At 72.4% G+C, this 226,029-nt stretch carries 202 protein-coding genes and 2 pseudogenes (1 of these 204 cut by a window edge); 90 read left to right on the forward strand and 114 right to left on the reverse strand.

Features of this window, described 5'->3' with window-relative positions; all coding sequences use genetic code 11:
• Window positions 1-737: 737 nt before the first annotated feature.
• From ASC82_RS23730 to ASC82_RS31235, 3 genes and pseudogenes are all read right to left on the reverse strand, one after another.
• Window positions 738-1,550 carry an alpha/beta fold hydrolase gene (locus tag ASC82_RS23730; protein ID WP_056651575.1) on the reverse strand — a complete coding sequence of 271 codons (813 nt, stop codon included), beginning with the start codon at window positions 1,548-1,550 and terminating at the stop codon, window positions 738-740.
• A 50-nt stretch (window positions 1,551-1,600) separates the two neighbouring features.
• Window positions 1,601-1,870, reverse strand: coding sequence for a hypothetical protein (locus tag ASC82_RS30710; RefSeq protein ID WP_199862605.1), 270 nt, complete (start codon window positions 1,868-1,870; stop codon window positions 1,601-1,603).
• Window positions 1,871-1,888: 18 nt separating this feature from the next.
• Window positions 1,889-2,385: pseudogene (locus ASC82_RS31235) on the reverse strand (hypothetical protein); the annotation flags it as partial.
• Between the two features lie 292 nt (window positions 2,386-2,677).
• On the opposite strand from ASC82_RS31235, the gene ASC82_RS23740 reads away from it, so the two are divergent.
• Genes ASC82_RS23740 through ASC82_RS23750 form a run of 3 tightly spaced genes read left to right on the forward strand, consistent with a single transcriptional unit; the run spans window position 2,678 to window position 4,321 of the window.
• Complete coding sequence (locus ASC82_RS23740) at window positions 2,678-3,208, forward strand: DUF3995 domain-containing protein (RefSeq protein ID WP_079039440.1); 531 nt, start codon at window positions 2,678-2,680, stop codon at window positions 3,206-3,208.
• A complete protein-coding gene (locus tag ASC82_RS23745; RefSeq protein ID WP_079039441.1) occupies window positions 3,198-3,779 on the forward strand; it encodes an RNA polymerase sigma factor in 582 nt (193 codons plus the stop codon). The genes ASC82_RS23740 and ASC82_RS23745 overlap by 11 nt, the downstream gene beginning before the upstream one ends.
• A complete protein-coding gene (locus ASC82_RS23750) occupies window positions 3,776-4,321 on the forward strand; it encodes an SRPBCC family protein (protein WP_199862598.1) in 546 nt (181 codons plus the stop codon). Before ASC82_RS23745 ends, ASC82_RS23750 begins: the two co-directional genes overlap by 4 nt.
• A 90-nt stretch (window positions 4,322-4,411) precedes the next feature.
• Here ASC82_RS23750 and ASC82_RS23755 read toward each other — a convergent pair whose 3' ends face one another.
• On the reverse strand, window positions 4,412-5,083 hold the full coding sequence (locus tag ASC82_RS23755; protein ID WP_056651578.1) for a DUF4097 family beta strand repeat-containing protein: 672 nt from the start codon (window positions 5,081-5,083) through the stop codon (window positions 4,412-4,414).
• Window positions 5,084-5,451: 368 nt separating this feature from the next.
• On the opposite strand from ASC82_RS23755, the gene ASC82_RS23760 reads away from it, so the two are divergent.
• Together ASC82_RS23760 and ASC82_RS23765 are read left to right on the forward strand one after the other, a co-directional pair.
• Entirely contained in the window at window positions 5,452-7,452 is a 2,001-nt protein-coding gene (locus ASC82_RS23760; RefSeq protein WP_056651579.1) for a serine/threonine-protein kinase, read from the forward strand.
• A 37-nt stretch (window positions 7,453-7,489) separates the two neighbouring features.
• On the forward strand, window positions 7,490-10,318 hold the full coding sequence (locus ASC82_RS23765) for an ABC transporter substrate-binding protein (protein WP_079039442.1): 2,829 nt from the start codon (window positions 7,490-7,492) through the stop codon (window positions 10,316-10,318).
• Window positions 10,319-10,366: 48 nt separating this feature from the next.
• Here ASC82_RS23765 and ASC82_RS23770 read toward each other — a convergent pair whose 3' ends face one another.
• Window positions 10,367-10,765 (reverse strand): Zn-ribbon domain-containing OB-fold protein, encoded by a 399-nt coding sequence (locus tag ASC82_RS23770; protein ID WP_056651584.1) that lies wholly within the window; start codon window positions 10,763-10,765, stop codon window positions 10,367-10,369.
• Window positions 10,765-11,214, reverse strand: coding sequence for a DoxX family membrane protein (locus tag ASC82_RS23775; protein WP_056651588.1), 450 nt, complete (start codon window positions 11,212-11,214; stop codon window positions 10,765-10,767). The genes ASC82_RS23770 and ASC82_RS23775 overlap by 1 nt, the downstream gene beginning before the upstream one ends.
• A 199-nt stretch (window positions 11,215-11,413) precedes the next feature.
• On the opposite strand from ASC82_RS23775, the gene ASC82_RS23780 reads away from it, so the two are divergent.
• The 5 genes from ASC82_RS23780 (at window position 11,414) to ASC82_RS23800 (ending at window position 19,964) form a co-directional block, all read left to right on the forward strand.
• Window positions 11,414-12,595 (forward strand): NAD(P)/FAD-dependent oxidoreductase, encoded by a 1,182-nt coding sequence (locus ASC82_RS23780; protein ID WP_056651590.1) that lies wholly within the window; start codon window positions 11,414-11,416, stop codon window positions 12,593-12,595.
• A 258-nt stretch (window positions 12,596-12,853) separates the two neighbouring features.
• Entirely contained in the window at window positions 12,854-15,076 is a 2,223-nt protein-coding gene (locus tag ASC82_RS23785; RefSeq protein WP_056651593.1) for an acetate--CoA ligase family protein, read from the forward strand.
• Window positions 15,067-15,870, forward strand: coding sequence for an enoyl-CoA hydratase-related protein (locus tag ASC82_RS23790; protein ID WP_056652470.1), 804 nt, complete (start codon window positions 15,067-15,069; stop codon window positions 15,868-15,870). The genes ASC82_RS23785 and ASC82_RS23790 overlap by 10 nt, the downstream gene beginning before the upstream one ends.
• Window positions 15,871-16,035: 165 nt before the next feature.
• On the forward strand, window positions 16,036-19,269 hold the full coding sequence (locus tag ASC82_RS30445; protein WP_056651596.1) for a hypothetical protein: 3,234 nt from the start codon (window positions 16,036-16,038) through the stop codon (window positions 19,267-19,269).
• A 98-nt stretch (window positions 19,270-19,367) separates the two neighbouring features.
• Complete coding sequence (locus ASC82_RS23800; protein ID WP_242427750.1) at window positions 19,368-19,964, forward strand: flavin reductase family protein; 597 nt, start codon at window positions 19,368-19,370, stop codon at window positions 19,962-19,964.
• A gap of 14 nt (window positions 19,965-19,978) precedes the next feature.
• Here the strand turns inward: ASC82_RS23800 and ASC82_RS23805 are convergent, their stop codons facing one another.
• The 3 genes from ASC82_RS23805 to ASC82_RS23815 form a co-directional block, all read right to left on the reverse strand.
• Window positions 19,979-20,485 (reverse strand): hypothetical protein, encoded by a 507-nt coding sequence (locus ASC82_RS23805; RefSeq protein ID WP_157863498.1) that lies wholly within the window; start codon window positions 20,483-20,485, stop codon window positions 19,979-19,981.
• A gap of 203 nt (window positions 20,486-20,688) precedes the next feature.
• A complete protein-coding gene (locus ASC82_RS23810; RefSeq protein ID WP_056651602.1) occupies window positions 20,689-21,996 on the reverse strand; it encodes an MFS transporter in 1,308 nt (435 codons plus the stop codon).
• A gap of 92 nt (window positions 21,997-22,088) precedes the next feature.
• Window positions 22,089-23,297: an MFS transporter gene (locus ASC82_RS23815; protein WP_199862606.1), complete on the reverse strand. Its 1,209-nt coding sequence runs from the start codon at window positions 23,295-23,297 to the stop codon at window positions 22,089-22,091.
• 102 nt (window positions 23,298-23,399) lie between these two features.
• Here ASC82_RS23815 and ASC82_RS23820 point away from each other — a divergent pair, with 102 nt between their 5' ends.
• Window positions 23,400-24,410: a helix-turn-helix domain-containing protein gene (locus ASC82_RS23820; protein ID WP_056651605.1), complete on the forward strand. Its 1,011-nt coding sequence runs from the start codon at window positions 23,400-23,402 to the stop codon at window positions 24,408-24,410.
• Here ASC82_RS23820 and ASC82_RS23825 read toward each other — a convergent pair.
• The 3 genes from ASC82_RS23825 to ASC82_RS23835 form a co-directional block, all read right to left on the reverse strand.
• Window positions 24,359-25,582 carry an MFS transporter gene (locus ASC82_RS23825; RefSeq protein ID WP_056652480.1) on the reverse strand — a complete coding sequence of 408 codons (1,224 nt, stop codon included), beginning with the start codon at window positions 25,580-25,582 and terminating at the stop codon, window positions 24,359-24,361. The genes ASC82_RS23820 and ASC82_RS23825 overlap by 52 nt on opposite strands.
• A gap of 78 nt (window positions 25,583-25,660) precedes the next feature.
• Window positions 25,661-26,716: a Zn-dependent alcohol dehydrogenase gene (locus ASC82_RS23830; RefSeq protein WP_056651610.1), complete on the reverse strand. Its 1,056-nt coding sequence runs from the start codon at window positions 26,714-26,716 to the stop codon at window positions 25,661-25,663.
• A gap of 68 nt (window positions 26,717-26,784) precedes the next feature.
• On the reverse strand, window positions 26,785-27,699 hold the full coding sequence (locus ASC82_RS23835) for an SDR family NAD(P)-dependent oxidoreductase (protein WP_056651613.1): 915 nt from the start codon (window positions 27,697-27,699) through the stop codon (window positions 26,785-26,787).
• Between the two features lie 100 nt (window positions 27,700-27,799).
• Between ASC82_RS23835 and ASC82_RS23840 the strand changes: the two genes are divergently transcribed.
• Window positions 27,800-28,726, forward strand: coding sequence for a cyclase family protein (locus tag ASC82_RS23840; protein WP_056651615.1), 927 nt, complete (start codon window positions 27,800-27,802; stop codon window positions 28,724-28,726).
• A 185-nt stretch (window positions 28,727-28,911) separates the two neighbouring features.
• Here the strand turns inward: ASC82_RS23840 and ASC82_RS23845 are convergent, their stop codons facing one another.
• From ASC82_RS23845 to ASC82_RS23860, 4 genes are all read right to left on the reverse strand, one after another.
• A complete protein-coding gene (locus tag ASC82_RS23845) occupies window positions 28,912-29,355 on the reverse strand; it encodes an ATP-binding protein (protein WP_056651617.1) in 444 nt (147 codons plus the stop codon).
• A gap of 352 nt (window positions 29,356-29,707) precedes the next feature.
• Entirely contained in the window at window positions 29,708-30,697 is a 990-nt protein-coding gene (locus ASC82_RS23850; protein ID WP_056652483.1) for an acyl-CoA dehydrogenase family protein, read from the reverse strand.
• An 8-nt stretch (window positions 30,698-30,705) separates the two neighbouring features.
• The gene (locus ASC82_RS23855; protein ID WP_056651620.1) at window positions 30,706-31,839 is read right to left on the reverse strand and encodes an acyl-CoA dehydrogenase family protein; all 1,134 of its coding nucleotides are present in this window, start codon (window positions 31,837-31,839) and stop codon (window positions 30,706-30,708) included.
• The gene (locus ASC82_RS23860) at window positions 31,839-33,029 is read right to left on the reverse strand and encodes an amidohydrolase family protein (protein WP_056651632.1); all 1,191 of its coding nucleotides are present in this window, start codon (window positions 33,027-33,029) and stop codon (window positions 31,839-31,841) included. The genes ASC82_RS23855 and ASC82_RS23860 overlap by 1 nt, the downstream gene beginning before the upstream one ends.
• Window positions 33,030-33,199: 170 nt before the next feature.
• On the opposite strand from ASC82_RS23860, the gene ASC82_RS23865 reads away from it, so the two are divergent.
• Window positions 33,200-34,714, forward strand: a complete 1,515-nt coding sequence (locus ASC82_RS23865; RefSeq protein WP_056652485.1) for an AMP-binding protein — start codon at window positions 33,200-33,202, stop codon at window positions 34,712-34,714.
• Here ASC82_RS23865 and ASC82_RS23870 read toward each other — a convergent pair.
• Window positions 34,686-35,063, reverse strand: coding sequence for an STAS domain-containing protein (locus tag ASC82_RS23870; protein ID WP_056651635.1), 378 nt, complete (start codon window positions 35,061-35,063; stop codon window positions 34,686-34,688). The genes ASC82_RS23865 and ASC82_RS23870 overlap by 29 nt on opposite strands.
• A gap of 183 nt (window positions 35,064-35,246) precedes the next feature.
• On the opposite strand from ASC82_RS23870, the gene ASC82_RS23875 reads away from it, so the two are divergent.
• Together ASC82_RS23875 and ASC82_RS23880 are read left to right on the forward strand one after the other, a co-directional pair.
• Window positions 35,247-35,828, forward strand: a complete 582-nt coding sequence (locus tag ASC82_RS23875) for a sigma-70 family RNA polymerase sigma factor (RefSeq protein ID WP_056651638.1) — start codon at window positions 35,247-35,249, stop codon at window positions 35,826-35,828.
• A complete protein-coding gene (locus ASC82_RS23880; protein ID WP_056651643.1) occupies window positions 35,825-37,111 on the forward strand; it encodes a maleylpyruvate isomerase N-terminal domain-containing protein in 1,287 nt (428 codons plus the stop codon). The genes ASC82_RS23875 and ASC82_RS23880 overlap by 4 nt, the downstream gene beginning before the upstream one ends.
• Window positions 37,112-37,124: 13 nt before the next feature.
• On the opposite strand, the gene purU is transcribed toward ASC82_RS23880, so the two are convergent.
• Both purU and ASC82_RS23890 read right to left on the reverse strand, forming a co-directional pair.
• A complete protein-coding gene (gene purU / locus ASC82_RS23885; RefSeq protein WP_056651646.1) occupies window positions 37,125-37,976 on the reverse strand; it encodes a formyltetrahydrofolate deformylase in 852 nt (283 codons plus the stop codon).
• A gap of 60 nt (window positions 37,977-38,036) precedes the next feature.
• A complete protein-coding gene (locus tag ASC82_RS23890) occupies window positions 38,037-38,480 on the reverse strand; it encodes a hypothetical protein (RefSeq protein ID WP_056651649.1) in 444 nt (147 codons plus the stop codon).
• Window positions 38,481-38,671: 191 nt separating this feature from the next.
• On the opposite strand from ASC82_RS23890, the gene ASC82_RS23895 reads away from it, so the two are divergent.
• Entirely contained in the window at window positions 38,672-39,961 is a 1,290-nt protein-coding gene (locus tag ASC82_RS23895) for an ABC transporter substrate-binding protein (protein ID WP_107105954.1), read from the forward strand.
• 156 nt (window positions 39,962-40,117) lie between these two features.
• Here the strand turns inward: ASC82_RS23895 and ASC82_RS23900 are convergent, their stop codons facing one another.
• Together ASC82_RS23900 and ASC82_RS23905 are read right to left on the reverse strand one after the other, a co-directional pair.
• Window positions 40,118-41,578, reverse strand: a complete 1,461-nt coding sequence (locus tag ASC82_RS23900; RefSeq protein WP_056651655.1) for a hypothetical protein — start codon at window positions 41,576-41,578, stop codon at window positions 40,118-40,120.
• 140 nt (window positions 41,579-41,718) lie between these two features.
• Window positions 41,719-43,101, reverse strand: a complete 1,383-nt coding sequence (locus ASC82_RS23905) for a hypothetical protein (RefSeq protein ID WP_056651658.1) — start codon at window positions 43,099-43,101, stop codon at window positions 41,719-41,721.
• Window positions 43,102-43,360: 259 nt separating this feature from the next.
• On the opposite strand from ASC82_RS23905, the gene ASC82_RS23910 reads away from it, so the two are divergent.
• The 4 genes from ASC82_RS23910 to ASC82_RS23925 all read left to right on the forward strand — a co-directional run bounded on the left by ASC82_RS23910 (window position 43,361) and on the right by ASC82_RS23925 (window position 47,427).
• On the forward strand, window positions 43,361-44,044 hold the full coding sequence (locus ASC82_RS23910; protein WP_056651664.1) for a bifunctional DNA primase/polymerase: 684 nt from the start codon (window positions 43,361-43,363) through the stop codon (window positions 44,042-44,044).
• A gap of 74 nt (window positions 44,045-44,118) precedes the next feature.
• Window positions 44,119-44,976: an ABC transporter ATP-binding protein gene (locus ASC82_RS23915; protein ID WP_056651666.1), complete on the forward strand. Its 858-nt coding sequence runs from the start codon at window positions 44,119-44,121 to the stop codon at window positions 44,974-44,976.
• Entirely contained in the window at window positions 44,973-46,616 is a 1,644-nt protein-coding gene (locus ASC82_RS23920) for a hypothetical protein (protein WP_056651669.1), read from the forward strand. Before ASC82_RS23915 ends, ASC82_RS23920 begins: the two co-directional genes overlap by 4 nt.
• 121 nt (window positions 46,617-46,737) lie before the next feature.
• A complete protein-coding gene (locus ASC82_RS23925) occupies window positions 46,738-47,427 on the forward strand; it encodes a hypothetical protein (RefSeq protein WP_056651672.1) in 690 nt (229 codons plus the stop codon).
• 64 nt (window positions 47,428-47,491) lie between these two features.
• Here the strand turns inward: ASC82_RS23925 and ASC82_RS23930 are convergent, their stop codons facing one another.
• Window positions 47,492-47,914: a hypothetical protein gene (locus ASC82_RS23930; protein WP_056651675.1), complete on the reverse strand. Its 423-nt coding sequence runs from the start codon at window positions 47,912-47,914 to the stop codon at window positions 47,492-47,494.
• Between the two features lie 293 nt (window positions 47,915-48,207).
• On the opposite strand from ASC82_RS23930, the gene ASC82_RS23935 reads away from it, so the two are divergent.
• Entirely contained in the window at window positions 48,208-49,269 is a 1,062-nt protein-coding gene (locus ASC82_RS23935) for a serine hydrolase domain-containing protein (RefSeq protein WP_056651678.1), read from the forward strand.
• A gap of 216 nt (window positions 49,270-49,485) precedes the next feature.
• Here the strand turns inward: ASC82_RS23935 and ASC82_RS23940 are convergent, their stop codons facing one another.
• The 3 genes from ASC82_RS23940 to ASC82_RS23950 form a co-directional block, all read right to left on the reverse strand.
• A complete protein-coding gene (locus ASC82_RS23940) occupies window positions 49,486-50,370 on the reverse strand; it encodes an NAD(P)H-binding protein (protein ID WP_242427752.1) in 885 nt (294 codons plus the stop codon).
• Between the two features lie 202 nt (window positions 50,371-50,572).
• A complete protein-coding gene (locus ASC82_RS23945; protein WP_056651680.1) occupies window positions 50,573-51,391 on the reverse strand; it encodes an isocitrate lyase/phosphoenolpyruvate mutase family protein in 819 nt (272 codons plus the stop codon).
• 107 nt (window positions 51,392-51,498) lie between these two features.
• Window positions 51,499-52,353, reverse strand: a complete 855-nt coding sequence (locus ASC82_RS23950; RefSeq protein WP_056651683.1) for an alpha/beta fold hydrolase — start codon at window positions 52,351-52,353, stop codon at window positions 51,499-51,501.
• A gap of 103 nt (window positions 52,354-52,456) precedes the next feature.
• Between ASC82_RS23950 and ASC82_RS23955 the strand changes: the two genes are divergently transcribed.
• On the forward strand, window positions 52,457-52,894 hold the full coding sequence (locus tag ASC82_RS23955) for a helix-turn-helix domain-containing protein (RefSeq protein ID WP_242427773.1): 438 nt from the start codon (window positions 52,457-52,459) through the stop codon (window positions 52,892-52,894).
• A 124-nt stretch (window positions 52,895-53,018) separates the two neighbouring features.
• Window positions 53,019-54,392 carry a PQQ-binding-like beta-propeller repeat protein gene (locus tag ASC82_RS23960; RefSeq protein ID WP_157863499.1) on the forward strand — a complete coding sequence of 458 codons (1,374 nt, stop codon included), beginning with the start codon at window positions 53,019-53,021 and terminating at the stop codon, window positions 54,390-54,392.
• A 19-nt stretch (window positions 54,393-54,411) separates the two neighbouring features.
• On the opposite strand, the gene ASC82_RS23965 is transcribed toward ASC82_RS23960, so the two are convergent.
• Window positions 54,412-55,017 (reverse strand): hypothetical protein, encoded by a 606-nt coding sequence (locus ASC82_RS23965; protein ID WP_242427754.1) that lies wholly within the window; start codon window positions 55,015-55,017, stop codon window positions 54,412-54,414.
• Between the two features lie 49 nt (window positions 55,018-55,066).
• Here ASC82_RS23965 and ASC82_RS30450 point away from each other — a divergent pair, with 49 nt between their 5' ends.
• Window positions 55,067-55,276 carry a GNAT family protein gene (locus ASC82_RS30450; protein WP_157863500.1) on the forward strand — a complete coding sequence of 70 codons (210 nt, stop codon included), beginning with the start codon at window positions 55,067-55,069 and terminating at the stop codon, window positions 55,274-55,276.
• Here the strand turns inward: ASC82_RS30450 and ASC82_RS23970 are convergent.
• On the reverse strand, window positions 55,269-56,339 hold the full coding sequence (locus ASC82_RS23970) for a hypothetical protein (protein ID WP_242427755.1): 1,071 nt from the start codon (window positions 56,337-56,339) through the stop codon (window positions 55,269-55,271). The genes ASC82_RS30450 and ASC82_RS23970 overlap by 8 nt on opposite strands.
• 305 nt (window positions 56,340-56,644) lie before the next feature.
• Here ASC82_RS23970 and ASC82_RS23975 point away from each other — a divergent pair, with 305 nt between their 5' ends.
• Window positions 56,645-57,616: a quinone oxidoreductase gene (locus tag ASC82_RS23975; RefSeq protein WP_056651693.1), complete on the forward strand. Its 972-nt coding sequence runs from the start codon at window positions 56,645-56,647 to the stop codon at window positions 57,614-57,616.
• Between the two features lie 212 nt (window positions 57,617-57,828).
• On the opposite strand, the gene ASC82_RS23980 is transcribed toward ASC82_RS23975, so the two are convergent.
• From ASC82_RS23980 to ASC82_RS23990, 3 genes are all read right to left on the reverse strand, one after another.
• On the reverse strand, window positions 57,829-59,049 hold the full coding sequence (locus ASC82_RS23980; RefSeq protein ID WP_056651696.1) for an FG-GAP-like repeat-containing protein: 1,221 nt from the start codon (window positions 59,047-59,049) through the stop codon (window positions 57,829-57,831).
• Between the two features lie 84 nt (window positions 59,050-59,133).
• Window positions 59,134-60,354, reverse strand: coding sequence for an FG-GAP-like repeat-containing protein (locus ASC82_RS23985; RefSeq protein ID WP_056651699.1), 1,221 nt, complete (start codon window positions 60,352-60,354; stop codon window positions 59,134-59,136).
• A gap of 124 nt (window positions 60,355-60,478) precedes the next feature.
• Window positions 60,479-61,486, reverse strand: coding sequence for an alpha/beta hydrolase (locus ASC82_RS23990; RefSeq protein ID WP_056651703.1), 1,008 nt, complete (start codon window positions 61,484-61,486; stop codon window positions 60,479-60,481).
• A gap of 470 nt (window positions 61,487-61,956) precedes the next feature.
• Between ASC82_RS23990 and ASC82_RS23995 the strand changes: the two genes are divergently transcribed.
• Complete coding sequence (locus ASC82_RS23995) at window positions 61,957-62,727, forward strand: hypothetical protein (protein ID WP_056651706.1); 771 nt, start codon at window positions 61,957-61,959, stop codon at window positions 62,725-62,727.
• 98 nt (window positions 62,728-62,825) lie between these two features.
• On the opposite strand, the gene ASC82_RS24000 is transcribed toward ASC82_RS23995, so the two are convergent.
• Complete coding sequence (locus ASC82_RS24000) at window positions 62,826-63,515, reverse strand: metal-dependent transcriptional regulator (RefSeq protein ID WP_024760001.1); 690 nt, start codon at window positions 63,513-63,515, stop codon at window positions 62,826-62,828.
• 150 nt (window positions 63,516-63,665) lie between these two features.
• On the opposite strand from ASC82_RS24000, the gene ASC82_RS24005 reads away from it, so the two are divergent.
• Window positions 63,666-64,421, forward strand: a complete 756-nt coding sequence (locus ASC82_RS24005) for an SIS domain-containing protein (RefSeq protein ID WP_056651709.1) — start codon at window positions 63,666-63,668, stop codon at window positions 64,419-64,421.
• A 25-nt stretch (window positions 64,422-64,446) separates the two neighbouring features.
• On the opposite strand, the gene ASC82_RS24010 is transcribed toward ASC82_RS24005, so the two are convergent.
• Window positions 64,447-65,772, reverse strand: coding sequence for a PAS domain-containing protein (locus ASC82_RS24010; protein ID WP_079039466.1), 1,326 nt, complete (start codon window positions 65,770-65,772; stop codon window positions 64,447-64,449).
• 240 nt (window positions 65,773-66,012) lie between these two features.
• On the opposite strand from ASC82_RS24010, the gene ASC82_RS24015 reads away from it, so the two are divergent.
• Window positions 66,013-66,852, forward strand: coding sequence for an HNH endonuclease (locus ASC82_RS24015; protein WP_277914795.1), 840 nt, complete (start codon window positions 66,013-66,015; stop codon window positions 66,850-66,852).
• A 237-nt stretch (window positions 66,853-67,089) separates the two neighbouring features.
• Here the strand turns inward: ASC82_RS24015 and pdxH are convergent, their stop codons facing one another.
• Complete coding sequence (gene pdxH / locus ASC82_RS24020) at window positions 67,090-67,716, reverse strand: pyridoxamine 5'-phosphate oxidase (RefSeq protein WP_056652500.1); 627 nt, start codon at window positions 67,714-67,716, stop codon at window positions 67,090-67,092.
• Between the two features lie 260 nt (window positions 67,717-67,976).
• Here pdxH and ASC82_RS24025 point away from each other — a divergent pair, with 260 nt between their 5' ends.
• Window positions 67,977-69,077 (forward strand): citrate synthase 2, encoded by a 1,101-nt coding sequence (locus ASC82_RS24025; RefSeq protein WP_056651715.1) that lies wholly within the window; start codon window positions 67,977-67,979, stop codon window positions 69,075-69,077.
• Here the strand turns inward: ASC82_RS24025 and ASC82_RS24030 are convergent.
• Complete coding sequence (locus ASC82_RS24030) at window positions 69,074-70,189, reverse strand: 2-oxoglutarate and iron-dependent oxygenase domain-containing protein (protein WP_242427756.1); 1,116 nt, start codon at window positions 70,187-70,189, stop codon at window positions 69,074-69,076. The two genes, ASC82_RS24025 and ASC82_RS24030, sit on opposite strands and share 4 nt — an antisense overlap.
• 424 nt (window positions 70,190-70,613) lie before the next feature.
• On the opposite strand from ASC82_RS24030, the gene ASC82_RS24035 reads away from it, so the two are divergent.
• Window positions 70,614-71,657, forward strand: coding sequence for a M4 family metallopeptidase (locus tag ASC82_RS24035; protein ID WP_056651721.1), 1,044 nt, complete (start codon window positions 70,614-70,616; stop codon window positions 71,655-71,657).
• A 153-nt stretch (window positions 71,658-71,810) separates the two neighbouring features.
• On the opposite strand, the pseudogene ASC82_RS24040 reads toward ASC82_RS24035, so the two are convergent.
• Window positions 71,811-72,236, reverse strand: a pseudogene (locus tag ASC82_RS24040) (Lrp/AsnC family transcriptional regulator); the annotation flags it as partial.
• Window positions 72,237-72,373: 137 nt separating this feature from the next.
• On the opposite strand from ASC82_RS24040, the gene ASC82_RS24045 reads away from it, so the two are divergent.
• A complete protein-coding gene (locus ASC82_RS24045; RefSeq protein WP_079039467.1) occupies window positions 72,374-73,297 on the forward strand; it encodes an SMP-30/gluconolactonase/LRE family protein in 924 nt (307 codons plus the stop codon).
• A 13-nt stretch (window positions 73,298-73,310) separates the two neighbouring features.
• Here the strand turns inward: ASC82_RS24045 and ASC82_RS24050 are convergent, their stop codons facing one another.
• From ASC82_RS24050 to ASC82_RS24095, 10 genes are all read right to left on the reverse strand, one after another.
• Window positions 73,311-73,889, reverse strand: coding sequence for a TetR/AcrR family transcriptional regulator (locus tag ASC82_RS24050; protein ID WP_056651727.1), 579 nt, complete (start codon window positions 73,887-73,889; stop codon window positions 73,311-73,313).
• Window positions 73,877-74,611 (reverse strand): enoyl-CoA hydratase family protein, encoded by a 735-nt coding sequence (locus tag ASC82_RS24055; RefSeq protein WP_056651732.1) that lies wholly within the window; start codon window positions 74,609-74,611, stop codon window positions 73,877-73,879. The genes ASC82_RS24050 and ASC82_RS24055 overlap by 13 nt, the downstream gene beginning before the upstream one ends.
• Entirely contained in the window at window positions 74,608-76,203 is a 1,596-nt protein-coding gene (locus ASC82_RS24060) for a 4-coumarate--CoA ligase family protein (protein ID WP_056651734.1), read from the reverse strand. Before ASC82_RS24060 ends, ASC82_RS24055 begins: the two co-directional genes overlap by 4 nt.
• A gap of 190 nt (window positions 76,204-76,393) precedes the next feature.
• Window positions 76,394-77,047 (reverse strand): excalibur calcium-binding domain-containing protein, encoded by a 654-nt coding sequence (locus ASC82_RS31245; protein WP_056651736.1) that lies wholly within the window; start codon window positions 77,045-77,047, stop codon window positions 76,394-76,396.
• A 66-nt stretch (window positions 77,048-77,113) separates the two neighbouring features.
• Window positions 77,114-77,581 carry a hypothetical protein gene (locus ASC82_RS24070; RefSeq protein WP_056651739.1) on the reverse strand — a complete coding sequence of 156 codons (468 nt, stop codon included), beginning with the start codon at window positions 77,579-77,581 and terminating at the stop codon, window positions 77,114-77,116.
• A gap of 140 nt (window positions 77,582-77,721) precedes the next feature.
• On the reverse strand, window positions 77,722-78,855 hold the full coding sequence (locus tag ASC82_RS24075; protein ID WP_056651742.1) for an acyl-CoA dehydrogenase family protein: 1,134 nt from the start codon (window positions 78,853-78,855) through the stop codon (window positions 77,722-77,724).
• Window positions 78,852-80,768, reverse strand: coding sequence for a biotin carboxylase N-terminal domain-containing protein (locus ASC82_RS24080; RefSeq protein ID WP_056651744.1), 1,917 nt, complete (start codon window positions 80,766-80,768; stop codon window positions 78,852-78,854). The genes ASC82_RS24075 and ASC82_RS24080 overlap by 4 nt, the downstream gene beginning before the upstream one ends.
• A gap of 23 nt (window positions 80,769-80,791) precedes the next feature.
• Window positions 80,792-82,390, reverse strand: a complete 1,599-nt coding sequence (locus tag ASC82_RS24085; RefSeq protein WP_056651746.1) for a carboxyl transferase domain-containing protein — start codon at window positions 82,388-82,390, stop codon at window positions 80,792-80,794.
• Window positions 82,387-84,072, reverse strand: coding sequence for an acyclic terpene utilization AtuA family protein (locus tag ASC82_RS24090; protein WP_056651749.1), 1,686 nt, complete (start codon window positions 84,070-84,072; stop codon window positions 82,387-82,389). Before ASC82_RS24090 ends, ASC82_RS24085 begins: the two co-directional genes overlap by 4 nt.
• 2 nt (window positions 84,073-84,074) lie before the next feature.
• Window positions 84,075-84,863 carry a TIGR03084 family metal-binding protein gene (locus ASC82_RS24095; protein ID WP_056651752.1) on the reverse strand — a complete coding sequence of 263 codons (789 nt, stop codon included), beginning with the start codon at window positions 84,861-84,863 and terminating at the stop codon, window positions 84,075-84,077.
• Between the two features lie 342 nt (window positions 84,864-85,205).
• Between ASC82_RS24095 and ASC82_RS24100 the strand changes: the two genes are divergently transcribed.
• Together ASC82_RS24100 and ASC82_RS30460 are read left to right on the forward strand one after the other, a co-directional pair.
• Window positions 85,206-85,520, forward strand: coding sequence for a trypco2 family protein (locus ASC82_RS24100; RefSeq protein WP_056651756.1), 315 nt, complete (start codon window positions 85,206-85,208; stop codon window positions 85,518-85,520).
• A gap of 7 nt (window positions 85,521-85,527) precedes the next feature.
• A complete protein-coding gene (locus ASC82_RS30460) occupies window positions 85,528-89,334 on the forward strand; it encodes a trypsin-like peptidase domain-containing protein (RefSeq protein WP_056651759.1) in 3,807 nt (1,268 codons plus the stop codon).
• Here the strand turns inward: ASC82_RS30460 and ASC82_RS24110 are convergent.
• From ASC82_RS24110 to ASC82_RS24130, 5 genes are all read right to left on the reverse strand, one after another.
• Window positions 89,303-89,821: a carboxymuconolactone decarboxylase family protein gene (locus ASC82_RS24110; protein ID WP_056651762.1), complete on the reverse strand. Its 519-nt coding sequence runs from the start codon at window positions 89,819-89,821 to the stop codon at window positions 89,303-89,305. The two genes, ASC82_RS30460 and ASC82_RS24110, sit on opposite strands and share 32 nt — an antisense overlap.
• A 205-nt stretch (window positions 89,822-90,026) precedes the next feature.
• Window positions 90,027-90,209, reverse strand: coding sequence for a DUF1272 domain-containing protein (locus ASC82_RS24115; RefSeq protein WP_056651765.1), 183 nt, complete (start codon window positions 90,207-90,209; stop codon window positions 90,027-90,029).
• 164 nt (window positions 90,210-90,373) lie between these two features.
• Window positions 90,374-90,805 carry a VOC family protein gene (locus ASC82_RS24120; RefSeq protein WP_056651768.1) on the reverse strand — a complete coding sequence of 144 codons (432 nt, stop codon included), beginning with the start codon at window positions 90,803-90,805 and terminating at the stop codon, window positions 90,374-90,376.
• A 180-nt stretch (window positions 90,806-90,985) separates the two neighbouring features.
• On the reverse strand, window positions 90,986-91,363 hold the full coding sequence (locus ASC82_RS24125) for a VOC family protein (RefSeq protein WP_056651771.1): 378 nt from the start codon (window positions 91,361-91,363) through the stop codon (window positions 90,986-90,988).
• A gap of 26 nt (window positions 91,364-91,389) precedes the next feature.
• On the reverse strand, window positions 91,390-92,358 hold the full coding sequence (locus tag ASC82_RS24130) for an EamA family transporter (RefSeq protein ID WP_242427757.1): 969 nt from the start codon (window positions 92,356-92,358) through the stop codon (window positions 91,390-91,392).
• Between the two features lie 179 nt (window positions 92,359-92,537).
• On the opposite strand from ASC82_RS24130, the gene ASC82_RS24135 reads away from it, so the two are divergent.
• A complete protein-coding gene (locus tag ASC82_RS24135) occupies window positions 92,538-93,395 on the forward strand; it encodes a LysR family transcriptional regulator (protein WP_056651773.1) in 858 nt (285 codons plus the stop codon).
• Here the strand turns inward: ASC82_RS24135 and ASC82_RS24140 are convergent.
• Window positions 93,382-93,954, reverse strand: coding sequence for a GNAT family protein (locus ASC82_RS24140; RefSeq protein WP_056651776.1), 573 nt, complete (start codon window positions 93,952-93,954; stop codon window positions 93,382-93,384). The two genes, ASC82_RS24135 and ASC82_RS24140, sit on opposite strands and share 14 nt — an antisense overlap.
• A 589-nt stretch (window positions 93,955-94,543) precedes the next feature.
• Here ASC82_RS24140 and ASC82_RS24145 point away from each other — a divergent pair.
• Window positions 94,544-95,077: a DinB family protein gene (locus tag ASC82_RS24145; protein ID WP_056651779.1), complete on the forward strand. Its 534-nt coding sequence runs from the start codon at window positions 94,544-94,546 to the stop codon at window positions 95,075-95,077.
• Between the two features lie 538 nt (window positions 95,078-95,615).
• On the opposite strand, the gene ASC82_RS24150 is transcribed toward ASC82_RS24145, so the two are convergent.
• Both ASC82_RS24150 and ASC82_RS24155 read right to left on the reverse strand, forming a co-directional pair.
• A complete protein-coding gene (locus ASC82_RS24150) occupies window positions 95,616-95,897 on the reverse strand; it encodes a pyrimidine/purine nucleoside phosphorylase (protein WP_056651781.1) in 282 nt (93 codons plus the stop codon).
• 56 nt (window positions 95,898-95,953) lie between these two features.
• Complete coding sequence (locus ASC82_RS24155; RefSeq protein ID WP_056651784.1) at window positions 95,954-98,734, reverse strand: FAD-binding and (Fe-S)-binding domain-containing protein; 2,781 nt, start codon at window positions 98,732-98,734, stop codon at window positions 95,954-95,956.
• Between the two features lie 51 nt (window positions 98,735-98,785).
• Between ASC82_RS24155 and serC the strand changes: the two genes are divergently transcribed.
• Window positions 98,786-99,904, forward strand: a complete 1,119-nt coding sequence (gene serC / locus ASC82_RS24160) for a phosphoserine transaminase (RefSeq protein ID WP_056651787.1) — start codon at window positions 98,786-98,788, stop codon at window positions 99,902-99,904.
• Between the two features lie 167 nt (window positions 99,905-100,071).
• Here the strand turns inward: serC and ASC82_RS24165 are convergent, their stop codons facing one another.
• Entirely contained in the window at window positions 100,072-100,896 is an 825-nt protein-coding gene (locus tag ASC82_RS24165; protein ID WP_056651790.1) for an ABC transporter permease, read from the reverse strand.
• Window positions 100,893-101,852, reverse strand: a complete 960-nt coding sequence (locus ASC82_RS24170; protein WP_056651795.1) for an ATP-binding cassette domain-containing protein — start codon at window positions 101,850-101,852, stop codon at window positions 100,893-100,895. The genes ASC82_RS24165 and ASC82_RS24170 overlap by 4 nt, the downstream gene beginning before the upstream one ends.
• An 86-nt stretch (window positions 101,853-101,938) precedes the next feature.
• Here ASC82_RS24170 and ASC82_RS24175 point away from each other — a divergent pair, with 86 nt between their 5' ends.
• The gene (locus ASC82_RS24175; RefSeq protein WP_056651799.1) at window positions 101,939-102,673 is read left to right on the forward strand and encodes a TetR/AcrR family transcriptional regulator; all 735 of its coding nucleotides are present in this window, start codon (window positions 101,939-101,941) and stop codon (window positions 102,671-102,673) included.
• Window positions 102,674-102,695: 22 nt separating this feature from the next.
• Here the strand turns inward: ASC82_RS24175 and ASC82_RS24180 are convergent, their stop codons facing one another.
• On the reverse strand, window positions 102,696-103,721 hold the full coding sequence (locus tag ASC82_RS24180; RefSeq protein WP_056651802.1) for a hypothetical protein: 1,026 nt from the start codon (window positions 103,719-103,721) through the stop codon (window positions 102,696-102,698).
• Between the two features lie 72 nt (window positions 103,722-103,793).
• Between ASC82_RS24180 and ASC82_RS24185 the strand changes: the two genes are divergently transcribed.
• Both ASC82_RS24185 and ASC82_RS24190 read left to right on the forward strand, forming a co-directional pair.
• On the forward strand, window positions 103,794-104,645 hold the full coding sequence (locus ASC82_RS24185) for an alpha/beta hydrolase (RefSeq protein WP_056652509.1): 852 nt from the start codon (window positions 103,794-103,796) through the stop codon (window positions 104,643-104,645).
• Between the two features lie 66 nt (window positions 104,646-104,711).
• On the forward strand, window positions 104,712-105,470 hold the full coding sequence (locus ASC82_RS24190) for a GDSL-type esterase/lipase family protein (protein ID WP_242427759.1): 759 nt from the start codon (window positions 104,712-104,714) through the stop codon (window positions 105,468-105,470).
• Between the two features lie 12 nt (window positions 105,471-105,482).
• Here the strand turns inward: ASC82_RS24190 and ASC82_RS24195 are convergent, their stop codons facing one another.
• A complete protein-coding gene (locus tag ASC82_RS24195) occupies window positions 105,483-105,884 on the reverse strand; it encodes a carboxymuconolactone decarboxylase family protein (protein WP_056652512.1) in 402 nt (133 codons plus the stop codon).
• Between the two features lie 47 nt (window positions 105,885-105,931).
• Between ASC82_RS24195 and ASC82_RS24200 the strand changes: the two genes are divergently transcribed.
• Window positions 105,932-106,462: a MarR family winged helix-turn-helix transcriptional regulator gene (locus ASC82_RS24200; protein ID WP_199862601.1), complete on the forward strand. Its 531-nt coding sequence runs from the start codon at window positions 105,932-105,934 to the stop codon at window positions 106,460-106,462.
• 12 nt (window positions 106,463-106,474) lie between these two features.
• Here the strand turns inward: ASC82_RS24200 and ASC82_RS24205 are convergent, their stop codons facing one another.
• Window positions 106,475-107,464 carry an aldo/keto reductase gene (locus tag ASC82_RS24205; protein WP_056652515.1) on the reverse strand — a complete coding sequence of 330 codons (990 nt, stop codon included), beginning with the start codon at window positions 107,462-107,464 and terminating at the stop codon, window positions 106,475-106,477.
• Between the two features lie 194 nt (window positions 107,465-107,658).
• Window positions 107,659-108,243: an RNA 2',3'-cyclic phosphodiesterase gene (gene thpR, locus ASC82_RS24210; RefSeq protein ID WP_056651817.1), complete on the reverse strand. Its 585-nt coding sequence runs from the start codon at window positions 108,241-108,243 to the stop codon at window positions 107,659-107,661.
• 55 nt (window positions 108,244-108,298) lie between these two features.
• Here thpR and ASC82_RS24215 point away from each other — a divergent pair, with 55 nt between their 5' ends.
• Window positions 108,299-108,799, forward strand: a complete 501-nt coding sequence (locus ASC82_RS24215) for a GNAT family N-acetyltransferase (protein ID WP_056651820.1) — start codon at window positions 108,299-108,301, stop codon at window positions 108,797-108,799.
• A 138-nt stretch (window positions 108,800-108,937) separates the two neighbouring features.
• On the opposite strand, the gene ASC82_RS24220 is transcribed toward ASC82_RS24215, so the two are convergent.
• Together ASC82_RS24220 and ASC82_RS24225 are read right to left on the reverse strand one after the other, a co-directional pair.
• Window positions 108,938-110,275 carry an MFS transporter gene (locus tag ASC82_RS24220; RefSeq protein WP_056651823.1) on the reverse strand — a complete coding sequence of 446 codons (1,338 nt, stop codon included), beginning with the start codon at window positions 110,273-110,275 and terminating at the stop codon, window positions 108,938-108,940.
• Between the two features lie 27 nt (window positions 110,276-110,302).
• Window positions 110,303-110,746: a MarR family transcriptional regulator gene (locus tag ASC82_RS24225; protein WP_024759949.1), complete on the reverse strand. Its 444-nt coding sequence runs from the start codon at window positions 110,744-110,746 to the stop codon at window positions 110,303-110,305.
• Between the two features lie 208 nt (window positions 110,747-110,954).
• Here ASC82_RS24225 and ASC82_RS24230 point away from each other — a divergent pair, with 208 nt between their 5' ends.
• Window positions 110,955-111,206 carry a hypothetical protein gene (locus ASC82_RS24230; protein ID WP_056651826.1) on the forward strand — a complete coding sequence of 84 codons (252 nt, stop codon included), beginning with the start codon at window positions 110,955-110,957 and terminating at the stop codon, window positions 111,204-111,206.
• Here ASC82_RS24230 and ASC82_RS24235 read toward each other — a convergent pair.
• Window positions 111,176-112,627: an NCS2 family permease gene (locus ASC82_RS24235; RefSeq protein ID WP_056651829.1), complete on the reverse strand. Its 1,452-nt coding sequence runs from the start codon at window positions 112,625-112,627 to the stop codon at window positions 111,176-111,178. The genes ASC82_RS24230 and ASC82_RS24235 overlap by 31 nt on opposite strands.
• Window positions 112,628-112,772: 145 nt before the next feature.
• Between ASC82_RS24235 and ASC82_RS24240 the strand changes: the two genes are divergently transcribed.
• A complete protein-coding gene (locus ASC82_RS24240) occupies window positions 112,773-113,126 on the forward strand; it encodes a DUF2530 domain-containing protein (protein ID WP_056651833.1) in 354 nt (117 codons plus the stop codon).
• Between the two features lie 88 nt (window positions 113,127-113,214).
• Window positions 113,215-115,623 carry an HAD-IC family P-type ATPase gene (locus ASC82_RS24245; RefSeq protein ID WP_056651836.1) on the forward strand — a complete coding sequence of 803 codons (2,409 nt, stop codon included), beginning with the start codon at window positions 113,215-113,217 and terminating at the stop codon, window positions 115,621-115,623.
• Window positions 115,624-115,647: 24 nt separating this feature from the next.
• On the opposite strand, the gene ASC82_RS24250 is transcribed toward ASC82_RS24245, so the two are convergent.
• Both ASC82_RS24250 and ASC82_RS24255 read right to left on the reverse strand, forming a co-directional pair.
• Window positions 115,648-117,930 carry a hypothetical protein gene (locus ASC82_RS24250; RefSeq protein ID WP_056651839.1) on the reverse strand — a complete coding sequence of 761 codons (2,283 nt, stop codon included), beginning with the start codon at window positions 117,928-117,930 and terminating at the stop codon, window positions 115,648-115,650.
• Window positions 117,927-118,631, reverse strand: a complete 705-nt coding sequence (locus ASC82_RS24255) for an ABC transporter ATP-binding protein (protein ID WP_056651842.1) — start codon at window positions 118,629-118,631, stop codon at window positions 117,927-117,929. The genes ASC82_RS24250 and ASC82_RS24255 overlap by 4 nt, the downstream gene beginning before the upstream one ends.
• A gap of 234 nt (window positions 118,632-118,865) precedes the next feature.
• Between ASC82_RS24255 and ASC82_RS24260 the strand changes: the two genes are divergently transcribed.
• Window positions 118,866-119,102 carry a hypothetical protein gene (locus ASC82_RS24260; protein ID WP_056651845.1) on the forward strand — a complete coding sequence of 79 codons (237 nt, stop codon included), beginning with the start codon at window positions 118,866-118,868 and terminating at the stop codon, window positions 119,100-119,102.
• A 278-nt stretch (window positions 119,103-119,380) separates the two neighbouring features.
• Window positions 119,381-120,181 carry a DUF4239 domain-containing protein gene (locus ASC82_RS24265; RefSeq protein ID WP_056651848.1) on the forward strand — a complete coding sequence of 267 codons (801 nt, stop codon included), beginning with the start codon at window positions 119,381-119,383 and terminating at the stop codon, window positions 120,179-120,181.
• Window positions 120,182-120,297: 116 nt separating this feature from the next.
• Here the strand turns inward: ASC82_RS24265 and ASC82_RS24270 are convergent, their stop codons facing one another.
• Window positions 120,298-123,447 carry a molecular chaperone Hsp90 gene (locus tag ASC82_RS24270; protein ID WP_079039468.1) on the reverse strand — a complete coding sequence of 1,050 codons (3,150 nt, stop codon included), beginning with the start codon at window positions 123,445-123,447 and terminating at the stop codon, window positions 120,298-120,300.
• Between the two features lie 663 nt (window positions 123,448-124,110).
• Entirely contained in the window at window positions 124,111-125,040 is a 930-nt protein-coding gene (locus ASC82_RS24275; RefSeq protein WP_079039445.1) for a DUF3027 domain-containing protein, read from the reverse strand.
• A 457-nt stretch (window positions 125,041-125,497) separates the two neighbouring features.
• Between ASC82_RS24275 and ASC82_RS24280 the strand changes: the two genes are divergently transcribed.
• From ASC82_RS24280 to ASC82_RS24295, 4 genes are all read left to right on the forward strand, one after another.
• Window positions 125,498-126,886, forward strand: coding sequence for an MFS transporter (locus ASC82_RS24280; RefSeq protein WP_056651855.1), 1,389 nt, complete (start codon window positions 125,498-125,500; stop codon window positions 126,884-126,886).
• A 199-nt stretch (window positions 126,887-127,085) separates the two neighbouring features.
• Entirely contained in the window at window positions 127,086-127,571 is a 486-nt protein-coding gene (locus ASC82_RS24285) for a hypothetical protein (protein WP_056651858.1), read from the forward strand.
• Window positions 127,572-127,578: 7 nt separating this feature from the next.
• Window positions 127,579-128,319: a futalosine hydrolase gene (locus ASC82_RS24290; RefSeq protein WP_056651861.1), complete on the forward strand. Its 741-nt coding sequence runs from the start codon at window positions 127,579-127,581 to the stop codon at window positions 128,317-128,319.
• Entirely contained in the window at window positions 128,316-129,161 is an 846-nt protein-coding gene (locus tag ASC82_RS24295) for a 1,4-dihydroxy-6-naphthoate synthase (protein ID WP_056651864.1), read from the forward strand. The genes ASC82_RS24290 and ASC82_RS24295 overlap by 4 nt, the downstream gene beginning before the upstream one ends.
• Before the next feature lie 9 nt (window positions 129,162-129,170).
• Here the strand turns inward: ASC82_RS24295 and ASC82_RS31425 are convergent, their stop codons facing one another.
• Window positions 129,171-129,554 carry a cold-shock protein gene (locus ASC82_RS31425; RefSeq protein ID WP_024759928.1) on the reverse strand — a complete coding sequence of 128 codons (384 nt, stop codon included), beginning with the start codon at window positions 129,552-129,554 and terminating at the stop codon, window positions 129,171-129,173.
• 330 nt (window positions 129,555-129,884) lie between these two features.
• Window positions 129,885-131,072, reverse strand: coding sequence for a zinc ribbon domain-containing protein (locus tag ASC82_RS24305; RefSeq protein WP_056651865.1), 1,188 nt, complete (start codon window positions 131,070-131,072; stop codon window positions 129,885-129,887).
• An 84-nt stretch (window positions 131,073-131,156) separates the two neighbouring features.
• Here ASC82_RS24305 and ASC82_RS24310 point away from each other — a divergent pair, with 84 nt between their 5' ends.
• A complete protein-coding gene (locus ASC82_RS24310; RefSeq protein ID WP_056651867.1) occupies window positions 131,157-131,435 on the forward strand; it encodes a hypothetical protein in 279 nt (92 codons plus the stop codon).
• Here ASC82_RS24310 and ASC82_RS24315 read toward each other — a convergent pair.
• On the reverse strand, window positions 131,423-132,067 hold the full coding sequence (locus ASC82_RS24315; protein WP_056651869.1) for a haloacid dehalogenase-like hydrolase: 645 nt from the start codon (window positions 132,065-132,067) through the stop codon (window positions 131,423-131,425). The genes ASC82_RS24310 and ASC82_RS24315 overlap by 13 nt on opposite strands.
• A gap of 131 nt (window positions 132,068-132,198) precedes the next feature.
• Between ASC82_RS24315 and ASC82_RS24320 the strand changes: the two genes are divergently transcribed.
• The 3 genes from ASC82_RS24320 to ASC82_RS24330 are packed head-to-tail and all read left to right on the forward strand — an operon-like array spanning window position 132,199 to window position 135,124.
• Window positions 132,199-133,203: an iron ABC transporter permease gene (locus tag ASC82_RS24320; RefSeq protein ID WP_056651873.1), complete on the forward strand. Its 1,005-nt coding sequence runs from the start codon at window positions 132,199-132,201 to the stop codon at window positions 133,201-133,203.
• An 8-nt stretch (window positions 133,204-133,211) separates the two neighbouring features.
• Window positions 133,212-134,258 (forward strand): iron chelate uptake ABC transporter family permease subunit, encoded by a 1,047-nt coding sequence (locus tag ASC82_RS24325; protein ID WP_056651876.1) that lies wholly within the window; start codon window positions 133,212-133,214, stop codon window positions 134,256-134,258.
• The gene (locus ASC82_RS24330) at window positions 134,255-135,124 is read left to right on the forward strand and encodes an ABC transporter ATP-binding protein (RefSeq protein ID WP_056651878.1); all 870 of its coding nucleotides are present in this window, start codon (window positions 134,255-134,257) and stop codon (window positions 135,122-135,124) included. The genes ASC82_RS24325 and ASC82_RS24330 overlap by 4 nt, the downstream gene beginning before the upstream one ends.
• A 2-nt stretch (window positions 135,125-135,126) precedes the next feature.
• Here ASC82_RS24330 and ASC82_RS24335 read toward each other — a convergent pair whose 3' ends face one another.
• A complete protein-coding gene (locus ASC82_RS24335) occupies window positions 135,127-136,215 on the reverse strand; it encodes a hypothetical protein (protein ID WP_056651881.1) in 1,089 nt (362 codons plus the stop codon).
• A gap of 72 nt (window positions 136,216-136,287) precedes the next feature.
• Here ASC82_RS24335 and ASC82_RS24340 point away from each other — a divergent pair, with 72 nt between their 5' ends.
• A complete protein-coding gene (locus ASC82_RS24340) occupies window positions 136,288-138,810 on the forward strand; it encodes a helicase C-terminal domain-containing protein (protein ID WP_079039446.1) in 2,523 nt (840 codons plus the stop codon).
• Window positions 138,811-138,897: 87 nt separating this feature from the next.
• Window positions 138,898-140,538 carry a DNA repair helicase XPB gene (locus ASC82_RS24345; RefSeq protein ID WP_024759919.1) on the forward strand — a complete coding sequence of 547 codons (1,641 nt, stop codon included), beginning with the start codon at window positions 138,898-138,900 and terminating at the stop codon, window positions 140,536-140,538.
• Window positions 140,539-140,551: 13 nt separating this feature from the next.
• Here ASC82_RS24345 and ASC82_RS24350 read toward each other — a convergent pair whose 3' ends face one another.
• On the reverse strand, window positions 140,552-140,878 hold the full coding sequence (locus ASC82_RS24350; protein WP_056651884.1) for a hypothetical protein: 327 nt from the start codon (window positions 140,876-140,878) through the stop codon (window positions 140,552-140,554).
• A gap of 71 nt (window positions 140,879-140,949) precedes the next feature.
• Entirely contained in the window at window positions 140,950-141,138 is a 189-nt protein-coding gene (locus ASC82_RS24355; RefSeq protein ID WP_056651887.1) for a hypothetical protein, read from the reverse strand.
• Window positions 141,139-141,397: 259 nt separating this feature from the next.
• On the opposite strand from ASC82_RS24355, the gene ASC82_RS24360 reads away from it, so the two are divergent.
• Both ASC82_RS24360 and ASC82_RS24365 read left to right on the forward strand, forming a co-directional pair.
• Window positions 141,398-143,464 (forward strand): UvrD-helicase domain-containing protein, encoded by a 2,067-nt coding sequence (locus tag ASC82_RS24360; RefSeq protein ID WP_056651891.1) that lies wholly within the window; start codon window positions 141,398-141,400, stop codon window positions 143,462-143,464.
• Window positions 143,461-143,871 carry a VOC family protein gene (locus tag ASC82_RS24365; RefSeq protein ID WP_056651893.1) on the forward strand — a complete coding sequence of 137 codons (411 nt, stop codon included), beginning with the start codon at window positions 143,461-143,463 and terminating at the stop codon, window positions 143,869-143,871. The genes ASC82_RS24360 and ASC82_RS24365 overlap by 4 nt, the downstream gene beginning before the upstream one ends.
• Window positions 143,872-143,881: 10 nt before the next feature.
• Here the strand turns inward: ASC82_RS24365 and ASC82_RS24370 are convergent, their stop codons facing one another.
• The 4 genes from ASC82_RS24370 to ASC82_RS24385 form a co-directional block, all read right to left on the reverse strand.
• The gene (locus ASC82_RS24370; protein WP_056651895.1) at window positions 143,882-144,649 is read right to left on the reverse strand and encodes a hypothetical protein; all 768 of its coding nucleotides are present in this window, start codon (window positions 144,647-144,649) and stop codon (window positions 143,882-143,884) included.
• Between the two features lie 173 nt (window positions 144,650-144,822).
• Complete coding sequence (locus ASC82_RS24375; protein WP_056651897.1) at window positions 144,823-145,725, reverse strand: aminoglycoside phosphotransferase family protein; 903 nt, start codon at window positions 145,723-145,725, stop codon at window positions 144,823-144,825.
• Window positions 145,726-145,823: 98 nt separating this feature from the next.
• On the reverse strand, window positions 145,824-146,522 hold the full coding sequence (locus ASC82_RS24380; RefSeq protein WP_056651899.1) for a copper homeostasis protein CutC: 699 nt from the start codon (window positions 146,520-146,522) through the stop codon (window positions 145,824-145,826).
• Between the two features lie 51 nt (window positions 146,523-146,573).
• Window positions 146,574-147,623: a hypothetical protein gene (locus tag ASC82_RS24385; protein ID WP_056651903.1), complete on the reverse strand. Its 1,050-nt coding sequence runs from the start codon at window positions 147,621-147,623 to the stop codon at window positions 146,574-146,576.
• 196 nt (window positions 147,624-147,819) lie between these two features.
• On the opposite strand from ASC82_RS24385, the gene ASC82_RS24390 reads away from it, so the two are divergent.
• From ASC82_RS24390 to ASC82_RS24400, 3 genes are all read left to right on the forward strand, one after another.
• Entirely contained in the window at window positions 147,820-148,107 is a 288-nt protein-coding gene (locus ASC82_RS24390; protein ID WP_056651905.1) for a cation transporter, read from the forward strand.
• A gap of 268 nt (window positions 148,108-148,375) precedes the next feature.
• The gene (locus ASC82_RS24395) at window positions 148,376-150,643 is read left to right on the forward strand and encodes a heavy metal translocating P-type ATPase (protein ID WP_056651908.1); all 2,268 of its coding nucleotides are present in this window, start codon (window positions 148,376-148,378) and stop codon (window positions 150,641-150,643) included.
• A gap of 19 nt (window positions 150,644-150,662) precedes the next feature.
• Window positions 150,663-150,962: a metal-sensitive transcriptional regulator gene (locus ASC82_RS24400; RefSeq protein WP_024759911.1), complete on the forward strand. Its 300-nt coding sequence runs from the start codon at window positions 150,663-150,665 to the stop codon at window positions 150,960-150,962.
• Window positions 150,963-151,005: 43 nt separating this feature from the next.
• Here ASC82_RS24400 and ASC82_RS24405 read toward each other — a convergent pair whose 3' ends face one another.
• Window positions 151,006-151,233, reverse strand: a complete 228-nt coding sequence (locus ASC82_RS24405; protein WP_056651910.1) for a hypothetical protein — start codon at window positions 151,231-151,233, stop codon at window positions 151,006-151,008.
• A gap of 82 nt (window positions 151,234-151,315) precedes the next feature.
• On the opposite strand from ASC82_RS24405, the gene ASC82_RS24410 reads away from it, so the two are divergent.
• The 7 genes from ASC82_RS24410 to ASC82_RS24440 all read left to right on the forward strand — a co-directional run bounded on the left by ASC82_RS24410 (window position 151,316) and on the right by ASC82_RS24440 (window position 157,677).
• The gene (locus ASC82_RS24410; RefSeq protein WP_056651914.1) at window positions 151,316-151,699 is read left to right on the forward strand and encodes a BlaI/MecI/CopY family transcriptional regulator; all 384 of its coding nucleotides are present in this window, start codon (window positions 151,316-151,318) and stop codon (window positions 151,697-151,699) included.
• Window positions 151,696-152,607 (forward strand): M56 family metallopeptidase, encoded by a 912-nt coding sequence (locus ASC82_RS24415; RefSeq protein WP_056651916.1) that lies wholly within the window; start codon window positions 151,696-151,698, stop codon window positions 152,605-152,607. Before ASC82_RS24410 ends, ASC82_RS24415 begins: the two co-directional genes overlap by 4 nt.
• A 145-nt stretch (window positions 152,608-152,752) precedes the next feature.
• Window positions 152,753-153,235 carry a GNAT family N-acetyltransferase gene (locus ASC82_RS24420; protein ID WP_056651919.1) on the forward strand — a complete coding sequence of 161 codons (483 nt, stop codon included), beginning with the start codon at window positions 152,753-152,755 and terminating at the stop codon, window positions 153,233-153,235.
• Window positions 153,236-153,778: 543 nt separating this feature from the next.
• Window positions 153,779-154,639, forward strand: coding sequence for a class I SAM-dependent methyltransferase (locus tag ASC82_RS24425; RefSeq protein WP_157863501.1), 861 nt, complete (start codon window positions 153,779-153,781; stop codon window positions 154,637-154,639).
• A 126-nt stretch (window positions 154,640-154,765) separates the two neighbouring features.
• Complete coding sequence (locus ASC82_RS24430) at window positions 154,766-155,206, forward strand: transcriptional repressor (RefSeq protein WP_242427760.1); 441 nt, start codon at window positions 154,766-154,768, stop codon at window positions 155,204-155,206.
• A gap of 163 nt (window positions 155,207-155,369) precedes the next feature.
• Window positions 155,370-156,389 carry a LuxR C-terminal-related transcriptional regulator gene (locus ASC82_RS24435; protein WP_056651928.1) on the forward strand — a complete coding sequence of 340 codons (1,020 nt, stop codon included), beginning with the start codon at window positions 155,370-155,372 and terminating at the stop codon, window positions 156,387-156,389.
• Window positions 156,390-156,543: 154 nt separating this feature from the next.
• On the forward strand, window positions 156,544-157,677 hold the full coding sequence (locus tag ASC82_RS24440) for a helix-turn-helix transcriptional regulator (protein WP_242427761.1): 1,134 nt from the start codon (window positions 156,544-156,546) through the stop codon (window positions 157,675-157,677).
• 111 nt (window positions 157,678-157,788) lie between these two features.
• Here ASC82_RS24440 and ASC82_RS24445 read toward each other — a convergent pair whose 3' ends face one another.
• The 6 genes from ASC82_RS24445 to asnB form a co-directional block, all read right to left on the reverse strand.
• On the reverse strand, window positions 157,789-158,040 hold the full coding sequence (locus ASC82_RS24445) for a hypothetical protein (protein WP_056651931.1): 252 nt from the start codon (window positions 158,038-158,040) through the stop codon (window positions 157,789-157,791).
• Window positions 158,041-158,256: 216 nt separating this feature from the next.
• Window positions 158,257-159,579, reverse strand: a complete 1,323-nt coding sequence (mshA, locus tag ASC82_RS24450) for a D-inositol-3-phosphate glycosyltransferase (RefSeq protein ID WP_079039470.1) — start codon at window positions 159,577-159,579, stop codon at window positions 158,257-158,259.
• 193 nt (window positions 159,580-159,772) lie between these two features.
• Window positions 159,773-161,338, reverse strand: coding sequence for a class I tRNA ligase family protein (locus ASC82_RS24455; RefSeq protein ID WP_056651934.1), 1,566 nt, complete (start codon window positions 161,336-161,338; stop codon window positions 159,773-159,775).
• 37 nt (window positions 161,339-161,375) lie between these two features.
• Window positions 161,376-162,122, reverse strand: a complete 747-nt coding sequence (locus tag ASC82_RS24460) for an SDR family oxidoreductase (protein WP_024759898.1) — start codon at window positions 162,120-162,122, stop codon at window positions 161,376-161,378.
• 91 nt (window positions 162,123-162,213) lie between these two features.
• Entirely contained in the window at window positions 162,214-163,332 is a 1,119-nt protein-coding gene (locus tag ASC82_RS24465) for a hypothetical protein (RefSeq protein WP_056651936.1), read from the reverse strand.
• Window positions 163,333-163,648: 316 nt separating this feature from the next.
• Window positions 163,649-165,499 carry an asparagine synthase (glutamine-hydrolyzing) gene (gene asnB / locus ASC82_RS24470; RefSeq protein WP_056651940.1) on the reverse strand — a complete coding sequence of 617 codons (1,851 nt, stop codon included), beginning with the start codon at window positions 165,497-165,499 and terminating at the stop codon, window positions 163,649-163,651.
• Between the two features lie 167 nt (window positions 165,500-165,666).
• On the opposite strand from asnB, the gene ASC82_RS24475 reads away from it, so the two are divergent.
• Window positions 165,667-166,398 (forward strand): PIG-L deacetylase family protein, encoded by a 732-nt coding sequence (locus ASC82_RS24475; RefSeq protein WP_056651943.1) that lies wholly within the window; start codon window positions 165,667-165,669, stop codon window positions 166,396-166,398.
• Between the two features lie 88 nt (window positions 166,399-166,486).
• Window positions 166,487-167,599, forward strand: a complete 1,113-nt coding sequence (locus tag ASC82_RS24480) for a hypothetical protein (RefSeq protein ID WP_056651946.1) — start codon at window positions 166,487-166,489, stop codon at window positions 167,597-167,599.
• 34 nt (window positions 167,600-167,633) lie between these two features.
• On the opposite strand, the gene ASC82_RS24485 is transcribed toward ASC82_RS24480, so the two are convergent.
• On the reverse strand, window positions 167,634-168,206 hold the full coding sequence (locus ASC82_RS24485; protein ID WP_056651949.1) for a dihydrofolate reductase family protein: 573 nt from the start codon (window positions 168,204-168,206) through the stop codon (window positions 167,634-167,636).
• Window positions 168,207-168,333: 127 nt separating this feature from the next.
• Here ASC82_RS24485 and ASC82_RS24490 point away from each other — a divergent pair, with 127 nt between their 5' ends.
• Window positions 168,334-168,633, forward strand: coding sequence for a hypothetical protein (locus tag ASC82_RS24490; RefSeq protein WP_056651953.1), 300 nt, complete (start codon window positions 168,334-168,336; stop codon window positions 168,631-168,633).
• Window positions 168,634-168,741: 108 nt separating this feature from the next.
• On the opposite strand, the gene ASC82_RS24495 is transcribed toward ASC82_RS24490, so the two are convergent.
• A complete protein-coding gene (locus ASC82_RS24495; protein ID WP_242427762.1) occupies window positions 168,742-169,326 on the reverse strand; it encodes a TetR/AcrR family transcriptional regulator in 585 nt (194 codons plus the stop codon).
• 122 nt (window positions 169,327-169,448) lie between these two features.
• Between ASC82_RS24495 and ASC82_RS24500 the strand changes: the two genes are divergently transcribed.
• Window positions 169,449-170,399, forward strand: a complete 951-nt coding sequence (locus ASC82_RS24500) for an NmrA/HSCARG family protein (RefSeq protein ID WP_056651956.1) — start codon at window positions 169,449-169,451, stop codon at window positions 170,397-170,399.
• Window positions 170,396-171,331: an LLM class flavin-dependent oxidoreductase gene (locus ASC82_RS24505; protein WP_157863502.1), complete on the forward strand. Its 936-nt coding sequence runs from the start codon at window positions 170,396-170,398 to the stop codon at window positions 171,329-171,331. Before ASC82_RS24500 ends, ASC82_RS24505 begins: the two co-directional genes overlap by 4 nt.
• On the opposite strand, the gene ASC82_RS24510 is transcribed toward ASC82_RS24505, so the two are convergent.
• Window positions 171,295-171,900: an NADPH-dependent FMN reductase gene (locus tag ASC82_RS24510; RefSeq protein WP_056651959.1), complete on the reverse strand. Its 606-nt coding sequence runs from the start codon at window positions 171,898-171,900 to the stop codon at window positions 171,295-171,297. The genes ASC82_RS24505 and ASC82_RS24510 overlap by 37 nt on opposite strands.
• Before the next feature lie 128 nt (window positions 171,901-172,028).
• On the opposite strand from ASC82_RS24510, the gene ASC82_RS24515 reads away from it, so the two are divergent.
• The 3 genes from ASC82_RS24515 to ASC82_RS24525 all read left to right on the forward strand — a co-directional run bounded on the left by ASC82_RS24515 (window position 172,029) and on the right by ASC82_RS24525 (window position 174,471).
• On the forward strand, window positions 172,029-173,132 hold the full coding sequence (locus ASC82_RS24515) for an MFS transporter (RefSeq protein ID WP_056651962.1): 1,104 nt from the start codon (window positions 172,029-172,031) through the stop codon (window positions 173,130-173,132).
• Between the two features lie 71 nt (window positions 173,133-173,203).
• Window positions 173,204-173,707, forward strand: a complete 504-nt coding sequence (locus ASC82_RS24520) for a cupin domain-containing protein (protein ID WP_056651966.1) — start codon at window positions 173,204-173,206, stop codon at window positions 173,705-173,707.
• Between the two features lie 83 nt (window positions 173,708-173,790).
• On the forward strand, window positions 173,791-174,471 hold the full coding sequence (locus tag ASC82_RS24525; protein ID WP_056651969.1) for a TetR/AcrR family transcriptional regulator: 681 nt from the start codon (window positions 173,791-173,793) through the stop codon (window positions 174,469-174,471).
• Here the strand turns inward: ASC82_RS24525 and ASC82_RS24530 are convergent.
• The gene (locus ASC82_RS24530; RefSeq protein WP_079039471.1) at window positions 174,425-175,708 is read right to left on the reverse strand and encodes an amino acid permease; all 1,284 of its coding nucleotides are present in this window, start codon (window positions 175,706-175,708) and stop codon (window positions 174,425-174,427) included. The genes ASC82_RS24525 and ASC82_RS24530 overlap by 47 nt on opposite strands.
• A gap of 276 nt (window positions 175,709-175,984) precedes the next feature.
• Here ASC82_RS24530 and ASC82_RS24535 point away from each other — a divergent pair, with 276 nt between their 5' ends.
• Window positions 175,985-176,398: a DUF2690 domain-containing protein gene (locus tag ASC82_RS24535; protein WP_056651976.1), complete on the forward strand. Its 414-nt coding sequence runs from the start codon at window positions 175,985-175,987 to the stop codon at window positions 176,396-176,398.
• A 22-nt stretch (window positions 176,399-176,420) separates the two neighbouring features.
• Here ASC82_RS24535 and ASC82_RS24540 read toward each other — a convergent pair whose 3' ends face one another.
• The 3 genes from ASC82_RS24540 to ASC82_RS24550 are packed head-to-tail and all read right to left on the reverse strand — an operon-like array spanning window position 176,421 to window position 177,676.
• Complete coding sequence (locus ASC82_RS24540; RefSeq protein ID WP_056651978.1) at window positions 176,421-177,032, reverse strand: LysE family transporter; 612 nt, start codon at window positions 177,030-177,032, stop codon at window positions 176,421-176,423.
• Window positions 177,029-177,337, reverse strand: coding sequence for a DUF2087 domain-containing protein (locus ASC82_RS24545; protein WP_056651981.1), 309 nt, complete (start codon window positions 177,335-177,337; stop codon window positions 177,029-177,031). Before ASC82_RS24545 ends, ASC82_RS24540 begins: the two co-directional genes overlap by 4 nt.
• Window positions 177,338-177,397: 60 nt before the next feature.
• Window positions 177,398-177,676: a hypothetical protein gene (locus tag ASC82_RS24550; protein ID WP_056651985.1), complete on the reverse strand. Its 279-nt coding sequence runs from the start codon at window positions 177,674-177,676 to the stop codon at window positions 177,398-177,400.
• Window positions 177,677-177,866: 190 nt separating this feature from the next.
• Here ASC82_RS24550 and ASC82_RS24555 point away from each other — a divergent pair, with 190 nt between their 5' ends.
• Window positions 177,867-178,259: a VOC family protein gene (locus ASC82_RS24555; RefSeq protein WP_056652529.1), complete on the forward strand. Its 393-nt coding sequence runs from the start codon at window positions 177,867-177,869 to the stop codon at window positions 178,257-178,259.
• 71 nt (window positions 178,260-178,330) lie between these two features.
• On the opposite strand, the gene ASC82_RS24560 is transcribed toward ASC82_RS24555, so the two are convergent.
• Window positions 178,331-178,726 (reverse strand): RidA family protein, encoded by a 396-nt coding sequence (locus tag ASC82_RS24560; protein WP_056651988.1) that lies wholly within the window; start codon window positions 178,724-178,726, stop codon window positions 178,331-178,333.
• Window positions 178,727-178,842: 116 nt separating this feature from the next.
• Here ASC82_RS24560 and ASC82_RS24565 point away from each other — a divergent pair, with 116 nt between their 5' ends.
• Both ASC82_RS24565 and ASC82_RS24570 read left to right on the forward strand, forming a co-directional pair.
• Window positions 178,843-179,838 (forward strand): WYL domain-containing protein, encoded by a 996-nt coding sequence (locus ASC82_RS24565; RefSeq protein WP_056651992.1) that lies wholly within the window; start codon window positions 178,843-178,845, stop codon window positions 179,836-179,838.
• A complete protein-coding gene (locus tag ASC82_RS24570; protein ID WP_056651995.1) occupies window positions 179,826-180,368 on the forward strand; it encodes a hypothetical protein in 543 nt (180 codons plus the stop codon). The genes ASC82_RS24565 and ASC82_RS24570 overlap by 13 nt, the downstream gene beginning before the upstream one ends.
• Window positions 180,369-180,387: 19 nt before the next feature.
• On the opposite strand, the gene ASC82_RS24575 is transcribed toward ASC82_RS24570, so the two are convergent.
• The 16 genes from ASC82_RS24575 to ASC82_RS24650 all read right to left on the reverse strand — a co-directional run bounded on the left by ASC82_RS24575 (window position 180,388) and on the right by ASC82_RS24650 (window position 201,125).
• Window positions 180,388-184,086, reverse strand: a complete 3,699-nt coding sequence (locus ASC82_RS24575) for an amino acid adenylation domain-containing protein (RefSeq protein WP_056651999.1) — start codon at window positions 184,084-184,086, stop codon at window positions 180,388-180,390.
• Between the two features lie 193 nt (window positions 184,087-184,279).
• Window positions 184,280-184,957, reverse strand: coding sequence for a maleylpyruvate isomerase family mycothiol-dependent enzyme (locus ASC82_RS24580; RefSeq protein WP_056652002.1), 678 nt, complete (start codon window positions 184,955-184,957; stop codon window positions 184,280-184,282).
• Between the two features lie 6 nt (window positions 184,958-184,963).
• Window positions 184,964-186,403 (reverse strand): adenosylhomocysteinase, encoded by a 1,440-nt coding sequence (gene ahcY / locus ASC82_RS24585; protein WP_056652005.1) that lies wholly within the window; start codon window positions 186,401-186,403, stop codon window positions 184,964-184,966.
• Window positions 186,396-187,256, reverse strand: coding sequence for a methylenetetrahydrofolate reductase [NAD(P)H] (gene metF / locus ASC82_RS24590; protein WP_056652010.1), 861 nt, complete (start codon window positions 187,254-187,256; stop codon window positions 186,396-186,398). The genes ahcY and metF overlap by 8 nt, the downstream gene beginning before the upstream one ends.
• Window positions 187,253-190,714: a methionine synthase gene (metH, locus tag ASC82_RS24595; protein WP_277914794.1), complete on the reverse strand. Its 3,462-nt coding sequence runs from the start codon at window positions 190,712-190,714 to the stop codon at window positions 187,253-187,255. Before metH ends, metF begins: the two co-directional genes overlap by 4 nt.
• Complete coding sequence (locus ASC82_RS24600) at window positions 190,711-191,694, reverse strand: carbohydrate kinase family protein (protein WP_024758599.1); 984 nt, start codon at window positions 191,692-191,694, stop codon at window positions 190,711-190,713. The genes metH and ASC82_RS24600 overlap by 4 nt, the downstream gene beginning before the upstream one ends.
• A 3-nt stretch (window positions 191,695-191,697) precedes the next feature.
• Window positions 191,698-192,906 carry a methionine adenosyltransferase gene (metK, locus tag ASC82_RS24605; protein ID WP_056652013.1) on the reverse strand — a complete coding sequence of 403 codons (1,209 nt, stop codon included), beginning with the start codon at window positions 192,904-192,906 and terminating at the stop codon, window positions 191,698-191,700.
• Window positions 192,903-193,154 (reverse strand): acyl carrier protein, encoded by a 252-nt coding sequence (locus ASC82_RS24610; RefSeq protein ID WP_024758814.1) that lies wholly within the window; start codon window positions 193,152-193,154, stop codon window positions 192,903-192,905. The genes metK and ASC82_RS24610 overlap by 4 nt, the downstream gene beginning before the upstream one ends.
• A 13-nt stretch (window positions 193,155-193,167) precedes the next feature.
• Window positions 193,168-193,632 carry a holo-ACP synthase gene (acpS, locus tag ASC82_RS24615; RefSeq protein ID WP_056652016.1) on the reverse strand — a complete coding sequence of 155 codons (465 nt, stop codon included), beginning with the start codon at window positions 193,630-193,632 and terminating at the stop codon, window positions 193,168-193,170.
• Between the two features lies 1 nt (window position 193,633).
• Window positions 193,634-194,587, reverse strand: coding sequence for a hypothetical protein (locus ASC82_RS24620; RefSeq protein WP_199862602.1), 954 nt, complete (start codon window positions 194,585-194,587; stop codon window positions 193,634-193,636).
• A gap of 50 nt (window positions 194,588-194,637) precedes the next feature.
• Window positions 194,638-195,531, reverse strand: coding sequence for a diiron oxygenase (locus ASC82_RS24625; RefSeq protein ID WP_056652019.1), 894 nt, complete (start codon window positions 195,529-195,531; stop codon window positions 194,638-194,640).
• Window positions 195,532-195,711: 180 nt separating this feature from the next.
• The gene (locus tag ASC82_RS24630; RefSeq protein WP_056652022.1) at window positions 195,712-196,755 is read right to left on the reverse strand and encodes a class I SAM-dependent methyltransferase; all 1,044 of its coding nucleotides are present in this window, start codon (window positions 196,753-196,755) and stop codon (window positions 195,712-195,714) included.
• Window positions 196,752-197,594, reverse strand: coding sequence for an SAM-dependent methyltransferase (locus ASC82_RS24635; RefSeq protein ID WP_056652025.1), 843 nt, complete (start codon window positions 197,592-197,594; stop codon window positions 196,752-196,754). Before ASC82_RS24635 ends, ASC82_RS24630 begins: the two co-directional genes overlap by 4 nt.
• A 129-nt stretch (window positions 197,595-197,723) precedes the next feature.
• Window positions 197,724-198,266, reverse strand: a complete 543-nt coding sequence (locus ASC82_RS24640; RefSeq protein WP_056652027.1) for a MaoC family dehydratase — start codon at window positions 198,264-198,266, stop codon at window positions 197,724-197,726.
• Window positions 198,267-198,377: 111 nt separating this feature from the next.
• Window positions 198,378-199,559: an aminotransferase class I/II-fold pyridoxal phosphate-dependent enzyme gene (locus tag ASC82_RS24645; RefSeq protein WP_056652030.1), complete on the reverse strand. Its 1,182-nt coding sequence runs from the start codon at window positions 199,557-199,559 to the stop codon at window positions 198,378-198,380.
• Between the two features lie 126 nt (window positions 199,560-199,685).
• Complete coding sequence (locus ASC82_RS24650; protein ID WP_056652034.1) at window positions 199,686-201,125, reverse strand: MFS transporter; 1,440 nt, start codon at window positions 201,123-201,125, stop codon at window positions 199,686-199,688.
• Between the two features lie 145 nt (window positions 201,126-201,270).
• Here ASC82_RS24650 and ASC82_RS24655 point away from each other — a divergent pair, with 145 nt between their 5' ends.
• Both ASC82_RS24655 and ASC82_RS24660 read left to right on the forward strand, forming a co-directional pair.
• Window positions 201,271-201,945 (forward strand): hypothetical protein, encoded by a 675-nt coding sequence (locus ASC82_RS24655; protein WP_056652037.1) that lies wholly within the window; start codon window positions 201,271-201,273, stop codon window positions 201,943-201,945.
• Between the two features lie 101 nt (window positions 201,946-202,046).
• The gene (locus tag ASC82_RS24660; RefSeq protein ID WP_056652040.1) at window positions 202,047-202,766 is read left to right on the forward strand and encodes a hypothetical protein; all 720 of its coding nucleotides are present in this window, start codon (window positions 202,047-202,049) and stop codon (window positions 202,764-202,766) included.
• Window positions 202,767-202,849: 83 nt separating this feature from the next.
• Here the strand turns inward: ASC82_RS24660 and ASC82_RS24665 are convergent, their stop codons facing one another.
• Window positions 202,850-203,242, reverse strand: coding sequence for a hypothetical protein (locus ASC82_RS24665; protein ID WP_056652043.1), 393 nt, complete (start codon window positions 203,240-203,242; stop codon window positions 202,850-202,852).
• A 65-nt stretch (window positions 203,243-203,307) separates the two neighbouring features.
• Window positions 203,308-210,543 (reverse strand): Tox-REase-5 domain-containing protein, encoded by a 7,236-nt coding sequence (locus ASC82_RS24670; protein ID WP_079039449.1) that lies wholly within the window; start codon window positions 210,541-210,543, stop codon window positions 203,308-203,310.
• Window positions 210,544-211,057: 514 nt separating this feature from the next.
• Between ASC82_RS24670 and ASC82_RS24675 the strand changes: the two genes are divergently transcribed.
• Both ASC82_RS24675 and ASC82_RS24680 read left to right on the forward strand, forming a co-directional pair.
• On the forward strand, window positions 211,058-212,260 hold the full coding sequence (locus ASC82_RS24675; protein WP_056652538.1) for a Cmx/CmrA family chloramphenicol efflux MFS transporter: 1,203 nt from the start codon (window positions 211,058-211,060) through the stop codon (window positions 212,258-212,260).
• 28 nt (window positions 212,261-212,288) lie between these two features.
• The gene (locus ASC82_RS24680; RefSeq protein ID WP_056652044.1) at window positions 212,289-212,606 is read left to right on the forward strand and encodes a putative quinol monooxygenase; all 318 of its coding nucleotides are present in this window, start codon (window positions 212,289-212,291) and stop codon (window positions 212,604-212,606) included.
• A 119-nt stretch (window positions 212,607-212,725) separates the two neighbouring features.
• Here the strand turns inward: ASC82_RS24680 and ASC82_RS24685 are convergent, their stop codons facing one another.
• Window positions 212,726-212,995 carry a DUF4031 domain-containing protein gene (locus tag ASC82_RS24685; RefSeq protein ID WP_056652047.1) on the reverse strand — a complete coding sequence of 90 codons (270 nt, stop codon included), beginning with the start codon at window positions 212,993-212,995 and terminating at the stop codon, window positions 212,726-212,728.
• Window positions 212,996-213,076: 81 nt separating this feature from the next.
• Window positions 213,077-213,433 carry a hypothetical protein gene (locus ASC82_RS24690; RefSeq protein ID WP_056652050.1) on the reverse strand — a complete coding sequence of 119 codons (357 nt, stop codon included), beginning with the start codon at window positions 213,431-213,433 and terminating at the stop codon, window positions 213,077-213,079.
• Window positions 213,434-213,545: 112 nt separating this feature from the next.
• Between ASC82_RS24690 and ASC82_RS24695 the strand changes: the two genes are divergently transcribed.
• From ASC82_RS24695 to ASC82_RS24705, 3 genes are all read left to right on the forward strand, one after another.
• Window positions 213,546-214,472 (forward strand): MurR/RpiR family transcriptional regulator, encoded by a 927-nt coding sequence (locus ASC82_RS24695; protein ID WP_056652052.1) that lies wholly within the window; start codon window positions 213,546-213,548, stop codon window positions 214,470-214,472.
• Window positions 214,473-214,585: 113 nt separating this feature from the next.
• Entirely contained in the window at window positions 214,586-215,551 is a 966-nt protein-coding gene (murQ, locus tag ASC82_RS24700; protein ID WP_056652055.1) for an N-acetylmuramic acid 6-phosphate etherase, read from the forward strand.
• 46 nt (window positions 215,552-215,597) lie between these two features.
• Window positions 215,598-217,091 (forward strand): PTS transporter subunit EIIC, encoded by a 1,494-nt coding sequence (locus ASC82_RS24705; protein ID WP_056652058.1) that lies wholly within the window; start codon window positions 215,598-215,600, stop codon window positions 217,089-217,091.
• Window positions 217,092-217,174: 83 nt separating this feature from the next.
• Here ASC82_RS24705 and ASC82_RS24710 read toward each other — a convergent pair whose 3' ends face one another.
• Window positions 217,175-218,713, reverse strand: a complete 1,539-nt coding sequence (locus ASC82_RS24710) for an alpha/beta hydrolase (RefSeq protein WP_079039450.1) — start codon at window positions 218,711-218,713, stop codon at window positions 217,175-217,177.
• A 1,145-nt stretch (window positions 218,714-219,858) separates the two neighbouring features.
• Between ASC82_RS24710 and ASC82_RS24715 the strand changes: the two genes are divergently transcribed.
• On the forward strand, window positions 219,859-220,626 hold the full coding sequence (locus tag ASC82_RS24715) for a transporter substrate-binding domain-containing protein (protein ID WP_079039451.1): 768 nt from the start codon (window positions 219,859-219,861) through the stop codon (window positions 220,624-220,626).
• Window positions 220,627-220,696: 70 nt separating this feature from the next.
• Here the strand turns inward: ASC82_RS24715 and ASC82_RS24720 are convergent, their stop codons facing one another.
• Window positions 220,697-223,816, reverse strand: a complete 3,120-nt coding sequence (locus tag ASC82_RS24720) for an FG-GAP-like repeat-containing protein (protein WP_056652065.1) — start codon at window positions 223,814-223,816, stop codon at window positions 220,697-220,699.
• Window positions 223,817-224,187: 371 nt separating this feature from the next.
• Between ASC82_RS24720 and ASC82_RS24725 the strand changes: the two genes are divergently transcribed.
• Complete coding sequence (locus ASC82_RS24725) at window positions 224,188-224,931, forward strand: methyltransferase domain-containing protein (RefSeq protein ID WP_056652070.1); 744 nt, start codon at window positions 224,188-224,190, stop codon at window positions 224,929-224,931.
• A gap of 9 nt (window positions 224,932-224,940) precedes the next feature.
• Here the strand turns inward: ASC82_RS24725 and ASC82_RS24730 are convergent, their stop codons facing one another.
• Entirely contained in the window at window positions 224,941-225,411 is a 471-nt protein-coding gene (locus ASC82_RS24730) for an SRPBCC domain-containing protein (RefSeq protein WP_056652073.1), read from the reverse strand.
• 259 nt (window positions 225,412-225,670) lie between these two features.
• Between ASC82_RS24730 and ASC82_RS24735 the strand changes: the two genes are divergently transcribed.
• Window positions 225,671-226,029 carry the 5' end (the start) of a hypothetical protein gene (locus ASC82_RS24735; protein WP_056652076.1) on the forward strand. 1,264 nt of this gene lie beyond the right edge of the window, so the window shows 359 of its 1,623 coding nt (coding positions 1-359); it begins with the start codon at window positions 225,671-225,673; its stop codon lies beyond the right edge, outside the window.

The following is a 226,029-nucleotide window of genomic DNA, read 5'->3' on the forward strand; positions in this document are numbered from 1 at the left end:
CCCACTGGCGGACCGGACTTAGCGCCATCAAGTCCCAGTTGGGCAGGCGCGGGGGCGGCCGAACTCCGCGCCATCAAGCTCCAGTCGAGCAGGCATGGGGGCGGCCGGCCTCGCCGCATCCTGCCGATACGTGACCAGCGGCAGCACGGGCCGAGGCCTGTTCCTCCAAGTGCGGCGTGAGGCGAGTCATTCGTGCAGTTCGATCATCGGGGGAAGGCGAAAGGACTGCCCTTGCGGCATTCCCGGCCCCTGCTACCCGGAGTAACTGCACGTTAAGCACGCCCGGCACCCCTCCACCCACCGGGAATGACCAGCGGGGCCTGAATCCCGGCCAAGTGACGGCCGTTCGACGCTAAGCCTCGCCCTGTTGCCCCATTCAACGACCGCGCACCCCCGCGCCACCGATGAGGCCCACCGGCCCGGGCCGCAAACCCAGCCCCCACCCCCACACCCGCCACCCGCCAACGGCGCAGTGGACTACCCGAAGCCCCGCGTGGCCACGCCCCCGGCCGCCCTCCGAGTGTGAAAAGGCGGCCTCCGCCGCCGGGTCAAGGGTGGCCGCAGGCCATCGGCTTGCCGACGCCGAAGGCGCCCTTGACGCGGCGGTGGAGGCCGCCACACTCGGAAAGAGGGCGGCCGCACCAGAAGCTCATCGGAGACGTCCGCCCCCAGGACCCTGGCGACCCGCGCCCTCCTGCGGCTCATCCGCTGTTCCTGGTCCGCCCTCCGCGACCCCCTCACCGCTGCGTGCCGGTGGCGGCGATCTCGCGGGCCGCGTCGGCGACGGCGCGGAAGTCCTTGCGGAGGATCTTGGAGTGGTTGCTGGGGACCTTCTTGCTGAGCTGGATGTGGGGGTTGCGGGCGGTCACCGGGGTGAGGTGGCTGCGGATCTTCTCCATGAGCGCGGGGTCGCCGCCCAGGTTGCCGCCGGTGGCGAGCACGTACCGGGTGGGGACGGTGATGCGGTCGAAGACCGGGTCGAGCGCGGCGGGTGCGCAGAGCTCGTTGACCTCGATGTTGATCTCGGCGTGCTGCTCGGCGCTCATCCGCGCCGCCATGCCGATCCGGCGGGCGACGGGGAAGAGGGGGCTCATGCGACGGAACAGCTTGCGGACCTGCGCCTTGGCGGCGTCGTCGAGCCACGAGTGGGGCAGGGCGCCGTCCACGGACACGACTCCCAGGACGCGGTCGGGGTTCCGGGCCGCCCAGTGCACGGCGAGCATGGCTCCGTACGACCAGCCGACCAGGATCGGGCGCTCGACGCCCCGGGCGGTGAGGACGGCGTCGAGGTCGCGCAGGCACGCTTCGAAGGAGTAGTCGGCGGAGAGCTCCGACTTGCCCCGGGCGCGCTCGTCGTAGGTGATGTGGCGGTAGTCGCCGCCGAGTTCGGTGATCACGCGCCGCCAGTGCGACCGGTCGGCGTAGGAGCCGTTGAGGTAGACCACCGGGCGGCCGGAGCCGCCGGTGTCGGTGACGGCGAGGGCGGTGTCGTCGACCTGGATCATGCCGGTCCAGGCGGCGGGCTGCCGAGTGATGGTGTCGGCGGTCATGGCGGGCCTTCTTTCGGTGGTGTTCGGGCGAGGCGAGGGGTGGGGGCCGATCAGAGGCTGCGGGCGGTGATGTCGCCGTGGGCGGTCGTCGCGCGGATGGCGAGGCCGGCGGCGGAACCCTCGCCGTTCTGGAGGGAGTTGACGATCCGGCCGTAGGTCGTACCGGCGTCGAGCGTGGCCGAGACGCCCCGGCCCGCGCCGACCTCCAGGTCGCCGGACTCCGTACGGAGCACGACCTCGCCGCGCAGGGCCTCGGCGACCTTGATGTCACCCTTCTGCGTGCGGAGCTCCGCCGCGCCGCCCAGGCGGCCGACCGCGATGTCACCGGCCTGGAGGGNCGGAGCACGACCTCGCCGCGCAGGGCCTCGGCGACCTTGATGTCACCCTTCTGCGTGCGGAGCTCCGCCGCGCCGCCCAGGCGGCCGACCGCGATGTCACCGGCCTGGAGGGTGAGTCGGGCGCTCGCGGCCTCGTCGAGCTTGACCGTGCCCTGCGCGCCCTCGAAGGTCACGTCCCCGAGGCGCCCGACGCCCCGGAGTTCGGCGGCGGCCGCCTTGGCCTCGACACGGGAGCCGGCGGGGAGCTGGACGGTTACCTCGACCGCTCCGGAGCTGCCCAGGATCCGGCTCTTGGCCTCGGCGGCCTCGATCCGCAGCACACCGTCGGCGTAGGCGACGGCGATCCGCTCGGCGGCCTTCACGTCGCTGCCCTTCGAGGCGTTCGCCGGGAGGACTTCGACCGTGGTGTCGGCGCGGTCGGCGGCGATGAAGCGGATGTGGCCGGCGGGGACGTCCAGGAGGACGGCGATCGGGGCGGCGGTGGCGAAGTTCTGCATGGCGCGGGCTTCGGACTCTTGTCCGCGCCGTTTCTGACAAGAGAAACGCTACGTTGCATTCAAAGATCGAGCAACAAGCATGTTGCGTCAGATCCCCATAACTACAGGTCAAAGCCTGGATTTCATTGCAACCGTCATGCGACATAACGCAACACCCATCCGTTGCTTGTTGCAATGGAGTGGGAGTGAACGCGCCGACAGGGCCGCAGTGTGACGCGGCCCACAGGGAACGTCCTCCTGGGGTGCCTCCTCCTCAGGGTGTCGGTAGTTCACCAACACTCCGGGGGTTCTCGTGGTCGACATCAACGCACGGCGGCGGGCGGGCCAGGCGGTCGCCGGTCTGCTCGCCGCGGACGGGCTCGCGCACGTCTACTGGGCCACCGGGCTGACCTGGCCCGCGCCCGACCAGCGGGCGCTGTCGCTCGCCGTCATCGGCGCGGTCGTGTCCTTCGCGCCGCGCGTGGTGGTGCCGCTGGCGCTGGTGCTGTTCGGCGCCGCGACGGCCGTCCTCGCCGGCGCGTACGGCAGGGGCGGGTGGGTCACCAGGCTGGTGTCCTTCGGCGTCGCCGCCGGGCTCCTCGTCCGCGGGCTGGTCGGCCTCGCGTGGGCGCTCGGCGCCGGGGACGGGGCCGGTCCGGTGTTCTACTGGCTCAACCTGCTCCTCTACACCCCGCTCTGCCTCGGCTTCGGCTGGCTGGCCGCGACCCGCCTGGTCGCCTCCCGGACCCGGAACGTCCTCGGGCTGCCGCTCGCCCCCGCCCCCGCCCGGGTCCACCCCGACCGGGTGGACCCGCTGCTGGAAGAGTTCCCCCGTGACCGCTGACCTCAGGGACCACAGAGATGCCAGGGACCACAGAGAAGCCAGGGGCCAAAGAGACTCCTGGGACCACCAAGACTCCAGGGATCGGGGAGTCGCCCTTGCGCGGGCCGCGCGGGCCGGCGACTCCCTCGCGCTGCACCGGCTCCTGGACCACCTCACCCCGTACATCGCCCGGATCTGCACGCCCATCGCCCTCGCCGACGGCCCGGACGCCACCCAGGAGACCCTGCTCGCCGTGTTCCGGTCCCTGCGGTCCCTGAAGGACCCCCAGGCGCTGTACGGGTGGGTGCGGGCCATCGCCGTGCGGGAGGCGGTACGGATCGCCCGGCGGGCGGCGCGGGCTCACCCCGCCGAGCTGGCCGACGTACCCGAGCGAGGTGATCCGCAGCTCGCCACGGACATCGACGACGTACTGGCCCGGCTGTCCCCCGAGCACCGGGCCGTCTTGGTGATGCGGGACGTGGAGGGCCTGGACGAGGAGGCCGCGGCCGCCCTGCTCGGCGTCCCGGCCGGCACCGCCAAGTCCCGGCTGCACCGGGCCCGGATGAGCTTCCGAAAGGCATGGTCCTCATGACGACGTACGAGGCGGCGACGCACGAGATGACGACGCACGACATGACGGCGTACGAGATGACGACGCACGAGATCGACCCGGTGGAGCGGCTGCGCATCATGGCGGCCGGGGTCCGCGGCGCCCGGATCGCCGAGGGGGTGCTGCCCGTCCCGTTCGAGGAGGTGTGGGCGGTGATGGCGGATCTGGAGGGCGAGTTCGGCCGGTTCCAGCCGGACATGCGCAGGGTGCGGGTGCTGCGGGTCGCCGGCGATCGGGTCGAGGCGCTGGCCCGTAGCAAGTACGGCTTCCGCGCTCACCTGCGCGGGTTCGTCCGGCCGGGCTGGTGCTGGCTGCAGAGCCGGTTCCTGATCATCGGCATGGCGGCGGCCCCGGTGCCGGGGCCGGGCGGCGGCACCCGGGTGGCGCTGACCGGGGGTGTCCGGGTCCGCTTCCCGGGGCGGGCCCCGGCGGTCGTCCCGTTCGGCACGGCGTCCGAGCTGGCGCAGGCGATGGACCTTCTCGCGGAACGCGTGAGCGACCGGCGGACGGGCCCGGTCAGGTGACCGTGCATCCGTCCCCCGGTCGCGGCGGATTCATTCACGTGCGAACCAGAGGTCAGGGAGCAATGGTTGGGGTGGGGGTGGCGGTGGGGCTCAGAGGCTGCGGGCGGTGATGTCGCCGTGGGCCGTCGTCGCGCGGATGTTCAGGGCGGCGCCGGAACCCTCGCTGTTCTGGAGGGTGTTGGTGATGCGCCCGTAGGTGGTGCCCGCGTCGAGGGTGGCGGAGACGCCCCGGCCCGCGCCGACCTCCAGGTCGCCGGACTCGGTGCGGAGGGTGACCTCGCCGCCCAGGGCCTCGGCGATCCGGATGTTGCCCTTCTGCGTGCTGAGCTCCGCCGCGCCGCCCAGGCGGCCGATCGCGATGTCACCGGCCTGGAGGGTGAGGCGGGCGCTCGCGGTCTCGTCGAGCTCGACCGTGCCCTGCGCGGTCTCGATGGCGACGTCACCGAGGCGTCCGACGCTGTGGAGTTCGGCGGCGGCCGTCGTGGCCTCGACGTGGGAGCCGGCGGGAAGGTGGACGGTCACGTCGACCGAGCCGGAGTTGCCCAGGATCCGGTTCTTGGCCTCGGCGGCCTCGATCCGCAGGACACCGTCGGCGTACTCGACCGTGGTCTGCTCGGCGGCCTTCACGTCGTTGCTCTTCGTGGCGTTCGCCGGGAGGACCTCGACGGTGGTGTCGGCGCGGTCGGCGGCGATGAAGCGGATGTGGCCGGCGGGGACGGCGAGGACGACGGCGATCGGGGCGGTGGTGGCGAAGTTCTGCATGACGATCTCCTGTGTTTCCGTGCTTGCGGGGCTCTCGGACTCTTGTCCGCGCCGTTTCTGACAAGAGAAACGCTACGTTGCGTTCAAGGCTTGAGCAACATGCTTGTTGCGCAGAACCCCCATCATTGCAGGTCAAGACTTGGATTTCATTGCAACGATTATGTGGAGTAATGCAACAACCCCCTCTTCGCGTTGCAATGGATTGAGAGTGAACGCGCCGTCGACGCCACCGCCTACCGTTCAACCCCCGTACAGAAAGCAGCACTTGGGATCCGCACGAATGTGAATCACTGTCAGCTAATGTGTGGCCCATGCAGGGGGAACTGGAAGACCACTCTGGCTTGGGCAGTCTCGAAGGCAGCGGAGCCATGCCTCTGGAAGCGGGGGATCCCCGCCACATAGGGGCGTTCCGGCTGCTCGGCGTGCTCGGGTCCGGGGGGATGGGCCGGGTCTATCTCGGCGCGGTGCCCGGGAAGTTCGCGGCGGTGAAGCGGGTTCTTCCCGTACTCGCCGAGGACGCCGACTTCCTGAGCCACTTCGGGCACGAGCTCGACAACCTCGCCCGGCTGCCCGCCGGAGCCAACACGAAGCTTCTCGCGAGCGACCGGACGGCCAAACCGCCTTGGTTCGCGACCGAGTTCATCCCGGGGATCACCCTCAACGAGGCCATCCGGCTGCACGGCGGCCCGCTGCCCGGGGAGTCGCTGTGGCGGCTCCTGCGGGACGCGGCGGCCGGGCTGCGGGTCGTGCACGGCGCCGACATGGTGCACCGCGACCTCAAGCCGTCGAACGTCATGCTGACCGGCGACGGCCTCTCCCTCATCGACTTCGGCGTGGCCCGCGCCGCCGACCAGAGCCGGCTGACCAAGACCGGCATGGTCATCGGGACCCCCGCCTACATGGCCCCCGAGCAGGCCGTAGCCGACCGGCAACTGACCGGTGCCGCAGACGTGTTCGCCCTCGGGAGTCTTCTCCTGTACGCGGCGAACGGGCGGCCCCCGTTCGGTGACGGCTCCGGGCCCGACCTCCTCTACCGGGTCGTCCACGGCGAGCCCGACTTCGGGAAGCTCACCGAGACCGACCCCGAGCTCGCCGCGCTCGTCCGGACCTGTTTCGCCAAGGACCCGGCAGAGCGGCCGACCGCCGCCGAGCTCGTCGAGCGGGCCGAGGAGGGGGCCGCCGGGGCGGCGTGGCCCGCGGTCGTCGCCGAACGCATCGGCGAGCGCGCGACGTTCGCCGCCGGGGCACCCACCGCCGAGCACCTGGCGGAGCTGGAGCGGATCGAGCCGGCCCAGGACGTCGCGACCGCCTCGCTCACCCCTCAGGGCGGCAAGGAGCCCGCCACCGCGTCCCCCGACCCGCTCGCGGTCACCGGGGCCGCCGCCGGCGGCAAGCGGGTGCGGCGCAACCGGTTCGTCATGTTCGCCGTGCCCGTCGTCGTGGCGACCGGCACCACCCTGACCGTCGCCCTCGGCCCGTACGTGGTCGGCCGCGACACGGCGGCCGACGGCGCCTCCTCGTCGCCCTCCGCCGTCGCCTCGCAGCCGGCGCCCGGCAACCCCGCGGCCGTACCCTCCTCTTCGTCCGGGAAGCCGAGCGCGTCCACGTCCGCGTCCGCTTCCTCCTCCACCTCCGCGGGGCCGTCGTCCGCCCCTCCGGGCGGGTCGACGGCGGCACCGCCGCCCGGCACGGGTGACGCGGGCGGCGGCGGGACCATACCCGGCGACGGGAGCGGCTCGGGGAATGGATCGGGTGGATCGGGCAGCGGGTCCGGGAGCGGATCCGGAACCGGCACCGGTTCCGGCAGCGGGTCGAAGACGACCAGCCCGGGCGGCGGCGGGTCCACCACGACCAGCCCCGCCGGCGGCGGTGGCGGGTCGACTCCCGACCAGCCCGCGCCGCAGCCCTCACAGACGACGACCCGGCCCGCTCCCCCGCCGTCGACCGGCGGCTCGGGGCCCTCGGGGACGTACTCCATCGAGAACGTCTCCAGCGGAGAGTGTCTGTCCGAGAGCCACCCCGGGTGGGGCGGTGTCATGGTCAACACCGCCCCGTGCGGTACCCCGCCCAGCAGCGGGACCATCACCTACTCCTGGACCTACTCGTCCATGGGGAACGGAACCTTCCGGCTGGTCAACAAGGCGAGCGGGTTGTGCCTCCAGCCGGGTGGGACACCCGGCTTCACCGCCAAGGACTGCAACGGCTCCAGCCTCCAGTCGTGGACGTTCGGCACCAAGACGTCCGCCGGCAACACCATCAAGAACGTGAACAGCGGCGACTGCATGATCCCCGGCCCGCCGTTCCTGATGATGTACGACTGCAACCCGAGCGACAGAAGCCACCTCTGGCGGAACGTCTCCCCCGTATGAACCGCTGACTCCCCGTCCCCCGCACTAGATTGACCCCATGCGGGGGATGGTGTTGGACGGCCGTTACGAGCTCGTCGAGCGGGTCGGCGCCGGAGGCATGGGCGTCGTCTGGCGTGCCGAGGACCACCGGCTCGGCCGCCGCGTCGCCGTGAAAGTGCTCGCCGCGCCCGAGGAGACGCCCGAGGCGGACCGGGAACGGCTGCTCGCGCTCTTCCACCGGGAGGCGCGGGCCGCGGCGGTCCTGGAGAGCTCGTACATCGTCGGCATCCACGACCACGGGACGGCGGTCGGCGAGGACGGGCGGGACGTTCCGTACCTCGTGATGCCCCTGCTCACCGGGCGGACGCTCGCGGCGCGGCTGCGCGAGGAGGGGCCGCTCGCACCCGGCGAGGTGGCACGGGTCGGCGCCCAGATCTGCCGGGCGCTCGCCATCGCGCACCGGGCCGGGGTCGTGCACCGCGACATCAAGCCCGCGAACGTCTTCCTCACCGACGAGAACCTGGTGAAGGTGCTCGACTTCGGGGTAGCCACCTTCGTCGACGCCGCGACGCAGCGGCTGACGCGCACGGGCGACGGGCCGAACGGGACCGTGCCCTACATGGCGCCGGAGCGGTTCAAGGACAAGCCCGACGACCCGCGCGGCGACCTCTACTCGCTGGGCTGCGTCCTGTACGAACTCCTCACCGGGAGCCCGCCGTTCATGGCGGGCGCGGCGGCGGCGCTGATCCATCACCACCTCCACGAACCGCCTCCGCCGATCGACCGGGCCCGGCCCGGGCTGCCGGACGGCTGGGCGGAGCTGGTCACCGACCTGCTGGCGAAGGACCCGCTGGAACGGCCGGACGCGGAGACGGCGATCGAGCGGCTTGAGGCGCTGGCCGGGGCGGGGACGGGGACGGGGGGCGTGTCGGCCGGGACGGCTGCCGCCGCCGCTTCCGTACCGGAGCCCGTACTCGATCCCGTACCGGAGCCCGTACTCGATCCCGTACCCGCCGCCTTACCCGATCCCGTACGCGTACCCGAGCCCGCACCCTCGCCCGATCCCGTACCCGATCCCGATCCCGTACTCGCACCGGAGACCTCCTACCGGATCGCCCCGCCCGAAGCGGAAGCCGAGCAGGCCGAGGCCGAGAGCACCGCTCAACCCCCCTCCCGTCGCAGCTTCCTGTCCGTCGTCGGGGCCGTGGTCCTCGGCGGTGGCGGCATGGCCCTGGGGATGCTCGACGAGCCCGGCGGTCACGGGAGCGGTGGGGCGGGGAGTACGGGCTCCTCCGTCCCGTACGACACGCCCTTCGGTACCGCCGCCGACTCCCGGGGTCCGGCGCCCGCTCCCGACGGGGCCCGTCGGGGCGGGGGCGTGACGATCCTGAGCTCGCCGCTGCCCGACTCGTCCGGTCCGGGCAGGCTCGCGTCCGAGGAGGGCCTCGCCCAGCTCCGTCAGCTCGTCTCGCGCAGTCTCACCGGCTACAAGCGCGCGGCGGACGGCCGTCTCCTGCTCGTCGGCGATCTCGCCACCGACCCGGGGCGGACGATGGACGGCGGCCGGACGTGGACGTTCACGCTGAAGGAGAACGTCCGGTACCAGGACGGCACCGCCGTCACCAGTGCGGAGTTCACGCGTGCCTTCACCCGGCTGGACAAGGACAGCTCCCCGGACCCTCTCGGGGTCGTGTTCACGGCGACAGTCAGGACGGTCGAGGCGCCTGACCGGCGGACCGTCGTCTACCGGCTGAGGAGGCCGGACACCGGTTTTCCCTTCCTCCTCGCCGGGCCGGCGGGGGCACCGGCCCCGGTCGCCACCGACCCCGCGCGCGACGAGGCCACGCGGCCCTCCTGCGGGCCCTACCTGATCGCGCGGAACCAGGTCGGTGACGGTACGCAGTACCCCTCGCTCGAACGGAACCCGCAGTGGGACGCCGCCACCGATCCCCTGCGGACGGCCCTCCCCGACGGGTACCGCTTCGAGGTGTCCGATGCGGCCGGGGAATCCCTGGCCGCGCGGATCGCGTCGTCGCCCGCCGGACGCCCCGTGGTGGCTTTCGACTCCGACGTTCCCGGTGCTCAGGGCGCTCCCGGCATTCCCGACACCTCCGCCGCGCCGACTCTGCGGTTCGCGCAGGGGTCGAGCACCACGGTGAGCTTCTACGTGGTCAACACGCGGCGGGTACGGGACCGAGGCGCACGGCTGGCCCTGGCGCTGGCGTTCCCCCGGCAGGACGTGCATCGGATCGTCGGGGACGACCGGGCCGTGCCCGCCACCCGCCTCCTGCCGCCCGGCGTGCGCGGCCACCTGGAGGCCGGCGCCGGGCCGCTCGGGACGCCCGAGAACGGAGACCCGGAGCGCGCCCGGATGACGCTCGCGAAGGCGGGAGCGCCGGCGCACGAACTCGTCGTCGGGTACACGCAGGGCGAGCCGATGGGCCGCGAGCGGGCGCAGGCCGTCGTGGACGCGCTGCTGAGGGCCGGGTTCCGGGCGCGGGCGGCCGATGTGGGGGCGCCGATGCCTGTCGCGTCCACGACCCGTACCGGCTCTTACGGATACGACCTGCACGTGGTGACGCTCTCCACGTACTCGCCGGATCCGGCGCTGTTCTTCCGGTCCTTCTTCGACACGCGGGTGCCGAACGGCCAGGGGCTCGGCGCGCTCGCCGACCGCGACCTGCACGCGGCGATCGACCGCGCGTCGGCGGCGACGGGCGGCGGTGCGCAGGCGGCCGCGTGGGCCGCCGTGGACGAGTTCCTCGTGAAGCACGGGGTGGTGGTGCCGATCTGCCGGTACGAGAGGCTCCTGCCGTACCGCCGGGGCCTGGAGGGGATCACCCTCGACGGGCGGGGTCCCTCGCTGGCCACGGCCTACGTGTCGTGACAGGGGGCGGTGGGGGCCTCAGGAACCGGTGGAGGCCGATCCCGGTCTTCACGAACCCGTCGTGAAGACCGGCACCGTCACCTCGCCCTCCGCCCGGAAGGCGACCCGCAGCTCCATCCCGATCCGCAGCTCCGCCTCCGGCACGTCCACGACCTCCGTCATCATGCGCGGGCCCTCGGCGAGGTCGACGACGGCCGCGACGTACGGGACGCGCTCGCCGAAGGGCGGGAGGTCGTTCCGGTGGACGACGGACCAGGTGTAGAGCGTGGCCCGGCCGCTCGCCCGCTCCCAGCGGACGTCCTCGCTCCAGCAGTGGGGGCAGAACTCGCGCGGGTAGTGATGGGTCCTGTCGCAGGCCGCGCAGTGGCGCAGGAGCAGGTGCCCCTCGGCGGCGGCGTCCCAGTACGGGCGGGTGAAGGCGTCGATGTCGGGGTCGGCGGCCGTCATCAGAAGAGTCCGATCGCGGAGTCGAGGGACCAGGTCTGCCAGGACATGGCGAAGAGGGCGACCAGGGAGATCAGCGCCATCATCGCGTTCTGCCCCTGCTCGGCCCAGTCGTGGATCATCAGGACGAGGTAGAGGAGGTTGAGGAGGAGGCCGCCGATGAGGGCGACCGGGGTGAGGAAGCCGACGACCAGGCCGAGGCCGAGGGCGAGTTCGGCGTAGACGACGACGTACGCCATGGCCTTGGGGCGGGGGGCGACGACGGTGTCGAAGCCCTTCTTGACCTGCGGCCACTTGTGCTTGGCGGCGACGTCGGCGGCCCAGGCTATGCCGGTGCCGCGCTCGAACCAGCCCTTCCTGTCCTTGTGGCGCCAGCTCTCCAGCCACCAGAGTCCGAGGCCGATGCGGAGGACGGCGAGCCATTCGGCGCCGGTGAGCCAGACGGTCTGCATGCGCGCCCCTCGAGGAGTCGTATCTGACGGTACGTCAGTTCAGCGCAGGGCGCGCCTCCCGCGCAAGGGGTGGGCGGGAGGGTCACGGCTGGAGGAGTCGGTCGAGGGAGGCGCCGGTGGCGCCGACGTGACCGATTCGCAACCGAAATCCCTCTTGGTCGAGACCCACTGCGTGTACACGTCATTACGCTCAGCATTCATGGTCACCACCCCCCAGCAACGCTCCAGCCACCCCGTGTACGTCATCGGCGGCGGCCCCGGCGGACTCGCCGTCGCCGCCTCCCTGCGCGAGCGGGGTGTCCGGGTCGTCGTCCTGGAGAAGTCCGACGCCGTCGGCGCCTCCTGGCGCACCCACTACGACCGGCTGCGGCTGCACACCACCCGGCGCCTCTCCGGCCTCCCGGGCCTGCGGATACCCCGCTCCTTCGGCCGCTGGGTCGCCCGCGCGGACGTCGTGCGCTACCTGGAGAAGTACGCGGAGAAGCACGAGCTGGAGGTCGTGACGGGCGTCGAGGTCTTCCGGGTCGAGCGGGCGGGGGCGGAATCGACCGGGGCCGAGTCGGCCGGGGCCGAGTGGATCCTCCACGCGACCGGCGGGCGGCGGCTCATCGGCCGCGCGGTGGTCGTGGCCACCGGCTACAACCACACCCCGTACGTACCGGAGTGGCCCGGCCGCGACGCCTACGAGGGCGAGCTCAGCCACGCCCGCGCCTACCGCAACCCCGGTCCGTACGCGGGCAAGGACGTCCTCGTCGTGGGCGTGGGCAACACCGGCGCGGAGATCGCCGCCGACCTCGCCGAGGGCGGCGCCGGGCGCGTACGGCTCGCGGTGCGGACGGTCCCCCACATCGTGCGGCGGACGACACTCGGCTGGCCCGCCCAGCGGTCCGGCATCCTGATCCGGCGACTGCCCGCAGGGCTGGTGGACCGGCTGGGCGCGCTCCTCGCCAGGTTCGCGACGCCGGACCTCGCGGCGTACGGCCTGCCCCGGCCGGACACGGGCCTCGCCACCCGGCAGCGGGAGGGCGCGGTCCCCGTGCAGGACGTGGGCCTGATCGACGCCGTCCGGTCCGGGAAGGTCGAGGTCGTCGCCGCCGTCGACGGCTTCGAGGGCGGCGAGGTGCTCCTCGCGGACGGCACCCGGATCGCCCCGGACGCGGTGATCGCGGCGACCGGCTACCGCCGGGCCCTGGAACCGCTCCTCGGACACCTGGACGGCGTGCTCGACGAGCACGGCCGGCCGGTGGTGCACGGGGCGCGCTGCCCGCGTGACGTGCCGGGGCTGTACTTCACGGGGTTCACGAACCCGATCAGCGGGATGTTCCGGGAGCTGGCGATGGACGCGGAGAAGATCGCGCGGAGGATCGCCCGGAGCCGCTAGGGGACGGCCAGGGGCCACTGGAGGCCGCCAGGGGCCGGATAGGGGCTGGGGGCCGCCAGGGGCCACCAGGGGCGATCACGCGACGGACCGCCCGGAGCCGCCGAGAGGACCGCACGAAGGCATCGGGCCGGCCCTCCGCCCCCGCATCACCCCAACATCCCAACATCCCCACCGCACGCCCATTCCTGACTGACCGTCAGTTCTGTAATCTGACCATGCGTCAGGTCAGCAGTCATGGGCGGAAGGTGGAGCGGAACGATGCTTGGATCGACTCACGGCACCTTCACCACCGATCTCCGCGCACGGGTGGTCGCCTGCGGGGAGGCGCCCACCGCCGTCGTGCACGGCGTCACCGTCGCCCCCGGCGACCAGGACGTTAGCGGGCGGCCGTTGCACGCCCCCGTGCCCGATCTCGACCGGTTCTTCCGGCCCGGGTCCGTCGCCGTCGTCGGCGCCTCCGACACCGAGGGCCGCCCCAACACCGGGATCACCCGGCAGCTGCTCGCCTGGGCCGAGCGCGTCGGGGCGCGGATCCATCCGGTCCATCCGACCCGGGAGAGCGTCTTCGGGATCGACTGCGTGCCCTCCGTCGGTGCGCTCGCCGAGCCCGTCGACCTCGCCGTCCTCCTCGTCGCCGACCCGCTCCCCGTGATCGAGGAACTGGCCGACACGAAGGTGAAGTTCGCGGTCGCTTTCGCCTCCGGCTTCGCCGAGACCGGTGAGGCGGGCGCCGCCGCGCAGGAACGGCTCGCCGCCGCCGTACGCCGCTCGGGGCTCCGGCTCCTCGGCCCCAACACCAACCTCAACGCCTTCGAGCGCTTCCGCGAGGACCTCGAAGGCCCCGCCGTCGCGCTCATCACGCAGTCCGGCCACCAGGGGCGGCCCGTCTTCACCCTCCAGGAGCTGGGCGTCCGGCTCTCGCACTGGGCCCCGACCGGCAACGAAGCCGACCTGGAGACCTCCGACTTCATCTCGTACTTCGCGGGACTTCCCGAGGTCGGGGCCATCGCCTGTTACGTCGAGGGGCTCAAGGACGGCCGTTCCTTCCTCCTCGCCGCCGACCGGGCCGCGCGCCAGGGCGTCCCCGTCGTCGCCGTGAAGGTCGGCCGGACCGAGACCGGGGCCCGTACCGCCGCGTCCCACACCGGCAAGCTCACCGGCGCCGACCAGGTCGTCGACGCGGCCATGCGGCAGTACGGGGTGATCCGGGTCGACGGGCTCGACCAGCTCCAGGACACCGCGACCCTGCTCGCCCGCGCCCGCAGGCCGCAGGCCGACGGGGTCGTCGTCTACTCGATCTCCGGCGGTACGGGAGCCCACTTCGCCGACCTGGCCACGGCGGCGGGACTCGAACTCCCCACGCTCCCCCAGGCCAAGCAGGACGAGCTGCACCAGTGGATCCCGGAGTACCTGAGCGTCTCCAACCCCGTCGACAACGGCGGGCACCCGGTGGGCGACTGGCGCGGCCGGAAGATCATCGACGCGATCCTCGCCGACCCCTCCGTCGGCGTCCTCATCTGTCCGATCACCGGCCCCTTCCCGCCCATGAGCGACAAGCTCGCGCAGGACCTGGTCGACGCCGCCGAGGCGACGGACAAGCTGGTGTGCGTGGTCTGGGGCTCGCCGGTGGGGACGGAGGAGGCGTACCGCACGACCCTCCTCGGCTCCTCGCGGGTCGCGACCTTCCGCACCTTCGGGAACTGCATCGGGGCCGTCAAGGCCTACCTCGACCACCACCGCTTCACCACCGGCTACCGCTCCCCCTTCGACGAGGCGCCCCGCACCCCCTCCCCCTCCCTCCGCAAGGCCCAGGCCCTCATGCGGCCCGGCCGGCGGCTCAGCGAGCACGCGGCGAAGCAACTGCTGCGGGCGTACGGGATACGGGTGCCGCGCGAGCAGCTCGTGACGAGCGCGGCGGCGGCGGTCCGGGCGGCCGGGCTCGTCGGCTACCCGGTCGTGATGAAGGCGTCCGGCGCGCAGCTCGCGCACAAGACCGAGCTGGGCCTGGTGAAGGTCGGGCTGACCTCGGCGAGCCAGGTCCGGGACGCGTACCGCGAGCTCACCGACATCGCCCGGTACGAGTCGATCGACCTCGACGGCATCCTCGTCTGCCAGATGGTCGGGCGCGGCGTGGAGATGGTGGTGGGCGTGACCCGCGACGAGCTCTTCGGCCCGACGGTGACGGTCGGACTCGGCGGGGTGCTCGTCGAGGTCCTGAACGACACGGCCGTCCGCGTCCCGCCCTTCGGCGAGAACGAGGCCCGTTCCATGCTCGCCGAGCTGCGGGGCCGGGCGCTGCTCGACGGCGTACGGGGAGCTCCGCCGGCCGACGTCGACGCGCTCGTCGAGGTCGTGCTGCGGGTGCAGCGGATGGCCCTCGAACTCGACGGCGACCTCGCCGAACTGGACATCAACCCGCTGATGGTGCTGCCGCGCGGGCAGGGGGCGGTGGCCCTGGACGCGCTCGCGGTCTGCCGATAGGAGCACTTGTGACCGACGTCCTCCACGCCGTCGAGAACGGCGTCTCATGGATCACGCTCAACCGCCCCGAGGCGATGAACGCGGTCACCTGGGAACAGCGGGAGCGGATCATCGCCCTGCTCGGCGAGGCCTCCGCCGACCCGGACGTCCGGGCGGTGGTCGTCACGGCGACGGGCCGGGGCTTCTGCGCGGGCGCGGACCTGCGGGGCGCGCCCGCCACCGGGGACCGGGTCGCGGGGGACGTGGCCCGGATGATCCGGCAGGGCGCGCAGCGCTTCATCGGAGCGGTGATGGACTGCGAGAAGCCGGTGATCGCGGCGGTGAACGGCACGGCGGCGGGGATCGGCGCGCACCTGGCGTTCGCGTGCGACCTGGTGCTGGCGGCGGACTCGGCGCGCTTCATCGAGGTGTTCGTCCGGCGGGGCCTGGTCCCGGACGGCGGAGGCGCGTATCTCCTCCCCCGGCTGATCGGCCCGCAGCGGGCGAAGGAGCTGATGTTCTTCGGCGACGCGGTCGGCGCGGCGGAGGCGAAGGAGCTGGGCCTGGTGAACCGGGTCGTCCCGGCGGAGGACCTGGAGAAGACGGCCCGCGAATGGGCGGAACGCCTGGCGGCGGGCCCGACCCGCGCCATCGCCCTGACGAAGCAGCTCGTGAACGCGTCCCTGGACACGGACCGCGCGACCGCCTTCGCGACGGAGGCGACGGCCCAGGAGCTGAACATGACGACGCGGGACGCGCAGGAGGGGGTGGCGAGCTTCGTGGAGCGGCGGGAGGCGCGGTACGAGGGGCGGTAGCGGAGGCTGTCCTACCGGAGCCTTATGGTGTGTCGCGCATATGCCACACACTGCCGCTCCGGGGGGAACGGAATGCCCAACTCCGCGCGCTCGCGCAAAAGATCCCGCAGGTCCCGAAGATCCCTTCTTCTCGTTCCCGCGCTCCTCACTGCTCTGCTGAGTCCGATGCTGCCGGCGGGGGTCGCGGTGGCGGCCACGCCGGCGGCGACCGCGAGCACGGCTCCCGCGCCGGAAACCGAACCGGAACCGGAACCTTCGTCGACGCCGACGGACCCGACACCGGACCCGACACCGACCCCGACGGTCGAGCCGGCGCCCACCCCCACCGTGGCCCCCACCATCGACAACTGCCCCGCCCTGCCGCTCGCCCCCTTCGGCGACCCGGGCGACGCGGTCAGGACGGTGTCCGTGCCCGCCCCCGGCTCCGTCTGTTTCACGGTGACGGTGGAGCGGCCGGGACTGCACAAGGTGCTGGGCACCGGAAACCTGGCCGCCACGTTCTCCTCCGGCGGAACGCCCGTGTGCCCCACGGCCGGTATCGGCTTCGTGTCCTGCGACCTGGCCGTCGGCACGTACCGGCTCGACATCGCCAACCACGCGGGGGGCTACACGGGTGAGACGCGGATCGCGGTCCTCCCGTTGATGCCGGGCCCGGGCTGTACCGGCCCCGTCAGCACCGACATCGGCGCACCACCGACGACCGGCACCCTCTCCGACACCCTTGGCCTCATCTGCCACTCCTTCACTGCCGAGCAGGGCGCCTTGGTCAAGGCGCAGCTCCGAGGTGTCTCCGGGTACGCCACGTTCACCGGGTGGATCACCGACGACACGGGCAAGCACCTCTGCAGCGTCGGCTACACCTGCGTGCTGCCCGCCGGGACCGGCGGCTACCGCGTCCTTTCGGACGTCAGCGCCGGCGGCTCCTCCGGCCCCCTCACGTACACCGTGCAGGTCCGACGCCTCTCCGACCCCGTCGGGTGCGCGGTGGCGTCCGTGACGCCGTACGGCTCCGGTCCCGCCGACGCCGTGTCTCCTCTCCCGTGCAGGACGTTCACGCCGGCCACCTCCGGCTCGTACGAGATCCAGGCCTTCGACGCGGACGGCGTCCCCCGCGGCGTCGAGATGTACGGAGCGACCGGACAGGTCTGCGACCACGAGTGCCGGCTCACCGCGGGCGTCACCTACACCCTCATCGGCGGCGACCCTCTGCGCATCACCGACCCGCGGTCCTCGCAGGGCTGCTCGGACTCGGTGTTCGCCCAGCCGCAGTGGTACTCCCTCACCGAGCCGGGCGAGATCGACTGCGTGAACCTGGCGGCCCCCCAGGGCGCCAAGCTGGCCCTCATGACGAGTTCGTCCGCATACGCCGGCGCACAGATGAACGTCACGGTGCGGGACGCGACCGGCGCGCCGATCTGCTGGGGCCTCCCCGCCGTGGGCACCTGCCTCCTCAGCGGCACCGCCCCGTATCGCGCGCTGGTGACGGGCAGAAGCAGCTCGTTCACCGGTTCGTACGGGCTCGTTGTCCACCGCACGGACGTGTCGAGCGCCTGCCGGCCCTTCCCCGCGGGCGGCTTCGGCGCCGACCCGGCCCAGGTGAAGGCGACCGTCGAGGCCGACGCCTTCGCCGACTGCCTGACGATTCCGGCGGACGCCCACACGAGCCGCGAACTCCTGGAGATCACGAACGCGACCGGCTACAGCTCCCTCGACGTGGCCGTCGTCGACGAGAAGGGCCGTCGGGTCTGCGACGCGGACGAGGATGACAGCACCTTGGCGAACTGCTCCCTGACGCCCGGGCTCTCGCACACGGTGCTCCTCCGTAGCGCCGGCTCCCCCTCCGAGCACACGCTCACCCGCCGGGACATCACCGCCACCGCGCGCGGCTGCGTCACGACCCCCGCCACAGCGGTCGGCCGTCCGTCGGCCGCGGGCCTCTCCGCCGTGTCCGGCCGGCTCGTCTGCCACCGGGTGACCACCGCCGACGCCCGGGACACCCTGCACGTGGACGCCCGCGCCACGCCGGACCCCTCCGCCTCTGCCCTCGGCGTGTACCGGCCGGACGGTGCGGATGCCTGTGACGACCCGTTGTACGGCTGTGCCGTCACCGGGTCCACCGGCTACCAGGTGATCGTCGAGGTCGAGAAGGACGCGACCACCACCCCCGCCTACCGCCTCGACGCACTCCGGATCGGCACCGCTGCCGGGCCCGCGCCCGAGTGCGCCAAGGTCCCCAATGTGAGCTACGGCTTCGGGCCGCTCGTCGCCACCCTTTCCGAGCAGAAGACCGCGATCTGTGCCGTGCTCCCGACGATGTCGGGCGACCGCTTCGTCATGCCGCAGACGTCCGGTACCACCCTTTCGGGCACGCCGACCCCCAGGCTGTACACGCTGGCGGACCGCCAGGACGGCTGTACGGAGCGGTACTACTACGGGCGCTACGAGTGCGAGGTTCCGACGGCGGACGAGTGGTACCCGGTGTCCCGGCCGACCGTCCTCCTGATCGGCATGCCGTCGAAGCCCGCCACGTCCTCCGTGCCGGTATCGGCGAAGTTCTCCTGCGTGTACTCGCCCTGCGGCACCGACTCCCGGACCATCGGCACCGTCACCCCCGGCACCGTCGGCGCCGGGAAGATCACCATGAAGGTCACCGGCACCGCCCTGCACGAGAAGGACGTCGTCGAGCTCACCTCCGGCTCCTACCGCGCCCGCTCGACGACGGTCTCCGTCGCGACCGACCGCCGGAGCATGCTGGTCTCACTCGACCTGACGAGCGCCCCGCGCACCAGGCTGTACGCGACCGTGGTCACGCACGACGCCGAGAGGTTCGCGCGCGGCCAGATCACCGTCATCGCCCCCCTCCACGTCACCGCCGCCCCCAAGATCACGGGCACGGTCGTCGTCGGCGGCAAGGTGACGGCGACGAGCGGTTCGTGGTCACCGGCGGCCGAGGGGTACGCGTACCAGTGGCGGGCCAACGGCGTGATCATCGCGGGGGCCACGGCCTCCTCGTACACGATCCCGTCGACCCTCCAGGGCAAGCAGCTGTCGGTCTCGGTGACCGCCCGCAAGGCGGGTCACCCGGCCGTGACCGGCGCCAGCGCGACCGCCGTCGTCAAGGGCGTCGCCCCCAAGGCGACCAAGGCCCCCTACACCACCGGCACCGTCAGGGTCGGCCGGACGCTGACCCTGAACCGGGGGACGTGGACGCCGGCGCCGACCTCGTACGCCTACCAGTGGTACGCGAACGGGCGGGCGATCAGCGGGGCGACGAAGGCCTGGTTCACGCTGACGTCGGCGCAGCGCGGGCTGAAGATCACCGTGCGGGTGACGGCCTACCGGACCGGGCACCTCAACGGTGTCGCGTGGACCCCGGCGACCTCGGCGGTCGTCGGCTGATCCTCGTATCGGGATGAAGCATGCCCCCCGGGGCGGCGGACCGCCGTCGCCCCGGGGGCTTCCTATCTGACGAACCGTCAGCTTCAATGGACGGTGTGATGGGACACGCCGGGATGGCGGCCACCGCCGTCCGACACCTGAGAGCGGCCGGTTCGCCGACGGCCGTCGAACCACTGCCACGGCCGGTACTGCGCGCGGTACGGGAGGACGAGCGACCGCCCGTCGACCCGGCCGAATTCCGCCGCGTCCTCGGTCACTTCGCGAGCGGGGTCACGATCGTCACGGCCCTCGGCGACGACGGCCCGGCGGGCTTCGCCTGCCAGTCGTTCGCCTCGATCTCCCTGGACCCGCCCCTGGTCGCCTTCATGGTCGCCCGTACGTCGACGACCTGGCCCCGGATCGCGGACGCGGGCACCTTCTGCGTCAACATCCTCGGGGCCGAGCAGGGCCCGCTCTGCCGGTCGTTCGCGGTCAGCGGGGCCGACAAGTTCGCGGGGGTGGAGTGGGACCCGGCGCCGGCGACCGGCTCGCCGCGCCTGGCCGGCTCGCCCGCCTGGATCGACTGCACGATCACCGCCGTCCACACCGGGGGCGACCATCTGATCGTCGTGGGGCGGGTGGAGTCGCTGGGGGCGGAGGAGGACGGAGACCCGCTGCTCTTTCACCGGGGGAAGTTCGGGCGCTTTCGCGCCTAGTCGCGCAAGCGCCGTCAGGCCTCGATCACGCCCATGTGCAGTCCCAGGCTGCCGAGCAGGAACACGGTCAGCACCGCGACCGTCCCCCACACCAGCAGCGCCACGAAGTAGCCCCGCCGCGCGTGGCGCGTGACAAGCGCCGCCGTGGCCAGGCACACCGTCGCCACCAGCCAGCCCGGCCCGCCCGCGAGCGGCCACAGCAGGGCCCCGGCGGCGGTCGACAGGAGCAGTTGCCAGCCGGTCGGGCGCCCGCCCAGCCGGCGCGTCAGGGCCTCGCCGAGGAGCACGATCGGCAGCACGAGCGCGGCGGAGACCGCGAACGCCGGAAGCAGCCAGAACACCGCGAGGAACGGGAGCGCGAGGAGGGTCAGCGCGCTGAGGCGCTCCTCGCCCGGCTCCGGCTGCCCGGCGTCCCCGAACACCACGAGGAGGATGAGGGCGACGGCCCCCTCCAGGGCGAGTGCGAGCACCGAGGCCCACAGCATCCGGCTGTATGTGCGCCCCTCGTCCCGCTTGCTCATGACTCGCTCGTTCACGGCCCGGTCACGGACGCCACGCTCGCGCATCCCACGCTCGCGCAACTCACGCTCACTCATCCCGCGCTCGCGCAACCCGCGCTCACTCGTCCCGCGCTCACTCGTCCCACGCTCACTCGTCCCACGCTCACGCATCCCACCCTCGCGCACCCCACGCTCACTCATGCGCGATCACCCCCTGGTGGCCATCATGCTCCCGCCAGGGTCACCGTCTCCGTCCGGGGTCGGCGGATGACCAGGGCCATCAGGGCCGCCGCCGCGCAGAGCGCGCCCGAGGCGTACCAGACGACGTCGTACGAGCCGAAGACGTCCCGGGCGACGCCGCCCCCGAAGGCGACGAGGGCCGCGCCGACCTGGTGGGAGGCGAGGACCCAGCCGAAGACGATCGCGGAGTCCTCGCCGTAGTGCTCGCGGCAGAGGGCGATCGTCGGCGGGACGGTGGCCACCCAGTCGAGGCCGTAGAAGACGATGAAGAACAGCATCGGCGGGTGCACGGACGGCGCGAGCAGCATCGGCAGGAAGAGGAGCGAGACGCCGCGGAGCGCGTAGTAGACGGCGAGGAGGCGGCGGGCCTCGAAGCGGTCGGTGAACCAGCCGGAGGCGATCGTGCCGACGACGTCGAAGACGCCGATGACGGCGAGGAGTCCGGCCGCGGCCGTGACGGGCATGCCGTGGTCGTGGGCCGCGGGCACGAAGTGCGTCTTGACCAGGCCGTTCGTCGAGGCGCCGCAGATCGCGAACGTGCCGGCGAGCAGCCAGAAGGGGCCGGTGCGGGCCGCCTTGAGGAGGACGGTGACGGCCCGGCGCGCGGCGCCCGTGACGGGGGCGGGCTTCTCGGCGTACTCCCCGCCGTACGGGGCGAGACCGACGTCCGCCGGGTGGTCGCGGAGCAGGAGCCAGACGAAGGGGACGACCGCGAGCGCGGCGAGCGAGACGGTGACCGCGGCGGGGCGCCAGCCGTGGTGCTCGACGAGCCAGGAGAGGAGGGGGAGGAAGACGAGCTGTCCTGAGGCGCCGGCGGCGGTGAGGATGCCGGTGACGAGGCCGCGGCGGGCGACGAACCAGCGGTTGGTGACGGTCGCGGCGAAGGCGAGCGCCATCGAGCCGCTGCCGAGGCCGACCAGCACGCCCCAGAAGAGGACGAGCTGCCAGGCGGCGGTCATCCACACGGTGAGGACCGAGCCGGCGGAGATGATCGTCAGCGCGACGGCGACGACCCGGCGGATGCCGAAGCGGTCCATGAGGGCGGCGGCGAAGGGGGCCGTGAGGCCGTAGAGGGCGAGGTTCACCGAGACGGCGAAGCCGATCGTGCCGCGCGACCAGTCGAACTCGCCGTGCAGCGGCTCGATCAGCAGGCCCGGCAGGGAGGCGAAGGCCGCCGCGCCGATGATCGTGACGAAGGTGACCGCCGCGACGAACCAGGCGCGGTGGACGCGGGGCGTGCGGCGGGGCGGGGGCTGGAGCGCCGACGCGGGGCTCTCGGTTGTCTGGGCCATGCCACTGAGCATCCCGTCCGCGACCCCGCGCCGACCATTGGCCCGGATGACAGCTTTCCAAAGGATCGGGCCACGGATCGTTCATCAGCGCCCTATACCCGTGGCAGCGTCCTGATCGGCCGTACGACGAGCAGCGCCGCCACCACGCAGACCGCGACTCCCGCCCCCGCGAGCAGCACCCGTTCCGTGCCGACCGCCGCCGCGACCGGGCCCGACAGGGTGCGCCCGACGCCCATCATGAGGAGCGAGCCGGCCACGTCGTACGCGTGCATCCGGTTGAGGGCTTCCTGCGGGACGTGGGTCTGGACGGCGGTGGACCACATGACCAGCCAGAAGGCGAAGCCCGCGCCGCCGATCAACTGCCCCGCGCCCAGCAGCCCCACGGAGGCGTCCGTGCCGAGCAGGAAGAGGTTCACGGGGAGGCCGAGGAGGGCCACCGCCCCGGCCGCGAGGGGGCGGCGGGGCCGCAGCCGGAGGGCGAGGAGGCCGCCGACGGCGCTGCCCGCGCCGTTGATCGCCATGAGCACGCCGTACGTGGCGGAGCCGTGGTCGCCGGTGACCAGGCTCGCGGTGAGCGGCACCATCGGTCCCGCGACGGTCAGCCCGTACACCGTCCAGATGGAGATGACCCCCCACAGCCAGCTGCGGGAGCGGAACTCGCGCCAGCCGCCGGCGAGTTCGGCGCCGAAGGAGTCGCGGCGGGCCGTGTCCGACGGGATGGGGGCAAGCCGCATGAGGGCGAGGCAGAGGGCGCTGACGGCGAAGGTCGCGCCGTTGACGGCGAAGGCCGCGCCCGCGTTCCAGAGGGCGACGAGCAGGCCCGCCGCGGCCGGTCCCGCCATGACCATGAGGGCTTCGACGACCCGCAGGACGGCGTTGGCGCGCTGCACGTCGGGGGCGATGCGCGGGATCGTGGAGGCGACGCCGGGCTGGAAGAGGGCGGCGCCGATGCCGCTGAGGACGGAGAGGGCGTAGACGGCCCACAGGGGCGGGCTGCCGAGGGTGAAGGAGACGGCGAGGACGGCGGCGCCGGGGAGCCGGAGCAGGTCCGCGAGGATCATCATGCGGCGGGCGGTGAACCGGTCGGCGAGGACGCCGCCGAAGAGCACGAAGAGCGCGAAGGCGGCCGTCCAGCCGCCCAGCGCGTAGCCGACGGTGGAGCCGGGGTGGCCGGCGCCGAGGAGTCCGGCGGCGTAGGCGACCGGGACCATGCCCTCGCCGAAGACGGCGACCGCGCGGGCGACGAAGAAGAGCCGGAAGTTACGGTTCCACAGTGCGGGCGGCTCTGCCGGTACGGGAATCCGTTCGGCGGCCTCAGACTTGTACGTGTTGTCCGTCACGGAGACGAAGAGGTACCAGTAACTGGTCTGGACCACCACTGAATTTCGGAGGGAGCACCGCCCGTGCCCACGTCCACGCCCGCACCCCGGCCCCACCGCGTCGCCGTCCTCGCCCTCCCCGGGCTCCTGCCCTTCGAGCTCGGCATCCCGCACCGCATCTTCGGCCGCGCCCGGGACGCCGACGGCACGCTCCTGTACGAGATCGTCACCTGCGCCCCGGTCGCGGGACCGGTCCCCACCGACGCCGACTTCTCCGTGTACGTCGAGCACGGCCCCGAGATCCTCGCCACCGCCGACACGGTCGTCGTCCCCGCCTCGTACGAGCTCGGCCCGGTCTACGAGGAGGGCAGGCTCACCGACGAGCTCGCCGCCGCCCTCGCGCACATCCGGCCCGGCACCCGGCTCGTCTCCATCTGCACCGGCGGGTACGTGCTCGCCGCCGCCGGCTTCCTCGACGGGCGCCCGGCCACCACCCACTGGTCCTCCGCCGCGCACTTCCAGCGGCTCTTCCCGAGCGTGCGGGTCGACGCGGACGTCCTCTTCGTCGACGACGGCGACGTCCTCACCTCGGCGGGCGTGGCCGCCGGGATCGACCTGTGCCTGCACATCGTGCGCCGCGACCACGGCACGGCCGTCGCCAACGACGTCGCCCGCAGGACCGTCGTACCGCCGCACCGGGACGGCGGCCAGGCGCAGTACATCGAGCGGCCCCTCCCCGAGGCGGGCACCCACACCACGACCACCGCACGGGCCTGGGCGCTCGCCCACCTCCACCAGCCGATCCAGCTGCGGGACCTGGCCGAGAGGGAGGCGATGAGCGTACGGACGTTCACCCGCCGCTTCCGGGACGAGGTCGGCATCAGTCCCGGGCAGTGGCTCACGCAGCAGCGCGTCGAGCGCGCCCGGCACCTCCTGGAGTCGACCGGCCTGCCCGTCGACCGGATCGCGCAGGACGCCGGCTTCGGCACGGCCCAGTCGCTGCGCGTGCACCTGATGAGCGCGATCGGCGTGACCCCGACGTCCTACCGCCGCACCTTCCGCTCCTCCGCGTCCACGACGGGCCCCGCCTCCTGAACCACGGGGGTACGGCGGGTCAGCCGCCGCTCCCCCACCGCGCCGACCGCCGTGAGGAGCACGGTCAGCGCGACGCCGTAGAGGATCGCGGTCGACGGGGCGACGACCTTGAGCAGGCCTCCGGCGAGGGCGCCGCTCGCCGCGTAACCGGCGCCGACGGCCGCGTACATGACCGAGTAGCCGGCGGCGAGCGCGGACGGCGGGAGGAGGCGGCGCAGGGCGAGGTTGCGGGTGAGTCCGGCGGGGGCCTGGAGGAGTCCGGCGGCGACGAGGACGGCGCCGATGGCGGCGGTCCAGGGCAGGAGGGCGACGAGGGCGACGCCCGCGGTCACGGCGAGGACCAGGACGACGGACTGGACGAGCAGCGGGCCCGGCCAGTGCCCCCGCAGGCCGTAGACGAAGGCGCCGACCGCCGAGCCGATCGAGAACCCGGCGAGCAGCGGACCGGCCCAGCCGATGGCGATCCCGCGCTGTTCGAGCAGGGCGGGCAGGAGCAGCTCGGCGAGCGCGAGCAGCGAGAGTCCGGCGGCGCCGAGGACGTACACGGGCCAGGCCCGCAGCAGGGCCCGCCGCGCGGAGACCCCCTTCTCCGGCGGTTCGGCGGCCCAGCCGGCCGGCAGCAGCCACATCCCGGCGACCGCGAGCGCCATGAGGGCGGCCATGAGGAGCAGCGGTACGGCGGGGCCGACGCCGAGCGCGAGGCCGGTGGCGAGGGCGGGGGCGGCCGCCCAGACGCCGAAGGTCAGCATCGACTCCATGCTCATGGCCTGGGTGACGGCCCGTTCGGGGACCATGCTCGTCAGGAGCGCGCGCAGCCCGCCGGCCACGGCCGCAGGTCCGGCGCCCGCGATCACCGCGAGGGCGGCGAGGACGACGGGGTGGGCGTGGGGCGCGAACCCGAGCCCGGCGAACCCGGCGGCGCCGACGGCGAGTCCGGCGACGAGCTGCGGCCGGGCCCGCTCGGCGTTCATGCGCAGGCCGAGGACGGGTGCGGCGACGATCTCGCCGATGACGTAGGCGGCGGCGAGCGCGGCCCCGAGGGAGTACCCGCCGGGCCGCTCGCGCACGAGGAAGACGAGCGCGAGCGGCGCCATGGCGACGGGCAGGCGCCCGGCGGCGGTGACGGCGCACCAGGCGAGGACGGGTCGGGTGGCGAGCTCGCGGTAGGACATGGCCACGACCGTAGCCCTCAGGTGGTGCTGTCACCCAGGGGAATTACGGGGGCGGCCCCGCACCTCGGAGCAGGCGTCTCAGAAGGTGAGCACGCCCCGCGCCACCTTCCCCTGCTCCGCGTCCTCGACGGCCCGCGCGAACTCCTCGACGGGGTACGTCCGCGTCACCAGTTCGTCGAGGAGGAGGCCGCCGGAGCGGTACAGCTCCGCGTAGAGCGCGATGTCCTTCTGGGGGCGGGAGGAGCCGTAGCGGCAGCCCAGGATCGACTTGTCCAGGAACATCGCGGCGGGCGGGAAGCTCGCCTCGGCCGTCGGCGCGGTCATGCCGAGGAGGATCGCCTGGCCGTGCCGGTCGAGGAGTTCGATGGCGGTACGGACGAGGCCGGTGTGCCCGACGCACTCGAAGACGTGGTCGGCGCCGGTGGGCAGGATCTCCCGTACGCCGTCGGTGGAGGCGAGGAAGTGGGTGGCGCCGAACAGCCGGGCCACGTCCTCCTTCTCCGGGTTGGTGTCGACGGCGACGATCGTCGGGGCGCCCGCGATCCGGGCGCCCTGGATGACGTTGAGGCCGATGCCGCCGGTGCCGATGACGACGACGGTCTCGCCGCGGTCGACCTTCGCGCGGTTGAGCACGGCCCCGACGCCGGTGAGGACGCCGCAGCCCATGAGGGCGGCGGAGGTCAGCGGGATGTCCTTCGGGATCCTCACGGCCTGGACGGCCTTGACGACGGTCCGCTCGGCGAAGGACGAGTTGGACGCGAACTGGAAGAGCGCCTGTCCGGTCGACGCGCGCGAGAAGGGCTGCCCCGGCATCCCGATCGCCTTGCGGCACATGGTGGGCCGCCCCCGGTCGCAGTCGGCGCAAGCGCCGCAGTTCGCGAGGGTGGAGAGGGCGACGTGGTCGCCGGGGACGACGTGGGTGACGCCGGGGCCGACGGCCTCGACGACTCCGGCGCCCTCGTGGCCGAGGACGACGGGCGGCGGGAAGGGGATCGTCCCGTCGACGACGGACAGGTCGCTGTGGCACAGCCCGGCGGCGGCGATCCCGACGAGCACCTCCCCGGGCCCGGGCGCCCGCACCTCCAGGTCGTCGACGACCTGCACGGACTTCCCGTCGAACACGACACCACGCATGAGCCGACTCCTCATCTCCGGGGCGCGTGCCCCAACGATCCTGTGGGTGTTACGCGTTGGGGTGGTCGTCACGCGTTCGGGCGGGTGCCCTCCGCCGCCGCCCGGGCCATCTCCTCAAGGCGTTCCAGCATCGGCATCGGGTCGACGCCCACCGTCCCCGGCAGGAAGTCCGCGATCCGCTCCGGCGTCCACGCGCCGCCCTCCGCGTACCCGGCCCGCAGCTCCCTCGGCTGCGCCCACACGGCGATCTTGGGGCCGGCGATCGTGTACACCTGGCCGGTGATCCTCTCGGCCCTGGCCCGCTCGGAGAGCAGGTAGACGACGAGCGCGGCCACGTCCTCCGGCTCTCCGATCTCCTTGAGCTCCATCGGGACGTTCGCGGACATCCGGGTCCTGGCGACGGGCGCGACGGCGTTGGCGGTGACGCCGTACTTGTGGAGTCCGAGGGCGGCGCTCCGTACGAGCGAGATGATCCCGCCCTTGGCCGCCGAGTAGTTGGCCTGCGCGACGGAGCCCTGGTGGTTGCCGCTGGTGAAGCCGATGAGGGTGCCCGTGCCCTGCTTGCGCATGACCGCGGAGGCCGCGCGGAAGACCGTGAAGGTGCCCTTGAGGTGGGTGGCGACGACCGGATCCCACTCCTCCTCGGCCATGTTGAAGAGCATCCGCTCGCGCAGGATGCCCGCCACGCACACGACGCCGTCGATCCGCCCGTACTCCGCGAGGGCGACGTCCACGACCCGCTGCCCGCCCGCCATCGTCGAGATGTCGTCGGCGACGGCGACGGCCGTGCCGCCGGCCGCCTCGATCTCCTTCACGACGGAGAGGGCGATCTCCGAGGTCGGTTCGCCGCCCTCGATCGACACCCCGTAGTCGTTGACGACGACCTTCGCGCCCTCCGCCGCGCACGCGAGGGCGACCGCGCGGCCGATGCCCCGCCCCGCTCCCGTGACGGCGACGACCTTGCCAGCCAAGAAGTTCCCCATGCCCGGCCCCTCCCACAGTTTCTGACGGTCCGTTAGATTCATTCGTCGTCAGGATTCTACGGCCCGTCAGATACGGGAAAACAAGACCCCGGAGGCCCCGATGTCTCTGCCCGCCGCATTTCACGAGATCGCCAAACGCGTCAACAACTGGGGCCGTTGGGGCCAAGACGACGAGATCGGCACGCTCAACCTCGTCACCGACGAGGTCGTGCGCGCGGCCGTCGCCACCGTCCGCACCGGCCGCCGCGTGCCCCTCGCCGTCGACCTCAAGCAGGACGGCGTCCAGACCGGCATGATCCCGGGCCGCGTCAACCCGCTCCACGTCATGGTCCAGGTCAATCAGGAGCTCTTCGGCCCCGGCACGGTCGCCACCAGCGACGATGCCGTGACCCTCGGCCTCCAGGCCGGCACCCACTGGGACGCCCTGACGCACGCCTCCCACTCCGGGCGGATCTACAACGGCCGCCCCGCCGGCACGATCACCGCGCACGGCCGGGCCGAGTTCAGCGGCATCCACACCGCCCGCCAGGTCGTCTCGCGGGGCGTCCTGCTCGACGTGGCCGCCGCGAAGGGCGTCGACCGGCTGCCCGGCGACCACGCCGTCACTCCCGAAGACCTCGACGAGGCCGCCGAGTTCGGCGGGGTCACGGTCGGGGCCGGCGACATCGTCCTCGTACGGACGGGCCAGATGCAGGTGTACCTGGCCGGGGACAAGCACGGGTACGCGTTCCCGTCACCGGGGCTCTCGGTCCGTACGCCGGAGTGGTTCCACGCCCGGGACGTCGCGGCCGTCGCCAACGACACGCTCACCTTCGAGATCTTCCCGCCGGAGATCGACGACCTCTGGCTGCCCGTCCACGCCCTCGACCTCGTCGAGATGGGCATGCTCCAGGGCCAGAACTGGAATCTCGAAGAACTGTCCACAGCCTGTGCACAAGAGCGGCGCTACGCCTTCCTGCTCTCCGCGATGCCGGAACCTTTCGTCGGCGGCACGGGCACACCGGTGGCCCCGATAGCGATCCTCTGACCTCGCTACGGCCCCTGCATCCCCACGTCCACGGGCGGCGGCGCGCTCGCGCGCGCCCCGAGCACGGCACGGTCGCGCCGCCACCCGGCCACGACCCGCACTCGCCGAGGGCAGCACACGGCGACGCCCTCGGCTCCCCTCGCCACGAATCGCTCACACCAGAGTGGGCAAAACGGAACGAACCGTCAACAGGGCACCCGGCCGGGCGACACCGCGCCCTGCCCGCGCACGGGGGCCACCGACACCGGGTCGACCTCGCACCAGATGCTCTTGCCGGCGCCCTCGGGCTGCCAGCCCCACCGGTCCGCGAGGCCGTCCACCAGCTCCAGGCCGCGCCCGTTGGTGTCGTCACCCTCCGCGTGCCGGGGCTGCGGCGGACGGTCGCTCGCGTCCGCCACCTCGACCCGCACGCCGCCCTCCGCCGCGAACAGCATCCGCAGCACGGCCGGGCAGCCCGTGTGCACCACGGCGTTGGTCACGAGCTCGGAGATGATCAGCACCAGCGTCTCCGCCAGCGGCTCGTCGTCCCCTATGCCCGAACCGGCGAGCCGCGACCGCGCCCACCTCCGGGCTCGCCCCACCTCGGCCGGGTCCGGCCCGACCTCCAACTGCACCTGAAGCACCTGCACCGCTCACACCATCCGAACCGGCGGACACACCTTCACGGAACGTGATTCCCTTATGGGACAGCATGGTTGACGTACAGTCACCGCAACAAGCGCTTCGGGCATATTCCAGCGCGAAGGAGTACGCATGGTCCATACTGTGCGACGCACGCTGCGGGTAGTCGAACGCCGGGCGCGAGCGGCGGGCATTCCCGGGCCCGGAGTCACCTCAGGGGCGACACCGGGACGATCCGGGCCAACGAGCACTCGCATCCCACGGAGAGTACCGGAGCCGAAGACCGACTCCGGGCCGTGACGGCCCCGCCGAAGGACACAACCCGATATCAACATTCCGTGACTCGGTGAACGCGGAGCGCTACAACTGTTCGGCCACCACCTCCTCGGCCCGCGCGGCGGGCAGCCGCAGCCGCGCCCGCACCCAGGCCCGCTTGAGGTGCAGGTGCACGTCCGCCTCCCACGTGAAGCCCATGCCGCCGTACACCTGAAGGCAGTCACGGGCGTTCCCGGTCGCGGCCTCGTCGGCGAGCAGCTTGGCCCCGGCGATCTCGACGGGATCCCCGGTCACGGCAGCGGCCCGCACGGCCACCCGAGCCAGCTCGGCCCGCACGAGCATCCCGGCACACAGATGCTTCACCGCCTGAAACCCCCCGATGACCTGCCCGAACTGCTCCCGCTCCCCCGCATACGAAACAGCCGTCTCGGTGGTCGCCTCGGCACTCCCGACTTGCTCGGCGGCCGTGAGCAGCACAGCCACGAGCTCGTCCGCTACGGGCAGGACACCCGCGCCCCCCGTTGTGGGCGTGCGTCCCGCCGGGGCGTGGGGGTCCCTCCTCTGGGGGAGGGTGGGCGCAACGGGACGGCGCCCTTGCGGGCGCGTTCCGCCCTCGTCCCCGGCGCCCCCGATGCCGGGCACCCTGTGCAGCGGCGTCAGCGGGTCGACCGACCGCAACGGAACGGCCCCCTCGGTCGAACCCAGGACGACATCCGCCTCGTCCAGCCAGGCGACCAGCCCCTCCGACGCGTCGGTCACCACGACCTCCCCCTCCGACGCGCCCGGCACCACCCCCGCCGCCACATGCGTAGCAACAAGCGGCCCCGGCAGCAGAACCCTCCCCGCCTCCTCGAACAGCAGCACCGCCTCCGGCAACCCCAGCCCCACCCCGCCCTCCTCCTCCGGCACCCGCAGCGCGAAGAACCCGGCCGCGCCGAGCTCCCGCCACAGCTCCCGGTCCAGCGACGGCGCGTCCACGGCGGCCCGGAGCGCCTCCCGGTCGAAGAGCCGGGCGAGGAGCTCGCGTACGCCCTTCCGCAGTGCCCGCTGGTCCTCGGTGAGTCGGAAGTCCATGGCGGGGGTCACCGTCCTTTCGGGAGGCCGAGGATCCGCTCGGCGACGATGTTGCGCTGGATCTGGGAGGTGCCGGCGGCGATGGTGTACGAGAGCGAGGACAGCCGGTCGAGGGTCCAGTCGCGGTCGAGGTCGAGCGCGTCGGGCCCCAGGACGGCGGCGGCGGCCTCGTACAGCTCCTGGCGGGCGTGCGAGTAGTGCAGCTTGAAGACGGAGCCGCCGACGCCCGGGACCCCGCCCGTCGCCTGTGCCTCGCTGACGTTCGCCTGGGTGAGCCGCCACAGCGCCTGGAACTCGGCGGAGAGCCTGCCGAGCTTCCGCCGCAGGACGGGGTCGTCCCAGGTGCCGTTCTCCCGGGCCGTGCGGGCGAGTTCGCCGAGGAGGCGGCGGCAGGCGACGACCTCGCCGACGAAGGCGGTGCCGCGTTCGAAGGAGAGGGTGACCATGGTGACGCGCCAGCCGTCGTTCTCCTCGCCGACGCGGTTCTCGACGGGCACCCGCACCTCGTCGAGGAAGACCTCCGCGAACTCGGTCGAGCCCGCGAGGGTCCGCAGCGGCCGGATGGTGACGCCGGGCGCGTCCATGGGCATGGCGAGCCAGCTGATGCCCCGGTGCTTGGCGGCGCCGGGGTCGGTGCGGACGAGGAGTTCGCACCAGTCGGCGACCTCGGCGTGCGAGGTCCAGATCTTCTGTCCGGTGACGACGTACGCGTCGCCGTCGCGGACCGCGCGGGTGCGGAGGGAGGCGAGGTCGGAGCCGGCGTCGGGTTCGCTGAAGCCCTGGCACCAGACGTCGTCGCCGCGCAGGATCGACGGCAGCCAGCGTGCGCGCTGTTCGGCCGTGCCCTCGGCGGCGATCGTCGGGCCCGCGTGGAGGAGCCCGACGAAGTTCGCGCCGACGTAGGGCGCGCCGGCGAGTTCGGTCTCCTCCAGGAAGATGAGCCGCTGGGTGGGTGAGGCGTCCCAGTGGACGTCGGCGTATCCGGCGTCGTGCAGCCGGCGCTGCCAGCCGCAGTCGTAGGCCCGCCGGGCCGGCCAGTCGAGCGGGTCGGGCCGGGCCGGGAGCGTGGGGAGCACGGCGGCCAGCCATTCCCGCAGCCGGGCCCGGAACTCCTCCTCCTCCGCCCCGTAGGCGAGGTCCATCAGACGATTCCCAGGTCGAGCATGCGGATGGCGTTGCCGCGCATGAGCTTGTAGATCGTCTCGTCGTCGAGGCCCTTGACGTGGTCGAGGGCGACTTCCTTGGTGTGCGGGAAGGTCGAGTCGACGTGCGGGTAGTCGGTCTCGAAGGTGGCGTTGTCGCGGCCGACGACGTCGAGGGACGCGATGCCGTGCTTGTCGCGGAAGAAGCAGCAGAAGATCTGCCGGTAGTAGTACGTGGACGGGGGCTCGGGGATGAGGTCGCGGACGCCGCCCCAGGCGCGGTGCTCCTCCCACACGTCGTCGGCGCGTTCGAGGGCGTACGGGATCCATCCCATCTGGCCCTCGCTGTAGGCGAGCTTGAGCCTGGGGAACTTCACGAGGACGCCGCTGAAGAGGAAGTCCATCATCGAGGCCATGGCGTTGTTGAAGCTGAGGGAGGCCTGGACGGCGGGGGGCGCGTCGGGGGAGGCGGCGGGCATCTGGGAGCTCGACCCGATGTGCATGTTGACGACCGTGCCGGTCTCCTGGCAGACGGCGAAGAAGGGGTCCCAGTAGCCGGAGTGGATGGAGGGGAGTCCGAGGTGGGTGGGGATCTCGGAGAAGGTGACGGCCTTGACCCCGCGGGCGGCGTTGCGCCGGATCTCGGCGACGGCCAGGTCGATGTCCCAGAGCGGGATGATGCAGAGGGGGATCAGCCGGCCGCCGCTGTCCCCGCACCATTCCTCGACCATCCAGTCGTTGTAGGCGCGGACGCAGGCGAGGGCGACCTCCTTGTCCCGGGCCTCTGCGAAGGTCTGGCCGCAGAAGCGCGGGAAGGTGGGGAAGCAGAGGGAGGCCTCGACGTGGTTGAGGTCCATGTCGGCGAGGCGCGCCTTGGGGTCCCAGCAGCCGCGGCGCATCTCCTCGCGGGTGATGCCCTCCAGGGTCATGTCGTCGCGGTCGAAGCCGACGGCGGCGATGTTGCGCTTGTACGGGAATTTGAGGTCCTCGTAGATCCACCAGTCGGTGGGCGGCCCTTCGGGGTCCATCGTGATCTGGTACTTGCCGGCGACGTAGGCGAGCTCGCCGATGCCGGCCGTGAGGGCCTTGGGGCCGCGGTCGCGGTACTTCTTCGGGAGCCAGGTCTCGAAGAGGTGGGCCGGCTCGATCACGTGGTCGTCGACGCTGATGATGCGGGGCAGTTCCGTCATGGAGCCCTCCCGGATTCGGCGGACCGTTCCCGATCCGTTTCTGATGACCCGTCAGATCTGACGGGATCAGGCTAGCCCCGCGCCCCTGGACCGACAAGCGCCGGACCTCTACGCTCTCCGCACGATCTGACGGAACGTCAGCCAAGAGGAGTACGGTCATGGATACGGCCCTGGACCAGACCGCGCACGCCCTGGGCGAGTCCCGCACGCTCTGGGAGCTCGTCGAGCGCCGCGCCGCCCTCACCCCCGACCGGCCCGTCCTGCTCCAGGGCGACCGCGTCCTCACCTTCGGTGGCCTCCGCGAGCGCGCCGAACGCTGCGCCGCCGGGCTGTACGGGATGGGGGTGCGGCCCGGCACGGTCGTCGCCTGGCAGCTGCCCACCCGCATCGAGACCGCGGTGCTCTCCTTCGCGCTCGCCCGCCTCGGAGCCGTACAGACGCCGGTGATCCCCTTCTACCGCGACAAGGAGGTCGGCTTCGCGCTGCGCGAATCCAAGGCCGAGTTCTTCGCCGTCCCCGGCGTCTGGCGCGGCTTCGACCACACGGAGATGGCCCGGCGGCTCGGCGCGCGCGGGATCTTCGAGGCGTACGGCCCCGACTCCCTCCCCGACGGCGACCCGGGGATCCTGCCGCCGCCGCCCTCCTCCGGGACCGACGTCCGCTGGATCTACTGGACCTCCGGCACGACCTCCGACCCCAAGGGCGTCCTGCACACCGACCGCTCGCTCCTCGCGGGCGGCTCCTGCCTCGCCCACGCCCTGCGCCTGACGGCGGACGACATCGGCTCGATGGCCTTCCCGTACGCGCACATCGCCGGGCCCGACTACACGGTGATGCTCCTGCTGTACGGATTCCCCGCCGTCATGTTCGAACAGTTCGCGCTGCCCGAGGCGCTCGACGAGTACCGCGCGCACGGCGTGACCGTCGCCGGCGGCTCCACCGCCTTCTACGCGATGTTCCTCGCCGAGCAGCGCAAGCAGCCGGGCGAGCCGGTCATCCCCACGCTGCGGCTGCTCGCGGGCGGCGGGGCGCCGAAGCCGCCGGAGATCTACCACGCGGTACGGAAGGAGCTGGGCTGCCGGCTCACCCACGGGTACGGCATGACCGAGGTCCCGATGATCACCATGGGCGACCCCGAGGACACCGAGGAGAACCTCGCCACGACCGAGGGCCGCCCGCCCGCCGGCATGGAGATCCGGATCACCGCCTCCGGCGAGGTCCGGCTCCGCGGCGAGGCCGTCTGCCAGGGCTATCTGGACCCGGCGCAGACCGCGGCCGCCTTCGACGAGGACGGCTTCCTCATCACCGGGGACGTCGGACACCTGACCCCGAGCGGCCACCTCGTCCTCACGGGCCGCATCAAGGACATCATCATCCGGAAGGGAGAGAACATCTCGGCCAAGGAGATCGAGGACCTCCTCCACGGCCACCCCGACGTCGGCGACGCCGCCGTCATAGGCCTGCCGGACGCCGAGCGCGGCGAACGTGTCTGCGCCGTCGTCGAACAGCCCCCGGGCGCAGCCCCGCTGAGCCTGGGGACGGTCACCGCCTACCTCCGCGAGGCCGGCCTCTCCGTCCACAAGCTCCCGGAACAACTGGAGGTCGTCGCCGCCCTCCCCCGCAACGAGACCCTGCGCAAAGTGCTCAAGTACCAGCTCAGGGAGCGGTTCGGCCCGTCGCGCTGACCGCCGCCGGGACGTCCCCGTACACGTCGAAGAGCCGCCGGACGCCGAGCGCGGACAGGACCCGGTCGACGTGCCCGACCCCGCCGTCGATGCCGCCCTCGGGCAGGATCAGGCGGAGGCGGCCCCCGCAGGAGCGGAGGAGGCGGCGGGCGGCGATGAGGACGCCGACGCCGCTGGAGTCGCAGAACCGCACCGCCGAGAGGTCTATCACCAGGTCGTGGCGGCCTCCCGCGACGGCGTCGTGGACGCGGCGGCGTATCCGGGGGGAGGTGACCAGGTCCAGTTCCCCCCGGATGCTCAGGACAGTCCAGGGGCCTTGCTCGTCCTCGTCGACCTCGATCGTCGTCACGGTCGCCGCCTGCCCCGGGGCGACCGGCCGAAACCCCCGGGCCGCAGGATGGCTCTTTCCTTACCATCCAGACCCGCGTCAAGGGCGCACTTGCGGCAAACAGGCGTGCGCTGTCGGCGCGGCCCATTACTTTGGAGAACGAGGACTCGGGGACCGGCAACCGGCAGGGGACGGAGGATTCGCATGGCGATGGAGACACCACCGCGTTGGGACCGCAAGATGCAGCAGCGGCTCGCACGCGGGGAGGCCGCCGCGCTCGGCGAGTTCTACGACCGCTTCGCCTCGCTCGTGCACAGCCTGGCCCACCGGGTGCTCGACGACGACGACGCGGCCGACCAGGTCACCCGCGAGGTCTTCGGCTACATCTGGGAGAACCCCGACGACTACGACCCCAAGCAGGGGAACATGCGGTCGTGGGTCGCCCGGCTGACCCAGCGGCAGGCCGTCCACCGCCTGCGGCAGGCCGAGGCCACGGCCTACGCGGAGACCGGACAGGGCTCCGCCGAGGAGCTGGAGCAAAAGGTCCGGCGCGCCTCCGTCGCCGCCCGCGCGGACTACATCGTGACCTCCATGCCGGCGCCGCTGCGGGCCGCGCTCGAACTGGCCTACTTCCAGCGGCGGGACTACCGCCAGACCGCGGCCGACCTCGGGGTCACGGAGGACGAGGCCCGGCGGCGCCTCCGGCTCGGCCTCCAGCTGCTCTCCTCCGCGAACACCCGCCCCCTGGAGGGCTCCTCACCGCCCGGCTACGGGCGGACGCTGTGACGGGGGCGAACGGCGACGCGGACGACGTCGCACGCGCCCCGTGGATACCCGGACCGCGCCGGTCGGCGGACGACCACGCGGACCTGACGGCGGACCCGACCGTGGCCCCGGCGACGGACCCGGCCGCACAAACCCCGGACGCCGCGGCGGAAGCCGACGTACCGGACGAGCCGGACGTGCCTCAGCTGACGCACCGCGTACTCAAGTCCCTCCTCGGAGCGTGGGCGCTCTCCGCGTGCTCCGCCGGGGAGACGCGGGCCGTCGAGGACCACCTCACCGAGTGCGCGCCCTGCGCCGAGGAGGCCCTGCGGCTGCGGGACGCCGTCGCACTGCTCCACGAGGACCGCGATCTGGACCTCGACCCGCTGCTGCGGTCCCGGGTCCTGGAGAACTGCCTGGGCCGCCGGCCCGCCCGCGTCCCCGTACCCGAGTGGGTCACGCCGTACGACGCGGAGACCGCCCGCCTCGACGCGCTGCTGCGGGACATCGGCGAGTCGGAGTGGCACGCCCCGGTGCGGCTCAAGTGGTACGAGGACGAGCGCGTGACGCGCCGGAAGACCACCGTCGCCGGGGTCATCGGCCATCTCCTCGCGGTGGACGGCCTGGTCACCTCGGCGCTCGGCATCAAGGACCCGCTGGGCGCGGGCGTGCCCGAGCTGTCGCCGACGGAGCGGACCGAGGCCTTCTGGTCGGCGCTCGACCGGCCGCCGAACCGCGCGCTGCGCGGGCCCTGGCGGGACCAGACGCACACCCTGATCCGTACGGTCTCGTTCGCGGGCCGCGGCGTGGGCGACCTCACCGTCACCTACAAGGACTTCGCGCTGCCGCTGCGGGACTCGCTCCTGGAGCGGGCCTTCGAGTGCTGGGTGCACGCGGACGACATCGCCAACGCGGTGGCGTATCCGTACGCCCCGCCGAGCGGCGCCCATCTGCACGGCATGATCGACCTGGCGGCCCGGCTGCTGCCCGCGGCCCTCGCCGGACGGCGCCGCAGCGGGCTCGCGGCCCCGGCCCGGCACCTCGTCGCGGCCGGCGCGCCCGGCCGCTCGCTCCATCTGGAGGTCGAGGGGGCGGGCGGCGGCCACTGGTACATCGCGCTGGACTCGCCCGCGGCGGTCGGCTCGCCGGACCTGGCCGTGGCGCAGGTGGCGATGGACGGGGTGGAGTTCTGCCAGCTGGTGGCGGGCCACATCTCCCCGGAGGAAGCGGCGGCCGGCCAGGACGGCGACCGGGAGGCCATCCGTGACGTCCTCTCGGCGGCCGCGTCCCTGAGCCGCCTGTAAGCCCCGGGGGGGTTTACGCGAAGACGACCGTGCGGCGGCCGTTGAGGAGGATGCGGCGCTCGGCGTGCCACTTCACCGCGCGGGCCAGTGCCTGGCACTCCACGTCGCGGCCCACCGCGACCAGCTGGTCCGGGGTCACCTCGTGGCCGACCCGCTCGACCTCCTGCTCGATGATCGGGCCCTCGTCGAGGTCGGCCGTCACGTAGTGCGCGGTCGCGCCGATCAGCTTCACACCGCGCGCGTGCGCCTGGTGGTAGGGCTTGGCGCCCTTGAAGCTCGGGAGGAAGGAGTGGTGGATGTTGATGATGCGGCCGGAGAGCTGCTTGCACAGGTCGTCGGAGAGCACCTGCATGTAGCGGGCGAGGACGACCAGCTCGACGTTCTCCTCGCGGACCAGGTCGAGGAGCGCGGCCTCGGCCTCCGCCTTGGTGTCCTTGGTGACCGGAATGTGGCGGAACGGGATGCCGTACGAGCCGACGAGCTCCGCGAAGTCCGTGTGGTTGGAGACGACGGCGACGATCTCCACCGGCAGCGCGCCGATCCGCGAGCGGAACAGCAGGTCGTTCAGGCAGTGCCCGAACTTGGAGACCATGAGCACGACGCGCATGCGCTCGTCGGCGCGGTTGATGTCCCACTCCATGCCGTACGAGTCCCCGACCGCCGTGAAGCTCGCCCGCAGCTTCTCCACGTTCACCGGGGCCTCGGCCGAGAAGTGGACCCGCATGAAGAAGAGACCCGTGTCGCGGTCTCCGAACTGCTGGCTGTCCTCGATGTTGCATCCCGTGATGAACAGGTAGCTCGACACGGCGTGCACGATGCCCTGCTTGTCGGGGCACGAGAGGGTGAGGACGTACTGGTCGGTCATCCCGTCAGCCTGCCACACCGGGGAGGCCCGCAAGAGCCACCGTCCGTCAGGCGGACCGGGTCAGGACCGGGTCATGATACGGAGCACGTCGAGGGAGCGCGGGGGCGTGTCGGGGTCCTCCCCGTCGGCCTGCGCCATCCGTACGTGTGCCTCGCGGGCGGCCCGTACGGCCTCGGGCCAGCCCTGGTGCTCCAGGTAGGCGGAGACGGGGGCGTCCGGGCCCACCTGGTGCATGATCCGGAGCACGCGGAGCACGGCGGCGTCGACGAGGGCGGCCTCGCCGCCGTCGCGGAAGACCGCGCCCACGTACTTCTCGGCGGACCAGTTGTCGAGCCAGGTGTCCTCGACGAGGCGGTAGACGGCGTCGGTGACGTCGCCGTATCCCTCCTGGCCGGCCAGCCAGGTCGTCTCGTGGAACCCGGGGTCGGAAAGCATGTGCAGCGCGGAACGCACGTTGATGCGCCAGCGCCACCACGGCATGTCGTTGAGCGGCATGCCGCCCATGGTGGAGGAGCGACGGCCGCGACGGGAAGAGTTAACCGAACCGGAGACTGGACTGGACACGTTTCGATCGTACGTTCCCCTGCGGGATAAGCGGACTCGCCCCCTCCTCATCAGCGGCCCGCCCCCGTAATTCACCTTCACGTCACCCTTCGTTGAACCGCGCTCACTCCCGCGTTACCCGTGGGACGGAAATGTGCATGCCCATGACCGGTAGGCGACTGACCTCACTCCTCGCGTACGTCACGACTGCGGCGACCGGAGCGTCGCTGCTCACCGGGTGTGGCGTGCTCCCTGGGGCCACGGGGGGCTCCAGGGAGCCCGTCACGGTGATGACCTGGGCTCCCGACCAGACCCGAGCGACCAACATGCCCGGAATGCCCGCAATGGCGCAGGCTTATGCCCGTTGGGTCAACTCCCAGGGCGGCATCGACGGCCACGAACTCCGCGTGCTCACCTGCAACGAACACAACACCAGCGCCGGCGCCGCCGCCTGCGCCCGCCGGGCCGTCCGCGAGAAGGCGGTCGCGGTCGTCGGCTCGTACAGCCAGAACGGCAGCGCGTTCCTCGCCCCGCTCGAAGCCGCGGGCGTCCCGTACATCGGCGGCTACGGCATCTCGGAGGACGAGTTCACCAGCTCGCTCTCCTACCCCGTCAACGGCGGACAGGACTCGCTCATCGCCGGCCACGGCATGCAGCTCGCCGAGTCCTGCCGCCGGGTCTCCCTCGTCCGGCCCGACACCGTCGACGGCGACCGGCTCCCCGACCTCCTCAACTCCGGCCTCCGCCACGCGAGTCACCGCAGCGCCGTCGACATCCCCGCCGTCGAGGACGCCGCCGAGTACACCGAGCAGGCCGGCCGGGCCCGCGACAAGGCCGGCGACGAGAAGGGCTGCGTCACCGCCGTCCTCGGCGAGCGCACCCAGACCTTCTTCGACTCCTTCCGGCGCCTGCCGGAGGACGGGAAGAACGACGGCTCCGGCAAGAAGAGCGACCCCGTCCGCATCTCCTCCGTGCTCGGCAGCGTCGCCCAGCCCGTCATCGACCGCACCGGCGGCGCCCACAGCCCCTTCGAGGGCGCGTACGTCACCGGCTGGTACCCGGAGGCCGCCGACAAGAGCTGGGCGCCGATGCGCAAGGTCATCCAGGAGCACGCCTTCGCCGACAACCGGGTCGACCCGGCCGACGCCGGCGTCCAGACCACGTGGATCGCCTACACGGTCCTCAAGTCCGTCATCGAGTCCCTCGACAAGGACCGGATCAGCGCCGGACAGATCACCGAGGCCCTCGACCGGGGCGCGCGCATCGACACCGGCGGCCTCACCCCCAGCCTGCGCTGGAAGTACGAGGACCTGCTCGGCGCCCCCGGACTCACCCGGGCCGTCAACCGCGAGGTGACGTTCCAGGTGGTCCGCAAGGGGCGGCTCGTGGCGCAGAAGCCCGGCTTCGTCGACGTCGGCGAGACGGTCCTCAGCGCCCCGTAAGCGCGCCCGGCTGCAGCCGGGCGGGCATCAGAGCCCGGTCGGCATCACAGCCGGGTCGGCCCGGTCGGCATCACAGCCGGGTCGGCCCGGTCGGCACCACAGCCGGGTCGGCCCGGTCGGCACCACAGCCGGACGGGCATCACAGCCGGGTCGGCATCACAGCTGGGTGGGCGTCCGCTTGTCCAGTCCGTACTTCGTGGCGGTCGGGTTCCACAACCCGGCCGCCTGCCGCTTCGCGGCCGTGGCCTCGCCGCTCTTCTTCTCCGCCTCGGCCAGCCGGTTGGTCCGCTTGGCCTTGCCCTTGCAGGCCTTCTTGGCCTTCATCTGGTCGGCCCAGGCCGCGTAGTGGTCGTCGGCGGCGGCCGAGGCCTGCCAGGCCTTGGTCAGCGCGGCCGTCAGCGCGGAGTTGTTCGGGATCTTGTCCACCGAGAGCGTCTGGAGCTTGGTGACCAGGCCCCGGCGCTGCTCGGCGGCGCCCCGCAGGTCCTTCGCCGCCGCGTCGAGGTCCTTGCACTGGTTGATCTTCGCGACCGAGCTGATCACCGTGTCCCGGCTGCTGTTGCTCGTCGCGAGGAGCTTGTCCAGCTCCTTGGCCTGCGGCTCGGCCGGGTCGGCCGGCTTCTCCGCGGGCGCCTCGGTGGTGGCGGAGGGCGCGGCGGAGCTCGCCGCGACGTTCTGCCCGGGCGTCTTGGGGTCCTTCTCGTCCTCGCCGCTGAGCAGCATGCCGGCGCCGAGGCCGACGACCGCGCAGCCGACGACGACGGCGGCGATCAGCGCGACCGGCGACTTGCGGCGCGGCGGCTCGGGCTCGTCGTCGTAGTAGGCGTCCTGGTACGCGTACTGCTGCTGTGGCTGCTGGTAGCCGTGCTGTGCCTGGTGCTGCTGGTACGCCGGCGGGGCGGGCTGCTGGTGCTGCTGCGGCGGCTGGTAGGCCTGCGGCTGCTGCGGGGCCCGCGGCGCCTCCGTACGGAAGAGGTTGTCGAACTCGGCGGGCGGCTGCCGCTCACCGGGCTGCTGGTGGGCCGGAGGCTGGGCCTGCGGCGGTATCGGGGCGATGTACTGCGTCGCGTCCGAGGCGCCCGCGGCCTGCCCCGGTCCCTGGTGCGCGAGCGGCCCCGTCCCCAGGAACTGGGTGTGGCCGCCCGCGCCCGGCTGCGGGTGCGGCGGCACGGCCGCGATGTGCTGCGTCGCCTGCATGTCCCCGGCGGCCTGCGCGGCCGGCGGCGGGTAGCCGTAGCCCGGCTGCGGCGGCTGCACCGGCGGCATCGCGCCCGGGACCGGCGCGATGTGCTGCGTCGCCTGCATGTCGGCCGCGGCCTGGGCGGCCGGCGGCGGGTAGCCGTACCCGGGCTGCGGCGGGACCTGCTGCGGCATCTGCGGTATCGGCGGGGCCTGGTGCTGCGGGACCGGCGGCAGGTACTGCGTGGACTGCATGTCGGCGACGCCCGGCGCCGCCTCCGGGGGCAGCGGCTGCGCGGGCGGCAGCGGCTGCCCGCCCGGCTGACCACCGGCGGGACCCCAGGCGCCGTCCCACGGCTGAGCTCCCCCGTGGGCACCGTCGTGCGCGGGGGGCACCGCCGGGTACTGCGGCTCCGGACCCTGTCCGTTCTGCGTCACCGGGACTCCTACTGATGGACCTACCTACGGAATCGTCGGCTCACGCTACCGGGTGCGCGCAGGGCTCCGCACACACGTGTGAGCCCGGTTACACAACCTTCTTGTACGGCGACGGATCCAGGAGATGCCCTGCGGATGTCCTATGCCGCGGAGAGGTCCATCCGCGCCCCGAACTCCCGCACCACCGCCTCCCCGGCGTACGGCTCCAGGCTCTCCCGCAGGTCGTCCAGATACTCCGCGCCCCGCGACGACCGGAGCGTGCCGAGGAGTTCGAGCGCGCGCGTCCCCGTCCGGCAGGCCTGCTCCACCTCCCGCTGCTGCACCTGCGCCGTGGCCAGCAGGGCAAGCCCGATCGCCCGGCGCCGCGCCCGCGTCTCCGGATGCCCCGCGATCGACTCCCGCGCCGCCCGCGCCGCCGCCTCCGCCTGCCCCAGGTCCCGGTAGCAGTGCGCCAGTTCGTCCGCGAGATAGGCGTGGTCGAAGTGCGCGATCCACACCGGGTCGTCGCCCGCCTCCGGATCGGCCTGCTCCAGGGCGCGTACGGCACGGCCCGCCGCCGTCTCGAAGGAGCTGAGGTCCCCGAGCAGCGCGTGGCCGCGCGCCTCGGCCGCGAGGAACATCGCCTCCGCGCGCGGCGGCACCTTCCCCCGCGCTCCCTCCTGCGCCGCCCGCGCCAACTGGGCGATCTCCCGGGGGTTGCCGAGCTGCGCGGCGAGGTGGCTCATCGACGCGGCGAGGACGTAGCCGCCGTAGCCCCGGTCCCCCGCCGCCTGCGCGAGCCGCAGCGCCTGGATGTAGTACCGCTGCGCGAGCCCCGGTTCGCCCGTGTCCACCGCCATGTACCCGGCGAGTTCGGTGAGCCGCGCGGCCGCCGCGAAGAGCTGCCGGCCCACGGCCTCGCGGTACGAGCCGGAAAGCATCCCCGACACCACGCTGTTGAGGTAGTGGACCACCACCGGCCGGACGTGGCCGCTGCCGAACCGCCGGTCGAGGTCGACGAGCGCGCTCGTCATCTCCCGTACGGCCGCGACGTCCGCGACCCCGACGCGCGCGCCCGCGAGCCGCGCCACGTGCGCGTCCGGGCCGGTGATCAGCCAGTCCCTGCTGGGCTCGACGAGCGCGGAGGCCGCGACCGTCGAGCCCGTCAGGAAGTCCCGGCGGCCCACGTCGCTGCGCCACAGCTCGCAGACCTGCTCGATGGCCCCGAGGACGGTCGGCGCGAACTGGAGTCCCACGCCTGCGGCGAGGTTCCGGCCGTTCGCCATCCCGACCTCGTCGATCGTGACCGTCCGGCCCAGTTTGCGGCCCAGCGCCTCCGCGATGATGCCCGGCGCCCGGCCGCGCGGCTGCTGCCCGCGCAGCCACCGCGCCACCGACGTCTTGTCGTACCGCAGGTCGAGGCCGCGCTCCGCGCCGACCATGTTGACCCTGCGGGCGAGGCCGGCGTGCGAGCAGGCCGCCTCCTGGATGAGCGCCTGGAGCCGTTCGTTGGGCTGACGCGCGACGAGTGGCCTGGCTGCCATGAGTTACCCCCTGAGGCCGAGCGGTGATCACAGGTGCAGTGATCACGAGAAGTGATCAATGCCCGGTGGATATCCGGTCAATGCCGATGTGAACACGCGAAACCGGACAGGCCGGTACGTGCCCCCCACCCGTACGTACCCATCCCCGCTCCCCGGCCCCCCGCGCGCCCCCGCCGGTGCACCCGTGCGCCCCATGTGCAGGATCGATGCGTCACACCGCTCTCCCCCGCGCCCGTAACCCCAGGTGACGGGGGCAGTTGTGCTCACCGTGGAAGAGACCATCGGAGTCACGGAAGCCGCACAGATCCCCCAGCAGCGAGGCGAGCAACTGCTGGACAACGCCGTGCGGTACGCGGAAGAGCGGCACTGGGACGTGTTCCCCGGGACCTGGCTTGAGGCCGTCGAGGGCAGGGAGCGCTGCTCCTGCGGCGCGGAGTGCGCCGTCCCCGGCGCGCACGCGGTCAAGCCCGACTGGTCGACCCAGGCCACGGGCAGCGGCGTCGGGGCGCGGCGCATGTGGTCGAAGACGCCGAAGGCGTCGATCCTGCTGCCGACGGGCCGGACGTTCGACGCGATCGAGGTGTCGGAGTCGGCCGGTTTCCTCGCGCTCGCCCGGATGGAGCGCATGGACCTGACGCTCGGCCCGGTGACCTGCACGCCGGACCGCCGGATGTTCTTCTTCGTGCTGCCGGGCGCCGCGACCAAGGTGCCCGACCTCGTCCGGAAGCTGGGCTGGGTCCCGGGGGCGATCGATCTCGTCACGCGCGGCGAGGGCCATTACGTCGCGGCCCCGCCGACCCGGATCGGCGGCGTCGGCGCGGTGCAGTGGGCGCGGCGGCCCACTCCGGCGAACCGCTGGCTGCCCGACGCGGAGGAGCTGATCAGCCCCCTCGCGTACGCGTGTGGCCGGGAGGCGGCGGAGGCGCGGAACCGCACGCAGTGATCCCTGGGCCGGGCCTGGCCTCACCCGTATGGTGGTGCCCGTATTCACGGGGACAACCGAAGGGTTGACGGACCATGCCTGACCAGGCATTTGACGGAGTTTTCGAAGAGGCGGGCGCCGCAGCGGGCACCGCACCGGGTGCCGGTGCGGTGCCCGCTGTGCGTGTCGAGGGGCTGTGGAAGCGTTTCGGCCAGCAGATCGCGGTGAACGGGATCGATCTCGTCCTGCCCGCGGGGAAGTTCATCGGGCTCGTCGGGCCCAACGGGGCCGGGAAGACCACCACCCTTTCCATGATCACCGGCCTGCTCCGGCCCGACCAGGGACGGATCACGGTCGCCGGCCACGACGTCTGGTCCGACCCCGAGTCGGTCGCCCGGGTCAAGGCGCGGATCGGCATCCTGCCGGAGGGACTGCGGCTCTTCGAGCGGCTCTCCGGCCGCGAACTCCTCGCCTACAGCGGGCGGCTGCGGGGGCTGCCCGGTGACGAGGTCGACAAGCGGGCCGCGCAGCTCCTCGACGTCCTCGACCTGACGGGCTCGCAGAACAAGCTGGTCGTCGACTACTCGACCGGCATGCGGAAGAAGATCGGTCTGGCGGCCGCCCTGCTCCACAACCCGGAAGTGCTCTTCCTGGACGAGCCGTTCGAGGGCGTCGACCCGGTCTCCGCGCAGACCATCCGCGGGGTCCTGGAGCGGTACACGCAGTCCGGCGCGACCGTCGTCTTCTCCAGCCACGTCATGGAGCTGGTCGAGTCGCTGTGCGACTGGGTCGCCGTGATGGCGGCGGGCCGGATCCGCGCGCAGGGCCCGCTCGCGGAGGTCCGCGGCGACCGGCCCTCGCTCCAGGCGGCGTTCCTGGAGCTCGTCGGGGCGAACGGGCGCGAGACCGCCGGGGAGTCCCTGGACTGGCTGGGCGGCGGGGCGCAGCGATGAGCACGACCACCGCCACCTCGCCTGTTGCCGGCACCGCCCCCGTACCGTCCCTGACATCCACCTTCGTACGGCTCAAGCTGTCGCTGCTGAAGAACGGGCTGCGGCAGTCGGGCGGGCGGACCGCCGCGTACATCGCCTCGATCGTCTTCGGCGTCCTGTTCGCCGCGATCACGGTGCTGGGGTTCGCCGTGATGCGGGGCAGCGTGTCGGCCGCCACGGTCTCGGTCCTCGTCATCGGGACGCTCGCGCTGTCCTGGACGGTCATGCCGCTGTTCGTGCCGAGCGGGGACGAGACCCTCGACCCGTCGCGGCTCGTGATGCTGCCGCTGCAGCCCCGGCCGCTGGTCCGGGCCCTGCTCGTGGCGTCCCTGGTGGGCGTCGGGCCCGTCCTCACCCTCGTCTTCGTGTTCGGTGCGGCCCTGTCGGTCGCGCGGGGCACGGCGGGCGTGATCGTCGCCGTCCTCGCCGTCCCGCTCGTGACGGCCGTGTGCGTCGCCCTGTCCCGGGCGGTGGCCGCCGCCAACGTGCGGCTCCTGACCTCCCGCAAGGGCCGTGACCTGGCGCTGCTCAGCGGTCTGGTGATCGCGGTCGGCATGCAGGTGGTCAACTTCGGCGCCCAGCGCCTCGGCCAGACCGGCGGCATGGGTCCGCTCGAACCGGCGGCGGCCGTCGTCGGCTGGCTCCCTCCGGCCGCGGCGATCGGCGCGGTCGACGCGGCGAGCAACGGCGACCACGTGGTGGCGGCGGCCCGGCTGCTGCTCACGGCGGCGGCGCTGGTGGCCCTGTTGTACTGGTGGCAGCGGAGTCTGGTGCGGCTGATGGTGGAGCCGGACGGCTCGACGATCGGCGCGTCGTCCGGGTCGGGGGCCGCCGAGAAGTCCGGGGGTACGGGACTGCTCGGCCGGATCCTGCCGGGCGGGCGCACGGGCGCGGTCATGGAGCGCAGCCTGCGCTACATCTGGCGCGACCCGAAGACGAAGGCCGCGTGGGTGACCTCGCTGGCCATGGGCCTGATCGTGCCGCTCTTCAACGCCTTCCAGGGCACGGGCACGATCTACTGGGCGTGCTTCGCCTCGGGCATGCTCGGCGTCCAGATGTACAACCAGTTCGGGCAGGACACGTCGGCGTTCTGGATGGTCGCGCAGACCCTGTCGACGACGGCCGACGCGTACGCCGAACTCCGGGCGCGGGCTCTGGCCCTGCTGACGATCACCCTCCCCTTCACCGCGCTGGTGACGGTGGCGACGGCCGCCGTCCTCGGCGACTGGTCGGCCCTCCCGGAGGCCCTCGGCCTGTCGCTCGGCCTGCTCGGCGCGCTGGTGGGTTCGGGCGCGGTGGCCTCGGCGGTCTTCCCGTACTCGATCCCGCAGGACAGCGGCTACAAGAACGTGGCGCCGGGGCAGGGCGGTCTGGCCTGGATGTCGATCCTGGGCGGCATGGTCGGCTCGGCGCTGCTGTGCGCCCCGCTGATCGGCGCGACGGTCTACCTCCACCTGTCCGACCGGCAGTCCGCCCTGTGGCTCCTCCTCCCGGCCGGTGCCCTCTACGGCGCGCTGCTCGTCCGGGCGGGCCTGAAGCTGGCGGCGCCGCGCACGGCGAGGCGGCTGCCGGAGATCCTGGCGGCGGTCAGCAAGGGGTGAGCCGGCGGCCTCCGCCGGTGCTCTCCGGAGCTCTGGAATAGCTCAAGTCCCTTGCCTCCCCGGTTCCTTGTCGGCAATGTCGACTGCACCATCTGACCAGTGGTTCCGGGGGGACAAGAGCATGAAGATCAAAGAGACCTTCCTGTCGGCGTGCGCCGTCGCCGCGCTGCTTGCGGGCACGGCCGCGTGCACGTCCGACAGCGACGGGCCGGCCGACAAGGCCGGGCCCACGACCGGTGCCGCGTGCAAGAACGGCACCTACACGTGGTTCAACGTGGACAAGAAGGACGTCCTGACGGGCATCAGCGAGAAGCAGAAGATCGGCAAGGGCGGCGGCGAACTCGCCTCCACCATGAAGCCGCTCCACACACCGCGCACCGCCGTCACCTTCGACAAGGGCACGAGGGGCGACGCGAAGGCCGCGCTGCTCTCGCTGGGCAGGCGCATCGGCGAGGTGAGCGCCGATGACGACGGCGTGAGCCACGAGTTCGCCAATGTCCGCAGGCAGGTACCGAGTCTCGTGAGCCACACCCGGGTCACCGCCGCGGGAAGCTTCGTCGACTACGCGTGGGTGGAGGAGGTCACCGGCGACTTCCGGTACACCTGCGGGACCGAGAAGCCGGTGACGGGCCGGGCCATCGGCTGGACCATCGACGGCGGGGGCATCCTGGAGTGTTCCGAGCCGGTGGTGGAGCAGCGCGAGAGGCACGCCATGGAGGCGGCCCTGCTGGCCTGCGGCCCGGACGCTCCGGCGGCGAAGGCCCGACCGGGGTCGAGCGGTGCGAGTCAGACGCCGAAGTCAGGCGGGTGACCGGCGCCGTACGAGGGAAGTGACGGCCAGGCGGGTGACCGGCACCGAACGAAGGAAGTGACGGTCAGGCGGGTGACCGGCGCCGCAGGAGCGAGGCGAGCGCCGTGACGCCGATGACGAGGGCGAGGGAGCGGAGGGGGAGGAGCGTCCCGGGGGCGTCGTCGATGACGTCGATGCCGTTCCCCACGGCGCCGATCCAGACCGCGGTGCCCACGAGGACCATCGGCCAGACCTTCCGCTCCCCGCTGATCCGCATCCCCGCCCACAGGACGAACGGCATCACCAGGAACGTGTTGATCAGCGCGTTGGTGAAGGCCTGGTCCGCCGAGTAGCCGGGGGCGGCGCCCAGCGTCGAGGCCGCCTGGCTGCTGAAGGACAGGCGCAGGGTGTCGGACAGGACGAGATGCGCCGCCGCGACGGCGAGCAGCGAGACGAACAGCGCCTTGAGGAGCCGGGGGGCGGTCGCGGTGCGCGGGGACGGTGCCATGCGGCCGACTATACGCAGTGCGTATACACCGGGTTTATAGGGGGGCGGAGGGAGCTCGACCTCGACCTCGGGCTCCGGCACCGGCACCGGCACCGGCACCGGCACTGGCACTGGCACCGGCACGCGCCGCCACGGCGCCGCCCCCGGTCTCCGACCCGGAGCGGGAGTCGGGGTGAGCTCCGGGGCGGCTCAGGGTGATCACCGATGAGCAACAGGCCCTGCTGGCGCGAAGGTTGGACCAGCCGCAGTCAGGCGAAGAACCGAGCCGCCCGCACCGTCCCCAGGAGCCACCGATGAGCACCCTCCCCCGCACCCTCAGTCGCCGCCTCGCCGCCACCGGCCTCGCCCTGGCCGCGTTCACGGCTGGCGTCGGCGCGGCCCCCGCGGCGACGGCCGCCTCGGCCACCCACCACTCCCCCGACGCGGTACGGGCGTTGCTCGCCACGATCCCGGACGACGTGACGGACGCGGCCCTGGTGCGGATGGCGGGTCGGGGCATGCGCAAGCCGTACACGGGGACGGCGGGGCCGGTGGCGGCGGACGCGCGGTTCCCGGTGGGGAGCGTGACGAAGGTGTTCACCGACGCGGTGGTCCTCCAGCTCGTCGCCGAACGCCGGATCGGCATCGACGAGCCCGTACGCCCCCGCCTCCCGGAGCTGATCCCGCCCGCGTACGCGGACGTGACCGTGCGCCAGCTCCTCGACCACACCAGCGACTTCCCCCGCCCGGCGCGGGTGCCGCTCGACCCGCGCGGGGTGGTGACCGCGTCCTTCGAGGCGGACGCGACGGCCCGGCCGGGCCAGGTCCCGGCGCCCGGGACCGTCCAGCAGTACAACGGGCTCAACAGCTTCGTCGCCGGGCTGCTCGTGGAGCGGATCACCGGCCGCACCTTCGCCCACGAGCTCGACCGGCGCATCCTGCGCCCCCTGGCCCTGCGCCACACCGCCCTCTCCGAGGAGCCGGCGATCGCCTGGTCCTGGGCGGAGGGCGGACTGACGTCCACCGCGGCCGACCTCGACGCATTCCTGCGCGCGCTACTGGGCGGGCAGCTGCTGCCTCGGGCCCAGCAGCGGCACCTCTTCGAGATACCCGCGGTTCCCGGCGCCCCCGAGAACACCAGCTGCCCTCCGGCCACGGCCTGCTTCAGCGCCGGCGGGCTGATGGGCCTCGATCTGAACGGCACGAAGGTCTGGGGCAAGACCGGCTCCAGCGGCGGCTGGACGAGTGGCGTCTTCGCGACCACCGCCCCGCACCGCCGGGTCGTCTACACCCTGCGCCCCGACGCCGAGGCCGGCCCGAAGGCCCAGCGCGACCGCGTCGAGACCGTGGTAGGAGCAGCCCTCAATGACCGGTAAAGACAGAGCAGTTAACCCATCTCGCCTCCGCGCCTCCGACGACGAACGGGAAGCGGTGATCGAGCGGCTGCGCGACGCGGCGGCCGAGGAACGCATGAGTGTCGGAACCGCTCGGGGCCCCTGAGCGGAGGCCTTGACCTCGGTGTTATGCGTGTGGGCGACGGAGTCGGGATCCGGCGCCTCGATCGCCCACGTCAACGTGTAGGGACGTCCCTCTCAGCGGAAGTCCGCCGCGTGATCCACCGCCCACTCCTGGAAGGATCGGGCCGGGGTGCCCGTGATGCGCTCCACTTCATCGTTGACCGGCTCCGGGTTGTCGAGCAGCTCCGCCTGGGCAGGCAACACGGCCTCCACCAGCTCTGCCGGGTAGCCTGCGGCCTTCATCTGCTCGGCGGCCTCGTCCAGTGCGATCTCCTCGAACCGCACCGGTCGCCCGATCGCCTCGCCGATCAGGGCCACCTGCTGTTCCTGGGTGATCAGTTCGGGGCCGGTGAGCAGCGGGCGGACGCCGAGCAGGGCGTCGGTCGTCAGCGCCTGAACGGCGACGGCAGCAATGTCCGCCTCGTGGATCAGCGGGCGGGCCAGCCTTGCCAACGGCGCCTGCACCGCACCGGTGGTGCGGACCTCCTCCGCCCAGCCCAGCGTGTTGCCGGCGAATCCGGTGGGCCGCAGCGCCGTCCACTCCAGGCCTGATGCCTCGATCAGCCGCTCCAGTTCCGTGTGGAACATGGTGATCGCCTCGCCCGGCTTCTCCTTCTCGCTCCCCACCCCGGCAGATGACAGGTACACCACGCGTCGAGCGTGCTTCCCGATCACGTCGATCACTTCCGACGCGCCCTCAGCGCTCAGGAACGGCCACACCAGGAAGACCGAATCGACGCCCTCCAGAGCCGCGCCCAGAGACGCGGGATCACCGAGATCGCCGCGCACAGCCTGCACGTCCTCCGGGAAGTCCGACTCCCCACGCACCAGCGCCCGCACGGGCACGCCCGCCGCACGCAGTTGGGTCACCACCGCACCGCCGACCTTTCCGGTCGCGCCGGTCACCAGAATCATGGGCTTTTTCATCGGGATCCCCTCGTCTCGCCGTTCGATGAACACGACTCTCCTACCTCAACCAAGATTGAGGTCAAGTGCGGCCGGTGCGGCCGCCAGGTGCTGTTCCGACCAGCGATCCGCCCGCGCGGCTACGCAGGGGAGGACGGAGAGCATTCGCACCCGGCGCGGAGAGCATCGCCTCGCCACGGATCCCGCGCATGTCGGCACGTTCCGAGAGCGGCCTTCGGCATGTCGAGTCGCACGGTCAGCGCGCCTTCGGGAACAGGCCGTTGAGTTCAGGGAAGGGGATGGCGTCGGCAAGCGGTTGGTAGTCGCCGGTGTCGTACAGCTGCTGTGCGGCATGGCGGGTGGCGGCGTGGGCGGCCTGGGCGACACCTGAGCCGAGGCTGACTCGGGCGACCCCGAGGCGGCCCAGCTCGGCGACGTGCGGCGCTCCGGGGCCGGCCATGATGTTCAGTGGGACAGAGATGCCTGAGGCGAGTTCCGCGATGGTGGAGGGGTCGGTGACGCCGGGGACGAAGATTCCGTCGGCACCGGCGTCCACGTACCTACGCGCCCGCTCCAGGGTGTGCTCCAGTCGGGTGGCGGGGTCGCCGAGGCCGAACAGGTAGGTGTCGGTACGGGCGTTGAGGAAGAGGGGCACGCCCGATCGTTCTGCCGCAGCCCGGGCCGCCGTGAGCCGCGCCCCGAGTTCGGCCGAAGGACGGGTTCCGTCCTCGATGTTGACGCCCACGACGCCTGCTTCCAGCAACCGCGCGATGGTCTCGGCGACGCCGGCAGCGTCCTGGCCGTACCCGCCTTCGATGTCGGCGGTGACGGGTACGTCGACTGCCGCAACCATGCGGGCGATGTGGTCCACCGCCCGGTCGGGAGAGAGGGTTTCCCCGTCCGGATGACCGAGTGACCAGGCGATCCCGGCGCTGGTGGTGGCGATCGCAGGTGCCCCCGCGGCCTCGATGAGACGGGCGCTCACCACGTCCCAGGCGTTGGCGAGCGCGAGAGGGCGTGCGGAGCTGTGGAGGGAGCGGAAGAGCAGGGCCTTGCCCATGGGCGCTGTGATCATGGGCTCAGCCAACCAACCGCCCAAGCCTCGTGTCCGGCAGGAATCCGACACCATCGTCACCCGGCCGTGTCCATCGCGGGCGCGCGGCCATGTCTTCCGCGTGAGGATCACGGGTGGAGCGTGGCGCGGAGGTGGGCCGCCCAGGCGCGGGGGTGGGTGGTGTTGCCGTTGTGGCCGCCGGGGAAGGTGATGACCTCCTGGCCGATCAGCTCCCCCAGGCTGTGCGCGGCCTGGTAGTCGAAGACCGTCGTCGGCGTGGTGCGCCCGGTGGCCGGCAGGATGCGGGTCGGGGTGGCGCGGAGGCGGTCGCGGCAGCCGGGGTCGGTGCGCAGGGCGGTGAACTCGGCGGTGATGAAGTGGGCGAAGTTGGCCCGGCGCCGGTCGTCCATCGGCTGCGGGGTGAGACCGGGTTCCGCGCCGGGCTGCGCCGGGTCGATGCCGAGGGACGCCGCGATGGCCGGCAGGGCGACCGGCAGGCCGCCCGTCGCGAACAGGTCCTGGAGGTGCGCGAGTTCGCGGCGGTGCGCGTCGGACGCGGTCGGCGCGTCGAGCAGCCAGGGCGCGACCGGCTCGTGGGCGATGAGGGTGTCGACCTGCTCTCCGTACGCGGCGGCCAGGTGCAAGCCGATGACCGCGCCGAAGCTGCATCCGAGCATGAGCGCCGGGCCGTCGGCGACGTGCGCGAGGAGGCGGTGCGCGTCGTCGACGTGATCGGCCATGGTGACGGGCTCGCCGGGGGCGTCGAGCGTGCTGCGGGACAGGCCGCGCCGGTCGTACGTCAGGACGGTGAAGTCGTCGGCCAGGGCGTCGACCAGGTCGGTGGTGCGGCCCGCGTCGCCTTCGCCGCTCTGCGAGATGAGGAGGAGCGGGCCGGTGCCGCGCTGCTCGAAGTAGAGGGTCGCGCCGTCGACGGGCAGTAGGCCGGTCGTCGTGGTGGCAGCCGTGGTCGTGGTCGTGGTCATGTGAGGTCCCCCTTCGCCTTGTGTGGACCCCACATTAATACATCAGTTCTGATGCATCAAGAGTGATGCATCCGTATCGATGTATCGTGGTCGCGTGAACGGCATGGATCTGGCCCTGCTGGGCCGCACGTTGATGAAGCTCGGCGAGGCCTCCATCCCCACCGAGGGCATCGGCGGCCACGGCACGAGCGCGCAGTCCGTGATCATCGTCGCGGCGGACATCAAGGCCCACCCGGGCACGCCCGTGAAGGACGTCGCCGCGAGGACCGGCTTCCCGCAGAGCAAGGTCTCGGCCTGCGTGGCCCGCCTGCGCGAGGCGGGTGCGGTCGAGACCCACACCGACCCGGCCGACCGCCGCCGCACCCTCATCAGCCCCGCCCGGACGACCTCCCCCCGCGTCGCCGAGGTCCGCTCCGCCGACATCGACGGCGTCCTCACGCGCGTACTGGAGGACCCGGAGCGACTGGACGAGGTCAAGGCCGCGCTGCGGGTCCTCGCCGAACACCTCGGCCCGAGCACCCTCACCCGCCTCGGCGACTGACCGCGACCCGACAGATCCCGAATCCGAGGCTCCCCCCGGGATGCCCGGCATGCCCGGCAGGGGCGGATCATGATCGAAGTAAGCTGGCCCGTTGATCACTCAAGAGGAAAGACGGGCAAGGAACTTGAATCGCATACGAACGACGGTGGCGCTCGGTCTGGTGCTGTCCGCGGGTCTCGTGACCGGATGCTCCGGAGGCACGGAGCCCGATGCCAAGCCCAGTGGCGGGGAGACGGGCAAGGTCACGGAGTCCGCGTCCGCGTCCGCGGCGCCGAAGACCCCGGTCTTCAAGGGCAAGCCGGTGCCCGGCCTGGCCGCGAAGCCGGCCTGGAGCCTGGCGAGGGACGAGGCGGGGAACTGCGCGGGCAAGGCGTCCGTGAAGGACGCGTCGCGGAACGACATCTGCACGGTCGGGGACGCCCTCATCGTCACCAGTTACACCAACGGGCCGGATGGCACGGGCGTCTTCACCGCCCGGCTCCTCGACGCCGAGACCGGCAAGCTGCGCAAGAAGCTCGACTTCGTCCACCCCGCGGGTGACGGCAGGCCCGAGTCCGCCTCGGCGGTGACCATCGCGCAGGTGGGCGAGTGGCGGGACGGTTCGCCGGCCCTGCTGATCCGCAGCCGCGTCGACACCCCGGCGAGCGGCCTGAAGAAGGCCTCGTCCCAGACCGTGCTGACCATGTACGCGCCGTCCGGCGAGAAGCTGGGGAGCTCCTCCTTCGACGAGGACACCCACATGTCCACCCCCGTCCGGAACGGCTACATCGTGGACGCCAGCTCCATCGGCGCCGGCACCACGTTCACCCCGATCGGTGACGGGGAGACCGTGACCAGCGATGTCTCGGCCTTCGACCTCAAGGGGACGGTCGGCTCCGGTCTCGGCTACTACTCGGAGCCGGACATCTCCTACCAGCCCTCCGCCGACTGGCTGATCGCCAAGGACGTCCGTACGGACAACAAGGCGTGGACCAGCGAGGACCTCACGCCGCCGGCCGCCATCGCCAAGCTGGTCACCTCGGACAAGGCGACCAGTGCGCGGCTGATGCCGTTCCGGGGCGACAAGGCCCTCCTCGAATGGTCCTCGTACGGCGACTCCGAAGCGGTCATCACGCTGATCGACGTCAAGAGCGGCCGCCGGCTCGCCGAGGGGCCGGCCATCGACACCAACGGCACCACCGACGACGACAGCCTCGCCGTCTCCCCGGACGGCAAGACCGCCGTGGTGCAGTACGGCAAGGGCGCGGTCGCCTGGAACACGGAGACCGGCAAGGAGCTGTGGCGCCAGGCGGATGACGAGGTGACCATCGGGCCGGGCGAACTCCCGGGCAACGGCGTCCTCTACGCGTACCTCGACGGAGTCGGAGCCGCGCTCGACGCCGACGACAAGAAGCTGCTGGCCTCCGACATCGCGGAGATGCCGCAGTTCACGACGAACGGCTACGCCGCCATCCACACCTCCGAGGGCCTCTTCGTCTTCGCCACCCAGCCCGTCTGACGGACGCCCCGCCCCCGGTTCAGGGGGCCTTGGGCGAGGACTCGACCTCGCGGGACATCACGTACATGTTCCCGATGTCGGGATCGCCGACGAAGAAGAACAGCTCCAACTCGTCGCGCTCATCACGGCCCACATGGAAGCGCCATAGGTCGACGGAGAGCGAGTCGACGGTCGGGGTGGGTGTGACCGGGACCGCCGAGGGGGAGGGCGAGGTCGAGGGTGGGCGGGACGTGACCTTCGTCCGCTTCGTCAGTTCCAGACGGACCCTCTGCCCGCCCTCCTCGTCGGTGAGTTTCCACGTCCCCGTGCCGGAGAGCCGCCACCCGTCCTCGAAGGCGAAGTCCGGCTCGTCGAGCGCCTCGACCTGGGCCGTTCCGTCCTTACGGAGTACGACCCGGGTGCCCTCGATGTTCTCCCACGCCCCGGCGACCTCGGCCGCCGTGGCGTCGTGGACCCCTGTCCCCTCGTAGTACTGATACGGCCCGGCGCACCCCGTCAGGACGACCAGCGCCAACACGAGGCCGCCAAGGACGGACCCCCGCGCGCGCAACCCGCTCCCCCGCACCACCACACCCACCTCCGAGTCGATGGGTGACACCTTGCCAGAGCTGTTGAACGCGTTCAACTCTCATATCTCCTTGAACGCGCGATGCCGCGACGCCGACGGTGACCGCATGCATGACGTGAAGCTTTCGGATGGCGTTGTCCCCCGCCACGTCGAACCGCAGGTCTCGGTGGATCCGGAGAACTCCCGGTCGGCAGCGGTCGCGCGACGGTCGGGCTTCACCTACGACAAGCGGGTTCCGGAAGCGGACGGCAACCCATGCGACCGGTACGTCCGCAACCTGACCGCCGACCGCGTGACCACGCCGCGCCCTAGGTGAGCAGACCCCTGGCGTACTTGTCGAAGTGGTCACGCCAGTCGACCGGGCCAGGGTCGGGGGCGCTCCGGGGGCGGGGGTGGCGGCGTTCGTGGGCTTCCCTGGCCGCCTCCCTGCGGCATGGGCCGCAGTGCGTCTCGTCGGCCGCCGGGCGGAAGACGTGCGGGGCTCCCGGACCCTCGCAGGCGATCAGGGGCGCCGGGCCGGCGAGCGCCTCGGGTGCGGTGTCCGCCGGGTCCGCCGGGGGCGGCATCTTTTCCGTCAGGCGGTGTCGCAGGAAGCCGACGGCCGACCGTACACCGTTGCTCGGCAGGTACGCCGTCAGGGCGCGGCGCAGATCTGCCGCCGGGATTCCGCGACGGAGCCATTCCGCCGCCTGATCGGCCAGCCCCCGCGCCTCCCGGACCCCGAGGAGGAGATCCCTGTGCGAGTGCCGGAGGGAGAGCAACAGGCGCTCGGCCAGGAGGAGTTCCGGGTCGTCGTCGTTCGCCTCGGGATCCCCTTCCGGGTTCGGGGCCGGTTCGCATTCCGGGTCCGCTGGGGAGGGCGGGTGGGGAAGAGTCTTCCCACAGTCTTCTTCTACCGGTTTATAGGTTCGGACTTTCCGCGTACCCAAAGAACCGACCATCGGATCCCGCTCACTCGGTGGCTCCGCCGGAGGACCCCCGTCCCGAAGCGCGATCGCCTCATCGCTCGTCAGCGTGACGTTCGACGTGAGCTGGTCCGTGACCCAACGCCCGCGATCGTTCTGCCACTTCCACTCGTGGAGGTACCCGTTCGCGATCAGGTCCTTCCTCGCGTTCCGGTACTGCCGGGGCGTCAGCCCCAGCGCCTCCGCGTACGAGCCGAGCGCGTCGTACCGGTCCTTCTCGGGGAGGCTCTGGACGACGAGGAGCAAGACCTTCGCGTCGTTGTTCATCCGACGCGAGTGGAGGATCTCGTTCGAGACCTTCGTATAGCTGCGCACAGGCGCGATAGCATGCCGAAGCATTTCTTGTGGACCTGTCTTCCACTCGGAGTGAAGGTCCTCGGTCGGGTGTTGGCGCACCCCCGAGGGCCGCTCCATTTACGGAGCGTGATAACGCGCTTACCGTAGCGCAGACTTCACGGTCCAATGCAACAACTTTGCTTCTACGAAAGGATCTTCGAGCGTCGGCCGCGACCTCCAGTCCAATGGCCAGGTCACCCCGCACAACGCCGGAATCCCGACGTACGCCCCTGGCGCCGAAATCGTCTTCACCCGCCTAAGCACCTTCATCTCCCTCTACGCCCAGCAGCGCAGGTAGAGCGGCTACGACACCTCACCGCGAGCGGGAATCGGATCGCCACGAGCGGAGTTGGTGAGGGAAGTCAGCCGTTTCAGGAGGGGTCATGCGAGCGATTCAGGTTTCCGAAGTGGGCGGTCCCGAGGTACTGCGACCGGTCGACATCGATCAACCGGTGCCGGGCCCGGGCCAGGCGGTCGTGGAGGTCGCCGCGTCCGGCGTCAACTTCCTCGACGTATACCACCGCCAGGGCCGCTACACCCTCCCGCTGCCCTTCACCCCGGGCACTGAGGGCGCGGGCACGGTCCTCGAGGTTGGACCCGGCGTCACCCACGTCGCTGTGGGAGACCGGGTCGGCTGGGTGGAGATTCCCGGCACCTATGCCGAGCGGGCCGTCGTGGACTCCTCCCGGCTCGTGCCCCTGCCCGACGGCGTCGACTTCGAGGCCGCCGCCGCCGTGCTGCTGCAGGGCATGACGGCGCACTACCTCGTCAAGGACGCCTACCCGGTCCAGCCAGGCGACACGGTGCTCGTGCACGCTGCTGCCGGCGGCATGGGGCTTGTGCTGACCCAGCTCATCACCCACCTCGGCGGCAGAGTGATCGGCACGACCTCGACGCCGGAGAAGGCCCAGCTGGCGCGGCAAGCCGGGGCCGCCGAGGTGATCCTCTACTCCGCAGTGGACGATCTCGCGGCCGAGGTGAAGCGACTCAATGGCGGCCAGGGCGTGCCTGTCGTCTTCGACGGCGTCGGCAGGGACACCTTCGATGCGAGCCTCGCCAGCCTGCGGACCCGCGGCCACCTGGTGCTCTTCGGCGCCGCGAGTGGTGCGGTGCCGCCCTTCGACCCCATCCGGCTCGCCCAGGGCGGTTCGCTGACCCTGATCCGGCCGAGCCTCGGGCACTTCATCGCCGATCGGTCCGAGCTGCTCCGGCGCGCCGCCGACGTGCTTGAGTTGGTGCGCACCAAGGCGCTTGAGACCACGGTGACGGCCCGCTACCCGCTCGCCGAGGTCGCCCAAGCTCACCGCGATCTGGAGGCTCGGCGTACCACCGGCAAGCTCCTCGTCATCCCCTAGGGCAACCGACGGAATCGACTGACCTGAAGGAACGCGGCTTCCGCTGTCGGCAAACGATCGTTTGACGGCACGGAGGCGTCGTGCCCCTCGCCGTTCCCTCCCTCTCCGTCTCCCCCTCCGCCTGGGCCGCGTTCCTCGGCGCCGTGTGATCCCCACATACAGCGAAGGCCTCCACCCTGAGGTGGAGGCCTTCACGTCAGTACGTCACTACATCAGAACGCGCCGTTCAGGTCGTCCCAGTCGAGGTCGACCGCCTGGCCCGCCGCCAGGGCACCCGTGCCGAGGCCCGCGTAGGTGACCAGCCAGCCCTGCTCGCCCGGGACTCCGTCGATGACGAAGCTGCTGCCGCTGATCGCCGCGAGGTCGGCGCGGCCGTCGCCGCTGAAGTCGCCGACGGCGAAGAGCGAGCCCAGGCGGTTCCAGCCGCCGGAGCCGATCAGTACGCGCGCGCCGAGCGTGCCCGTCGCAGTGCTCGGGTACAGCCACAGCTTCGCGGTGGACGCCTCGCGGGCGATCAGGTCGGGGTGACCGTCGCCGTTCATGTCGCCGGCGCCGACCAGGGCGTTCATGGCGTTCCAGCCGCCGGTGCCGAGGAGCACGCGGGCGCCCAGGGTGCCCGTGGGGGTGCTGGGGTACATCCACAGCTTGCCGGTGGTCTTCTCGACGGCGAGGAGGTCCGAGCGGCCGTCGGCGGTCAGGTCACCGAAGGCGGTGATCCGGTCCATGCCGTTCCAGCCGCCCGTGCCGATCAGCACGCGGGCGCCGAAGTCGCCCGTGCCGGTGCCGGGGTGCAGCCACAGCTTGCCCGTGGCCTTCTCGCGGGCGATGACGTCCTCGCGGCCGTCACCGCTGACGTCGCCGTGCCGGGTGAGGGCGTCGGCGCCGTTCCAGCCGGTGCCGACGATCCGGCCGGTGCCGTCGCCCGGCAGGAACCACAGGCGGCCCGCCTGGTCGCGTACGAGGACGTCGGCCTTGCGGTCGCCGTTCAGGTCACCGAAGCCGGACGCTTCGGGGGCCGTCTCCGACTGCCACGCCGGGTAGGCGTTGCCGGCGCACTCGCGCGTCGTACCGACGAACTTCAACGAGCCGGTGTTCGGCTCCCCGAAGACGAGGTAGCCGTCGGCGCCGTCCGGGAACACCACCCGGTCGACGGGGTCCTGACGGACGTAGTTCTCGCTGTCGTACAGGCACGCGACCTGCGAGGTGCGGTTCACCACCGATCGGAACGCGTTGTTCCACTCGCCGAGCGTCGCCGCCGACTCGTTCGTCTTGAACATCGTGCCCGTGGCGTTGTCCGTCTTCCAGGCACAGAAGTACCCCGACGGGCAGTCGCTGACGGCCGCCTGTGCGGGGGCCGCCATGGTCACGCCGAGAACCCCCAGCGTCGCCAGGCCCAGCACCGACGCCAGACCGCGCTTCACTACCGAACGCAAAACTTTCCCCTCCCCTGGGCGCGTGCGAGGGGACACGCCCCTCGCACGCGGTGTCGCTCTACTTCACTCGCCAGGCCGGAAGGCTCAGAAGGCGCCGTTCAGCTTCCACCAGCTGTCGGTCTCCGGGAAGCCCGCCTGGAACTTGCCGGTGCCCGTACCCGAGTAGAGGATCAGGGCGCCTTCGCCGCGGAACACGTTGGACGAGTAGCTGCTGTTGGTGATGGCCGCCAGGTCGTGGTGGCCGTCGCCGTCGTAGTCGCCGACGGCGAGGAGCGAGCCCATGACGTTCCAGCCGCTGCCCAGGAGCGTGCGGGCGCCGAAGGCGCCGGTCTTGCCCGGGTACATCCAGAGCTTGCCCGTGGACGCCTCGCGGGCGAGCAGGTCGGGGCGGCTGTCGCCGTTCAGGTCGCCGGTGCCGGCGAAGGCGTTCATGCCGTTCCAGCCGCCGCTGCCGAGGAGCACGCGGGCGCCGAGGGTGCCGGTGGTGGTGCCCGGGTAGAGCCAGAGCTTGCCCGAGGACTTCTCGACGGCGACCAGGTCGGAGCGGGTGTCGCCGTTCAGGTCGCCGACGCCGACGAGGCGGCTCATGACGTTCCAGCCGCCGGTGCCGATGAGCTTGCGGGCGCCGAGGGTGCCCGTACCCGTGCCCGGGTACAGCCACAGCTTGCCCGTGGCCGCCTCGCGGGCGATCACGTCCTCCTTGCCGTCACGGCTGAAGTCGCCGTGGCGCACGAGGGCGTTGAAGGCGTTCCAGCCGCCGGAGCCGACGAGCTTGCCGCTGCCGTTGCCGGGCAGGAACCAGAGCCGGCCCGCCTTGTCGCGGACGAGGACGTCCGCCGTCCGGTTGGCGTCGAGGTCACCGAAGCCGGCCGCCTTGGGGGCCTCGGCCGCGTGCCAGACCGGGTACGGGTCCATGGCGCACTCGCGCTCGGTGGCGACGAACTTGAGCGAGCTGACGGAATTGGTGCCGGGGCCGCCCCACTCGGTGCCCGAGGGGTCGGGGTACACCGAGTAGACGTCGCCGTCGGTGCCGTGGTTCGGGTCGTCGTACAGGCAGACGAACTTGTTCGTGCGGTTGACGATCGAGCGGAACGTGTTGTCCCAGGTCCCGAGCGTCGACGCGTTCGCGTTCGTCTTGTACATCGTGCCGGTGCCGTTGTCGGTCTTCCAGGCGCAGAAGTAGCCCGACGGGCAGTCGCTGATCGCGGCCTGGGCGGGCGAGGCGCCCGCGCCCAGCAGGGCGGCCGAGGTGAGCCCGAGCGCCGTGGCCGCGGTGGCCAGGCGCTTCAGCAGTGATGTGCGCAAATTCGTTTCCTCCCTGAGGTGGCGCGGAGAGGCCTCGACGCGCCACCGGGGCACCGTACCTTGCCGTGCGCGGCTCACGGCAAGGGGGTTTCACTTGCTCGTCTTCAGGGGGTGAGTACGCCGCTCAGGGGGTGAGCACGCCGTTCAGGAAGGGCTCGACCGCCTCGCTCCAGGCCTCCGGGTGCTCGTAGTGGAGGAGATGGCCCGCGTCGGGGATCTCCGCGTACGCCCCGTGGGGCAGGACCCTGACCATCTCCTGGGCCTCGGCGCGGCCCAGCTCGCCGTCGAGGCCGCGGACGACGAGCGTCGGGCAGCGGACCTGCGCGAGGGACTCCCAGTGAGCGTCGTGGACCCACGTCTCGCGGGAGGTCAGCATCTGCGCCGGGTCGAAGACCGGACGCCAGCCGTCCGGGTGCTCGGCCATCACCTCGGCGAAGAAGGCGGCCCGGGCCGGGTTCGGGCGCTCGACCCACGGGTCCTCCTCGCCGAACCAGCGGCGGACCGCGTCCAGGGAGGGAAAGGGCGCGGGCCAGTCCCGGAACCAGTCCTGCCACGCGCGCTGCGAGGCGGCACCGAGGGCCGAGGCCCGCATGTCGCAGATGACGAGGGCGCGGACCAGGTCGGGGCGCTCGGCGGCGAGCTGCCAGGCGGTGAGGGCACCCATGGAGTGGCCGACGAGGGTGACCGGTCCGAGGCCCAGCTGCTCGACGGCGGCGGCCGCGTCCGCCACGTACGCCTCGCGGGTGAAGGGACCGGCGGGCGGCTTCTGGCTGTGGCCGTGGCCGCGCTGGTCGAGGGCGATGACACGGTGGCCGCCGGTGAGCCTGCGGGCCGCGGGGGCCCAGTGGGCCGCGTGGCCCATGAGGCCGTGGAGGAGTAAGACGCCGGGGGTGGATGCCGGGGCCTGGGCGGGGGCCTGCGGCGTGGGGGTGGTCGCCGTCCGGGGGCCGGGTGGGCGGGGGACCGACCGTGGGGCCGCCTTCGGGTCGCCTGCGGCGCGTGCGTCACCCACGGCGTGCGCGCTGCCCGCGCCGACTGCCGTGCCTGTGTCGTCCTCGCCGGTCAGCGTCGTGTAGTCCCAGGCGGCCAGGCGTACGCCGTCGGCCCCGGTGACGTCGAGTCGTCGCGCCATGACCCTGGCACCCCCTCTTTCCCGTCGAACCGCTTCAGACTATCGAACTCGCATTCGAAAATGCGCTTCTGCCACCCAACACCCCTCGTTCGAGTGACAGGGCTCAAGGATTGACTCCCGCTGCCGAGGGGAGATCTTGAACGGGAGGCGGACCGCTCGGGGAAAAACGGTCCGACGGGACTGACCTTGAGAGCTCGGGGCTCCAGGTCAGGACAGGGGAGGACAGGCCCCGGCGCCGCAAGGCGCCGGGGCCCTCTGCTGTTTGCGGCCCTCTGCCGTCCGTAGCCCGCATGACCTCACCCCCTCCACCCACGACTCGTACCAGCGTGGCACGCCGAGGGGGCGGGCGTGGCCATTCCGGCGTAAACCGGGGCGCACACCGGGTGTTGACCCTGAACGGGTCCAACCCGAGCCGCTTCCGTGACCTTTACCCGTACAACCCGATGACCCGTTCGTGGGTCAATCGGGTCATGCTCAGCCCACAAGTCCTCGGCAAGGGGGACCAGTCGACCGTCCTCCGGCCCGACCGTCTGACCACGACGGACGGCCGGTGGATCACGCACATCCCCCTGGCCGCGATCCAGGAGGTCCGCCCGGACGGCGACACGGCCCTGACGATCATCCTGACCGACGGCGTGCCCCGCCGGCTCACGGGCGGGAACGCGTACGCCGCCTCCGCCTTCCTCACGGCCCTGACCGCCGCCCTGCCCGAGCAGCGGGACCCCGCCGGAAGCGCCCTCATCACGACCGAGGAGGGCGGGCGCATCATCAAGGTGTGGCAGGTGTGGTGCGGCGCACTGGCCCTCCTCGCCGCCTACGTCGGCTACGTCTGGTGGACCGGCGCCACCCACGGCGAAGCGATGGGCTTCGCCGCCTTCTTCGCGGCGCCCGGGGTACTCCTCGGCGGACTCCTCAGCTTCTCCGTCTACTTCAGCTTCGACGGCAGACTGGTCCTCCGCCGGCGCGGCATCACCGTCGCCGCCACCCGCCACTACCACCCGAACGGCAAGCGGGCCGGCTGGTACAAGTACACCGACACCAGCGGCAACGAGCACACCACCAGCTACGGAGCCAACCGCACCACGGAAGAGATCCACGTCGTCTACGACGCGGAGAGGCCCCCGTTCAGCCTCGCCGTGGAGCCGCTCTACTCGACCGTCGTGAAGCACGTCCTCGGCGGGGGCGCCTCGCTCGCGATCCTCGGGCTGGGGCTGTGGGGAGTCCTCGCGCCGTACATCTGACGCAGGCGCACCTCTGACGGCCGGAGGCGGAGACGCGTGAGGGGCGCCCGGTCGGACGCCCCTCACTCCGTACTCCGTACTTCGCGCTCCGTACAGCCTCAGCGCTTCGCGACGAACACGTGCGCCGCGACGTCCGCGTCCAGCTCGGCCGCCTCGCCGCTGCTGCCCACCAGGACACCGCCCGGCGACTCCGTCACCGACACCACGGAACCGGGCTGCACGCCCGCCCTCCGCAGCGTGTACATCAACTGGGCGTCCGTCTGGATCGGCTCGCCGATCCGGCGCACGACGACCGTCTTGCCGCCGCTCGCGTCCAGGTCGGCCAGGGAGACCATCGAGTCGTCGAGGAAGGCCTCGGCCTCCGCCTTCTCGCCCAGCTCCTCAAGGCCCGGGATCGGGTTCCCGTACGGCGACTCCGTCGGGTGACGCAGCAGCTCCAGGACCCGCCGCTCCACGGCCTCGCTCATCACGTGCTCCCAGCGGCACGCCTCCGCGTGGACCTGCTCCCACTCCAGGCCGATCACGTCGACGAGCAGACACTCGGCGAGCCGGTGCTTGCGCATGACGCGGGTCGCGAGACGACGGCCCTCGTCCGTGAGCTCCAGGTGGCGGTCGCTCGCCACGGCCACCAGACCGTCGCGCTCCATCCGCGCCACCGTCTGGCTCACCGTGGGGCCGCTCTGGTCGAGCCGCTCGGCGATCCGGGCACGCATAGGGACCACACCTTCCTCCTCAAGCTCGAGGATGGTGCGGAGATACATCTCCGTTGTGTCGATCAGTCCGGACATACGTGCCCCTCGATGAGTCGTGCGCTGGCCCTGCCCCAATTCTGACGCATCGGGCCGACAACCGGGCCGCACCGGGGTGAGGCGGTATTGACAGAGCAATGGTCCAGACCGCACCGTGATCCGCGACCACGACGAGAAGGAGCCGCCGCCATGGGCGAGAGCAAGCTGGCCGGACAGTTCTTCGACGCCGCGATCGGGCTGCTCCAGCAGGTCCGAGACGGGGACTCCGAAGAGATCGCCGCCGCCGGAGCCGCGATCGCCGAGGCCGTCGCGAACGGCAACCGGCTCTTCGCCTTCGGCGCGGGCCACTCCTCGCTCGCCGCCCAGGACGTCGTCTACCGGGCCGGCGGCCTCGCGCTGATGAACCTGCTCGCCGTCCCCGGCGTCGTCGGCGTCGACGTCATGCCCGCCACGCTCGGCTCCGCCCTGGAGCGGGTCGACGGCCTCGCCGGGGCGGTCCTGGACTCCTCCCCCGCCAAGTCCGGGGACATCCTGATCATCATCTCCCTCTCCGGACGCAACGCCCTGCCCGTCGAGATGGCGATGAACGCCCGCGCGCTCGGCCTCACCGTCATCGGCGTCACCTCAGTGGCGTACGCGACCGAGACGAAGTCGCGGCACGTCTCCGGGACGTACCTCAAGGACCACTGCGACATCGTCCTCGACTCCAGGATCGCCGTCGGGGACGCGGAGCTCACCCACGAGGGCATCGAGGCGCCGTTCGCGCCCGCGTCGACCGTCGTGACCAGCGCGCTCATGCAGGCCACGATGGCCGCCGCGGCCGAGGAGCTCGTACGCCGGGGCATCGAGCCGCCGCTGCTGCGCTCGGGGAACGTGGACGGCGGGCACGAGTGGAACGGACGTGTGATGACGGAGTACGGGGACCGGATCTTCTTCCGGCACTAAGCGGAGAACGCGGACGGGGGAGCCGTCACTCCCCCGCCGGAACACCGAGCTCCGCCGCGACCCGGGACGCCACCGTCTCCGCGTACACCACGTCCTCCCGCTCGAACCCCGGGCGGCACGCGGCCCGCAGGAACGTCAGGACGCCCAGCGTCCGGCCCCGGGTCCGCAGGACCACGCACAGCGCGTGCGCCGCGTCCCCCGGCCACTGATGGGCCTCCGCCCACACCTCGGCCGTACGGCCCGCGCTGGCCCGCACCGCGCCCGCGCGGTCCCAGGCCTGGAACGCCGGATGCCGCGGCCCGTACCGCAGCGGGATGCCGCCGCCCACGACCGGCGACGACGGACCGGGCGCCCCGGGCGGGGTGGCCAGGGCGCGGGTCAGACGGCGCTCCCCCACGACCAGGTCGACCAGCGCGTGATCCGCGAAACCCGCCAGGGCGAAGTCCAGCAGGACCGTCACCGCCTCCTCCGGGTCCTCGCACTCGGAGGCCGCCACGCCCGCCCGGTGCAACTGGCTCCACCGGAACCGCAGCCGGTCCGCCTCGCGCACCGCGAGCCGCTCCTCCGTCACGTCCTGGAACAACCACGCCACACCCAGCGGCACCGGCTCCTCCGCCATCGGCGAGGACAACCGCAGGAAACCGCTGCGCCAGCACCGGCGCCGCTCCCCCGACGAGCTCCGCAACGTCACCCACACCTCGGCGGGCGCGGGCGGCGTGCCCTCCGCCAGGACGTGCAGCAGCGCGCCCTCCAGCTCCTCGGCGCCGTGCACGACGACATCGCCGAGGGGACGCCCGAGCAGGGCCGTACGACCCGTACCGAAGGCGCGGGCGGCGTGACCGTTGACGACGGCCGGACGCAGGTCGGCGTCGACGAGGACGACACCCCAGGAGGCGTCCTCGAAGAGGGCCTCGCTCAGGGCGACCGAACGCTCCAGATCGAGCTGTACGTGGACCTCGCTGAAGGCGCAGTAGACCCCCGCCGGCGCACCGTCGGCACCGCGCACCCCGGCAGCCTGACTCCGCACGAGCACCCGCCCGCCGTCCTTGCGCAGCAACGCCAACTCGTGCACCTGCCGGCCGGGCCCCTTCATGGCCCCCATCAGCCGCCCGAGGGTCTCCTCGGCGTCCGCACTCCGCGCCGCCCACCCCCCGAACCCACGCCGCCCGACGGCCTCCTCCGCGGACCACCCGAGGATCCGCTCGGCCTCACGATTCCAGTGCGTGATCGTCCCGTCGGCGTCCAGCGCGCACAGCGCCGCGTCCATCCCGTCGAGCAACGCGGCCAACAGATCGGCCCCGGCCCCCGGAACGGAGGCGGTATCACTCGCGGCCCCCGTGAAAGCACTCATCCCGGTACCCCCCATGCTGCGCCCATTCAACTGGAACGTGACGCAGAGCACATCACCTTCCTCGAAATCACTGCGCTCGGGAAACGGACGAGGAACCGGACATGGCAGCCGAGCCACAGGGGTGCGTGACCCAGATCACACTCCTCCTTCTCGGGGTCAGGACCGGTCTGCTCGGTCGTCGCCCGTCTTCGCCGGTACGCCCCCGTCGTCGAGATCCACGTCGAAGAGAACTCCTTCGACATCCCCACCCTCAGCGCGGCGGAGGAGTCGGAAGCACTCGGCGGGCAGGCACCCACACGCGTCCGAACGGGCGAGAGGTGCGCCTACTGCGGAGCGTCCGGCGTCCCGCTCAACGTCGACCACATCCGGGCCCGCGCCCGCGGTGGCACCGACCGCCCCGCCAACCTCCTCCTCGCGTGCGTGCCCTGCAACGAGGCCAAGGCGGCCCGTCCCGTCGAGGAGTTCCTGGCCCATCGGCCCGAGCGCCTGGCCACCGTTCTGAGCCGACTGCGGTCGCCCCTCGGCGACTCGGCCGCCATGAACGCGACGAAGGCGCGGCTCCTCCAGCTGCTCGAAGGGACCGGCCTGCCGGTGCGCTGCTGGCCGGCGTCCCTGACCTCGGCGAATCGCACTGCCGTGGGGCTGGCGAAGTCCCACACGCTCGACGCGCTCTGTGTGGGCCCGCTGGGTTCCGGCGCCGGAGACACCATCGTCCGCGTCGTCGCCTCCGTGTACGTCTTCGCGTCCACGGGTCGCGGTTCCTACGCCCGCACCACCCCGGACCGCTACGGCTTTCCCCGTCTGCTGCGCCCGCGCCGGAAGCGGCACCAGGGCTTCGCGAGCGGCGATCTCGTACGGGCCACGGTGTTGAAGGGCCGTTGGACAGGAGTCCGGACCGGTCGGGTCTCGGTGCGCAGTACAGGCCGGCACAGCGTCGCCACGCCCCTCGGCCGGTTCAACGCGTCCCACGAGAACCTGCGCCTGCTCCAGCGGGCCGACGGGTTCGCCTACGCCTGGCGCATCGAGGCCGAGCCGAACTCGTCGAATAAATCGGTTGAGCCCCCTGAGCGGAGTTCGTAACGTGTGAGCCACGCCCGAAAGGAGGTGATCCGGAAGTGATTTCTTACCGGACCAGCGAGGTGGCTGCGGGCTAAGGCCTGCACGTCGCACTCTGTGCACCTCGGCAGGCCGAACTGCCGAAGAACAACGCAGTCACCCGACCGTGAGTCGCCGGTAAGTCCGGCCGGCTCCCGTCCGAACCTAGGCGGACGGGACCAGACTCACGGTCGTCTGCGTTTTCCGGGGGCCGTCCCGTGGTCAGGGAGCGAGTCGCTCCACGCGCCAGGTCTCGTCCTCGCGGACGTAGCGCAGGCGGTCGTGGAGGCGGTTCTCGTGGCCCTGCCAGAACTCGATCGTGTCGGGGACGACGCGGATGCCGCCCCATTCCGGGGGGACCGGGACCTGCTCGCTCTCGGGGTAGCGGGTCTCCAGTTCCTCGTAGCGGGTGAGGAGTTCCTCGCGGGAGGCGATCACCGTGGACTGGTGGCTCGCCCAGGCGCCGAGCTGGGAGCCGTGGGGGCGGGTGCGGAAGTAGGCGACCGTCTCGTCGCGGCCCGTGCGGAGTGCGCGGCCGGTGACGATGACCTGGCGGGCGAGCGGGTGCCAGGGGAAGAGCAGGGAGATCTGGGGGTTGGCCGCCAGCTCCTGGCCCTTGCGGGAGCCGTAGTTGGTGAAGAAGACGAAGCCGGCGGCGTCGTAGTGCTTCAGCAGGACGGTCCGGGAGGACGGGCGGCCGTCGGGGGTCGCTGTGGAGACGACCATCGCGTTCGGCTCGTGGATCGCCGGGTTCTCCGCGGTCTCCTTGAACCAGCGGGAGAACTGCGCGATCGGCTCGGGGGCGAGGTCCGAGACGGTCAGCTCCGTGGTGCGGTACACCTCGCGCATGTCGGCGGGATCCAGGGCGTCGGTCACGGGATCGGTCGTGGCGTCGTTCACGGGATCGGTCACGGGGCCATCCTGCCGCAGCACCTGAGTCTGCCCGGCACCGCCCGGCCCTAATCCTCTCTCGCCGGATCGGCGCAGTGTGCCGGATGTCACGCTTCCCCGCATCATCGGAACCGTACAGACTCTTCCGCTGGATGACTGTTGATTCCCCACCATCGACCACCGCACGGTTGATCGATCATCGATAGAGGAGCCGCCTGATGTCCGACTTCGTACCCGGGCTCGAGGGAGTCGTCGCGTTCGAGACGGAGATCGCCGAACCCGACAAGGAGGGCGGCGCCCTCCGCTACCGAGGCGTCGACATCGAGGACCTCGTCGGCCACGTCTCGTTCGGCAACGTCTGGGGCCTGCTCGTCGACGGCGCCTTCAACCCGGGTCTGCCGGCGGCCGAGCCGTTCCCGATCCCCGTGCACTCCGGTGACATCCGGGTCGACGTGCAGTCCGCGCTCGCGATGCTCGCTCCCGTGTGGGGCCTCAAGCCGCTCCTCGACATCTCCGTCGAGCAGGCCCGCGACGACCTCGCCCGCGCCGCCGTCATGGCCCTCTCGTACGTCGCCCAGTCCGCGCGCGGCCAGGGCATGCCGATGGTCCCGCAGAGCGAGATCGACAAGGCGGAGACGGTCGTCGAGCGGTTCATGGTCCGCTGGCGCGGCGAGCCCGACCCGAAGCACGTCAAGGCCGTCGACGCCTACTGGACCTCCGCCGCCGAGCACGGCATGAACGCGTCGACGTTCACCGCCCGTGTCATCGCCTCCACCGGTGCCGACGTGGCCGCCGCGCTCTCCGGCGCCGTCGGCGCCATGTCCGGCCCGCTGCACGGCGGCGCGCCCTCCCGCGTCCTCGGCATGATCGAGGAGATCGAGCGCACCGGCGACGCCACCGCCTGGGTCAAGCAGGCCCTCGACAAGGGCGAGCGGCTCATGGGCTTCGGCCACCGCGTCTACCGCGCCGAGGACCCGCGCGCCCGCGTCCTGCGCCGCACCGCCAAGGAGCTGGACGCCCCGCGCTACGAGGTGGCCGCCGCGCTGGAGAAGGCCGCCCTGGAGGAGCTGCACAACCGCCGCCCCGACCGGATCCTGGCGACGAACGTCGAGTTCTGGGCGGCCATCGTCCTCGACTTCGCCGAGGTCCCGGCGCACATGTTCACGTCGATGTTCAGCTGCGCCCGTACGGCCGGCTGGTCGGCGCACATCCTGGAGCAGAAGCGCACCGGGCGGCTCGTGCGCCCGTCCGCCCGCTACACGGGTCCCGGCCAGCGGGACCCGCGCGAGATCGAGGGTTACGCCGACATCGTCGGCTAGGACGCCAGAGCCGGCTGAGTCTCCGGGTGCAGCAGCAGGTCCGCGTGGTGGCGGGCCGCCACCAGCGGGTGGGCCCGGAGCTTGCCCTTCAGTTCGTTGCGGCCGTACTCGGCGAACAGCGGGTTCGCCGGGTCCGCCGTGACGCCCGGGGCCGCGGAGGCGTACGGGAAGGTCAGCGGCGCGATCCGGGCGTCGAGCCGCGGGTTGTAGAAGAACGGGACGGAGTAGCGCTCCGTCGCCCCGGGCGGGGAGACGACCCGGTGGTTCGTCGCGATCAGATAGCCGTTGGTGGCCACTTCGAGCAGCTCGCCCAGGTTGACCACGAAGGCGCCCGGCAGCGGCGGCACGTCGTGGAACTCCCCGTCCTCGCGCTGGACCTGGAGTCCGCCGACCTGGTCCTGGAGCAGCAGCGTCAGGAAGCCGTAGTCCTTGTGGGCGCCGACGCCCTGGTCGTCGCCCTCGCCGCTGCTGCCCGGGTAGCGCACCAGCTTGAGGTGCGGGTGGGCGCGCGGGCCGAAGATGTCGTCGTAGAAGTCCGCAGGCGCGCCGATGGAGGTCAGCAGCTCGTGCAGGAGCCGCTCGGCGACGCCGCTGAGGCGGTCGATCCAGTGCAGGGCGGCGGTCCGCAGTTCGGGGAGCGCGGCCGGCCACTGGTTGGGGCCTTCGAGCCACCAGTAGGGGGGTTCCCAGGGCGCGGGGGCGTGCGCGGGGCGCTCGGCGCCGATGTCGAGCTGGTCGCGCCAGTCGCGGGCGCCTGCGGTCCGCTCGTCGCCGATGCGGGTGTAGCCGCGGAAGTGCGGTGAGTTGATGTTGTCGAGGGCCAGCCGGTCGGCCTCGGGCAGCGCGAAGAAGGCGCGCATGGCGGTGGTGAGGGCGCGCGTCTCGGCCTCGGTCACGCCGTGCCCGACGAGCTGGAAGAAGCCGACGTCGTGCGCGGCGGAGTGGAGCTGGGCGTGCAGCAGGCGGCGGGCCTGGGGGCCCCGGTCGGCGGCGGAGAGGTCGACGATCGGGAGCTGCGCGGCGTACGAGGGGTGGATCCGGGAGCCGGGCACCGGCTCGTGGGAGCGCGCGCTGCGGGTCTGCTGCTGAAGGGAGGTCGAACTGCGAGTCATGGGTGCGTCCGCGGGGTCTACGGGGTGCCCGGGACGGCCGCCAGGGGTGGGGCGGGGGCCACGGGTGCCGGTCGGCTTTGGGCTCTGAGCGAGGGACCCGGGGGGCGGTGTGTGGTGCCCTGGGGGTCAGGCGGAGCGGCGACAGCTCATGCTCGTGACGCGGACGAAGTCCACGTGGCGACGGCGTACGAGCGAAGGCATGCGAACAGCGTACTGCGGCGGGGCCCGGAGGGGTGTGGTCCGGGTCACGTCGCCGGTCCGGTATGCGTCACGTCGCCGGTCCGGCCTGCGTCACGTCGCCGGTCTCTCCCCCGGTGCTTCTCGGGCTCTGGTCAAAACGGCGGGCGTGCGCGAAGATCGCCGCCACGCGTGTCACGCGCATGCCAAACGTCCCGTCGCAGCATCCCATCGCAGGAGGATGTCCATGACCCGCCGCCGCACCTCTCGTGGCCTGGTCGCCGCCGTCGCCGTCGCCGGCACGGCCGCCGCCGCCCTGCTCCCGTCCTCGGGGGCCGTCGCGGCCTCGCTGCCGCTGCCGCAGGCCCGCGTCTTCATGGTGAACCCGGTGCAGTCCTCCGGCGACCAGACCCTCGCCGACCACAAGGACGCGGCGAGCGACGTCCCCGCGTCCGCCTACGCCACCGTCACGCTGCGGAACCTCGACGCGAGCGGCGGCCTGTCCGGGAAGTGGGCCGCCGTCCGCTCCGAGACCGGCAAGCCCGCCGCCGTCGCCGACGCCGGCACCTTCGACCGCTCCGACGACCGGTTCGAGCAGGTCATGGCGTACTTCTGGGTCAACGAGGCGCAGGAGTACCTCCAGGGCCTCGGCTTCGGCACCGAGCTGCCCGGCGCGAACGACCGCGTCCAGCCGGTCCGGCTCAACCAGTGGGGCGCCGACAACTCCTTCTTCACTGACAAGAAGGCCGAGATCCGCTTCGGCAAGGGCGGCGTCGACGACGCCGAGGACGCGGACGTGATCATCCACGAGTACGGCCACGCCGTGCACCACGCCCAGGTCCCCGGCTTCGGCACGACCCCGGAGTCCGGGGCGATCGGCGAGGCCTTCGGCGACTACCTCGCCGTCGCCGTCGGCACGCACGCGGCCGCGAAGTACGGCTGGCCGCTCAAGGCCGACGCAGCCTGCGTCGGCGACTGGGACTCCACCGGCTACAGCGAGGCGCCGCACTGCCTCCGCCGGATCGACGGCACGAAGACGTACGCGGACCGGGAGGGCGAGGTCCACGCCGACGGCGAGATCTGGTCCCGGGCGCTCCTCGACATCCGTACGTCGCTCGGTGCCCGGACCGCCGACCGGATCATCGTCAACGCGCAGTTCGGCTTCGCGCCCGACACGAGCTTCCGGGACGCGGCCCTGACGACGGTCGCGACGGCCGAGCGGATGTACGGCAAGGCCGCGGCGGCCGCGGTACGGGACGCCTTCCGGGCGCGGGAGATCCCCGGGGTCTGACGGGGGATCCCGGACGTCCACGGGAGATCCCGGGGGTTTGAAGGTGCAGCGCTTTCAGGGGCGCTTCTTGTCGGTCAGGGCCTGGGGCGCCTCGTGCGTCCCAGGCCCCTCCTGTGTTCCGAGTGCCTCTTCCCGGTCGGTGAGCCGCGGGTCGACCGGGCGCTCGAAGAAGGTCTCCAGGACCACCGTGGCCTGCGTCCCGCTGACCCCGTCGATGGCGTAGATCCGGCGCAGCACGTCCTGGAGCTGCTCGGTGGTCGCCGTCCTCACCTTCACGAGCACCGAGGCGCTGCCGGCGATGACGTGCGCCTCCAGGATCTCGGGGAGCGCGGCGAAGTCCTGCGCCGAATCGCCCATCCAGGACGTCGAGTCGACCATCACGTAGGCGAGGACGCCGCCGCCCACGGCCGCCGGGTCCACGTCGACGGCGGTGCGCCGGATGACGCCGCGCTCCCGCAGCTTGCGCACGCGCTCGTGAGCGGCGCCCGCGGAGAGGCCGACGGCCTGGCCCAGGGCGGCGTAGGACTGGGTGGCGTCCTGCTGGAGCTGCGCCAGCAGGGCGCGATCAACGTGATCCACAACTCTCCATTCACGATCTTCTTGCGAAGACCGTAGCTCATCCTGCAATCTTCGCCATAGGCCAGATGACATTCAGTGCACGATGGCGATGGGAAGGGGTGGGCTCCGTGACCGGCGAGCTCCCTGGGCTGTACGAGATGCTCGACGACCGGTTCCGTACCGGGCGGTGCATGAACGGCGACGACGCGCTGGAGATCCTCTACACCGGGTGCCGCTGGGCCGAGGGACCCCTCTACGTACCCGCGTGGCGGCAGGTGATCTGGAGCGACATCCCCAACGACAGGATGCTCCGCTGGGACGAGGAGACGGGCGCCGTCTCCGTCTTCCGCCGCTCCGCCGGACACACCAACGGCAACACCCTCGACCGTGAGGGCCGGCTGATCACCTGCGAGCAGGGCAACCGCCGCGTGACCCGCACCGAACACGACGGCACCGTCACCGTGGTGGCGGACCGGTGGCAGGGGAAGCGCCTCAACAGCCCGAACGACGCCGCGGTGAAGTCCGACGGCTCGATCTGGTTCTCCGACCCGGACTTCGGCATCACCAGCGACTACGAGGGCTACCGCGCGGAGAGCGAGATCGGCTCCAACAACGTCTACCGCGTCGATCCGGCCACCGGCGAAGTGCGGCTGGTCGCCGACTGCTTCGCCGCGCCGAACGGGCTGGTCTTCTCCCACGACGAGCGGCAGTTGTACGTCTCCGACACCCGGGCCGGCTTCATCCGCGTGTTCGACGTGCGCGACGACGGGACGCTGTCCGAGGGCAAGGTCTTCGCCGACGCAGCGGCCCGCGAGAACGCCCGCTTCGACAACCTCCGCTTCGACGCCGACGGCCGGCTCTGGGCCGCCGCGATGAACGACGGCGTGCACTGCTACGACCCCGACGGCACCCTGATCGGGCGGCTCAACGTCCCCGAGGCGGTCGCCAACATCGCCTGGGGCGGCGCCAAGCGGAACCGGCTCTTCATCGCCGCCGAGACCAGCCTCTACTCGGTGGTCATGGGCGCCACGGGCACCCACCCGACCGGGCCGGGACGCCGTCCCTGGCTCGACACCCACTGAGGCCGGCCGGCTGTCAGGCCAGCTCCTCGTTCACCAGCCGCGCCCACTGGGCCACCACCCGTTCCCGGCGGGCGCGGTCGTCCGTCAGGAGGGTGGCGAGGCCCAGGCCGCGGGCCATGTCCAGGAGGCCCTGGACCGTCTCGCGGACGCCGGGGCGGGACTCGTCGGCGCCGAGGAGTTCGACCGCGATCCGGTGGGACTCGCGGCCGACGCGGGCCTCCAGTTCGGTGACGCGGTCCCGGAGCTGGGCCTCGTCGGAGGCCGCGACCCAGAGGTGGAGCGCGGCCCGGAACAGCGGACCGGTGTAGAGGTCGACGAGGGCCGCGACGGCCTCGTGGCGGTCGCGGCGCGGGAGGGCCCGCAGGGCCTGCGAGCGTTCCTCGGCGACGTACTCGACGGCCGCCGTGAAGAGGTCCTCGCGGGTCGGGAAGTGGTGCTGGGCCGCGCCCCGGGAGACGCCGGCCCGCTCGGCGACGACGGCGACCGTGGAGCCCGCCCAGCCGTGCTCGGCCAGGCAGGCCACGGCCGCCTCCAGGAGCCGCTGCCGGGTGGCGCGGCTCCTGTCCTGCTTGGGTGCGGTCACAGCCGCCATTCCGGGTCCCGTCGTTCGAGGAAGGCCGTCATCCCTTCGCGCGCCTCGGCCGAGGCGAAGAGCGTGGCCGACCTCTGCACCAGGTCCTCCGCGTCGCGTTCGAAGGTTTCCAGGACTCTAGCGGTGACCAGCCGTTTCGCCTCGCGCAGGCCTTGCGGGGAGCCCGCACGGAGGGCGTCGAGGATGCCGGGGAGTTCGGTGGCGGGAGCCGTGACCAGGCCCATGGCGATCGCCTCGGGAACGCCGAACTTCTCCCCCGTCAGGTAGTAGCGGGCGGCCGCGCGCGGGTCGAGCCTCGGGAGCAGGGTGAGGGAGATGACCGCGGGCGCGACCCCGATCCGCACCTCTGTGAGCGCGAAGTCCGACGTCTCCCCGGCCACCACGATGTCGCAGGCCCCGAGCAGGCCGAGGCCGCCGGCCCGGGCGTGGCCGGTGACCAGGCCGACGACCGGTTTCGGGAGCTCGACGAGCTGCCGGAGCAGGTCCACGAAGGCGTACGGGCTGGGCGGGGCCTTCAGGTCGGCGCCCGCGCTGAAGGTGGAGCCGGTGTGGGTGAGGACCACCGCCCGGACCGCCGGGTCCTTGCCGCAGGCGGTGAGCGCGTCGGCGAGCTCGGTGACGAGGTGCGTGGAGAGGGCGTTGCGGGTGGCCGGGGAGTCGAGGGCGAGGGTGGTGATCCCCCGCTCCTCGGTGACGGCGACCAGGGGCCTGGGTGGGGTCATGCGCGGTCCCTCAGTTCTCTGCGGAGGATCTTGCCGGAGACTGCCCGCGGGATGCTCTCGACGAACTCCACGCTCCGGACCTTCTTGTACGGGGCGACGCGTTCGGCCACGTACGCGACGACGTCCTCGGCCGTGAGGCCGGGCGCGGCGGGCTGGCGTACGACGAAGGCCTTGGGGATCTCCGTGCCCTCGGCGTCGGTGACGCCGATGACGGCGGCGTCCGCGATGCCGGCGTGCGTGAGGAGCAGCGCTTCGAGTTCGGCCGGGGCGACCTGGAAGCCCTTGTACTTGATGAGCTCCTTGACCCGGTCGACGACGAACAGCCAGCCGTCCTCGTCGACGCGCCCGATGTCGCCGGTGTGCACCCAGCCGTCGCCGTCGATCATCGCGGCGGTGGCGTCGGGGCGGCCCAGGTACCCCTTCATGACCTGCGGCCCCCGGATGGCGACCTCGCCCGCCTCGCCCGGTGCGGCTTCCTTCGACGGGTCGTCGAGGGAGAGGATCCGCAGCTCGGTGGAGGGCAGCAGCTTGCCGACGGTGCCGGGCGGCGGGTTCTCGACGTCGAGCGGGGTGACGTGGGTGCCCGGGGAGAGCTCCGTCATGCCGTACGCCTGCCGAACGGGCGGCAGGCCGAGCCGGGCCGAACAGGCCTCGGCGAGGGCCGCGTCGAGCGGGGCGGCGGAGCTGACGATGTACTTCAGGGACGACAGGTCGTAGTCGGCGACGGCCGGGTGCTTGGCGAGGGCGAGGATGATCGGCGGCGCCACGTACAGGCCGTTGATGCGGTGTTTCTGGATCGCGCCGAGGAAGGTGTCGAGGTCGAAGCGGGGCAGGACGACGACGGTGGCGCCCTGCCGGAGCGGGGCGTTCATCAGGGCCGTCAGGCCGTAGATGTGAAAGAAGGGGAGGACGGCGAGGATGCGGTCGCCGGGGCCCATCGGGACCAGCGGGGACAGCTGGGCCAGGTTGGTGGCGATCGACGTGTGGGTGAGCATGACGCCCTTGGGGACGCCGGTGGTGCCGGAGGAGTACGGGAGGGCGGCGATGTCCTCGTCGGGGTCGATCGGGTGGTCCGGGACGGGGCCGGTGGCGGCCAGGAAGGACTGGAGCGAGCGGACACCGTCGCCATCCGATCCGTCCGGTCCCTTCGGCGCCTGGTCGCAGACGAATATCTCCTCGATGCCGCCCGCGAGTTCGGCCGCGGCCCGGGCCGCCGGGAGCAGCGGTGACACGGTCACGATCCAGCGCGCGGACGCGTCGCGGAGCTGCTTCGCGAACTCCTCGGGCGTGGCCAGCGGGTGGACGGTCGTGACGGACGCGCCGGCGCGGGTGGCGGCGTAGAACGCGATCGGGAAGAGGACCGTGTTGGGGCTGTGCAGGGCGAGGACGTCGCCCTTGCGGACCCCGGCCTCGGCGAGGCCCGCGGCGACGAGCCGGTGGAAGGCGTCGACCTGGGCGTACGTGAGGGTCAGCTCGCCGGCCCCGTCGATCAGGGCCGGGGCGTCGCCGAATTCGGCGGCGCGGCCGAGGACGGCGTCGTGGATGGGCAAGGAGAGCGTGGAAACGGCCTCGTACTCGCTGTGGAACACCATGCGTTGACCCCCTGGAGAGGTGAGCGGTGGTCGCCAGGATCGCTGTCTCGGGCGGGACTTGGGGAGACCCTGTCAGCCCTCCGAAAAACAATCAAGCATGCCTGCATGATTCTTGGAGCGAACAACGGCCCGCCCTTCCAGGGGGCGGGCCGTGCACCACGGACAGGTACTCCTGCAAGCTCGCCGCGCGTCAGCGCTCGCAGGCGACTCCGTCGCCGTCGCGGTCCAGGTGGCGGCCGTAGCCGGGCTCTCCGCTATGGATGGGGTCGGCGCCGGCGGCGCGGACGGCGGTGCAGTTGGCGTAGTAGACGGCCGGTTCGGGCTCGGCCGTCTCCGGGGGCTGCGTCGTCTGGGCCGGCTTCGGCTTCACGGGCTTCGGAGTGGTGCGGGTGGGCTCCGGGGCGCGGGTGGTCGGAGCCTGGGTGGTCGGAGCCTGGGTGGTCGGCTCGGGGGTCGGGGCGTCGGTCGTCGGCTCCGGGGTGGGCGCGGTGGTGGTCGGGGCCGGGGTCGTCGGGGCCGGGGTCGTCGGGGTGGGAGTGGTCGCGGTGGGGCTCGGCTCGGTGGGCGTCGGGGTCGCGGGGGCCGTGGCCGTCGTGGTGGGCTTCGGGTCGTCCGTGCCGTTCTGCTTCGGGTCGTCGATGGCGAGGGCGACGACGAACCACAGGGCCGACAGGACCGTGGCCACGATCTTGGTCCGGCTGCTCCAGCGGCTCAGCCACGCCAGGGCTATACCGCCCGGCGGGAAGATCACCAACAGGGTGATCACCAGAGCGGGATGCTGCCACCAGCGGCGGGGCGCCACCCACGGCGGCGGGGGCTGGTACGGGTTCGGCTGCTGGTACACGCGCGTCTCTCCCCTGGCTCAAGGCGCTCGGACGTGAGCGAAGTGAGGGGAGCGTACACGCGGTCTTCACAAACGGAGGTCGGATTGGCCGAGCTGAGACGTGAGGCGCCGGTCCAGGGACCGCTGCCCCCGGGCGAGCCACCGCACCGGCCAGTGGAGCAGCACGGCGAGGCACAGCAGCCAGCCAGCGGCGTGGACAGTCCAGACGCCGGCCATGGTGGGGCCGCCCCAGGCCTGGTGGTAGTCGGTGTCCAGGTACCAGATCGGGTAGCCGAAGTTGCGGACCGAGTTGAACAGCGCGTACCCGACGAGGGCGAAGGCCGCCGCGTCCAGGGGCAGCCCGAGGACCGTCCGGCCGAGCATCCGGCCGCCGGTCCAGCCGCCGGCACCGGAGCCGTCGTCGGTCAGCCGGGCCCGCAGCCTCGCGGCCCGGTCGCGCTGCCCCGTCAAGGTCAGCGCGGCCGCCGCCAGGCCGCACGGGAGGGCGAGGAACGCGCGGGCGCCGGTGCGGACGGTACGGGTGATCGGGGACATCTGCGGGCTCCTCACCCTCGCTGGGCTGACGTCCCGTACTGTCCCGCCCCGACGGCGTCACCGTCGTCGCACCCCGGAGCCAGATCCGACCCCCTACCTCGGTACGACTCCCTCGGCACGACGGCCCCGGGACGACTGCCTCAGTACGACTTGGGGAGACCCAGCGTCTGGTGCGACACGTAGTTCAGGATCATCTCCCGGCTGACCGGCGCGATCCGGGCCACGCGGGCCGCCGTGATCAGGCGGGCCAGGCCGAACTCCTTGGTGAGGCCGTTGCCGCCGAGCGTGTGGACGGCCTGGTCGACCGCCTTCACACAGGCCTCGGCAGCCGCGTACTTGGCCATGTTGGCGGCCTCGCCCGCGCCCATGTCGTCGCCCACGTCGTAGAGATGGGCCGCCTTCGCCATCATCAGGCGGGCCAGTTCGAGCTCGATGTGGGCCTGCGCGAGAGGGTGCGCGATGGCCTGGTGGGCGCCGATCGGGGCCTTCCAGACCTGGCGCTCCTTCGCGTACGTCACGGCCTGCGCGAGCGCGTACCGGCCCATGCCGATCGCGAAGGCCGCCGTCATGATCCGCTCCGGGTTGAGCCCGGCGAAGAGCTGGAGGAGGCCCGCGTCCTCGTCGCCGACGAGCGCGTCCGCCGGCAGGTGGACGTCGTCGAGGGTGAGCTCGAACTGCTTCTCGTTCGCGTCGAGTTCCATCTCGATGTGCCGCCGGCCGAAGCCGGGGGCGTCGCGGGGCACGATGAAGAGGCAGGGCTTCAGGTTGCCCGTGCGGGCGTCCGACGTGCGGCCGACGACGAGGGTCGCGTCGGCGATGTCGACGCCCGAGACGAAGACCTTGCGGCCGTTGAGGACCCAGCCGTCCTCGGTGCGGGTCGCGGTCGTCGTGATGCGGTGCGAGTTGGAGCCCGCGTCGGGCTCCGTGATCCCGAAGGCCATCGTCTTCGAGCCGTCCGCGAGCCCGGGCAGCCAGGCCTGCTTCTGCTCCTCCGTGCCGAAGCGGGCGATGACCGTGCCGCAGATCGCGGGCGAGACGACCATCATGAGGAGCGGGGCCCCGGCGGCGCCCGCCTCCTCCAGGACGATCGACAGCTCGGCCATGCCGCTGCCCCCGCCGCCGTACTCCTCGGGGAGGTTCACGCCGAGGTAGCCGAGCTTGCCCGCCTCGGCCCAGAGGGCGGCCCGGTCGAAGCCGGGGCCGTGGCGGTGGCCGAGCGCGGAGACGGCGGCGCGGAGTGCGGTCTGTTCCGGAGTGTCGATGAGGGTGCTCATGCTGTCTGGTCCTCCTGTGCTTCGGTCGAGACGTCTGCCTGTGCGAGGTCCGCCTGTACGACGGCGAGCAGGGCGCCTACCTCGACCTGGCGGCCGGGTGCGGCGTGGAGCGCGGTGAGCGTGCCGGAGGCGGGAGCGGTGACGCGGTGCTCCATCTTCATGGCCTCCAGCCAGAGGAGCGGCTGTCCGGCGGTGACCCGGTCGCCGACGGCGAGGCCGTCCGCGACCCGGACGACGGTGCCGGGCATGGGGGCGAGCAGGGAGCCGGGTTCCCGCTGGTCGGCGGGGTCGGGGAAGCGGGGGCGGAGGGTGAGGCGGTACGGGCCGACGTGGACGGTGTCGCCGTACCGGGCGACGTCGAAGTCCCGTACGACTCCGGCGACTTCGAGGCGTACGCGATCGGGCGCTGCCGACACGACCCGGACCCCCTCGGGGGCCGTGACCTCGTGGCCCCCGGCGCGGCTCGGCCGGTAGCGGATCTCGTGGTCCCCGTACGTCCTCGTCTGGTCCTGGGAGGGGACGTTCCGCCAACTCCCGCCGAACCGCGACCTGTTGGCGGACGCCTCGGCGAGGGCGGCTGCCGTCGCCGCGTACTCCTCGCCCTCCGGAGCGGCGGTCAGGGCAGTGAGGTTCCGCTCGTAGAAGCCGGTGCCGAGGGCGTCCAGGCTCTCGGACGAGAGGTAGTCGGGGTGGCGGAGGGACGCGACGAGCAGCTCCCGGTTGGTGGCGGGGCCGTGGATCCGGGCCCGCTCCAGGGCGTGGGCAAGCTTGCGGGCGGCCTCGGCGCGGGTGGGGGCGTGAACGACGATCTTGGCGAGCATCGGGTCGTAGTGGACGCCGACCGTGTCGCCGGAGACGTACCCGGTGTCGACCCGGACCCGGCCCTCGCGGGGGACGTCGAAGCGGTGCAGGACGCCCGTCTGGGGCGCCCACTCCCGGGCCGGGTCCTCCGCGTAGAGACGGGCCTCGATCGCGTGGCCGCTCGGGGCCGGGGGCTCGGGGGGCAGTTCCCGGCCCTCGGCCACGGCGAGCTGGAGGGCGACGAGGTCGACCCCGTACACCTCCTCCGTCACCGGGTGCTCGACCTGGAGGCGGGTGTTCATCTCCAGGAAGTGCGCCCGGCCGTCCTTCACCAGGAACTCGACCGTGCCCGCGCCGACGTAGCCGACGGCCTTCGCCGCGCGGACGGCCGTGTCGAGGAGGGAGGCCTCCAGGGCGGCCGGAAGGCCGGGCGCCGGGGCCTCCTCGATGACCTTCTGGTGCCGGCGCTGGAGGGAGCAGTCGCGGGTGCCGAGCACCCAGACCGTGCCGTGGGTGTCGCAGAGGAGCTGCACCTCGACGTGCCGGCCGTTCTCCACGTACGGCTCGACGAAGACCTCACCGTCACCGAAGGCACTCGCGGCCTCGGCCGACGCGGCCCTCAACTCCTCGGGCAGCGCCGAGAGCTCGCGGACGATCCGCATGCCCCGGCCGCCGCCGCCCGCCGCCGCCTTCACCAGGACGGGCAGGTCGGACGCGGTGACGTCCGCCAGGGGCTCGACGCCCAGGAGCTCCTTGGCGCGGGTCTTCGAGGCCATCGCCTCGATCGCCTCCGGCGGCGGCCCGATCCAGACGAGCCCCGCGTCGGTCACGGCCCGCGCGAAGCCGGCGTTCTCGGAGAGAAAGCCGTAGCCGGGGTGAACGGCGTCCGCGCCCGCCGCGAGCGCCGCCTTCACGACCAGGTCGCCGCGCAGGTACGTCTCCGAGGGCGCCGCCCCCGGCAGCCGTACGGCCGCGTCGGCCTCCCGGACGTGCAGGGCGTCGGCGTCCGCGTCGGAGTACACGGCGACGGTGGAGATGCCCAGCTCACGGCAGGTGCGGAAGACCCGGCAGGCGATCTCCCCGCGGTTCGCGACCAGCACGGTCGAGATCAACTTCTGCGTCCTCATCTGAGCCCTCACATTCGGAAGACGCCGAAGCCGCCGCGCGCGCCCTCGACCGGTGCCGTGTGGATCGCGGACAGGCACAGCCCGAGGACCGTGCGGGTGTCGCGGGGGTCGATGACCCCGTCGTCGTACAGCCGCCCCGACAGGAACATCGGGAGGGACTCCGACTCGATCTGCGCCTCGACGAGCGCGCGCAGACCGGCGTCGGCCTCGTCGTCGTAGGGCTGCCCCTTCGCCGCCGCGCTCGCGCGCGCCACGATCGACAGGACGCCCGCGAGCTGCTGCGGGCCCATGACGGCGGACTTCGCGCTCGGCCAGGCGAAGAGGAAGCGGGGGTCGTACGCCCGGCCGCACATGCCGTAGTGCCCGGCGCCGTACGACGCGCCCATGAGGACGGAGAGGTGGGGGACGCGCGAGTTCGCGACCGCGTTGATCATCATCGCGCCGTGCTTGATGATGCCGCCCTGCTCGTACTCCTTGCCGACCATGTAGCCGGTGGTGTTGTGGAGGAAGAGGAGCGGGATGTCGCGCTGGTTGGCGAGCTGGATGAACTGCGCCGCCTTCTGCGACTCGGCGGAGAACAGCACGCCCTGCGCGTTGGCGAGGATGCCGACCGGATAGCCGTGCAGGGACGCCCAGCCGGTCGTGAGCGAGGTCCCGTACAGCGGCTTGAACTCGTCGAAGTCGGAGCCGTCGACGATCCGGGCGATCACCTCGCGCGGGTCGAAGGGGGTCTTGAGGTCGCCGGGGACGATCCCGAGGAGCTCGTCCTCGTCGTACTTCGGCCCTTCCGCGAGCTGCGGATCGGCGTGCGCCTTGCGGTGGTTGAGGCGGGCGACGATCCGGCGGGCCTGGCGGATCGCGTCGGTCTCGTCGACGGCGTAGTGGTCGGCGAGGCCGGACGTCCGGGCGTGCATCTCGGCGCCGCCGAGGGACTCGTCGTCGCTCTCCTCCCCCGTCGCCATCTTCACGAGCGGCGGGCCGCCGAGGAAGACCTTCGACCGCTCCTTGATCATCACGGCATGGTCGGACATGCCGGGGACGTACGCGCCGCCGGCCGTCGAGTTGCCGAAGACGACCGCGACGGTCGGGATGCCGGCGGCGGAGAGGCGCGTGAGGTCGCGGAAGAGCGCCCCGCCCGGGATGAAGATCTCCTTCTGGGAGGGGAGGTCGGCGCCGCCCGACTCGACGAGCGAGATGACGGGCAGCCGGTTGGCGAACGCGATCTCGTTGGCCCGCAGCGCCTTCTTCAGCGTCCACGGGTTGGAGGCGCCGCCGCGCACGGTCGGGTCGTTGGCCGTGATCAGGCACTCGACGCCCTCGACGACCCCGATGCCGGTGACGAGCGAGGCGCCCACCTGGTAGTCGCTGCCCCAGGCGGCGAGCGGCGACAGTTCGAGGAACGGCGAGTCGGGGTCGACGAGCAGCTCGATGCGCTCGCGGGCCAGGAGCTTGCCGCGCCCCCGGTGCCGGGCCGTGTACTTCTCGCCGCCGCCCGCGAGGGCCTTGGCGTGCTCGCCTTCGAGGGCGGCGAGCTTGTCGAGCATCGCGGCGCGGTTCTCTCGGTACTCGGGTCCGCCGGTGTCGAGGGCGGAGGCGAGGACGGTCACAGCAGTACCTCCGGTATGTCCAGGTGGCGGGAGCGGAGCCACTCGCCGAGGGCCTTGGCCTGGGGGTCGAAGCGGGCCTGTGAGGCGACGCCGTCGCCGAGGATCCCGGCGACGGTGAAGTTCAGGGCCCGGAGGTGCGGGAGGACATGCCGCTCGACGGTCAAGTCGGCGGTCTCGGGGAGGAGTTCCCGGAACTCCTCCACGGTGAGCACGTGTGCGAGCCAGGCCCACTCCTCGTCCGTGCGGACCCACACGCCGACGTTGGCGTCGCCGCCCTTGTCGCCGCTGCGGGCGCCCGCGATCCGGCCGAGAGGGGCGCGACGGGTGGGGCCTGCCGGGAGGGGCGGCGGAAGCTCAGGGGCCGGGACCGGCACCAGGTCCGCCGTCCGGGGCGGTACGGGGACGGGGACGCGGGTGCCGTCCGGGAGCACGGCCGTGTGCGGGACGTCGGCGGCGGGGACGTACGCGCTCCCGAAGACGCCGTAGGGGGCGCCCTTCCCGGGAGGCGCGGTGACGTGGAAGCCGGGGTAGCTCGCGAGGGCCAGTTCGATCGCGGCGCCGGTGACGGTGCGGCCGACGGCCTCCGGGGACGGGTCGCGGACGACGAGGCGGAGCAGCGCGCTCGCCGTCTCCTCGGTCGCGGCGTCCTCCCGGTCGGTGCGCACCAGCTCCCAACGGACGTCGGCGGGACGGGAGTCGGCGTGCTCCAGGGCGTCCTCGACCTGGTCGCGGACGAGCCGCGCCTTGGCCTCGACGTCGAGGCCGGTGAGGACGAACACGACCTCGTTGCGGAAGCCGCCGAGGCGGTTGAGGCCGACCTTGAGGGTGGGGGGCGGGGCCTCGCCCGTCACGCCGTGGATCCTGACCCGGTCGGGGCCGTCCTGCGTGAGCCGTACGGTGTCGAGCCGGGCCGTCACGTCGGGTCCGGGGTAGCGGGCGCCGGCCGTCTCGTACAGCAGCTGGGCCGTGACCGTGCCGACGTCGACGAGTCCGCCCGTACCGGCGTGCTTCGTGATGACGGCGCTGCCGTCGGCGTGGAGCTCGGCGAGCGGGAAGCCGGGGCGGCGCAGGACGGCCGGGTCGTGGTCGGCGAAGAAGGCGTAGTTGCCGCCGGTGGCCTGAGTGCCGCACTCCAGGACGTGCCCGGCGACGACCGCGCCCGCCAGCCGGTCGTACTCCTCCGGGCCCCAGCCGAAGTGCCACTGCGCGGGCCCGGTGACGAGGGCGGCGTCGGTGACCCGGCCGGTGACGACGACATCGGCCCCGGCGGCGAGACAGGCGGCGATGCCGGCCCCGCCGAGATAGGCGTTGGACGTCAACACGCCGTCGGTCGGCGGGAGCCGGTCGCCCTCGACGTGCGCGATCCGCGTCGGCAGGCCGAGCTTCACGGCGAGGGTGCGCAGGGCCTCGGCGAGGCCGGCGGGGTTCAGGCCGCCCGCGTTGGCGACGATGCGGACCCCGCGCTCGTGGGCGAGGCCGAGGCCCTCCTCCATCTGGCGCAGGAAGGTCTTCGCGTATCCGGCGGCCGGGTCCTTGAGCTGGTCGCGGCCGAGGATGAGCATGGTCAGCTCGGCGAGGTAGTCGCCGGTGAGGACGTCGAGTTCGCCGCCGGTGAGCATCTCGCGGACGGCGTCGAAGCGGTCGCCGTAGAAGCCGGAGGCGTTGCCGATGCGGAGGACCACGCCTACGCCCCCTCGGGTGCGCGTCCGGCGCCCGCCGGGCCCGCGAAGGCCTGGGCGATGCCGAGCCAGCGCTCGGCGTCGGGGCCGTGGGCGACAAGGGCGGTGTCGTCGCGGTGGACGCGCTGCGTGACGAGGAGGCAGAAGTCGAGGGCCGGGCCGGTGACGGTCTGGGCGGCGCCCTCGGGCCCGTACGCCCACGTCTCCCCGTCGGGGGCGGCGAGTTCGACACGGAAGGGCTCGGCGGGCGCCGGGATGCCCCGTACCAGGTAGGCGTAGTCGCGGGCGCGGACACCGATCCAGGCGACGTGCCGGAGGCGGGCGGTGGGCGTGCGGGCGACCCCGAGGGCGTCGGCGACGTCCTGGGCGTGCGCCCAGGTCTCCATGAGCCGGGCGGTGGCCATGGCCGGGGCGCTCATCGGCGGCCCGTACCAGGGGAAACGCGCACCGGGCGGAACGGCCCGCAGGGCCTCCTGGAGGCGCTCCCGGCCCGCCCGCCAGGCGGCGAGGAGCTCGGCGGGCGGCAGCTTCGCGCCCTCCTCCGCGCCCTCGTCGACGAAGCGGTCGGGAGCGGCGAGGGCCTTCTCCGTCTCGACGGCGAAGGCCTCGGGGTCGGTGGCGGCGAGGAGGGCGGCCCGGTCGGTCCAGGCGAGGTGGGCGATCTGGTGGGCGATGGTCCAGCCGGGTGCGGGGGTCGGCGCGCCCCACTGCTCCTCGCTCAACTCGCGTACGAGTACGTCGAGTTCCTCGCTCTCCTCGCGCAGATCGTCGAGGACGACGGCGGGATCGGACACGGTGCGCTCCCCTCGGGACACGGCCACGGCACGACGACGGCCGGACGACGGCGCGTCGGCGTGCCCCGGAGCATGGCAGCGAACCAGAAAACAATCAAGCATGCTTGCTTTGATTAATGGAGGCGGTCGACGTCGACACGGCCCCGGTCCGACGGGGCAGACGGGTCCGACAGGTCAGACAGGTCAGACGGGTCCGACGGGTCCGACGCATGGTTGTGGTGGACGCGCTCCGGTCGACGTCGTGATCGTGTCGCCCTGTGCACTGTGTGACGGACCTCTGCCGAACTCCCCACCCTTCTGCAACACTTGACGAGCACCGTTTCGCGCGACCACGGGGGTCCCATGAGCATGGACATCGAACTCGCCGACCTGCTCGCCTCGCTCCGCTCCGAGCTCAGCCGCGCCCGGCTGGAAGCGGCGAACGAGGACGTGAAGTTCCGTATCGACTCCATCGACCTGGAGCTCCAGGTCTCCGTGGAGAAGTCCGCCGAGGCGAACGCGGGCGTGAAGTTCTGGGTGGCCTCGCTCGGCGGCAAGGCCGGCGCGAAGAACGGCCAGACGCACACGGTGCGGATGACGCTCTCCGCGGAGGACGCCGCGACGGGCCAGAAGGTCCGCACCGGGGACGACGTGACCGACCTGCTCGGCGCCGGCTGAGCGGCCCGTGACGGTACCCGACACGGCCCGGGTGGCGGAGGTCGTCGTCACGGGGAACGGCACGGCCGAGTACGGCTCCGGCTACCGCATCGCGAACCGGCTCGTCCTCACCGTGGACCACCTCTTCGGCGCGGACCCGAACCCCGGCACGTGCACCGTCCGCCTCGGCGGCGGCGACGTCGCACTGTCCGCGACACCCGTGTGGCGCGGCAAGAACGGCCGGGACCTGGCGCTGTTACGCCTCGACGACGCCCCCGCGGACACCGTGCAGGCGGTGTCCTTCGGCGCCCTGCCGCCGGGCGCCGGCAGCGTGCCCTTCATCGGGATCGGCTTCCCCGGCTTCGCGACCCGCCCCGAGGAACCCGGCGTCACGGGCCTGCGACGACGGGACAGCCGCCAGGCCGAGGGGTTCTTCCTGCTCGGCTCCAACCTGAAGTCGCGGCTGCTCGACCTCCAGTACACGACGACCGCGCCCCGCCCGCCCGGCGGCGGCGACCCCGACCCGTGGCGGGGCATGTCCGGCGCCGCGCTCCTGACCCCCTCCACCGGGCTCCTCATCGGAGTGCAGGCACACCGACTGCCCGCCGCCGGAATCTCCGGCGCCGAGGCCGAACCGATCGCCGACGCCCTCGACGACCCGGAATTCTGCCGCCAACTCGCCCTGGGCGGCGTACGGTACGACCCCCGGCCCGTCACCCTCGGCGACGAACCGCCCGACCCCGAGCCGCTGCTGCGCGCGGTCATCCACCAGCACGAACTCGTCAGCGGCTTCGGTGACTTCAAGAAGAACCTCACCTCCGAGCAGCTCTCCTTCGTCTCCCCGGGCCCCGACCACCCGGCCGAGCCCGCCAACCTCTTCGTCCGGCTCGTCAGCTCGGGCGACCGGGGCGTCCTGCTCGTCGGCGCGGCCGGCACGGGCAAGACCCGGGCCGGCATCGAGGTGGGCCGGATCGCCCTCGAAGCGGGCTGGCGCGTCCTGCACGTCCTGCCCGGCGAGGACAGCTCCGTCACCGACGTCATCGCCGAACAGGTCTGCGCCGAGCAGACCCCGGCGCTCGTCGTCGTCGACTACCTCAACGAATCGCAGCTCGACCTGCCGGCGCTGCGGCACCGGCTCATCCCGGAGGCCCGCCGCCGCGACATCCGCGTCGCGCTCCTCGCGTCCGTACGCCCCGGCTGGCTGCGGAAGGCCAACCGCGGGCAGCTGCACGACCTGTTCGACGAGGTGGAGCTGCGCCAGGACGACGACTTCCAGAAACAGGTCGCCGACAACGCCCTGCGCACGCTCGCCCCGGCGGCGACCGAGCGGTTCGGCATCGGCCGGATGCGGGACATCTGCGGCCGGCGCCCCATCGTCGCGCTGCTCGTCGCGCGCGAGGTGGAGCGGCGCTTCACCTCGGGCCTGTCCCTGCCCGATCAGACGGGGCTGCGCGAGGGCGGGGAGATCCCCCGGTGGCTGAAGAGCCGCCTCGGCGAGGACGAGCTGTCCGTACCGGGCCGCGAGCACGCCTTCGTCCCCGCACGCGCCTCCCACTCCCTCGTGGCCGCCGCCGCTGCCACGGCCGCGTGCCCGCAGGCGCGCGAGGACGTGACGTCGGCGGCGCGGGCGGCGCTGGGGACGATGGGAGCACCTGGGATACCGGGGGTACCTGGGATACCGGGGGTACCTGGTACGCCGGGCACCCCCGGGACGCTCGGGGGCCCCACCGCACCCACTGCCCCCACCGCACCCACCGGCCCCACCGGCCTCACCGGCCCGCAGGGCATGGCCCCGCAAACGGTCGTGCCGCGCGCCGAGGACGTGGTCGCCACCCTCCTCTCCCTCGGCTGGCTGGAGACGGAGCCCGACGGCACGCTCTCCGTCGCCCACGACCTCGTCACCGACCAGCTCGTCGAATCCGTCCTCCTCCCCGAACGGGACGAGGCGCCGGACACCGACGGGGCCCACGCCCTGCTCGCCGGCTGCCTCGTGAGCCCCCGCGCGGTGGGCCGGGCCGCGCTGAACCTCGGGCGGGTCGTCAACGACCTCGCGCTCGCGGACCGTTCGGGCCCGGTGTCCGCCGTACTGAACTCCTGGTTCACCCGGCACGCCACCACCCTCGGCGCCGTCCTGCGGCTCGACGCCGGCATCGGCAGCTACGCCCTCGGCGCGGTCTGCTCGGGCGCGCCCTGGTCCGCCTCGGCCGTCCAGTGCTGGTCGCAGGTCGTCAGCCCCTGGCTCGCGGACTTCGGCACCCGCATCGTCGCCCGGCACCTGCTCTACCGGGGCCTCCACCACCTCCCCGAGGAGGCCGCCCGGCTGCTGCTGCCCACGGTGTGGTCGTGGCTGGCGCGGCACGGGCAGAACGGACAGGCGAGTTTCGTCCTCGGCCCGTTGCTGTCCCGCACCGACCTCGGCCCCGACGCGGCGGCGAAAGCGATCACCGCCGCCCTCGCCTGGCTCACCACCCACACGACGACCCAGGAGGCTCAGTTCGTCCACAGCCGCCTCCTGGACCGTACCGACCTCGACCCCGACGCGGCACGAACGGCGATCACCCACGCCCTTACCTGGCTCGCCGCCCACACCACCGCCCGGGAAGCCCAGTTCGTCCTCAACCCCCTGCTCTCCCACCCCGGCCTCGACCCCGACACGGCGCCGAGAGCGACCGCCGCCGCCCTCACCTGGCTCACCACCAACGCCACCACGCAGGACGTCGGTTTCGTCCTCGCCCCCCTGCTCTCCCGCACCGACCTCGACCCCGAAACGGCGAGGAAGGCGATCGCCGCCGCCCTCATCTGGCTCGGGATCCACGGCACCACCCCTGAGGCCCAGTTCGTCCTCGGCCCCCTGCTGTCACGGACCGACCTCGACCCCGACACGGCGGGGACGGCGATGGCCACCGCCCACGTCTGGCTCAGGAACCACGGCACGACCCCAGAGGCCCAGTACGTCCTCGGCGCACTGCTCAAGCAACTGCCGCACGGAGCCGCCTCCGCCGAAGTACGGGACATGGTCGACACCTGGGTGGGCCTCCACACGCCACAACAGGACTTCGCGTACTTCAGCAAGTGGGTGCTGCGGCAGAGGTTGATGAGCCCGACGATCCTCCGGGCCCTGCTCGACTGGGCCCACGCCAACCCCGACAACGAGGACCTCATCCCCCGCATGGCGGGGACAGCGTTCCAGCTGGGGCCGTACCTCACGACGTGGGAGGCGGCCCGCGACTGGCTCCGCACCGTCGAACTCTGCCTCGACCACGCCGAGCGCCACGGGCCGCCCTCGAACGCCAACGGCGTCCTGGACACCCTCGTGTCGACGCTGCCCCAGCACTTCCGTACGGGAGTCGGCGCGGCCTGGGCCGACGACTGCATCCGCAGGTGGCTCGCGCTCCCCTTCGCCATGGACCCCAAGGTCTTCCGCCACCACCACGGGATCATCACCCGCTGCCACGCCGTGCTCGTCGGCGGCGGGTACGACCGGGCCGAACGGGAGCGCGTCGCCCGGCGGTTACGGACTTGGGTGGCGTCCTGGCCGACCCGTGAATGGAACGCGGCCGTCTTCACCTACATCGACACGCACATGCTGCCGCCGCGCCCGGGCCCTCCGGCACCACGCCCTGCCCCTGACAGCGTGCCTCAGGACAAGCCCGCCGCTGCCACTCTTGCTTCGTCTCCTGCTGCCACTCCTCCTGTCACTCCTGCTTCCTCTCCTGCTTCCTCTCCTGCTGCCACTCCCGCCGTCACTCCTGCAGTCATTCGCCCTGCCACTTCCCCTGCCACTCCTCCTGCCACTCCCGCCGTCAGTCCCACTGCTGGTCCGCCAGGGACGTGACCGGCTGCGGCTTGCCGATGACGGCCAGGGCGATGAAGAAGTTGATCTGCCCGATGGCGATGGTGAGGGTGGCAAGCGCCTTCTCGTCGTAGTGCTTCGCCACCTCGGCGTACAGCTCGTCGGAGACGCGCTCCTTGCCGTGCGGGGCGGGCTGGAGGGTGGCCTCCACGAGGGCGAGCGCGGCGCGCTCGGCGTCGGTGAAGTAGGGGGCGTCCTGCCAGGAGGAGACGGCGGTGATGCGCTCCTCGGACTGCCCGGCCTTGCGCAGGAATCCGGTGTTCAGGATGGTCAGGTAGGTGTTGCGGACGATCTGCCCGGCGCGCAGGTGGACCAGGTTCATCGTGGTGCGCGGCACCGACTGGTTGCCGGTGGCCCGGAAGAGGGCGGCGCTGATGTCGTTCAGCTCGGGAACGAACTCGGCGGGGTTGGCCATCCGGGAGATGGAAGCGGTCGTGTCCGCGGTCGTCTTCGGGTTCGTGTTCGTCATGGCTGCTGTCCTCCGTGTCGGCCTCGTCGGCGTCTTCACAGCACTGACGGAGGGCCGCACGGAGTTGTGACCGGATTCCGGAAGGAGTTTTCGCGGGCCCGGGCAGCGGGGGCTGACCCGTGCAAGGACGCGGCCTTCGACCGGGCCGCGAAGGTCCTGCGGAGCTAACAGGGCCTGTCGTCGAGGTGACTCTCGACGACCACTCCTAGGCGACGGCCCGGCGCGGGCGCGGGACCAGCTCGCCGCCGCAGTTGGGACAGACGCTTTCCATGGCGTCCGCGCACGGCACGCAGAAGCTGCACTCGTACGTACAGATTCGGGCGGGCCCGTCCACGGTCAGAACCGCCGTCTCGCAGCGCTCACAGCGGTCTCGCATCTCCAGGGCCATGGTCGGCTCCCCTCCTCGTAGGTCCGGTGTCCGGTGACACCCCTCATCCTCCGAGGCACCCCCACACCCCCGAAACAGGCCGGAAGCCAAACATCGAACGGATCGGGCCAGCGACCGCCGAGGCCGCGCCTCAGTGCCGTACCCCGCGCAGTCTCGGAGGGGAGTCAGGCGAGGCAGAACTCGTTGCCCTCGATGTCCTGCATCGTGATGCACGATTCGTTGACGCCATCGGCGCGCTGCGTCAGCACGTGCTTCGCACCGAGCGCCATCAGCCGTGCGCATTCGGCCTCGAGTGTCGCCAGGCGCTCGTCACCCACGAGCCCTGTGCCGACCCGCACATCAAGATGCAGCCGGTTCTTGACGACCTTGCCTTCGGGAACTCGCTGGAAGAGCACGCGCGGGCCCACACCCGAGGGATCAGCGCACGCGAAGTAGACCTCGTCCTCGGGCGGCAGCGTGTCGTGGTACTCCTCCCACGTGGCAAAGCCCTCCGGGACGGTCGGTACGACGTACCCCAGCACCTCGCACCAGAAGGCGGCGAGGCGCGCAGGTTCCGCGCAGTCGAAGGTCACTTGGAACTGCTTGATCGTTGACATCGGCGCACGATAACAGGGGCCTTGCACATCTCCCTGAGCGGGTGGATCCACGCGTTGCGCATTCTCCATCCTGGACGTGACCGACCAGCCGAGCCCGCTCCGGCCGGGCGTCGGAGACTCCTGGCTGTTCGACTCCATGACGCCTGCCCCGTGCGGCCAAGTGCCGTGCGGGCCGTCGGCTCAGTGCCGGACCAGGCAGAACGGATGCCCGGCGGGGTCGGCGTACACCCGCCAGCTCCGCTTGCCGTCCGCCTCGTCCAGGACGGTCGCGCCGCGGGCGAGGACCTCCGCCTGGGCCGCGTCGAGGTCCGGGACACCGAAGTCGAGGTGGAACTGCTGGGGACGCTCGGGGTCCGGCCAGGCCGGCGGGCGGTGGTCGTCGACGCCCTGGAAACAGAGGACGAGCCCGGCGGGGGTGTGCAGGGTGGACCAGGCGTCGCCGAGGGACCAGCGGGGATCCGGCCGGTCGACCTCCCCGCCGAGGACGGAGCGGTAGAACTCCGCGAGGGCGCGGGGCGCGGGACAGTCGATCACGAGGCACTGCAGGTCGGCGATCATGCGCGGAGTGTATGAGCCGAGCGGGCTCAAGCCGCGTCCTGGCCCGCCCGCTTGGCCGCGCGGACCTGAGTGCGGACCGCGCCCATGCTCGCCGCGATGACGAGGGCGATGGCGAGGGCGTCGACGACGGACAGGGCCTGGCTGAGGATGAGGAAGCCGGCCGCCGCGGCGATGGCCGGTTCCAGGCTCATCAGGATCGCGAAGGTGGGCGCGGGCAGGCGGCGCAGGGCGAGGAGTTCGAGGGTGTACGGCAGGACGGACGACATCAGCGCGACCCCGAGGCCGAGCAGGATCGTCGACGGTACGAGGAGCTTGTCGCCCGCCTCCGCGATGCCGAGCGGCAGGCTGAGGACGGCGCCGAAGGCCATGGCGAGCGCGAGCCCGTCGGCCTGCGGGAAGCGGCGGCCCGTACGGGCGCTGAAGACGATGTACGCGGCCCACATCGCACCCGCGGCGAGCGCGAACGCGGCACCGACGGGATCGAGGCGGTCGAAGCCGCCGCCGCTGAGCAGGACGACGCCGCCGAGGGCGAGCCCGGCCCAGAGCAGGTTGCCCAGGCGGCGCGAGGCGACCACGGAGAGGATCAGCGGGCCGAGGACCTCCAGGGTCACGGCGGCGCCGAGCGGGATCCGGTCGGCCGCCTGGTAGAAGAGGATGTTCATCCCCGCCATGGCCGTGCCGAAGGCGACGATGGTGCCCCAGTCGGAGCGGCTGTAGCCGCGGACCTTGGGACGGCAGACGGCCAGCAGGACGACGGCGGCGAGCACGAGCCGGAGGGTGACGACGCCGAGGGCGCCGGCGCGGGGCATCAGGAGGACGGCGACGGCGGAGCCGAACTGTACGGAGAGTCCGCCCGCGACGACGAGGGCGACGGGCCCGAGGTGCCGGCCCGCCTTTCCGGGCGCGGGAACCCCCTGGGGCTTCCCGGGTGCGGAGACTCCCGAGGGCTCGACCGTCACGGCGACAGGCGGCACGTCCTTGACCGGACTGTTCACCGGACCACTCCTCCACTCACTCGCTCACACCACACCACACCATCACTAGTTCAGCACACTGTACTCCAAGTCCAACACACTGGACTCGCCGTCTACTCCCACCAGGATTCCCCTCCCACGCTACGAGCCCCCGCGCGGCACCGGAAATGCCGATTGCGCTGCGGTTATGCTCCGAAGACATGAGCATCGAGCTGCGTCACCTCCGCTGCTTCCTCGCCATCGCCGAGGAATCCAGCCTCACCAGGGCCGCCGCCCGGCTCCACCTCACCCAGCCGGCCGTCTCCCGCACGCTCGCCGCGCTCGAACAGCACCTCGGCGCGCGGCTCGTCGACCGCTCCACCCACCACCTCGCCCTCACCGCCGAGGGCCGCGCCTTCCACGACAGGGCCGCCGCGGCCCTCGCCGCCTTCGAGGCCGCCGTCGACCCGGCCAGACTCCGCCACCGCCCCCTGCGCCTCGGGCACGCCTGGTCGGCCTTCGGCCCGTACACCACCCCGCTGCTCCGGCGCTGGCAGCGGCAGCACCCCGAGACCCCCCTCGAACTCCTCCGCATCGACGACCGCACGGCCGGACTCGCCCGCGGCGAGGTGGACGCGGCGCTGCTCAGGGGCCCGGTCGACGCGCCCGGTCTCGTCACCGAGGAGCTCGCCACGGAGGAACGGGTCGCCGCGCTGCCCGCCGACAGCCCGCTCGCCGACCGGACCGACCTCACCCTCGGGGACCTGGCCGCCGAGACGATCGTCCTCAACACCGTCTCCGGCACGACGACGCTCGCGCTCTGGCCCGCCGGCGCCCGCCCGGCGGCCACCCTGACCGTCGCGAACACCGACGACTGGCTCACCGCGATCGCCGCGGGCCGCGGCACCGGCGTCTCCTCCGCCTCCACGGCCGCGCTCCACCCGCACCCGGGCGTCGCCTACCGCCCGCTGACCGACGCGCCGCCCCTGCCGGTGGTCCTGGCCTGGCGGGACGCCTTCCCGCACCCGGCGACGGGCGCGCTGGTCGCGATGGCCCGGGAGATCGTCAGCGGGGACTGACGGAGGAGCCGAGCGCCTCCCACTCCTCGCGGAGGATCCCGTACGTGATCGAGTCCCGCCAGGCGCCCCGGACGTGGACGTGCCCCCGGATCCGCCCCTCCTCGACGAACCCGGCGGCGAGCAGCGTCCGCGCGGAGGCGGTGTTGAGGGGCGCCCGCGCGGCCCACACCCGATGCAGATCGAGCTCCCCGAAGGCCAGCCCGAGCAGCAGCCCGACGGTCTCCCGCCCGTACCCGACGCCCCACGACTCGGGCCGCAGCGCGAACCCGACGGTCGCCGCGCGCTGTTGATGCGGATCCACCGCGAGCCGCCCGAACCCGACGAGCACACCGGTGGCCCGCTCGACGACCCCGAGGGCGTACTCCTCGCGGGGAACGGCCCGCGCGGACGCGAGGGACCGCTCGACGACCCCCCGGACCTCGTCGAGGGAACGCGTCGGAAAACTGAGGTGCTCGGTCGCGACCTCGGAGCCGTAGATGCCGTGCACGGCGGACACGTCGTCGGCGGCGAGCTCACGGAGCACGAGCCGGCCGTACGCGGACGAGACAGGTCGCTCCATACGCCCGAGCGTATCGGGACTCCCGCTCGGACGACGGGAGTTGCACCGACCCCACGCCGCAACGAACCCCCCACGTGCCGGGCCCCACACGTGCCGGGCCCACGCGTGCGTCTCCGCACTCTCGTGCGAGCAGAACAACCCGGCGGAGGAACCGCCCGGGCGCGGGAAACTGCGGCCAGGTGCAAGGGGTGGGCCGGGTGCGCGGGCTTCTGGTGGGACCGCCCTCTTTCCGAGAGTCGCACCTTCCGGCGCCGCGTCAAGGGCAAGTCGGCTCCGCCGATGGCCTACGGCCACCCTTGACCCGGCACCGGAAGCTGCGCAAAAACTCTCGGAGGGCGGTACCGCGCCGTAGGCGGGTGACAGGTGTGGGGGTGGGGGCTGGGTTCGCGGCAGGGGTGAGTGGGCGAAGTTCGTCCGGTGGTGGGTGCGCGGTTGTTGAATGGGGCGGCCGGGCGAGGCTTAGCGGCGAACGCCCGTCGCCTGGCCGGGACTCAGGCCCCGCTGGTCACTCCCGGTGGGCGAGTGGCACGGGCATACCGCGCCGGGATCGAGGACACACCCTGACCTACATGCTCCCTACCGTCGGTCCATGACCACTTCCCCGGAGAACCCGACCGAACTCCCTCCCCTCGAAGGCGAGCGCGGCGAACTGCTGCATGCGCTCGCGGAGCAGCGGGAGTTGCTGCTGATCACGGTCCGAGGCATCGACGACGCTCAGGCCGCGCAGCGCACGACCGTGAGCGAACTGACCCTGGGCGGGATCGTCAAGCACCTCACCCGCGCCGAGCAGGTCTGGACGCAGATCATCGCCAAGGGCGACGGAGAGCTGCCGGAGGGCATGCTCGACATGGAGCAGTACCGCATGGCGGACGGCGAGAGCATCGCCGAATTCCTGGAGCAGTACACGGCTGCGGGGAAGACGACCGACGCGATCGTGTCCGCCCTGCCGGACCTGGACCGCCGCCTGCCCCTCCCTCGGACTCCGTGGTCTCCGCCGGAGACCGTCTACTGGTCCGTGCGCCGCATCCTGCTCCACCTCATCAGGGAAACGGCCCAGCACGCCGGCCACGCGGACATCATCCGGGAAACCCTCGACGGATCCAGCACCACCGCCCAACGCTGACCCTCGACCGAGCCCTCTCCAGGGGAAGCGTGAGGCGAGTCATTCGTGCAGTTCGATCATCGAGGGAAGGCGAAAGGTCAGCCTTTGCGGCATTCCCGCCCCCGGTTACCCGGAGTATCTGCACGTTAGGCATGCCCGGCACCCCTCCACCCACCGGGAATGACCAGCGGGGCCTGAATCCCGGCCGCCCACCGTCCGTCCGACGCCAAGCCTCGCCCAGCTGCCCCATTCAACAACCGCGCACCACCCGCTCACGGGGCTTCGCCCACCGGCCCCGACCGCAAACCGAGCCCCCACCCACACACCCGCCACGCGCCTACGGCGCAGTGGACTGCCCGGGCCCCCTGCGTGGCCACGCCCCCGGCCGCCCTCCGAGTGTGAAAAGGCGGCCTCCGCCGCCGGGTCAAGGGTGGCCGCAGGCCATCGGCGGAGCCGACTTGCCCTTGACGCGGTGGTGGAGGCCGCCACACTCGGAAAGAGGGCGGCCACACCAGAGGCTCACGGTGCCGGGTCACCCCGGCACCTAAGAAACCCAAGCTCAGCGGTACTCACACAGGTACGCGGTCGCGACCTCGACCTTCAGCTGGAACTTGCTGTCCCCCGGGACCTCGAACCGCGTGCCCGCCTCGAAGGTCTTCCAGTCACCGGCGTCCGGCAGGTTCACCGTCAGGGCGCCGCTGACCACGTGCATCGTCTCCGGAGCGGCCGTGCCGAACTCGTACTCGCCCGGGGCCATGACACCGACGGTCGCCGGACCTTCCGTCGCCTCGAACGCGATCGACTTGACCGTACCGTCGAAGTATTCGTTGACCTTGAACATGACCGTCCTCCGGGGGAACTCGTCGCGCGCCGCTACTGGCGAGGCGAGTGTACGAGTCACCTTTCCTGCCCCTCCTCCAAGCCCTCCGCCAGCACCTCCGCCAGGTGCCTGGCCCTGCCGCCCGCGAGGTCGGCGATCTGCGTCCTGCACGAGAACCCGTCCGCCAGGACCTCCGATCCCTCCGGGGCCGCGCGGAGGGCCGGCAGGAGCTGGTCCTCGGCGCAGGCGACCGAGACCTCGTAGTGGGCCGGTTCGAAGCCGAAGTTGCCCGCCAGGCCGCAGCAGCCGCCCGACAGTTCGCCCGTGAGGCCCGCGTGGGCGCGGAGGCGGCGGTCGGGGGCGTCGCCGAGGACCGCGTGCTGGTGGCAGTGGGTCTGGCCGGCGACCGGGCGGTCGAGGCGGGGCGGGGTCCAGTCGGGGGCCAGGGTCTCCAGGGCCTCGGCGAAGGTCAGGACGGAGGCCGCGAGGCGGGCCGCTCGGGGGTCGTCCGGCAGGAGTTCGGGCAGGTCCGTGCGGAGAGTGGCCGCGCAGGAGGGTTCGAGGACGACCACCGGTCCGGGGGCGGCGGAGAGGCCCAGGACGTCCAGTGTCCGGCGCATCGCCTTCCGCGCCGCCCCCAGCCGCCCCGTCGACACGTACGTCAACCCGCAGCAGACCCGCCCCGGCGGCAGCGCCACCCCCAGCCCCGCGTCCTCCAGAACGCGCACCGCCGCCCGGCCCACCTCCGGGGAGAGGTGGTTCGTGAAGGTGTCCGGCCACAGGGTGAGGGTCGGCGGGCGGCGGGAGCCGCGTTCGCCGAACCAGGACACGAACGTCCGGTCCGCCACCCTCGGCATCGACCGCTCCGGCGTCACCCCCGCGAGCCGCGCCGCGAACGGCAGCCGCGTCGCCGCGTTCACGCCCCGGCCGAAGAGGGCCAGCCAGCGGGGCAGGCCGCCCATCGTCCAGTGGGAGCGCGGCCGGCGCAGCAGGCCGAGTGGGCCCGCGTAGTGCCGGTCCAGGAACTCCGCCTTGTACGCGGCCATGTCGACGCCTACCGGGCAGTCGCTGCGGCACCCCTTGCAGGACAGGCACAGATCGAGCGCCTCCCGGACCTCCTCCGACCTCCAGCCGTCGGTGATCACCTCGCCGAGCGCCATCTCGTGCAGGAGTCGCGCCCGACCCCGCGTGGAGTGTTTTTCCTCCCCCGTCGCCCGGTAGGACGGGCACATCACCGTCGCTCCCGAACTCGGGCCCTCCACGCGACACTTGGCGACCCCCACGCACCGCGCCGCCTCCCGGCCCACGCCCACCAGCGGCAGCCCCTCGAAGCGCAGTCCGGAGTCCAGCGGCTTCGGGCGGACCAGCATCCCCGGGTTCAGGCCTCCGTCCGGGTCCCACACGTCCTTCACCGCGCCGAAGAGGCCGACGAGCTCCTCCCCGTACATCCTCGGCAGCAGCTCCGCCCGCGCCTGCCCGTCGCCGTGCTCGCCGGAGAGCGAGCCGCCGTGGGCGACCACGAGGTCCGCCACCGCCTCCGAGAAGCGGCGGAAGTCCCGTACCCCCTTCTTCGTCCACAGGTCGAAGTCGATCCGGACGTGCACGCACCCGTCCCCGAAGTGCCCGTACGGGATCCCCCGGAGGCCGAAGTCGGCCAGCAGCGCGCGGAATTCCCGCAGGTACGCGCCCAGCCGGGCCGGCGGCACCGCGCAGTCCTCCCAGCCCGGCCACGCCTCCCCGCCCCCGGGGAGCCGTGTCGCCGTCCCCGCCGCGTCCTCGCGGATCCGCCACAGGGCCCGCTGCCCGGCCGGGTCCCGGACCACGACGGAATCCAGCGCGTCCGCCGCCCGGACCAGGCCCGCAGCGGCCGAAGGACCGTCCGTCTCCACGAACAGCCACGCCCCGCCCCGGGGCAGCCCCCCGGCCCCGGCCCCGCCCCGTACGAGGTCGGCGGCCATCCCCTCCACCGTCAGCGGCCCGTACGGGAGCAGCCCCGCCGCCGCCTCCGCCGCCGCGCTCTCGTCCGGGTACCCGAGGACGACGAGCACCGGGTCCGCCGGCAGCGGGACGAGCCGTACCGTCGCCTCCGTCACCACCCCCAGCGTCCCCTCGCTCCCGCAGAACGAGCGGACCACGTCCACGCCCTTCTCCGGCAGCAGCGCGTCGAGGGCGTAGCCGGAGATCCGGCGCGGGAGGCCGGCCGGGTAGCCGGTCCGGAGGAGGGCGAGGTTGCGGCCGACGAGGTCGAGGAGTCCGGCGGGGGCGCCCCGCCCGTCCCGGCCGAGCGTCAACCTCTCTCCCCCGTACGTCACCACATCCAGCGAGCGCACGTTGTCCGCCGTGGTCCCCCACGCGACCGAGTGCGCCCCGCACGCGTTGTTGCCGATCATGCCGCCGAGGGTGCAGCGGCTGTGCGTGGACGGGTCGGGGCCGAAGGTCAGCCCGTACGGCCGCGCCGCCTCCCGCAGCCGGTCGAGGACGAGCCCCGGCCGGACCACGGCCGTCCGCTCCTCCGGGTCCAGGGAGACGAGCCCGGCCATGTGCCGTGTGAGGTCGAGCACCACGCCCGTACCGGTGGCCTGGCCGCCGATGGAGGTGCCGCCGCCCCGCGCGACGACCGGTGTCGTCCCGTGCGCCCGGCACACCTCCAGGACGGCCGCGACGTCGGCGGCGTCGCGCGGCGCGACCGTACCGACAGGCACACGGCGGTAGTTGGAGGCGTCCATCGTCGTCAGGGCCCTCGCCGTGACGGAGAAGTCGACGTCTCCGGCGACGGCGGCGCGCAGCTCCGCGGCGAGGGCGGACGCATGATCCTCGTGTGTTCCCACAACGCCAGGATGTCTCAGTCCTCGTCTCATCCGGCGGACATCCCGCGACCGGCCCCTTCCGGACCCGATACTCTCCGCCTCGTGGCTGAGATCCAGATTCCCGCTGACATCAAGCCCGCCGACGGCCGTTTCGGCGCGGGCCCCTCCAAGGTGCGTACGGAGGCGCTGGACGCCCTGGCCGCGACCGGCACCTCTCTCCTCGGCACGTCCCACCGCCAGGCTCCGGTCAAGAACCTGGTCGGCGAAGTGCGTGCCGGCGTCTCCGACCTCTTCTCGCTGCCCGAGGGCTACGAGGTGATCCTGGGCAACGGCGGCTCCACCGCCTTCTGGGACATCGCGACCCACGGTCTGATCGAGAACAAGTCGCAGCACCTCACCTTCGGCGAGTTCTCCTCCAAGTTCGCGAAGGCCGCCAAGCTGGCTCCCTGGCTTGCCGAGCCGACCGTGATCTCCTCCGACCCGGGCACGCACCCGGAGCCGGTGGCCGAGGCGGGCGTCGACGTCTACGCGTACACGCACAACGAGACCTCCACCGGTGTCGCCGCCCCGATCAAGCGGGTCGCCGGTGCCGACGAGGGCGCGCTCGTCCTCGTCGACGCGACCTCGGGCGCGGGCGGTCTGCCCGTCGACATCGCCGAGTCGGACGTCTACTACTTCGCCCCGCAGAAGTCCTTCGCCGCCGAGGGCGGCCTGTGGCTCGCGGCGTTCTCCCCGGCCGCTCTGGAGCGCGCCGCCCGTGTCCACGCCTCGGGCCGGCACATCCCGGAGTTCTTCTCGCTGCCGACGGCGATCGACAACTCGCTGAAGAACCAGACGTACAACACCCCGGCGCTCTCGACCCTCTTCCTGCTCAACGAGCAGCTGAAGTGGATCAACGGCCAGGGCGGTCTCGACTGGGCCGTGGCCCGGACGAAGGAGTCCTCGGACGCGCTGTACGGCTGGGCCGAGGAGTCCAAGTACGCCTCGCCGTTCGTGGCGGACGCGGCGAAGCGCTCGCAGGTCATCGGCACGATCGACTTCGCGGACGAGGTCGACGCGGCGGCGGTCGCGAAGGTGCTCCGCGCCAACGGGATCGTGGACACCGAGCCGTACCGCAAGCTGGGCCGCAACCAGCTGCGGGTCGCGATGTTCCCGGCGATCGACCCGGCGGACGTGCGCGCCCTGACGGCGTGCATCGACTACGTGATCGAGAAGCTCTGATCTTTCGCGGCTTCTCGGAGCTTTCATAGCTCTCGAAGCTCTCGTAGCTCTCGTAGCTCTCGAAGCTCTCGAAGCTCTCGAAGCTCTCGTACGAAGGGCCCGGCACGGACATCGTCCGTGCCGGGCCCTCGTGCGTCACCTGGCTCGTGCGTCATCTGGCTCGTCCGTCACCGGCTGAGCGCCTGGTAGCGGCGGACCGCCAACGGCAGGAACACCGCCGTGAGGACGAGCGGCCACGCGAACGCCATCAGGACCGCGTGCTGCTCGACCCAGGTGCCGCCGTCCGCGCCCGGGTTGCCGAAGAGCTCGCGGGTGGCCGTCACCGTGGACGAGATCGGGTTCCAGGCGGCGACGGGCCCGAGCCAGGAGGGCATCAGGGACGGTGCCACGTACACGCTGGAGATCATCGTGACCGGGAAGATCACGGCGTAGAGCGCTCCGGCCGCCTCGGTGTTCGGCACCATCAGGCCGCACCACACGCCCACCCAGATCAGACTGAACCGCAGGAGCAGGAGCAGGCCGAAGCCGAGGAGGGTCGGGCCGGTGCCGCCGTCCGAGGTCCAGCCGATGGCGAGGGCGGTGGCGGCGAGGATGGCGAGTTCGGCGGCGGCGACGAGGAGGTCGGAGAGGCCCCGGCCGGTGGCGACGGCGGACGGGGCCATCGGCATGGAGCGGAACCGGTCCACGACGCCCTTGCCGCTGTCGGAGACGACGGCGGTCGCGGTGTTCATGAGGCCGAAGGCCATGGTCATGGTGAACATGCCGGGCATGAGGAACTCGCGGTAGTCCCCGCCGCCGGGCACGCGCATCGCGCTGCCGAAGACGAATCCGTAGAGCAGGACGGAGACGATGGGGAAGCCGAGCTGCCAGACGATCGCGATCGGCTGCCGGCGGTAGTTGAGCAGGGTGCGGCGGACGAGGGTCCAGCAGTCGGCGACGGCCCAGTAGGCCCGGCCGCCGAGGGTGTCCGCGGGGGTGGTGACGGTGCTCATGCGGCGGCCTCCTGGCCGGTCAGGCGGAGGAAGACGTCGTCGAGGGCGGGGCGGCGCAGGGCCAGGTCCTCGACGGCGATCCCCTCCCGCTGGAGGGTGCGGGCGACCTCGGTCAGGGCGGCGACGCGGTCGGTGACGGGGGCGTGGACGCGCCGTTCGGACTCGTCGGTACGAGGGTCGGTGCCCGCGACGCGGGCGAGGACCGCGCGGGCGGCGGGGAGGTCGGCGTGCTCGGCGACGACGACCTCGACGCGGTCGCCGCCGACCCGGTCCTTGAGGCCGTCGGGGCTGTCGTCGGCGATGGCCCTGCCCCGGTCCATGACGGTGATCCGGGAGGCGAGCCGGTCGGCCTCGTCGAGGTACTGGGTGGTGAGCAGGACGGTCGTCCCGCCCGCGACGAGGGTGCGGACCGCGTCCCAGACCTCGCCGCGGGCGCGCGGGTCGAGGCCGGTGGTCGGTTCGTCGAGGTAGAGGACGGCGGGGGCGAGGATCATCGAGGCGGCGAGGTCGAGGCGGCGGCGCATGCCTCCGCTGTACTGGCCGGCGCCCTTGTCGGCGGCCTCGGTGAGGCCGAAGCGGTCGAGGAGTTCGGCGGCGCGGGTGCGGGCGCGGCGGGCGCCGAGGTGGAAGAGGCGGCCGAAGAGTTCGAGGTTCTGCCGCCCGGTGAGGCCCTCGTCGACGGCGGCGTACTGCCCGACGAGACCGATGCGGGCGCGGGCGGCTCGCGGGTCTCGGGTCACGTCGACGCCGGCGACCCGGGCCTGGCCGCCGTCCGGTTTGAGGAGGGTGGCGAGGATGCGGACGGCGGTGGTCTTGCCGGCGCCGTTGGGGCCGAGGAGGCCGTGGACGGTGCCGGCGCGGACGGCGAGGTCGAAGCCGTCGAGGGCGTGGGTGGCGTCGTTCTTCTTCCCGTACCGCTTGCGCAGTCCTTCGGCGAGGACGGCGTGTTCGTGCATGGAGGCCTCCCGGTTCTGAGTACACCGCATTCTGAGTACACCGTACTCAATTAAGAGTACACCGTACTCAGTTTTAGAGTGGCGGCATGACGACGAGCAGCCTCGACCTCCTCTGGGGCACCGGCGACCGCCCCAGCCGCGGCCCCAAGCCGGGCCTCACCCTCGACCGGATCGTCACGACCGCCGTCGGGATCGCCGACGCCGAGGGGCTCGACGCCGTCTCGATGCGGCGGGTGGCGAGCGAGCTCGGCGTCGGCACGATGTCGCTCTACCGGTACGTCCCCGGCAAGACCGAGCTCCTCGACCTGATGCTCGACCGCGTCCAGGGCGAGTCCCTCGACGACGCCCCGAAGGCCCCCACCCACTGGCGCGACACCGTCACGGCGCTGGCCCGGACCACCCTCGCCCTCTACCGGGCGCACCCCTGGCTGCTCAAGGTCAACGAGGCCCGCTCCGTCCTGGGCCCGAGCGCGCTGCGCGGCCTGGAGCTCTGCCTCTCGGGGCTCAAGGGGCCGCACGGCATGGGTCTGAGCGACCCCGAGACCGTCTCGGTCATCATCACCGTGCAGGGCTTCGCGGCGGGGATCGCGCGCATGGAACTCCAGGCCGTCGAGGCGGCGAAGGAGACGGGCGTCGACGACGAGGAGTTCTGGCGCACGCAACGGCCCTACCTGGAGCGTGCGATGGCCAGCGGCGACTACCCGCTGATGGCGGCGCTCGCCGCCGACACCTTCTCCCACGACACCGACCACTTCGCCTTCGGGCTCGCCCGCCTCCTCGACGGCTTCGAAGCCCTGGTCGGCTCGGTGCGAAGCGCCTGAGTGCCGGGCTCGCCCCGGCGGATCAGCGGCGCAGGAGGCGCTTGATCCCGAGGACGAGGACGGTGGCGCCCGCGAGGACGAGGAAGCCGACGGTGGCGTTGCCCTGGCTTCCCTGGTCGCCGCCCGTGACGGCGGAAGGCTTCGGGGTCTCGCTCTTCCCCGGCGTCTCCGTGCCCGACCCGTCTCCCGTGTCCGACCCGTTCCCCGTGTCCGGCGGACGGTTCTCCGCATCGCGGTCGACGCGGACCACCTTGCTGTTCGCGCCCTCCGAGCCGAACATGAACGCCGAGCCGTCCGTCGTGTACGTCACCGACTCCGCCTGCCCCTGGAAGGGGGCGCCGACGCCCGTGCCCCCGTCGCCGAGGCGGCCGTCCTTCCAGGCGTACTCCTTCGCGCTGAAGTAGCCGCGCAGGACGAGCCGTCCGCCGTCCGGGGAGAAGGCGCCGTCGGTCACCCACGGCACCTCGTCGACGCGGCGGAAGACGTTCGTCCCGGACGAGGAGAGCCGCTCGGGGCCCGCGTACAGGCCGCCGCCGTCCTGGTTCTTGCTCGCGATGTACACCCGGCCGGTCTTCGGATGGACCATCAGCGCCTCGGCGTTGCGCGGCCCGTCGGCGTACTTCACGACGTACTGCTTCGCCGCCACCTTCTGGTCCTTGAGGGTCTTCGGCTCGGGGAAGCGGTAGATCCAGACGTGGTCCCAGGAGCCGTCGAGGTTGTCGCCGATGTCGCCGACGTAGATGTCGCCGTCCGGGCCGACGGCGATCGCCTCCATGTCGCGGGGCGTGCCGACGCCCTGCATCGTCAGGGTCGCGACGGTCTCGCCCGTGCGGGAGTCGATGCCGTAGATCAGGGGCGCGTCCTGGTCGTTGTGCGTCCAGTAGATCCCGGGGTGGGCGCGGCTCGCCGCGAGGCCGCTGGACTCGGTGATCCGGGGGTCCGCGATCGTGAAGTCCCGGTCGGGGTCCTGCCCTTCGGCACGGGCATGGCCGGCGGGGAGCAGCACCAGGGCCGCCGCCGCGCCGAGGGCGCACAGAGCAGTTCGCATGGCCTCAAGCCTGCCATGGGGCGGGGGAAACCTGCTTGACCAGCGGAGGAGCCCGCTGTCATGGTCACGCGCATGCCCACTTTCACCGCGCCCGACGGCACGGAACTCGCCTACCACGTCTCCGGTTCCTTCCCCGGTTCCGGCGCCCCGCTCATCTGCCTGCCCGGCGGTCCGATGCAGGACTCCGCCTATCTCGGGGACCTGGGCGGGCTCACCGCCCTCCGTACGGTGATCCGGCTCGACCTGCGGGGCACGGGCGCGTCCGCGGTGCCGGACGACCCGTCCTCGTACCGCTGCGACCGGCTCGTCGAGGACGTCGAGGCGCTGCGGATCGAGCTCGGGCTCGACAGCCTCGACCTCCTCGGGCACTCGGCGGGCGCGAACCTGGCCGCGCTGTACACGACCCGGTACCCGGAGCGCGTCGCCCGGCTGGTCCTCGCGACCCCGGGCGCGGCGGCCGTCGGGCTCGACACGACGGGCGAGGAGCGGCTCGCGGCGGCGCGGCTGCGGAGCGCGGAGCCGTGGTTCGGGCCGGCGTACGCGGCTCTTGAGGAGCTCGCGGCGGGGCGCGGGTCGGCCGAGACCTTCCAGGCGGTCGCGCCCTTCTTCCACGGCACGTGGGACGAGGCCGCGCGCGAGCGGCACGCGGAGAGCCACCGTCAGCTGAACGGCGAGGCAGGGGGGGTCTACGGCAGCGAGGGCGCGTACCAACCGGCGGCCACGCGCGCCGCGTTCGCGGAGTTCGACCGTCCGGTGCTCGTCGTCGCCGGGGAGGGCGACGCCAACACGCCGGTGCCGACGGCCACCGCGTACGCGGAGCTGTTCCCGAAGGCCACGCTCGCGGTCCTGGCCGGGGGCGGGCACTTCCCGTGGCACGACGACGAGCGCTGGTTCGCGGAGACGGTCGACGGCTTTCTGGGATGACCCCTGCCCGGGGCCGTGTCCCGGATCACGTCGCCGCCCCGGGGAGCGGTCCGCGATGATGTGACCATGCGTTTTCTGTTCGTCGGCGACAGCATGACCATCGGACGCGTCGGCGACTGGACCTGGCGCCACCGGATGTGGCAGCACCTGGAGTCGACGCTCCCGGGCCGGTACGAGATCGTCGGCCCGCGCACCGGGCTCTACGACCCGACGGCGGCCGACGACCCCAACGGCGTCGAGGCCTACGCCGACCCCGCCTTCCCCGCCCCCGCCCGGCGCCACCTGGCCGGCTGGGGCGAGGGCTGGCTGCACATGGCGCCGGTGATCGGCGGGACCGTCACCGCCACGGGCGCGGACGTCCTGCTGATCTCCCTCGGCCTGATCGACCTCGGCTTCTACACGAACAGCGACCAGACCGAGGAGAACGTCCGCGCGTTCGTCGCGGCGGCCCGCGCCGCGAACCCGCGCGTGCGGGCCGTGCTCCTGCCGGTCATACCGAACGTCCGCGCCGAGTACGACGCCCCCTTCGCCGCCGAGTGCGCCCGCTTCAACGAGCTCCTCGCGAAGGCGGTCGCCGACCTGGACACGGCGGCCTCGCCGCTGCTCCTGGCGACGATCCCGGAGTCGTACGACATCCACACGGACACCTACGACGGCACCCACCCGGGCGTGACCGGCGAGCACAAGCTGGCCGCCGCCTTCGCCACGGCGATGCACCAGGCCTGGGGCCTGGGCGGCCCCTACTCCCCTGAGGTCACCATGGAGAACCCGCCCCACCGGTGGGGCGGCGCCGAGGACGTCCCTCTGCACAAGGAGCCGAGCTGACGGGCCGGTCGGTCACGCGGCGCGCGTGAGGCGGTTCGCGAGCGTCGAGACCGTGTACGTACCGATGCCGAGGACGACCTCCAGGGCGTTCCGGCGGGTGTAGCCGGCCTTCTCGAAGGCCGCCAGCTCCTCGTCGCTCACGGCGCCCGAGGAGGCGAGCACCCGGAGGGTGAACGTCCGGACGGCGGCGAGGCGTTCGGCGTCCGGGGCCGGGCCCAGGGCCGCCATCTTGGCCTCGTGCATGTCGACGCAGAGGTGGCACTGGTTCCGCTCGGCGACGGTCAGGATGACCGTCTCGCGGGAGTGCGGGTCGAGGGTGGTGGACTCGAAGATCGCGCTGAGCTTGAGGAAGCCGTCGAGGGTCTCGGGAGACTCCTTGAGGAGAGCGACGGCGGCGGCGGTACGAGCGGACATGTCGATCGGTGCGGACAAGGTGGTTCCCCCGGACTAGAATGGACAACATGGTTGACCATGTCGCTGGAGAAAACGTAAACCAGGTTGTCGATAACGGCAAGGGGGTACCCGTCGACACCCCCGGATACGAACTCCCCCTGCTCCTCTTCGGCGGCTTCCGCACCCTCATCGACCGGCTCCACGCCCGCCTCGCCGACGAGGGCCACCCCGACATGCGCCCCGCCCACGGCTTCGCCCTGCAGGCCATCGGCACCGGCGGCGCCACCGCCAGCGACATCGGACGCCGCCTCGGCGTCTCCAAGCAGGCCGCCGGCAAGACCGTCGACCGGCTGCTCGCCCTCGGCTACGCGGAACGCGCCGACGACCCCGCCGACGCGCGCCGCAAACTCGTCCGCATCACCCCGCGCGGCCACGACGCCCTCGCCCGCTCCGCCGCGATCTTCGACGAACTGCGGGCGGAGTGGGCCGCGACCCTCGGCGCGGACCGCGTCCGGGACATCGAGACGGCCCTGCGGAACGTCGTCCCCGCGGAGACGGCGTTCCGCCTGGACGCCACGAGCTGGCTCGGCGCGCCCTGAACCCTCACCGGGTCACCAGGCGAAGGCCTCCGGGGACGGCCCCGGGCCCGGGAAGATCTCGTCGAGACCCGCCAGGACCTCCTCGCTCAGCTCCACCTCCAGGGCGCGCAGCGCGCTGGTCAGCTGCTCGGGCGTGCGGGGACCGACGATCGGGCCCGTGACCCCCGGCCGGGTGAGCAGCCACGCGAGGGCCGTCTCGCCCGGCTCCAGGCCGTGCTTGTCGAGCAGGTCCTCGTAGGCCTGGAGCTGCGCGCGGGACGCCGGGTCGGCGAGGGTGGCCGCCGCGCGGCCCTCCGTACGGCGCTTGCCCGCGGCCTCCTTCTTCAGGACGCCGCCGAGCAGGCCGCCGTGGAGCGGCGACCAGGGGATGACCCCGAGGCCGTACTCCTGCGCGGCCGGGATGACCTCCATCTCCGCGCGCCGCTCGAAGAGGTTGTAGAGGCACTGCTCGCTGACGAGGCCGACCGAGCCGCGCCGGGCGGCGGTCTCGTTGGCCTGGGCGATCTTGTAGCCGGGGAAGTTCGAGGAGCCGGCGTAGAGGACCTTGCCCTGCTGGATCAGGACGTCGACGGCCTGCCAGATCTCGTCGAAGGGGGTCGCCCGGTCGATGTGGTGGAACTGGTAGACGTCGATGTAGTCGGTGCCGAGCCGCTTGAGGCTGGCCTCCACCGCGCGGCGGATGTTCAGCGCGGAGAGCTTGTCGTGATTGGGCCAGGCGTCGCCGTCGGCGGCCATGTTCCCGTACACCTTGGTGGCGAGAACGGTCCTGTCGCGGCGGCCGTCGCCCTTGGCGAACCAGGAGCCGATGATCGACTCCGTCCGCCCCTTGTTCTCCGCCCAGCCATACACGTTGGCCGTGTCGAAGAAGTTGAGCCCCGCGTCCAGCGCGGAGTCCATGATGGCGTGACTGGTGGCTTCGTCCGTCTGCGGTCCGAAGTTCATCGTGCCGAGGACGAGTCGGCTGACCTTGAGTCCGGTGCGTCCGAGCTGCGTGTACTCCATGAGGGTCAAGCCAACTGCTTCGAGTCCGCTCGAAGCAAGGAGATTCCCGCAGAGGGAGACGGAGGAAGGCGTCTGCTGACGTGCCCGGTGCGTGCCTACTGTCCGGTGACCGCCGCCACCGCGATGATCGCGAACATCAGTACGAGCACGCCGGCCATGATTCGGTTACGGGTCTTCGGGTCCACGCATCGAGGTTAACCCGAGCGGCCCGCTCCCCCTTCAAGGGGCCAGCCGTCGAGCTTCTCGTAGCGGGGCTGCTCGCCGCGGACACCGCTCACCGGCAGGTTCGAGCGGACGAGCGCCAGCTCCGCCACCTGCCAGCGGTCTCCCTCGAAGGTGTGGAGGACGTCGAGGAACGGGTGGAGGTCGACCTCGTCCGTCCGTGCGCGGGCGAGCGTCAGATGGGCCTGGTAGCGGCGGTGCTCGTCCATCGCGACCCCGGCCCTGCGGGCGGCGGCGTCGGACCGCTCGGCGAGCAGCCGCAGCTCGTCCAGGTCCCCGGCGAACCCCGTCCACAGGGCGCGGCGGCCGAAGTGACCGCCGCCGTGGAGGCGCAGCGGGAACGGCGGGGTGCGGTGCGCGGCCCGGGCGAGCCGGACGCGCAGTTCGGGCAGCAGCTCCTCGTCGACCTCGCCCATGAAGGCGAGCGTGAGGTGCCACCCGGGCCGCGAGGTCCAGCGCAGCCCGTCGGCCCCGGGCAGCCGGTGCAGTCGGTCCGTGACACGTCCGAGCTCGGCCAGCTGCTCGGCGGGCGGCAGGACGGCGGCGAAAAGCCTCATGGGGAGAGTCTGGCAGGCCGCCGGAAAACCCGGGACAGGCTCTAGCCTCTGTGGGATGAAGATCCGGAAGGGCGGGGTGGAGGACCTCCCCGCGATACTCGCAGTCCTTGACAGCGCCGTGGTGTGGCTCAACGGCAAGGGGATCACCGCCCAGTGGGGCACGGAGTCGTTCTCGGCCCGCCCCGCGGCGGTGAAGCAGGTCGAGGACACGATGGCCGAGGGCGATCCGTGGATCGTCGAGATCGACGGCGTACCGGCGGGCACGATGACGCTGACGCCGCATCCGGGCAAGCACGTGCCCCCGGCGGACGAGCCCGAGGTGTACGTCCGCCTGCTCGCGACCGACGCGCGGTTCCACGGGCACGGGGTGGGTGCCGCGCTCCTCGCCCACGCGGTGAAGGAGACCCGGCGGCGGGGGGTGTCGCTGCTGCGCGTGGACTGCTTCGCGGGCAGCGAGGGACGGCTCGTCGCGTACTACGAGGGCCAGGGCTTCACCCGGACCGAGCCCTTCGCGGTGGGCGAGTGGCAGGGGCAGATCCTGGAGCGGCGGGTCTGAGGAGGGACGGGCGGTAGGGCGTTAGGGCGGTAGGGGTACGGGGGCGGGTACGGGGACGGGGGCGGGCCTTCGAAGAGCCCGCCCCCGTACGTGTGCCAGGGCGGGCCCGCCGGAAGCCCGGCCCCCGTCCCCCTGCCGTCAGGCCGCCGTAGCCAGGCGCTCGCGGGCCACGAACCGGACCTGCGGGTGCCCGTGGCGCCAGGCCAGGGCGACCTTCAGGCCGCCGACCTTCGCCAGGACCAGGCCGATGACCCCCGCCGCGAGCAGCGAGATCACGCCGCCCGTCGCGAAGCCGACGCGGGCGCCGTACGTGTCGGTGACCCAGCCGAGGAGCGGTGCCCCGATCGGCGTGCCGCCGGCGAAGACCATCATGTAGAGGCTCATCACGCGGCCCCGCATGGCCGGGTCGGTCGCCATCTGGACGGCCGAGTTCGCCGTGATGTTGACCGTGAGGCCGATCATGCCGATCGGCACGAGCAGCAGCGCGAACAGCCAGAACGCGGGCGACAGCGCCGCCGCGATCTCCAGGACGCCGAAGACCGCCGCCGCGACGACCAGCATCCGCAGCCGGGTCGAGCCCCGGCGGGCCGCGGCGAGGGCGCCCACGAGGGAGCCGGCCGCCATCAGGGTGTTGAGGAAGCCGTACGTACCGGCGCCGACGTGGAAGACCTCCTCCGAGAAGGCCGTGAGCCAGATCGGGAAGTTGAACCCGAACGTGCCGATGAACCCCACGAGGACGATCGGCCAGATCAGGTCCGGCCGCCCTGCCACGTACCGCAGGCCCTCCCGCAGCTGGCCCTTGCCGCGCGGGGCGCGCTCCACCTTGTGGAGCTCGCTCGTCCGCATGAGCAGGAGGCTCACGAGGGGGGCGAGGAACGACAGGCCGTTGAGCAGGAACGCCCAGCCGCTGCCGACTCCGGCGATCAGGACACCGGCGACGGCGGGGCCGATGAGCCGGGCGGACTGGAAGTTCGCCGAGTTCAGGGAGACGGCGTTGCGGAGCTGGGCGGGGCCGACCATCTCGGCGACGTACGCCTGGCGGGCCGGGTTGTCGACGACCGTCACCATGCCGAGGAGGAAGGCGATCAGGTAGACGTGCCAGACCTGGACGGAGCCGGAGAGGGTGAGGACGGCGAGCGCGAGTCCGCAGAGGCCGAGGGCGGCCTGGCTGACGAGGAGCAGGTTCCGCTTCGGGTAGCGGTCGGCTATGACACCGCCGTACAGGCCGAAGAGCAGCATCGGCAGGAACTGCAGGGCCGTGGTGATGCCGACGGCGGCGGCCGAGCCGGTGAGGCTCAGGACCAGCCAGTCCTGGGTGATGCGGGCCATCCACGTACCGGTGTTGGAGACGATGGCTCCGGTGAAGAACAGCCGGTAGTTGCGGATACGGAGCGAGGAGAAGGTTTCCCCCCGCCCACGGGTCTTGAGGGTGGGTTGATGGACGGGTGCGGAGTCTGCTCCGGGTCCCGTACTCAAAGTGCGTTCGCCTCCTTGGCGCGTCGGTCAGAGGTGAGCGAGCTTCTCCAGGACCGGGGCGGCCGCGCGCAGCTTGGCCCATTCGTCCTCGTCCAGGCCTTCGGCGAGAGTGGCCAGCCAGGCGTTCCGCTTGCGGCGGGACTCTTCGAGCATGGCCTCGGCCGTCTCGGTCTGGCGGACCACCTTCTGTCGGCGGTCGTCGGGGTGCGGCTCCAGCCGGACCAGTCCCTTGGCTTCGAGCAGCGCGACGATGCGGGTCATCGACGGAGGCTGGACGTGCTCCTTGCGGGCCAGCTCACCGGGGGTGGCGGAGCCGCAGAGCTTCAGAGTGCCGAGCACCGACATCTCGGTGGGGCTCAGCGACTCGTCGACGCGCTGGTGCTTGAGGCGTCGGCTCAGTCGCATGACGGAGGAGCGGAGCGCGTTCACGGCCGCGGCGTCGTCGGCGGTGCCGTGGGACAGGTCAGGCATGTAGTTAGCCTAACTCATTACTCTTCCTAAATACCAACCGAAACGCGCCGACGTCGTGTGGATCACACGGGAGAGGACGTGGATCACACGGGAGGGGGACACACCTGGCAGCCCAGATCACGCTTCGGCATCCATGTATCACCCAAACGAGTGAGCCCGATCCGGAAAGTGACGCAAAGGGGCACCTGCTGCCCCGACCCTGAACGGCATGGGATCGACAGTGCTCAGCCTGCGCATCGACGGTGAGCTGCTCGACCGGCTCAGGAGCCACGCCGCGAAAAGAGGAATGAGCGTCCAGGACTATGTCGTCCGGACGCTCATTCGGGAGGATTTCGACGAGCGGTTCAAGACCGCCGTCGACGAGACGGAGAGGTTCTACGGGGAGGCGTCAGCCGGAGCCGGGCCCGCGCCCGAGCCGTCGCCCGGGGATCACGTGAGGCCGAGCGCCGGCATCGCGTAGTAGAAGACGAAGACCGCCGACACGACGTACATGGCCGCCGGGACCTCACGGCCCCGGCCGGCCGCCAGGCGCAGCACGCTGAAGGCGATGAAGCCGATGCCGATGCCGTTCGTGATCGAGTACGTGAACGGCATCATCAGCATGGCCAGGAACGCCGGCACCGCGATGGTGAAGTCGCTCCAGTCGATGTCCTTGATCGAACCGGCCATGATCAGGAAGCCGACCGCGAGCAACGCGGGCGTGGCCGCCTGCGACGGGACCATCGTCGCGAGCGGCGTGAGGAACAGCGCGACCGCGAAGAGACCGCCGGTCACGACCGAGGCGAGGCCCGTGCGGGCGCCCTCGCCGACGCCCGCCGTGGACTCCACGAAGCAGGTGTTGGCCGAGGAGGAGGTGCCGCCGCCGGCCGCGACCGCCAGGCCGTCGACGAGCAGCACCTTGTTGATGCCGGGGAAGTTGCCGTCCTTGTCCATCAGCTTGGCCTCGTCGCCGACGCCGAGGATCGTGCCCATCGCGTCGAAGAAGCAGGACAGCAGCACGGTGAAGACGAAGAGGACGCCGGTCAGCAGGCCGACCTTCTCGAAGCCGCCGAAGAGGCTGGCCTCGCCGACCAGGCCGAAGTCGGGCGAGGCGACGGGGTTGCCCGGCCACTTCGGGGTGGTGAGGCCCCAGGACGGGACGGTCGCGACCGCGTTGATCACCATCGCCACGATCGTCATGACGACGATCGAGATGAGGATGGCGCCCGGCACCTTGCGGATGATCAGCGCGAGGGTGAGCAGCGTGCCCAGGATGAAGACGAGGACCGGCCAGCCGGTGAGGTGCCCGTCGCCGCCGAGCTGGAGCGGGACGGTGGTGTGCGCGGCGTCGGGGATGCGGGAGACGAAGCCCGAGTCGACGAGGCCGATGAGCATGATGAAGAGGCCGATGCCGATCGCGATGCCCTTGCGTAGGCCAACCGGGACGGCGTTCATGACGCGCTCGCGCAGACCGGTCGCGACGAGCAGCATCACGACGATGCCGGCGAGGACGACCATGCCCATGGCGTCCGCCCAGGACATCTTCGGAGCGAGCTGGAGCGCGACGACCGTGTTGACGCCGAGGCCGGCGGCGAGGGCGATCGGGACGTTGCCGATGACGCCCATGAGGAGCGTCGAGAACGCCGCCGTGAGGACGGTCGCGGTGACGAGCTGGCCGCCGTCGAGCTGGTGCCCGTACATGTCCTTGGCGCTGCCGAGGATGATCGGGTTCAGCACGATGATGTAGGCCATCGCGAAGAAGGTGGCGAAACCGCCCCGGACCTCGCGGGCGACGGTCGAACCGCGCTCGGAGATCCGGAAGAAGCGGTCGAAGCCCGAACCCGGCTGCGGAGAGTTCACGGGCTCGGGGGACGTGGCCTTGGCGGTGGCCGTGGTGCTCATGGGGGTTCCTCTTCGGAAGAAGTCCTTTTTGGCGGTTCATACGAGGGAAACCCGCCAGAGGCAAACCGTTTCAGTATGAACACATGAACGAGCGAGCGTCTATCTCCGCGCGTAGATACGATTTCCCGCCGCCTAGACTGGGCCCATGGCGAAGTGGACACCGAAGCACGAGGCACCCGAGCCCCTCGAAGGGCCCGTCGTCGCCACCATCACCGGCGGCACGATCCTCTGGTTCGTCCTCTTCCTCGTCCAGGTCCCCTTCTACGGCTGGTTCGACGACCGGGACCTGACCTGGTGGGTGTGGACCTGCCTCGCCGGCGGCGGGCTCGGCCTGATCGGCATCTGGTACGTCCGCGGGCGTGACGCGGCGATCAAGCGGCACGAGGCGGCGGCACGGGCGGCGGAAGCCGGGCAGTCGGCGGAGTCGGCGGAAGCCGGGCAGTCGGCGGAAGCCGGGCAGTCGGCCCAGAACCCCGAGACGACCTCGGGCACCCCCTAGCACCAGGGGACGATTCCGGTCCTCCCCCGGTCTGATCTTCGCCCTCCTCGGCAGGTGAACGGCCCCTTCCGGTCGTACCGTCGAAAACATGACTCAGCGGGCGAAGATCGACACGGGCGGCAGCGAGACCGAGGCGGGCGAACCGCCCGTCGTGCACCGACCGGCCGGGCTCACCTCCGCCGAGGTCGCCGAGCGGGTCGCGCGCGGCGAGGTCAACGACGTTCCCCTGCGCAGCTCCCGGTCGACCACCGACATCGTCCGCGCGAACGTCTTCACCCGCTTCAACGCCATCATCGGCGTGCTGTGGGTGATCATGTTCATCGTCGCGCCGATCCAGGACAGCCTCTTCGGCTTCGTGATCGTCGCCAACACGGGCATCGGCATCATCCAGGAGCTCCGCGCCAAGAAGACCCTCGACGGGCTCGCCGTCATCGGCGAGGCGAAACCGACGGTCCGGCGCGACGGGGTCGCCGCCGAGCTCTCGACCTCCGAGATCGTCCTCGGTGATCTGATCGAGCTCGGCCCGGGCGACAAGGTCGTCGTCGACGGCGTCGTCGCCGAGGCCGACAGCCTGGAGATCGACGAATCGCTCCTCACTGGCGAGGCCGACCCGGTCGTGAAACAGCCCGGCGCCGCGGTCATGTCCGGCTCGTTCGTGGTCGCCGGCGGCGGCGCGTTCACCGCCACCAAGGTCGGCCGCCAGGCCTACGCCGCCCAGCTCGCCGAAGAGGCCTCCCGCTTCACCCTCGTCCACTCCGAGCTGCGCAGCGGCATCTCCACGATCCTGAAGTACGTGACGTGGATGATGATCCCGACCGCGATCGGGCTGATCATCAGCCAGCTCGTCGTGAAGGACAACGACCTCAAGAACTCGATCGCCCGCACGGTCGGCGGCATCGTCCCGATGATCCCCGAGGGCCTCGTCCTCCTCACCTCCGTCGCCTTCGCGGTCGGCGTGATCCGCCTCGGTCGCAAGCAGTGCCTGGTGCAGGAGCTGCCCGCCATCGAGGGCCTGGCCCGCGTCGACGTCGTCTGCCTCGACAAGACGGGCACGCTGACCGAGGGCGGCATGGACGTCACGGAGCTCCGTCCCCTCAACGGCTCGGACGAGGCGTACGTACGGAAGGTGCTCGGCGCCCTGGGGGAATCGGACCCCCGCCCGAACGCCTCCCTCCAGGCGATCATCGACGCCTACCCGGACTCGGTCGACTGGCGCTGCACGGAGTCCCTCCCCTTCTCCTCGGCCCGGAAGTACAGCGGCGCGGCCTTCAGCGAGGGCAACGGCGAGGACTCGACCTGGCTGCTCGGCGCCCCCGACGTCCTCCTGTCCACCGACGACCCGACCCTCGCCGAGATCGACCACCTCAACGAACAGGGACTGCGGGTCCTCCTCCTCGCCCGTACGGTCCACGAGCTCGACTCCCCCGAGGTCGCCACCGACGCCCGGCCGACCGCCCTCGTCGTCCTGGAGCAGCGGCTGCGCCCCGACGCGGCCGACACCCTCGCCTACTTCGCCGACCAGAACGTCGCCACGAAGATCATCTCGGGCGACAACGCGGTCTCGGTGGGTGCGGTGGCCGGAAAGCTCGACATGCCGGGCGCCGAGAACACCGTCGACGCCCGGCAGCTCCCCACCGACCGGGAGGAGATGGCGAAGGTCCTCGACGCGAACGCGGTCTTCGGCCGGGTCAGCCCGCAGCAGAAGCGGGACATGGTGGCGGCGCTCCAGTCCCACGGCCACACGGTCGCCATGACGGGCGACGGCGTCAACGACGTCCTCGCCCTGAAGGACGCCGACATCGGCGTCTCGATGGGCTCGGGCTCGGAGGCGACGCGGGCCGTCGCCCAGATCGTCCTCCTGAACAACTCCTTCGCGACCCTGCCGTCGGTGGTGGCGGAAGGCCGCCGGGTCATCGGCAACATCACCCGCGTGGCCACCCTCTTCCTCACCAAGACGGTCTACTCGGTGCTCCTGGCCGTCCTGGTGGTCTGCTCGCAGGTGGAGTACCCCTTCCTCCCCCGCCACCTCACCCTGCTCTCCACCCTGACGATCGGCGTCCCGGCCTTCTTCCTCGCCCTCGCCCCCAACAAGGAACGCGCGAAGCCGAACTTCGTCCGCCGGGTCATGCGGTACGCGATCCCCGGCGGCGTCATCGCGGCGGCGGCCACCTTCACCACGTACCTCCTCGCCCGCCACCACTACAGCGGCGAGGGTGCCCTGGAGGCGGAGACGAGCGCGGCGACGCTCACCCTCTTCCTGGTCTCCATGTGGGTCCTGGCGATCATCGCCCGCCCCTACACGTGGTGGCGCCTCACCCTGGTCGCCGCGATGGGCGGCGCCTTCCTCCTCGTCCTCGTCGTCCCCTGGCTCCAGGACTTCTTCGCGCTGAAGCTGGTGGGCACGACGATGCCGTGGGCGGCGGTCGTGATCGCGGCGGCGGGCGGGGCGCTCCTCGAGCTGTCGTACCGGTGGGTGAGCAAGAGGTTCCCGACGTAGGGGGCGTGAGCCCAGGCCTAAGGGTCAGTCGCCGCTCGGCCGCCACGCGCGGGCCTGCCGGACGGCGACGCGGGAGGCCCAGGCCCACAGGAGCACGCCGACCGCGAGGACGACGCCGGCCGCCGAGAGGATCAGCCCTCCGGTGATGTGGGACGCGTCGCTGGAGGTGATCGGCGCCGCGATGGCGGCCGCGACCGCGGTGCCGGCGGTTCCGGCGAGGGCCAGCGGGGCGAGGACCGCCCACGCCGCACTCGTACGGAAGACACGCAGCCCCCCGGTGAGCACGGACATGGGCGCGAGGGCGCGGCCCTGCCGCAGGAACTCCGCCATCGCGCTGAGACCCGCCGTCAGGGCGAGCACCGCGATCCCGATCGTCCCGAACAGGGCGCTCCAGCGGCCCTGGTCACGGTTGACGGCGCCCACGGTGACATCACCCTCCCCCGGGGCGCCGACGCCCGCGCCGAGCGGGAACACCTCGTGCGACAACCGCTTGAGGGCGGGCACGGAGAGCGGCCGCCCGTCCGGCCGTACGAGGGCGAGGGTCGACGTCTCGCGGTCGCGATCGGCGGAGGCGGAGGCGGCGCGTTCCGTCAGCGCCGCGGTGCCGGCGCGGCGGATCCGCAGCGCCCCGTTCCCGTAGGAGGTCCACCGGAACAGGTCGGCAAGGCTCGATTTCTCCGGGAACCCGGCGACGCGGGTCTCGCGCGCAGGGCACGGGAGTCGCAGGGCGGTCAGGGCGGCGCAGTCGCCGTACAGGGTCGTCACGTGGCGGTCCTCGGGGCCGCCGCCCCGGGTCGTCAGCAGGACGGCCTCCGCCTCCGGCACGCGGGCGAGGAAGCCGGCCACGGCGGACGCGGACACGGTGCCGCGGACGCCCACGGAGGCGACGCCGCGGTCCATGCGGACGCTGAGCTGCCGCGCCTCCGTGGCCTGGGACCCGAAGATCCCCTGCCACGCGACGGCCTGCATGAGCACGATGAGGGCGCCCGAGACGCCCGCGACGAGCCGGGCGGTCGCGCCGGGATGGGTGCTCGAACGCCGCCCCGCGATGAGCGTGCCGGGCAGGCCGCGCGCCCGCGCCCGGCGGGTGAGCAGGTTTCCGGCCAGGGCGGTGACGGTGGCGAGGGCGGCCGGCAGGGTCAGGACCGTGCCGACGGTGCTCGCCCAGCTGGTGAGCGTCGGCAGGACGGGCGGCGATACGAGCCCGGGTCCGTACACCGCCAGGAGGATCGAGAGCGGGCAGAGCACGGCGAGGCGGGGCAGCCAGGCGCTGCGGGAGGTGCCGCGCGGCCTGGTGCCGGACGCGCCGCGGCGGGGCGCGAGGTCCGCGAGCACGACGGTCGCCAGGACGATCAGGAAGGCCGCGAGGGGCGCGAGGACGGCGGCGGTCCAGCCGTACGCGCGAAGGTGGGAGGCGGAGAGGAGGTAGTCGGTGTGGGGGACGCGGAGGTCGTGCAGGAGGGCCGCGCCGACGGCAGCGGCACTGATCACCGCGCCGAGGGCGGCGGCAGGCCCGGCCTCGCCGACGGCGATCAGGGCGCGGTCGAGCCGTCGGCCGCCGAGCGCGGCGACGAGCGCGGTCCTGCGGTCGCGGGTGTGCGCACCGGTGCGGGCCGCGACGACGAGGAGGACGACGGCGGGCAGGACGAGCAGGCCGAGGACGACGGACTGGAACATCCACGCGGACTTGTCGTTACGTCCACCCCAGCCCGGCTCCCAACCGGACACCATGCGTCCGGCCGCGGACGGGCCGAACCCGGTGACGACTTCGGCGACGGCGCTGGTGTTGCCGGCGGCCCGGTCAGGGCTCAGACCGTCGCGCGGGCGGACGTAGGCGAGCCATTCGGACGGCTCGTCCAGCCCTTCCGCGCCGATCGTGCCGGCGAGCCGGCCGTACCGGTGATCGATGTCCTCCCCGGCGCCCGCCCTCCGCAGCTCCGGCGAGAGGACCGCCTCGCCCGGTTCGGGCCAGCGCTCAAGACCGGGAGGGAGCGGCGCGTCCCCCCGGAGAGGGGACACGTACACGACGCTGAACGGCCGCTCGTCGTCGAGGGAATCCGTCAGCTCGAGCCACGCCGTCGCGTCGGCCTCGCGCTGCCCGGCGGCCCTGTCGGGGGCCGATACGGGCGTCCTCGCCACTCGGCGCTCGTCCTTGCCCGCGTACACGGCATGGACGGCGACGAGGCTCGCCAGGCCGATCCCGAGGACGAGCGTCGCGAGGAACAGCGCGACGAACCGCACGCCTCCCGCCTCGGTACGCCGGCCCGCCGCGCGCCCGACGGCGAGGAGCCGCCGCGCGAGCGTCATGCGGACGCTCCGGAGGAGACCGGCGTCAGGGCCCCCGCCTCAAGCCGCAGCGCGCGGTCGGCGCGCTCGGCGATGCCCGGATCGTGGGTCACGACGAGCAGCCCGCAGGGGTGACGCCGGGGCAGGTCGAAGAGCAACTCGGCCGTACGGTCCCGGGTTTCCGTGTCCAGGGCGCCGGTCGGCTCGTCGGCGAGCAGCAGAGCGGGCTCGTTGATCAGGGCCCGGGCCACGGCGGTCCGCTGCCGCTCGCCGCCGGACAGCTCCTCGGACGTCGCCGCGTCCGGCACGCCGAGTTCGCCGAGGAGCGCCTGCGCCCGCTCCCGCGCGCGGTGCCGATCGGTGCGGGCCAGCAGCGCCGCGAGGACGACGTTGTCCAACGGACTGAGTTCCGGAAGGAGTTCACCGAACTGGAAGACCATGCCGACCGACCGGGCCCGCAGTTCGGCGAGTCGCCCGGACCGCAGCCCGACGATGTCGGTACCGGTCACCTTCACCGATCCCGCCGCGGGCTTGATCAGTCCGAGCACGCAGGACAGGAGCGTGCTCTTGCCCGATCCGCTCGATCCGGTCACGGCGACGGATTCACCGGCCCTCAGGGTCAGGGAGAGGTCGGTGAACAACTCCCGTGCTCCGAGGGAATGCGTCAGCCCCTCGATCTCCAGGACGGGCCGTAAGGATTCCGTGCCGTGTGCGGTGGCCACTCGCGGTCCTCCTGAGCGCAGACGGAATCCGTCACGCTCGCACGACGGAATTCCCCCTGCAACGACGCGCAGGAATGTCCGTCACATCAACCGCCAATCGGCACAGCCGGCCTCCGGGCCACGGCTGCGGAACGAACCGCGCCACCCGGACCAGCCCCCAGGCCGCCCCGGACCGGGTCGGCCGACAGGCCGATGGCCGCGTGTCCTTCTCCCGACGGGCTCGTTGCCGTCGGCATGAAGAAGATCATCGCCGTGGCCGGTATGGCCCTCGCCGCAGCCGCCATGTCCGCTCCCGCCCACGCCGACAACGACTCCCACTTCGGCAGCGGCGTCAACGCCGCCAACAACTGGAACTTCACCGCCGCCGACGTCTGCGTCCAGGAGCTGGCCGTCGTCCCCGCCCTGAGCGATTGGACCGGCAACCACGCCAACAACTGCTCCAACGGCAACGTCATCGATCACCAGGGCTAGAACGCCTCGCCTGTCCTGTCCTGTCCTGTCCCGTCCCGTCCCGTCCTGTCCTGCCCTGTCCCGGGCAGGACGCACCCGGGCCGCGCACGAGACCGTGCGCGGCCCGTCGCCGGCCGCCGCGCTTCCGCGCGGGACGGCGCGCCCCCTTCTGGGGCAAGGCGGGTCCTCCGTACGGAGGCGAGTGATCGTTTCTTCTGTTGCGGACACGCCGAGGGCCGGAAGGGAAGCGGCATGTTCTCAGCACCGTTTACCTCCTCCGTCCCCGGAGGAGCCCGCCCGTGATCCTCGTCATCGCCGTCGCCGTCCTCGCCCTGCTCGCCGGACTCGCGGCCAACCACTACCTGCGACCCCGGCTGCTCAGCGAGGACGACGACACCGGCATGGCCGTCAAGGACCTCGTCGGCCCCCTGCTGACCCTGACCGTCCTGCTGCTCGCCTTCGTCCTCGTCACCGCCAACGGCTCCTACGGCAAGGCCGAGGTCGCCTCCCGGGGCGAGGCCCGCGCCCTGGACCAGCTCGTGGAGACCGCCGAATACGCGCCCGAGGCAGAGCGGGCGAAGATCCAGGCCGCCGCCGTCTGCTACGCCCGCGCGGTACGCACGCAGGAGTGGCCCGCCATGGCCGACGGCGAGGCGTCACGGGTCCCCAGCGTGTGGTCGACGGACTTCCGCCGGACCTTCCGCGACCTGGAGGGCAAGCCCGTCTTCGGCATGCTGATCGCCGCCGACAACAAACGCTCCGACGAACGCGAGGAACGCCTCACCCAGGCCACCGCCAGCATCCCCAGCGCCATCCTCTGGTTCCTCCTGGCCACCCTCGCCATCACCGTGGTCGCCCTCGGCACCTGCATCCCCCGCAGGAACAACCGGGGCCAGCTGATCACCCTCGTCGTGATCACCGCGCTGCTCACGGCCACGCTGTGCATCATCCGCGACGTCGACCGCCCCTTCGGCGGCATCATCAACGTCGAGCCCACCGCGATCGCCGAAGCCGAACGCCAGGCCACCCGCGACTTCGTCGTCAACCACCCGGCCACCGAACTCCCCTGCGACGACAAGGGCAACCGCCGCGCCGTCTGACGGGCCGACCCCTTCAGCGCACGCCGACGACGTCGGCCCTTGGCCACCGGCTCGGGGCCGACGTCGTCGGCGTCTGGTTCGCGGAGGTGCGTGGGGGGGGCCGGGGGGCAGGGCCCTCAGTCGAACCAGCGGTCCCTTGCCAGTTCCGCTGTGCGGGACGGGTCTTCCAGGAGGGCCGCCACCTCGAAGCGGCGGGGCCACTGGCCCGCCGACCAGGCCAGGCCGGCGGCCACGCCTTCCAGGGTGGAGGCGTGGAGGACCCCGTCGGGGGTGACCCGCCAGTCCAGTTCCACGCCGGCCGCGCGGAGTTCCTCGTGCTCGATGTACGAGGCGGGGGTCGCCGGGCCAAGGAGGGCGTGGACCGAGGGCGGGACCTCGTGTTCCTCGCCGACCGTCGTCACCTCCGCCTCGAACGTCTCGCTCAGACGGCGGACCTGGAGCAGTTCCGCCAGGTCGGCCGCCCGGGACGGGGCGACCGGGAGGAGCGGGGTGTCGCCCGTGAGGGGGAGGAGGTCCGGGGCGTCCGCCACCAGGGCCTCCGCCGCGTCCACCACCACCAGCTCCCCGTCCACCACCGCGCGCAGCTCGTCCGGGAGCGTGACCTGGTCCGGGTCGAGGTCCGCGAGGGCCGTGTAGAGGGCGTGGAGCTGGGGGGCCGTGACCTCGCGCTCCGGGTCCGCCAGGCGGGTCAGGAGTTCCGCCGCGCCGCCCGGTTCCTCCAGGAGCGCCGCGACCGACGTGCGCACGCCGAGCGCCCGCAGGACCTGCTCGTCGTCGAAGCCGGTCGCGTCGGCGGAGTCGTACAGGCCGGTCAGGAGCGGGTCCGAGCCTTCGGCCCGCAGGCCCGCCGGGCGGCGGCCGTCCAGGACCGGGTGGTCTCTCAGCCACCACGCCGTGTACGAGCGGACCGTCTCCGTCGTACCGTCCGGGAGGAGGACCCGTACGGGCTGGGTGAGGGCGTCACGGAGCGGGGGCTGCGCCAGCAGCGCCAGGGCCTGCGGCCAGGCGTCGTCGTCGACCAGGTCCAGGTCCCGCACCGCCACGATCTCCGTCGCCACCGGCGGCACCGGCGACTCCGGCAGCCGGTCCAGGACGTCCTCGCACCACACGTCGACCGCGTCGAGCAGACCGGCGTCGTCCGGCTCCGGGTAGTCGCCCTCGCGGGGCTCGACCTCGTCCGGGTCGAGGACCAGGTCCGTCGCACGGACCAGGGCGAAGTTGGACAGTACTCCGCAGGCCGCCAGGGGGCGTTCACCCCAGCGGGACGCCAGGTCCCCGTCGACGAAGGGCAGTTCGTCCTCTCGCATGACCGATGCGAACGGCGAGCCCGGGAGGACCAGTTCGCCCGCCGGGGACAGTTCGCCGTCCTCGTCGGGGAGGGCGAGCGCGCCCAGCCACGGCTCCTCGCCCGGTTCGAGTTCCGCGTCCCGTACGAGCGCGAGGACCGTCTCCGCCAGTTCCTCCGCGTCCAGCGCGTCCGCGTCCTCGTCCCAGATCTCCCCCGCGTCCAGCGAGGCCGCCACCGCCGCCCGCACCTGCGGGGTCGTCAGGACCGCGCGGGGCGTGGCGGGCAGGGCGCCCAGCTTCTCCAGGAGCGGGTGCGCCGCCTCCGGGTGCGCCACCTTCAGGCCGAGGCGGGTCAGCTCGGCGGGGGTCCGCTCCTGCGGGAGCAGGACCTGGCGGGGGCCGATCGTCGTGCGGATGCGGACGTCCTCCTCGTCGGAGTCGTTCGCGAGCGGCACCGGGAGGCCCGTCAGACGGTCCGGGTCGACGCCGGCGAGGGAGTCGTAGAGCCGCCACCACCACGTCGGGGCCCTGTCCACGCCCGCCAGCCGGTCGATCGCCTCCGTGAGGGGGACGCGGCCCACGCCGAGCGTGCGCAGCTCGGGCCGCCGCTCCAGGCCCGCCGGGAGGAGGGTCGGGAAGACCTCGGCGAGGACGTCGACGGTCTCCGCGCCCGCGCCCTCCGCGACCTCCGCCTCGATCGGGCGGAGCGCCGGGAGCTCCTCGGACGGCGCGGCCGGCGCCAGGAACGCGACCCGCGGCAGCCGGTCGAGGATCGCCTCGCGCAGCGCCCCGTCGAGCGGCCCCTTCCCCAGCGGGCCGGGGACGAGGTCGAGGGTCGCGGTCGTCACCGGGTGCCATTCGGCGAGGAGTTCGGCGTACGCGTCGGCCGCGCGCTGCACCAGGAAGTCGGTCAGCGGACCGGGCGCCGGGTGGCGCCGCGCGGTGTCCAGCGGCAGGGACGCGATGAGGAGGGCGGGGATGCCCAGCGGCTCGTCGGTGGGCGTCGGTGCGTGCACGACGGGCTCGGTACGGGGGTGGAGCGGGGCGCCCTCCGCGTCCACGGGTACGGCCCAGGTGACCGACCAGTGGGGGCGCAGCCGCTCCTCCACCGGGCGGTCCTTGAGGAGTCCGGCGTCGAGGGGCCCGGTGTGGGAGACGGTCCGCCAGCGGTGGGTGCCGGTCGCGCTGTCGTCGATCCGTACGTATCCGTCGTCCTCGGAGCGGCGGAGGGTCCGTACGCCCTCGGCCGTCTCGACGACGATCTCCGCGAGGCCGGGGAGGGTGAGGAGCAGCGCGTCGTCGACCGATTCGAGGAGCCGCTCGGCCAGGTCGCGGGCGGCGGCGTCGCGCAGCGGGAGGACGACGACCGTGTCGTAGCCGTCGGGCGCGGTGCCCTCGGCGGGCAGCGGGAGGCGGAGGAGCGGGACGTGGCCGTCGCGGCGGCGCAGCTCGTCGCCGAGCCCGGGGCTGTACCGGGCGGACTCCGCGGCGAGTTCGCGGGCCTCCGCGAGGGACCAGCGGACGCCGCCGTGGCGGCCGAGGACGGCGGGCTCGTCGGTCACGGCGAGGACGGCCGCGAAGCCGACACCGAACCGGCCGACGGCCCCCGGACCCTGCTCCCGCTTCGCGGACGCGCGGAGCGTCGACAGCGACTCGGCGCCGGTGGCGTCCAGCGGGGCGCCGGTGTTGGCGGCGGCGAGCATCGCGGGGCTCTCGTCGTCCGCGGGGTGGAGCGTGAGGCGGAGGCGGCCGGTGACGCCGGCGCGGTGGGCGGCGTCGGCGGCGTTCTGGGCGAGCTCGACGACGAGGCGGTCGCGGTAGCCGCCCAGCGCGAGGTCCTCCTCGGCGTTGGCGTCCTCCCGGAACCGGGCGGGCGAGGCGCCCCAGGCGTCCAGCACTCCCCGCCGCAGCCGTGCGGTGCCGAAGGGATCGGTTCCGTCGGTCGTCGTCCGGACGCTGACGCTCACGTCTGACTCCACTCTGCGGGGCGGTGATCGGTCCCGGACCTTTGGATTCGGATCCGGGGGCCCGAAGGTACCGCGCCCCACGATCCGGTGACGGCCGGGGCACGTGCGGGGCGGGGGGCGCGCGGGGTCGTTCGGCACCGGGGGCGCGGGGAGGGTTGGGGCGGGGACGTTGCTGGTGGGGACGTTGCCGGTGGGGGCGAGCTGCGTCCGCGTTGCGGGCCGCGCCCTGTCCGCACCGTTGCGGGCATGCGATCCGCCGGGGCGAGGCGGGGCTCCCCGCCGGACAGCGTTGCTGGCCCGCGCCCTGTCCCCACCGTTGTGGGACCGCGTCCCGTCCGCACCGTTGTGGGACCGCGCCCTGTCCGCACCGTTGTGGGACCGCGCCCCGTCCGCACCGTTGTGGGCATGCGTTCCGCCGGGGCGTGGGGGTCCCCCTCTGGGGGAGGGTGGGCACAACCCACGACGGCGCCGCACCGTCGGCGCACCGTTCAGACGCCGAAGCCTGGGCCCGGCAGGGGGCGCCGTCCCGTGTGCCCGCCCGTTCCGCCCTGCGGGGCGAGGACGATTGCCCACACGGGGCGGGAGTGACGGGCGCCGCCGGCCCACGGGCCCCAGGGGCGTGACGCCTCTCCACCCCAGCGGAGGGTGGTGGGGGCGCCTGCCCCTGCCCCGGCGCTACGAGTGGCCCAGGTCCTCGGAGGAGTCGTCGGGCTCCGTCGTGGAGCCGGAGTCCTTGGCCGGGCGGAGCGGGAAGACGTCCGCGGCCATCGAGTCGAGCACCGGCAGCGCCGGACGCGGCGGCTTCGGCATGACCGCGGCCTCCGAGTGGCCCCCGCAGCCGTACGCCAGCGAGACGACCCGGCCGTCCGCCGGGGAGAACTCGTTCGCGCACACGCCGAAGGCCTGCTTCAGGGAGCCGGCCAGCGGCACCAGGAAGGCACAGGACTCGCAGGACGCCGGCGCGGCCTGCGCCATCGGCGTCTTCGCGCCGAAGCTCTCGTCCCAGCGGTCCGCGGCCACGTGCAGGCCGTACCGGGAGAGGACCCGGGCGCGGCGCATGCCGAGCTCCTCGGCGACCGAGGCGATCGCGCCCCGCGAGGGGGTACGGGAGACGATCTCGGCGTCCTCGGCGTCGAGGTGGTCCGCCAGCTCCTCCGAGACCGCCGAGTTCGGCGGCGGCGCGTCCTCGCCCGAGTAACCGGGCTCCAGCCGCAGGTCGTCCTGCTCGGTGGGCAGCAGGTCGCCCGGGCCCATGTCGCCGGGGCGGAGCCGCTCGCTCCACGGCACCCACTCGGGGGCGAGGAGGGCGTCGGCGCCGGGCAGCAGGACGGTTTCGTCAAGCGTGACGTTCTTGGCACGGGAGGCGCGGGTGACCGTCACCGCCCAGCGCCAGCCGCGGTAGCCCGGCTCCTCGCACTCGAAGAAGTGCGTGACGACCCGGTCGCCCTCCGCGACGACCTCGACGTGTGCGCCCACCTTGCCGGGCGCGGCCGCCTCCTCGGCGGCCTCCCGCGCGAGGTCTACCGCCTCGACGCACAGGCGGTCGGGGGTACGCGTGGCTCGCGGGGTACGCGGGGCACCGCTTCGCGTCGTCGCAGCACTCACAGGTCTCGCTTCTCTCCTACGCCGTCTCACGGGTGCGCCGGCCGAGGGGAGAAAGCGAAGCCACGGGCGGCGGGCGGAGCGGACCAGGGGGCCGCATCGACGTCCGCACCCGACTTGTCTCGCGTGTCTCGGGCACACCTATCGCCATCCATTCTGCGGGATGCCGAAGAGGCGCGCGGCCGAGAACTTCCGCCGGTGACGCGCTACGCACGCTACCCCGTTCGCGGGCCTCCGCCCACCTGCCCGCCTCAAGTGGCCCGGATCGCGGACGGTCCGGGGCCTCTCGCCGACACCCCGATGACCCCCTCGTACCCCCTCGTACCGTCCCGGTATCGCCTCCGTACCGGCTCCCTCACCGGCTCCCCACCACCCCCGTACCGCCTCTGTACTGCCTCCGTACCTCCTCCGTTCGCCGCGCCACGGTTCGTCCGGCGCGCCGGTGGGGCACTATGACGGAGTGGCAGCCGCACGGTCTCCCGCACGATCCGAAGATCATGCCGGACCGCTCCGCCGAGCGGGCCGGTCGGTCGGACGCGCCCTGCACCTGCCCTTCACCGGGACCGCGAAAGGCATCCGGAAGGCCACCCACGCCCACGGCGCGGGCGAGTCGGGGCTCGGGAAGCTGATCGAGCTGCACGCCGTGAACGGCGCCGGGGACGTCATGATCACCGTCGCCCTCGCCTCCACCGTCTTCTTCTCCGTGCCCACCGACGAGGCCCGCGGCCGCGTCGCCCTCTACCTCGCCGTCACCATGGCCCCCTTCGTCCTGCTCGCCCCGGTGATCGGCCCGCTCCTGGACCGCATCCCGCACGGCAGGCGCGCGGCGATGGCGGGCGCGATGCTGACCCGCGCCGTCCTGGCGATCATGATGTCGGGCGCGGTCACCACCGGCGGCCTGGAGCTGTACCCGGCGGCGCTCGGGGTCCTGGTCGCCTCGAAGGCGTACGGGGTGGTGCGCAGCGCGGTCGTCCCGCGCCTGCTCCCACCGAAGTTCTCGCTCGTGAAGGCGAACTCCCGGGTCACCCTCGCCGGGCTGCTCGCCACCGGGATCGCCGCGCCCATCGGGGCGGGGCTCCAGCTGCTCGGGCCGCGGTATCCGCTGTACGGGGCGTGTGCGCTGTTCCTGCTCGGCGCGTTCTGGGCGCTGCGGCTGCCGCCCAAGGTGGACTCGGCGAAGGGTGAACGGCGCGCGCACCTGCTGACGCACGGCGAGCGGAAGCCGAGCCTGCGGACGGTCGGCCCGTCCGTCCTCCACGGCCTGGAGGCGAACGCCGCACAGCGCATGCTGTCGGGTTTCCTGATCTTCTTCCTGGCGTTCCTGCTGCGCGACCATCCGCTGTCGGGGCAGAGCGCCGCCGTCTCCCTCGGGATCGTGGGCGTGGCGGCGGGCGTCGGGAACGCCTGCGGCACGGCGGTCGGCTCGCTCCTGCGCGACCGGGGCCACGGGCCCGAAGTGATCATCGCCACGATGATCACCGTCGTGTGCGGTACGGCGATCTGCGCGGCCATCTTCTTCGGCGGCGTGATGGTCGCCGTCCTCGGCGCGGTCGCGGGGCTCACCCAGGCCCTGTCCAAGCTGTCGCTGGACGCGCTGATCCAGCGGGACGTCCCGGAAGTGGTGCGGACCTCGGCCTTCGCCCGCTCGGAGACCGCGCTCCAGATGGCATGGGTGGTGGGCGGGGCGATCGGCATCGCCCTGCCGCTGAACGGCCAACTGGGCATGGCCGTGGCGGCCGGGATCCTGGCCCTGGGCGCCCTCCTCGCCGTCCGCGGCCTGCTGACCGCGGCCCACCGCAACCAGGGCCCACCGGGCCCGCAGGGGCGCCACAAGGCGCGGGTGGCGTAGCGGGGGCGGGGGCGGTACGGGGCGCCCTGGGCGGCTTCCGGGCGACTCCCGAGCGACTCCGGGGCGTCTCGCGGACGGCTCCCGGGGGTGGCCCGAGCGACTCCCGGACTCCCCCTCCCCCCGTCTCCCGAGGTCACGGACCGGCGGCGCGCCGTACCCCCGCGTGGCGCGGGCGCGGCGGCCCGATAGCCTTCGGCTCATGACCGTTGCGTTCTTCTCCGGCTCGCGCCGCCGGGCCGCCGTCGCCCTCGGGGCCGTCTCCGCCGGGCTCCTCGTACTCACCGCCTGCGACAAGCCGACTCCGATCGCGACCATCACGGTCGGGACCGAATCGATCCACTCCGAGGCCGCCTGCTACAACGACGGCGAAGCCATCAAGGAGTCGCAGATCCAGCAGTGCCTCAACAAGAAGGCCGAGAAGTCCATCACCGTGGCGACGGACGACAAGATCCGTTTCGGGGTCGACCCCGAGATCGCCGACAACGGCTGGACGATCTTCCTCGGCGGCCAGCAGGCCGAGCCCGAGCCGTACAAGAAGACGTACCGGACCATTCCGGCCAGCGCCTTCTTCTCCGGCCAGAGCCAGACCGGCGAGACCACCGACCAGACCCAGGTGACCATCGTCGAGAACACCGGCAAGAAGCTGACCGGCATCTGGCACTTCCAGCTGAAGAAGGAATCCTGATCCGCCGGTGGTCCACCGGATCCTGATCGTGACGGCCGTCGCGGCGGAGGCCGACTCCGTCGCCGCCGGCCTGGATCCCGACCCCCCCTGGGAGCCCCTGGCGCTCCCGGGTGGCCTCACCCTGCGCCGCCACGCCGACGGAGTGGATCTCCTCGTCGGCGGGGTCGGCCCGGCGGCCGTGGCCGCCGCGACGGGCACGGCACTGGCGTACGCCTCGTTGGCCGACGCCACCGCCCGTACCCCCTACGACCTCGTCGTCTCCGCCGGAATCGCCGGCGGGTTCGCACCCCACGCCCCGATCGGCACCGTCGTCGTCTCGGAGGCGATCGTCGCCGCCGACCTCGGCGCGGAGACCCCCGACGGGTACCTCGCCGTCGAGGAACTCGGCTTCGGACGGTCCGTCCACCCCGTACCGCACTCCCTGACCGGCCCCCTCGCCGCCGCCCTGCGCGCAGCCGGCCGGCCGCACACCGTCGCGCCCGTCCTCACCGTCTCCACCGTCACCGGCACCGCCGGCCGCACCGCCGAGCTGGCCGGGCGCCACCCGGCGGCCGCCGCCGAGGCGATGGAGGGCTTCGGGGTCGCCGAGGCCGCCGCCGCGTACGGCGTGCCCGTCGTCGAGATCCGGGCCGTGTCGAACGCCGTCGGCCCCCGCGACCGCTCCGCCTGGCGCATCGGCGAGGCCCTGGACTCCCTCCGGCAGGCCTTCCGGGCGCTCGGCCCCACCCTCTCCGTGGAGGCGAAGTGAAACTGAAGATCGCTTACTCGCCCTGCCCCAACGACACCTTCGTCTTCGACGCCTGGGCCCACGGCCGCGTCCCGGGCGCCCCGCGGCTCGACGTGACCTTCGCCGACATCGACGTCACCAACGGGTGGGCGGAGAGCGGCGCCGACGACCACGACGTCCTGAAGGTCTCGTACGCCGTGCTGCCGTGGATCCTCGACGAGTACGCGCTGCTGCCCTGCGGCGGCGCGCTCGGCCGGGGCTGCGGGCCGCTCGTGCTCACCCGCGAGGCCGGGGTGGACCTGACGGGGAAGACGGTCGCGGTGCCGAGCGAGCGCTCGACCGCGTACCTCCTCTTCCGGCTGTGGGCGGCCGAGACCGTGCCGGGAGGCGTCGGGAACGTCGTCGTCATGCCGTTCCACGAGATCATGCCCGCCGTCCGCGACGGCAAGGTCGACGCGGGGCTCGTCATCCACGAGGCCCGCTTCACGTACCAGAACTACGGCCTGCACTGCCTCGCCGACATGGGCGAGCACTGGGAGGCCACGACCGGGCTGCCGATCCCGCTCGGCGCGATCGTCGCCCGCCGCTCCCTGGGCGAGGACACGCTGCGGCTGCTCGCCGAGTCGGCCCGCGCGTCCGTCCGCATGGCCTGGGACGACCCGGCGGCCTCCCGGCCGTACGTCCTGGAGCACGCGCAGGAGATGGACCCGAAGGTGGCCGACCAGCACATCGGCCTCTACGTGAACGAGTTCACGGCCGACCTGGGCGAGCACGGCTACGCGGCGGTCCGCGGGCTGCTCACCCGCGCCGCGGCCGAGGGACTCGTACCGCCCCTCGGCCCGAACGCGCTCGCCTTCCCGTAACCGTACGGATCAGACGTCGAGCTGGTCGGCGACCGCCCGCAGCAGGCCCGCGATCTTCTTGCCCTGGGCCTTCTCGGGGTAGCGCCCGCGCTCCAGCGCCGGCGTGATGTTCTCCAGGAGCGTCGTCAGGTCCTGCACGATGGACGCCAGTTCGTCGGGCTTACGGCGCTGCGCCGCGGCGACGGACGGCGTCGGGTCGAGGATCGCCACGGAGAGCGCCTGGTCACCACGCTGACCGGCGACGACCCCGAACTCGACCCGCTGGCCAGGCTTCAGTGCGTCGACTCCGGCAGGGAGCACCGACGAGTGCACGAAGACGTCGCCGCCGTCGTCGCGGGAGAGAAAGCCGAAGCCCTTCTCGCTGTTGAACCATTTGACCTTGCCGGTAGGCAAAGCACGCACCCCATTCCACCAGTCAGCCGAAACACTGTCGTCGCAGGTCAGGCCATCCAGCGCTTGCTCGTGCCTGCCGTCGTTCGAAGCCTCCCCAGCTCTTTACCCCCCGTCAAGCAGCTCCACCCATCCCGGCCCGCAGTCCTGGCCGGTATCGATCGCAGCTCGCCGGGGCGAGAAGGCACGCACATCACAGCACACGTACGGGACCCCCCGAGAGGTGATTACGCATGGACGCACGACAAACCCCCCTCCCGTAGTGAATACGGGAGGGGGGTTTGTCAGGTCGGGCTCCAGAGGCCGACGCGCGATGACTCCCGGCCACCATGATCACCTACCGAGCCGCCCCGCCCCTTCGCCCCGTCCGTACTCCCGTTCGTACGCGTTCAGGCGGCCTCGCAGCGTCATGGGCAGCTCCGTCGTCCCGTAGGTCCGGGTCAGGTCCTCGCGGGCCACCGGGTCTTCGAGGAGATGCGGGGACGCCCAGTGCCGGGGAACGTTCCATCCACACCAGATCCACTCCACCGGCTCCGGCATCACGAGCTTCTGCTCCGCCGCGAGCCTTCCGATCTCACCGAGGTCGAGCACGGCCCCGGAACGGTTGCCCCGGGCCATGTCCGGACGGCAGTCGCGCCAGACCCACATGGTCACCTTGTACTCCGCCAGGAAGGACCGCCGGTCGTCCTGATCCTTCCCGTCCCACACCTCGCCGTACTGTCGTCCGGTCGGCCTGATCTGCGGATTCCTGCGTTCCTGTTCCTGCTTCTCCAGGTGGCGCACCTTGCCGGACAGCGACTTGTGCATCCGCCAGTAGGACTCCTCCTGGCCTTCGCCGTCGTACTTGCCCGCGAGGAAGCCGACTTCGAGCCGGGTGAGCCTGGCCTCGGCTGCCGCGAGTTCCTTCTCGTGCGAAGGGCCCGCGCCCGCGCGTTCGTACTGCTGCCACTGCCCGACGCTCTTGAGGACGATGTCCTCGGCGACCCGATCCAGTTCCTCACACTCGACGTAGGCCCCCTTCTTGCAGGAGCCACCGCGGAATCGGTTGGTGCACCGGTAGTAGTACCGCGAAGGCGACCGGGTGCCGTCCTTGCGTTTGGCCCCGGAGGTCGAGACCCGGGCCAGCGGTGCGCCGCATTCTCCGCACTTGGCGATCCCTGCCAGCAGGCTCTTGGCGGCTCGGGTTTCGGGTCCTCCGGCGCTCGTCCTCTTCGGAGCGATCCTCTCGACCAGGTCGAACCACTCGTCCATTTCCGCGTGAGGGCGATCCGGCAGGATGAAAGGCTCGCCGTCATCGCCGAGGACGGCTTCGCCCTTGTACGTGTAGATGCCCGGGAACCAGTTCGAGCGGACCATCTTGTTGATGATCGTGGCCTGCCACATGACCCCCTTCGGGGCCTGTCCCCTCCGCTCCCGCAGATGATCACTCCACGTGAGAACGCCCTTCTCGTTGAAGTCCTTGGCGATCTTGTGGGTGCTCTGATCCTTCTCGCCGATCCGCGTCTTGATCTCCTCGATCACGGCCCAGTAGGTCTCGTCTCGCGCAAGGACCTTTCGGCGCTCCCCTGCCACAGGGACGATCTCGTATCGAACTACCCTGGCCCGATGCGTACTGAATCCCCTGCCGTGCCGGTGAACGACAGCGTCCCCGGTGACGGGCTCGTCAAGGTCGGTGTCGTGTTGTTCGCCGTGGGGGCGGTGGCGACGCTGGTCACGGTGGCTCCGCTGTTCCTGGGGACCGATCCGTTCCCCACCGTCGCGTACACCGTGTCCATGCTCATGGGCGTCGGATTCGCCGTGGCCGCCGCCGGGGTGCTGCGGTCGATCGCGGCCCAGCGGCGGCAGGCCCGGGAAGGGGCGGGCGCGGCCGTTCAGGCGCGGTAGGTCTCCAGCCAGGGGCGGAAGTCCGTCAGGTCCGTGAGGACCACGTCCGCGCCGGCCTCGCGGAGCTCCTCGGGGGCGCAGGGGCCGGTCGCCACGGCCACCGCGACGGCGCCCGCGGTGGCGGCGCCGCGGACGTCGCCGACGTGGTCGCCGACGTACACCTGGGCGTCGTGGGCGCGCAGGGCCTCCGCCTTGCCCTCGGCCCAGAGGCCGCCCACGACCGCGTCCGGCTCGATGCCGAGGTGCGCGAGGTGCAGCTCGGCGTGCGGGCCGTTCTTGGCGGTGACGACGATCGTGCGGCCGCCCGCGTCGCGCACGGCCTGGATCGCGTCCCGGGCGCCCGGCATCGCCGGCGAGGGCTCGATCGCGTACGCGGGGTAGAGCGCGCGGTAGCGGGTCACCATCTCCGCGACCTGCTCCTCGGGGAACCAGTACGCCATCTCGTGTTCGAGGGGCGGGCCGAGGCGGGTGACGACGAGATCGGCGTCGATCTCGGCGCCCGTCTCCGCGGCGAAGGCCTCCCAGGCCGCCTTGATGCCGGGGCGGCTGTCGACCAGCGTCAGGTCCAGGTCGAAGCCGACGGTCAGCGGGAGCGGGGAGGGGGTCTGCGGGGGCTGCTGCTCGGTCGTCATGGAGCCATTGTCGGGGAGCGGGAGATCCCGGACGTTCGTTTATTCGAATAATGGGTGCCGTTTACAGCTGTTTAGACTGAGGCCAGCCTTACCGAACCCCTACCCCCCGCACTTCCGCCGATGGGTCCCGCATGCCAGCCGCTTTCCCCTCCAGACGGGTCCTCGCGACCTCGGCGGCTGTCGTCGCCCTGCTGCTCGCCGTCCTCCTCAGCCTCGCCGTGGGCGCCCGCGCCATCGCCCCCTCGACCGTCTTCGACGCCCTGCTGCACGGCGCCACGGGCGACGACGCCGAGGTCGTCCGGGAGCTCCGCGTCCCCCGCACCCTCATCGGTCTGATGGTCGGCGTCGCGCTCGCCCTCGCCGGCACCGCGCTCCAGGGCATCACCCGCAACCCGATCGCCGACCCCGGGATCCTCGGCATCAGCCAGGGCTCGTCGGTGGCCGTCGTCCTCGCCATCGCCTTCCTCGGGGTGCACGACCTGAGCGGGTACGTGTGGTTCGCCTTCGTCGGCGCCGCGCTCGCCTCGGTCGCCGTCTACGCCATCGCCTCCGGCGGCCGCGGCGGCGCCACCCCCGTGAAGCTCGCGCTCGGCGGCGCCGCGATCAACGCGCTGCTGCTCTCCGTCACGACCGGCGTCCTCACGACCCGCGCCTCGGCGCTCGACGAGTTCCGGTTCTGGCAGATCGGCTCCCTCGACGGGCGCGACACCGAGATCGTCGGCCAGATCTGGCCCTTCCTCCTGATCGGCGCGGTCCTCGTGCTGTCCGTGGCGCGCGGCCTCGACGCGCTCGCGCTCGGCGAGGACGTCGCCAAGGGGCTCGGGCAGCGGGTCGCGACCGTGCGGATCGTCGGCGGGCTCGGCGCGACCGTCCTGACCGGCGCCGCGGTCGCCGCCGCCGGGCCCGTCGCCTTCGTCGGCCTCGCCGTCCCGCACATCGCGCGGGCCGTCGTCGGCTCCGACCACCGCTGGGTCCTGCCGATGGCCGCGCTCATCGGGCCGGTCATGCTGCTCGTCGCGGACGTCGCCGGGCGGATCCTCTTCCCGCCGGGCGAGGTGCCCGCCGGGGTGATGACCGCGCTGATCGGGGTGCCGTTCCTGGTCACCCTCGTGCGGCGGAAGGCGGTGCCCGCGTGAGTACGACGATGTCTCGCGTGCGGCCCGCCGGGTACGCGCTCGTGCGCGCCGGGCGCGGCTCCTTCCTCGTCCACCGGCGCTCCGCCCTCGTCGCCGGCGGGCTCCTCCTGCTCCTGGCCGCCGCCTCCGTCGCGTACCTCTGTGTCGGCGAGCGGTTCGTCGGCCCCTCGGAGGTCGTACGGATCCTCCTCGGGCAGCCGTCGCCCTCGGCGTTCGTCGTGGAGGAGCTGCGCGAGCCGCGGCTCGTCGTCGCCCTCGCCGTCGGCGCCGCCTTCGGGACCGCCGGCGCGCTCATCCAGACCGTCGCCCGCAACCCGCTCGCCAGCCCCGACATCATCGGCATCAGCCAGGGCGCCGGGGCGATCACCGTCGCCGCGATGACCTTCGGCCTCACCTCGTACACCGTGCTGCCGTACCTCTCGATCGCGGGCGGCATCGCCGCCGCCGCGCTCGTGTACCTGTTCGCCTGGCGCGGCGGGCTGCACGCCACCCGCTTCGTCCTCATCGGCATCGGCTTCGCGATCGCGCTGCGGTCCCTCACCACCCTCTTCATGACGAAGGGCGACTACCTCGTCGCCCAGCAGGCCCAGATCTGGATGACCGGCTCCCTCAACGGGCGGGGCTGGGACGAGTCCGCACCGATCCGCTGGACGCTGCTCCTGATGCTGCCCGCCGTGCTGTGGGCCGCCCGCGCCCAGCGGACGGTCTCCCTCGACGACGACACGGCGACCGCGCTCGGCGTACGGCTCGGCGGGGTCCGCCTCGGGCTCGTCGCCGTCGGTGTCGTCCTCGCCTCCGTCGCGACCGGCGTCGCCGGACCGGTCGACTTCGTGGCCCTCCTCGCCCCGCAGATCGCCCGCCGCATGACGCGGACCGCGCAGATCCCGCTGCTCTGCTCCGCGCTCGCGGGCGCGGTGATCGTCGTCGTCGCCGACCTGCTCGCGAGGCGGCTCCTCTCCCCCGTCGAACTGCCCGTGGGCGTCCTCACGGCGGCGGTCGGCGCCCCCTACCTGATCTGGCTCATCGTCCGGAGCCGCACGGAAGGAAAAGCATGACCAGCAGGCTGACCGCGCGCGGTCTCACGCTCGCCTACGAGGACCGGACCGTCGTGCACGAGCTCGACCTCGCGGTCCCCGACGGCAAGGTGACGGTGATCGTCGGCCCCAACGCCTGCGGGAAGTCCACCACCCTCCGCGCCCTCGGACGCCTCCTCAAGCCGGCGGGCGGCGCCGTCCTCCTCGACGGCGAGGAACTGGCCAAGCTCCCCACGAAGCGGATCGCCCGCTCCATCGGGCTCCTTCCGCAGACGCCCGTCGCGCCGGAGGCGATCACCGTCGCCGACCTCGTCTCCCGGGGCCGTCAGCCGCACCAGGCCTGGTGGAAGCAGTGGTCCGAGGAGGACGAGCGGGCGGTGACCGACGCCATGGCCCGTACGGACGTGGCCGCGCTCGCCGACCGGTCCGTCGACGCGCTCTCGGGCGGGCAGCGGCAGCGGGTGTGGATCGCGATGGCGCTCGCCCAGGAGACCGACCTGCTCCTCCTCGACGAGCCCACCACCTACCTGGACATCTCCCATCAGGTGGAGGTCCTCGACCTGGTGCGCCGCCTCAACCGGCTGCGCGCCCGGACCGTCGTCCTCGTCCTGCACGACCTCAACCAGGCCGCCCGGTACGCCGACCACCTCGTCGCCATGAAGGACGGCCGGGTGGTCGCGGAGGGCCCGCCGGAGGAGATCGTGACGGCGGAGCTCGTACGGGACGTCTTCGGCCTGGAGTCGGTCGTCGTCCCGGACCCGGTCACGGGCTCGCCGCTGGTGGTGCCGGGGGCGCCTTGGCACGCGGAGGACGCGGACGGTGTCGAGGACGCGGACGGTGTCGCGAGCGTGGACGGCGTCGAGGAAGGTGTGGGGAAGGGCTTCTGACGTCAGTGCCTGCGGGAGCGCCAGAGCAGGAACAGCGCCGAGGCGACCGCCGCGCCCCGCAGCACCCACGGCCAGGTCTCGGCGATCGCCGCGCTCATCGCCGGGCCGCCCGGGGCCACCGCCTCCCCCCAGCGGCCCTCGACGCGGCCCCACAGCCAGACGGCTCCGGCCGTGGCGCTGAGGCCGGGGATGACCAGCACCGCAGCCTTGATCTCGCCGGGGGTCAGCCGGCGTGAGGCGTAAGCGATGAGCCAGCCGGCGGCGAGCGCGACGAGCGAGCCGAAGACGGCGCCGCCGAGCAGGAGCAGCGCGGCCAGCAGGACGAAGGGGTTCGCGAGGCGGGGGCGGCCGGGGGCTGTCTCCGCCTCTTCCGGCTCCTCCACCTCCTCCAGGTCCGGGTCGAGGACCTTCTTCCGCCGCAGGACGACGCGGGCGACGCGGCGCCACCTGCCGGGGGCGGCGTCCTCGTCCCCGTACTCCTCGTCCTCGTCGACCACGGGCGCCGGGGGCTCGAAGAGGTCCGGCCGCTCGATGCCGCCGACGAAACCGGGGAGTCCTTCGGTCACGTCGATGTCGGTCGCGTGGGTGGCGTCGGTACGCCACCAATCGGGGTCCAGGCGGCCGCCGCTGTCGCGGGGCTGGGGCACGGAGGGGGAGGGTGGGGTGGGTGGGGTGGGTGGTGTCGCGGCGGGCTTCGTGGCCTTCGTGGGCTTCCCGGGCTTGGCCTGCTTCGAGGCCTTCGAGGCCTTCGCGGGCTTCGCTGTCGCCGATCTCGGGGACGGGACCTGTGTCCCGGCGTTTCCGGCAGTCCCGGCGTTCCCGGCAGTCCCGGCCGTCCCACCAGTCCCGGCCGTCCCCTCCGGTCCCTCGTCCGCCCGTTCCACCACCTCGTCCGGCGTACCCAGCGCGCCGAGGATCCCCCGTACCGCCGCCGGGCTCTCCTCGCCGTAGGTGGCGCGGCGCCGGTCGATCTCGTTCCGCAGCGTCGACACCAGCTTCATCCGGTCGCTCGCCGGCAGCTGGCGCTGCTGTGCCAGATCGCCGACCCGGCTCAGGTAGTCGTAGACCAACTGGTCGCTCTCGATCCCCACAGTGCCCCTCCACGGCCGGTTCGCCCGGTACGCCCCGACGTTAGCGCGCGGGCAGGGGCTAACGTGGTGCGGATGGGGATCGGTGAGTTCGACCGGGAGGCGTACGTGGCCGAAGCATCTGGCGCCGCCGCGGCGCCGCGCACGCTCGCGGAGGCGCTGCGCGCGCGGGGCGACGACGGCCTGGCCGCGCTGCTGCGCGCCCGGCCCGACCTCCTGGGGCCCGTGCCGAACGACCTGACGCAGCTGGCCACCCGCGCCGGTACGCGCGGTTCCGTGATCCGGGCGATCGAGCGGCTCGACCGCTTCTCGCTCCAGGCGGCCGAGGCGCTCGCCGTGGCGCCGGACCCCACGCCGTACCCCGTGCTCCTCGCGCTGCTCGCCGGCGACGAGGGCGACGCGGAGATCGAGGCGGCGCTGCCCGCCGCCGTCGCCCTGCTGCGCGAGCAGGCGCTCGTGTGGGGCGGGGACGAGCGGCTGCGGCTCGTGCGGACCGCGCGGGAGCTGCTCGCGCCGTCGGCGCAGCACCCGTCGCCGACCGGGCTCGGGCCGACGGTCGCGGAGGCGACGTCCGGGATGTCGCCCGGGCGGGTGCAGGAGATCATCGCGGCGGCCGGTCTGACGTCGACGCACGACCCGGTGTCGGCGGTGGCGGCGCTGACGGAGCTCTTCACGGACCGGACGCGGATGGGCGAGCTGCTCGACACGGCGCCGCCGGAGGCGCTCGCCGTCCTGGACCGGCTGGTGTGGGGTCCGCCGTACGGGGAGGTGACGGCGAACCCGGCGCCGCCCGTGCGCTGGCTGCGCGACCGGGGGCTGCTGCTGCCCGTGTCGCCGCGGACGATGGTGCTGCCGCGCGAGGTGGCGCTGCACCTGCGGGGCGGGCGGGCGCACCGGACGCCGGAGCCGGTGCCGCCGGAGCCGGTGGTGCAGCGCGACTACCGTCCACAGGTTGTGGACAGTGCCGCCGCCGGGCAGGCGTACGTGGCGCTCGCGACGGTCGAGGAGCTGCTGAAGTCCTGGGACCGGGGCGGCCCGCCGGTCCTGCGCGCCGGCGGACTCGCCGTGCGGGACCTGAAGCGGATCGCCGCGGCGCTGGACGTGTCGGAGCCGATCGCCTGTTTCTGGCTGGAGCTCGGTTACGCGGCGGGGCTGCTCGCCTCGGACGGCGAGGCCGACGAGCGGTACGCGCCGACGCCCGCCTACGACGACTGGCTGGACCTGCCGCCCGCCGAGCGGTGGGCGCGGCTCGTCACGCCGTGGCTGACGGCGACCCGCACGTCCGGTCTGGTGGGCGGGCAGGACGCGAAGGGCCGGACGCTGTCGGCGCTCGGCCCGGATCTGGACCGCTCGTCCGCGCCCGAGGTGCGCCACCGGGTGCTGCTGCTGCTCGCGACCCTTCCGCCGGGCGCGGCGGCCGACCCCGAGTCGCTCCTCGCCCGGCTGCGCTGGGAGCGGCCGCTGCGGGGCGCCGAGGGCTCCGCCTCCACGGCCGACCTGCGGTCCCGGATCGCGCGGTGGACTTTGGAGGAGGCCGAGCTGCTCGGGCTCACCGGGCGCGGCGCGCTGTCCGGCCCCGCCCGCGCGCTCCTCAACCTGCCGCTGGCCGAGGCGGCGACGCCCGCCGAGCCGGGCGGCGGGGTGGAGCTGTCGGTGGCCGCGACGCGGGCGGCGACGCTGCTCGCGCCGCTGCTCCCCGAGGCCGTCGACCACGTCCTGCTCCAGGCCGACCTGACAGCCGTGGCGCCGGGCCCGCTGCGCCGGCCGCTCGCCGACGCGCTGGGCGTCCTCGCGGACGTGGAATCGAAGGGTGGTGCGACGGTCTACCGGTTCACGCCCGGCTCCGTGCGGCGCGCGCTCGACTCGGGGCAGACGGCGACCGACCTCCACGACTTCCTCGCGAAGCACTCGACGACGCCCGTCCCGCAGCCGCTCGCCTATCTCGTGGACGACGTCGCGAGACGCCACGGCCACCTCAAGGTCGGGGCGGCGTCCGCGTACGTGCGCTGCGACGACGACACGGTCCTCGGCGAGATCCTGGCCGACCGGCGGTCCGCTCCCCTGGGGCTGCGCCGCCTCGCGCCGACCGTGCTCGCGGCGCAGACGGACCCGGTGTCGCTGCTCGACGGGCTGCGGTCGATGGGGTACGCCCCGGCGGCGGAGTCCGCCGAGGGCGATGTCCTGATCGCCCGCGCCGACGCGTACCGCACCCCGGCCCGTACGGCCCCGGTGCCCGTCCCCGACGGCCCGCCGTCCCCGGATTCCACCCTCCTCTCGGCGGCGGTCAAGGCCATCCGGGCGGGCGACCGGGCGGCGACGGCCGTCCGCAAGGAGCCCACGACCCCGACGGCCGCCGGCACCCTCCCCCGCACGTCGGCGGCGGAGACCCTGGCCACGGTCCAGGCGGCCGCGATGACCGGCTCGGCGGTCTGGATCGGCTACGTCAACGCGGAGGGCTCGGCGAGCCAGCGGGTCATCGCCCCGGTCCGCGTGGAGGGCGGCTTCGTGACGGGCTACGACCACACGGCCGACGAGGTCCGCACGTACCCCCTGCACCGGATCACGGGCGTGGCGGAACTGGCCGACGACCAGGTCTGACCCGGACATCGCGACAACCACCGTCCATCAGGCAGACTGGAGGATTGGCCGCCGTCCTCGGAGCGGCCCGGGAAGGACTGATCGCGCGTGAATGGGCCCCTCATCGTCCAGAGCGACAAGACGCTGCTCCTGGAGGTCGACCACGAGTCCGCCGAGGCCTGTCGGCGGGCCATCGCGCCCTTCGCGGAGCTGGAGCGGGCGCCCGAGCACATCCACACGTACCGGCTGACGCCGCTCGGGCTGTGGAACGCGCGGGCCGCCGGGCACGACGCCGAGCAGGTCGTCGACGCGCTCGTCGAGTACTCCCGCTACCCCGTGCCGCACGCGCTGCTCGTCGACATCGCCGAGACGATGGACCGGTACGGGCGGCTCACGCTCTCCAAGCACCCCACCCACGGGCTCGTCCTGACGAGCACCGACCGGCCCGTCCTGGAGGAGATCCTCCGGTCGAAGAAGGTGCAGCCGCTGGTCGGCGCGCGGATCGACGAGGACACCGTCGCCGTGCACCCGTCCGAGCGCGGGCAGATCAAGCAGACGCTGCTGAAGCTCGGCTGGCCGGCCGAGGACCTCGCCGGGTACGTCGACGGGGAGGCCCACCCGATCGAGCTCGCCGAGGACGGCTGGACGCTGCGCCCGTACCAGCGGCAGGCTGTCGACGGCTTCTGGCACGGCGGTTCCGGGGTCGTCGTGCTGCCCTGTGGTGCCGGTAAGACGCTGGTCGGGGCCGGGGCGATGGCGGAGGCCAAGGCCACGACGCTGATCCTGGTGACCAACACCGTCTCCGCCCGGCAGTGGAAGAGCGAGCTCGTGAAGCGGACCTCGCTCACCGAGGACGAGATCGGCGAGTACAGCGGGACGAAGAAGGAGATCCGGCCCGTCACCATCGCCACCTACCAGGTCCTCACGACCAAGCGGAAGGGCATCTACCCGCACCTGGAGCTCTTCGACTCCCGGGACTGGGGGCTCGTCGTCTACGACGAGGTGCACCTGCTGCCCGCGCCCGTCTTCAAGTTCACCGCCGACCTGCAGGCGCGGCGGCGGCTCGGCCTGACGGCGACGCTGGTCCGCGAGGACGGGCGGGAGTCGGACGTCTTCTCGCTGATCGGGCCCAAGCGGTTCGACGCGCCGTGGAAGGAGATCGAGGCGCAGGGCTACATCGCGCCCGCCGACTGCGTGGAGGTCCGGGTCAATCTGACCGACTCCGAGCGGCTCGCCTACGCGACGGCCGAGCCGGAGGAGAAGTACCGCTTCTGCGCGACGACGGCGACGAAGCGGAAGGTGACCGAGGCCCTGGTGAAGAAGTTCGAGGGCCAGCAGATCCTCGTCATCGGGCAGTACATCGACCAGCTCGACGAGCTCGGCGAGCACCTCGACGCGCCGGTCATCAAGGGCGAGACGTCGAACGCGCAGCGGGAGAAGCTCTTCGACGCGTTCCGCACGGGCGAGATCAGCGTCCTCGTGGTGTCGAAGGTCGCGAACTTCTCGATCGACCTGCCGGAGGCGACGGTCGCGATCCAGGTGTCGGGCACCTTCGGGTCCCGGCAGGAGGAGGCGCAGCGCCTGGGCCGGGTCCTGCGGCCGAAGGCCGACGGGCACCAGGCGCACTTCTACTCGGTGGTCGCCCGGGACACGATCGACCAGGACTTCGCGGCGCACCGGCAGCGGTTCCTCGCGGAGCAGGGGTACGCGTACCGGATCGTCGACGCGGACGAGCTGCTGGCTCCGTAGGGCGTCCGGGGGCTCAGTCCATCAGTGCGAGGAACGGGCCCCCGATCGCCAGGCAGTACTGGGCGATGACGAGTCCGCGGCGGGGCACGATCAGGGCCGCCAGGCCCACCACGGCTCCGGCGAGCAGGGTCCAGAAGCCGGCCGTGATGAAGACGCCGCCCCGGCCGTCGCCCTGGATGGCGTCGGCGAGGGTGATCATGAAGGTGGCCGCGAGGCAGGCCGCGAGGAGGAGCAGTCCGCCGCCCGCCGCGAGGCGGAGGGCGAGAGGGGTCGGGCCGGTGGTGTCCGTGCCAGTGGTGTCCGTGCCAGTGGTGTCCGTGCCGGTGGTCGTCGTCTCCATGTGCTGATCACATCAGGGGCGACGGGGCGGCCTCCAGGCGTTCGCGTACTCAACCGGGGCCGGGGACGTACTCAGTCGGGGCCCGGCGCGTACCTCGGGCGCGGGTTCCTCACGCCGGCCTCGGGCGGGCCGTAGTCGCCGAGGAGGACGACGCCGGCCGCCGCGCCGCCGAAGGCGCGTATCGCGCGGAACGCGGTGGCGAGGGGGCGGGTGCGGGGTCGGGGGACGGTGGTCACGAGGGTGAAGGTCGTCGCGGTCATGTCTCCATGATGGAATCCGGACATTCCGAACACATCGGCCTGGGGGTGGAACCCTCGTCCCCCTTACGTCGGACCCCGCCCCCTACGGATATGGGGGCTTCCGGTGGAGTGAAGCGGGGTGAAATCGATTCGCCCCTCGCGTCCGCGCGGAGTTACACTCGCCAGCTTCCCCGCCTCCCTGAGTGGAGAGCCGCCGCCCGGCCGGAAACCGGCGGCCACTTCGTCGTGTCCGTGTATCCACCTGCTCGGAGGCTTCACCGTGTCCGTTTCCGACTCCGTTTCCGACCCTGTGTCCGAGTCCGCGCTCGATCCGCTCGCGCGGGAGCGCGCCCATCTGATCTCCTCCCGCGCCGCCCTGCGCGCGATGCGCGAGGACGTCGAGGCGCTCGACATCAAGGACGTCACCGCGAACTGGGTCAACTCCCTGGTGCTCGGGCGCCAGATCGAGGACCGGATCAAGGCACTCGCGGACCTCGCGGACACCCCGCTGTTCTTCGGCCGCCTCGACTACCTGCACACCACGCAGGAGGGGCAGCGCTTCTACATCGGGCGGCGGCACGTCCACGACGCCGACGGCGACCCGATGGTGATCGACTGGCGAGCGCCGGTGTCGCAGCCGTACTACCAGGCGTCGAAGAAGGACCCGCAGGACGTGGGACTGCGGCGCCGCTTCGGCTACACGGCCGGGGACCTCACCGCGTACGAGGACGAGCACCTCTCCGACCCCGCCGAGCTTGAGACGACGAGCCGGCTGCTCCAGGCGGAGATCGAGCGGCCCCGCGTCGGCCCCATGCGGGACATCGTCGCGACGATCCAGCCCGAGCAGGACGGCATCGTCCGATCCGACCTGTCCGGGACGGTGTGCGTGCAGGGAGGCCCCGGCACCGGAAAGACGGCCGTGGGCCTGCACCGTGTCGCGTACCTCCTCTACGCGCACCGCGAGCGGCTCGCCCGCACGGGCACCCTGGTCATCGGACCGAACCGCTCCTTCCTCCACTACATCGAGCAAGTGCTCCCCGCGCTTGGCGAGTTGGAGGTCCAGCAGGCGACCGTCGACGACCTCGTCGCCCACGTCGAGGTGCGCGGCACGGACGAGGCGGCGACGGCGGTCGTCAAGGGCGACGCCCGGATGGCGGAGGTGCTGCGGCGCGCGGTCCGCTCGCACGTCGCGATGCCGAAGGAGTCCCTGATGGTGGTGCGCGGCTCCCGCCGGTGGCGGGTGCCCGCGTACGAGATCGAGGAGATGGTCCGCGAGCTCCTCGACCGGGACATCCGGTACGGGGCGGCCCGCGAGGCCCTTCCGCAGCGGATCGCGCACGCGGTCCTCGTGCGGATGGAGGAGGCCGGCGAGGCCCCCGACGACCGGGTGCAGAACGCGGTCGCGCGGAACACGGCGGTGAAGGCCGTCGTGAAGGAGTGCTGGCCGCTGGTGGAGCCCGCGAAGCTCGTCCTGCGGCTGCTCGGCGACGCGGAGTTCCTGGCGGAGCACGCCGAGGGGCTGCTCACCGAGGACGAGCAGAAGCTGCTGCTGTGGGCGAAGCCGGCGCGGAGCGTGAAGACGGCGAAGTGGTCGGCGGCGGACGCCGTGCTGATCGACGAGGCGCGGGACCTGGTCGAGCGGACGCACTCGCTCGGGCACGTCGTCCTCGACGAGGCGCAGGACCTGTCCCCGATGCAGTACCGGGCGGTGGGCCGCCGGTGCACGACCGGTTCGGCGACGGTTCTCGGCGACCTCGCGCAGGGCACCACGCCGTGGGCGACGGAGAGTTGGGCGCAGGCGCTCGGGCACCTGGGCAAGCCGGAGGCGGTCGTGGAGGAGCTGACCGCCGGCTTCCGCGTGCCGCGCGAGGTCATCGCGTACGCCTCGCGGCTCCTTCCGCACATGTCGCCGGGGCTCGCGGCCGTGGAGTCCGTCCGGGAGAACCCCGGCTCGCTGGCCGTCCGGCACACGGAGGACCCCGAGGCCCTGGACGCGGACGTCGTCGCCGCCTGCGTCGAGTCCCTGGCCCACGAGGGCTCGATCGGCCTGATCGCCGCCGACGCGCGGATCGCCCCGCTGGCGGAGGCGCTGACGGCCGCCGGGCTCGCGTACCTCTCCCCCGGCGAGGAGACCACCGCCGAGTCCCGGCTGACCCTGGTCCCCGCCTCGCTCGCGAAGGGCCTGGAGTACGACTACGTGGTCCTCGACGAGCCGGCGGCGGTCGTCGACGGCGAACCGGACGAACGGACGGGCCTGCGGCGCCTGTACGTGGCGCTGACCCGTGCCGTGTCCGGTCTGATGATCCTTCACTCGGCCCCGGTTCCCGTGCAGTTGGGGGCGTTGTGACCCCTACACCCGCCGTCGGGGCCCTGCATCACGTCGAGTTGTGGGTGAGCGACCTGGAGAGCGCCGAGACGAGCCTCGGCTGGCTCCTCGGCGCCCTCGGGTACGCGCCCTTCCAGCGCTGGGAGGGCGGCCGCAGCTGGGCGCTCGGCTCCTGCTACCTCGTCGTCGAGCAGTCCCCGGCCCGCACGGCGGACACCCACGACCGCCTCCGGCCGGGCCTGAACCACCTCGCCTTCCACGCGGGCGACCGGGCCGCCGTCGACGCGCTCACGGCCGAGGCGCCGGCTCACGGCTGGCGGCTGATGTTCGCCGACCGGCATCCGTACGCGGGCGGCGAGGGCCACTACGCGGCGTACCTGGAGAACGCGGACGGGTTCGAGGTGGAGCTGGTGGCGGGCGACGGGTGACGGAGACTCTCTAGCGGCCGGCCGGCCTCGCCGTGAGGAGGCGGAAGCGCATGCCGTGCCGGGCGTACAACCGCCAGAGTTCGATCGCGGCGATCAGCGTGGTCGCGGCGGCGCCGCCGAGGGGCAGCAGGACGGAGGAGTCCGGCCAGCGGGTCAGCGGGAAGAAGACGTCCTGGAAGGCGAGTTCCCAGGCGAGCGCCACCGTGATGAGCGCCGGGAGCGCCTGGTGGATCTCGACCGTACGGAACATGTGGCGCGAGACCGCCGGGAGGGCGAAGCAGAGGAACGCGACGCCGCGCGCCACCCCGTAGACGCAGACCGCGATCACGGCGACCGTCAGGACGGGCTGCTCGTCGAAGTAGGCACTGCCCATCCACATGGCGGCCACCGCTCCCCCGGCCGCGAGCACGAGATGGCCGAGGAAGGCGCCGGCCGCCGTGAGGGGGCCGCGCAGCCGCTCGCCGAGACGGCCCTGCGTGGGCGGCCGGACGATCAGGACGTACGCGGCGATCACGAGCGGCGCCGTCAGGAGGAGCAGGAACGGGACGAGGAGCAGCCGGATGCCGCCGTCCCGTAACCAGAACAGGATGAGGTTGCCCTCGTTCACGACGAGGGGCCATCTCACGGCCAGCGCGACCGCGATGCCGCCCCAGAACCTGACGGCCTGGAGGATCGCGATGGGGACGTCCCGCAGGACGGCGTCCCCGCGCGGTTCCATCCAACGCCGGGCCAGGACCCGGTCCTTGTGCTCCTTCGGGACGTGCGTGACCCCCGTCATGCGCCGGATTGTGGCAGCGGGGGTCGGTGGACGACAGCCTTCCGTCAGGGGAGGGGGCGGAGGACGGTCTCGCGGACGGCCCGGGCGTACTCCTCGGCCTCGGAGCGGTCGGCGCCCTCGGCCACGAAGGTGACCGCTCAACACGCGTCACATCAGCGGGGAGTTCCGGCGGGTCAGGCGAATTCGGGCAGCGCCTCCGACCAGGTCCGGTGGGCGACGGCGGCCAGGACCGGGTTCGTGACGCGGTAGTAGTGCTCGGTCACCAGGCCCCAGCACAGGGCCCAGCCCCGGCCGCGCTCCCAGGTCGCGTCGTCGACCCGCGCGGCCTCGCGGAAGAGCGGCCGGGTGTCGGCGGTGAGGAGGGTCCAGGCGGGCATCGTGTCGCAGGCCGGGTCGCCGACGCCGAGGCCGCCGAAGTCGATGACGGCGCTGAGGCGGCCGTCGCGGCCGAGGAGGTTGCCGGGGAGCAGGTCGCCGTGGATCCAGACGGGCGCGCGGTCCCACTGCGGGAGCGCGAGGACCGACTCCCATGCCGCGGTGGCGAGTTCCGGGTCGACGGTGCCGTCGGCGCCCAGGTCGCGGATCGCGCCCGGCATGTGTCCCTCCTCCCAGGCGGTGACCGGCCCGCCCCGGAAGGAGGCCGGTCCGCCGCTCGCGTCGACCGCGCGCAGGGCGGCGCCGAAGCGGCCGAGCTCGACGGCGGCGTGGGCGAGGTCGGTGAGCGGCGCGTCGAAGGCGTCGGCGCCGTCGAGCCAGCGGTAGACGGACCAGGGCAGCGGGAACTCCGCGCCGCCCTCGGCCCGCCCCACGGGGACGGGCACGTCCAGCGGCAGGTGCGGGGCGAGGAGCGGCAGCCAGCGCTGCTCCTTCTCGACGTGGCGGGCGGCGTACGGGACGCGGGGCAGCCGGACGACGAGGTCGTCGCCGAGGCGGAACATCGCGTTGTCCGTCCCGGCCGAGTCCACGGCCCGCACCGGCAGTCCGGCCCATTCGGGGAATCGTCCGGCGACGAGCCGCTCGACGAGCGCGGTGTCGATGTCGAGTTCGTCGGGTTGCATCTTGCCGGTGGCTGCCATGCCGGGCAGGTTAACGATCACGTCGCGCCTCGGCCAGGCATTTTGGGAGCGGGGCCGGGCCTGGGAACGCGTACCTCCGTCCCCGGCCCGGCCCACCCCTACGCGTCGACGGCCTCGCGCCAGACCCGTACCGCGTCCGCCGAGACGGGGGCGGCCCAGCCCTGGGGGCGGGCCGCGCCGCCGATGTGGAAGGCGTCGAGGCCGGCCGCGCGCAGCTCGGGGAGGTGGTCGAGGCGCAGGCCGCCGCCGACGAGGATCCGTGCCTCGTAGCCCGGCTCGCCCGCGCGGGCGGCCTCGGCCTTGAGGGTGGCGAGGCCGTCGTCGACGCCGGTCGCGGAGCCCGCGGTGAGGTAGGTGTCCAGGCCCGGCAGGTCGGCGAGCCGCTTGCGCAGCCCGTCGCGGTCGGCCGCGCGGTCGACGGCCCGGTGGAAGGTCCAGCGGGCGCCGTCGAGGACGGCGATCAGCCGCTCGACGGCGACCAGGTCCGGCTCGCCGTCGGAGGTGAGGAAGCCGAGGACGAACTCGTCCGCGCCGGCCTCGCGGAGCTCCGTGGCCCGGGCCACGAGCGCGTCGATGCCGGCGGGCCCGCCGGCCGAGAACCCGTCGGCGAGGCGGAGCATCACGCGCAGCGGGATGTCGACGGCGGCGCGGATGGCGGCGAAGCCGGCCCGGGACGGGGTGAGCCCGTCCGCCGCCATGTCGGTGACGAGTTCGAGCCGGTCGGCACCACCGGTCTGGGCAGCGACCGCGTCTTCCTCGTCGAGGGCGATCACCTCAAGGACAGCACGGTTGCTCATCGAGCCCATTCCTCCATGAATGACGGCTACAGGTCTAGTCCAATGACCAGACTAGCCGTGCGTGTGGCCTCCCGCATCGCCCGTGGCCTCACTGGTCGCGGGGACGGTCGTCTCGGGCGCCGGAGTGGTGGCCTTTCCGGCTCCGGTTCCGCTTCCGCTTCCGGTGCCACTTCCGCTTCCGGTTCCGTTTCCGGCGGTGACCGTGAAGGCCGCCGTCCGGACCTTGCCCCCGTGCTGGAAGTCGAGGAACAGACGGTACGTCCCGGCGCTGGGCGCCGTCGCGGTGAAGGAGACGTCCGGGCCGGGGCCGCCCTCGTTCGGGTGCACGTGGAGGTAGGCGAGGTCGCCGTCGCGCAGGGCTACGAGGTGTCCGTACGCGCCGAGGTAGGGCTCCAGGTCGGTGACGGGCTTGCCGGCCTTGGTGACGGTGAGCTTGAGCTCGCCGGCCTTGCCCGGGTCGAGCGTGCCGCCGAGGCGGACCCGGTAGCCGTCGACGTTCGCGGTCGGGGCGACGGCCGGCATGGGCTTCGGGGCGTACGCGCCCGGCACCGAGAGGTCGGCGCCGAGCGTGACGCCCTTGGCGCCGGGGGCGGCGGGCTTGAAGTCGGCGAAGGCCTTGTAGCCGCCGGCGGCGGGCAGGTCGACGGGGGTCGTCCAGGTGCCGTCCGCGGCCTTGACCGGGTGCAGGTGGCGGAAGGTGTTGAGGTCGCGCGAGGCGACGATGAAGTGCAGTTCCTTGCCGTGCTCGGTGGTGAAGGCGGTGACCTTCTTCCCGGCCGCGTCCTTGATCGAGAACTTCAGGACGCTCTTGCCGGTGGCGGGGGTCGGCGTCTCCAGGGCGAGGGTGTAGCCGCCGTCGGAGACCTGGAGTCCGCCGGGGAGGTTCGCGGCGGCGGGCGCCTCCGCGGTCGCGCCCGCCTCGTGGCCGGCGTGGCCGTCGGCGGCGGCGCTCTTCGACGGGGCGGGCGCCGCGGCGTGCTCGCCGTGCTCGGCCTTCTTCGGTTCCTCGACGGGTCCGACGCCCGTGCCGACCCCGTACGCGGCCCCGAAGGTCGCGGCGAGCGCGGCGGCATAGGCAGTGATCTTCACACCGGTGTTCATGGCTGCTCTCCCGATACGTGGGGTGGGTGCGCGGGGTGGCGCGGTACCCGTTCGATGCACTTCACCATACCCCTGGGGGGTATCAAGTCAAGTCAGGGATCCGCTTGCGTCGGATACCGCCGGGGGGTATACATGAACTCACCACCGGATACCCCCCGAGGGTATCGCGGCCCGAGGAATCGACCGAGGAGAAGCCATGGGCTCCTGCTGCACCCCTGACAACAGCTGCTCGACCAGCGGCACCGACACGACCACCGTCGCGATCGCCGAGAGCACCGTGACCGTCTACGCCGTCTCCGGCATGACCTGCGGCCACTGCCGGACCGCGATCACCAAGTCCGTCAGCGCGCTGGACGGCGTCATCACCGTCGACGTCGACGTCAACGGCGGCCTGGTGACCGTCACCACCGGCGGCGAGCCGGACGACGCCGCGATCGCCGCCGCCGTCGACGACGCGGGCTACGAGCTGACCGGCCGCGCCTAGGCCAGGCCCTGAGCCGCACGACCCCGGCCGCCGGGACCCGCCCACCACGCCCGGGTCCCGGCCCCCGCCTCCGCTACGAGCCCGGCCGCCGCGAGCAGGTGCCGTCGCCCACGGGACCGGCGAGTGAACCGAAGGGGCGCGCCGGGGGAACAGGGACGAGCGCGCGGAGCCTCCCGAGGAACGAGGGAGGCGAGCACGGTCGGCCCTGTGAGTCCGGCTCGAGCGCCCCGGAGGTGAACCGAGCCCTAAGAAAAAGGGAGCAACGCTCATGACCACGACCACTCCGGGCACCGCCCAGGTCGAGCTCGCCATCGGCGGCATGACCTGCGCCTCGTGCGCGGCCCGTATCGAGAAGAAGCTCAACCGCATGGACGGGGTCGAAGCCACCGTCAACTACGCCACCGAGAAGGCCAAGGTCACCTTCGACGCCGACATCGACGTCGCCGCGCTGATCGCGACCGTCGAGGCCACCGGCTACACCGCCGCCGAGCCCGCCCCGCCGAAGAGCGAGACGCCCGGCGCCCCCGACGGACCCTCCGACGAGGAGAAGGCCGACGAGGAGCTGCGGCCCCTCAGGCAGCGGCTGATCACCGCCGTCTCGCTCGCCGTGCCCGTCATCGCGATGGCGATGATCCCGGCGCTCCAGATCGAGTACTGGCAGTGGCTGAGCCTCACGCTCGCCGCGCCGGTCGTCGTCTACGCCGCCTGGCCGTTCCACCGCGCCGCCTGGACCAACGCCAAGCACGGCGCGGCCACCATGGACACCCTGATCTCCGTCGGCACGATCGCCGCGTTCCTCTGGTCGCTGTGGGCGCTGTTCTTCGGAACGGCCGGTACGCCGGGGATGACGCACCCCTTCGAGTTCACCATCGCCCGTACCGACGGCGCCGGGAACATCTACCTGGAGGCCGCGGCCGGCGTCACCGCCTTCATCCTGGCCGGCCGGTACTTCGAGGCCCGCTCGAAGCGCAAGGCGGGCGCCGCGCTCAAGGCGCTGATGCAGCTGGGCGCCAAGGAGGTCACCGTCCTGCGCGGCGGCCAGGAGGTCACCGTACCGACCGCCGACCTCCAGGTCGGGGACCGCTTCCTGGTCCGCCCGGGCGAGAAGATCGCCACCGACGGCACCGTCGTCGAGGGTTCCTCCGCCGTGGACGCCTCCATGCTCACCGGCGAGTCCGTCCCGGTCGAGGTCTCCGTCGGCGACTCCGTCACCGGCGCCACCCTGAACGCCGGCGGCCGCCTCGTCGTCGAGGCCACCCGCGTCGGCTCCGACACCCAGCTCGCCCGCATGGCCAAGCTCGTCGAGGACGCGCAGAACGGCAAGGCCGCCGCCCAGCGCCTCGCCGACAAGATCTCCGCCGTCTTCGTACCCGTAGTCATCGCCCTCGCGCTCGGCACGCTCGGCTTCTGGCTGGGTACGGGCCAGGGCCTGACCGCCGCCTTCACCGCCGCCGTCGCCGTCCTGATCATCGCCTGCCCCTGCGCCCTCGGCCTGGCCACCCCGACCGCCCTCATGGTCGGCACCGGCCGCGGCGCCCAGCTCGGCATCCTCATCAAGGGCCCCGAGGTCCTGGAGACCACCCGCAAGGTCGACACGATCGTCCTCGACAAGACCGGCACCGTCACCACCGGCCGCATGACCCTCATCAAGGTCCACACCGCCGAAGGCACCGACGAGACCGACGTCCTGCGCCTCGCGGGCGCCCTGGAGCACTCCTCCGAGCACCCGATCGCCCAGGCCGTCGCCACCGGCGCCGCCGCCAAGGTGGGCACCCTGCCCACCCCCGAGGACTTCGCCAACATCCCCGGTCTCGGCGTCCAGGGCATCGTCGACGGCCACGCCGTCCTCGTCGGCCGCGAGAAGCTCCTCGACGAGTGGGCCATGACCCTCCCCGCCGAGCTCAAGACCGCCAAGGACACCGCGGAGAAGACCGGCAAGACCGCCATCGCCGTGGCCTGGGACGGCGAGGCCCGCGCGGTCCTGGAGGTCGCCGACGCCGTCAAGGAGACCAGCCCCGAGGCCATCCGGCGGCTGCGCGCCCTCGGGCTCACCCCGATCCTGCTCACCGGCGACAACAAGGCCGTCGCCGAGGCCGTCGCCGCCGAGGTCGGCATCGACGAGGTCATCGCGGAGGTCATGCCGCAGGACAAGGTCGACGTCGTCAAGAAGCTCCAGGCGGAGGGCCGTTCGGTCGCCATGGTCGGCGACGGCGTGAACGACGCCGCCGCGCTCGCCCAGGCCGACCTGGGCCTCGCGATGGGGACCGGCACGGACGCCGCCATCGAGGCCGGCGACCTGACCCTCGTACGGGGCGACCTGCGGGCCGCGGCCGACGCGATCCGGCTCTCCCGCAAGACCCTCGGAACGATCCGCTCGAACCTCTTCTGGGCCTTCGCCTACAACGTGGCCGCCCTGCCGCTCGCCGCGGCCGGACTGCTCAACCCGATGATCGCGGGGGCCGCGATGGCCTTCTCCTCGGTCTTCGTCGTCGGCAACAGCCTGCGCCTGCGCGGCTTCCAGTCCGCCGACCGCTGACGAAGTCCCTTCCGCGCCAATCTCCGAGGAGCCCGCCGTGGCCGGTTACGGACAGCACAAGGAAGACATCATCAGACGCCTGAGGCGCATCGAAGGCCAGGTCAGGGGGGTGCAGCGGATGGTCGACGAGGACACGTACTGCATCGACGTCCTCACCCAGGTCTCCGCCATCAACGCGGCCCTCCAGTCCTGCGCGGTGGCCCTCCTGGACGAGCACCTCAGCTGCTGCGTCACGGAGGCGATCGCCCAGGGCGGGGACCAGGCGAAGGTGAAGGTGGGCGAGGCCTCGAAGGCCATCGCCCGGCTCATCCGGACCTGAGGGAGCAGGAGGGGCCTCAGGCCTCGAAGGAAGCACAGCAGTATCAACCGCCCTTGCGTGAAGGGCACTCAGCGGACAGCTTGATGCTCAGGCGGAGACAGAGCCCGAGCACCTGCCGGAGGAGCACCAGCTCCGCCGAACCGGGAAGACCGGGGCCGCAGAGCTTCACGCAGGGGCGGTTCTTCATGAGGGCGCTCAGGGGAGCGGTCAGGGGAGCGGCCAGGGGGCTGCGCAGGAGGGTGCTCAGGGGAGTGCTCGGCGAGGTCGACATCCCGCCAATGTACCCCTGGGGGGTATACCTGAGCGAGGGAGGCGGCCCGTACGATGAGCCGCCCAGGGGGAAGGGGATCCACGTGCGCCGGCTGGGAGAGCTGGAGGCCGAGATCATGGACCGGTTGTGGGTCTGGCAGCGACCCGCCACCGTCCGCGAGATCGTCGACGACATCAATCGGGGACGCCGGGTCGCCTACACGACCGTCATGACGGTGGCGGACATCCTGCACCGCAAGGGCTGGCTCCGCCGCGAGAAGGCGGGCCGCGCCTGGCTGTACGAGCCCGTCCGCAGCCGCGAGGAGTACACCGCCGGCCTCATGCGGGACGCCCTCGGCGACAGCCAGGACCGGCCGGCCGCCCTGCTGCGGTTCGTCGAGGTCATCTCGGACGAGGACATGGCCGCCCTGGACGCGGCCCTCCGCGCCACCCGCGGCGGCGGCCCCGGCACGGGCGGTGGCGCGTGAACCACCACGCCCTCGTCCCGCTCGGGCTCGTCCTCGTCACCGGATTCCTCGTGCCCTGGCTCGTCGTCCGCGCCCGCTGGGCCCAGCAGGTCCCCCGCCTCGCGCTCGCCGTGTGGGCCGCGTGCGGCGCCGTCTTCACCGTCGCGACCGCCCTGCTCCCCGCCCAGCTCGTCCTGACCAGCGAGAGCAGTCACCGCCTCACCGACATGGTGCTCACGCTCCGACTCCCCTCCCCTGAGCGGCTGTTCGCCCTCGAAGGCCGCGAGCTGCTCGCCTTCGCGATCGCCCTCACCGTCGTCTCGCTGCCCGGCGTCGCCTTCTTACGGAGACTGGCGCGGGCCCGGCGGGTGCGCCTGCGGCACGCCGGGGTGCTGCGGCTCGTCGGACGGTACGACCCCGACCTGCGGGCCACCGTCCTCGACGACGACCGCCCCGCCGTCTACTGCCTGCCCGGCCGCTCGCGCCGCGTGGTCGTCTCCTCCGGAGCGGTCCACACCCTCACGCCCGCCCAGCTCGCGGCCGCCCTCGCGCACGAGCGCGCGCACATCGCCGGGCGGCACCACCTCCTCGTCGCGGCGGCGGAGTCCTTCTCGGCCGTCTTCCCGCGCCTCCCGCTCGCACGACACGGCGGGACGTCCGTACCCCTGCTCCTCGAAATGACCGCGGACGACCGGGCGTTGCGGCGATGTACACGCGACGCGCTCGCGACGGCGCTGTACGCGCTGGCCTCCGGGCGGGCCCCGCGGTCCGCCTTCGCGGCGGGCGGCCCCTCGGCGGCGCTGCGGATGCGGCGCATCCTCACCCCGTACAGCGCGGGACACCCCGTCCTGCGCGGGCTGTTCACCATCACGTCGGCGGCACTCGCCATGACACCGCTGATCATCGCCTGCTGTTCCTTCCCCGGCTAATTGTCCCGCCGCACCGTCCGACCCCCCGAACACCGTTATTTACTAAGCGAATTCGTAGATTTCGCATCGGTCACGGGCAACTTAATTCACCGCTATTGTGGGTATGTTGGGGCTCTGGCTCGGCACGTCGAAGGGTACGAAACCTATGCAGCTGGCTGGCGTTCGAACGGCCGCGGCCGGCGATGCGACGACGATATCCAGGCTGCTCGCGGACGCCATTCGGAGCAGCTACACGGGAATCCTGGACGAAATGCCGATGCGGCGGCTGATCTCGGCCCAATGCGCGCTCCCCCGCATACGCGCGGAAATTGAAATTCCGGGAGGCGCACCCGGCTGGCTCGGCTGGCTCGTCGCCACCGACCCCGAGGGCACTGTCGTCGGCGTCGCCGCGGGCGGGGTGCCCGTACCGGGCGAGGGCGAGGTGTACGCACTGGCCGTGGCGGACGGATCCCGCCGCCACGGAGTCGGTACGGCCCTGCTGACCGCGGCCACGGACCGGATGCGGAGCTACGGCGCCCAGGAGCAGCGGGTCGAACTCCCGGCGGAGACCGACCCGGCGCTCCCGTTCTACACACGGATGGGGTTCGGCGCCCTCAGCCCAACCCGCTGGAGCAGGCGCCTCTCTTAAAGGGCTCGTTCGCCTCCGGGGCGCTTCAGCCGGGCTCACACCCCCGACCGTGCTCGCCCCCTCCTTCGTCGGGGGCTCCGCGCGCTCGGGGGTGTTCCCCCGGCCGCGCCCCTTCGGCTCACTCGCCGGGTCCCGTGAGCGAGGCCCCGCCCCCTGAGTGATCCCGGCGCGCGTGAGCGAGCCCGGTCCCCCGAGCGAGCCCGGGCCGCGTGAGCGAGCCCGATCCCCGGAGCAAACTCGGCCCGCGTGAGCGAGCCCGGTCCGCGTGAGCGACCGGGGTGAGCCGCCGCGGCTCGCTGCCCTCCCCAGCCACGCATCGCCCGGCCCGGCGCAGACCCGTACGAGCGTCGAACCGACGGCCGTGGCAGATCCACGCCATCGCGTGTTCACGCAGCCCGATCCGGTGGATCGGCGCTCCCCCGCCAGGTCAGGATGGGTCCAGCGGCGCGGTCCCGGCGGCACGGGTACCTCGTCCGGACGGCATGGACCGAGCGAGCCCCTGGAGGAGCGATGCACACACCGAGCGGCATTTCCCTGCCCGTCGTGCCCGCAGCGTTCGCTCCGGTCCTGCCGTCCCGATACGACCGGGAGCGGGAGCCGGCCCCCGGCGCCGGCATCCGGATCAAGTCCGACACCCTGCCCGGACTCGAATCGGTCTCTCCCGCCGACGAGAACTCGGTCTGGCTGCACGACGCCCTGCTCGGCCCGCACAGCGCGGACATCGTCCGGTACCTCGGCCTCGCCCGCTCCACCGGCGGACCCGTCCTGGACCTCGGCTCCGGCGCCGGGCGGCTCTCCGTCCCGTTCGCCCGGCACGGCTTCGCCGTGGAAGCCGTGGACCGGGACGCCTCGGCCCTCGAGCGCCTCGAAGGCTGGGCGCGCCGGATCGGCCCGCAGGTCGCCGGGCTCGTCGTCACCCACCGGGCCGACCTCACCGAGCTGCGGCTCGAAGGGAGTTACCGCCTCGCGCTCCTCGCGGGCGCGATGGTCACGGCCGTCCCGCCCGCCCACCGGCCGGGGCTGCTGCGCGAGGTCGCCTCCCACCTGGAGACGGGCGGGGCGCTCGCCCTCGACTACACGGCGCACCAGCTGCCCGGACTCATCGCGGAGCCGCGCAGGACCTGGGCGTTCCAGGTGCCGCGCTTCGACGGGATCGACGAGTGGGTGGTGGCGCGCCAGGTCTTCGACCTGCCGTCGATGAGCGAGCGGATCACGTACTACACGGCCCGCACCGGCAAGCTCTCCACCGAGCGGGTCGTGCTGACCACCGACAAGTGGATCGTGGATCCCGAGCGGCTCGCGGCGGAGCTGCACTCGGCCGGCCTGCACATCGAGGGCCGGCGGCGCCACCGGATCGACGACCGGACGGAGAGCGTGCTGCTGGTGTGCAGGACGGACGACTGACGGACCGGCCCTGCGCGGAAGGCCGACGGACGACCGTGAAGCGGCCGAAGAGCGCCTGACGCTCTTGACGGGCAAGAGGTACGATGCCCACAAAAGTTTGAGCCGACCAGGTGGCGGGCGGAGAAGATGGCAGTCGTGGAAGAGCTGACGGGTCGCGAGGCGGTGATCCAGCGCCTGCGCGACGTCGGGCTGCGGGTCACGGGCCCGCGCCTGGAGGTGCTCACGGTGCTCGCCGCCGGTGGCCATCTCGACGTCGAGGCGATCACCACGACCGCGCGCGAGCGGCTCGGCACGCTGACCAGCCAGGCCGTGTACGAGATGCTGCGGCACTTCCAGGAGACCGGCCTGGTCAGCAAGTTCGACCGGCCGGGCCTGCCCGCCGTCTTCGAGATCTCCGGTCCCGCGCACCAGCACGCGCTGTGCGTCGTCTGCGGCCGCGTGGAGAACGTCGACGCGGCCACGCCGAAGCCGCCCCGGGGCGCGCTGCCGGAGTGGCGGGTGGACGACGCCGAGATCGTGTTCAAGGGCCTGTGCCCCGACTGCCGGGCGAGCGCCCCCACCGCCTGAGCGGTCGCGGGCCCGTCCCCGCCCCCGCCCCGAAGCCGCCCCGCCGGCGCCGTGAACCGTCCTGAGCTGCGGTGAACTCCGTGCGTGTCGTTCGAATGTATGGCAGGGTCTAGCGGGGCGATTCATGAGGATCCAGCGGGATCCGAGGGGAGTCTGCTGCGCCGTGTCCAGAAACGCCGCCGTGGCCCGTACGGGCAGCGAACAGGCTCTCGCCGTCTACCAGGAGCTCCGCGCCCGTCCGGGGACGACCTTCGACCAGGTCGCGGACCGGCTGGAGCTCTCCGCCGAGGACCGGGAGCGATGTCGTGACGAACTCGCTTCCTTAGGCCTGACCACCCCCTCCCTCGACTCGAACGCCGTCGTGGACCCCGATGTCGCCCTGCTGCGCCTGCTGCGCCGGGAGCGCGACCGGCTCCAGGAGCGCCTCGCCGCGACGAGTCGCGCGCACACCGCCCTCGAAGCCCTCGCCGGACCGTTTCTGCGGGCCGGCGCCACCCCGCGCGGGGAGATCGAGGTCGAGATCGTCGACGACCCCCACCGCGTACGGCGGAGCCTCGCCGATCTGACGGACTCCGTTCGGACGGCCGCGCACTTCATGCACACCGGCTCCGTGCGCCGTGAGGAACTGCCGGGCGAGCTGGCCCAGGACCGTCTGTGGGCCGACCGCGGGGTCCGGATCCGGGCCATGTACAGCCGGCGGGCCGCCTCGGTGCCGGAGATGGTGCAGCACCTGGAGAAGCGGGCCGCGCTGGGCGTGGAGGTCCGCTTCGCCTCCGTCGTGCCGATGAACATGGTCCTCGCCGACGAGAACTTCGCGCTCCTGCCCACCGATCCGCACGACCTGTCCTCCGCCGTGATCCTCGCGCGCGGCCCCGGCCTCGTCCGCTCGTACCTCGCCCTGTACGAGTACTGCTGGACGGCGGCCGCCCCGTACGGCGAGGAGGAGGCGGCGGAGAAGGGCGGCGACGGGCTCTCCGAGCAGCAGCGGGCGGCGCTCCTGATGCTCGCCTCCGGCATCAAGGACGAGCAGATAGCCCGGAATCTGGGGGTCTCGCTGCGGACGGTGAGCCGGCTGCTGTCCGAGGTGATGCAGGAGCTGGGGGCGGCGAGCCGCTTCGAGGCGGGCGTGAAGGCGGCCCGGCTCGGCCTGCTGGACGGCGAGGGAGTCGAGCGGGGCGCGTAAAACGGTCCAAGGGCGGGATACCCCCGGGGAGTTCGGATGGCGCACGATGGACGCACGACCGGTCGGACCGGTCGGATCGGCATGACGGACGGCCGCCCAGCCGTGTGACAGGGTGACGGCGGCGCGACTCGAGGGAACAGGGGGTCACTTCGCCTTGATCACCACCGGCGGCGGTACGGGTACGGGGAACGGGACCGAGCGCTCGGAGGGCTCACCCGATGCCGTGGTGCACCTCTACCAGGAACTGCGCAGGCGCGGAGTGTCCAGCCTCGGCGAAGTGGGGGCCCAACTCCGCCTCTCTCCCGAGGAGTACGAGCGATGTCGGTGCGAACTGACGGACCTCGGGCTCATCGTTCCGACCAACCCGGCCCAGCACGGCGCCCGCGGCGAACTCCGGGCCGGCGGCGGCAGCGGCGGTGGCACCGGTCTCGGCGGTCGGCTTCGGGAGGGCGCCGGTGACGAAGCCGGCGATGGTGACACGGTCGCGGTGATCGACCCGGAGATCGCCCTGCTCCGGCTGCTGCACCGGGAGCGGGAGCAGCTGCGCGAGCACCTCGACGAGGCGGACCGCGCGTACGACACCCTGGAGACCCTGGCGGGGGCGTTCCTGCGGGCCGGTTCGCTCACGCGGGCGGACGCCGATGTGGAGCTCCTCAGCGATTACCGCCGTATCCAGCAGGTCCTCGAGGACATCACGGACGTCATCCAGCACAGCCTGGCGTCGATGCATCTGACGTCGCTGCGGCGCGAGGTGGGCGAGCGGGTGCTGAGCCGGGACCGGCGGCAGATCGAGAACGGGGTGCGTGTCCGCGCCATGTACAGCGAGCAGGCCTGCGTCTCGCCGGAGGTGGCGGAGCATCTGCGGCGCCGGGTCGAGGCGGGGGTGGAGGTGCGGATCGCGTCGGCGGTCCCCATGCCGCTGATCATCGCGGACGAGCAGTTCGCCGTGGTGCCCGTCGATCCGGCCGAGCCGGCGGCGGGCGCGGTCCTGGCCAGGGGCCCCGCCCTCGTCCGCTCGTACCTCGCGCTGTACGAGCACTGCTGGCACACGGCCCTGCCGTACGGGGACGGATCCGCGCCGGACCTGGGCGGCGACGGGCTCTCCGAGCAGCAGCGGGCGGCGCTGAGCATGCTCGCCTCCGGGATGAAGGACGAGAAGATCGCGCGGGGGCTCGGGGTGTCGCTGCGGACGGTGAGCCGCATGCTTTCCGAGCTGATGCAGGAGATGGGTGCGACGAGCCGGTTCGAGGCCGGGGTGCGTGCCTATCGGCTGGGCTGGGTCGACTGAACCCCGTTATTTTCGCGGGCGGTTCGGCCGGTTGCCGGGCGCACGGAAATGACTCCGCAGCCGCCCTTTACCGGGGCGGCCGCGGAGCCTTTCTTTCGGATTCCCGACGACTCAATTGGCAGATATCGGCGCCGGGGGGATCTTGTCCCACTCGTTCCCGTTGGACGGGGACGGGGTGGGAGTGGGGGTGGGAGTGGCGGTGGTCCCGTCGGACGCACCGTCCGCCACCACGTGCTGGGGGGCCGAGACCGCGCTCGGGGCCGTCGCCAGGGCCGCGCCGCCGGCGACGGCGAGACACGCTGCCGCGGCGAGGGCGAACTGACGGACGATCTTGCGGGTCCCCGTGGCGTGCTCAGCAGACATGATTCCTCCAGGAGTGGGAATGTGAATTCCGCCTTCCGGGGCCCGTGCCGCCGGGCGTTCCCTGAAGACATCTCCATTCTGTCCCCGCCCCGGAATCCGATCCAGGGATTCTCTGTGCGTGGACTCGCCATGGCGTGGATGCGTCAATATGCCTGCACAGCAACGGAATTGAAGAATCCGGAGTCTTGCATATCTTTGGTCGAACCAAAAGTGATGCTAGACTTGAGCCACGGCCTTCTCGTTCCTCCAGGAGAGAGAGGCCGCCGGGGCAGGGGCGTGCCGCCGCCCCTGCCCCACCCCCTGGCCCAGCCCCTCCGCCAACGCCTCCCGGTACACCTCGACGGTCCGGGTGGCGGAGGCACGCCAGCTCATCCCACGCGCGTGGCGGACCGCCGCCTCCCCCATCGACTCCACCGCCTCCGGGTGCGCCGCGAACCACCGCAGCCGGCGCGCGTACTCCACCGGGTCGTGGCCGTGCACCAGGAGCCCCGTCACCCCGTCCCACACCGCCGTCGGCAGCCCGCCGACCGCCGCCGCGAGCACCGGAGTCCCGCAGGCCTGCGCCTCCAGGGCCACCAGGCCGAAGGACTCGCTGCGCGAGGGCACCACGAGCACGTCCGCCGCCCGGTACCAGTCCGCCAGCTCCTCCTGCGGTACGGGCGGGCAGGACCGCAGCACATCGGTGACGCCCAGCTCCCCCGCCAGCTTCCAGGCCGTCCCCTCCCGGGTCGCGCCCGAGTGGCCGCCCACCACCGGCACCAGCAGCCTGCGGTGCAACCCCGGCTCCTGCCGCAGCAGTTCCGCGATGGCCCGGACCAGCACGTCCGGGCCCTTCAGTGGCTGTATGCGGCCGGCGTAGAGCGGGATGAACGCGTCGACGGGGAGCCCGAGCCGGGCCCGCGCCGCCACCCGGCCTCCCCCGGAGCCTTCGGCCCGGGAGGTACCCCCAGCCGGCCGAAAGGTCCGCAGGTCGACCCCGGGGCGCACGACCTCGGTCCGCTCCCCCGCCGCTCCGTACAGCGTGCGCAGCGCCTCCGCCTCGTCGGTCGTATTGGCGATCAACCGGTCGGCGGAGCCGACCACTTGGAGTTCCCCGCGGACGCGGAGCTCGGGCTCGGGGGTGTCGCCCTCGGCGAGCGAGGCGTTCTTCACGCGGGCCAGGGTGTGGGCGGTGTGCACGAGCGGGATCCGCCAGCCGACCGAGGCGATCCGGCCCGCCTGGCCGGAGAGCCAGTAGTGCGAGTGGACCAGGTCGTAGCGCCGGTCCTCCTTCAGCAGGGCCAGCGAGAAGGGCACGACGAGGTCCGGCATGGCCTCCTTGGGCAGCGGCCCGCGCGGCCCGGCGTGCAGATGACGGACCCGGACCCCGGGGGCGAGCTCGACGAGCGGGGGCAGCCCCTCACCCCGGCAGCGGGTGAACAGGTCGACCTCCACGCCCAGTTCGGCGAGGGCGCGGGAGAGTTCGACCATATAGACGTTCATCCCGCCGGCGTCCCCCGTCCCGGGCTGGTGGAGCGGGGAGGTGTGGACGCTGAGCATGGCGACGCGCAGGGACACGTGGAGCTCCTGTGGAGTGGGGCCACGTGTCCCTGCGCGTCGCTCGCGCGCGCACGGTCACGCGACAGGGAGGAATCGAACGGAACGCTTGCTCACTTGGATGCGGATGTACTTAGTTGCTTAGTAGTAGGAGGTCGGAAGGGTGGTCGGGAGGAGAGGAGCGGTCGGGAGGGGTTCAGAACCCGAAGACCGGGCCCGAGGGCGGCGCGAGCCGGGTCCCCGGAAGGGGGCCCATCAGCGCGTGCCAGTCGACCGGCCGGCCCGGCAGCACCTGGAGCGCCGACGCGAGCCGGTCCGCACCCTCCGGCATCACCGGCCGCGCCCACGCGGAGAGCGCCGAGGCCACCGCCAACTGCGCGGCCAGCGCCGGAAGATGACGGCAGGAGGTACTGGGCCGGCACCGCTCGTGCGCGTTGACGTGACCGAAGTCGGCCACCGAGCGGACCATCTCGTCGAGGACGGCGACCGCCCGGCGCGGGTCGAACGCGTCGGGGCCGTACGCCTCGCGCAGGTCGTCCACACCTCGGTGGAGCCGCCGCTCCAGGATCTCCCAGCCCGTGCCGCCCGGCAGCGCCTGCGGGGCGAGCCCGCCGCACTCCTCCCGTACGGAGGAGAAGAGCCGCCCGAGCCAGCTGTTCCAGCTCTCGTCCAGCTCCCGGCGGGCCGCCGCGAGCCTCTCCCGCTGGAAGACGGTCCTGCGTCCCAGCGGGCGGGCCTGGAGGACGTGCCGGCGGAGGGTGTCGGAGCCGTACTCGGTGAGGAGGTCGAGCGCCCAGACGTTGCCCTCCTGGACGCCTTCCTCGATCACGTACGACTCGTTGACGTTGAAGTCCTGCGGCAGCTTGATGTCCTGCGCGAGGAGCAGCACCGGCAGCAGCACCGCGTGGCAGAAGGCGTGCCCGAAGCCGCAGAAGTGGATGGCGCGGCGGGGCAGTGGGCCCTTCGTGTCGTAGCCGAAGAGGTGCATCGCCGCGGCCTCGAAACAGCCGTCGATCCTGTGGTCGGGGAAGCCGTCGACCGGCACCGGAAGGCCCCACTCGGCGGGGTGGCCGACGGCGATGTCCGGCAGCCCGTCCTCGACGAGCGACTCGCACAGGGCGGCGAGCCGGGGCGGGAGCCCCGCCGTCGCCCAGTACTCGGCGAGCGTCTCCCGGAACGGCTCCAGGGGCACGTACAGCCGGCGGCAGCGGCGGGCCACCGCCGGGGTGTCGCAGACCGCGCAGCGCGCCGAGATGAGGTCCCCGCCGTCGTTCGGGCGGGCGCACTCGTGGCACATGCCGCCGTCGCTGTCCGCACCGCAGTGCGGGCAGCTGCCGGTGGCGTGCGCCCCGTACAGCCAGCGGTCGCACGGCTCGCAGTAGGGCAGGAGGCGGGTGCGCGGGGCGATGACCCCCTGCGCGAACAGTCTGCTGAAGAGGTCCTGCACCCAGCGTCCGTAGCCCTTGTCGCGCCGCGGACGCACGATGTGGTCGAACTCCACACCCGAGCGCAGCCAGTCGGCGGTGATCGCGGCACGGTAGCCCTCCGCGACCTCCTCGGGCTTGCGGTTGTGGCGCAGCGCGCGGACCTCGACGGAGCTGGCGTGGTCGGCGGTGCCGGTGGTGAACCGGACCGCCTCCCCCTCGGCCCGCAGATAGCGGGTGAGGACGTCGGCGGCGACGTACGGCCCGGCGAGATGGCCGATGTGGAGTTCGCCGTGGGTGGCGGGAGGGGTCGCGGTGATCCAGACGGGGGTGCTCATGGGGCTGGAACCTCCTTGACGCTGTGGTGCGGTGGGCTCAGCGCGGTTCGAAGTGGAAGGAGCGGATGAAGCAGTCACGCGGCTGCTCGACGGCGTACACGATGCATTCGAAAAGGGCCTGGGTGGTCAGCTTCTCGTCGGGCGCTATTCCGTCCGGATTCGAGCCGTCCCATTCCGCGAACCGCGGGTCCGAGGTGGAGAAGTCCGGCGGGAAGAGCGAGAAGACGCGGACGCCGGAAGGGCGGAGGCGGCGCGAGAGGATGTCGGCGAAACCGGCCTGCGCGCTCTTCGCCGCCCAGAAGGCCTCGTGGGCGGCGCCGGCGGTCGCCGCGGAGGCGCCCTCGGCGTCGCGGACGGCGACCATGTTGACGATGTCGGGCCGCAGCGAGCCGCGCAGCAGCGGCAGGAAGTGCTTCACCATGAGGACCGTGCCGCCGGCCGTCGACTCGATCGTCTCGACGATCTCGCGGTCGCTGGCGGCCTCCAGGTCCATGCCGTCGAGCCAGCGCGCGCCGTTGTTGACCAACAGGTCGACCCGGTCCGTGCGTTCGCCGACGCGGGCGGCGAACTCCCGGATCTCGGCAGGCTTGCTCAGGTCACAGCCGAAGGCGTGGATGCGGTCACGGGCCGATCCCATGACTTCCGTACGGGTGCGTTCGGCGGCCTCGACGGTCCGCGCCGATACGTAGACCTCGGCACCGAGGTGCGCGAATCCGACGGCGAGCGCGCGACCGAAATAGCGGGACGCTCCGGTCACGACGACACGCAGATTCTCGAATTTCATCTGTGTCTGCTCTCCCCACGGATACCGATTGCCGGTCCATTTCAGCGTGGCAGAGAAACGACACGGCGGGCCCGGCGAGAGGGGTGCGCGTTCACGCCGTTGCGTGGATACGCCACGGCAGTTCCAGCCGCCCGAGGACGGTGGCCCGCTTGTGGTGGACGCGCACCCGGTCCGGCGCGGTGGAGACGGTCACAGTACCGCCGGGGGTGCGGACGGGGCCGGTCGGCGCGGGCACGACGGTCCCGTCGATCGCGCCGGCGGCGGCGAGTGCGGCGGCCCCGGTGAGCGCGAGCCGCGGATGCCAGCCGCCGACCGTGAGCGCCCGGACGGCCACCCCTTCGGGTCCCGCGGCGAAGGCGGCGATCTTGGGGAGGGCGGAGCGGGGCGGATACCCGAGGACGCGGGCGGCCTCGGCGCGGAGGGCGAGGAGGTGGTGCCGGAGGGCGGCCTCGTCTTCGGGGAATTGGCAGGCATCGACGAACACGTACGGATTGCCGTACCGCACGAGCGAGACGGGCACGCCGAGGAGGACGTCGACGGGGCGACCGGTGGGGAGGGTGCCGGGGGCGGTCGGCGGCTTGAGGAAGGAGAGGGTGTAGGCGTGGCCGGCCGCACCGTCCTGCGGCTCGCGTTCGCTGAGCACCGTGTCGCCGGTGGTCACGGCATGGACGGTGACGGGTCCGGGGCGGCCGTCCGCGACGACGCAGGCGAGGAGGGAATGACCGCAGCCGGCCCGGAAGTCGAAGGCGCGGTCGGGGAGGGCTTGGACGAAGCGGTAGCCGAGATCGGGGCGGGGGGTGGGGCCGGGGCCGCGGCCGGTACGGATGGCGGGCCCGGTGCCGGGGCCGGTACGGATGGCGGGCCCGGCGCTGGTACCGGTCCCGGTACGGATGGCGGGCCCGTACAGGGCGATCTTGTGCAGGTCCGCGTACGCCGTCCCGGCGAGCGCCTGGCGCAATCGCGCCAACTCGCCCCCGAGCGCGAGCGCCCCGACGGGGAGTTGGTCGAGACGCAGGACGAGGGTGGGACCGGGGGCGTCCTCGGCACGGACGACGGTGGCGAGGACGGTGTCTGCGGAGCTGGTGCCCCTGCGGTGCGCCGTGGCGCGCCGGGCCCCGATGCGGGCCTCATCCGTCGCGGGCGCCTGACCGTTCCGGGCCCCGACCGTTGCGGGCGCCTGCCCGTTCCGGGCCCCGGCCGTTGTGGGCATACGTTCCGCCGGGGCGGAACGGGTGGGCACAACGGACGGCGCCTTCGCGGGCGCCTCCGCCCCCTGTAGCCCACGACCACGTGCGGGGTCCTGAACGGTGCGGGCTCCGGTGGTGCGGGACAGGGGGGCGAGGGCGCCGCCAAGGGCGCCGTCCCGTGTGCCCACCCGTCCCGCCCCAGCGGGACGATTGCCCACACGGGCGGGGCGAAGGCCCCCCGAGGCGCAGCCGGGCGAAGGCGCGGGGCACAGCTCGGGCGCGGGCCCCGGCGCGGCGCAGGAGGGCTCGGCAGCACCCAGTGGTTCGGGGCCCTCGGGGTCAGGCCGCACAGCCCACCGGGATTCGCATGCCCTGTACGACCTCCGTCCAGAGTTCGTGGACGGCCAGGGCCCAGAGGGCCAGGGCGTCGTGGTGGGAGGGGCGTTCGAGGTGGCGGGTGAGGAGTTTTTGGACGCGGTCGGCGCGGACCTTGCCGCCGAGGACGAGGCGGGCCGGGGAGAGGAGGTCGCGGACGGTGTCGAGGAGCGGGCTGCCGGGGGCGAGCATCGCCGCGAGCGGGAGCGTGAAGGGTTGTTTGGGGCGGCGGAGGACGCCTGCGGGGAGGAGCTCGGTGCCCGCTTCGTACAGTGCTCGCTTGCCCGTCCGTGCGGCGGTCGGGAGCCCCCTCGCGTGCGCTACTACCGACGGCTGGCAGAAGGGCATCCGGGCTTCCACCGCCCACGCCATGGACAGGTGGTCCACGCGCCGCAGGTGGTACGCGGGGAGTCGCCAGCGCGTCTCGAAGGCGGTCATCGCGGTGAGCCGGTCCGCGCCGACGGCCTCGGCGGAGCGCAGCTCCTGCTCGATGCGGTCGGCGGCGGAGCCCTGATCGGCGATGTGGGCGCGGTAGTTGGCCGTGTAGAGGTGGTCGCGGAGCAGCCGCGGCGCGGCCGACAGGGCGTCCGCGTACGCCCCGGCCCAGTCCGCCCCGGCGGGCGCTGCCAGCGCGGCCCGCATCCGGTCGTAGCCGCCGAAGAGTTCGTCGGCGCCGTCGCCGGCGAGCGCGACGGTGAAGCCGTTCTGCCGGACGGCGCGGAAGAGCGCGTACGTGGAGAGGGTGATGGGGTCGGCGTTGGGCTGGCCGAGGTGGCGGACGGTCCGGGTGAGGAGGGAGGAGAGCTCGTCGGGGTCGACGGAGACCTCGTGGTGGACGGTCCGGGCCCGGCGTGCGACGGAGCGGGCGAACGCGGCTTCGGAGTCGGGCCACTTGCCCCGGTAGGTGAGGTGGAAGGTGTGCAGCGGCGGCGCGCCGGTCTCGCGGGCGTGCTCGGCGGCGAGCGCGGTGACGAGGCCGGAGTCGAGGCCGCCGCTGGTGATCGCGCAGACGGGCACCTCGGCGTGGGCGAGCCTCCGGACCTCGTGACGCAGGATGTCCTGCGTGTCATGGGTGGCGGGGGTGGCGTGGGTCGCGTGGGTCGCGTGGGTGGTGCCTCCCGGGGTGCCCGCCCGGGGGCCTCTGCGTCGTACCACCGGGGGCGATCCCGGGCGTACCAGCGCCGTGGCTCCCGGCGGCAGCACGCTCACGCCGTCGAGGGCCGTGTGCGTCGAGAACGGCGTGCGCGTGGCGAGGACCGTGTCCAGGGCGTCGTCGCGCGGGGAGATCCGTACCCCTTCGAAGGCGAGGAGCGCGGGGATCTCGGAGGCGAAGCGGGTGGAGCCGTCGTACGGGTCGTGGTGGAAGTACACCGGCTTCATGCCCATGTCGTCGACGGCGAGGACGAGTTGGGCGCTGCCGGGTCGGAGGTCGAGGATCGCGACGGCGAACATGCCGTCGAGGTGCTCGGCGAAGGCGGGGCCGTACTCGGCGTAGAGCGCGGGGAGCACGGTGCCGTCGCAGCGGTCGGGGAAGCGGTGGCCGCGGGCGGCGAGCGCGCGGCGCAGTTCGGCGTGGTTGTAGATCTCGCCGTTGAGCACGGCGAGGATGCCGGGGAGGTGCGGCAGCCGGTAGGGCTGCTGCCCGCCGCACGGGTCGGTCACGGCGAGCCGGTCGCAGCCGAGCGACCAGCCGGGCCCGGTGAGCACGTGGTGCTCGTCGGGGCCGCCGTGGCGCTGGCGGGCCGAGACCGCCGCGAGCTCGGCGGGGTCCGGGCGGTCCGCTCCCGCGGCGATGGTGCCGAGAATCCTGCACATGGCGGTCGCCTCCGTATTCCGAAGTCACTGTCCATCTCACACTGGTCGCACCCAATGATTTGAATCTACCAAGTTTTTGAATGGCGCGTAAGTGCCATGTCCAGTTCACGCCACGGGTTGGCCTTGCGACGCTCCCGCCACCCCAACAGGCTTGCCTCATGAGGGACATGGAGGATTTCGAGAGGGGCCGCGGCGCACCCGCATCCCTGCTGGTCGTGGCCGCGCACCCGGACGACATCGAGTTCTGCGTCAGCGGCACCGTCATGCAGTGGATCGAGCGCGGCACCCGCGTCACGTACTGCATCGTCACGGACGGCGGCGCCGGCGGTTACGACGAACAGCTCCCCCGGCAGGCGATGGCGGATCTGCGCCGCGCGGAGCAGGTCCACTCGGCGAAGCTCAGCGGCGTCGCCGACGTCCGCTTCCTCGGCTACCCCGACAGCTTCGTCGAGGCCTCCGTCGAGCTGCGGCGCGACCTGTGCCGGGTCATCCGCGAAGTACGCCCGCAGCGGGCCATCATCCCCTCCCCCGAGATCAACTGGGCGCGCGTCGCCGACCTCCACCCCGACCACCGCGCGGTCGGGGACGCCTGCCTGCGCGCCATCTACCCCGAGGCCCGCAACCCCTTCGCGCACGCGGAGCTCCTCAAGGAGGAGGGCCTGGAGCCGTGGACCGTCCACGAGCTGTGGCTGATGACCGGCCCCACCCCCAACCAGTACGTGGACGTCACCCCGGTCTTCGAACGCAAGGTCCAGGCACTGCGCATCCACACCTCCCAGACGGCCCACTTCGACGACCTCGCCGGCCTGCTCCGCGACTGGCTCGGCGAGCACGCGACGGCGGGCGGACTGCCGCCGGGCCGGATGGCGGAGGCCTTCCAGATCGTGCACATCGACTGAGCCGCGCGCCTCGCGGACTTCTTGTGGCGGCACGGGGTGCGTGAGACGGTTTTCGCCCAACACTCGGTACACCAGGGGGAGTTCCGACATGGCGATCGAACCGACGGCCGGCGAACAAGCTCTCGTCGACCAGTACGCCCTGCCCTGGATCGAAGCGAACGAGGACGGCTCCTCCGCCGCAGACGGCAGCCTGCGCTCGTACGCGTCGTCGCTGGAGAACGACGGGGCCGACGCCACCAAAGCCGTCCAGCGCCTGGTCTCCAGCGGCAAGGGCGAGGCGCTGAAGGCGCTCGAAGCGCACTGGTCCCGCGTCCACGCGTACTTCGGTCAGACGACCAGGGCCGCCATCGCGATCGCCGCCGAGATCCAGGCCTCCGGCGACACCATCGTCGTCGGGAAGCACCGGGCCCAGGACCTGATCGCCCACCTCTCGACCTCGGGCTCCGGCGCCTCCAACGACGCCCAGCACACCATGCTCATGGAGCGGCAGGCCGACATCACCCGGCAGGACCTCCAGGCGAACGCGAAGACGGCCCTCTCCGAGACCAAGGCGGGCGCGGCCCGCGCGCAGGGCGACCCGGACGTCGCCACGCTCGGGAGCATCCCCTCCACCCTCGCCGGCCTCCTGGGCGGCGCGGAGGGAGGCCTCGGCCGGGGCATCGGCGCCGGTGGCGGCGTCGCGAACGGCATCGGCGCCGGTGGCGGCGTCGCCAACGGCATCGGCGTCGGTGCCGGTGTCGCCGCGGGGATCGCAGGTGCGGCCGGCGGCAGCTCGGGGATGCGCGGGGACGACGGGGGCGGAGGGGACGGGGTGGGCGGTCCGGGCGGAAGCGCGGGGATGCGCGGGCAGCACGGCAGCCCCCAGGTGGGGACGAACGCGGGGCAGTGGAACATCTTCCTCGACCACGACGAGCACAAGCGCGCCGCCAACAGCCTCGCCGCGGCCGCCGAGAAGCTCTACGGCCGGACGACGCAGGCACTCGCCCGCGCCCGGTTCGACCTGGACACGCTCTCCGCCGGCGGCTCCCTGGGCGCGTCGATCACCGCCGACTACGCCCCGCTGCTCGACGACCTCGACGGCGCCACCCGCGCGCTCGCCAACCACCTGGACGGTCCGCTGCGGGACCTGGTCCTCGGCATCTCCACCGACCAGCAGAAGACCGACGAGGCCAACAGGGATCGCCTGGGCCGGCTGGACTGACTCAGCCCCTGTGCCGGCGGTCTGCGGGCAGTCGTCAGCGGACGACGTCGAAGACCTGCTTCTGCAGACCGTTGGCGTAGACCTCGTGCTCGACCAGCTTCAGCTTCTGGGTGTCCTTGTCGGTGGTGCTGAAGAGCCGCTTGCCGGCGCCGAGGAGCAGCGGGAAGACGAGCAGGTGGTAGCGGTCGATCAGGCCCGCGTCCGAGAGGGCCTGGTTCAGGGTGGCGCTGCCGTGGACGATGATCGGGCCGCCCTCGGTCTCCTTCAGCGCGGCGACCTCGTCGAGGGAGCGCAGGATCGTGGTCTCGCCCCAGTTCGAGACGAGGTCGTCCTCGGTGAGCGTGGTGGAGACGACGTACTTCGGCATCACCTTGTAGTCGGCGAACTCCTCCATGCCGGGCCACACGGGGCTGAAGGCCTCGTAGCTCGTCCGGCCCAGCAGCATCGCGGCGGCCTCCTTCTGCTCCCGGCCCTTGATCTCGTAGGCCTCGGGCAGGAACTCGACGTCCTTGAAGGTCCAGCCGGAGTTCCGGTAGCCGGGCTCGCCGCCCGGGCCCTCCACGACGCCGTCGAGCGAGATGAAGGCGGTGCTGATCAGAGTGCGCATGTCGATCCCTCGGTGTCTCGGTGACTCGGTACTGCTCTTCGTTTCTCGGCGCCGCGCGCCCACTGCCCACTATGACCGCGGACCTCGGGAAAACTCATCGGTCGCCGCCGAAGCCTAGGATCGGAGTATGGCCATGCGGTGCGACTCATCCCTGTCCCTCTGGTCGCGGGACTCGTTCCTGTCCGTCGGGTCGGTCGGCTCGACGCTGTCGATCGGCTCGGTCGGCTCGTTCCTCTCCGTCGGCTCGGTCGGCTCGGCCCTGTCCATCGGCTCCGTCGGCTCCTGGGCGAGCGCCGGCTCGCTCCTGTCCGCCCGTTCGAGCTGGTCGGTCCTCTCGTACCGCTCCTGCCGGGGAGTGCTCGCGGCGGGCGCGGTCCTGGTGGTCGCGGGGCTGGCGGTCACGGGGGCGGCCGCCCTGAAGCGGTGATCGTTTCCGCTCACTGCTCCAGGCGGCACCGATGATCCGATTGGTGGGCGCCACGGCGTGATCATGACGGATGCGGCGCGGGAGGCGTCGATGCAGGCGCGGGAGGCGTCAGCGCGTGCGTACGCCGTCGATGGCGAGCCTCAGCAGGAGTTCGGCCTCGGCAGGGCCGTCGGCGTCACGCTCGGTGGCGAGGGCGATGGCGCCGACGAGCTTCAGGAGCCGGGTGACGGTGACCCCGGGGCGCACGGCGCCCGCCGCCCGGGCGCGGGCGAGGAGGGCGTCTCCGGCAGTGGTGATCATGTCGTGGCAGGTCTCGCCCAGCGCCGGATCCGCGTCGCGCATCAGCGAGGATCCCAGTCCCCGGTTGGCCACGGCGTGCGCGGCGACGGCGTGCAGCCAGGTGGCCAGGGCCTGACCCGGGTCCGCTTCCGGGTCGGCGAGGAGATCGTCCGCCTTCGCGCACAGCGTCTCCACCCGGTCCTTGAAGACCGCCTCCAACAGAGCCTGCCGGGAGGGGAAGTGGCGGTGCAGGGTGGCCGAGCCGACCCCTGCCCGGCGGGCGACCTCCTCCAGGGAGGCCTCGGCGCCGCGCTCGGCGATCACGGCCCCGGCGGCGGCCACGATCTTGTCGAGGTTGCGGCGCGCGTCGGCCCGCATCGGCCGGCGGAGCGGGGTGGCGGCGTCCTTCGACACGGGCACTCCTGACGACTTGTTAAACGGGGTGGTCCTCCATATCGTAGCGAACGAGAAACGGAGGGCCACCCCACTTACGGGGATGGCTCCCTTTCCGCACGGACGCAGGGGAGTTGAGGGTGATGAGGAACGTGAAGGCGCATCGGGGGACCGTCGCGGTCGCGGGTGCGACCGGCCTCCAGGGCAGAGCCGTGACACACCACCTGCTCCGCGACGGCTGGCAGGTCCGTGCACTGACACGCGACCCGGACGGGCCGCGGGCCACGGCACTGGCGCGGGCCGGCGCACAGCCCGTCCGGGCCCGGATGGAGGACGTCGACTCCCTGACCGCCGCGGCCGAGGGCGCCTGGGGCCTGTTCAGCGTCCAGCCCACCGTCGGCTCACCCGGCACGGCGCCGGACTTCACCAGCGAGGACGAGGTGCGCTGGGGGGTGAACGTCGCCGAGGCCGCGCACGCCGCGGGCATCGCGCACCTCGTCTTCACCTCGGTCGCCGGAGCGGACCGGCATCTCGACGAAAAGCTGCCGGCGAACCTGGTCAGCAAGTGGCGGATCGAGCGGCACATCGCCGAACTCGGCCTGCCCGCCACGATCTTGAGGCCGGTGTCCTTCATGGAGAACCTCACCGGCGGATACGCGCTGCGCGACGGGAACCTGTCGACCGGGCTCGCGCCCGAGGTTCCCCAGCAGTTCATGGCCGTCGACGACGTCGGCGCCGTCGCCGCGCTGGCGTTCTCCCGGCCGGAGGAGTGGATCGGCCGGGCCGTCGCCCTGGCCGGGGACGAACTCACGCCGGTGCGGATCGCCGAGGCCATCGGTCGGGCACTCGGCATCACGCTGCCCTACGTTCAGGTCCCGATCGACGCGATCCGGGCCCTGAGCGAGGACTTCGCCTACGCCAACGAGTGGCTCAACGAACACGGTTACCGCGCGGACGTCTCCGCCACCCGGGAGATCCACCCCGGCACGATGGACTTCCGCACGTGGCTGGAGCGCACCGGCGCGTCCCGGATCGCCGCGTTCCTCGATTCGCCGTACGCCGACTCCGTACGCACCGCCGGGCAGGACGCGTGAACGCCCTCACGCACAGCCGCGAGCTCATCGGTCGCATCGGGATCTGGGCGGGGAACTTCGACCACCTCTCCACACGGGAGGTCCGCGAGGCCGCCGTCGCGATCGAGGGCCTCGGCTTCGGCACGCTGTGGTTCCCCGAGACCACGGGGAGGGAGGCCATGGCACAGGCCGCGATCCTCCTGGCGGCCACCCGCCGCATCACCGTCGCCTCCGGCATGACCGACATCTACGCCCGGGACCCGGTCACGGCCGCCGCCGCGCAGCGCACCCTGGAGGAGGCGTTCCCCGGACGATTCCTGCTCGGCCTGTGGGAGAGCCACCCGAGCCTGGCCCAGGACGTCCGCGGCCACCGGTTCGGCCCGGCCCCGGTCGCCATGCGCGCCTACCTCGACGCGCTGGACGGCGCCCCGTTCGGGCCGCCCGGCGCGGCCGGCTCACCGCGCCGCGTACTCGCCGCACTGGACCCCGACATGCTCGCCCTCGCCGCCGAACGCGCCGAAGGGGCGACGGTGTTGGGCATGCCCGTCGAGTACACCCGCGCGGCCAGGACCGCTCTCGGGGACGACGGCCTCCTGGCCGTCACACAGCTCTGCGTGCTGGGCGACGGCCACGCGGACACCACCGATCCGGCCCGCACCACGGCTGAAGCCGCCCTGCCGAACCGCCGCGGCCTGCTCCGCGGACTCGGGTACGAGAACCCCGACGCGCTCGACGGCCGGCTGGTCGACGCGCTGGTGGCCCACGGCCGCGCCGAGGACATCGCCCGCCGCGTCCAAGAACACTTCGACGCGGGAGCCGACCACGTCAGCCTCCATCTGGTGACCACCGCACCCGGCTCCCCGTCCGTACGGCAGTGGCAGCGACTCGCCGCGCACCTGCCGCTCCGACCCGGCGGTCACGCACCTGCCTTCGCCGCGTCGACCTTCGACTGAAGGTTGTTCAGCAGGAGCTGGAGCAGCTCGATCGTCACCTCGTCGGTGAGGTTGCCCTCCGCGTCGAAGCGCTCGTGCGAGCGGAACACGTGGATCTCCGGCTTCACGACGACGTCGCTGTCCGTCCAGACGAAGACCTGGCGCAGCGCGAGCTGCGCGCGGACGGTGCCGAAGTTGGTGGGCGCGGCGCCGAGGATCGCGGTGGGCTTGCGGTTCAGGGGCAGGCCCTCGGTGCGGGTCCAGTCGGTGCTCAGCCAGTCGAGCGCGTTCTTGAGGACGCCGGGGATGGAGTAGTTGAACTCCGGTGTGGCGATGAGCAGTCCGTCCGCCTCCAGGACGCGGCGGCGGAGCTCGTTCACGGCCGCGGGGCGCAGCTCGGGGGTGTCGAGGTCCTGGTCGTACGGCGGGATCTCGCGCAGGCCCTCGTAGATCTCGATGTCCTGGCCGGTGTTGAACTTCTGGGCGGCGCGCAGCAGTTGGGTGTTGTGCGAGTCGGCGCGGAGCGATCCGGAGATGGCCAGGATCGTGGACGGGGACGTGGCGGGGGACGCGGAAGGGGACGTGGACATGGTGGCTCCTCGGGTGGGATGTCGTGTCGTCGCATCTCGACGAGCAAGAAGCTAAACCGATCGGTTCAGTCTGTCAACGGAACGGTTCAGTCTTGACAGTGAACTGAATGGTGTAGTTCATTCGACGCATGGCCACACCCCAGACCGCCGCACGCGCCCCCACCCCCGCCCCCGCCCCCTACGGCGGCCTGGTCCTCGCGCTGCTCGCCGCGCCCGCCGCGATGGGCGTCTCCGGGCCGACCCTGGCCCTGCCCGAGGCCGCCCGCGGACTCGCCGTCTCCCCGGGGACGGCGGCCTGGCTGCTGACCGCGTACGGGATCGGCATGGCGGTCGGTACGCCCCTGCTGTCCGCGGCCGGCGGGCGGCGCGGCCCCGCCGGGACCGTCCGGGCCGGCGCGGCCGTCCTCGTCCTGGGCGCGGCCCTCGCCCTCGCCGCCCCGAACCTGCCGCTGACCGTCGCCGGGCGCGCCCTGGAGGCGGCGGGCGCGGCCGGCCTCAACGTCGCGGCCTTCCAGATCGCCGGCCGGGACCGCACGGGCCGGGCGCCCGGACTCGTCGCGATCGGCAGCGCCGTCGGCGGCACGTCGGGCCTCTTCGTCGGCGCCGCCGTCGCCGGGGCCCTCGGCTGGCGCGCGGCCCTGGCGCTCCCGCTCCTCAGCCTGCTCGCCCTGATACCGGCGCTGCGCCTCGCGGGCCGCGCCGTGCCGGAGGCGGGGCCCGGGAGCGGGCACCGGCCCCGTACCCCCGCGCTCCCCCTCGATGTACTGCGCGATCCCGGCTTCCGCGCCGCCGCCGGGCTCATGCTCGCGCTCTCCACCGTCAACTTCGCCCTGCTGTACGCGGCTCCGCGCCGCGTCGCCGACCTCACCGGCTGGACCGGTGTCGAGACCGGCGCGGCGGCCTCGATCGCCACCCTGGTCGGCGCCGTCCTCTCCTGGCAGCTGGTCCGCGCCGCCCCCGCCCTGGGCTCCCGCCGGACACGGCTCCTGCTCGCTGCGGGCTCCGTGACGGCCGCCGCCCTCGCCTCGTTCGCGCCTTGGGCCGCGGTGGTCCTGATCGGCTCGGCGACCAGCTCACTCGTCACGGCCGGCGGTCAGGGCCTGCTCACCGGCCCGGCGACCGGGCGGCTCCCGGAGGCACGGCACGGGACCGCGATCGGGCTGTTCAACCTCGCCTTTCTCATCGGGGTGGCGGCGGGCCCGGCCCTGGCGGAGGCTCTGACAGGCGCCTGATCCCCAACCTCAGCCCACACACAGCACACCGCACACCGAGCACCAAGCACCAAGCACCCCAGGAGTTCCCCATGTCCCTCCTCCACCCCTCCTACCCCGCCCCCCGCTACTTCGGCGAACAGGGCGAGCTCACCGCCCGCTTCCGGCCCGCCACCGCCGAGCCCGACTTCGTCTCGGGCTCCGGCGACAGCGGCACCGCGTACCACTACCTGTCCACCAACACCTCCACGGACGGCGAATACGGCCTGTACCGCGTGGACATGGGGCCCGAGGCCGGCGGCCCGAGCACCCACTTCCACAAGGCCATGTCGGAGGCGTTCTTCGTCCTCTCCGGCAGCGTGCGGCTGTTCGACGGGGAGCAGTGGGTCACCGCCACCTCCGGCGACCACCTCTACGTCCCCGTCGGCGGCCTGCACGCCTTCCGCAACGAGGCCCCGGAACCGGCCTCGATGCTCATGCTGTTCGCCCCCGGCGCGCCCCGCGAGGAGTACTTCGAGTCGATCACGCAGCTGGCCGACCTCAGCGACGCCGAGCGGATCGAGTTCTGCGAGCGCCACGACAGCTTCTTCGTATAGGTCACGTCGGGCCGAGCTTTGCAGACCAAACCGTTCAGTTCATATACTGGCGGACCCCCGCCACCACAGCTAAGGACACCGCCATGGGAGCCGAGGCACAGGACGCCCAGGGCGCCACCGACGAGTACGGGATCCCGATCATCCCGGACCCCGCAGACGCCGCCTCTCGCAAGCGCCAGGCGATCATCGACGCCGCGCTCGCCGAGTTCCTCGCCGAGGGGTACTCCGCGGCGTCCATGGACGCCATCACCCGCGGATCCGGCGTCTCCAAGGCGACGATCTACAAGCACTTCGGCAGCAAGGAACGCCTGTTCCTCGCCGTCATCGGCGGTGTCCTGCCGAAGACGTACGCCGACCTGGAGCCGTCCAACTCCACCATCGCCGACGCCCCCGACCTGCGGGCCGCGCTCGTCCGGCTCACCACCGACTGGGCGCGGATCCTGCTGCGGCCCGACATCATGTCGCTGCGGCGCCTGGTGATCGGCGAGATAGACCGTTTCCCGCAGCTCGGCCAGCTCTGGTACCGGGTCAGCTACGACATGAACAACGGCCCGCTCGTCGAGGCCTTCACCGAGCTGAACGCGCGCGGCGCCCTGGCCGCGCCGGACCCGAAGCTCGCCGTGCAGCAGCTCGTCGCGGTGACGGTGGGGGTGCCGCAGCTCGTGCGTACCTTCTCGCCCGACGCGGTGATCGAGGACGCCGAGCTGACGCGGGTCATCAGCTCGGGAGTGGATCTGTTCCTGGCGCGGTACGCGACCGCCTGACGCTCCTGAACCGGGCCCACACCAGCAGGCCCGCCGCCCACGCCCCCGTGGTCAGGAGCTGGGTGCGGCTCGCCGCGTCGCCCAGCATGAAGAGCAGCACCCCGCCGATCCCCGCGAGGGCGACGACGGACCGTACGGACGGGCCGTGCAGGCGCAGGTGGGAGGCGGCGATCAGCGCCCAGACGACGAGGATCGCGGCGCCGATCGAGTTGAGCAGGAACGGGAAGACCGTGCGCGGCCAGAGCAGGCTGAGGACGACCGAGACGAAGCCGAAGGCGGCGGAGGCGAGGACGGCCGCGTACGGGACTCCCGTACGCAGCCGGCCGAGCGTGCGGGGTGCGTCGCCGCGGCCCACGAGGGCGAACAGCATGCGCGAGGAGCCGTAGATGTTGGCGTTCATCGCGGACAGCAGCGCGACGAGGACGACCGCCTTCATGAGGTCGGCGGCGCCGGGGACGCCGATGCGGGCCATGACGGCGGCGTACGGGCCGTCGGCCACGGCGGGGTCGTTCCACGGGACGAGGGCGACGATCACCGCCATCGAGCCGAGGTAGCAGACGGCGACCCGCCACATGACGGCCCGTACGCCGGAACGGACCGCGCGGACCGGGTCGTCGCACTCGGCCGCGGCGATGGTCACGGTCTCCAGGCCGCCGAAGGCGAAGACGGCCGCGACCATGCCGACGGCGACGCCGTACCAGCCGTGCGGCAGGAAGCCGCCGTCGCCGGTGAGGTGCGCGGTCCCGGGCGAGGGGTGACCGGGCAGGAGGCCCGCGAGCACGACGGCGCCGAGGACGAGGAAACCGCAGATCGCGGCGATCTTGAGGCCGGCGAACCAGAACTCCAGCTCGCCGAAGTTCCGGACGCCGCCGAGGTTGCTCGCGGTGAACACGGTCATGAAGACGGCCACCCACGCCCAGCCGGGCACGGCCGGGACCCAGCCCTCGACGATGTGCGCCGCGCCGACGGCCTCGGCGGCGACGCTCACGACGAGCAGCGCCCAGTACATCCACCCGGCGAGGAGCCCGGCCCACGGCCCGAACGCCGACCGCGCGTGCTCGGCGAAGGAGCCGGTGACCGGGCGGGCCGCCGACATCTCCCCCAGCATGCGCATCACCAGCACGGTCAGGACGCCGGCGATCCCGTACGAGACGAGGATCCCGGGCCCGGCAGCCGCGATCCCGAAACCGGAGCCGACGAAGAGCCCGGCCCCGATGGCCCCGCCCAACGCGATCATGGCCAGATGCCGCTGCCGCAGCCCCGCGCCGAGTACCTGCTCTGTCACGATTCCCCCCGAAATTCAGACGATCAGCGCAGGAGCTTCCCTGCTGATCCGCCCTGAATCAAACCGGTTCCGGACGCTGAGACATCGCGGGGGGGGTGCCACTGCCCGTCGTTGCTCGTCCGTTGGCAGACCGTTGCTCCGGGCCGGGAGGGTGCTCACCACCGGACGGAAACGAGACCCGGCGAAGGAACACCCTCCGCCTCGGTTCCGCGCGAAGGGAAGAGGGCCATGCGTCCACTGACGAGGAAGATCGTCACGCTCGGCGGAGCGGCCGCACTGACCGCCACCGGAATCCTGGGGGTGGCCTCCCCCGCCTCGGCGGCGACGAGCTGCTACGCCGCGGGCTGCAACGGCAAGGACCCCGGCACGACCGTCTGCCAGAACGACGCGCGGACCGTCGCCACCGGCTGGACCGGGGTGGAGCTGCGGTACAGCCCAACCTGCCGCGCCGTCTGGGCACGGAAGACGAACCAGTCCAACGGGTCGACCGTCAACGTCCACAACACCGACGGCGACTACGCCTGGACCTCGGTCCCCGCCTGGTCCAAGGGGTGGACCACCATGGTGAACGACGCGGGCATCACCGCCCAGGCGATGGAGACGATGGACGGCGGCGGTGTCGCGACCACCGACTGGTACTGACGGCGGTCCCGGCGGTCCTCCGTCACATCACAAGACCCACCGCCAGCGCCGCGATCAGCAGCCCCGAGGCCAGGGCCGTCGTCAGACGGCCGCGAGGACCCGTGACGAGGTGGCCGAGGAGGGTGCCGCCGGTGGCGAGGAGGAGCTGCCAGCTCGCCGAGGCCGCGAAGGCGGCGACGACGAAGGCCGTCGCCTCCGCCGCACCCGTCGTCGAGTGCCCGCCGAGGACGAGGGCCGTGAAGTAGACCACCGTCATGGGGTTCAGGATCGTGATCCCCAGGAAGGTGAGGAACGCGCGGCGCGGCGCCGGTGGCGCGGTCTCGACGGTCTTCGGGCCCGCACGGTACGCACGGACGGCCGTCACCGTGGAGTGGACCGCCAGGATCACCAGGACCACGGCCGAGGCCCAGCGCAGCGGGGCCGCCACGGGAGCGAGGAGGGGGACGAGGGCCGCGCCCCCGAGGACCGCGAGCAGGGCGTACAGCCCGTCCGCGGCGGCGATGCCGAGCGCCGCGCCCGCCCCCGTACGCCAGGGGGAACGCGCCGCGACCGCCACCAGGTGGGCGCCGACGGCGCCGACCGGGATCGCGATGCCGTAGCCGGCCAGCAGGCCGGCCACCACCGCGGTCGTCACGCGACGGCGGGGATCGCGCCTTCGGGGGTGCCGGACCGCTGCTGTCGGCGGTAGTCCGCGCCGTCCTTCGTCCGGGCGAGGAAGCCGCCGATCACGAGGTAGCGGCGCAGTGCCGAGAAGTCCTCGTGGACGGTGCGCAGGGCGTCGTTGACCTCGGACTCACGGTACGACCGGTCCGCGTCGAAGAGGGTCGCGGCGAGGTGCGCGAGCAGCGCCTCGCGGCGGGCGGGCCTGCGCGGGATCGCCCTGAGGCGCCCGTCGGCGGAGAACAGGTCCGCGACGGGGCGGGAAGGATGACTGGTCATGGGACGGAAGCCTGGCGGCCACGCCCCCGCCCCGCAAAGGGTTTTAGGGAGCGGCGCTCCCTACTTCAGGATCACGTTCACGGCTTCCTGCACCGTCGGCAGCATCGACCGGACGCCGTTCCGGTCGAAGATCGGCCGGGCCCTCTCCACGAACGCGAGGAAGTCGTCCTCCGAGTCCCAGAAGTCGACGACCCGCCAGCCACCGGACCCGTCCGGCCCGGCCGCGTGGGCGATGAACCCGGCCGGCGGGAACCACTCCTCGGCTTCCAGGAGCCTCGTGGTCTCCTCGTACTGCTCCTTGGTGCCGCCGGGGATCTCGACGGTGACGATGACGGCCATGCTGCTGCTCCTGCCGGTACGGGGTGGGGTCCCGACCAGCAGAACAGCCACTCCCCCGCCCCGCACGGCGGCCGACCCCGAACGGGCTACGCCGAAAATCACTGCGCGGATCGCGGGGCGCGGTGCGAGGATGACCGGCGCGTTCCGGCGGCCGGCCGGCACGACAGGTTTCGAGGCGTACGGAGACTTCATGGCCAAGGAAATCCAGGTGACCTACGACTGCGTCGACCCGCGCGCGCAGGCGGAGTTCTGGGCCGAGGTGCTGGACTACCGGATTCCGCCGGCGCCGGAGGGCGAGCACCCGAACGACTGGGCGGCCATCACGGATCCGGACGGCAAGGGGCCGCGGATCTACTTCCAGAAGGTCCCGGACGCGAAGCCCGACACGAAGAACCGCCTGCACTTGGACGTCCGTTCGGCAACCGGCCTGACCGGGGACGAGCGCATGGCCGCGCTCGAAGTGGAGTGCGCCCGGCTTGAGGCTCTCGGTGCGAAGCGGCTGTACCGGCTCGACGCCGACGAGGAGAACGAGGGGATCATCGTGATGGGCGACCCCGAGGACAACATCTTCTGCCTGGACTGAGCGCGTAGTGCCCCCTGCCGCTCTCCCCACGGTTCGAACCGAAGGGAGAGCGGCAGGGCGGCCACACCGCCTCACGCCACGGCCGTTCCCTCCAGCTCGACCAGCAGGCCGGGGATCGCCAGTCGCGTCACCCCGAGCATCGTCGACGTCGGCGCCACCCGCTCCGCGCCCAGCCGGGCCGCCAGCACCCCGTAGTGCTGGAAGAGCGCGTCGACGTCGGTCGTGTAGACGTTGAGCCGGACGAGGTTCGCGAGGGTCATCCCGGCCTCGCCGAGCACCGCCTCCAGGTTGTCGACGCTCAGCGCCAACTGCCCGGCCATGTCGCCGTCATGCTGCGGCTTGCCCTCGTCGTTCGTCGCGGTCTGGCCCGAGATGTACAGGGTCCTGGCGTGCCCGGAGACGACCTCGCCCTGATGGAATCCCAGCGCTTGCGACCACGTCACCGGATTGATCGCCGTACGTTCCATCGCCACGTCAACTCCCCTTGCATTACGTTCTGTTCGCTTCGTCGATCGACGTCGCATGAACGAATTTCGCAGCGCATCACGACACCCTGTGTCATGTATTCGCATAGGGTTCCGGGATGCGTGCCGACCGGCTGGTCTCCCTGGTGCTGCTGCTCCGCCAGCGCGGCCGGCTGACAGCGGACACGCTCGCGCGCGAGCTGGAGGTGTCCACCCGTACCGTCCTCCGCGACATCGAGGCGCTGTCCGCGGCCGGCGTCCCGGTCTACGCCGAGCGCGGGAGGCACGGCGGGTTCGCGTTGCTGCCCGGGTTCCGTACGGAGCTCACCGGGCTGAACCACGACGAGGCCCTCGCGCTCCTCGCCGCCGGAACCGCCCGCGGCGAGCGGGTGTTCGGCCTCGGATCGGCACTCGCCTCGGCCCGGCGGAAGGTGGTCGACGCGCTGCCGGAGAGCCACCGGGCCTCCGCGAGCGACGCGGCCCAGCGCTTCCTCGTCGAACCGGAGACCGACCTGCTCTCCCGCCGGCTGGTCACCGACGAAGTCCCCGACACCACCATGGCCGTGGTCAGGCGCGCCGTACTCGCCGGGCACAAGCTGCGCATCCACTACGAGGCGGCCGGCGACGGGACACCGCAGTGGCGGACGGTGGACCCGATCGGCCTGGTCACCGTCCGCGACCGGGGCTACCTGCTGGCCACGAAAGCCGGCGAGGACCGCACCTACCGGCTGTCGCGGGTGCGGGCCGCCGAGGAGCTCCCCGAGACGGCGGAGCGGCCGGAGCGGGTCGATCTCGACCGGATCTGGCGGGAGCGGTCCGCGCGGTTCCTCGCCGACGGCCACCTCACCGTCCTGGTGCGGGTGGCGCCGGCCCGGCGGGAGGACCTGCTGGACAAGGCGCTGGCCGTCCGCGCGGAGGAACCCGACGCGGACGGCCAGCTGCGCCTCGAAGTCACCTTCCAGGACGCGTGGCACGCCGAATGGGCGCTGTGGCAGCTCGGCACGGACGCGGAAGCCCTGGCCCCGGAGTCGCTGCGCACGTCCCTGCGCGCCCGCGCCGCCGCGATGGCCGCCCACTACGGAGATTCCCGAGGAGAAGAAGGATGCCCGACGTGAACACCTACTTCCCCGATCCGACGCGACCCCGCCCCGTCCTCCCCGGCGAGTACCCGCTGTGGGAGGAGGCCCTCGGCCTGGTCAACCGGGACCTCGCGGCGACCCTGCCCGACCAGGAGCCCTTGCGGCTGATGGCGCTCCCCGCGTGGGACGACGGCGACGGCCTCGACGGGGCGCGCGGCGAGGACCTCTACGTGACCATGGCCAACGGCGAGTGGCAGGGCAACTGTCTGGAAGCGGACGCGGAGAACGGGCACGCCGACGCCGTGGCGTCCCTCGCCGACGCCGTGGCTTCCGTCGCGGACGCCGCGCAGGAGACCGTCAGCGAGCTCCTCTGGCAGGCGTGGCCCGTCTGCGGCGAGCACGGCCTCGGCATGCATTCGCGCGTGACCGACGGGGAGGTCGCCTGGTGGTGCTCGGGCGGGAGGTCGCCGCGCGAGCCGGAGCACATCCGCGCCGCCGTGGGCGCCCTCGACACCCTCGGACGCCCGCACCGCCCGAACCGCAAGCAGCGGCGGCGCGAGCGCTGACGGCCCCCCGGGGGCGCCGCTACTCGCCAAGCCGGTAGCGGATCTTCTTGACGAGTTCCTTCAGGTCGGGCTGACGCAGGAGGCTGTAGTGGTCCGCGTCGAGCTCCACCACCGTCGGGGGCCGGGTCGACCAGCCCTCGACGTTCTCCAGGAAGGAGTAGTCGTCACCCTCCGCCTTGAAGAGGGTGACGGGGCAGGTCACGTGACGCTCCGTGAGTTCCTTGAAGGTGTACGTGAACTCGAAGGTCTCCTCGACGATCGCGACGATCCGGGCGATCAAGTCCGGGTCGAGGGAGGGGAAACGGTCCGCCACGAGGGAGACGAAGGACATGCGGTCCTCCGCCGTCACCGTCGGGTCGATCTCGCCCGCGAAGACCGAGTAGAGGATCGTCACGAACGCCGGGTTCTCGTACGAGGCACCGCCCGACTCCGACGAGCGGACCTTCGGCGAGCCGGGGGCGATGAGGAAGAGGTTCTCCACCTGCTCCCCCGCCGCCTCCAGGAGGTGCGCCGACTCGAAGGCCACCCGGGCGCCGAAGGAGTAGCCCCAGAGGGTGTACGGGCCGGTGGGCTGGCGGCGGCGGATCGCGGCGACGTCGGCCGCCGCCATCTCGCGGATCGTGGCGTACGGCTCCTCGCCCCGGTTGATGCCGTAGGCCTGCACCCCGTAGACCGGGCGGTCGATGCCGATCCCCTCGGCCAGGTGCCGCAGGTTCATCGTGTAGCCGCCGAGACCCGGCCAGCAGTACACCGGGGACCGCGCGCCGGCCGCGTGCAGCCGTACGAGCCGGGAGGCGGGGGCCGCGGCGGCGCCGTCCACCCGGTGGGCGAGCTTCTCGATCGTCGGCGACTCGAAGAGGATCTGGAGCGGGAGCCGCGCGCCGAACTCGCGGTTGATGCGCGTGATCAGGGCGACGGCGATGAGCGAGTTGCCGCCCGACTCGAAGAAGTCGTCCAGGACGGAGACCGCCTCGACCTCCTCGTACTTGAGCGCCGCCGCCCAGATCTCCGCGAGCCTGCCCTCCGTGCGCGTCCTCGGCAGGACGTGCGGGCGGCCGTGCAGGCCGGCGTTGACCACGGCCAGGTCGCCGAGCGCCTTCGCGTCCACCTTGCCGTTCGCCGACAGGGGCAGCCGGTCCAGGACCACGACCCGGTTCGGGATCATGTAGTCCGGCAGGTGGTGGACGAGGTCGTCGCGGATCATCTCCGCCGGGCCCTTCATGTGGACCGTGTCCTCGTACATGCCCTCGCTGAGCCGCTGCTCCTCGCTGACCCTGCCCCCGACGAAGAAGTACGAGGGACCCGTCGGCCGGTTCGCCGCCGTGAGGATCTCGTCCATGCGGCGGGCCGCCGGCAGCGGGTGGCCCGACTTCGAGCTGTAGCCGGAGGACATGAACCCCAGGCCGTGATCGCCGAGTTGGAGGCGCTGGAGCGCGCGACCCAGGTCGACATAGGCGCGCCGGACGTCCTGCGTGCGGCTGACCACCGTGATGCCGAGGGAGGCCCGCTCATAGACCGCCTGGTTGATGGCGATCACGTGCTTCTTCTCGACGAGGGAGGGGGAGAGAAGAGTCAAGTCGCCGTCGCAGTAGGCGTATTGACCGGCCGGGAGGTCCGGCATCCCGCCCCCCTCGTGGGACTGGACATAGACGTCCACCTCCGGGTCGGTCCCGGGGGCCTCCGCGTCGTACGGGATCACCTCGAAGGTGCCGTCGTCGGCGGGGCGGATGTCGAGGCCGTAGCCCGGGAGGATCTCCTCGAAGAGGCCGACCATGTGGCCCGTCTCGATCTCCAGGACCTCCTGGATGTTGTTCTTGTAGACCGGCTCGATGGCGGACCGCTTGCCGTGGAAGGAGAAGCGGAGCGAGGCCGGTTCACCGGAGGCGGGGAGCTCGCCCGTCAGGTACAGCTGGTGGCGGACCGGGTGGTAGTAGTACGTGCCCGGGTCCAGGCCCGCGATGCCGCGCACCTCCACGGACAGCTGCGTGGCGTACAGCGCGCCGGGCGAGGCGTAGCCGTACTTCGGGAGGAGCCGCTCCTCGCTCGTGAACTGGCCGAACCAGCGCAGCAGTTCACCCAGGTCGGCCAGGGTGAGGCTGCCGACCCGGCGGGAGCCGATGCCCTCGGGGCGGCGGGCCAGGGCCGCCAGGACGTCGGCGCGGGTGACCTCGCCTCCCTCGTAGAAGCGGTACGTCTTGCGGGCGAAGACCGTGCGGCGCATGCGGGCCGTCGGGGTGCGGCCCGGGAGGGCGACGGCCGGGCGGCCGGCCAGGTCGGCGTCGTCGCGGGTGCCGGCGTTGGAGAGCTGGGCCTTGACCTGGAGCTTCGACTCCTTGGACTGGTGGTGGGCGCCGTGGTTGCCCTGGTCCATCAGGGCGGCTTCCTTCGGGGAGAGCTCGACGCAGGCGACGAGGTTCTGGAAGCCGGTGCGGGGCTCGTTCTTGACGATGACCGCCGCGTTCTTCACCCAGTCGTGGTTCTCGATGGCGAGGGCGATCTCGTCCAGCTCGACGCGGAAGCCGCGCAGCTTGATCTGGTTGTCGGCGCGGCCCGCGAACTGGACGGTGCCGTCCTCGTTCCAGTGGGCCAGGTCGCCCGTGCGGTAGAGGCGCTCGCCGGTGTCGGTGGTGACGAAGCGTTCGGCGGTGAGCTCCGGCCGGTCCAGGTACCCCCGCGCCACCTGGACCCCGCCGATGCACAGCTCGCCGTCGCGTATGTGGAAGGTCGTGTCGTGCGCCGGTCTGCCGATGGGTATCGCAGACGGGCTTTTGGACAGGGTCTCGCGGTCCACCGTGTGCGAGGAGGCGTTGATCGTGCACTCGGTGGGGCCGTAGAGGTTGATCAGCTCGGCGTCCGGCAACTCGGCGAGGAGCTGCGCCGCGAGGTTCCGGGAGAGGATCTCGCCGCCCGAGTAGACCCGGCGGAGGGACGTGCAGGTGGCGAGGCGCTCGGTGTCGACCAGGGCCTGGAGGAGGGTCGGCACGCCCTGGAGCATCGTCGCGCCGTGCGCGCGGACGGTATCGATCAGGGCCTCGGGATCCCGGTAGACGCCGGGCGGCCCGACGGCCACGCGGGCGCCGACGGCGGGGGCGAGGATCTCCCACTGGGCGGCGTCGAAACTCATCGGCGTCTTCTGTAAGACGGTCTCCGCCGGGCCGAGTCGATGCTCGGCGGCCATCCAGCGCATCTGGGCGACGATCGAACGGTGCTCGATCATGACGCCCTTCGGTCTGCCCGTGGAGCCGGAGGTGTAGATGACGTACGCGAGGTCGGTGTCGGCGACGGCGTACGGCTCGGGTTCCTCGCCGGCCGTGCGCCAGGCGTGCTGGACGGCGTCCTTGAGGGTGACGACGGTCGTCCCGGGCGGGGCGAGCTCGGCGACGCGGGCGCTGAAGCGTTCCTGCGTGAAGACGATGCGGGCGCCGCTGTCCTCGATCATGTAACGGAGCCGCTCCTCGGGGTACTCCGGGGAGAGCGGGACGTAGGCGGCACCGGAACAGACGACGCCCCACGCGCCGATGACCAGCTCCAGCGAGGGATCGACGTGCACACCGATCCGGGTGTCGGCGGTCGCCCCGAGGCTCCGGAGATGTGCCGCGAGAACGGCCGCGCCTTCCGCCAGCTCGCGGAAGGTCAGCGTCTCGTCGTCGAACACGACGGCGGTTTCGTCGGGGCGCGCGTGGGCCTCGGCGCGGAGGAGACGGTCGAGCGTGAACATGGCTTCCCTTCGTCTGCGGGTCCGCGGTCTGGACGGTGCCCAACCGTTGTGGACTGGGCGGTGCCCACCCCCGTTGTGGGCAGTCGTTCCGCTGGGGCGGGACGGGTGGGCACACGGGGGTAGGCGCCGCCCAGCAGGGCGCGGGCCCACACGGGCGGAGGCCAGCGGTCCTCGGGCCGCGCGGCCCGCCTCGTCAGCGGTAGATCAGCAGTTCGTGTTCCGTCGCGCCCGTCAGTTCGTACCGCGTGCGCACCAGCGGGCGGCCCGAGTAGATGCGGATCAGGGTCGCCGCGTCCCCGTGGAAGCGGGCCGGTTCCCGGCCCTCGATTTCGTTGCCGAGGGCGACGGGGTGGTGTTCGCGGCCCTCCAGGACGCCCATCAGGCGCGGCGTCTCCCGTTTGCGGCTCGTGACCGAGAGGAGGGGGAGCGCGAGGTCGAGGCTGTCGCCGCAGTACGCGCCGGGTTCGCCGAAGGCCTCCCGGACGTCTCCGGCGTGGACCCACTCGCCGAGCGCGACGGCGTCGAGCCGACCGTCCTCGCGGGCGGCGATGACGGGGCCCGCCTCCGTCAGGCCGCGTTCGAGTTCGTCGAGGATCCGCCCGAGGGGCCAGTCCTCGCGTTCGGCCACGTCGCACGCGTTGGCCTCCGGCAGGAACACGCCTTCCTCCAGGCGGTCCTCGACGATGCGGACGAGGGCCGCCCCGCAGTGGGCGACGACCTGCCGGGCGGTCCAGCCGGGGCAGGCGGTGCGCAGTTCGTACGCCTCCGGGGGCGTGCGGCGCAGCAGCGGCATCAGCAGGTCCCGCTCCGTCGTCAGGAGCCGGTCCGGGAGCCAGGGGTCACGGGTGTCGTCCGTGCAGTCCGTACACATGCCGGCTCAGTAGCGGTAGTGGTCCGGCTTGTACGGGCCCTCCACCGGGACCCCGATGTACGACGCCTGCTCGGGGCGGAGCGTCGTGAGGCGGACGCCCAAGGCGTCCAGGTGCAGTCGCGCCACCTTCTCGTCGAGGTGCTTGGGGAGGGTGTAGACGTCCACCGGGTACTCCTCCGGCTTCGTGTACAGCTCGATCTGCGCGAGGGTCTGGTCGGCGAAGGAGTTCGACATGACGAAGGAGGGGTGGCCGGTCGCGTTGCCGAGGTTGAGGAGGCGGCCTTCCGACAGGACGATGACCACCTTGCCGTCTTCGAACGTCCAGGTGTGGACCTGCGGCTTGACCTCGTCCTTCACGATCCCCGGGATCCGCGCCAGGCCCGCCATGTCGATCTCGTTGTCGAAGTGGCCGATGTTCCCGACGATCGCCTGGTGCTTCATGCGGGCGATGTCGGACGCCATGATGATGTCCTTGTTGCCGGTGGTCGTGATGAAGATGTCGGCCGTCTCGACCACGTCCTCCAGCGTCGCCACCTGGTAGCCGTCCATGGCCGCCTGGAGCGCGCAGATCGGGTCGATCTCGGTGACGATCACGCGGGCGCCCTGGCCGCGCAGCGACTCCGCCGAGCCCTTGCCGACGTCGCCGTAGCCGCAGACGACCGCCGTCTTGCCGCCGATCAGCACGTCCGTCGCGCGGTTGATGCCGTCGATGAGGGAGTGCCGGCAGCCGTACTTGTTGTCGAACTTCGACTTCGTCACGGCGTCGTTCACGTTGATCGCCGGGAAGAGCAGCGCGCCCTCGCGGTGCATCTCGTACAGGCGGTGGACGCCCGTCGTGGTCTCCTCCGTCACGCCGCGGATGCCGGCGGCGATGGTCGACCAGTCGAGTTCGCTGTTCTCCAACAGGGCCCGCATGACGGTCAGTTCCTCATTGGACGCCTCGGGCAGCCTGCCGGTCTTCCGGTACTCGACACCCAGGTGGACCAGGGCCGTCGCGTCACCGCCGTCGTCCAGGATCATGTTCGGGCCGAGGGACGAGGACCGGCCATCAGACGCAGCGGGGCCGTCGGCGCCGGGCCAGGTCAGCGCCTGCTCGGTGCACCACCAGTACTCCTCCAGGGTCTCGCCCTTCCAGGCGAAGACCGGGATGCCGGCGGCGGCGATCGCGGCGGCCGCGTGGTCCTGCGTCGAGTAGATGTTGCAGGACACCCAGCGGACCTCGGCGCCGAGCGCGACGAGCGTCTCGATGAGGACGGCGGTCTGCACGGTCATGTGGAGGGAGCCGGTGATCCGGGCGCCCGCCAGCGGCCGCGTGGCCGCGTACTCCCGGCGGATGGACATCAGGCCCGGCATCTCGTGCTCCGCCAGGGTGATCTCCTTGCGGCCGAACTCGGCGAGGGAGATGTCGGCGACCTTGTAGTCGGTGAAGGTGAAGGCGTCAGACATGGACAACGCTCCTTGCGCTCATGATGGTTCGGTGGATTTCCAGGGCCGCCGTCGACTTGTTCAGCGTGATGTAGTGCAGGCCCGGCGCGCCCTCGTCGAGGAGTCGCAGACCCATCTGCGTGGCGTGCTCCACGCCGATGCGGTACGCCGCGGCCGGGTCGTCCTTCGCCGCCTCCAGGCGGTGCGCCAGGTCCTCGGGGAAGGCGGCGTCGCTGAGCTCCGCGAAGCGCCGGATCTGGCGTACGTCCGTCGCCGGCATGATCTCCGGGATGATCGGGGTGTCGCAGCCGGCCGCCGCGACCCGGTCCCGCAGCCGCAGGTAGTCCTCCGGGTCGAAGAACATCTGCGTGATGGCGTAGTCGGCGCCGGCACGGCACTTGGCGACGAAGTGGGCGAGGTCGGAGGCCGGGTCGGGCGACCTCGGATGGCCTTCCGGGAAGGCGGCCACGCCGATCCGGAACTCGCCCAACGAGCGGACGAGTTCCACCAGTTCGTAGGCATACGCGAAGCCCTGCGGGTGCGGAGTCCACGCGCCGCGCGGATCGCCCGGCGGGTCGCCGCGCAGGACGAGTACGTCCCGTACCCCGGCATCGGCATACGCGCCGATGATGGCCCGCAGTTCCGCGACCGAGTGCCCGACGGCCGTCAGGTGCGCCACCGGCCGCAGGGTCGTCTCGGTCGCGATCCGCTTCGTGACGTCGATGGTCCGGTCGCGGGACGAGCCGCCCGCGCCGTACGTCACGGAGACGAAGTCCGGGGACAGGGCCTCGACCCGGCGGATCGCGTCCCACAGGGTCCGCTCGCCCTTGTCCGTCTTCGGCGGGAAGAACTCGAAGGAGTACGTGGGGCTCACCTGCGGCCTCCCGCGTTGAAGTAGCTCGCCTCGGGGTGGTGGACGACGATCGCGTCCGTCGACTGCTCGGGGTGCAGCTGGTACTCCTCCGACAGCTCGACGCCGATCCGCTCCGGGCGGAGGAGGGCGGCGATCTTCGCCCGGTCCTCCAGGTCGGGGCAGGCCGGGTAGCCGAGGGAGTAGCGGCAGCCCTGGTACTCGGTGCGGAGCATGCCGGCGATGCCGGCCGGGTCCGCGGCGCCGATACCCCAGTCGGCGCGTACCCGCGCGTGCCAGTACTCGGCGAGCGCCTCCGCCAACTGGACGGAGAGGCCGTGGAGTTCGAGGTAGTCGCGGTAGGCGTCGGCGGCGAAGAGCCGGGCCGTCTCCTCGCCGATGCGGGAGCCGACGGTGACGACCTGGAGGGCGACCGCGTCCACCTCGCCGGAGTCCTCGGCGCGGTGGAAGTCGGCCAGGCAGAGGCGGCGGCCCCGCTGCTGGCGGGGGAAGGAGAAGCGGGTCCGCTCGCCTCCGTCCTCGTCCAGGACGATCAGGTCGTCGCCCTTGGACACACAGGGGAACCAGCCGTGGACGACGGCTGCTTCGACGAGGCCCTCGCGCTCGACACGGTCGAGCAGCGCCCGCAGCCGTGGCCGGCCCTCCGCCTCGATGGTCGCCTCGTCCTTCAGGCCCCACTGCCCCTTGAAGAGGGCCGTCTCGTCGAGCCAGGGGGCGTACGCGGCGAGCGGGATGTCCTTGACGACCCGCGTCCCGAGGAAGGGAGGCTCGGGTACGGGGTTGTCGGCGGCGACGTCGGAGCGGCCGGCCGGCTCGGGCTCCCGCACCTCCGCGACCGGGGCCGACGTCTCCCGTTTCGGTACCCGCCGCTGCTTGAGCGGCGGGAGTACGGCTCCGGGGACGCCCCGCTTGACGCCCATGAGCGCGTCCATGAGGCGCAGGCCCTCGAAGGCGTCGCGGGCGTACCGCACCTCGCCCTCGTACAGCTCGTGGAGGTCCTGTTCGACGTACGCCCTGGTGAGGGCGGCGCCGCCGAGGATCACGGGGAAGCGGGCGGCGAGGCCGCGGCCGTTCAGCTCCTGGAGGTTCTCCTTCATGATCACGGTGGACTTCACGAGGAGACCCGACATGCCGATGACGTCGGCGCGGTGCTCCTCGGCGGCCTCCAGGATCGCGGAGACGGGCTGCTTGATACCGATGTTGACGACGTTGTAGCCGTTGTTGGACAGGATGATGTCGACGAGGTTCTTGCCGATGTCGTGGACGTCGCCGCGGACCGTGGCCAGGACGATCGTGCCCTTGCCGTCCGCGTCGGTCTTCTCCATGTGCGGTTCCAGGTGTGCCACGGCCCTCTTCATGACCTCGGCGGACTGGAGCACGAACGGCAGCTGCATCTGCCCGGAGCCGAAGAGCTCGCCCACGGTCTTCATGCCGTCCAGGAGGACGTCGTTGACGATCTCCAGGGCGGGGCGGGCTGTCAGGGCCTCGTCGAGGTCCGCCTCCAGGCCGTTCTTCTCGCCGTCGACGATGCGCCGCTTGAGCCGCTCGTCGAGCGGCAGCGCGAGGAGCTCCTCGGCCTTGCCCGCCTTGAGGGACTTCGCCGTCGCGCCCTCGAACATCTCCAGGAACCGCTGGAGCGGGTCGTACCCCTCCCGCCTCCGGTCGTGGATGAGGTCGAGCGCGACCTCGACCTGTTCCTGCTCCAGGCGGGCGATCGGCAGGATCTTCGACGCGTGCACGATCGCCGAGTCGAGACCGGCCTTCACGCACTCGTCGAGGAAGACCGAGTTGAGGACGATCCGCGCGGCCGGGTTCAGGCCGAAGGAGATGTTGGAGAGGCCGAGGGTCGTCTGCACGTCGGGGTGGCGGCGCTTCAGCTCGCGGATCGCCTCGATCGTGTGGATGCCGTCCCTGCGGGACTCCTCCTGCCCCGTGCAGATGGTGAAGGTGAGGGTGTCGATCAGGATGTCCGACTCCCTGATCCCCCAGTTCCCGGTGAGGTCGTCGATGAGCCGCTCGGCGACGGCCACCTTGTGCTCGACGGTACGGGCCTGGCCCTCCTCGTCGATCGTCAGCGCCATCAGCGCCGCGCCGTGCTCCCTCGCGAGGGCCGTGACCTGCGCGAACCGCGACTCGGGGCCGTCGCCGTCCTCGTAGTTCACGGAGTTGACGACCGCCCGGCCGCCGAGCTTCTCCAGGCCGGCCCGCAGCACCCCGATCTCGGTCGAGTCGAGGACGATCGGCAGCGTGGAGGCCGTCGCGAAACGGCCCGCCAGCTCCGCCATGTCCGCGGTGCCGTCCCGGCCCACGTAGTCCACGCACAGGTCGAGCATGTGCGCGCCCTCGCGGATCTGGTCCCGCGCCATCTCGACGCAGTCGTCCCAGCGGCCGTCGAGCATGGCGTCGCGGAACTTCTTCGAGCCGTTGGCGTTCGTCCGCTCGCCGATCGCCATGTACGCGGTGTCCTGCCGGAACGGCACGTGGCTGTAGAGGGAGGACGCGCCCGGCTCCGGCGTCGGCCGCCGGTCCAGGACGGCCGCGCCGCGCACCCGCTCCACGATCTCCCGCAGGTGATCCGGGGTCGTCCCGCAGCAGCCGCCGACCAGCGCCGGCCCGTACTCCCGTACGAACCTCTCCTGGGCGTCGGCCAGTTCGGTCGGGGAGAGGGGATAGTGGGCGCCGTCGGAGGTCAGGACGGGAAGGCCCGCGTTCGGCATGACGGAGATCGGGATGCGGGCGTGCCGGGACAGGTGCCGCAGGTGCTCCGCCATCTCGGCGGGGCCCGTGGCGCAGTTCAGGCCGATCATGTCGATGCCGAGCGGTTCGAGCGCGGTGAGCGCCGCGCCGATCTCCGAGCCGAGCAGCATCGTGCCCGTCGTCTCCACCGTGACCTGCACGATCACCGGCAGGTCCACGCCGACCCAGTCCAGGGCCCGGCGGGCGCCGATGACGGCCGCCTTCGTCTGGAGCAGGTCCTGCGAGGTCTCGATGAGGAGGGCGTCCGCACCGCCGCGGATCAGGCCCTCCGCGTTCTGCTGGAAAGCCTCGCGCAGCGGCTCGTACGTGACGTGGCCGAGCGTCGGCAGCTTCGTACCGGGCCCCATGGAGCCGAGGACCCAGCGGGGGCGGCCGTCGGCGGCCGTGTGCGCGTCGGCTGCGGCGCGGGCGATCCGGGCGCCGGCCTCCGACAGCTCGTACACCTGGTTCTCGATGCCGTACTCGGCGAGCGCGGCGAGGTTCGCCCCGAAGGTGTTGGTCTCGACGCAGTCCACGCCGACCGAGAAGTAGGCGTCGTGGACGGAGGCGACGATGTCCGGGCGCGTGAGGTTGAGGATCTCGTTGCAGCCTTCGAGGTTCCGGAAGTCGTCCATCGACGGGTCGGCGGCCTGGAGCATCGTGCCCATCGCCCCGTCGGCCACCACGACCCGCGTCGCGAGCTCTTCTCGGAGAGACCGCCTCACGTCAGCCCCCTCAGATGGGTGACGAGGGTGGCCGTGCAGCCCACCCCGTACGTCGTCCTGATCCGGTCCAGGAGGGAGTCCCGGTGCAGCCGGTACTCCTGCGTCCCCACGTAGTCGAGGACGGTCGCCGCGACCGCGCAGCCCAGCTGCGCCGCGCACCGCTCGGGCACGCCCCACAGCGTCCCGGCGAGGAAGCCCGCCCGGAAGGCGTCGCCGACACCGGTCGGGTCGACGACCCCGGCGACCTCGACCGCCGGGACGGCGAGCGTGGCGCGGTCCGCGCCGCGGATGCGGACGCCCGCCTCGCCGTGGGTGGTGACCCAGGTGCCGACCCTGCGCAGCACCTCGGCCTCGCTCCAGCCGGACTTCTCCAGGAGCAGGGCCGTCTCGTACTCGTTGGTGAAGAGGAACCGCGCCCCGTCCACCAGCTCCCGCACCTCCGCGCCGTCCAGCCGCGCCAACTGCTGCGACGGATCGGCGGCGAAGGGAATCCCCAGGTCACGGCAGGTGCGGGTGTGCCGGAGCATGGCTTGGGGGTCGTCCGGGGAGACCAGGACCAGTTCCAGCCGGCCGGTGCGCGCGACCACGTCCCGCAGGTCGATCTCGCGCGCCTCGGCCATCGCCCCCGCGTAGAAGGTGGCGATCTGGTTCTGGGCCCGGTCGGTGGTACAGACGAAGCGGGCGGTGTGGAGCGACTCGCTGACGCGCACCGAGTCGGTGTCCACACCGTGGTCCTTCAGCCAGACCCGGTACGGCTCGAAGTCGGCACCGACCGCGCCCACGAGGGCGGGCCGCAGCCCGAGCACACCGAGCCCGAAGGCGATGTTCGCTGCCACTCCGCCGCGCCTGACCTCCAGGTTGTCGGCGAGGAACGACAGGGAGACCCGGTCCAGCCGGTCGGCGAGCAGCTGCTCGCTGAACCAGCCGGGGAAGGTCATCAGATGGTCGGTCGCGATCGAACCCGTGACAGCGATACGCATGACCTAAGCCCCCACTGCCGACTTCAGGGCCTCCACGCGGTCCGTACGCTCCCAGGTGAACTCCGGGAGCTCACGGCCGAAGTGGCCGTAGGCCGCCGTCTCCGCGTAGATCGGCCGCTTGAGGTCCAGGTCGCGGATGATCGCGGCCGGCCGCAGGTCGAAGACCTCGCTGACGGCCTCCTGGATCCGCTCGTCCGGGAGGGTGCCGGTGCCGAAGGTCTCCACGAAGAGGCCGACGGGCTCCGCCTTGCCGATCGCGTACGCGACCTGCACCTCGCAGCGGCGGGCGAGACCGGCCGCGACGACGTTCTTCGCGACCCAGCGCATCGCGTACGCCGCCGACCGGTCCACCTTCGACGGGTCCTTGCCGGAGAAGGCGCCGCCGCCGTGCCGGGCCATCCCGCCGTACGTGTCGATGATGATCTTCCGGCCGGTGAGCCCGGCGTCGCCCATCGGGCCGCCGACCTCGAAGCGCCCGGTCGGGTTGACCAGGAGCCGGTAGCCGTCGGACTCCAGGCTCACGCCCTCCTCGACGAGCTCCTTGAGGACGTGCTCGACGACGTACTCGCGGACGTCCGGGGTGAGCAGGCCCTCGACGGAGATGTCGGCGGCGTGCTGTGAGGACACGACCACCGTGTCGAGGCGGACCGGGCGGTACCCGTCGTACTCGATGGTGACCTGCGTCTTGCCGTCGGGCCGCAGGTACGGCACGGTGCCGTTCTTGCGGACCTCGGTCAGCCGGCGGGCCAGCCGGTGGGCCAGCGCGATCGGCAGCGGCATCAGCTCGGTGGTGTCGTCGCAGGCGTAGCCGAACATCAGGCCCTGGTCGCCGGCGCCCTGGGCGTCGAGCTCGTCGCCCGCGCCCTCGACCCGGGACTCGTAGGCCGTGTCGACGCCCTGCGCGATGTCCGGCGACTGGGCGCCGATGGACACCGAGACACCGCAGGAGGCGCCGTCGAAGCCCTTCGCGGAGGAGTCGTAGCCGATGTCGAGGACGGCCTCGCGCACCAGCTTCGCTATCGGCGCGTACGCCGTGGTGGTGACCTCGCCGGCGATGTGCACCTGACCCGTGGTGATCAGGGTCTCGACCGCGACCCGCGAGGACGGGTCCTCGGTGAGCAGCGCGTCGAGGATGGTGTCGCTGATCCGGTCGGCGATCTTGTCGGGGTGTCCCTCGGTGACGGACTCCGAGGTGAAGAGGCGGCGGCTCATGCCTGGACCTCCGCCGGGGCCTTGAAGAAGTGCTGCTCGATGGCGCCGAGGGTGCGGATCGACTCGACCTCCAGGGTCTCCATCTGGATGGAGGTGCCGCTCTCCTGCTCCAGGAGGAAGACGAACTCCACGAAGGACAGCGAGTCGATGAGCCGGTTCTCGATCAGGTCGAGGTCGGAGGCGATGTCGTCGCGCTCGGGGTGACGGTCGAGGATCCAGTTCTTCACCGTCTGCAGGCCGTCGGCCATGGTTGATCTCCTTTTAGCTGCTGCTGGATACGTATGAGGTGGGGGCGCTGATCGGGGCGGCGGTGATGATCGGGGCGGCCACCGCCACCGCGTAGTCCACGTCGTGGCTGATGGACACGGTGATCTCGGTGATCCCGGACTCGGCCGCCATCTCGGCGGCGGCCCGGTGCAGCTCCACGAGCGGCCAGCCGCCCTCGGAGCGGCGTACGACGATGTCCGGCCAGGGCAGGAACCTGCCCCTGACCCGTAAGGTCTTGAAGGCCGCTTCCTTGGCCGCGATCCGCCCGCACAGGCTCAGGACGTCGAGCCCGGAGGACGTACGGCAGTCGGCGAGCTCGCCGGGGGTGAGCATCCGCTCGAAGAACGTCTCGCCGTACTGGGCGAGGAGCCTGCGGACACGGTTGACGGACACGATGTCCATGCCGAGGTTCGCCCACCCCAGGCCGCCCGCCGGCGGGGCGGCGGGACGGGCCGGCACGTCAGATCACCGGCCCGGCCGCGCCACTCGCATCGGCCCGCGTGCGGGCGTTCGCGTCGAGCACCGCCTGCGTGGCGGACTCCCAGCTGCCGTGGCGCCGGGTCAGTGCGGACAGCCATCGCTCCAGGCCGAAGGCGACGCAGCTCGTGAAGGCCGCTCCGCCGGTCGACTCCAGGGTGATGTCGCACCGGTCGCCGAAGAAGTTCCGGTGCGTGTTGACCGAGGCGATCGCCAGGTCCTCGTACAGGAACTCGTACTTCACCGGGGTGAGCCGCTGGAGGACCGCCTTGGAGCCGCCCTTGTCGAAGAAGGGGTCGCAGGCGGCCTCCTTGCGCAGCGGCAGGTCGAGCGCCGTCGCGAAGGCGTGGATCCGGGCGGTGAAGTCGGCGAGGTGCGTCTCGGCGTGCTCGCGCGCGCCGATGGCGACGATCTCCCGCATGCGGAAGCCGAGTTGGCGCCGCATGCCCTCGTAGTGGGTCTCCTTGCGGAAGCACCAGGAGCAGATCGTCACGAGGGTGTCGTCCGCGACCCGGGTGCCCTGGTGGTCGAGGTAGACGGCGTAGCAGGACGCCGAGGGCAGTCCGAGCGCGGCCGGTTCGAGGGCGTCGCTCGGGAAGCAGCCGGTGTCCGCGGAGAAGGGCGTGGTCGCGCGGCGCTCCAGGTCGAGCGGGGCGGCGACGACGGCCTGGTGCGGGAAGTTGTCGTAGTAGTCGAGTTTGGCCAGGTCGGCGGCCGGCAGGAGCGGGGGCATGGTCATCGGGCGGGCGCCCGCGGCCGTTCCCCAGCCCTCGAAGGTGTCGTCGAGGAGCCGCAGGAGGCGGGTCCCCTCCGGGCCGAGCGAGGGCAGGCCCCGGGTGGTGCCCGGGCGGGCGGGCTGCGGCTCGCGCTGCGGCCCGTCCTGATTCTCCCCGACTGTCTCGGGGGCCCCGGCTTGCGCGGGGGTCGTCACGGTCATGATCTCTTCACCTCTCGGGTGGGAGGTCCAGGGCCCGTCTGAGGGCGCGCTCAGACGACGGGCAGGGTGTCGTCGGAGAAGATCCCGGTCTTCAGGAAGAAGGAGAGCGGCTTGCGGATGGCCTTGCGCTCGTGCGGGCGGCGCCGCTCGTCGGCGACCAGCGAGTTGCGCAGGGCCAGCGGGTCCGGGATGCCGGCGTCGCGGTAGACATGCGGGTTGTAGAGGGAGTTGGTGCTGTAGACGACGTACCGCTTGAGGTACGCCTCGACCTCACGGACCCGCTCGGCGCTGACCGACTGGCACATCCGGCTGTAGAGGAGCGAGACCAGTTCACGGCCGAAGGCGATGTGGCGGGACTCGTCCTGGTGGTGGATGCGGTTGACCTCGCGGATGGTGTGGCAGAGGGAATCGTCCTTCGCCATCCGGGAGTTGTAGTGGTCGACGAGCTCCTCGAAGAAGAGGATGCGGGTGAAGACGAGGAAGTTCTCGACCTCGGGCTCCCAGGCCGCGTCGGCGCGCATCGCGGTGGAGCCGTAGATCTTGTGGCCGTAGCGGCGGCAGAACTCGGAGAAGAACCACATGTGTTCGTTCTCCTCACCGATGAAGTGGTGGAAGAAGTCCGAGGGGACCTCGAAGCCCGGCATGTGGATGCGGCCGACGACCTCGATGAGGAGCTCGCGGATGCCGTGCACGTTCAGGCTGTAGAAGTTGATGGACTCCCACTTCGACAGGCGCTGAAGCGTTTCCTCACCGAGGGTGTCGTAGTGCTCGGTGCCGTAGACGGTGAGCAGCTCCGGCGTCATCCAGAAACGGTTCTCCTCCAGCGTCTCGGGCCACTGGAAGGTCTGGTACGGGTTGTAGTAGTCCTCGACGGAGCGCTCGCTGAGCCGCTCCAGGACTTCCATGAACCGGTCGGTGACCGGCAGGGGGGCGGTGGTGCCCATGATGGTGCTCCTCTTCTTTTCGGGGCTCGGTTCGCCTCCGGGGGCCTTGAGTCGGGCTCACGCGTCCGTACGTGCTCGCTCCCTCGTTCCTCGGGAACTGCGCGCGCTCGGACGCGTTCCCCCGACGGCCCCCTTCGGCTCACTCGCCCTCGGGCGCGGGGAGTGCGGGGCCCCGGGGATTCAGGGCCGGACTTCGTAGACCGCGTTGACCGCGGTCTCCGTGGCGCGGCGCCAGCGGGTGAAGCCGGCCTCCTCCGCGATGCCCCGGAAGGCCTTCTCGCCGGAGTGGTTGCCGAGGGCGTGCGGGCCGCGCTGCGCGACCGCGACCGGCAGGCACATCACGGCCGACAGGGCCATGAACATGCGGGCGGCGGGCGTCTGCGTGTCGATGTCCTGCGGCGACACGTTCGACTCGACGAGCATCCACGTGCCGTCCGCGTCCAGGGACTTGTGGACGTGCTGGGCGGCGGCGACCGGGTCGCCCATGTCGTGCAGGGCGTTGAAGAAGCACACCAGGTCGTAGCCGGAGCCCGGGTAGTCGTCGGCCGAGGCGACCTCGAAGACGACCCGGTCGGAGAGACCGGCCTCCTCGGCGAGCTCGCGGGCGATCGAGATGGCCTCTTCGGAGTAGTCGAAGCCGTGGACCGTGGCCTGCGGGAACGCCTTCGCGATCAGCAGCGTGGTGTGGCCGACGCCGCAGCCGACGTCCGCGACGGTCCCGCCGGCGGCGAGCTTGTCGGTGACCTCGTGCAGGGCGGGCAGCCAGTCCGGGACGAGCTTGTGCTCGTACGTGGGCTGGAAGAACGAGCCCATGCCGGTGTCCAGGGCCGCGTCGTGCTCGGCCCAGCCGACGCCGTCACCGGTGCGGTACGCCTCGACCAGCAGGTCCTCCGTCGCGTACAACGCCTTGAGGGCGGTGAAGAACCCCGCGGCGTACGTCACGGCCTTCGGGTCGGCGAGGACCTCGACGTGGTCGGCGGGGAGCGTGTACGTGAGCGAGCTCGGGTGCCGATCGACGTACCCGGCGGAGAGCTGCGCGTGCAGCCACTCCTCGATGTACCGCTCGTTCGTCCCGGTCGTCTCCGCCAACTGCCCTGCGGTGAGCGGGCCCTGCTCGGCCAGCGCCTTGTACAGGCCGAGGCGCTCGCCGAGGGCGACGGTCAGACCGCGGACGGCCGCGCCCGCGTCGGTGATGACCCGCTGGTGGAAGTCGTGGGCGCTCATGCCGCCTTCTCCTCGCTGTGAGTGGGCAGGTCGCACGTGAACAGGAACGACCTCGGGACGCCCGGGAGGGCGCGCGGCGCGACCTGGTAGGGCCAGCGATCGAAGTCGGCGCCCGCCTCGCCGGGCTGCTTGACCTCCCGTACGGACCAGCCGCAGTCGTCGAGCAGCGCCTCGGGCTCCTCGGTGCCGAAGAGCCACGGATTGCCGTCGTCCTTCAGGGCCTGGAGGAAGGTGCGGGCCAGGGGGTTGACCAGGGCGGCGCGGGAGATGACGTCGCCGAGCAGGACGGAGCCGGGCGCGGCGTGCGCGGAGAGCGTCGAGATGAGGGTGCGCACGGCCTGCTCCGGCAGGAAGAACAGCAGCCCCTCGACGACCCAGAGGACGGGCTCCTCGCTCTTCCAGCCGGCCTCCTTCAGGGGGCCGGTCCAGTCCTGGGTCAGGTCGACCGGGACGGTGATCCGGGTGCGGCCGGCGGGCTGCGGCTCGTCGGCCAGCATCTCGGCCTTGGCGGCGAGGAGCGCGGGGCGGTCGAGCTCGTAGACAGTGACGCCGTCCGGCCAGGGCAGCCGGAAGAAGCGGGTGTCCATGCCGGCGGCGAGGAAGACGACCTGGCGGATGCCCCGCTCCTCCACCGCCTTGACGATGGCCCGGTCGAGGTAGGTGGTGCGGATGGCGAGGAACGGCACGATGCCGCCGCCGTCGTAGCGCTTGAGCAGTTCGAAGCCGATCTCGTCGGCGACGGTGCGCGCGTAGGGATCGGCGAACAGCCGGTCCTCGCGCTCGGTCTCCAGGGCGCGCGCGGCGGCGGTCCACTGGGCGGTGCGGGATACGGCCTCCACAGGAGGTCCCCCTTCACTGGCGAACAGGGTGGGAAGAGTCGGGGTGGGGAAGGTCGGGTACGTCGCGTGAGGACGTGCCGTCGGGGATGTGCGGACGGCCGTGTTCAGGGCCCGGCGGAGGACGGTCCGTCAGGAACTCATGGCCGGAACAGCGCTCTTCACCGCCGGTCGCGCGCAGGCGACGGGGTCCTCGGCCGCGGGCATCGACGACAGATGGTCGGCCTCGGAGTCGGCGGGGCGCCGGCGGAAGATGCTGTGCAGGATCATGCTGAACACGGCCGTCCCGTCGGCGGCCACCAGGGTGCACCGCGGTTTGACGGTGCCGGTGGTGCGGTTGAACGGCGACGGGGTGGAGCCGAGGATCTCGACGCGCGCGGTGAGGACGTCGCCCGGGCGGACGGGCCGCAGGTAGCGGACCTCGTCGATGCCGGGCGAGCCCATACAGGCGCTGTAGGCGAGCAGGCCGTCCACGTACCGCCGCATGAACATCGACTGCGTGTGGAAGCCGCTCGCGATCAGGCCGCCGAACTGCGAGCGCTCGGCGAGCGCGGGGTCCGTGTGGAAGGGCTGCGGGTCGAAGCGCCTGCCGAACTCCAGCACCTCCTCCGCCGTGACGGTGACGGCGCCCAGCTCGTGGACGTCGCCGGGCCGGAAGTCCTCGAAGTAGCGCATCGCGCGCCCCCCTTGACCTAGGAGTGGTCTTTCCCTGGCGACATCCAATCTACGAATCAGTCATTTATTTTGTCAACCCAAAAGAAGGACGGAGAAGGGAACGGACTCCCTTCAGCCGAGGGCCTGTTCGACGTCGGACCAGAGGTCGTCGACGTCCTCGATGCCGACGGACATCCGCACCAGGCCCGCACCGATCCCGGCGGCGGCCAGCGCCGCCCCGTCCAGCTCCCGGTGCGAGGTGGAGGCGGGGTGCGTCACGAGCGTCTCCACTCCGCCGAGGGAGAGCGCGAGCTTCGCCACCCGTACGCGCTCGACGAAGGCCCGGCCCGCCTCCCGGCCGCCGGCCAGCTCGAAGGAGAGCAGCCCGCCGCCGCCCGAGAGGACCTTGCGGGCGTTCTCGCGCGAGGGGTGGCTCGCGAGCCACGGGTAGTGCACGGCCGTGACGTCGCCGCGGACCTCGGCCCGCTCGGAGAGCGCGGCGGCCAGCGAGACGGCGTTGGCGCAGTGCTCGCGCATCCGCAGCGGCAGGGTGGGTATCCCGCGCAGGGTCAGCCAGGCCGCGAACGGGTCGGCGCAGGCACCCAGTTCGACGGTCCGGGGCCACACGCGGTGGCGCAGCTCGTCGTCGGCGAAGACGGCGGCGCCGCCGAGGACGTCGGAGTGCCCGGAGAGGTACTTGGTCGTCGAGTGGACGACGACGTCGGCGCCGAGCTCCAGGGGCCGGCACAGCACGGGCGAGGCGAGGGAGTTGTCGACGAGGCTCGTGATGCCCGCGGCGCGGGCGACGGCGAGCAGCCCGGGCAGGTCGGGGACCTGGCCGGTGGGGTTGGCGATGGTCTCCAGGACGAGGAGCCGGGTGGCGGGGTGGACGGCGGCCGCCTCCAGCTCGGCCGGGTCGTCGCCGGAGATCCGGACGACCTCGATCCCGTACCGCTCGGCCAGGTCGGCCAGGACGGAGTGGGTGCCCCCGTACAGGCAGCGCTGGGCCACCACCCGGTCGCCGGGCCGCAGGAGGGCGAGCAGGACGCCGCTGACGGCCCCCATCCCCGAGGCGAAGGCGATGGCCCCGGCGCCGCCCTCCAGGCCCGCGAGCGTCTGCTCCAGGGCCCGTACGGTCGGATTGCCGCGGCGGCTGTAGACGTACCGCCCGTCGGGCCCGGCCATCGCGTCGGCGAGCTCGGCGGCGGAGTCGAAGGCGAAGGCGGAGGACTGCACGAGGGGCACGGACAGCGGCCAACTACCGCTGGGAAAGGGCTCGTTGAAGACGTGCACGGCGCGGGTGGGGAGTTCCATGGCGTTCCTTTCCGGATACGGGAAAGGGGCCGCCCGACGTCCGGTGACGGACATCGGGCGGCCCCTTCGGGTGTCGTGCCGATCAGGCGCTTCACCCGCTTCGGGCACTTCGGCGTTTCAGGCGCTTCAGGCGGAGACCTTCTCGCCCTGCGGGGCGGGAGCGGCGGCGGCCTCGGCGGCGACGGCCTTGTCGCTCTTCATGACGAGGAGGGTGATCACACCGCCGACGGCGGCGATGATCGCGGCGCCGATGAAGGCGGACGAGAACCCGTCGGTGAGGGCGGGCAGGTTGCCGAGCTGGTCGGCGCCCTGGGACATGGCCACGGCGGTCAGCGCGGCGAGACCGAGCGCGGAGCCGACGTTGTAGGTGGTGTTGACGATGCCGGAGGCGAGACCGGCCTGCTCCTGCGGGGCGCCGGACATCGAGGCGATCATCGCCGGGATGTAGGCGAGGGACATGCCGAGCGCGGCGACGAGCGAGGCCGGCAGGACGTCGACGAGGAAGGTGCCGGTCGGCGGGACGGCCGCGAGCCAGACGAGACCGGCGGCGAGGACGAGCAGACCGATGCCGATGAGCGGCTTGGCCCCGACCTTCATCATGAGCCGGGCGGTGATGGCCGTCATGAAGATCATGAGGAGCACGGTCATCGGGAGCAGGGCGGCGCCGGAGGCGAAGGCGCCGTAGCCCAGGACCTGCTGGAGGTACAGGTTGAGGAAGTACCACATCGGGATCCACGCGGCACCGAGCAGCGTCATCGCGAGGTTGGCCGAGCCGAGGCGCGGGACCCGCCAGACGCTGAGCGGCATGAGCGGCTCGCGGATGCTCTTCTGGATCACGAAGAAGAGGACCAGGAGGACGGCGGCGCCGACCAGCTGGAGGATCGTGCCGGTGGAGCCCCAGCCGACCTCGGGGGCGCGGACGACGGCGAAGACGGCGAGCGCGAGACCGGCGGTGACGGCGACGGCGCCGAGGACGTCGACGGAGCCGCGGCGGGAGGCGACGTCCGGCAGGAGCTTGGTCGCGGCGAGGGTCGCGAGGCCGATCGGGATGTAGATGATGAAGACCCACTGCCAGGCGGCCCACTCGGTGAAGACGCCACCGAGGAACACGCCCGCGGTGCCACCGGCGGGAGCCGCGGCGCCGTAGAGCGCCATGGCCTTGCCGAGCTCCTTCGGGTCGTGCATGAAGAGCATCATCAGCAGGGTCATCGCGGCGGGCGCGATGAGCGCGCCGCCGACGCCCTGGACGGCGCGGCCGGCGATCTCGACCCACGCGGTCTGCGCGGCCGCGGCGAGGATCGAGCCGGCGATCATGACCGCCCAGCCGGTGACGAAGATCCTGCGCGCCCCGATGAGGTCGGAGAGGCGTCCGCCGAGGAGCAGCAGGCCGCCGAAGACGATCACGTAGGCGTTGAAGACCCACTGGAGCTCGCCCTGCGTGAAGCCCAGGTCCTTCTGCATCTCGGGGAGCGCGACCCCGATGATCGAGGTGTCCATGATGACCATGAACTGAGCGGCGGCGAGCACGACAAGTGCCCACCAGCGCCGGGGATTGACGGTTGACATTGCCCTGACCCTTCACTCGCTGCTGCATACCCCAGGGGGGTACCTTCGCGGAGCACCGTAGCATACCCATGGGGGGTATGTAAGAGTGAGATGAGGGCGGACCGGACTCCCCCGCTCCGAGGTCGGCGCCGGGCAGAATGCCCCCATGACCGCCGAGGAACACCCCGAGCTGCTCCAGCGCTGGAACTCCACCCTGCTCGCCGCCCGCTCCGGCCACGAGGGCCCGGACCCCGCCCCGTACGGGCGGAACCTGCTCTCCCGCTGGGCCGAGCCGCAGCGCCGCTACCACACGGTCGACCACCTGCGGGCGGTCCTCGACCGCATCGACGAACTCGCCGACCAGGGCGGGGAGGGCGGCGAGCTCGAACTCGTCCGCCTGGCCGCCTGGTTCCACGACGCGGTCTACCGGCCGGACCGCTCCGAGAACGAGGAACGCTCGGCCGCACTGGCCGAACGCGCCCTGACGGAAGCGGGTCTGACGGAGCATGAGGTACGAGAGGTGGCCCGGCTCGTCCGCCTCACGATCTCCCACGACCCCGCCGCGGGCGACCTGAACGGCGAGACCCTCTGCGACGCGGACCTCGCGATCCTCGCCACCCGACCGGATACCTACAGGGGGTATGTGGCGGCGGTCCGCGAGGAGTACGCCTTCGTCCCCGAGGACGACTTCCGCAAGGGCCGCGCGGCCGTCCTGCGCCAGCTCCTCTCCCTCCCGCGCCTCTTCCACACGCCGTACGGAGCGGCAGTGTGGGAGGAGCGGGCACGAGACAACATGGAAAAGGAACTCAAGGAGTTGACGGGCGATTCCGGCGCGAATTGAGTCCGGGCTGATCCGACGTCAAAACGTAATGAGAGCCGACCTCTACCGCCGGTAAGATCATTCTGTTTGTTCGTCGCCAGCGAGAGATGCCAGGAAAGACCATGAAACTGCGCAGGGCCCTTCCGATCGCCGCCGTCATACCGGCCCTTCTCGCGCTGTCCGCGTGCAGCGGGGAATCGAAGGAATCCGACGGCAAGAAGCCGAATGCGAGCGCGAAGGAAACGCAGAGCGCCGAGCAGAAAGAGGCCGCGGAGGCGAAGCGCCTGGGCGCGCTCGACGGAAAGGCCCTCGAAAAGGTCGCCATCACCGGGAAGACCGCGGGATTCGACGCCAAGAAGATCGCCAAGGCGGAGGTCGAGGCCGGCCGCGACATGAAGGCCGACAGGAAGGCCTGCCAGCCCCTCGCCAGCCTCATCGGCGGCTTCACGCACGTCCCCGCGGTGTCCACGGTGCACCGCTCCCTCCAGCCCGGCGAGGCGACCAACGCGACCGTCGGCTCCATGTGGCTCGCCTCGCACTCGGAGGCGAACGCCACCCGGGTGATGAAGGAACTCCGCACGGCCGTCACCGACTGCCCCAAGGGCTTCAAGACCCTGGGCCTCACCTACGGCAAGGTCGAGAACCTCCCCGCGCCGAAGCTCGGCGACGAGGCCGTCGGCTACCGGATCACCGGCGACATCGGCAAGCAGAAGGTGCCGATGACGTACACGGTGGTGCGCAGCGGGGGCGTGATCGCCGCGTTCTACGGGGTGAACATGCTGGACGCGAGGAAGGCGGCGATCCCGGAGCCGGTGATCAAGGCCCAGCTCGACCGGCTCTGAGCCGACAGGCGAAAGCCCCGTAAGCGAAAGAAGGGGGCCTCCCCGGTGCGCGGTGCACCGGGGAGGCCCCCTTCGTCATTGCCTCAGGAGGCCCTGATCGCCTGATCGATCTCCGCGCCGGTACGGGCGACGACGACAGGCCACTCGTCCCTCAGGGCGGGGACCAAGTGCTCACGGTCCTCGTCCCGCTGGAGGATCGTCGCGCCGCCCGGAACGATGAGCACGGCGTCCAGCCGTTGCAACAGGACGGCGATGAGATCCATGATCCCGTCCCCTCCGAAGCGGTTGAAGGTGATGCTGGTCGGGCTGCCGAGGTACACGTCCGCTTGCTCTCCCTCCCCCGTGCTCACCTGAAAGAAGTTCAGCTCAAGGTCCCGCGCCACCACATGGGGGTCGAGGACCTCGTGCGCGGCGACCAGGTCCAGTGGCGCGGGTTCGCCGTTCTCGAACCGGCACACGTAGATGTCGAAACTCATGGGTCTCTCCGTATCACGAGCGAGCGCCGGCGCCCCCGGAAGGCCCGGGGGCGCCGACGACTCGACTACGGGGTCGGCGGCACGAAGAACAGCTTGATGTGCGCGAGCTCAGGATCTGCGGAGAACAGCCTCTTGGCCTCCAGATAGGGCTTCTCTTCGGCGACGTACCAACTGATGGGAGTACCCGAGGGCGCCCCGCGTACCTGCCTCAGCGCCTGCGGCACCCAGTCGTCCGCGATGATCGTCGGCCGGATACCCATCAGAAACGCGTACGTGGGCCCCTTGGCCTCGATCAGGACGCCGGCCTTGTAGCCGTCAATCGCCACGACTCCCGTCGTATTCGGCGTATTCCTGAGCTGGTAGCCGAGTCCGGCCGGAACTCCGGTGATCTGGAATTCGTAGGCGACGGCCTTCGCCGACTTGTTCTCGGTGGTGAACACCCAGAAACCGGGACCGCCCGTCTCGAACCAGCACGCCGGATCCGGAGCACCGGACGCGGAGAATGCGACCATGCTGAAGGTGGCGGGGCCGTCGAGCTTCTCGCAGGCCTTCTGCCCCTTCTGGATCACCCTCGCGGCGATACCCGCGATGGCGCCCTCGGCCAGGCCGATGGAGCGCAGCGCCACCCAGGCCTCGGCGAAGCCGATACCCGTCTTCATGGCGGCGTCCAGCGCCGTGACGGCGGCCTTCGCGCCCTTGAAGAGTGCGCCGGCGACGAACCAACTCGCCGCCCAGGCGCAGTCGCCCCAGCTACCGCCCGACAGACCCGGCGTGAGGAGCTTGGCGCAGCCGATGAAGTCGCCGAGAAGGATGTCGATCGGGTCGATGCCCGAGTTGAACTCGAGCATCGTCAGCGTGATCGTGAGCGTCTTCGTCTCCACCGGAGACACGTCGGGCTTGAGGTAGATCGTGTCGTCGGCCGGGCAGCTGCCCGTGGTGGTCGCGTACGTCTCCCACGCCACCGCGCACATGTACACGTCGACGTACGACCTGTACGTGATGTCCGCCGTGATCTTGCAGTCCCCGCGGTGGATGAACGGGTCGCAGTTCTCCTTGATGACGTTCTTCGGCTCACCGATGTACTCGATGTGGTCGAGAACCGCCCACACGTCATTGACGCCGGTGGTGACACCCTGCGAGATCTGCTCGCTGTTGCCGCTCTTCTCCGTGCGGTCCGCTGCCTCCTGGGCCTCCGTCGCCGCGTCCCGCGCGCCTTCGGCGGCCTTCTCCGCCGCCGTCGCGTCGGTCTCCGCCTGGGTGGCGGTGGCACGGGCGCTCGCCGCGTCCTCCTCGGCCTTGGTGGCCACGGCGCGGGCGTTGGCGGCGTCCTTCTCCGCCTCGGTCGCCGCGGCGTCGGCCGCGGCCGCGTCCGCTTCGGCGTCCATCGCCGCCGACGAGGCCTTCAGGGCGTCCTCGCCGGCCGACTTGGCGTAGCCGTCGGCCCGCCCGGCCGCCGCCTGGGCGTCCTTCGCGTCCGCCGCGGCCTGGGTGGCCGAGACCTGGGCCCGCTGGTACGCCTTGGCGGCACGGGCCGCGTCGGTCGCCGCGGCCGCGGACGACTGCGCCGCGACCTTCATGTCCGCCGCGGCCTGCTCGGCCAGGGCCTTCGCCTCGGCGGAGAACCCTTCCGCCTGGGCCGCGGCAGCCGCTGCCACGGCCGCCTGCTGCTGCGCGACCGTCAGGGACTGCTGACCGGTCAGCACCGCGAACGCCGCGGAGCTGTCGGCCTCCTGGAACGGGCCGCCGAGGGCGATCGCCTCGTCGGCCGGCTTGATGACCGCCTTCGCGGAGTCACGGGCCGCGGCCGAGGCCTGCACGGCCGCGAGGGCCTTGCCGGCGGTGGTCGCCGCCCAGGCCGCGGTCTGCAGCGCTTCGCTGCGGGCGGCCGCCGCCTCGGTCTTCGCGGTCTTGGCCGCCGCGGAGGCCTTGTCCGACTCCTCCTTGGCGCCCTTGGCGTCGGCCGCCGCCGCCTCCGAGGCGTCGATGGCCTCGGCGGCCGCGGCGTGCGCCGCTGCCGCGGAACCGGCCGCGACCATGTAGGAGGCCCAGGCGCTGTCGGACGCCGCCCTGGCGCGGGACGCGGAGCCCTGCGCCTTCGTGGCCGCCTCACGGGCATCGACGGCCGCGGCCGTGGCCGCGTTCGCCGACGCGCGGGCGTTGGTGGCCGCCGTGGTCGCCGTGTTCGCGGCCGACCGGGCATCGGTCGCGGCGGTACGGGAGGCGGTGGCCGCGTCCGTACCCAGGTCGGCGTCGGCCTTGGCCTCGAAAGCCGCCGCCTTCGCGTTCAGCGAGTCCCGCCGCAGCTCGGCCTCAAGGGCCCGGTCGCGGGCGGCGACCGCGTCGCGCTCCGCCTGCTCGGCGACGCCCCGCTTGGAGGAGGCCGTGGATCCCGCCGCCTCCGCCGAGGTGCGGGCGTCGCTCGCGATACGGCCCTGGGCGACGGCGTCGGCCTCGTGGGCCTTCGCCTTGTTCCGCTCGCTCTCCGCGGTGGCCCGGTAGGCCGCCGCGTTGGCGCGCTCCAGCTCGGCGACGGCACGCTGCTGCTGCGCCTTCGCCGCGGCCTTGCGGGCGTCCTCCTCCTCCGCCAGCGCGGTTTCCTTGGCCTTCTTGGCCTTCTCGGCGTTCGCCGCGGCCGAGGCCGCGTAGGCGTCCGCACTGTCCGCCGCGGCCTTCGCCTGGGCGGCGGCCTCCTGGGCGGCGATCCGGCGGAACTCGGTGTTCACCGCGTGCGCCTGGGTCTGCGCCAGGGCCAGCAGCGTCTGGGACGTCGCGACCGTGGCGTTCGCCGCGTTCAGCGCCGTCTCCGTCGCCTTCGCGGCGGCCGTCGCGGCCGCGCCGGAAGCGCGGGCGACCTGGACCGACTGCTGGGCGTACATCAGGCCACGGCCGCGCGGCACGTCGGCGCCGTCCGCGATCGTCCACGCCTGCTGCTGGGCGGTCACCGCGCGCTGGGCGGCGGCGGTCGCCAGGGCGGCCTGGTCCTGGGCCTTGGTGACCAGGGCCTGGACCTTGCCGCGGGCCTTCACCAGGTCCGCGTCGGCCTGGTCGAAGAGCGCCTTCTTCGGCTTGAAGAGGTGGTTCGGGTCCTTCGCGAGCTGGTCGTGCCAGTACTTCTGCCACAGCAGGATCTGCTCGGCGAGCCACGCCTGACCGATGGCCTCGATCATGTTGTCCGTGGCGGCCTTCGTCGCCGCGGCGGCGTCGGCCTCCGCCCGCATGATGACGGCGCGCGAGGCGTTCTGCCCGGCGTACTCCGCCTCCCACTCGGCCGAGGCCTGTGAGACGACGTCGCTGAGGGCGTTGCGCGGATCCACCGGGTCGCCGTGGTTGCACGTCGCCCAGGCCTGCTTGAGGTTCTCGACCTCGACGCGGAACTCGGGCGTGCCGTCGGTGACCTTCTTGGCGGGGAAGCCGCCGTGCCGCAGGTAGGTGGCGATGTCGGCGGAGGTGGTGCCGCCCCAGAACATCGTGTTGGTCGGGCCGGCGTTCCGCAGCAGGGAGTCCGCCGCGAAGTCGTGCCAGTCGTCCTTGCCGCGGTTCTGCTCGGTGACCGCCTTGGCCTGGGCGATCGCCTCGGCGCTGGGGTTGGTGTGCCCGTCCCAGCCGAGACGCGCGGACAGCTTCGGCTGCGAGGCGTGCGTGAACTCCGTGATCCCGGCGCCGAACTGCGGTGCGTGCAGCGTGATCTCGTCGCTGAACGAGCTCATCGCGTACGGCCTGTTGGCGTCCTCCAGGACGGCCTTGCGGGCCGCGATGGCGTCCACGTACTCGTACGCGGCCTGCCGGTCCTGGGAGTTGGCCTGCCCCAGGGGCATCAACTGGAGCCAGGTGAGGTCACCGATGACCGCGTGCAGCTGCGCGTCGGTCCCGGTCAGGCCCTCGATGGCCTTGGCCTTGGTCTTGGCGCCGCCCGCGTGCAGGGCGACACCGGTGATGCAGCGCTCGAGGCGCGGGGTGGAACGGACGGCGCTGATGTCGGCCGCCAGCTCGTTGAGCCGGCGCAGGGCCTTGTCGGCGTCGTCGAAGATCTTCCGCATGCCGTCGGAGACCTTCTCGATCGCCACGGCGAGCGCGGGGATGCGACCCACGATCACCGACGACGACGGGATGTCCACGAGCGCCCAGAGGCAGTCGTCGACGTCCCGCGAGGCCAGGCAGTCCTTCACCTTGGCGGCGTCGAGCTGCTCGAAGAGGATCTGCCCGCCGTTCGCGGTCGCCCAGTCGACGACGTTCACCGAGACGGCCGCGAGGCCCTTGCGGTACTCGTCGACACAGCTCTGGCCACACGCGTCGAGCAGGATCCGCTCCTCGCGCTCACCGAGCGCGGGCCAGTTGGAGGCACCGCCCTTGATGGGCGTGGTGCCCTCCTCCAGGGCCTCCTGGTGCGCGGCCTCGTTCTTCTCGCGCTGCTCCCGCTCGATCTTCTCCGCGGCCTCCTCGGCCGCGGAGCTGTCGCCGGCCGCGTCGGACGCCTTGTCCTCGGCGTCCTTGGCGTCCTTCTCCGAGTCGGTCGCCTTCTTCGCGGCCTCCAGGGCCGCCTCGGCGGACCGGTCGGCCTTCTCGTTCGCCTCGGCGGCGTGCCGCTCGGCGTCCGTGGCCTCACGTCCGGCCTCGGCGGCGATGCCGCTCACCTCACCGGCGGTGGTACGCGCGCCGAGCGCGTCGACCCCGGCCTGCTCGGCGTGCCCGGCGGCGGCGTCGGACGCGTCCTTCGCGCCCTTCTGAGCGCCGGACGCCCGAGCCGCTGCCGACTGGGCGCGGGACACGGCCTCGGCCGCGCGCGCCGAATCGCTCGCCGCACGGGCGGCGGCCTCGGCGGCGAGCTTCGCGTCGCCGGTCGCCTGCGCGGCGGTCTGCTGCGCGGACTCCGCGGCGGCAGCGGCGGCGGTGGCCTTGGCGGCGGCGGCCGCTGCCTGCTGCTCGGCGACCGTCTTCGCCGACTGACCGGCCAGCACCGCGAACGCGGCCGAGCTGTCCTTCTCCTTGTACGGAGTACCGACGGAGACGGCCGTGTCGGCGGCGGCGATCGCCGCATTGGCACTGTCGCGAGCGGCCAGGGCGGCCTGACCGGCCGCGTACGCACGGCCGACCACGGTCGCGGCCGAGGTCACGGCCTCGGCGGCGCTGGTCCCGGCGGCAGCCGACTCCTGCTGCGCCTTCTTGGCGAGCTCGGTGGCGTTCTCCGAGGCCGTCGCCGCGTTGTCGGCGCGGATGGCCGCGTCCTGCGAGGCGTCGAGCGCGGTCGCCGCGGCGGCGTGCGCCGTGGAGGCCTCGCCCTGGGAGGCGTAGTACGCGGACCAGGCCGTGTCGGCACTGGCCTTCGCGCGCCCGGCGGCACCCTCCGCCGTGGTCGCGGCGGAGCGCGCGGCGACGGCGGCCGTGGTGGCCTGGTCGGCGGCGGTCTGCGCGGCGGTGGCGGCGGTGGTCGCCTGGTTCGCGGCCGTACGGGCGGCGGTGGCCGCGGCCCGGGTCTCGGCGGCCGCGGCGCTGCCCTCGGCGGCGGTGGCGGCGGCTTCGAGCGCGGCGGCGCGGGCCGCGGTGGCCTGCTTCGCCTGGAGAGCGGCGATCGCCTTCTCGCGGGCGCCCTGCGCGGCCTTCGCCTTCTCGTCGGCGAGCTTCCGCTTGGCCGCGGCGGTCGTGGTCGCCGTTTCCGCGGCCGTGTCGGCGGTCCTCGCCGTCGTCTGGTGCGTCGTGGCGCGGTCCTCGGCCGCCTTGGCCTTGGCGCGCTCGGTGGCGGCCTTGGCGCGGGAGGCGGTGGCCGTGGCCTGCTCCGCCTGCGCCTTCGCGCGCTCGGAAGCGGCGGTGGTCGCGGCGGTCTTGGCCTTGTCGCGCTTCTCCTCGGCCGTCGTCTGCGCGGCCTTCGCGGTGTTCGCGCTCTCCGTGGCGGCCGTGGCGTTCGCCTCGGCCGTGTCCGCGGCGGCCTTCGCCTGGGCGGCGGCCTCCTGCGCGGCGACGCGGCGGAACTCGGTGTCGAGCGCCTTCATCTCGGTCTGCGCCTTGGCCAGCAGCGCGTCGGTCGTGGCGACCGTGGCGTTGGCGGCGGCGAGCGCGGTCTCGGTCGCCTTCACGGCGGCCGTGGCGGCGGCCGAGGAAGCACGGGCGACCTGCACCGACTGCTGCGCGTACATCAGACCCCGGCCGCGCGGCACCTGGGCCGCGTCGGCGACGCCCCAGGCCGCCTGCTGCGCCGCGGTCGCCTTCTGGGCGGCGGCGGTGGCCTGGGCTGCGTGGGCCTTGGCCTCGGTGACCTGGGCGGCGACGTTGGCGCGGTAGCGGGCGAGGTCCGCGTCGGCCTTGTCGTACATCGCCTGCGTGGGCCGGCTCGGGTGCTCGGGCCATGCGGCGACGGCGTCCAGCCAGCCCTTGCGCCAGGTCATGAGCTGCTCGGCGAGCCACGCCTGACCGATGGCCTCGACCATGTCGTCGGTGGTCGCGCGGGCCGCCGCCGAGGACTCGGCCTCCGCGCGCATGATCGCGGCGCGCTGGGTGGCCTGACCGGCGTACTCCAGCTCCCACTCGACCATCGCGGTCATGACGGGCTCGTTGAGCTTGCGCGACGGGTCGTACGGGTTCGCGTAGTCACAGGCGGCCCAGGCCTGCTTGAGGTCCTCGACCTCGACGCGGAACTCCGGGGTGCCCTTGACGGGCGCCACGGTCGGGAAGCCGCCGCGCTTCAGGTAGGACGCGATGTCGGTGGAGGTCCGGGCGCTCCAGCCGACCTGGCTGTCGCTGAGCATGCTCCGCGACGCCCAGTCGTGGAACTCGTCCTTGCCGCGGTTCTCCTCGGCGATGACCTTGGCTCGGGCGAGAGCCTCGGGGCTGGCCTCGCTGAGGGTGGCGTCGATGAGGTGCCGGGCGAGTTCGCGCTGGGTGCCGATGGTGAAGTTCCAGACGGCGTCACCGAACTTCGGCGCCAGCCACAGGAGTTCGTCATTGGCCTCGGTCTTGGCGTAGACCTGGTTGGCGACGGAGAGGGCCTCGTCACGATCCCGGACGGTGTTGGCGTAGACGCCGCCGGCGTCCTCGTCGGCCTTCGCGGCCTGGCCCAGGGGGCCGTAGGTGATCCAGCCGTCACCGAGGATCGCCGTGAGCTCCTCCTCGGTTCCGGTGAGTCCCTCGATGGCTTTGGCCTTCATCAGGGGACCGCCGATGTGGAACGCGTGCGCGCCCTGACACCGTTCGAGGCGCCGGTCGGAGCCGATGCTGTTGCGGTACTGGGTGAGGTCGTCCTGTTCGGGCTCGGTCGCGGCGACGACAGGGGCCGCCTGGATCATGCCCACGAGGACGGCGGACGCCGTCATCAGAGCGGTGGTACCGGTGGCCCTGGTCAAGGCCGCCCGTATGCGACGCCGGCGTCCGCCGGCGTCTCTGAGCAAAGACATGTCCCGCCTTGCAATCTCGCGATCGTCCGGCAGCACTCGATATGGCGCGGGCATGACAGAACAGCGGCTGGCCGCACAGGACACACTCCCCCGGTGACGGCCGCCGGCACGCTCGCCCCCCACGAACCGGCGCTACCGCTTGCTTCGTGACGATGTCACGCACGGCACCCGCAAGGAAGATCAAATAATCCTCACCAAAGCCCCACAGTGGCCGGAAAGAGCCGATAACGATGACTGGTTGATCATGTTGTTACCGACCGTAAGGAAGCGGGGCAGGGGCCCACGCGTCTCGCATCGCAAGACATTCCCCACACCCGGAATGACAGGCACAAAATCCAGGTTTACGCATGTCATGCCCTCCCTCTCCGCCGAAGGCGCCACCCCGGACCCCACGACAGCCCCCACCCCCGCCGCCGCTCCGGCCCCCACCCGGATGCCCCTGGCGGTCTACATCCTCGGGCTCTCCGTCTTCGCACTCGGCACGAGCGAGTTCATGCTCTCGGGACTCCTCCAGCCCATCGCGGAGGACATGAACGTCTCGATCCCCCGCGCCGGACTCCTCATCTCCGCCTTCGCGATCGGCATGGTCGTCGGCGCGCCCCTGCTCGCCGCCGCCACCCTCCGCCTGCCCCGCAAGACCACCCTGATCGCCCTCATCACGGTCTTCGGCCTCGGCCAGATAGCGGGCGCGCTCGCCCCCAACTACGCCGTCCTCTTCGCCTCGCGCATCATCAGCGCCCTCGCCTGCGCCGGATTCTGGGCGGTCGGCGCGGCCGTCGCCATCGCCATGGTCCCGGTGAGCTCGCGCGCCCGCGCCATGGCGGTCATGATCGGCGGCCTCTCCATCGCCAACGTCCTCGGCGTCCCCGCCGGCGCGTTCCTCGGCGAGCACCTGGGCTGGCGCTCCGCGTTCTGGGCGGTCGCCGCCGCCTCCGCGATCGCCCTCGTCGGCGTCCTCACCCGCATCCCCCGCATCCCCCTCCCCGAGACGAAGCCCCGCCTCAAGCGGGAAGTGGCCATCTACCGCGACCGGCAGGTCCTGCTCCAGGTCGCGATCGTCGCGCTCGCCGCCGGCGGCGTCTTCTGCGCCTTCTCGTACCTGGCCCCGCTCCTCACGGACGTCGCCGGCCTCGACGAGAGCTGGGTCTCCGGCGTCCTCGCGCTCTTCGGCATCGGCGCCGTCATCGGTACGGCGATCGGCGGCCGCTTCGCCGACGCCCACCTCTTCGGCGTCCTGCTCACCGGCATCACCGCCTCCACCGTCTTCCTGGTCGCCCTGGCGTTCCTGGCCTCCAGCCCGGTGGCGGCGATCGTCCTCGCCTTCCTCCTCGGCGTCTCCGCCTTCTACACGGCCCCGGCGCTCAACGCCCGCATGTTCAACGTCGCCGGCGCCGCCCCCACCCTCGCCGGCGCCACGACCACCGCCGCGTTCAACCTCGGCAACACCGGCGGCCCCTGGCTCGGCGGCACCGTCATCGACGCAGGCCTCGGCTTCGCCTCCCCGGCCTGGGCGGGCGCGGCGATGACCGCCGTGGCCCTCGGGGCGACGGCGCTGGCGGTGAAGCTCCACAAGTCCCCGTCCCGCGTGGTGACTTCGGGCGGGGTGCGGGAGCGGAAGGCCGTATCGTCCCGCTGACGTGCCACACGCACCACAAGGGGGATCCATGACCACGACCACCGAAACCGCCACCACCGCGGTCACCGTCATCGCACGGCTCAAGGCCGCACCCGGCAAGGAGCAGGCCGTACGGGAGCAGGCGCTCGCCCTGGTCGCGCCGACGCTCGCCGAGCCGGGCTGCCTGTCGTACCGGCCGTACGAGGACCCGGTGGAGCCCGGCTCCTGGATCGTCGTCGAGGAGTGGACGGACCGCGACGCCTTCGCGGCGCACCTGAAGAGCCCGCACCTCGCGGCGGCGATGGCGGCCGGGCCGGAGCTCCTCACCGGACCGCCGCAGGAGACCGTGCTCGTACGAGCAGCCTGAGGAGACCCTGCTCGTACGAACCGCCCAAGGCGTGACGCGGTCGTACGAGCAGCCCGAGGCATTACGCGGCCGGGCGGGCCGTCCGAGGCGTCACGCGGCCGGGCGGGCCGTCCGAGGCGTCACGCGGCCGGGCGGCCCTTCGGGCGGCGGAGGCCCGCTTCCGTGAGGCGGCGCAGCAGCTCCTTGGCGCCGACCTCGACCGCGCCGCCCGCCACCGCGTCCGGATAGCGCTCGGACGGTATGTCGTAGTGGTCCCGCTCGAAGGCGCGGGCCGGGGCGCCGATCGACGCGGCGAAGGCGTGGAGCTCCTCGAAGGAGACGTCGCTGACCAGGTGCGACCACATGCGGCCGTGGCCCGGCCAGGTCGGCGGGTCGATGTAGACGGTCACGCCCTGCCCCCTGTCATGCCCGGCTCCCTGTCATGCCCGGCTCCCAGTCATGCCCGGCTCCCTGTCACTTCCGGCCCCCTGTCACGACAGACCTCCCACCGGCGCCACCACCACGCCCTGCTTGCCGCAGACCCAGTGCGGATCCGGGCCGAGCTCCGGCTCCACGTCGAGGGCGTGCGGGTCGCCCGAGGCGCAGATCGGGCAGATCGGCCAGCGTCCGTACCGTTCGAGGAGGGCGTCCTGGACGTCCTGGGCGACGAGCCCCGCGACGTACGTCACGCCCTCCGGCCACTGCTCGACCCACCAGCGCCGGTGGGTCACCGCGTCCTCCACCATCGACACGACCTCGGCGGCGGCCACCTCTCGGGCCACCAGGTCGGCCAGTACCAGCGCGCGAGCGGCGTGCAGCGCCTGCTCCACCGGGTCGATCTCGTCCATGGACTCATTGTCACCCGGCGCCGGGGAAGGACGAAGGTCCCGTCCGCATCCGGGACCGATCCGGGACCGAGGGGGTCTTGTCGGCCCACCCGGCCGAAAGTATCTTTCAGATGTGACCAATGAAGTGAAGGAAAGTTTCACGAGCGACGCGCCCGCCGCGCCCCCCGCACCCGCCGCCCTCGCGGCCAAGGTGCGGACGCTCGCGCCCTCCATGACCCGCTCGATGCAACGGGTCGCCGAAGCTGTCGCCGGAGACCCGGCCGGCTGCGCCGCCCTCACGGTCACCGGCCTCGCCGAGCTCACCGGCACCAGCGAGGCGACCGTCGTCCGCACCGCCCGGCTCCTCGGCTACCCCGGCTACCGCGACCTCCGCCTCGCCCTCGCCGGCCTCGCCGCCCAGCAGCAGTCCGGCCGCGCGCCCGCCGTCACCGCCGACATCGCCGTCGACGACCCGGTGGCCGACGTCGTCGCCAAGCTCGCCTACGACGAGCAGCAGACCCTCGCCGACACCGCCGCCGGACTCGACACCGTCCAGCTCGGCGCCGCCGTCGCCGCCCTCGCCACCGCCCGCCGCATCGACATCTACGGCGTCGGCGCCTCCGGCCTCGTCGCCCAGGACCTCGGCCAGAAACTGCTCCGCATCGGCCTGATCGCGCACGCCCACAGCGACCCGCACCTCGCCGTCACCAACGCCGTCCAGCTCCGCTCCGGCGACGTCGCCATCGCCATCACCCACTCCGGCTCCACCGGCGACGTCATAGAACCGCTGCGGGTCGCCTTCGACCACGGCGCCACCACGGTCGCGATCACCGGCCGCCCGGACGGCCCGGTCACGCAGTACGCCGACCACGTCCTGACCACCTCCACCGCCCGCGAGAGCGAACTGCGCCCCGCGGCCATGTCGTCCCGCACCAGCCAACTCCTGGTCGTGGACTGCCTGTTCACCTGCGTCACCCAGCGTACGTACGAGACGGCGGCCCCTGCCCTCGCCGCCTCGTACGAAGCCCTCGCCCACCGCCACTCGCCCAGGAACCGCTGACCACCCCGTAAGAGCTGACCACCCCGGAAAGACGCCCCGACCGACCGCCCGCCGAGCGTCACACGTCGACCGCCAACGACGCCGACGACGTCCACGCACCGAAAGAGCCACACATGTCCACTTCCACCCCTTCCACCACCTCCGGCGCCTCGGCCACGTACTCGGAGCTCCGCGCCCAGCTGGCCACCCTCACCACCGAGGCGTTCCGCCCCGAGCTCGCCGAGATCGACCAGCTGCCGACCCTCGACATCGCGCGGACCATGAACGGCGAGGACCAGACCGTCCCCGCCGCCGTCGCCCGGCAGCTCCCCGCCATCGCCGCCGCGATCGACGCCACCGCCGAGCGCATGGCCCGCGGCGGCCGGCTGATCTACATGGGCGCCGGCACCGCGGGCCGCCTCGGCGTCCTCGACGCCAGCGAGTGCCCGCCCACCTTCAACACCGACCCCTCCCGGGTCGTCGGCCTGATCGCGGGCGGCCCCTCCGCCATGGTCAAGGCCGTCGAAGGCGCCGAGGACTCCAAGGAGCTCGCGGTGGAGGACCTGACCGCGCTCGGGCTCACCGCCGACGACACCGTGGTCGGCATCTCCGCCTCCGGCCGCACCCCGTACGCCATCGGCGCCGTCGAGCACGCCCGCACCCTCGGCGCGCTGACCATCGGCCTGTCCTGCAACGCGGACAGCGCGCTCGCCGCCGCCGCCGAGCACGGCATCGAGGTCGTCCCCGGACCCGAGCTCCTCACCGGCTCCACCCGGCTCAAGGCCGGCACCGCCCAGAAGCTCGTCCTCAACATGATCTCGACGATCACCATGATCCGCCTCGGCAAGACGTACGGAAACCTGATGGTGGACGTCCGCGCCTCCAACGAGAAGCTCCAGGCCCGCTCGCGGCGGATCGTCGCCCTGGCCACCGGCGCGCCGGACGAGCAGATCGAGGCCGCCCTCACCGCCGCCGACGGGGAGGTCAAGAACGCGATCCTCATGATCCTCGCCGACATCGACGCCCCCACGGCCGCCCGGCGCCTCACCGCCTCCCAAGGTCACCTGCGTGCGGCGCTGCACGCAACGACGACCACCTGACCCCCGCCGGACTCCCCCACCCCCGCACAGCAAGGCCCACCGCACCATGAGCAATGACGACAAGAACCGCGCCATCGCCGCCGCGATCCTCCCCCTCGTCGGCGGCGCCGAGAACATCTCCTCGGTCGCCCACTGCATGACCCGCCTCCGGCTCGGTCTGCGGGACCGCTCGCTCGTCCGGGACGAGGCCCTCAAGGCCCTGCCGTCCGTGATGGGTGTGGTGGAGGACGACACGTACCAGATCGTCCTCGGCCCGGGCACGGTCGCCCGCGTGACCCCCGAGTTCGAGGCCCTGGTGGCCGAAGCCCCCCAGCACACGGCGGAGGAGCTGGCGGACCGGGGCGCCGCGCTGAAGGCCGCGCAGAAGCAGAAGAACGCCACCCCGTTCAAGCTCTTCCTGCGCAGGATCGCGAACATCTTCGTCCCGCTGATCCCCGCCCTCATCGGCTGCGGCATCATCGCCGGCCTCAACGGCCTGCTGATCAACCTCGGCTGGCTGCCCGGCGTCACCCCCGCCCTCGCGGCGACGGCGAGCGGCTTCATGGCGCTCATCGCGGTCTTCGTCGGCTACAACACGGCCAAGGAGTTCGGCGGCACGGCCATCCTCGGCGGCGCGGTCGCGGCGATCATCGTCTTCCCCGGCGTCGCCAAGATCGAGGCCTTCGGCCAGACGCTCTCCCCCGGCCAGGGCGGCGTGCTCGGCGCGCTGGGCGCGGCGGTCCTCGCCGTGTACGTGGAGAAGTGGTGCCGCCGCTGGGTCCCCGAGGCCTTGGACGTCCTCGTCACCCCCACCCTCACCGTCCTCGTCTCGGGCCTGGTCACGATCTTCGGCCTGATGTTCGTGGCGGGTGAGATCTCCACCGCGATCGGCGAGTTCGCCAACTGGCTCCTCGCGAACGCGGGCGCCGGAGCCGGCTTCCTCCTCGGCGGCCTGTTCCTCCCGCTCGTCATGCTCGGCCTGCACCAGGCCCTCATCCCGATCCACACCACCCTCATCGAGCAGCAGGGATACACGGTCCTCCTCCCCATCCTCGCGATGGCGGGCGCGGGTCAGGTCGGGGCGGCCATGGCCGTCTACCTGAAGCTCCCCCGCAACGGCTCCATCCGCCGCACCATCAAGTCCGCGCTCCCCGCCGGCTTCCTGGGCGTGGGCGAGCCCCTGATCTACGGCGTCTCGCTCCCCCTGGGCCGCCCGTTCATCACGGCCTGCGTCGGCGGCGCCTTCGGCGGCGGCTTCATCGGCCTCTTCAGCATGCTGGGCGACTCGGTCGGCTCGACCGCGATCGGCCCGTCGGGCTGGGCGCTCTTCCCGCTCCTCGACGGCAACAAGGGCCTCGGCGAGACGATCGCGATCTACGCGGGCGGTCTGCTCGTCGGCTACGCGGTCGGCTTCGTCGCCACGTACTTCTGGGGCTTCAGCAGCGAACTCCTGGAGGAGTTCAACGTGGATACGGAGGCATCCGCAGAGGTTCAGGTGGCGGCGGGAACCCCGGCGACCACCCCGACTCCGACGACGGAACCGGAACCGGCGAAGGTCTGAGAAGAGAAGGCGTACGGATACACGGATACGGGGGAGGGCCCGGGCGGCACCAGCCGCCCGAGCCCTCCCCGTATCCATGGGCGTCACCGGCAGAGAACGTCCTCGGAAGGCCGCACGCCCTGGGTCAGATAGCGGGTCACGGCCGCGTCCCCGCAGGCGTTGCCGTTGCCCAGGTAGACCCCGTGGCCGCCGTGGTCGACCGAGACGAGACGGGCCCGCTCACCGAGGGCGGCACGCATCCGCAGACCGTTGGAGTACGGAGTCGACGGGTCGCGCAGGTTCTGGATCATCAGGATGTTGGACGGCCCCCGGTCGGTGATGCGGACGGGCTTCTCCGCCGCGCCGCCCTTCCAGAAGGAGCAGGGGGTGATGTTCGCCGGCATCCCGGCCGTCAGCGGGTTCCGCGCCCTGTCCTTCGCGACGGCCCGCTCGTACGCCGGCACGGACGCGGGCCAGTTCACGTCGTTGCAGATCACGCCCACGGTGATGGCGGCCGCGTCGTCCGGCATCGCGCCCGCCAGCTCACGCGGCAGCACCGGCTCGCCCTGCGGGTCGCGCGCCTCCGTCACCAGCTGGGCGAAGGACGGGAAGAACCCGTCGGAGTAGAGCGCGAGCTGGAGCGCCTGGAGCAGCATGGACCCCGTCAGCGGAGGCCCGGCGGTCACGGGCGCACCCGGCGCACCGGGCAGCACGGAGGCATGCGGCTCCCGATCGAGCCGGGCCGCCAGATCCAGAACCACCGCCCGTACGTCCTCGGGCCGTTCGGCGAGCCGCAGCCCCTCGTCCGCGCGGTCCGGGTGCGCCGCCCAGGCGGCGAAGTCCGGGAAGCGGTCCTCGGCGCCCCGCGCCATACCCTCCAGCCAGCCCCGGGCGACCCGCTTCGGGTCGGGGTCGTTGCTGCTGTCGAGAACCCAACGATCGGTCCGGTGCGGGTACTTCTCGGCGTACGAGGCGGCGACATACGTCCCGTACGACACGCTCCACGCCGACAGCTTCCGCTCGCCGAGCGCCTGCCGCAGCCGGTCCATGTCCCGCACCTGGTTGGCGGTGGTCAGCCCGCGCAGCATGGCGCCACCGTTCCGGGCGCAGGCCTCGGCGATCCGCTTCGACCGGGCGACGTTCTCCTCGATCCCCCCGTCGGCACCCGGCCACGACCGCAGCGTCATCATCCAGCGGTCGCCCTCGTCGAGCCCGCACCGCGCCTTGGCGGAGCCGCCGATCCCCCGCGGGTCGAAGGCCACGAGGTCGTACGCCCCGTCCATCTCCTTCGCCAGGGCAGCACCCTTCTGCGCCAGCCGCTGCACCCCGGAACTGCCGGGCCCACCGGGGATCACCATCAGCGTCCCGCGCCGCGCCTCGGGCCGCGCACTGGCCAGCCGGGAGACGGCGAGCTGGATCTGCTCCCCGTCGGGCCGGGCGTAGTCCAGGGGTACGGAGAGCATGGCGCACTGCTGCCCGGGCAACGGCCGCAGGGCCGGGGCGCAGTCCCCCCACACCAGCCCGGCGCCGGCACCCCCGGTGGCGGCGACCGCGACGGGGGCGCCTCCGGTGAGAGCGGCACCGGCGACGGCGGCGGCGGAAAGGGCGAGGAGGAGCGTCTTGCGTCCACGGTTCGTTGTCATGCGCACAGCCTCGCGCAGGCCGGTTTCCCACCCCATCCGGCAGGCATGCGGGTCCAGGGTGGGGGCAACCCCCGCCTGGAACTGGGGTGTTCGGGCCCCACGGGGAAGGCACCGGGGGCGGGCGGTTCTCGCGGGCTTCTGGTGGGACCGCCCTCTTTCCGAGAGTCGCAGCTTCCGGCGCCGCGTCAAGGGCAAGTCGGCTCCGCCGATGGCCTACGGCCACCCTTGACCCGGCACCGGAAGCTGCGCAAAAACTCTCGGAGGGCGGTACCGTAGGCGAGTGGCGGGTGTGGGGGTGGGGGCTTCGGGCAGTCCACCGCGCCGTAGGCGCGTGACGGTGTGGGGGTGGGGGCTCGGTTTGTGGCGGAGATCGGTGGACCTCACCGGTGGCGCATGGGTGCGCGGCCGTTGAATGGGGCAGCCGGGCGAGGCTTAGCGTCGGACGGCCGCCGTGTGGCCGGGATTCAGGCCCCGCTGGTCATTCCCGGTGGGCGGAAGGCGACCACCGCCGAGCCGGACTTCGCGCCATCACGTCCCAGTTGGGAAGGGGCGGGGGCGGCCGAACTCCGCGTCACCAAGCTCCAGTCGAGCAGGCATGGGGGCGGCCGAACTCGCCACATCCTGCCGATACGTGACCAGCGGCGGCACGGACCGAGGCCTGTTCCTCCAAGTACGGCGTGAGGCGAGTCATTCATGCAGTTCGATCATCGAGGGAAGGCGAAATGGCCGCCTTCGTGACCTTCCCGGCCCCGGTTACCCGGAGTATCTGCACGTTAAGCATGCCCGGCACGCCTCCACCCACCCAGAGTGACCAGCGGGGCCTGAATCCCGGCCGTCCACCGGCGGTGACCCGCTAAGCCCCGCCCGGCTGCCCCATTCAACAACCGCGCACCACCCGCTCACGGGGCTTCGCCCACCGGCCCCGACCGCGAACCCAGCCCCCACCCCCACACCCGTCACCCGCCTACGGCGCAGTGGACTGCCCGAAGCCCCGCGTGGCCACGCCCCCCGGCCGCCCTCCGAGTGTGAAAAGGCGGCCTCCGCCGCCGGGTCAAGGGTGGCCGCGGAAAGAGGGCGGCCGCACCAGAAGCCCGCGAAGCAGGCCCACCCCCAGCACCTCCAGGCGGTACCTAGACTCCGCTCCCATGACGACCACACCGACGACCCCGCCGGACCCCGCCCACCCGTCCGCCTCCGCCGCCGCCTCCGCCGCCGTCGCCGCCGACCTGGCCCCCACCGGCACCCTCCGCGCCTCCATCAACCTCGGGAACCCGGTCCTCGCACAGGGCACCCCCGACGCGCCCTCGGGCATCACGGTGGATCTGGCGCGCGAGATCGGCGCGCGCCTCGGCCTGCCCGTCGAGCTGCTCTGCTTCGACGCGGCGCGGAAGTCGTTCGAGGCGATGGCGGACGGCCGGGCCGACCTCTGTTTCCTGGCGGTCGACCCGGCGCGCGAGAAGGAGGTCGCGTTCACCTCTCCGTACGTCGTCATCGAGGGCGTGTACGCCGTGCCGCGCGGCTCGGCGATCACCACGGTCGAGGAGGTGGACGCCCCGGGTGTCCGGATCGGCGTCAAGCAGGGTTCGGCGTACGACCTGTTCCTCACCCGTTCCCTCGCCCACGCGACCGTCGTCCGGGGCGAGGAGGGCGTCGACGTGTTCCGCGCCGAGGGCCTGGAGGTGGGCGCGGGCATCCGGCAGCCGATGACCGCGTACGCCGCCGCGCACGCGGACGACGTGCGACTCCTCGAAGGCCGCTTCATGGAGATCCGCCAGGCCGTCGGAACGACCGTCGACCGCCGACCCGAGACGGTCGCCTTCCTCCGCGACACCGTCGAGGAGCTGAAGGCGAACGGCTTCGTCACCGCCTCCCTCCACCGCGCTGGCCAGGACCCGGCCCTCCTGGCGCCCTGAGCCCCGCACGACGCACGCACGAAGGGCCCGGCCGTGACGGCCGGGCCCCTCTCTGTGCGACGGAGCCGGGTCAGTACAGACCCTTGAACCCGTTCCATCCGCTGGAGCCGATGACAGCCCGCGTGCCGTAGAGCCCGTTGCCGGTGCCCTTGTACGCGTACAGCCGGCCCGCCGTGTCACGGGCGACGAGATCCGCGCGGCCGTCGCCGGACAGGTCGCCGACGCCGACGAGGGAGGAGTAACCACCCCAGCCGCCACCGACCTTCACCCGAGCGGTGACCCCGCCGGTCGCCGTGCCGTAGTACCGCCACAGCACGCCCGCAGCGTCCACTCCGAGCAGGTCACCCCGCCCGTCGCCGTTCAGGTCGCCCGCGCCGACGATCTTCTTGTACAGCTTCCAGTTGGAGCCGATCCGGACCCGAGCCTTCAGCCGGTGGTCGACCGTCCCGCCGTAGAAGTACACGTCCCCGGTGGAGGCCTGACGTGCGATCAGGTCGGCGAACCCGTCGCCGTTCACGTCACCGGGGGACGTCATGACGTCGTACGCGCCCCAGCCCGTACCCACGAGGGTGTACGGCGAGGAGGCCGAGACCACCTTCCCGCAGCCCGGCCGGTACGCCCGCAGCTGGTCGCCCACGCGGGCGTACACGTCCGCGCACCGGTCGCCGTTCAGGTCGCCCGTCGGCACGAACACCGACGAGGTCGCGAACTTCGTCCCCGTACCGGCGATCCGCGCCGAGACCGCGCCCGTACCCGTACCCCGGTACATCGACACGAGCCCCGCCGTGTCCATCACCAGCAGGTCACCGAAGCCGTCGTCCCCGGCCAGGTCGCGCCGCACGGCGGCCCCGCCGGTCACGGAGAGGGTCCCGGACTGGACGAGGTCGGCGCCCTGGCCGTCGGCCGGCTTCACCGTCAGGGTCCAGGTGTGGGCACCGTTCGCGACGAACTTCCCGGCCGCGTCCTTCCCGTCCCAGACGGGCGTCACGACGCCACGGCCCTCACCGGTGAGGGTGCGGACGGTCACGCCCGTCGCCTTGCGCTTGAGCGCGAGAGACCACTTGCCGGGCTTGGACAGGTGCCAACGCGGCTTCCAGGAGGTGGACTTCAGGTTCACCGACGTCGGCACCGCCGAGTCGAGGGCCGTCACGCGGCTGGTGGCGCCACCGAGGCCGACGACATGGATCTTCTGCTGGGCGTCGACGTAGGCGACGCCCCCGCCGAAGCGGTCGATCGTCCAGTTCTGGCCGTTGTTGGTGACACCGGGCGTGAGGGTTCCGATGGCGCGCACGACGGGCGTGCCGGAGCGGACGTCGATCACGCTCAGCGGGTCGCCGTCGTTGCCGTTGCCGTACTCGGTGTAGGCGATGAAGCCGTCACCCAGCGACGGCCGGGCGTACGGGGACACCTGGAATCGGACCGCCGCCTTCTTCTCCCGGTCGTACACGACGGTGGACGTGTTGTCCTGGCACCGGGCGTAGATCCACTTGCCGACGACCTCGAAGTCGAAGGTGCCACAGTTCGTCCCGAGGTCCACCGTCGCGACGGTGGCCCCGGTGCGCAGGTCGACCGCCGAGACGGTGTCGTTCTCCGTCGACGCGGTCCAGAGCCAGGTGCCCCACAGGGACTGGTTCCCGTTGCTGGAAACCGAGAGGACCTTGCCGGTCTCGATGTCCGCGACGACCGAACGGGTCGCGTAGTTCTCGGTGGCGAGGAAGTGCACGTAGCGGCCGGAAGCGCCGTAGAAGCGGGCGGGCCTGAGCCTGCGCGTGGTGTCCAGCGCGATCTTGCGAGTGGTCGCGCCCGGCGCGGCCGTCGTCACGTGCACCGTCGGGACGCACCAGCCGCAGGGCGCCTCCCCGCGGGACGGCGGAAGGTCGTCCGCCCCGAGCGTGACGAGGCGGCCGTCCCCGGTGTCCGCCCAACGGGCGCCGACGAACTCCGGGCCGGCCGGCGGGGCACACGGCGAGGTGCCGGCGGAGGTCACGGCACAGCTCCAGACGGAGGCGGCCGTGTGCGGCTCGGTGAGGGACACGTCGTATCCCCGGAGGCTGCGGTAGCCGTCCTCGTGCTCGGTCGTGACCCGGCCGTTCGCCACGGACAGGCCCGTCCGCCGGACCGGCTGGGGCGGGGTGCTCAGGACCTGGGCGGTGACGGGCACTGCGGCGGCGTCGGGGGTGACGCGTCGGACTCCCCAGTGGGTGGAGTCGGTGCCGCCCACGAAGTAGAGGGAGCCGTCCGTGCCGGTCTTGAGTTCGGAGTCCGCGGCGGCGGAGACGTTCAGGTCTCGGGTCGCGCCGCTGGTGAGCGAGGTGGCCTTGAGCCGGCGGGGCGCGTACCGGTCACCGTAGTGGCCGACGATCCAGTCGCCGAGGAGAGCGAGACGGCCGTCGTCGGAGCCGGTGTTCGGCAGCTTGACGGTGGTGCCGGGACCCGCGGGAGTGGCACGGGGGACGACGTACGCCTCCGCCGTGCTGTACTCGCTGTAGAGGGCGATGCGGTCGTCGCTGAGCGCGGCCTTCGGGTAGGCGGGGAGACCGGGCCCGGCCGGCAGCGGGACGAGCGTGGCGGTGGCGAAGTCGACGAGCCCGGCGGCCTGGCCGCCGGACGCCCGGGTGTAGTGGACGACGGCGCCGTCGGCGTCGAAGGCCAGGACCTCGGGGCGGCCGGTGATCCGCTCGGTCGTCGTGACGTCGGCGTCCGCCGGGGCACCCTCGCCGAGGCCCGGCAGATGGAGCGTCACGGCGCCGTCGGCGTCGGCGCTGTAGCTGAGCAGCCGGTCCGTGCCGAAGGCCCGCAGCCACGTGTGGCCCTCGGGACGCGTGCGGGTCAGGGTGGTGCCGGTGGTCCAGTCGTGGACCGTGGCTTCGTCGGCGTCGCCGTGGTAGCCGACGCAGCCGAACCGGTCGCCGTGGAAGGCCATCCTGTCGGTCGAGTCGCAGGCGCTGCGGAAGGCGACCCGCCCGTCCGCGAGGCTCTGCCAGCGCAGGCCCTTGGCGGGGTCGGTGGTCTGCAGACCGGTACCCGCGCCGAAGAGGTCCTGGGGTGGTGGGGTGACGCTCGGCGGCGCGGCGATCGTCACCTCGTACGGCGCGCCGGACGCCGCCGCGGCGGACGGTGCGACGGCCGCCAGGCCGGTGAAGCCAAGGGTGGCGCTCAGAGCGAGCGCGACGACTCTTCGTACGGACAAGTCCTGTGTCCCCTCGTACGGATGTGAAGACGGGTACGACACGGGAGGGGCGGCGCGAAGGCGGGACGGGCAGGACGGCAGGAAGAAGCGGGCCGCACGGCCGGGGCCGGCGGGACCCCCCCTGTCGGCAGTCGGATCGTACATTCACGCGACACAGGAGTTCGGAAAGTTTCCTGGGGGCCACCCGTGAAGCCCTCTTCCCGGGCCTGGAGGCGGGCGCGCAGGGCCCCCCGCACCGGGGCCGTGTCCGGGGTCCGCGTCGCGTCCCAGCGGTCGCCCAGGGCCCGTACGGCGGATCCGCATACCGCCTCTGACCTGGGCTTTTAGCTCTTCTCCCCCTACTCTGGAGATCGATTCGGAGGGGGATCCCCATGGACCTGAACAACCGTGACATCCGCACCGTCGAGGACGTCCTGCGCCTGCTCGACGGACTCTTCGCACCCGGCGCCGACCGGTGGACGGAGGGCGGGGCCGGCTGGTGGGACGGCTTCTACGCGGACCGGGACAAGCCGGTGCCGTTCTTCGTCGCCAAGCCGGACGAGAACCTCGTTTCGTACGTCGAGCAGGGGCTGCTCCCGGTCGGCGGCAGGGCCCTCGACCTCGGCTGCGGGCCCGGGCGGAACGCCCTGTACCTCGCGTCGCTGGGCTTCGACGTGACCGCGGTCGACCTCTCGCCCACCGCCATCGCCTGGGCGGAGGAACGGGCCAGGGAAGCCGGCGCCGAGAACGTCGGGTTCGTGTGCGGCGACGCCTTCGGCAGCGCCGCCCTGGAGGGTCCGTACGACCTCGTCTACGACTCCGGCTGCTTCCACCACCTGCCCCCGCACCGCCGCGTCAGCTACCTCGCGCTCCTCGACCGTGTCCTCGCACCCGGCGGGCACTTCGCGCTCACCGCGTTCGCCGCCGGCGAGGGCGGCATGGGATCGGAGCTGCCGGACGCCGACTTCTACCGGCAGGGGAAGCTGGACGGCGGCCTCGCGTACACCGACACGGAACTGCGCGCGCTCTTCGCCGACCTGACGGAGATCGACGTCCGCCGCATGCGCGACGAACCCGCCACGTCGGCGGCCTTCGGCGAGTCCTTCCTCTGGACGGCCCTGTTCCGTCACCGCTGACAGCGGCGATCACATCGTCCGCACGTGCTCCGCCAGGCGGTCGTACTGCTCCCTGACCCCCGCCTCCATGCCCGCCGCCAGCGCCTGGTCCCTGATCTCGTTCGACGGCCAGATCGACGTGCTGGTCAGGGCCGTGCCGCCGTCCGGGGTCGCGTCGAAGGTGAGGGTGACGCGGACCGGGCCGGCGTCCGGCATCTGCTCGAAGACCTCCGTGTAGTCGAGCCGCTCGGCCGGGACGATCTCCTCGTACGTGCCGGAGAAGACGATCTCCTGCCCGTCCGGGGCGGTCTGGCCCCAGCGCCAGGCCCCGCCCACCCGCAGGTCGACGTCGACGACCGTCGTCGTCAGCGCGGAGACGCCGTACCACGCGCGTACGTGCTCGGGCCGCGTCCACGCCTCCCAGAGCAGGCCCGGCGGGGCGTCGAAGGTCCGGGTGATGACCAGTTCGCGGTCGGCGGGTGTCGTCAGCAGGGTGACCATGGGCTCAGCCCTTCCACGATGGTCCTTCTGCGGTATCCCTTCCAGGATCGCCCCGGCTGTCCCCCACAGCCACTCCCGTGCCACTCCCGTGCCGCTCCCGCACCGCTGCCGTACCGCTGCCGTAAAGGGAGTGAACACGTTCAACAGGTGAGCGCTAAAGTTCTGCCACGCGGCCGTCCCGATCACGTGCGACGCCGCCATCACAGACCTGTGGGGGGTCCCTTTGCCGCGCTCAACGCGCAGGCTTCCGCACGCCCTTGTGCGTGCGGCAGCCGTCTTCGCTCTCTCGGCGGCCGTCACCGTGCCCGCCGTCGTCCACGCCCCGGCCGCGCACGCGGACTGGACGGGCGCGTCCGGCATCACGCTGGACGACGGACGCTACCGCCTGTCCCTGCCCACGAACGCGCTGTGGGTCAAGGTCAGCGTGCTGGCCTCCACCGCTCCGGACGCCGCCGTCCTCGCGTCCACGGAGGCGCTCACGGCGAGCTCCTACAACTGGATCACCGACGCGCCCTTCGCGCTCCCGGCGGGCACCGCCTTCGGCGACTACCCGGTCCGGGTCGACTACCGGCTGCCCGGCGAGACCACGAAGAAGTGGACGGGCGGCACGTACTCGTT

The organism is Streptomyces sp. Root431 (assembly GCF_001426585.1).
GTDB classification, from domain to species: domain Bacteria; phylum Actinomycetota; class Actinomycetes; order Streptomycetales; family Streptomycetaceae; genus Streptomyces; species Streptomyces stackebrandtii.

Excerpts from the sequence above, each read along its gene's own strand:
- ASC82_RS24385 (WP_056651903.1), bottom strand. The coding sequence starts at position 147,623 with ATGAACACCGGTGTGAAGATCACTGCCTATGCCGCCGCGCTCGCCGCG.
- ASC82_RS24670 (WP_079039449.1), bottom strand. The coding sequence starts at position 210,543 with ATGACGGCGTCCGCCGTCCTCGTGGGCATGATCCAGGCGGCCCCTGTC.
- ASC82_RS24570 (WP_056651995.1), top strand. The coding sequence starts at position 179,826 with ATGCCCGACGTGAACACCTACTTCCCCGATCCGACGCGACCCCGCCCC.
- ASC82_RS24515 (WP_056651962.1), top strand. The coding sequence starts at position 172,029 with ATGGCCACACCCCAGACCGCCGCACGCGCCCCCACCCCCGCCCCCGCC.
- ASC82_RS24430 (WP_242427760.1), top strand. The coding sequence starts at position 154,766 with ATGGCAGTCGTGGAAGAGCTGACGGGTCGCGAGGCGGTGATCCAGCGC.
- ASC82_RS24165 (WP_056651790.1), bottom strand. The coding sequence starts at position 100,896 with ATGAGCACCGTCACCACCCCCGCGGACACCCTCGGCGGCCGGGCCTAC.
- ASC82_RS23850 (WP_056652483.1), bottom strand. The coding sequence starts at position 30,697 with ATGGACTTCCGACTCACCGAGGACCAGCGGGCACTGCGGAAGGGCGTA.
- ASC82_RS24525 (WP_056651969.1), top strand. The coding sequence starts at position 173,791 with ATGGGAGCCGAGGCACAGGACGCCCAGGGCGCCACCGACGAGTACGGG.
- ASC82_RS23755 (WP_056651578.1), bottom strand. The coding sequence starts at position 5,083 with ATGCAGAACTTCGCCACCACCGCCCCGATCGCCGTCGTCCTCGCCGTC.
- ASC82_RS24025 (WP_056651715.1), top strand. The coding sequence starts at position 67,977 with ATGTCCGACTTCGTACCCGGGCTCGAGGGAGTCGTCGCGTTCGAGACG.
- ASC82_RS24490 (WP_056651953.1), top strand. The coding sequence starts at position 168,334 with ATGGCCATGCGGTGCGACTCATCCCTGTCCCTCTGGTCGCGGGACTCG.
- ASC82_RS24640 (WP_056652027.1), bottom strand. The coding sequence starts at position 198,266 with ATGCGCTACTTCGAGGACTTCCGGCCCGGCGACGTCCACGAGCTGGGC.
- ASC82_RS24675 (WP_056652538.1), top strand. The coding sequence starts at position 211,058 with ATGCCCCTGGCGGTCTACATCCTCGGGCTCTCCGTCTTCGCACTCGGC.
- ASC82_RS23955 (WP_242427773.1), top strand. The coding sequence starts at position 52,457 with ATGGATCTGGCCCTGCTGGGCCGCACGTTGATGAAGCTCGGCGAGGCC.
- ASC82_RS24215 (WP_056651820.1), top strand. The coding sequence starts at position 108,299 with ATGAAGATCCGGAAGGGCGGGGTGGAGGACCTCCCCGCGATACTCGCA.
- ASC82_RS24150 (WP_056651781.1), bottom strand. The coding sequence starts at position 95,897 with ATGTTCAAGGTCAACGAATACTTCGACGGTACGGTCAAGTCGATCGCG.
- purU (WP_056651646.1), bottom strand. The coding sequence starts at position 37,976 with ATGACCGACCAGTACGTCCTCACCCTCTCGTGCCCCGACAAGCAGGGC.
- ASC82_RS24380 (WP_056651899.1), bottom strand. The coding sequence starts at position 146,522 with ATGAGCAACCGTGCTGTCCTTGAGGTGATCGCCCTCGACGAGGAAGAC.
- ASC82_RS24310 (WP_056651867.1), top strand. The coding sequence starts at position 131,157 with ATGCGTACTGAATCCCCTGCCGTGCCGGTGAACGACAGCGTCCCCGGT.
- ASC82_RS24180 (WP_056651802.1), bottom strand. The coding sequence starts at position 103,721 with ATGCGAACTGCTCTGTGCGCCCTCGGCGCGGCGGCGGCCCTGGTGCTG.
- ASC82_RS24485 (WP_056651949.1), bottom strand. The coding sequence starts at position 168,206 with ATGCGCACTCTGATCAGCACCGCCTTCATCTCGCTCGACGGCGTCGTG.
- ASC82_RS24395 (WP_056651908.1), top strand. The coding sequence starts at position 148,376 with ATGACCACGACCACTCCGGGCACCGCCCAGGTCGAGCTCGCCATCGGC.
- ASC82_RS24645 (WP_056652030.1), bottom strand. The coding sequence starts at position 199,559 with ATGGAACTCCCCACCCGCGCCGTGCACGTCTTCAACGAGCCCTTTCCC.
- ASC82_RS24535 (WP_056651976.1), top strand. The coding sequence starts at position 175,985 with ATGCGTCCACTGACGAGGAAGATCGTCACGCTCGGCGGAGCGGCCGCA.
- ASC82_RS23840 (WP_056651615.1), top strand. The coding sequence starts at position 27,800 with ATGTCTCTGCCCGCCGCATTTCACGAGATCGCCAAACGCGTCAACAAC.
- ASC82_RS23925 (WP_056651672.1), top strand. The coding sequence starts at position 46,738 with ATGAAGATCAAAGAGACCTTCCTGTCGGCGTGCGCCGTCGCCGCGCTG.
- ASC82_RS23945 (WP_056651680.1), bottom strand. The coding sequence starts at position 51,391 with ATGATCACAGCGCCCATGGGCAAGGCCCTGCTCTTCCGCTCCCTCCAC.
- ASC82_RS24145 (WP_056651779.1), top strand. The coding sequence starts at position 94,544 with ATGACCACTTCCCCGGAGAACCCGACCGAACTCCCTCCCCTCGAAGGC.
- ASC82_RS24070 (WP_056651739.1), bottom strand. The coding sequence starts at position 77,581 with ATGTCCCCGATCACCCGTACCGTCCGCACCGGCGCCCGCGCGTTCCTC.
- ASC82_RS24665 (WP_056652043.1), bottom strand. The coding sequence starts at position 203,242 with ATGAGTTTCGACATCTACGTGTGCCGGTTCGAGAACGGCGAACCCGCG.
- ASC82_RS23770 (WP_056651584.1), bottom strand. The coding sequence starts at position 10,765 with ATGACGGCCGCCGACCCCGACATCGACGCCTTCACCCGCCCGTACTGG.
- ASC82_RS24045 (WP_079039467.1), top strand. The coding sequence starts at position 72,374 with ATGCTCGACGACCGGTTCCGTACCGGGCGGTGCATGAACGGCGACGAC.
- ASC82_RS24690 (WP_056652050.1), bottom strand. The coding sequence starts at position 213,433 with ATGGACGAGATCGACCCGGTGGAGCAGGCGCTGCACGCCGCTCGCGCG.
- ASC82_RS24650 (WP_056652034.1), bottom strand. The coding sequence starts at position 201,125 with ATGTCAACCGTCAATCCCCGGCGCTGGTGGGCACTTGTCGTGCTCGCC.
- ASC82_RS24715 (WP_079039451.1), top strand. The coding sequence starts at position 219,859 with ATGACGACCACACCGACGACCCCGCCGGACCCCGCCCACCCGTCCGCC.
- ASC82_RS24340 (WP_079039446.1), top strand. The coding sequence starts at position 136,288 with ATGGGGATCGGTGAGTTCGACCGGGAGGCGTACGTGGCCGAAGCATCT.
- ASC82_RS23920 (WP_056651669.1), top strand. The coding sequence starts at position 44,973 with ATGAGCACGACCACCGCCACCTCGCCTGTTGCCGGCACCGCCCCCGTA.
- ASC82_RS24370 (WP_056651895.1), bottom strand. The coding sequence starts at position 144,649 with ATGACGGGGGTCACGCACGTCCCGAAGGAGCACAAGGACCGGGTCCTG.
- ASC82_RS24315 (WP_056651869.1), bottom strand. The coding sequence starts at position 132,067 with ATGACGACCGAGCAGCAGCCCCCGCAGACCCCCTCCCCGCTCCCGCTG.
- ASC82_RS23935 (WP_056651678.1), top strand. The coding sequence starts at position 48,208 with ATGAGCACCCTCCCCCGCACCCTCAGTCGCCGCCTCGCCGCCACCGGC.
- ASC82_RS24375 (WP_056651897.1), bottom strand. The coding sequence starts at position 145,725 with ATGGCAGCCACCGGCAAGATGCAACCCGACGAACTCGACATCGACACC.
- ASC82_RS24520 (WP_056651966.1), top strand. The coding sequence starts at position 173,204 with ATGTCCCTCCTCCACCCCTCCTACCCCGCCCCCCGCTACTTCGGCGAA.
- ASC82_RS23990 (WP_056651703.1), bottom strand. The coding sequence starts at position 61,486 with ATGGCGCGACGACTCGACGTCACCGGGGCCGACGGCGTACGCCTGGCC.
- ASC82_RS24620 (WP_199862602.1), bottom strand. The coding sequence starts at position 194,587 with ATGACCGTGACGACCCCCGCGCAAGCCGGGGCCCCCGAGACAGTCGGG.
- ASC82_RS24170 (WP_056651795.1), bottom strand. The coding sequence starts at position 101,852 with ATGCACGAACACGCCGTCCTCGCCGAAGGACTGCGCAAGCGGTACGGG.
- ASC82_RS24455 (WP_056651934.1), bottom strand. The coding sequence starts at position 161,338 with ATGAGCACCCCCGTCTGGATCACCGCGACCCCTCCCGCCACCCACGGC.
- ASC82_RS24580 (WP_056652002.1), bottom strand. The coding sequence starts at position 184,957 with ATGTGTACGGACTGCACGGACGACACCCGTGACCCCTGGCTCCCGGAC.
- ASC82_RS23765 (WP_079039442.1), top strand. The coding sequence starts at position 7,490 with ATGCGGGGGATGGTGTTGGACGGCCGTTACGAGCTCGTCGAGCGGGTC.
- ASC82_RS24135 (WP_056651773.1), top strand. The coding sequence starts at position 92,538 with ATGAGCATCGAGCTGCGTCACCTCCGCTGCTTCCTCGCCATCGCCGAG.
- ASC82_RS23855 (WP_056651620.1), bottom strand. The coding sequence starts at position 31,839 with ATGGACCTCGCCTACGGGGCGGAGGAGGAGGAGTTCCGGGCCCGGCTG.
- ASC82_RS24510 (WP_056651959.1), bottom strand. The coding sequence starts at position 171,900 with ATGTCCACGTCCCCTTCCGCGTCCCCCGCCACGTCCCCGTCCACGATC.
- ASC82_RS24350 (WP_056651884.1), bottom strand. The coding sequence starts at position 140,878 with ATGGAGACGACGACCACCGGCACGGACACCACTGGCACGGACACCACT.
- ASC82_RS24725 (WP_056652070.1), top strand. The coding sequence starts at position 224,188 with ATGGACCTGAACAACCGTGACATCCGCACCGTCGAGGACGTCCTGCGC.
- ASC82_RS24155 (WP_056651784.1), bottom strand. The coding sequence starts at position 98,734 with ATGAGACGAGGACTGAGACATCCTGGCGTTGTGGGAACACACGAGGAT.
- ASC82_RS23760 (WP_056651579.1), top strand. The coding sequence starts at position 5,452 with ATGCCTCTGGAAGCGGGGGATCCCCGCCACATAGGGGCGTTCCGGCTG.
- ASC82_RS24575 (WP_056651999.1), bottom strand. The coding sequence starts at position 184,086 with ATGTTCACGCTCGACCGTCTCCTCCGCGCCGAGGCCCACGCGCGCCCC.
- ASC82_RS24655 (WP_056652037.1), top strand. The coding sequence starts at position 201,271 with ATGACCGCCGAGGAACACCCCGAGCTGCTCCAGCGCTGGAACTCCACC.
- ASC82_RS23830 (WP_056651610.1), bottom strand. The coding sequence starts at position 26,716 with ATGCGTGGTGTCGTGTTCGACGGGAAGTCCGTGCAGGTCGTCGACGAC.
- ASC82_RS23970 (WP_242427755.1), bottom strand. The coding sequence starts at position 56,339 with ATGGAGCGGCCCTCGGGGGTGCGCCAACACCCGACCGAGGACCTTCAC.
- ASC82_RS24175 (WP_056651799.1), top strand. The coding sequence starts at position 101,939 with ATGACGACGAGCAGCCTCGACCTCCTCTGGGGCACCGGCGACCGCCCC.
- ASC82_RS24190 (WP_242427759.1), top strand. The coding sequence starts at position 104,712 with ATGCGTTTTCTGTTCGTCGGCGACAGCATGACCATCGGACGCGTCGGC.
- ASC82_RS24245 (WP_056651836.1), top strand. The coding sequence starts at position 113,215 with ATGACTCAGCGGGCGAAGATCGACACGGGCGGCAGCGAGACCGAGGCG.
- ASC82_RS23930 (WP_056651675.1), bottom strand. The coding sequence starts at position 47,914 with ATGGCACCGTCCCCGCGCACCGCGACCGCCCCCCGGCTCCTCAAGGCG.
- ASC82_RS24500 (WP_056651956.1), top strand. The coding sequence starts at position 169,449 with ATGAGGAACGTGAAGGCGCATCGGGGGACCGTCGCGGTCGCGGGTGCG.
- ASC82_RS24405 (WP_056651910.1), bottom strand. The coding sequence starts at position 151,233 with ATGTCGACCTCGCCGAGCACTCCCCTGAGCACCCTCCTGCGCAGCCCC.
- ASC82_RS24235 (WP_056651829.1), bottom strand. The coding sequence starts at position 112,627 with ATGAGCACCACGGCCACCGCCAAGGCCACGTCCCCCGAGCCCGTGAAC.
- ASC82_RS23800 (WP_242427750.1), top strand. The coding sequence starts at position 19,368 with ATGGGACACGCCGGGATGGCGGCCACCGCCGTCCGACACCTGAGAGCG.
- ASC82_RS24680 (WP_056652044.1), top strand. The coding sequence starts at position 212,289 with ATGACCACGACCACCGAAACCGCCACCACCGCGGTCACCGTCATCGCA.
- ASC82_RS24545 (WP_056651981.1), bottom strand. The coding sequence starts at position 177,337 with ATGACCAGTCATCCTTCCCGCCCCGTCGCGGACCTGTTCTCCGCCGAC.
- ASC82_RS23895 (WP_107105954.1), top strand. The coding sequence starts at position 38,672 with ATGTGCATGCCCATGACCGGTAGGCGACTGACCTCACTCCTCGCGTAC.
- ASC82_RS24325 (WP_056651876.1), top strand. The coding sequence starts at position 133,212 with ATGTCTCGCGTGCGGCCCGCCGGGTACGCGCTCGTGCGCGCCGGGCGC.
- ASC82_RS24445 (WP_056651931.1), bottom strand. The coding sequence starts at position 158,040 with ATGTCTGCTGAGCACGCCACGGGGACCCGCAAGATCGTCCGTCAGTTC.
- ASC82_RS24120 (WP_056651768.1), bottom strand. The coding sequence starts at position 90,805 with ATGTCAACGATCAAGCAGTTCCAAGTGACCTTCGACTGCGCGGAACCT.
- ASC82_RS24000 (WP_024760001.1), bottom strand. The coding sequence starts at position 63,515 with ATGTCCGGACTGATCGACACAACGGAGATGTATCTCCGCACCATCCTC.
- ASC82_RS24225 (WP_024759949.1), bottom strand. The coding sequence starts at position 110,746 with ATGCCTGACCTGTCCCACGGCACCGCCGACGACGCCGCGGCCGTGAAC.
- ASC82_RS24200 (WP_199862601.1), top strand. The coding sequence starts at position 105,932 with ATGGTTGACCATGTCGCTGGAGAAAACGTAAACCAGGTTGTCGATAAC.
- ASC82_RS24480 (WP_056651946.1), top strand. The coding sequence starts at position 166,487 with ATGGCGATCGAACCGACGGCCGGCGAACAAGCTCTCGTCGACCAGTAC.
- ASC82_RS23730 (WP_056651575.1), bottom strand. The coding sequence starts at position 1,550 with ATGACCGCCGACACCATCACTCGGCAGCCCGCCGCCTGGACCGGCATG.
- ASC82_RS24560 (WP_056651988.1), bottom strand. The coding sequence starts at position 178,726 with ATGGAACGTACGGCGATCAATCCGGTGACGTGGTCGCAAGCGCTGGGA.
- ASC82_RS24330 (WP_056651878.1), top strand. The coding sequence starts at position 134,255 with ATGACCAGCAGGCTGACCGCGCGCGGTCTCACGCTCGCCTACGAGGAC.
- ASC82_RS24630 (WP_056652022.1), bottom strand. The coding sequence starts at position 196,755 with ATGAGCGCCCACGACTTCCACCAGCGGGTCATCACCGACGCGGGCGCG.
- ASC82_RS23825 (WP_056652480.1), bottom strand. The coding sequence starts at position 25,582 with ATGTCCTACCGCGAGCTCGCCACCCGACCCGTCCTCGCCTGGTGCGCC.
- ASC82_RS24390 (WP_056651905.1), top strand. The coding sequence starts at position 147,820 with ATGGGCTCCTGCTGCACCCCTGACAACAGCTGCTCGACCAGCGGCACC.
- ahcY (WP_056652005.1), bottom strand. The coding sequence starts at position 186,403 with ATGTCTGACGCCTTCACCTTCACCGACTACAAGGTCGCCGACATCTCC.
- ASC82_RS24075 (WP_056651742.1), bottom strand. The coding sequence starts at position 78,855 with ATGAGCACCCTCATCGACACTCCGGAACAGACCGCACTCCGCGCCGCC.
- ASC82_RS24355 (WP_056651887.1), bottom strand. The coding sequence starts at position 141,138 with ATGACCGCGACGACCTTCACCCTCGTGACCACCGTCCCCCGACCCCGC.
- thpR (WP_056651817.1), bottom strand. The coding sequence starts at position 108,243 with ATGAGGCTTTTCGCCGCCGTCCTGCCGCCCGCCGAGCAGCTGGCCGAG.
- ASC82_RS24205 (WP_056652515.1), bottom strand. The coding sequence starts at position 107,464 with ATGGAGTACACGCAGCTCGGACGCACCGGACTCAAGGTCAGCCGACTC.
- ASC82_RS23975 (WP_056651693.1), top strand. The coding sequence starts at position 56,645 with ATGCGAGCGATTCAGGTTTCCGAAGTGGGCGGTCCCGAGGTACTGCGA.
- ASC82_RS24555 (WP_056652529.1), top strand. The coding sequence starts at position 177,867 with ATGGCCAAGGAAATCCAGGTGACCTACGACTGCGTCGACCCGCGCGCG.
- ASC82_RS24050 (WP_056651727.1), bottom strand. The coding sequence starts at position 73,889 with ATGGCGGCTGTGACCGCACCCAAGCAGGACAGGAGCCGCGCCACCCGG.
- ASC82_RS24625 (WP_056652019.1), bottom strand. The coding sequence starts at position 195,531 with ATGGGCACCACCGCCCCCCTGCCGGTCACCGACCGGTTCATGGAAGTC.
- ASC82_RS23875 (WP_056651638.1), top strand. The coding sequence starts at position 35,247 with ATGGCGATGGAGACACCACCGCGTTGGGACCGCAAGATGCAGCAGCGG.
- ASC82_RS24730 (WP_056652073.1), bottom strand. The coding sequence starts at position 225,411 with ATGGTCACCCTGCTGACGACACCCGCCGACCGCGAACTGGTCATCACC.
- mshA (WP_079039470.1), bottom strand. The coding sequence starts at position 159,579 with ATGCTCAGCGTCCACACCTCCCCGCTCCACCAGCCCGGGACGGGGGAC.
- ASC82_RS24250 (WP_056651839.1), bottom strand. The coding sequence starts at position 117,930 with ATGACGCTCGCGCGGCGGCTCCTCGCCGTCGGGCGCGCGGCGGGCCGG.
- ASC82_RS30450 (WP_157863500.1), top strand. The coding sequence starts at position 55,067 with ATGCATGACGTGAAGCTTTCGGATGGCGTTGTCCCCCGCCACGTCGAA.
- ASC82_RS24005 (WP_056651709.1), top strand. The coding sequence starts at position 63,666 with ATGGGCGAGAGCAAGCTGGCCGGACAGTTCTTCGACGCCGCGATCGGG.
- ASC82_RS24320 (WP_056651873.1), top strand. The coding sequence starts at position 132,199 with ATGCCAGCCGCTTTCCCCTCCAGACGGGTCCTCGCGACCTCGGCGGCT.
- ASC82_RS24230 (WP_056651826.1), top strand. The coding sequence starts at position 110,955 with ATGGGATCGACAGTGCTCAGCCTGCGCATCGACGGTGAGCTGCTCGAC.
- ASC82_RS24055 (WP_056651732.1), bottom strand. The coding sequence starts at position 74,611 with ATGACCCCACCCAGGCCCCTGGTCGCCGTCACCGAGGAGCGGGGGATC.
- ASC82_RS24110 (WP_056651762.1), bottom strand. The coding sequence starts at position 89,821 with ATGACGAACACGAACCCGAAGACGACCGCGGACACGACCGCTTCCATC.
- ASC82_RS24465 (WP_056651936.1), bottom strand. The coding sequence starts at position 163,332 with ATGCCCACAACGGCCGGGGCCCGGAACGGGCAGGCGCCCGCAACGGTC.
- ASC82_RS23995 (WP_056651706.1), top strand. The coding sequence starts at position 61,957 with ATGCTCAGCCCACAAGTCCTCGGCAAGGGGGACCAGTCGACCGTCCTC.
- ASC82_RS24060 (WP_056651734.1), bottom strand. The coding sequence starts at position 76,203 with ATGGTGTTCCACAGCGAGTACGAGGCCGTTTCCACGCTCTCCTTGCCC.
- ASC82_RS24195 (WP_056652512.1), bottom strand. The coding sequence starts at position 105,884 with ATGTCCGCTCGTACCGCCGCCGCCGTCGCTCTCCTCAAGGAGTCTCCC.
- ASC82_RS24475 (WP_056651943.1), top strand. The coding sequence starts at position 165,667 with ATGGAGGATTTCGAGAGGGGCCGCGGCGCACCCGCATCCCTGCTGGTC.
- murQ (WP_056652055.1), top strand. The coding sequence starts at position 214,586 with ATGTCCACTTCCACCCCTTCCACCACCTCCGGCGCCTCGGCCACGTAC.
- ASC82_RS24035 (WP_056651721.1), top strand. The coding sequence starts at position 70,614 with ATGACCCGCCGCCGCACCTCTCGTGGCCTGGTCGCCGCCGTCGCCGTC.
- ASC82_RS24185 (WP_056652509.1), top strand. The coding sequence starts at position 103,794 with ATGCCCACTTTCACCGCGCCCGACGGCACGGAACTCGCCTACCACGTC.
- ASC82_RS23950 (WP_056651683.1), bottom strand. The coding sequence starts at position 52,353 with ATGACCACGACCACGACCACGGCTGCCACCACGACGACCGGCCTACTG.
- ASC82_RS24460 (WP_024759898.1), bottom strand. The coding sequence starts at position 162,122 with ATGAAATTCGAGAATCTGCGTGTCGTCGTGACCGGAGCGTCCCGCTAT.
- ASC82_RS23750 (WP_199862598.1), top strand. The coding sequence starts at position 3,776 with ATGACGACGTACGAGGCGGCGACGCACGAGATGACGACGCACGACATG.
- ASC82_RS24030 (WP_242427756.1), bottom strand. The coding sequence starts at position 70,189 with ATGACTCGCAGTTCGACCTCCCTTCAGCAGCAGACCCGCAGCGCGCGC.
- ASC82_RS24115 (WP_056651765.1), bottom strand. The coding sequence starts at position 90,209 with ATGGCCCTGGAGATGCGAGACCGCTGTGAGCGCTGCGAGACGGCGGTT.
- ASC82_RS23780 (WP_056651590.1), top strand. The coding sequence starts at position 11,414 with ATGGTCACCACCCCCCAGCAACGCTCCAGCCACCCCGTGTACGTCATC.
- ASC82_RS23890 (WP_056651649.1), bottom strand. The coding sequence starts at position 38,480 with ATGGGCGGCATGCCGCTCAACGACATGCCGTGGTGGCGCTGGCGCATC.
- ASC82_RS24600 (WP_024758599.1), bottom strand. The coding sequence starts at position 191,694 with ATGCGTATCGCTGTCACGGGTTCGATCGCGACCGACCATCTGATGACC.
- ASC82_RS23905 (WP_056651658.1), bottom strand. The coding sequence starts at position 43,101 with ATGGCAGCCAGGCCACTCGTCGCGCGTCAGCCCAACGAACGGCTCCAG.
- pdxH (WP_056652500.1), bottom strand. The coding sequence starts at position 67,716 with ATGCGCGAGGTGTACCGCACCACGGAGCTGACCGTCTCGGACCTCGCC.
- ASC82_RS24260 (WP_056651845.1), top strand. The coding sequence starts at position 118,866 with ATGAAGAAGATCATCGCCGTGGCCGGTATGGCCCTCGCCGCAGCCGCC.
- ASC82_RS23915 (WP_056651666.1), top strand. The coding sequence starts at position 44,119 with ATGCCTGACCAGGCATTTGACGGAGTTTTCGAAGAGGCGGGCGCCGCA.
- ASC82_RS23860 (WP_056651632.1), bottom strand. The coding sequence starts at position 33,029 with ATGACGGAACTGCCCCGCATCATCAGCGTCGACGACCACGTGATCGAG.
- metK (WP_056652013.1), bottom strand. The coding sequence starts at position 192,906 with ATGAGCCGCCGCCTCTTCACCTCGGAGTCCGTCACCGAGGGACACCCC.
- ASC82_RS30445 (WP_056651596.1), top strand. The coding sequence starts at position 16,036 with ATGCTGCCGGCGGGGGTCGCGGTGGCGGCCACGCCGGCGGCGACCGCG.
- ASC82_RS24010 (WP_079039466.1), bottom strand. The coding sequence starts at position 65,772 with ATGAGTGCTTTCACGGGGGCCGCGAGTGATACCGCCTCCGTTCCGGGG.
- ASC82_RS24710 (WP_079039450.1), bottom strand. The coding sequence starts at position 218,713 with ATGACAACGAACCGTGGACGCAAGACGCTCCTCCTCGCCCTTTCCGCC.
- ASC82_RS23805 (WP_157863498.1), bottom strand. The coding sequence starts at position 20,485 with ATGAGCAAGCGGGACGAGGGGCGCACATACAGCCGGATGCTGTGGGCC.
- ASC82_RS24125 (WP_056651771.1), bottom strand. The coding sequence starts at position 91,363 with ATGATCGCCGACCTGCAGTGCCTCGTGATCGACTGTCCCGCGCCCCGC.
- asnB (WP_056651940.1), bottom strand. The coding sequence starts at position 165,499 with ATGTGCAGGATTCTCGGCACCATCGCCGCGGGAGCGGACCGCCCGGAC.
- ASC82_RS23810 (WP_056651602.1), bottom strand. The coding sequence starts at position 21,996 with ATGGCCCAGACAACCGAGAGCCCCGCGTCGGCGCTCCAGCCCCCGCCC.
- ASC82_RS24420 (WP_056651919.1), top strand. The coding sequence starts at position 152,753 with ATGCAGCTGGCTGGCGTTCGAACGGCCGCGGCCGGCGATGCGACGACG.
- ASC82_RS24140 (WP_056651776.1), bottom strand. The coding sequence starts at position 93,954 with ATGGAGCGACCTGTCTCGTCCGCGTACGGCCGGCTCGTGCTCCGTGAG.
- ASC82_RS24530 (WP_079039471.1), bottom strand. The coding sequence starts at position 175,708 with ATGATCGCGTTGGGCGGGGCCATCGGGGCCGGGCTCTTCGTCGGCTCC.
- ASC82_RS24610 (WP_024758814.1), bottom strand. The coding sequence starts at position 193,154 with ATGGCCGACGGCCTGCAGACGGTGAAGAACTGGATCCTCGACCGTCAC.
- ASC82_RS24285 (WP_056651858.1), top strand. The coding sequence starts at position 127,086 with ATGACCGTTGCGTTCTTCTCCGGCTCGCGCCGCCGGGCCGCCGTCGCC.
- ASC82_RS23775 (WP_056651588.1), bottom strand. The coding sequence starts at position 11,214 with ATGCAGACCGTCTGGCTCACCGGCGCCGAATGGCTCGCCGTCCTCCGC.
- ASC82_RS23785 (WP_056651593.1), top strand. The coding sequence starts at position 12,854 with ATGCTTGGATCGACTCACGGCACCTTCACCACCGATCTCCGCGCACGG.
- ASC82_RS24705 (WP_056652058.1), top strand. The coding sequence starts at position 215,598 with ATGAGCAATGACGACAAGAACCGCGCCATCGCCGCCGCGATCCTCCCC.
- ASC82_RS24660 (WP_056652040.1), top strand. The coding sequence starts at position 202,047 with ATGAAACTGCGCAGGGCCCTTCCGATCGCCGCCGTCATACCGGCCCTT.
- ASC82_RS24100 (WP_056651756.1), top strand. The coding sequence starts at position 85,206 with ATGAGCATGGACATCGAACTCGCCGACCTGCTCGCCTCGCTCCGCTCC.
- ASC82_RS23835 (WP_056651613.1), bottom strand. The coding sequence starts at position 27,699 with ATGGGGAACTTCTTGGCTGGCAAGGTCGTCGCCGTCACGGGAGCGGGG.
- ASC82_RS24550 (WP_056651985.1), bottom strand. The coding sequence starts at position 177,676 with ATGGCCGTCATCGTCACCGTCGAGATCCCCGGCGGCACCAAGGAGCAG.
- ASC82_RS24240 (WP_056651833.1), top strand. The coding sequence starts at position 112,773 with ATGGCGAAGTGGACACCGAAGCACGAGGCACCCGAGCCCCTCGAAGGG.
- ASC82_RS24565 (WP_056651992.1), top strand. The coding sequence starts at position 178,843 with ATGCGTGCCGACCGGCTGGTCTCCCTGGTGCTGCTGCTCCGCCAGCGC.